Raw genomic sequence first — 216,210 nt, forward strand, 5'->3', positions numbered from 1 at the left:
TCCAAAAATTTCTCTATCTCATTGATAGCCTCTTTGTTTGAGAGTGAAAATTTGATCTCTATACGCCTTGAAGCGTCCTTGTCCTCGGCTCCATCTTTAAAAACTAGCTCGTTGTAGCTTCGGCCACTTGCGACAAGCAACTTTCTAAGGCGAGTATCACCATCAAATGAGTTTATAAACTCCATAACCGCGTATGCTCTTTTTTGTGAAAGCTCCAAGTTATAAATATAGCTTCCGTCGCTATCTGTAAAGCCCTCAATTATAATTTGATCAATATTTGATGCGATATCTTTATCATTTAAAAGCACGTCGAAATATTTACTAAGAGTGGCCTTTAACTCCTCTTTGACCTCTTCTTTTAAGACCGCACTGCCCTTATCAAAAAGTACTGAGGAGCTAAGCTTTAGCGCGCCTGAGTTTGGATCGATCTCGATGCTATTTCCAAGCCTATCTTTTAAGGCTGAGATCACTTTTACTCTTATTCCAGTTAGGTTTTTGACCCTATCTCTTGTGACGTTTAAGTCCCTTAAAAGCTCGTCATATCTAGCCTCTTTTTTACTCACTTGCTCGAGCAAAAAGGCGATCTTGGCTAAATTTTTCTCGCTGCTTTCATTTGCGTCGCTAAGCGCTCTATCTTTTGATGAAATTTCATCATTTAGCACGATCATCTTTTGATTTAGATCAAAAATGCTAGCATTTAGCTCTTTTATGCTCGCATTTGCGTCTTTGTTTTGCTCTATAAGCTGGGCTAGTTTTTCCTTTAGGGCATCTATTTGGATGACAAAAATTTCATTTGATTTTTTTAAATTTATGTTTTCGTCACTTATCTTTGAAAGCTCGCTTTTTAGGGCTTCATTTAGCTCTTCAAGGGTGAAATTCTTGCCCTGGGCATCTTTTAAATTTGCTAAGGCTGTGATGATGGCTTGCTCTTTATTTTCAAGGGTGTTTTGAGTTAGGACATATTTTACGACGACAGCGCCGATTAGCAGCATAAAAACAAAGAGCAGACCCGCCATCAAGTCCGCGTACGAAACCCAAAAGCTTGATTGATCCTCATTATTTTTGTTTATTTTCATTGCACTAGATTTTCGATTTTTTCTATTACAGAATTTGCTTCTTTATCGATCTCGTCTATATTCTTTTTAAGCTCGGCTATGAGGCTCTCGCGCTCTTTTTCACGCTCCAAGCTCCTACCCTCTTGCTCATATGCGGCTTTAAATATCGTCGCACTCTCCACAAGTGAAGCTCTAAATGCCTTTAATGCGTCGTTTTGCTCTTTCATGAGCGAGTAAGAAAACTCCCTTAAAACCTTGTCAAAGCTCTTTATAGTCTGCTCAAATTTAAGCTGACTCTCTTTTGTGGCATTTAAATTTCTACTAAAAATTTCGCCAAGTTTTGCATGCTCGGTTAAAATTTTAACCTCCATATCTTTAAAGGCATTAGAAAACGCACCAACCGCCTTTAATATATCGGAGTGGATTTTTACAAATTCATCTTGTTTTAGTCCAGATTCATTTAGCATTTTTAAACTTGTACTAAGCTCTGCCTTGCTTTGATTTATGATATTTTTCTCAACCTCGCAAAGCTCTTTTAGTCTGTCAAATTTTTCATTTACTTGATCATTTAAATTTCTTAAAAATTTATCGTCAAGCACCATTTTAAAAGCGTCATGACTATCTTTAAAGTAACCTACACTTGCTTTCATAAAATTTGCATTTAGCTCATTTTCCTGCCAAAAAAACTCACGGCTAAGTTCTTTTTGCTCGCTGTAAAATTTCTCAAATTTACTAACGCCGATCTTTTCAAAAAACATCCACCAAAGCGCTAAAAATATGCCGTAAATCGATACATAAAACGCCGTAGCTACGCCATTTAGCAGTATAGCGATCTCTTTTTCAAGACCGTCTGTCGTATTTGAACTAAACTCTGGCATAGAGATAGCAATACTGATAAATGTACCCAAAATTCCAAGCATAGGAAAGACTGCTTGGCCGATGTTTGCTAGGTTGTCATTTCTAAAATTTCTTGTATAGCTCTCGAAAAAGTCTTCAAATTTAGCATTTGCCTTTTTGACATTTGAAATTTCAAAGAGGTGAGCGATGATAAATTCTTTTAGCCTTATCTTATACTCTTTGGCATTTGCCAAGAAATTTGAGTAAGCTACCAAAGCGCTGTGGCGTGAAAAGATAAAAGCGACAAAGAGTATAACGCCCATCATCACGATGGTGTGAAGCTTCATCTGAAAATTTATAACGCCAAGATACGCTAGTATCGCCAAGATGTAGATAGCTAAAGGGATAAAGATAACTTTAAAAAAGACAAAGAAAGAGTGAGCTTGGCGCTCTTTTGGCACGCTTAGCTCACTAAAATCATTTTGATTTTGCATAGGATTAGTTCCTATTTAGGCAGTTTAAGTCGCTAAAAGCAGTCTGAAGACGCTTAACCATGCTCTCCTCGCCACTTCTTAGCCATTTCCTTGGATCGTAGTATTTTTTATTTGGCTTGTCATCGCCCTCTGGGTTGCCGATCTGACCTTGCAAGTATGCTCTATTTTTAGCCTCATACTCGCGCACGCCGTCCCAGAAAGCCCACTGCGTATCAGTGTCGATGTTCATCTTGATAACGCCGTAGCTTACAGCATTTTTGATATCTTTTAGCTCGCTGCCACTACCGCCATGAAATACAAAATTTACTGGCTTGTCGCTTTTTGTGTTAAATTTCTTAGCGACATAGGCTTGTGAGTTTTTAAGAATTTCTGGTCTTAGCACGACATTGCCCGGTTTATAGACACCATGAACGTTGCCAAAACTAGCTGCGATGCTAAATTTATCGCTTATCTTGCTTAGTCTTTCATAAGCAAGCGCGACATCCTCTGGCTGAGTGTAAAGAAGTGCGTTATCAACGCTTGTGTTATCTACGCCATCTTCTTCGCCACCAGTGACGCCAAGCTCGATCTCTAGGCTGATGCCAAGCTCGCTAAGCTCTTTTAGATACTTCTCGCATGTGCTTAAATTTTCGTTGATATTCTCTTCACTAAGATCAAGCATGTGAGAGCTAAAAAGTGGCACGCCGTGAGTTTTTTTATACTCATGACTTGCTTTTACTAGCTCATCTATCCAAGGCAAAAGTTTTCTAGCAGCGTGGTCAGTGTGTAAAATGACTGGCACGCCATAAGCCTTAGCAAGCAGATGAACATGTTTTGCTCCAGCGATCGCACCAAGAACGGCTGCGTTTTCGCAGGCTTTACCAGCGTAAAAACCTGCACCGCCATTACTAAACTGAACGATAACAGGCGAGTTAGCAACCTTTGCCGCTTCTAAAACAGCATTTACTGAGTCGCTGCCTACGACATTTACAGCAGGTATTGCAAAACCTTGCTCTTTAGCATAAGCATAAAGTTTTGTTACATCATCTCCGCTTAAAACACCAGGTTTTACGATATCTAAAACGCCCATTTTATCCTCCAAATTTTACTTATATTCTATCTTCGCTTTTTGGCGTAGAGCTTCACTTTTTTGTCTAACAGCAGCTTGGAATTTCTCCATTTTTACAGCTTGCTCGATCTCTGGTTTTGCTTGCTCAAAGCTTACAGTACCAGCAGCTTTGCCATCTTCTTTTAAAATAACATGGTAGCCAAACTGAGTTTTAACTGGCTTAGTTGAAACTGTGCCATTAGCCATTGAAAATGCTGCGTCTGCAAAAGGTTTTACCATTTGGCTTTGACCAAACCAGCCAAGCTCGCCACCGTGTGCTGCTGAGCCTTTGTCGATTGATTTTTGGCTTGCTAGCTCTGCAAATTTCTTAGTTAGTGCCTCACCTTTTAAATTTTTAAGTTGAGCGATGATGTCGTTTGCTGTTTTTTCATCTTCAACTAGGATATGCCTTGCTCTTGCTTGAGCTGGTTGGTTCATACTTGCTTTGTTTTTATTGTAAAAATCTTTTAGTTCGTTTTCACTTACTTTTATGCTATCAAAAAGCTTTCTCATATAAAGCTCAACTGCGATGCCTTCTTGCGCTGCTTTTACAGCTTTGATATACTCTACATCTTTTTCAATACCACTTGATTTAGCATCTTTTAAAAGAAGTTTTCTATTTATTAGATCGTCGATTATACGTTTTTTCTCATTTGGTTGAAGCTTGCTAGCGTCAAATCCTGGCATGGCTGCTGATAAAAGGCTTGAAATATCGCTATCGCTTATAGCATCACCATCAACTGTTGCAACTACTGCTGCATTTAGAGTAACAGCTGCCGCTAAACTTAAAACTGCTGGAAACAAAAATTTTTTCATATAAATCCTTTAAAAAATTGATTTTATGGGCAAGATTATATCAAATAAAGCGATAACTTTTCATTTAACTTAAGAAAATAAGGTAAAATACGAGAATGAGAACAAAAAAAGATATTTTAGAGATAAAAAGAAGACTTTTAGAAGAGTTTAAAGACGCCAAAAGCGAGCTTAAATTTAGAAATTTATATGAGCTACTTGTCTGTGTCATGCTCTCAGCCCAGTGCACTGATAAAAGAGTAAATTTAATAACTCCAGCTTTATTTGAAGCATATAAAGATGTCTATGAGCTAGCTAGCGCAAATTTAGCAAGTCTAAAACTAATGATAAACTCGTGCAGCTTTTTTAATAACAAAGCGGCAAATTTAATCAAAATGGCAAACAGCGTGGTTGAGCTTTATAATGGAGAAATTCCGCTTGATGAAGAGAAGCTAAAAGCGCTTGCTGGAGTTGGACAAAAGACCGCTCATGTCGTGCTTTTAGAAGCTACAAATGCAAATGTTATGGCTGTTGATACACACGTTTTTAGAGTGGCACACAGACTTGATCTTAGCCATGCAAAAACGCCAGAAGCTACTGAAGCTGATCTTAGCCATGCCTTTAAAACAGATCTTGGTAAGCTTCATCAAGCCATGGTGCTCTTTGGACGTTATACCTGTAAAGCCAAAAAACCGCTTTGCCATGAGTGTATTTTAAATGATCTTTGTAACAGCAAGGACAAGATTATTTAATTTTCTCAAGCTTTGCTAGAAAATTTTTAGCATCTATGAAACCGATAGTTCTAAGAAATTTTAGCTCATCGCCACCATTAAATAACAAGAGTGCAGGCGGATCAATAAGCCCAAAATTTCTTAGCATCTCATCATTTTGTGATCCGCCATTTGTTACATCGATACGAATAAGTGCAAAATTTGCCAAAGCATCCATAACATCGCTATCTTTAAAAGTGATCTTTTCTATCTCTTTGCAGCTTACACACCAATCAGCATAAAAATCTACTAAAACAGGTTTGGTTGAGTTTTTTATTATCTCATTTAGTTCATCTAAATTTTTAACGGAATTAAATTTTAACGCACTATCACTTTTTGCCAAATTTAGTCCAGAAAGTGGAGAAAAAGCCTCCTTTGAGCCTAAAAATGAACCAACTATTAGCATAACTGAATATATAAAAACTAGGATAAAAAACGCTTTTTTAAACTTAACCCAGCTTTGCTCTGCTACTTCAAATGCCCCAAAATAAACTGCCATAAAAACGCCTATAATGCCATATCCTAATAGCTCAAAAAATTCTCCAAGCACACGTGCAAGAATCCAAACTGCCATGATGAGCATCAAAAAACCAAAGAATTTTTTCACTTCATCCATCCAACTACCAGGTTTTGGCAAGAGTTTTCCAGAGCTTAGCCCGATAATAAGTAGCGGCACGCCCATGCCAAGCCCCATGACAAAAAGCATAATGCCACCATAAAAGACATTTCCGCTTTGAGCGATATAAAGAAGCGCACCAGCTAATGGTGCTGCTACGCAAGGTGATACGATGAGAGCTGAGGCAAAACCCATAATAAAAATTCCAACATAGCCTGAACTATTTTGCGATTTTTTACTTATCAAATTTTCGAATTTTGCTGGCAATTTTATATCATAAAATCCAAACATGCTAAAGCTTAAAATGACAAAAATGGCCGCAAAAGCACCAAGTACATAGATATTTTGCAAAGCGCCTGCGATACCAAAGCCAAGTAGGCTAGCTGCTACTCCAGCTAGTGCGTAAGCCAGGCTCATCGCGACAACATAAATGAATGATAATAAAAAGCCTTTTTTTGCATTTAAATTAGCACCCTTTGAGACGATTATGCTTGAAAGTATCGGTATCATCGGAAAGACGCAAGGTGTTAGTGAAAGCAAGAGACCATAACCAAAAAAAGTAAGAAGCGAGATAAAGAAATTTTTATCTCCAAGCCTATTTGCGATATCTTGCTCGCTAGAAAATTCTTCAGCAAAGCTGTCGGCATCGTTTTTTTGCTCTTTTTTAAAAGTAGCGATGCTAAATTTTCCAGCTTGGTCAGTTATCTCATAAATTCTGCTTTGTGGACGGTAGCAAATGCCGTTTTTAGCACAGCCTTGATAGTTAATGTCAAGTATTGCTTTGCCATTTGAAAGATTTTCTTTTACTAAATTTAATGGGATAAAAATCGAAAAATCTTTTGGATAAATTTCATATTCTCCCGTATTTTCACTACTTGGCAAATTTAATAGCTCATTTATCTTTTTGCCAGCTAGCTTAATCTCAAAACTCTCTTTATAAAGATAGATATTTTCACCAAAGTTAAACTTCACTTCAACATTTTGACTATCAACGCTTGGAGTTAAAACAAAGGCTTTGCTAACATCTAAAACCTCGGCAAAAAGCGAGCCTGCAAATAAAATAATTGAAAAAAGAAATTTTAAAAACATACTAATCCTTGCTAAATTAAAAAAGATGATTTTAGTCTAAATTCTTAAATTTATTCTATTTTATTGTAAAATCGTGAAAATATGTGAAATTTTAAAGGAGCAAAGATGTCAAAAGACAAAAAACACCAAAAAAGTGAGAAACTTGGCTACGAGGAAGAGCTTAGACTGCTTCAAATTGAACTTTTAAAATTTCAAAATTACGTAAAAGAAAAAGGCCTTAGAGTACTTATGCTAATGGAAGGGCGCGACGCAGCCGGTAAAGGCGGAACGATAAAACGCTTAACCGAGCATCTAAATCCAAGAGGTTGCCGTATAGTAGCGCTTGCTAAGCCAAGTGATGTCGAAAAAACGCAGTGGTATTTTCAAAGATATGTGACTCATCTACCAAGTGCCGGAGAGATCGTGATCTTTGATAGAAGCTGGTACAATAGAGCTGGCGTTGAGCCAGTGATGGGCTTTTGCACGCAAGAAGAGCATAAGGAATTTTTACGTGAAGTGCCAAAATTTGAAGAGATGATCATAAACTCTGGCATAATTTTCTTTAAAATTTATCTTTCAATCACAAAAGATGAGCAGAAAAAACGCTTCAAAGAGAGGCAAAATGATCCGTTAAAGCAATTTAAAATTTCACCCGTTGATCAAAAAGCACAAGAGCTTTGGGATCAATACTCTATTGCCAAATATTCTATGCTTCTTGCCTCTCACAATAGCATTTCACCATGGGTCATCGTCTCAAGCGATAACAAAAAAGAAGCTAGGCTAAATGTCTTTAAATTTATCCTAAGTCACGTTGAATATCCAAAAAAGATAAATGACTACTTGGAATTTGACAAAAACGTCGTAAGAGATGGAAGTGAAGAGATAAAGCGCATAGAAGAAGGGCTAAATAAAGATAAGTTAAAGAGTATCGATTAGAATACTTTTAACTTCTAGCTAGCGATTTGCTTAGATTTGTTAGCTAAATTTTTAAGCCCACCACATTACTTTTGCCAAAACGACCATTATTAGGCAAAGCACTAGAGCTATTAAATGTGAAAATTTACCAAATGGATCAGGCTTTTTTAAAAGAACGACATTAAAAACAGAGATAAAAGTTACAAGGCACATTATGAGTAAGACAAAAATTTTTACAAGTAGCAGCTTTTGAAAGTTGCTTTGCCACCAGCTAAGCTCGCCTCCAAAATAGTCTTTTGCCATATAAGCGCCACTTATTAAAAGCAATAAAAATGCCGTGCCAAAAACCTTTGCGCTGCCTTTTGTGTAGGCTTTTTTAACTATTTCAAGGGTTTTAGTATCAACCGTTTTTTTAGCAAACGGATATATGCAAACATCGAAAAATACGTATCCTATAAATACAATGGCACAAATTAAATGAGTAATCAAAAAAAATAAGTACATTTTTTCACCTTTTTGTTTGGCATTATATAAATTTTAACTATTTAAAATACTTATTTTGAATCAATTTTAAGAATTTATGAAGATAAATTTATAAAAGAGCAAGGCAAGCGCCCTGCTCTAGGAGTTTTACTCGACTTCAGCGTCTATAACGTCGTCGTCTTTTTTATTATTTCCGCCGTTTGCTCCAGCGTTTTCATCTTTTTTATACATAGCTTCTGCTAGTTTGTGGCTAGCTTTGCTTAGAGCTTCTACTTTTGCATCGATCTGCTCTTTTGAAGAGTTTTCATCTTTTAAGACCTCTTTTAGGTCATTTAGCGCAGCTTCGATGTTGCTTCTATCTTCAGCTGGGACTTTCTCGCCAAGCTCGCTCATACTCTTTTCAGTTTGATGAACAAGTGCGTCAGCCTGGTTTCTAGCTTCAACTGCGTCTTTGCGCTTTTTGTCTTCTTCTTTATGAAGCTCAGCATCTTTTACCATGTTATTTATCTCTTCTTCGCTTAAGCCACTTGATCCAGAGATAGTGATGTTTTGAGCTTTACCAGTTGCTTTATCTTTTGCTGAAACGGTTAAAATTCCGTTTGCGTCGATGTCAAATTCAACTTCGATTTGAGGAACACCTCTTGGAGCTGCTGGGATGCCTTCAAGGTTGAAATTTCCAAGTGATTTATTATCTCTTGCAAACTCACGCTCTCCTTGTAGAACCATGATAGTAACGGCACTTTGATTATCTTCAGCAGTTGAGAAGACTTGACTTTTCTTAGTTGGTATAGTTGTGCCTTTTTCGATGATCTTTGTCATTACGCCGCCAAGTGTCTCGATACCAAGACTAAGCGGAGTTACGTCAAGAAGTAGCACATCTTTTACATCGCCTTTTATGACCGCACCTTGGATAGCAGCACCGATAGCTACGACTTCATCTGGATTAACGCTCTTATTTAGCTCTTTACCAAATGCTTTTTTGACCTCTTCTTGAACTAGTGGTACACGAGTTGAACCACCGACCATTACGACCTCTTTGATGTCGCTTTTATTTAAACCAGCGTCTTTTGTTACCTCGTTTATCTTAGTGATAGTCTCGCCTACAAGTGAGTCGATCATACCCTCAAATTTAGCACGAGTTAGCTTTTTGACAAGGTGTTTTGGGCCAGTCGCATCAGCTGTAATAAATGGTAAATTTATCTCAGTCTCTTGAGCTGAGCTTAGCTCTTTTTTAGCATTTTCAGCAGCTTCTTTTAAGCGTTGAAGTGCCATGATATCGCCTTTTAGATCGATACCAGTTTCGTTTTTAAACTCACTTACTAGCCAGTCAATGATCTTGTTATCAAAGTCATCGCCACCTAAGAATGCGTTACCACCAGTTGCCAAAACTTCAACGATGTTATCGCCAGTTTCAAGCACTGTAACGTCGAATGTACCACCACCTAGGTCATAAACCAAAATTTTCTCAGCTTCTTTTTTATCAAGACCGTAAGCAAGCGCCGCAGCTGTTGGCTCATTGATGATACGAAGCACGTTTAGTCCTGCGATCGTTCCAGCCTCTTTTGTAGCCTTTCTTTGGCTATCGTTAAAGTAAGCTGGCACAGTAATAACCGCATCTGTTACCTTTTCGCCAAGATACGCTTCAGCGTCTTCTTTTAGTTTGATAAGAATTTTTGCTGAAATTTCTTGCGGAGTATAGACCTTACCAGCGATCTCAACCGCGCAAGCGCCGTTTCTATCTACAACGTGATATGGCAAGCGAGCCTTTGCCTCTTCAGCATTTTTTTCATTGCTCATTAAACCCATGATACGTTTGATAGAATATATCGTTTTTTCAGGGTTTGTAACTGCTTGACGTTTTGCAACGTCACCTACTAGAATTTCACCCTTGTCTGTGAAAGCAACAACTGATGGAGTTGTGTTTTTGCCCTCTTTGTTTGGGATAACCTTGCTCTCGCCGCGCTCAAAAACGCTCACACAAGAGTTTGTTGTACCTAAGTCTATACCTATAACTTTTGACATATTTTTCCTTTTTATTAGATTTTTACTTTAAAATATCGTTATATTTTCCCTCAATTATTCTCCAAGCACACATATACAATGCATGTCCTGAACGCTCTCTCCCAGTTTTTTCATAATGATATGGAGCATAATCATTTGCTGTTTCGTAATCATGAAAGTCACCATTTTGAAGCATATAATCACGTAAACATTTTAATTCTTCTAATGTATAAACTCTACCACTATCCTTTTTTTGTTTGGCTTTAGCCATTTTGATTCCCTTAGTTTTATTTTTAAAATTTAGTTTGCTACACTGACCATAGCTGGGCGTAAAACCCTACCATTTATCATATAGCCTTTTTGCAAAGCTTGCACAATTTGACCACTCTGCTTCTCTTCGCTATCAACCCTTAAAACAGCATTATGCACGCTTGGATCAAACTCGGTATCAGTTGGTATCTCGCTTACGCCATGCTTTTCAAAGCATTTTTTAAACTGATTTATAGTTATCAAAATGCCCTCTTTGATCTTTTTGGCAAATTCATCATCCTCTGGATCAAAATTTGCAGCGATCTCAAGAGCATCGATGACTGGTAGCAAATCCCTAGCAAATTTCTCATTTGCATAGTTTGCAACGTCCGTCTTCTCTTTTTCATAACGCTTTTTGATATTTTCAAACTCAGCATTTGCTCTATAATATTTATCAGTTATTTCTACGAGCTCTTTTTCAAGTTTTTCAACCTTTGAAATATCGCCAAGTGCGTCCAAATTTACACTATCATTAGCTAGTTCTTGCACAGGCTCAACCTCAGGTAGGTTTTGCTCTTTTACCTCTTCGCTCACGCAGCCTCCTTTATTAGATTTATAAATTTCACATAGTCAGTATAAATACTGCCAGCGCAGATCATCTGTGCTTCGTTGCCAAGATAGTTTGCACTAAATTTGAGCCCCATAAAATTTTCATCAAACATAGGAGAAAATGTAAGTTTTTCATCCATTTGTAAGCTAAAACTTGGGTCAAAAACCATCTTAAAACGTCTATCCTTAAACATATCAAAGGCTAAAATTTCATTTTCTTGGAAGTAAATTTTAGTCCTTTTAAGCTCTCTTATTTTGCTTTTTAGTTCGCTTAAGCCAACTTGAGAGCAGATAAGCTCAAGCTTGTTTAAACTAACTCCAGCAAGATTACTTAAAAATTTATACATCCTAGCATCAAATTTAATAACGATCTCATCTTCACCAAAATTTAAGATCATATATCTATCATTTAAGTTTAAAATTTCTAGCAATTCATTATCGATTGTGCCAAAAATCATGCAATAAAGCTCAAATTCATCACATAACTTTTTCAATCCTTCGGCATCATTTATCTCTAAATTTATATCACTTATAGCAAAAATTTCACTCCAATATCTTCTCATCGCTGCAATTGTTGGGATCCGACCGCCACTAATGTGAAGCTTTGTGATCTCGCCCTCATCTGAAAGCTTTTTGAAATAAACGCGTATCGTAGAAGCCGGAATAGCCGCGCTCATACGAGAGCCGAGCTCATTTGAACCAATAGGCGCATTGTCCTGCAAATAGGCTTCAATGATAGAATTGAGTATCAAATCGCGTTTATTTGTTTTACTCACTTTTAGCACTCTTTCTTTTTAATTGCTAAGCGGATTATACAACTTTAGTTTATTAATGTCAAGTATTTAAGCTAAAATAATTTATTTATATATCTTTAGTCTATATAACTAAGCCTATCTAATATCAATTATATAAGCTTTCTCAAAAATTAAATTATAAAAAATAATTAAAAAAACTTAAAAATTTTTATATTACCTCTACATTCTAATATCTTTATACGTTTTTACGCATTAATAAAATATTTTATAGTATAATATATAATATTTTTTAAATTATATATACGTATTAATATTATTTATATATTATTTTATGTATATTTAATAAAATAATCCGTATAATACTTTAATGATTAAAACAAGTGATATATTTAATTTGCTTCACAATGCAGTTGAGGCAAAAAATATCGGTAAGAAAATTTCACAAGCAAAAATGGCAGAGGAACTTGGCGTGCCTATGAGGACATATCAAGATTGGAGGCTTGGCAACTCAAAGCCACAAGCTGCTGCTGCAGTTTGCAAACTGCTTTGTGAGCTTGACGACGATGAAATATTATTTGTTATCAATAAGATGAGAAAGTTATTAGGAAAATAGATGGAAAATTTGACACAAAAAGAGAGAATAGACCTTGAGAGCGTGTTTGCAGCTATCTGCACTAAAAAAGAGCCTAAATTTTTAGGTTTCTATAAAGACTTTTACTCGAGTGCGATTTTAAAATTTTACGTAGTTAAAGACAGAATTAAAAAAATAAAAATCAAGAAAAATTAGTTTTATATTGTTTGAGTAAAAACACTTTTTGATACTTTTAAAGGTTAATAATTTAGATAAATTCTCCTTAAATATTGACGTTATTTAAAGAGAATTTACCGACTTATTTTTTACCAAATTTAGCTAGAGCTCTTTGGTAGTCCTCTTCGCTATCGATGCCGATACTTTGACTTTCAACCTCTAGCATCGCTATCTTTTTGCCATTTTCTAGGGTACGGAGCTGCTCGAGCTTTTCGGTATTTTCAAGGCTTGAAGTAGCAAGAGCGCAAAACTCTTTTAAGCTTTTTACGCTGTATCCGTAAATGCCAAGGTGCGCTTTGTAGCTTTTACACTCGCTTCTGTTAAATGGTATCCTTGATCTTGAAAAGTAAAGTGCATATCCCTCAAAATCAGTCACTACCTTAACTAAATTTTTATCATCTGCAAACTCATCATCCATCTTTTTATAGCAAGAAAACATAAAAGCTTTTTCCCTATTTTGCTCGCAAAAAGCCCTAAATTTAGCGATATTTTCAGGCTCGATAAATGGCTCATCAGCCTGAACATTTATGATGATCTCGCTCTCGCTTAGCCCCAAAATTTGCGCCGCTTCGTTTATCCTATCGGTCCCACTTTGATGGTCTTTGCTAGTTAGCACAGCTTTTATGCCGTGAGCCTTGGCGATATCAAGCACGTTTGGCTCATCAACAGCAACCGCCACATCGTCCACGCCGCTTACTCTAAGAGCCGTCGCCACAAACATCGGCACGCCATTTATCTCTTTTAAAATTTTATTACTAAACCTTGTTGAGGCAAGGCGGGCTGGGATGATTATCATCGCTCGATCCATTCTAGGACACACTTTTCGATCTCGTCCTCTTTTATGATATTTTTGTGTAAAATTTTCGCACTAAATAGCGAGTTTATCGAGCTTGGTACGCTGTCATTTAAGATTTTAGCAGTCTTTTCCAGCGCATCTTTTTCATCTTTTGTATCTTTGATATGGCACGCTTTGATCATGCTTGGCGTAAATTTCACCCAGTGCGCGGTCGATGTGATGACGTTTATGCGGCTAGCATCCACCATCTTAAAGCAAGTAGCTGTATGCGGATCGATCGCGTAGCCGCCACTTGCGAACTTTGCGATATATGCCTCGCACTCTTTATCGTCGCACCAGCTAGCCTCAAAGTCCTCTTTTAGCGCTTCAAGCTCTTGTTTGCTAAGCTTATAAAATTTATCTTTTGCAAGGCTTTGCATGAGCTCATTTGTTCGATCACTACCAAATTTATCAAATAGCAAGCGCTCGACGTTTGAGCTGATCAAAATGTCCATCGCTGGGCTTATCGTCTTAACCAGCTTTTTGTCCCTGAGGTCGTAAATGCCAGTGGTGAAAAACTGCGTCAAGATGTTGTTTGCGTTTGAAGCGATCTTGATCTTACCAATCTTTACGCCCATTTTTTTAGCGTAATACGCCCCAAGAGCGTTACCAAAATTTCCACTTGGCACTATGATGTCAAAGCTCTCGTTTGCCTTAAGCGCCTTTTGTTTTAGCAAATTTGCGTAAGCGTAGGCGTGGTAGATGATCTGAAAGAGAATTCTGCCAAAATTTACCGAGTTTGCCGCGCTTAGTTTAAGGCACTTTTTCTTAAGCTCAGATTTAAATTTATCATTTGCAAGCAGCGTTTTTAGCGCCCTTTGAGCGTCGTCAAAGTCGCCTTTTATGCCAAAAACCTTTAAATTTTTACCCTGCATGGTCTGCATCTGAAGCTTTTGCACCTCGCTCGTGCCGCCATCTGGATAGAGGCAGACGACCTTGATATTTTCATCATTTGCAAAGGTTTGAAGTGTCGCAGGACCGGTATCGCCGCTAGTTGCGCACATGATAAGGTATCTTTCGCCCCTCTCTTTTGCTAGCTGGCTAAGCAGCGAGCCAAAAGGCTGAAGTGCCATATCCTTAAACGCCCTTGTTGGGCCGTGATATAGCTCATTTACGTATAAATTTTTATATATTTTTTTAAAAATGACTGGGTGCTTTGGATCATCAAAGCTTGCATATCTCTTAAGAGCCTTTTTGAAAAACGCCTCTGGCACATCAAATTTAAATAGCGAGATGATGTAAAGTGCGAGCTTTTCGTAGCTTAGACTTGAGAGCTCTTGCCACTTTGCCTTTGTGATCTTTGGTAGCTTCTTTGGCGCGTAAAGTCCGCCGTGAGCGGAGCTTGGGCTAAGCATGGCTGTGCTTAGATTTACATTTTTTACCTTTTCATCTTTTACGCTTCTAGTTGGTGTTAGTCTCATTTTTTGCCTTTTTTGGTTGATTTTTTTATCCATTTTTCGTATTTTTCAAATACCTCTTTTGGCTTAAGTGCCAAAATTTCTGGGGTTTCGTAGCTGTGGTGCTTTCTTATAAATTTAGCTACTTTTTTAAATTTCACGTCCGTTTTTATGAGTAAAATTTGCTCTTTTTCATCGCAAAGCTCCTTTTGCCAAAGATAAATGCTCTTTGCGCTAAAGCTACTCACGCAAGCTGCAAGGCTCTTTTTCACGAGCTTTTTGCTTAGTTTTTTTGCCTCTTTTTTCTTTGCGACTGAGGTGATTAAAAATCTCATTTTGATCTAATTTTTCCTTTTAAAAAGTGACTCATTATAACAAAATGGGCTTAAATTTGTCGCTCTAAAACCTTTTTAAAATCCTCGCTTAGCGTAACTTCAAGCGTGATAAGCGATACTGGCAAACCAAAATCTTTTGCCTTTACATAGTCCTTTTGCGTCATCAAAAGTGAGGCTGCATCATATCTTTTTAAAATCTCTTCTAGCTCATCTTTTGAAAAATCATAATGGTCAGGAAAAAAGACGCAAGCTACGCACTTATCAAAAAATGGCTTAAGACGCTCTGGGTTTGCTATGGCAGTAACTAGAACCATTTTTTCGCTTTTATTTAAAATTTCACTCTTTCTAAAGTGAGTTTGCCCTTCAATCGCCACAAAATCAGCAAATTTATAAAAGCTAAATGGATATCTATAAGCCCCACTTGGTAGGCAAAATTTTAGCCTTGGCTCAGGATTTGGACGCACTAATATGTCAAATTTGGCTATATCGAATTTAGAAAATCCGTCATCCAGCAAAATATACTTTGCGCCATGCTCTTTGGCATATTTTATAGCTAATTTCCTATCTTCGCTTACTATCACATTTGCGTTTTTAAGACTTGTGGCATATATCATCGCCTCATCGCCACTTGCTGCTACGTCAAGTAAAATTTCGCCATTTCGAGCAACAACTTGCATGCCTTTGCTTTTTCTTTTATAGCCTCTAAGAATGATAAAAGCACCTTCGAAATTTTTAGCAATTGCCACGCAAAGTGGAGTCTTCCCGCTTCCTCCAAGGGTCAAATTTCCAACGCTTATTACCTTTATGCCAAAGTCTATTTTTCTAGCAGTAAATTTCTTAAACACAACAATAAGAAAATAGATAAAACTTAATGGCAAAAGTAAAAATGCTAGTAAAATTTGAAAGAAATTTGGGCGAAAGAAGTAGTCATTCGCCCAAGTATGCAAGAAAATATTTAATTTCTTAAACACGAGTTTTAGAAATTTCTTTTACTTTGCTGCAGATGTATTGCACCTCTTCGTCGCTCAAACTATGATAAATAGGCAGTGACAACACTTGCTGATAATTTTTTAAAGCATTTGGAAAATCATTTACTTTAAGTGAGTATTTATTTTTATAATAACTTAGTAAATGTATCGGTATGTAGTGCAATGATGTGTGAATTCCGTGCTCCAAAAGCTCTCTGGCAAAGCCATCACGATTTTTGTTTATCTTAATAATATACTGAGTGTAAATGTGCTCGCGTTTTTTGACAGGGATTGTTATATTGCGGCACTCACCAAGCTCTTTATCATAAATTTTTGCGATCTCTTGTCTTCTTTGTATGAGCTTATCTGTTCTTTCTAGCTGCGCAATAGAAAATGCTGCATTTATCGAGTTTATATCATACTTTAAGCCAATATCAACGACATCATAAATATAACTCAAGCTACCGAATTTATCAATGCCATTTACAAGAGCATAGTTGCGAAGTAGTTTTGCTCTTTTATAAATTTCCTCATCATTTGTCGTAAAAAATCCAACCGTTGATATAGGATTTTGCACACGCGAATGTGTTTGAAAGCATGATAAAAAGGAGTCTGAGCCAACTTTTTTGCCATTGTATGTTAAGCCCATACCGCGATTTGCATCATCTAAAATTTTTACGCCGTATTTCTCACAAACCGCCGTTATCTCGTCCATCCTAGCACTTTGACCTGCGATATGAGAGATAAAAGCACATTTTAATTTTTTATGATTTTGCTCTTTTAGCACTTTCTCAAGGGCGTCTGGGCAGATGTTAAAATCTTCTTCATCAACATCCACAAAAATAGGTTCAGCATCAAAATGTCTAACAGCTTGTGCAATGCTAGGAAAGGCATTTATGGAGCAAATGACCTTATCTCCGCGTTTAGTGTCAAGCGCGCTTAGTGCCAAGTGATGTGCGGCTGCGATATTATTTGTGGTGACTACAAATTTTGCACCAAAATACTCTTTTAACTTTTCTTCAAATCTAGCAACGATATTAGTAGTATTTTCAGAGTGCAAAGCCTCCTCAATAAGCTCACTTTCACGCTCAGTGATAGTCGGTCTATAAAACGGAATCTCTCTCATCTTTAATCCTTTAAATTTTCACTATCAACGGCATTTGTCGTTTAAACCTGTTTAAAACAACTCTATTTTCTATATCCGATACTGCTTTTAATCCAAACTTTTTGATGACTTGCTCCTTGTTATTTTCTAAATTTTCTAAAATCTCATCAATAACAGCATAACTGTAACCTATGTCACCTTCGTCACTTTGTCCATCCCACAAATCAGCCGAAGGTGCTTTGTTGATAAAATTTTTATCAACCCCAAGATGTTTTGCAAATTCAAAAATTTCACTTTTGTAAAGCTCTCCAATAGGATTTATCGCACATGCTAAATCCCCAAATATCGTACCGTATCCAAGCATAAGCTCACTTTTGTTGCTTGTTCCGATAACTAGAGCGTTTATACTAGATGAATAATCATAAAGCAAGCTCATTCTAACTCTAGCTGCTAAATTCCCTTTTCTTAAATTGCTTAAATTTACATCTATCGTTTCGTAAAAGGCATTTAAAATACCTTCTATGGATAAAACCTTATATTTTATGTTTAGTTTTTCGCATAAATTTAAGGCATCGTCCATATTTTGTCTGTTTGATGATGCTGTTGGCATGATGAGTGCATGAGTTTCATTTGGTTTTGCTCTTGCACACAAAGTCGCTACTACAGCAGAATCAATACCCCCACTAACACCCAACAACAAATTTTTATCTTTAGTTTTATCTTTTAAGCTAAAAACTAAAGTTTCTTCGATTTTTTGATACTCCTTCATTCTTCCTTTGCCTAGATTTGCTTCTTTTTGCAAAAATTATACTAAGTAAATTTAAAATTTTTCTTTAAGTTTAAGTAAAAAGATGTAAAATTTTAAGAAATAATAAATTTAAGGTAAAAAATGAGAGTAATACACAAAAGTTTTGGGGATTTTGGCACTAATTGTTACATAGTTACAAAAGATAACTCATCTTTAGTGATAGATCCGGGAGATGGGGCAAAAGAATGGGTTTTACAAAATGTTAAAAATTTAAAAGCCATCCTTTGTACTCATGGGCATTTTGATCATATTTACGACGTGAGCGAGCTAAAAAATGAGCTAAAAATTCCAGTTTATATCAATAAATTTGATGCTTTCATGTGCGAGAGTGATATTTTTGGCTATATGAAAGATACTTTTACTCCAGATGTTTTGGTTGAAAATGATGAAAATTTTAACATTGATGATTTTTGCATCAAATTTCATCATTTCCCAGGACATACGCCAGGTTGCTCGATGATAGAGATAGAAGATGTGATGTTTAGTGGAGATTTTTTATTTAGAGGAAGCATAGGACGCTGGGATTTTCCTTTTTCAGATAAAAACGAAATGTTAGCTAGTTTAGAAAAGTGTAAAAATCTAAAGGGCGACTTCGCACTTTATCCAGGGCACGGAGAAAGTAGTACACTAGAGGCCGAGCAAAATAATATTGATTATTGGGTAGATATAGTAAAAAATAGCTAAAAATTTCAGTGGTATTAATTTCAAGTTTCAAACTTTTAAAATACACTTAATCGCTATTAAAAATTTATATTTTTATAAAACTAAGAGTCAATCAAAAAGGGTAGATAAATTTTATATGGAGTCTATTGAATTTTAAAGAGGTCCGAGCGAAAGCTCGCTCGGATAAAGGTTTTTAGAAGCTATATTTTGCTTCAAATCTTATACGATCTTGTTTGTAGCTTGCACCATCTTTTTTGTCTTTAGCAGCCGCATACCAAGAAAGGAATGTAAGTTTCTTGCTGTATTTGTAACTAGCATCAAGAGACCATTCGTTTCTTTTTGCTCTCTCTTTGCCAAGATCCCAGCTGTAGCCTTTACCTTGAGTATATCCAGCACCAAAGCCAAATTTATCTATGTCATATCCAGCATTAACAAACCAGTAGTCGTTATTACCCTTGATGTTATTGTAGTATTGTTTGCCACCACTCATTACACCATTTAAGATTTTAGTCGGGTTGATTAGCTGACCATTTGATTCAATTGAAACAAATGACCACTTGTTATTGTCTTTGTTCTTAGCATCAAAGTCTAAGTAGCCAGCATTAAGTTTAGCACCAAATAGTTTTGTGCCAGCTTGGATAGCCCAGAAATTAGCATCAGCTACATCTTTGTGATCTGAGTCGTTATGGACAAATTGACCTTTTAAGTTTAGGTTAACATCATCAGTTACATTAAAGCTTACACCAGCTTCAGTACCATAAAGTGTTGCTATCTCTTGAATATTTGCAATTGCAGCTTTAAATGATACTGGATCATAGCTGCCAGCTACACCTAAATAATAAAGGTTACCTGGAGCATCATTAAATTTATCTCCATCATTACCAGCCACTATTCTGCCAACCAAAGGACCATCATTGTCTTGATCGCTAGCTAGTGCATCATAAGCAGCAGCAGTCAAAGTAAGGCCTGGTACATCAGTACTTACTACTTTTAGACCAGTACCAGCCAACTCACCATCATCATAAAAAGTTTTTATAAGTTGCTTACCAGCTGTAATAGTAGTATTAGCTACCTTGTAGCCTAGATACATTTCATATACTGTGAATGAACTAGTTGTATCTGTTTTGTCTGTGCCATTTCCAGTAGATGCCACTTGGTATTTATTACTGAATTTACGACCAACATTATCACCAGATCCATCAGCTGTTGTTGGAGCATATCTTAATGTTAAAACGCCAAAGAAGTTATCATCGATCGCAGCTTTAAATGATGTAACCATTCTAAAAGCATGATTTCCTATACTTGATTTTTGAGTATCAGACTTGGCACTATTTTTGAAGTGATCATTTGTATAACGATATCTTGCAAATCCTGAAAGATCTACATTTTTTATAGCTTCTTCAAGTGGAGTTGCACTTGCAACGCTTGAAAATGCACCTAAAGCAACCAAAGCAGCTAAGCTAACTTTTGTAATTTTCATCTAAATCTCCTTTTGATAAAAAGTTTTGAAAGGATATTATCATAGAAAATTAATTTTATTGCTTAATTTTTCTTAAAAATTTAAAAAATGTTACCAATTATTTACCAAAATAGGATAATGAGATAAAGATTGTCTTTTTAAAATTTCGCTTTATTTGGGACTAATTGTAAGAAAATCAAAAATTTTTACTTACTTTTAGCTATTAGCCTTAGCTTCTTCTCGCTCTTTTTTTTGCCTTATAGCAGCTTCTTTTTGGATATTTTTTTGTTGAGCCAAGAAGATATGCTCTTCAAGTGTAACAAGTTGAAATATTCCTTCAAAAATTTTTATATCTTTAACATATCCAAGCACTTTTACTTCTCTTTTTCTGCTCTCTTCAAATCTTGCTTGAGCGTCAAATTCCACCACGTCACCAAGCTTTAGCGGTCCAAAGAAATTTATCCTAGCCCCGATACTAACGCAAAATTCTTCATTAATAGCTAAAAGCGCGGCATGATTTGCGCCCATAAAAATAAACCCACTATGAATAAGCCCCTCAGTATCGCACACCATATCATCCGTAGTAAAAAATCTAGTCTTTGCGTGATTTTTTTCAAGTAAAAATGCCGTTCCGCTAAAATTTAGCTTTGTAAGTGGAGCGGTTTTGATCTCATTTCTTAATGGGTTTTCATCTTCTGGTAAGATTATTTGCGATTCGTCTTTTACATCATAGATATTTTCTTCTGCCATTTTTATCCTTAAATTTTAACTCTAACATATGCTCTTTTTGGCGCTGGGTAGCCCTCGATGGTCTTTGTATTATCGTCTGGGTCTAAGAAATTTCCAAGACTCTCGCCATCTATCCACTGCGTTTTTCGCTGCTCATTTAGATCAGTGGCCTTTGTCTCAAGTAAGGTAAAATCCCTAAATTTAGCCCTCTCGCACCAGTTCTGTAAAGCCGAAAGAGTAGGCACAAAGTAGATATTTGGAATTTTTGAATACCTATCTCTTGGGCTCAGCGCAAAATCGCCCTCAATGTCAATATACATAGTATCTAAAAATAGCTCGCCTCCAGGATTCAAAGCCATTTTTAGCTCTTTTAACATCTTAATAGGATCGCCTCTGTGATATATCACTCCAAGACAAAAAATCGTATCAAATTTAGCTCCAAATTCTGGCAAGTTCTCAACGCCAAGAAGCTCATATATGATATTTGAGCAGATAAATTTATTTAAAAATTTAAACTGCAAAAATGTATGAACGCTAGGATCAAAGCCAGTTATGCTTTTTGGGCCGTACTCAAGCATCTTAAACATATAATATCCATTATTACAACCCACGTCAGCTACGCACTTGCCAGCTAAATTTAGGTGTGGGGCAAGGATATTAAATTTAATAAAACTTTGCCACTCGCTATCTATATATATATCATCAAGTGAAAATGGCCCTTTTCGCCAAGGCTTTAGGCTAAGGGCGAGGTTGTAAATTTTATCTTTGCTCGCAGCGTCCAGCTCTTTAAATTTGACATTTACGCTCTCACTAAGGCTAAATTCGCAGTCAAAATTTGCTAAATTTTCTATCCTATTATAAATTTGCTTTTGCTGCTCATTAAATTTACTAAGATCCACGCTATTTCCAGTCGACAATGTTGTGCGGACACTCTTTTTGGTAGGTGCCAGTCGCGTCATAATACTCTTTACAATCATTATAATATTGCGTCGAAACTCCGCGCTCATTCATGTAAAGACAACCGTTGCAAAATAACGCTATAAAGCCTAAAAATATAATCTTTTTCATGTGGCGGATTTTATCATAAATAAAATTTTTATGCTAGAATAGCAGGCGGTTTTAGAGCCAAGTTTGGCTAATATTAAACAAAAGGCATCTCATGCAAAGAAGAGATTTTTTTAAATTCAGTAGTTTTTTAGGTGCAGCAAGTCTGCTTCCAAGTGTCACTCTAGCTAGCGATGAGCCAGCAAGTCCAGTTGTTAGAAATTTCGATGTAAATTTTAAACACCAGCTGCTCGAAAAGGGCAAAAGCTCAAGAATTTGGTTGCCACTCCCACTAAGCACTACTTATCAGCAACTAACCAAAGACTACGTCATAAACACAACCGCTAAAAACGTCTATATTTCAGATACACTAATACCAACAATGTATGCTGATTTTGAAGAAAATGAGCCAAGACCTATCTTAAATGTGCAGTTTAAAATTCAAACAACAGAGCGTAACACCGACTTTAGCAAGGTAAATTACGATCCAAATGAGAAGGTTGATCCTGCTGTTTTGGAATTTTTAAAACCAACTTCACACATCCCAACTGACGGCGTTGTAAGAGCAAAAGCGCTAGAGATAGTTGGAAATTTAAAGGGCGATTTGGAGCGCGCAAAAGCGATCTACACATGGGTTGCAAACACTATGCAGCGTGATAACAGCATCCTAGGATGTGGCACAGGCGACGTTAAAGCCATCCTAGAAAGCGGCAAACTAGTTGGCAAATGCACCGACATAAACTCAGTTTTTGTTGGACTTTGCAGATCAGTTGGCATCCCAGCAAGAGAAATTTTTGGTATTAGAGTTGGTCAGTCTAGATTTTCAGATCAAATGGGTAGCGCAAAAGATGGCGTAGCTAAAATTTCAGGCGGACAGCACTGCAGGGCTGAATTTTACCTAAAAGGCTATGGTTGGATACCGGTTGATCCAGCGGATGTCACAAAGGTAAGACTGGGCGAGAAGCTAACAAATGATGACGCCAAGATCGTAGCTGTGAGAGATTATTGCTTTGGTAACTGGGAGATGTGCTGGATAGGCTTTAACTACGGCCGCGACTTTATCTTAAAGCCAACTCCAGAGCAAACTCCGCTAAATAACTTTGGCTATCCATACGCTGAGGTTGAAGGCAACACACAAAACTACTATTCGCCAAAAGAATTTAGCTACGACTACGTCTCAACAGAGCTAAAATGAGAGCCTTTTGGCTGATACTAACATCCATAGGTAGTGCTATCGGCGCTACCTTGTGCTGCTTGCCGGCACTTCTTTTCTTGCTTTTTGGCACATCTTTTTCTTTTCTATCTTGGACACAAAATTTATACGAGTACCGCGTCCCTTTAAGCGTCGTGGCCGTCATTTGCTTTGTGATCTCAGGTGTGGCTTTATTTTACAAGCCAAAAAGCTGCAACCTAAGCTATAAAAAGAAAAAATGGATACTTATATATATACTTTTTGGAGTGATTTTGCTTTTACTCCTTACATATCCCGAGCTTTTAGGAGAAATTTATGCGTAAAATTTTAGTTTTAGCCCTTTTAGTGGCTGCAAGCTACGCTGATAAAAAGATAGAGATTTTGGTGCCTAGCATGCACTGTCCGCTTTGCACGGCGATAGTAAGAAAGGCCGCACTTAGCGTTGAGGGCGTAAAAAAGGCAGATGTATCGCTAAAAGAGCGAAAAGCTGTCGTTATAGCAGATGATAAGCTCGATGAAAAAGAGCTTTTAAAGGCAGTCGATGCGACTGGTTATAAGGGCGAGATAAAATAAATTTACGGAGGCAATATGTCAAAGAGTGAAATTTTAAAAAAATTTGAGACACTTTCTGCGATACCGCACTGCAGTTATGAGACCGATAAGATGCGTGATTTTTTAGCCGACTTTGCAAAAGACAAAGGCTGTGAGGTAATTATCGATAATTTTGGAAATATCCACGCATTTAAAGGCAAACCAAAAATTTGCTTGCAAAGTCACTATGATATGGTCTGCATGGGCGATGCTCCAAAGATCGAAATAGTTTACGGCGATGATGGCTACATGAGGGCTAAAAACTCATCTCTTGGTGCAGATAACGGTATCGGCGTAGCTATCATGATGCAGATGATAAGCGAATTTGATGACATAGAGTGCCTCTTTACAAACAACGAAGAAGTTGGCATGATCGGAGCCACTGGCTTTAGTGGCGAGTTAAAAGCCGATAAGCTTTTAAATTTAGATAGCGAAGAGGACGACCGCGTAACTATCGGCTGCGCTGGCGGCATAAATTTATTTGCCACTATCTCGCTTAATAGTAAAAAAACAAAAGAGAGCACACTTTACGAAGTAAAAGTGAGCGGCTTACCAGGTGGACACTCTGGCAATGAGATACACAAAAATATCCCAAATGCGATCAAGATTTTAGCTACATTTGTGACTAAAAATGGCTGCAAGCTTGTTAAATTTAAAGGTGGCGAGCGAAGCAACTCTATCCCAAGCAGTGCAACTGCGCTAGTTTTAAGCGACAAAGAGCTAAAGAGCGAATGTGAAAATTTAAGCGTCAAAAAGCTTGGCATGGGAGATGAAATTTTAGAAAATGGCGAGAAAATTTTAGCTCTTATTAACTCATTTTCACAAGGCGTAAGAGCCTATAACTGCGAGCTGGGCATACCACAAGATAGTGTCAATCTCTCACTTGCAAAGATCAAAGATGATGGCACACTTGAAGTGGAGTTTTTCGCAAGATCAATGAGTAAAAATGGGCTAAATAGAATGGAATTTGAAATTTCAGAGCTTGCAAAGGCAGTTGGTTTTAACGTTATTTCAAAAGATAGAAATCCAGCATGGAAACCTATAAATGATCAATTTGCAAACGACATCCTAGAAGAGCTAAAAATTTATAAACCAGAAGCTAGGATAACAGCTGTGCATGCAGGTCTTGAGTGTGGCGTACTTTTAGAGAAAAAAGCGGATCTTAGCGCTTGCTCAATAGGACCAAATATCCACTCACCTCACTCAACAAGAGAGTGCTGTGAGATTGAATCTGCGCTTTTTATAGAAAAAGTCGTTCGCGGTATCGTTAAAAAATATAACTCATAAAAAATAAAATTTGCTAGAAATTTCTAGCAAATTTTATATCTCAAAGCATCTAAGCCAAATTTGCCCGCAAGCACGAGCAAATTTATATTATTTCCCAAACTCATAAACGATCTTGCCACTTTTTATAGTAGTAGTCGCCGCACCTTTTAGCTTTTTGCCAAAGAGCGGAGAGTTTATTGATTTTGAGCGGTTTATCTTCTCGTCGTAAACGTACTCGATCTCAGGGTCTATCACCGCGATGTCAGCCAGCATACCAACTGCCAGCCTGCCTTTATCTTTTAAATTTAGCATTTTAGCAGCGTTTGTCGAGGTTAGCTCCACCATGCGCTCTAAGCTTATAACGCCCTCATTTACGAGCTTTAACGTAAGTGGCACAAGGGTTTGAAGTCCGATGATGCCAAATGGCGCCTTGTCAAATTCCACTATCTTTTCGTCTGTGTGGTGCGGCGCATGATCGGTTGCGATGACGTCTATAAGGCCACTTTTTAGCGCCTCTCTCACAGCTTTTACATCGCTTATCTCACGAAGTGGCGGTGACATTTTGAAATTTGTATCATAGGCATTTTTCAAAATTTCATCGTCACTAAAGCTAAAATGGTGAGGTGTGGCTTCGCAAGTGATGTTTATGCCCTCTTTTTTGCCCATTTCGATGATCTTTAGCGAGTACTGCGAGCTTACGTGAGCGATGTGGATGTGCGCTTTAGTGAGCTTTGCAAGAAGCATATCACGGCTCACTGCGATCTCTTCTTTCTCCCTTGCCATGCCACGAAGCCCAAGGATCGCCGAGACCTTGCCCTCGTGCATGACGCCCTGCCTGCAAAGCGAGCAGTCCTCTGAGTGGCTTATGCAAAAGCTGCCAAACATGCTTGAATACTCAAGTGCCGCTCTCATCACGCTTGAGCTAGTGACCGGCAAGCCATCATCGCTAAATGCAACCGCTCCAGCCTCTATGAGATCACCCATTTCAACGATCTCGTTCCCGCCAAGCCCTTTACTGATGGCTGCTATTGGCAAAAGATCGATGAGACCGCAGTTTTTGGCCTTTTCTATCATCGCCCTTGTGATTGAAGCGTTGTCATTTACTGGATTTGTGTTCGCCATGCAAAGGCAGGTCGTGACACCTCCAGCAACCGCTGCCTGCGAGCCTGAGATGATGTCGTCTTTATACTCTTGGCCAGGATCTCGAAAGTGCACGTGCATGTCGATAAGTCCTGGCATGATGAGCTTATTTGTGGCGTCAATGACCTTATCAGGCTCAAATTTCTCACTTCCTATTTTGGCTATTTTGCCGTTTTCTATTAGGATATTTGCCTTAAATTTCTCGTCGCTATTTACGATAGTGCCGTTAATTATTGCTATTTTCATCTTTAGCCCCTATTTTTTGCAAGCGTATTTAGTATCGCCATTCTTATAGCAACGCCGTTTTCAACTTGATTTAGTATGACTGAGTGTGTGCCATCAGCCACGTCTGAGTTTAGCTCTACGCCCCTATTTATCGGCCCTGGGTGTAGCACGATCGCATCAGGCTTGGCTAGTTTTATCCTATTTTTATTTAGTCCAAAAAATTTCGAGTACTCTCTCGAGCTTGGAAATGCCACGTCCGCACCGCCGCGCTCTAGCTGGATGCGAAGCATGATTATGACATCGCTACCCTCGCAAGCCTCCTCCATATTTTTGCAAATTTGAGACTCAAATACCTCAGCGTCTTTTGGCATCATCATCTTTGGCGCAAAGAGCTTTAAATTTATGCCAAATTTCTTCATCGCCCAGATGTCTGACCTTGCCACGCGGCTTCTAGCGATGTCGCCAATGATCGCCACGTTTAGGTTTTTATCTAAAATTTTACCATGCTCTCTTAGCGTAAAAAGATCAAGTAAGGCTTGACTTGGATGCTCATTTGTGCCGTCTCCTGCATTTACAATGCTAGCCTCTGTTCTATCAGCTGCAAATTTTGCCGCTCCAGAGCTTGGGTGACGAAGCACAATGATGTCGCTTTTCATCGCGGCCATGTTATTCATCGTGTCATTTAGGCTCTCGCCCTTTGTCACGCTAGAGCTTGATGAGCTGAAATTTATCGTATCAGCCCCAAGCCTCTTTGCTGCGATCTCAAAGGATGTTCTAGTTCTTGTCGAGTTTTCATAAAATGCGTTAATCGTGGTCTTTCCGCGAAGATAGTCATTTTTTTTCACTTGGCTTAAATTTAGCTCCTTAAACTCTTTTGCCGCCTCTAAAAAATATAAAATTTCTTCCTTGCTAAGCTCTCTAGTTCCTATCAAATCTTTATGTTTGTAGCCCATTTTAAGCCTCTTAAATTTATTTTGCTACGAAGTCGCAAGCTGGTTGGTAGCCGTTATCACAAGCTTTTTTAAATAAAGCCTTTGCTTTTTCTTCGTTCTTTGCTTCGTTTGCGTCTTTATCTTTTACAAGGCCATAAGCGATCATTTCGCCTAGTTTTTCGCAAGCCATGCCTTCGTTTTCGTCACACATTTTTGTAAAAATTTTCTCAGCCTGAGCTCTATCTTTTGCTACGCCGTCGCCGTTAAATAGCATGATCGCATTCATCGTGCAAGCTTTTTTCTCGCCCTCGCCGCATGCTTTATTAAAAGCAAGATAGGCCTCGTTAAAATTTTTCTTTGCATAAAGCTCATTTGCTTTGTCTAAATTTTCATTTGCCATAGCATTTAACGCAAAAACCGCTGCCACTAAAACTAAAATTTTCTTCATTTTCTTTCCTTATTTAAATAATTTTGAATGATGTTTTTTCATATACTCAACTATCTCTATGACCTCGTCGCTACCGCTAGCGTCAGAATTTTCTAACGCATCATCGATGCACTCAACATAAAGATTTGCCGCCTCTTCAAGTTTATCTTTTTTCACGCCAGCATAGTAGAACATCGCCTCAAGCACCATACTAAGCTCATAGCTAAGTTCTTCTACGCTTACCTCTTCTTCTTTCATATTTCCTCCTGTGTTTTTTTAGTTATTAGATCAATTATCTGCGCCTTGATAGGCTCATAGCTAAAGCCATCTTTGAAATTTGCAAATAGCCCGCCGCTTGCATTAACATGCCCACCGCCGCCAACCAGGTGCTTTGCCATGGCACTAACGTCAAGCTTGCCATTTGCGCGAAAGCTTAGTGTTTTTTTATTTGTCACATCGATAAAGAAGTCAAATTCAGGATTTGCCACTAAAAAGTCGTTACCTATAACCGAAACGTTGCCGATATTGTAGGTTAAAATTCCTTTATGATCTTTATAGTTTATGCTAAATTTCTCTTTATTTTCACTAAGTTTTTTCACTACGTAGTTTGAGATCAGATTGCTTAGCGTATCGTCTTTATCCTCTTTGAAAAATGACTTTTTAATAGCATGTATCTGCATATCAAGGCCGATATAGTCGTTTTTCTCGTTAAAAAATTTGATAGCTTCTTTTAAGATATGATCCATATATAGGTTGTTTTCAGCCTCAAACATCACTTTATTTATCTCTTTAGCGTTTGCCACAAGCCCCAAGCAGACCTTACCCATCTCGAAATTTTTATCATCTTTTAGCCAGATATCCACGGCATTTACGACGTCACTAAAAATTTCAAGCTCTTTGTTTTTGCCAAAAATGCCTGCAAAAAAGTCGTAAGTGATCTTTGTAGCACACCTTGAGCTATCTAAAAAGTACCATGGATAGGTGCTTGCACACTCTGCACCGCTTTGATGATGATCTAGCAAAAATAGCTTTATATTTTTACCCCCTATCATCTCCTCAAAGCTCTCGCACTGAGCTAGAGTTAAATTTAGATCAGTGATCAAGATGATGTTTTTATCGTCATTTGAGACACCTATCTCAGCTAAAATTTGAGCAAATTTATCATCTATCTCTCTGCCGTAGTTTGAGTTTAGAAATTTCACATCTTTGAAGTAAAAATTTGTTATGTATTGCGCGCCGTATCCGTCAAGATCGGTGTGCGAGAGGTGATAAATTTTCATCTTTTTCCTTTATATATTTTCTATTTCTATGACGCCAACTGTTTCAAATGGCGTATTTGCAGAGATCTCAGCAAAGCTTAGCACCACTATGTCGATGGCAAAATTTGCGCAGATATTTGCTATAAATTTGCGCAAACTTGGTTCCACGCAAAGCACCATCTCTCCGTGCTGGCTCATCGGACGCTTCTCTTTTTCACGCCTTAGCGCCTGCACGATAGACGATGTCTGAGCTACATTTATCATAAGGTGATATGCGCCGTCTTTATACTGCACCGCGTCCATGAGCTTTTGCTGCGCAGCACTATCTAAAATGTAAAAATTTAGCTGACCTTTTTCATCAACATAAAGCGAAGTGATGACACGTGAGAGCGCTGCGCGCACGTGCTCGATGATCATGTCTAGGTTTTTGCTAACCTCGGCGATGTCGCTAATTGATTCAAGTATGCTAAGCAGGTCTTTGATCGGGATATTGTCTTTAAGCAGCGCTTTTAAAACCTTTTGAATCAAATTTATAGGCGCGATCCTTAGCGTATCCTCGACCACAACTGGGTAGTCGATCTTTAGTTTGTCTAATAAATTTTGCGTCTCTTGGCGAGTTAGAAGCTCGGCTGCATTTTGCTTGATAAGCTCGCTCATATGCGTTGAGATGACGCTTGCAGGATCAACTATCGTGTAGCCACTAAGTATGGCGTCCTCTTTGACGCTAGCATCGATCCAAAGAGCGTCTAGCCCAAAAGCTGGCTCTTTTGTCGGAATACCCTCGATATCCTCGCTAACTAGGCCACTATCCATCGCTAGAAATTTATCCGCATAAATTTCTCCCTGACCGATCACGATGCCTTTTAGCTTAAAGCGGTACTCGTTTGGTGGTAGCTGAAGGTTGTCGCGGATCCTTATTTTTGGCATCAAAAAGCCAAGACTTGAAGCGATATTTCGCCTCATAGCGCGAATTCTCTCTATAAGATCCACATCAGCTAGCTTTAGTAGGCCATATCCAAGGTCAAGCTCTAAAATTTCAAGCTTCAAGATGTCATTTATCTTTGTCTCTTCTTCTCTTGCGATCTCTTCGTCGCTCTTCTTTGGTGCCTTAGCAGCCCCGCTACTCGCAGCTGCTGCTCCTGCCCCACTTGGCGCAGCGGCTCCAGCCTTTTTAGAAGCCGTTTTCTCTTTTGCTGCAAGGTTTAAATTTAGCCCGCCATCTTTTGTTTGCTTGATGATGTAGCCAAGCCCCAAAAATAGCAGCGCTATAAAGCCAAGAGATAGGGTTGGAAGTCCTGGCACAAGAGCAAACATAAATAGTATGAAGCCCACTATCAGTAAGGTTTTATAGTCACCTAAGAGCTGATTTAGCGTGCCTTCTGCAAAGTCCTCGTCGTCTTTGCTAGCTCTTGTGATGATGATAGCAGTCGCTGTTGAAGTGATAAGTCCTGGGATCTGGCTAACTAGGCCATCGCCGATAGTTAGGATCGTATAGTACTGAGCCGATGTCGCCATATCAAGACCGTGCTGAAATGAGCCGATAGCAAAGCCGCCGATGATGTTTATGATAGTGATGATGATACCGGCTACGGCGTCACCTTTTATAAATTTAGACGAACCATCCATCGCGCCGTAGAAATTTGCCTCACCGATGATGGCTTGACGTCTTTCACGCGCTGTTTTTTCGTCTATTAGACCTGCGTTTAGGTCAGCATCTATTGCCATTTGCTTACCAGGCATCGCATCAAGTGTAAAACGAGCTTGCACCTCGCTCACACGGGTTGAGCCCTTTGTTACGACCATGAAATTTATGAGTACCAAGATACAAAAGACGATGGTGCCGATGACGAAGTTGCCACCAACGACGAAATTTCCAAAGCTTGAGATGATCTCACTGACCGCTTCTGGGCCGTTGTGACCCTCACTTAAGATCATACGAGTGGTTGCTATGTTTAATGAGAGACGAAAAAGCGTGATGATGAGAATAAGCGTCGGAAATGTGCTAAGATCAGTTGGTTTTGGCACGTAAATAGAGATCAAAATAATAAGCACAGAAATCGAGATCGAAAGTGCCAAGAAAAAGTCAAGCACTGCGCTTGGAAGCGGCACGATGATGATAGCAAGGATGGCAACGATGATGCCAACGATGCTAAGACTTTTAAATTTGACAATCGGCGCAAGAAACGGTGCGACAAGAGTCAAAATATTATTTTTTTGCTTTGCCAACTTTACTTCTTAATGATGTCACTTAGTTTGATCGCGTCAAGCATCTCGTCGATCTTGCCTTGAAGGCCACTAAACATCGACCAAATTTGACAGCTTGAAGCTTTGTTTGACGGGCAACCAAGGGCCGAAGATGAGCACTCGAAGACACTTAGTTCGCGTTTTTCAGCGCATTCTATTATCTTTTTTATACTTAAATTTTCAGGTTCGTCATTTAGTGCAAAACCGCCATTTGCTCCTTTAAATGACTTTAAAACTCCATCTTTTGCTAAATTTTGTAAAATTTTTGCCAGAAAACTTTTTGAAATTTTAAGCTCATTTGAGATCGTATCAACATCAACTGGCGATGATTTTTGAGATATTAAAATAAGCGAAAGTAGGGCGTATTCGCTTGCCTTTGTAAAAAGCATTTATCTTCCTTAACTCTTTAAATAGCCATTATTTTATAAAATTTTTACTGCATTTTTCATTAATTTTTAAAAAGCATAATTTTATCTAACTTTATGTTTTAAATGCTATAATCGCTCTTCCAAAATTCACCAATCAGGAGGTCATCATGGCTTTGGATTCGGCTAAAAAAGCTCAAATAGTTGCGAAATTCGCTAGAAAAGAGGGAGATACAGGCTCTCCAGAAGTTCAAATAGCTCTTTTAACAGCTAGAATAACTGAACTTACAGAACACCTTAAAATTTTCAAAAAAGACTTTTCATCACGTTTAGGTCTTTTAAAACTAGTTGGTCAAAGAAAAAGACTTTTAAAGTATCTTAAAAATAAAGACTACACTACATATTCAAAACTAATCTCTGAGCTTGGCCTAAGAGATAAATAATCAATCGGAGAGCGATCTGCTCTCCTTATTAAATTTCCTTTATCCATATTTTTATTCAAAAATTTACAGTCTATTTTAAAATTTTCCATCTTTAGTATTAATTTATCTACTCACAATATGACTAACCTTTTTAAATAAAGTAAAATTAGAATTAATTTCTTCATTTTATATAAAAAGCTAAATCTCTATATCTTTATTTCTTTTATAATAAATTTATCAATTTTAAATAAATTTTAAAATCCCTAGATAATTGACTTTAGTGGAACTAAATTAATTTTAGCTTAAATTAGAAATTTATTTTTAATAATAAAGAATTTTTATTAAAGATTAAGAATTTGGCTAGTAATATTACCTATATAGAAATATGCAAATATTGCATAGTAAAGGAGAAAATGATGAAAGAAGGCAAAGTCATCTGTCCTTATTGCGGGACAGGCTGTCAAGTAACCTTGCATGTGGAAAACAATGTCGTTCGTGCCGCCACTGGTGTTGAAGACAATCCAGTCAATCAAGGAAATTTATGTTTAAAAGGCTTTTATGGCTGGGATTACGTTGCAAGTCCAGATAGACTCACAAAACCACTTATTAGAAAGAAAAATGGTGTATTTTCAAAAGATGGTGATTTTGAGGAAGCCAGCTGGGACGAGGCGCTTGATCTTGTCGTAGAGAAAATGAAAGAAACCAAAGAGAAATACGGCCCAGACGCATTAGCCGGAAATTTCTCAGCACGTTGTACACTTGAGGACAACTACGTTGCTCAAAAATTAATGCGTGCTGTAATTGGCACAAACAACGTCGACCACTGTGCTAGAATTTGACACGCTCCGACAGTAGCAGGACTTGCTAAAACAATCGGAAACGGAGCTGCCACAAATAGCTTTACGGAGATTGGCACTTATAGTAACTGTATATTAATGATAGGCTCAAACCCAGAAAATGGTCACCCAATCGCAGCTATGCACATCCAAAGAGCGCTAAACCGCGGCGCAAAACTAATTGTTATTGATCCTATTAAGACTGAGTTTGCAAGCAGAGCTGACATTCACTTACAGCTAGAGCCAGAGCACAATATCCCAGTTATAAACGCACTTCTTTACACTATCATCGAAGAAGGCCTTGTAAATGAAGAATTTGTAAGAGATCACACAATAGGTATTGAGTATGTCAAAGAAGCTGTAAAAGACTATGCCCCAGAGGTTGTAGCTAAATACACAAGGCTAAATCCAGAGGACATCAGAGCAGCTGCTAGAATGTACGCCACCACAAAGCCAGCTGTCATCACACACGGTATGGGCGTAACTCACTTTAACCACGGCGTTGGCGGAGTTTGCGATGTATCAAATTTATTCTTGATCACTGGTAACATCTGTGAGCTTGGCACAGGCGACTTACCATTACGTGGACAAGAAAATGTTCAAGGCTGCTGTGATATGGGCGTTTTGCCAAATATCTTCCCAAATCTTGGCTCAGTCACTGATCCAGAGCAAAGAGCTTGGTTTGAAAAAATGTGGCACCTAGAACCTGGATTTTTGAGCTCAAAAATAGGCGTTCATAAAACCGAAGTGCCTGATGCGATCCTTGATGGCAAAGTGCATTTCTTCTGGACTATCGGCGAAAACCCAGTTATCTCTGAGCCAAATACAAACCACTTTTTAAAAGGTATCGCTCATGTTGATTTCTACGTCGTGCAAGATCTATTCTTAACCGAGACTTCACTAAAAGCTGATGTCATACTTCCTGGCGTTGCAAGTAGCGAGAAAGAAGGGCTTTATACAAACGCAGAGCGCCGCGTACAGCACAACGAAGCAGTCATCACACCTCCAGGAGATGCTAGACAAGACTGGTGGATCGTTTGCGAGATCGCACGCCGTTTAGGTGCAACAGAGGGCTTTAACTTCAACTCACCTGAAGAAATTTGGGAAGAAGTTAGAAAATGCGACCCAAGACGATACGGTGGTATGAGTTATTACCGTATCAAAAAGTATCACGGACTTCACTGGCCATGTCCAAATGAAGATGATATGGGCGGTCAAAGCTTGTATCTTGATAAGAAATTTTTCACACCTGATGGCAAAGGTCGTTTTGTGCCATGCCTCTTTGTGGATAAGGCCGATAAGATCGAGAGCGCAAAACTTGAGTTTGCTAAGAAGATGAATATGTCGCCTGAGTATCCTATCATGGCTGGCTCAGTCGATGAAAAGACTGACGATGAGTATCCGATACAGCTTCTAACCACTAGAAAGGTCTATCAATACACAGTTGGCACCATGACAAGACGCTCACGAGCGATTGAAGAGGGTGGAGATAGCATCGGACCTATCGCCGAGATGAATCCAGCACTTGCAGCAAGATATGGCTTAAAACAAGGCGACTTCATCAAAGCGTGGAGTAGATACGGCTACATCGTCGTAAAAGCTGAAGTAACAGATATCGTGCCTGATGGCATCATTCAGATGACTTTCCACTACTGGGAGAGCTCTTGCAATGAGCTAACAAGCAGTGGCTGGGACTACATTAGTAAGACTCCGACATTTAAAGCAGCTATTCAGATCAAAAAGATCGATGAAGAAGAATTTTTACGAGTTCGCGAACTAAAACGCATAAAATTCCAAACTTCAAAGATCATCTACGACGACTTCCACCACCACGGAAATGCAGCGATAAATGAGTAAATTTAGCGGGTAACTCCCGCTAAATTTCTTTACTACCAAATTTCATAATCCAAAAATTTTGACATTGCGAAGCCAAAAAATCTAAATTTTAACTTCACTGTCTATGGTTAAATTTTATATTAAATACAAAAGCAGATATTTTTAAATTTACTTAAATGCCAAAAAGCTCATAAAATTTCCCCACTTAAATGTGCTCTCGACTCGTTTAAAGCCAGCATTTAGGGCTAAGCTTCTATTTTCTTCTTCGGTATATGGCACCAGCACATTTTCAAGCGCCTCTCTTTTTTGGGCGATCTCATAGCGTGAGTAACCTTGCGCTTGTTTGTAGTCTTCATAAATTTCTATGACACTTTTAGTAAGTTTTTTATCTTCAAAGATGATCTTTTCACTAAACAAAAAGAGCCCATTTTCATTTAGTCCGTTATAAATTTTTTGCACCAGATCAGCTCTTTTTGGTGGTCTAATAAACTGCAAAGTATAGTTTGCCAAAACCGCGTCAAAGCCCACTAGCTCACACTTTAAAATATCATCAAGCAAAAATTTTATCTTTGCCCCATAAGCTTTTGCCTTGTTTTTGGCATTTGCTAGCATAGCTTCAGAGTTATCCACGCCGCTTAGCACGAGATCGTTTCTAAGGTTATTTAGTAAAAGTAGGCTATTTGCCGTCGAGCAGCCAAGGTCGCATACACTTGCATCTTTTGGCAAAATTTTAGCTAGTAGCTTTGCATTTAGATTTGAGCTCACATCGTAAAACGGCACCGAGCGCGAGATCATATCATCAAAAACGCTCGCCACAAAGTCATCAAACTCAAACTGCTTGCTTATAGGCTCTTTAAAAATTTCATCTCTCATATACCAGCTCCGTATCCATCAAAGTATCTCATTGTCTCGTTGCCAAAAAGATCGCACACTCCAACACAAGCTCTAGCTGCGTTTATATCGCATTTGATCTGTTCTTTTAGCTCTTCAAGTGTGTCAAATTTCTTATTATCTCGCAAGCGTTTTATAAAACAAACCGCGACATGCTTTGCTACTTTTGGCGAGACCTCGTCTAATATGTGTGTCTCGACGCTAAAATTTCCATCTGTGCTAAGCCTATTGCCTATAAATGTGACCGAGCCATAGGTATATGAGCCTATCCTAGTTCTTGTGGCGTACACGCCGTCTTTAGGCAATAAATAGTTTTTTACGTCCAAATTTAGCGTTGCAAATAGCTCCTTTGCACCGATGCCCTGCCCTTTTATTACATTGCCCTCGATCGAGTACTCCCTGCCTATTAGTCTGTTTGCCTCTTCGATGTTGCCCTGACGTATCAGCTCCCTAATGGCCGAGCTATGCACGCCCATGCCGTCATAACAAACCTCATCAACGACAACTACTTCACCATCAAAAATTCTTTTCAAATCGTGCTTGTCCCACGCTCTATTTCTACCAAATCTAAAATCAAAGCCAACAACGATCTTTTTTAAATTTTTAAAATCATGTTTTAGCAACGTGATAAATTCCTCACCGCTAAGCCCTTTAATAGTGTCAAAATCATACAAGAAGCAAGGGTAGTTTGAGTACTCCGCTCGCTTTAGCTTTGGTGTGATGTTGGCTTTATTCTTATCGATCACGACAAGTCCGCCAAACTCGCCAAGCTGCTTTAAAAGCTGTTTGTGTCCTCTGTGCACGCCGTCAAAATGCCCGATCGCAACGGCAGTGATATTATCTTTTGTTAAAAGCGTAGAAAAATTCGGCATTTCCCTCTTTCCCTTTTACTTCGCACTCTTTGCAAGCTATCATTTTAAATCCTAAGCCATTAGCTATCACTTCAAACCTCTTCATCGCTAAATTTATAGCTTTCATATCAGTGACGACGCCTTTTTTATTTCGTTTTACGCCGACGCCCACTTCAAACTGCGGTTTAAAAAGCGTGATAATGAGCGAATTCTCACTTGCTAGCTCACAAATAGCAGGCAAAATTTCAGCCAAAGAGATAAAGCTAACATCGCAGGTTATTAGATCAAATTTATCTTGCTCTTGCTTGGCAAACTCTCTTATATCGGTCTTTTCATAAATTTTCACTCGCTCATCGCTTCTTAAGCTAGCGTCAAGTTGATCGGTGCCAACATCCACACCAGTCACGCTTTTTACGCCACGCTCAAGCAAAATTTGCATAAAGCCGCCAGTTGAGCTGCCAATATCAAGTGCGTTTTTGCCAGCTAGATCAAATTTAATCGCTTCCAAAAAGCTTTTTAGCTTAAGCGCGCCTCGCCCAACATAAATTTCATCAAGTAGTGAAATTTTAGCCTCTTTAACTTCATTTGAAACCTTGGTGCAAATCTCGCCGTCCGCTAGTACCTTACCAGATTTTATAAGCTCGCTGGCCTTGTTTCTACTGATGTTTAAAACGCTTGCGACGTAGTTATCAAACCTCAAGTTTTAGCCTCTCATATTCGCTCTCATCGATCACTCGCACGCCTAGCTCATTCGCCTTGTCTAGCTTACTGCCAGCCTCTTCGCCTGCTAAGACAAAGTCCGTTTTTTTAGAAACTGAGCTTGAAACCTTTGCGCCAAAACTCTCAAGCTCGGCCTTTATCTCATCTCTTGGGCGACTTAGCGTGCCGGTTATCACCACCGTTTTGCCACTTAGCGCATTTGAGATACTTTGCACCTGCGTCACACTTGGCTGCACGATCTGGCTGAGTGCTAAAATTTCCGCTCTATTTACTTCGGCAAAGTCTATTAAGCTGTTTGCCATCTCCACGCCAAAGCCTTCAAGCGAGACAAGCTCATCAAAACTAGCATCAAGCCAGCCTAAACCGAAGCTACTTGCGAGCTTTTTAGCCGCCACCTCGCCGATGTGCTCACAGCCAAGGCCGGTGATAAAGCGCGATAGCTCCGCAACTTTGCTAGCTTCGATAGCGCTTAAAAGGTTGTTTACCTTTTTATCTTTAAAGCCCTCAAGCGCAATGAGATCATCAAATTTAAGGCCGTAAATGTCTTTTATACAGGAAATTAGCCCCTTATCAAATAGCAAATTTACGATCGCATCGCCAAGGCCGTCTATGTTTAGGCATTTTTTCGATGCGTAGTGAATTATTGAGCCAACAACTCTTGCCCTACAGCTTAAATTTTGGCACTTTACAAACACCCCCTCATCAAGTAGGTGCGAGCCGCAAACTGGGCAAAATTTAGGCCTCTCTATCGCCTCTTCGCTGCCATCTCGCCTATCTTTGTAAACCTTTGTGATCTTTGGTATGACGTCACCTGAGCGGATAATGCCGATGTAGTCATTTTTCATGACGCCAAGGCGCTCGATCTCGTCGAAGTTATGAAGGGTGGCGGATTTTACATTGGCGCCGTCTATATTTACCTCATCAAGCACGCCAACAGGCGTTACTACGCCACTTCTGCCAACTTGAAGTGCCACATCTCTTAGCCTAGTCACCTTTTCAATGGCTGGAAATTTAAATGCCACCATAAATTTTGGAAATTTGACCGTGTAGCCTAGCTGCTCACAGCGCACAAGGTCATTTACACGTATCACCATGCCATCCATCATCACGCTCTTTGCCTCGCGGCTGGCTAGTAGCTCGTTATACGCAGTCTCAAGCTCATCTTTTTTTAAAATTTTAAAAAATTCATCTCTTTCAAAGCCAAGATCATGCACAAATTTCATCACCTCGCTGTGATCTTTTAGCCCAAGGCTCTGCTCGCCCACGCCCCAAGGTATGAAAAGTAGCTTTCTTTTAGCAGTGACCGCGCTATCAAGCTGTCTTAGACTGCCTGCGGCTGCGTTTCTAGGGTTTGAAAGCGGCGCCTCGCCCTCTTTTGCACGCTCTGCGTTTAATAGCTCAAAGTCATCTTTTCTTATGACGACTTCGCCCCTTATTTCAATGAGCCCTTTGTAGCTAATGCTCTTTGGCACCGAGCTAATGGTCCTTGCATTTTGCGTCACGTCCTCGCCTGTAACGCCGTCGCCTCTGGTTATCGCCCTAACTAAAACACCATTTTCATAGAGTAAATTTAGGCTCGCTCCGTCAAATTTTGGCTCAGCAACAAAGGTTAGATTTTCTTTCTCGCCACGCTTTAGCCACGCATCAAGCTCGGCTAGATCAAAAATATCTTCCATACTCCACATGCGTTTGATGTGATTAGCCTTGCTAAAGCCCTCTTTTACGGTGCCGCCCACGCGTTTTGTAGGTGAAAAGATAGAAATTTCGCTTGGATTTGCCCTCTCATAATCAAGCACCGCGTGATATAGCGCGTCATACTCCTCGTCGCTTGCAAGTGGCTCGTCCTCGTCGTAGTAGGCCTTTGCCCACGCATTTAGCGTATCTATCGCTTTTTCGTACTCTTGTTTTGTCATTTTTGCTCCAAATTTCTATATCACCACGTACTGAGCTTTTTAGCCAAACGCCCTACCAAAGCGTGGCTTGCTTCATCGCCTCGTGCATATTAAAAAGCTGTTTGTGCTGGGCCACATCGTGTGTTCTAATGATCTGTGCGCCGTTTTCGAAGGCCTTTAGATGCAGATAAAGCGAGCCTGGCAAGCGCTCTTTAACCTCGCTTGGATAATAGTGATTTATAACTGATTTGCGGCTAGCACCTACTAGTAGCGGGCAGTCAAATTTTAAAAAATGCTCCAAATGCTTGATAAGCAATAAATTTTGTTCAGCCGTCTTACCAAAGCCAATACCCACATCAAGCACTAGCTTTTTGGCGCCAAGCTCCCTTACAAGGGCCATCCTTTGCTCAAAAAAATCCGCTATCTCGCCGATTAAGTCGTTATATTTTGGTGCGACCTGCATAGTCGCAGGATCGCCTTGCATATGCATCATGCAAAACTCGGCATCGTATCTTGCCGCAAGCGTGGCAAGTGAGGCGTTTGCCGTGATGTCATTTATCATTTTAAAGCCGTGATTTAGAGCAAACTCAAGGCAATAAGGATCAAAGCTATCAAGACTAAATTTCGCCTTTTCATGTAAATTTAGCTTGTAAATTTCCTCCACAATATCTTTTATGCGCCTAAATTCCTCTTCGCGACCGCAGTACTGGCTCCCTGGCCTTGAGCTAACACCACCAAGGTCGATATAGTCTGCACCCGCTTCTATCATGTATTCTATTTTTGAGATACCGTTTTGCGTATTTATGCGGCTTTGTTCGTTAAAACTATCGCTATTTATATTTGCAACGCCCATTATAAGCGGCTTTGTTGGTTTTATAAATTTTGTCTCTAAAAAGGCTGCTAAATTTTTAAGTCCAAAGTCTTGCAACTTCTCTTTTTTAGCTAACTGTCTAAGCTGTGCATTTGTCGCCATTAGCAAGGCTTTATTTAGACTCTGCTTGCCCAAAATCGTATCTTTATGTGTCGCAAGCTCAGCCCCAACACTTAATGCATCTTGCTTTAGGATATTTGCCGCTGGGGTTTTTATCTCATCTATGTAAATAAAATTTATCTCACTCTTTTCATGCATGAGCTTCGCACCAGCAGGACTTGGCGAGATGGCTTTACAAATTTCATCAAAGTCGCTTTTATTATTTATCTTATAAAATTTCAACGTCGTCCTTTTTGAAATATAGTAAGCAGTAGCGGTGTTAGCACGGCGTGAGACTTGGCATTTAGATCGGCAAGCTTGATAAGCGAGAAAAAATAATCCATCTCATCGCCGCTAAATTTATACCCGCTATCAACCGCCTTTGTCACGATAACACCAACAAGCTCTTTTAACTCATTTTTGCCAAATTTTTGTGCCTGCTCGTCTGCTATCTTTTGATCGATAAAGCTTGTTAGCTCTTTTAGGCTAAGCGATTTTAAATTTAGATCAAGAGTTATCTTTGGCTTTTTGGTTAGATTATTTTCTATGAGCATTCTTGATCTAATCGTTGGTAGAAGTAAATTTTTACTCTGCGTTGCTATTATAAATTTGATATTTCTTGGGGGCTCTTCGATGATCTTTAAAAGTGCATTTTGAGCCTCTGTCCTAAAAGAATTAGCATGTATTACTAAAATTTTTTCATCTTTTTCAGCAATGTATGCTTCTGCGATGACCTCCTTTGCATTTTCTAGCAAAAAATCATCACTTATATAAAATCTTAAATTATTAATACCAAACTCATCTTCAAGTTTGGCTTTTAAATTTTCAAAATCGCTTGTAACGACGATTTTATTAAGCATTTAGAGTATTACCTTTGCAAAGAGCGCCGCATCGATACTTTTATCAAAAATTTTGCAAAGACTTATTAGTTTAATGTCTAAATTTTCATCGCTTGAGCTAAGAGTAAAACTATTTTGTGCCTGCTCGTCAAATAGCCACATATAACTATCCTCATCGCTTTTGGCTAAATTCGCATATCTATCAAGGCTCTTTCCGATATAAAAAAACAAGTATCCATTTGGAAAGGCAAGACTTAGCATATCTTTTAGAAGCTGCTTTTGCTCATTTGTCTCTATCTCATCAAGTGATGGATAAAGCGATCTTAGGCTAAAAAATGGTAAAAATGGTCTAATACTTTTTGAATGGTTCATCTTTTTTAAAAGATAAGTTTCAAACCATCTTCGCTCTTCATCACTGATAGTTATAAAAGCCCTTCCTTCAAGTAAAAATTTAAGCCTAGATGCGAGCAAAGGCGTCCATTCAACACGCCTTTCCTCCATCCAGCTCATCAAAGGGCCTTCGTCCCTAATAGCCTTTAACGTCCACTGAATAAAATCTTGCATTATTTATCTAGCTTATAAGCATCGTGAAGTACGCGAACCGCTAGCTCACCATATTTTTGATCAACGATCATTGAAATTTTTATCTCGCTTGTTGAGATCATTTGGATATTTATACCCTCTTTTGCAAGCGTTTCAAATGCCAAACATGCTACACCGCTGTGGCTCTTCATGCCTACGCCTATAACTGAAACTTTTACGATCGCGTCATCAAATTCTATATGCTTTGCAGCTGAGAGCTTTTGCATAGTCTCTTTTGCTAGTTCAAGCTCATTTTGTGGCACTGTAAAGCCTAAATTTGTAGTGCCGTCATGTCCTACGTTTTGGATTATCATATCTACGTTTATATTTTCATGAGCTAAAGCTGTAAAAATTTCTGCTGCGATGCCAGGTTTATCAACTACACCTCTTAGAGTTACTCTTGCTTGATTTTTATCTAGTGCTATTCCGCTTACTAAAACTGCTTCCATATTGTCATCTTCCTTTGCTATTAATGTACCTTCGTTGTGATTAAAGCTACTTCTTGTAATGAGTTTTACATTTAGTTTTTTTGCTAGCTCGACTGAGCGATTTTGTAGTACCTTTGCACCAGCAGAAGCGAGCTCAAGCATCTCATCATAGCTTATCTTCTCAAGTTTTTTTGCCTTTTTTTCTATCCTTGGATCAGTCGTATAAACGCCATCAACATCGGTAAAAATTTCGCATAGATCAGCATCAAGCGCCCCTGCTAATGCAACTGCACTAAGGTCACTACCGCCTCTACCAAGGGTTGTGATATTACCTTTTTCATCTATACCTTGAAAGCCAGCCACAACCACGATCTTGCCAGCTTTTAGCTCAGCTTTTAGCCTTTGTGTATCTATCTTTTCTATTCTAGCTTTTGTATGTACATCATCGGTAATAATGCCCGCCATCGCACCTGTCATACCCACACACGCATAGCCTTTTGCATTAAGTGCGATCGTTAAAAGCGCGGTCGTTACTTGCTCTCCAGAGCTTAAAAGCATATCAGTGGCGACGCCATCTGGATGTTTTGAAAAATACTCACTATATTCAACCAATTGATTTGTAACTCCGCTCATCGCAGAAACTACCACAACTACGTCTGCACCGCTATTTTTTGTCTCAATGACTCTATTTGCCACAGCTTCGATGCGTTCAAGTGTTCCTACGCTAGTTCCGCCAAATTTTTGAACGATCAACATCAAAAATATCCTTTCTCTTTAAAATAACTCAAAACCTTTTCATAAATAGGCTTTTTAAAGTGATTTATACCCTCTAAACTTCTACCAAAATCTACAAATTTATACTCGCTAAACTCTGGATGCTCTGTCTTTAAATTTATGCTGGCACCATTTTTAAGTCTAACCAAAAAATACTTTTGCGTCTGCCCATCAAATGGGTAAAATTTCTTTGCCGCGTTTGCTGGAAAGTCGTAGCTTAGCCACTGCGGATACTCATCTAAGATATCGATTTTATCAGTTCCGATCTCTTCTTTAAGCTCCCTTTTTAAAGCCTGCTTTGGACTCTCGCCTTCGTCTATTCCGCCTTGAGGAAACTGCCAAATATCATCCATATCCACCCTTTTTGCGACTAAAATTTCACATTTAAATGGATACAAGCTAGACAAAATAACAGCTGCCACATTTGGTCTGTATTTTTTTTGCATGATTTTTCCAAAAATTTTATTTGGGATAATAACTAAAAAGAGTTAAGAGATAGATAAATAAAAACTACTTTTTACGCCGCTTGTAATAAATCACACAACCGCTAAAAAGTAGCACGCCCACTCCACAAGAAGCCATAAAAAAGATAAATTTTCCAGCCTCCCCAAATGTATATCCAGCGTGCAGATCAAGCATAAATTTATAAATTTCAAAAGATTTTGGTATGGTATTTTTTAAAATTTCTCCACTTGCCGTATCGACCGCAAGTCTAACGCCATCACTCTCACTAGCGCCTTTTGGCAAGTAAAAGATCATAAATTTTACGCCGTCTTTGTTGAGGATAAAATTTAAAGCGTCAAACTCATTTCCAAATTTTAAAGTAAAAATTTCATAAGCTTTTTGAAGATTTTCTACCTTTTGCTTATCATTTAGGCTAAAGCCATTTTTGCTAGTAAAATTTGGCTTTTTAAATACCTTCTCTTCGCCACAAATTTGATTTATAACCTTAGCAAAGCTCTCATAAGAAAAGTATAGACCGCTAACACAGATAATAAGCAAAATGGATCCCAAATAAAGCCCTAAAAATCCATGCAACGAATATAAAAATGCAAATTTCTTTGCCTTTAGATTTAGCTTAAAGGCGCTAATAAATTTGCTTCTAAATCTCCAAAAATGTATCAGCACTCCAGTTATTAAAATCACAAGTAGTGCAAGCGTCGAAATTGCCACTAGCTTACTTGCAAATTTAGATAAATTTTCATTTTTAAATAGAGCTAGTCCTAGATTTTTATGTAAATTTAAAGCTAGCCCTATAAATTTTTCCACACTGTTTTCAGAGACTACCTCGCCCGTATAAGGATCTATAAAGAACGACTTAAACTCGCCATTCTCACTTGTGCCACTTACTACATAAGCTCTATTTGCCTCGCCTTTTATCTTTATATAACTAAGGTTAAAATTTGGCTCGTTTTTGCTAAAAATTTTTAAAATCTCATCTATTTTTAAAGCACTTTTATTAGTTGCTATGTCTATCTCATCTTTACTAAAAGCCTCAATTATCTCATCGTGATACGAAATAATCGCTCCACTAATTGAGATTATCAAAAGTGGCAAAGCAAAGATAAGAGCTAAAAATAAGTGAAATTTCCGCCAAATTTTGAACATTTTAAAACTTTAGATTAAAGCCAAGCTCGATCTTTTGCCCATCGGCTATTAAGATATCATATCTGTTTGATCTTGTCGTAAAAAACTCGTTAAAGAGATTATAAACGCTTAAGTTTAGGCTGAAATTTTTAGTTACATTGTAGTTTATGCCAAGATCTGCGATAACGTAAGCTCTCATATCATCAGCATAGCTAAATGAGTTTTTAGTTCTACCATAGTAATTTATCTGTGACCAGAAATTTAGCCATCTATTTAGCTCGTAGTTCGCTCCAAATTTAAATGTATGAAGCGGATAGTTGTTTAAGCTTTTACCAACTTGTGATCCATCTTTTTGTTTTGATTTTGTATAAACATAGCTTTGATTTAACCTAAGAGCATTTGTCACCTGCCACTCATTTGTTAGCTCAACTCCGTAAATTTCAGCCTTGCCGATATTTATACTTTCCCAAATTCCGCGGCGGTAAATTTTGCCTTTGTGCCGGCAAGGGTTGCCTGGTCTTGGGGTGCAGATACGCTGTGTACCCAACATGTCTTTAAAGCTTGTGTAAAAGCCAGTTAGTGAAGCTTCAAAACCTTCATTGTTATTATAAACGCCACCAAATTCATAACTTACGCTTGTCTCTGGCTTAAGGCTACTTTTACCAAGCTGTGCTCCAAGTCCTCCAGCAAATGGCAATGCAAGATCTTGCGTTCGTTGCTTGATATCAGGCGTCGCATAACCTGTGCTAACTCCGCCTTTTAAGGCAAAAAAGTCGTTTAAGTTATAGATACCATAAATTCTTGGTGAAACGTGCGAGCCATAGTTTTCATCGTAGTTATAGCGAATGCCAGTACTTAAGATAAAATCTTTTGTAAGATGATAATCATCCTCGCCGTAAAGTGAAACATCGTATCTTTTTACATTTGCCGCATCTGCCGTGGTAGCCTTTTCGTCTAGCTTTTCTCTTTTAGCATTTAGTCCTAATGTAAAGGCGTTATTATCAGTAAAATATGAGCCTTTTGTATCAAAATTTAGAGTCTTTAGCGTCAAATTTTGTTGTGCTATCTCTTTTATCTTGCCATAAGATAAATAGCTTTGAAGCAAGATATTATCAAGCCTTGCTTCGTGGCTTAAATTTATCGCATCGCCCTTTATTCGCTCAAGATCTACTGAGCTATTATTTGTGCCAGAGGCTAAAGTCTTGCCTTTAGTTCTTTTATATCTCACATCGCTTCTTGCAAGCTCAAGCGTAATATCATTATTTTCATCTGGCTTAAAAAATAGCTTTGCACCAAAATTTCTATCCTTTTGCTCTCTGTTTGCATAAGAAATTTTATCTTCTGATTTATTTAAATTTTTACCATAAACAGAAACACTTAAAACATCATCAATTAGTCCAGAGTGCAAATAAAGGCTATTGTAAAACTCACCGCTTATATTTTTATTTCTAGCAAATTTATAGCTTGAGCCAAGATTTGCGCCAAATTCATTACTAAACTCATCTGTAATGATATTTATAACTCCACCTAGCGCGTCACTTCCATAAAGTGAGCTCATAGGTCCACGTATCACTTCGATACGGCTTATCGCACTTGCTGGCGGAATGAAACTATATGAGCCTCCAACACTTCTAAGGCCTTTATAGGCATTATCGCCTGGTACTGGCATGCCATTTACTAAAATTTTAGTAAATCTTGGAGAGAATCCACGTATAGAAATTCCTCGTCTATTTGCCGCTTCGGGAGTCGTTCCAAAAAGACTTGGGATATCCTTTGTCATGCTCTCGATATCTTTATGATTTTTCTTTTCTAATGCCTCTTTGGTTATAACGCTAAGCGTTGCTGGTGCGTCTTTGATATTTTGCTCAAATCCTGTCGCACTCACTACTTTAACTTCTGGCAGAACCTTATCTTCATTTGCAAAAAGCGGTAAATTTATAAAAATTGCCGCACAAATAGAAATTTTTAATGCACTTTTCACAAAAACTCCTTATAAAAATTTAATGCACATTTTACTAAAATTAAATAATCGTTATCAATATCATACGTAACGCTAAAGGGATTAAATTTAACGCTTGAGGGATAAAATGATAAATTTAGACAAAAAATATGGAACGAGCAAGATATCTCAAAAGGAAAAACAAGTAAGCGTAGAGTTTTTCAAGCAAAGTAGTGGCATCAGCTATCTAAAAAGTGAAATTTTATGTAATGGCAGGATAAAAAGAGATCGCCACAAGTCTAAAAAATATCTATTTTTAATGTTTAATGAGGATAAAAACGATCTTTGTTTTAAGCTTGATAGAAAAGAGTATATTTTAAACAAAGATGAATTTTGCATTGGACTTGTTAATGATGATTTTAAAGGTGTCTTTGAGTATCAAAATAAATTTTATAAGACAAAAACACTACTTTTTGACGAAAGCTACGCAAATAAGCTTGAGATATTTGCTGGGCTTAGATTTGATGATAAATTTGAGCTTTTGAAATACAAAAAAGATTTAGCTCAAATTTGTGTTTTAAATGAACTTGAGACGACAAATTTATATGAAGGCACGATGAGAGAAATTTTTACCGAGTCAAAAATTTTAGAGCTTATTTACAAAAGTAAAATACGAAAAGAGAGCGAATTTTCACTTAGCAGTGATGAAGAAAAGGCTCTTTTAAAGGCTAAAACGATCTTATTAAGCCGTATGCAAAATCCTCCAAGCATCAAGGAACTAGCCCATCTTTGTGGCACAAATGACTTTTGGCTAAAGAAAAATTTTAAGCTATTTTTCAAAGATACGATCTATCAGCTCTTAGCAAAAGAGCGTCTAAAGCTGGCTTTTACTCTTTTACAGCAAAACGATATTAGCATAAAAGAAGCTGCAAATATCGTAGGCTACGCAAATACTGCACATTTTGCAAAAATTTTTAAGATAAATTTTGGCTTTTTGCCAAGCAAACTCTTAAAGACCAAAAGCTACTTTTAAACTGCTATAAATGCCAAATTTCTTATAATCGCCAAAATTTAAAAGAGAGAAATTTGCAAGTTTATATCCATGTGCCATTTTGCGAAAGCAAATGTCCTTATTGTGCCTTTGGCTCAAGCGACGACGAATTTAACAAGGTTAGCAACTATTTTAAGGCACTTTGCTTTGATCTAAATTTTCAGCTAAAAAGCCAAGATGTAAAAGAAATTTCTACTATCTTTTTTGGCGGCGGCACACCAAGTGCAGTAAATGCTAAATTTTATGATGAAATTTTTAGCATTTTAGCGCCTCTTTGCACACCAACAACTGAGATCACACTTGAAGCAAATCCAAACTCAGCAAGCCTTGCTTGGCTAAAGCATGTAAAAAATTTAGGCGCAAATCGCATAAGCTTTGGCGCTCAAAGTTTTTTTGAAGATAAGCTAAAATTTCTTGGGCGTATTCACAGCAGAGAGCAAATTTTTAAAGCAGTTGAAAATGCCGGGGCAGCTGGCTTTAACAATATAAATTTAGACCTCATCTATGACACCAAATTTGACACTAAAAAACGCCTTTTAGCTGAAGTGGCAAATTTAAAAGATCTTAATATCACTCACCTTAGCGCATACTCGCTCACACTTGAGGAAAACACCCCATTTGCTGGCAAAAGAAGCTATAAAAAGGATAGCGACAGCCTGGCTAAATTTATGATAGAGCAGATTGAGCGAGCTGGCTTTGGGCAGTATGAAATTTCAAATTTTGGTCAAATTTGCAAGCACAATCTTGGCTACTGGCAAGGCAAAAATTGCCTTGGCGTGGGCGCTTATAGCGTGGGCTTCGTGGACGGCATCAGATACTACGCCAAAAATAGCATAGATGACTACATCTTGCAGCCAACTTATAGAGAAGAAGAAATTTTAAACGAGAGTGAGCTAGCAAGAGAGCATATATTTTTAGGGCTTAGAAGCATAGTTGGCGTGGAGGCTGGACGCTTAAGTGAGGCTCAGATAAAAAGAGCAAATATACTTGTAGAAAATGAAAAACTGCTCTTTAAAAATGGCAAATTTTACAATCCAAATTTCTTACTAAGCGACGAGATCGCACTCTTTATCGAGGGCTAAATTTATAAAATTTTGAGCAAAGTCAAGATAAAATACAAAGCTTAAATAAAATTTAATAGAGGCAAAAATGTTTGGAATGAGTTTTTCTGAAATCTTAGTTATCGCCATTATTGCAGTGTTAGTTTTAGGTCCTGACAAGCTGCCAAGTGCGATGGTTCAGATTGCAAAATTTCTAAAAATGTTTAAAAAAGGCATAAATGACGCAAAATCAACATTTGATCAAGAAATGAAGATAGCTGAGCTAAAAGAAGATGCCCAAAAATATAAAGAAAGCATAACTAAAAGTACGCAAAGTGTGCGCAAAAAGCTTACTTTTGAAGAGCTTGACGAGATCAAGAAAAGCGCAAGCGACGTCACTGAAAGCATACAAAACGTCGTAAGCGACACGAAAAAAACGGTAAAAAATATACAAAATCCAACAAATTTAGTTAAAGATGCGATCTTAAACGATAAAAAAGAGGCGTAATGTTTGAAGAGCTAAGACCCCATTTAATCGAACTTAGAAAGAGACTTTTTATAAGCATAGTAAGCGTTTTTGTCTGTTTTGGCATCTGCTTTACGTTTTGGAACCCACTGCTTGCATGGATGAGTGAACCGCTAAAACAAGTCTTGCCAGCTGGCTCAAATATCATATTCACTCAAATTCAAGAGCCATTTTTCACCGCGATGAAAGTTGCATTTTTTGCTGGTGTTGTGATCGCACTACCTATCATTTTTTGGCAGTTTTGGTTATTTGTCGCCCCTGGACTTTATGATAATGAAAAAAAATATGTGATCCCATTTGTCATCTCAGCTTCATTTATGTTTGCGTGCGGGGCGGCGTTTTGTTACTACGTGGTCATCCCACTTGGCTTTGCATTTTTGGTAAATTTTGGTGGCCAGCTCTTTACGGCTCTACCAAGCATTGGCGAGTATGTTGGCTTTTTTGCAAAACTACTAATTGGCTTTGGAATTTCATTTGAGCTACCAGTAATTACATTTTTCTTAGCAAAGATCGGACTTGTCGATGACAAGATGCTAAAAGATTACTTCAGATACGCTGTTGTTATTATCTTTATCTTTGCAGCCATCGTTACACCACCTGATGTGATAAGTCAAGTCTTAATGGCGCTACCACTCATCGGACTTTATGGAATTTCAATAATCGTCGCCAAAAGAGCTAACAAGAGCGACGATGAAGACGAAAAAGAAGAACAAGACAGCGACGTAGCAAGCGATGAGTAATATAAACGACGTCTCAAGTTATGATTATTTTTTGCCGGAAGAGCTCATCGCAAAAGAGCCAGTTTTGCCAAAAGAAGAGGCAAGATTGCTTGTCTATTTTAAAAATACAAAAGAGATAAAACACTACAAATTTAAAGATCTCTCCAGCCTTATTCCAGATGATGCTGCAGTTATTTTTAATAACACAAAAGTTATCAAAGCTCGCATTTTAGGACAAAAAGAAAGCGGCGGGGCTTGCGAAGTGATGCTAAATCAGCCCATAGGCGAGAATAAATTTAGCGTCTATATAAGAGGCAAAGTAAGCTCTGGTAGCGTTTTAAATTTTCCTGATAATCTAAAAGTCAATGTCCTTGAGCTAAATGACGATGGCACAAGAGTGGTAAATTTTAGGCAAAATGGTGTTTTGCTTGATAATGTTCGCCTTTTTAGTGAGCTTGAAAAGATTGGTCACGTCCCGCTTCCGCCATACATTAAAAGAGCTGATACAAAGGATGATGAGAGCTGGTATCAAAGCATATTTGCCAAAAATAGTGGTGCAGTGGCAGCTCCGACAGCTAGCCTTCACATAAGCGAACAAATGCTAGAGCAGATAAAAGTAAAGCATGAAGTCGCCTACATTACGCTTCACGTTGGCGCTGGGACATTTAAAGGTGTGGAGTGCCAAAATATAAATGACCACAAAATGCACTCAGAATTTTACGAGCTAAGCGAGCAAGCTCAAGAGATTATAAATTCTAATAAACCAATCCTTGGCGTTGGCACGACGGTTACTAGATGTGTTGAAGAATTTGCAAGAAGCAAGCAAGCAAGTGGCTTTTGCAAGCTATTTTTAAACCTAAATAATAAGCCTATCAGGCAAAACTACCTTCTTACAAATTTTCATCTACCAAAATCGACTCTAATAATGCTAGTTACTAGCTTCATAGGGCTTGAAGAGACGATGAGAATTTATAAAACGGCAGTTGATGAAAAGTATAGATTTTACTCATATGGCGACGGGATGTTGATAATATGAAAGATAAACCTATAGATATCATAAACAGAATGGAAATTTTTCTTAGTGCCATATACCAAGATGCACAAGACACTAAAAATTCCATCATTTTTAGCTACGATCCAAGTTATCCAAGGCTTTTAAAATTTGATGCCACAAATCTCATAAAAACACTTGAAAATATTTGCAAATTTTTCCTTTACTCTACCGAATATGCAGACATTTACATTCTCTTTCAGCTTAAAAATTATAGTCCCAAATCTGTACATTTTGACATTAAAATAAAATCTAGCCATAGCGTAATGAGGCCAAGCCACTACTACCTCAGCAAGATAAATGACTATCTAAAAAAAGCAAATGAATCTATGATCTCTCATAATGATGGAGAATTTTTAATATCTTTTAGCGCGGCACTAACGGGCGATAGAGCTAGCCAAAGACAAATAAATATCAAAAATCAAACAAATACAAATATCTTAGTTGCTTGCGATGACGATGCTTTGTTTGACACCATTAGTGCTCAGATAAATTTTTTAGGTCTAAAGGTTATCGGCAAAAACGACATTAGCAATCTAATGAGACATATAAAAGATTCTATTTTTACCCCATTTGTTATTTTTATCGATAGTAAAATTTTAAAAGATGAAGCGATGCTAGAAGATATACTTGAGTTTAAAAATATTAAGAATTTTCGTATCGTAGCCATTTGCAAAAGCGATGAGTCAGCTAACGATCTGCCAAATCATGTCACGGTATTAAAGCAGCCTTTCAGCACAGATAGCTTTCAGCTAGCTTTTAAAAATTCACTCGAAAAATAGACCGATTTTTACTTTTTAATTTATCCCAAGATATCTTTTTAAAATAATAGTGGCTGAAATGCTATCTAGCCTACCATCTCGCTTTGTATTTGTGTAAATTTCACTAGCTTCACTGCTGCTAAAGGCTTCATCTTGATAGACAATATTTGCCTTTACATCAAGAAGTGAGACAAAATGCTCGATGCGTCTTCTCATCTCATCTTCGCTACTACCACCGATTGGTACGCCCACTACCAGCGTATCTGGGGCATATTCATTTACCTTTTGACTCACATCTCTTGCGGCTTGGTTTCTATTTTTTCTAAGCACTGGCTCAAGCGGAGTCACGATCTCGCCAAAACCAAAGGCAAGTCCTATTCGCTTTAGTCCAACATCGATCGCCATAAATTTCTCTCTCATAGCACGCTCTTTACTCTTAGATTTGAAATTTCAACCAACCCTTCAAGCTCGTACTCATAGATGATATCGCCAAATTTTGCCAAAACTTCATCAAGACTTACGCCATTTTTACAAAATTCTAAAATCTCATCACTAGTTTTTTCTTGCTCTTTAATCTCGCCAAAAAGTGAAGCAAATTTATGATAGTCATCAATAAGCTCGGCTTTTTTATTTGCAAGCAAAAAATTTGTTCCATCGCTTTCGCCCATGCGTTGTGGCAGTACATAAACTGGAATTTTAAGCTCATTTGCAAGCCTTGCACTTTGCATCGAGCCACTTTTAAGATCAGCTTGCGCGACTACTAGAGCTTCACAAAGCCCCACAACTATGCGGTTTCGCTCCAAAAATCTATAAGCAAGTGGCGGCTCGCCTTCATCATACTCACTAAGTGCCAAGGCTTTGGTGTAAATTTCATTTATTGCCACTTTATTTTGGCTTGGATAGATAGTGTCAAGTCCGCTCGCAAAAATGCCAATTGTTCGTGGCATAGCAGCTTTATGAGCTGCGATATCAACGCCGATTGCTCCACCACTTACCACACAGATATTTGCACTTTTTAGTGCTGTACAAAGTGCCGTAACGCACTCTTTTGTATAAACACTTGCCTTTCTTGAGCCAACAACTGCGATCTTTGGTAAGGATAAAAGCGAAGTATCTCCGATAAAATTTAGCTGTTTTGGTGGATTTTTTAGTCTATTTAACGGCTCTGGAATAAAGTCGAGTCTCATAAAAGATCTTTTAAATAAACCACATCAACATCTTTTAAAAGATTATTTTTGCTCTCTTTTATCACTGTGATCGTATTTTTCTTTGGATGCCCGATGGCGATTGCGTAGCCTCTTTTTTTAGCCAAATTTACAGCAGCCACAAGCTCACGTCTAACGGCACTAGCCGATGGATCGTCGTCTAAAAATATATCTCTTGAAATGTATGGCTGATTATGTTTTTTTGCAGCTCTTGCTACTGCGGTTTGAGCGATAGTTTTGCTGTCAACAAAGACAAAGCCCTGCTCTATCAGCGCCCTATAAGCCTTATCCATAGCATCAAAATCGCTTGTGAAGCGTGATCCTGTATGGTTGTTTGTATATTTTGCACGCGGGAAGTCTTTGCGTATCTTTTTTATCTTCTCAAGCATGCTCTCAAAACTCTCGTTGATCGTGAGAGTGCCTATCTCTGGGCTATCAAAGTGTTTTGCTTGCATCGGAAGATGTATCATATAAAACTCAAATGTTCTTGCGATATTTGGAGTGTCTGGATGAGTCTTTGTCGCTGGAAAAATAGACGGTGTGATTTTTAGGCCAAGCGACTTTATCATACTTGCATGTTCAAATGTCGCCACATCGTCTATTATAATAACGAGCTTTGCGCGCCCCTTTATGCTAGCGCTTGGCGTAAAAGGTACCGCTTCAAAGCTATCTTTTTTTATATTCTTTTCTTCATATTTTGTTTTTTCTATCTTTTTGATAGTTAAATTTTCAGCTTTTTTAGCTGACTCGACTTTTGTGTTCTCGCTTTTGAATTTTTCTTTTTTTTCTATTTCAGCGCTTTTATTTTGATCGACTTTTACTTCAAAATTTTGAGGTTTTAACTCGGTTTTTTGTTCGGTTTTTGAGCTATAAAATGGCTCTATCTTTTGTTCATTTTCTATTACACTAGGCTCTGTATTTTTATAACTTGCAAGTAAATTTTTAGTATCGTTTTGCTCTTTTTTTATCTCTTCTTTTTTGGCTTCACTCTTTACTTCAGCTATCTTTTTTTGCTCTTTTGGCTCAACTTTTGAATTTAAAACAAGCTCACTTTTATGCTTAGGATCGGTAAAAATTTTACTTAAATTTTCATCTTCATCAAATTTTAGAGGGTATTTTCTCTTTTCGTATTCTTGTTTTTTCTCTTTACTAGCAACCTTTGGCTCAGCTTTTTTTAGAATTTGCTTCTCTATCTTTGGCTCATTTGCTTTGCTTATCTGTTCTGCACCATTATTTTTTATACTAAGAGCTACGCTAACTGCTATTATCAAAATAGCCGCGATAATGCCGATACCAAGATAGGTTTTATTGTGAGAGCGACCTGCACTCTTTTTTGTAGGTCGCTTCTTTGTAGTCTTTTTTTCGCTCAAGGCTTAGTTTTTATTTTGATCTATAAGTTTGCCGTTAGTTATCCAAGGCATCATCGCGCGAAGTTTTTTGCCAGTTTGATTTAGCAAGCTTCTCTCAGCTATACCGCGTTCAGCGTTCATTCTAACATATCCTGCTTTTCTCTCTAGGATAAAGTCTTTTGCAAATTTACCGTTTTGAATCTCTTTCAAAACTTCTTTCATGGCTTTTCTGCTCTCTTCGCCAACCACTCTTACACCGCTTACGTAATCACCATATTCAGCGGTATTTGAGATAGAGTAGCGCATATCGGCCATGCCACCTTGATACATCAAATCAACAATTAATTTTAACTCATGCAAGCATTCAAAATACGCCATCTCAGGCTCATAACCAGCCTCTACAAGCGTATCAAAGCCAGCATTTACTAGTGCGCAAAGACCGCCGCAAAGCACAGCTTGCTCACCAAACAAATCTGTTTCAGTTTCATCTTTAAATGTTGTCTCAATAATGCCGGTTCTACCGCCACCTATACCGCAAGCATAGCTTAGAGCGATCTCTTTGGCTTTTCCACTTGCATTTTGCTCAACAGCGATAAGATCAGGTATGCCGCCACCTCTTACGAACTCACTTCTAACTGTATGTCCTGGAGCTTTTGGAGCGATCATAATGACATCTATATTTGCTGGAGCTTTTATCTGGCCAAAATGAACGTTAAAACCATGTCCAAACGCGATAGCAGCGTGATCTTTTAAATTTGGCTCGATCTCATTTTTATAAATTTCAGATTGAAGCTCATCTGGAGTTAAAATCATAACCACATCAGCGCCCTTTGTAGCTTCGCTTACAGTTCTTACCTCAAAGCCTTTTGCTTCAGCCTTTGCCCAGCTTTTGCCACCTTTTGAAAGACCAATTACAACGTTTACACCGTTATCTCTTAAATTTTCAGCATGTGCATGACCTTGTGAACCAAAGCCAATGATTGCTACTTTTTTACTTTGAATAAGGCTTAAATCGCAGTCTTTATCATAATAAACATTTATAGCCATTGTTACTCCTATTATTAAAATTTGGCAAAATTATAACTTTAGCCAGCAAAAATTCGGCTGAAATATATAGAAACTCTTTTTAAGTTTTATGATAATTTATTTTGCTAAAATACGCTGAAAATTCAATAAAAAGAGATAACTCAATGAATGAATCAGTTTTTAAAAAGATCAAAGCACTTCCACCGCTAGATGACACAGTTATACAAATTCAACGCCTACATGCGGATGAAAACAGCTCAATAAGCGATCTTACAAAAGTAGTTGAAAAGGATCCGATGCTAACAGCCAATATCCTACGTTCGGCAAACTCTCCACTTTATGGATTTTCTCAAGAGATCACAACCATCGCAAGAGCTATTTCTCTTTTTGGTATGGCTACCATTCGTGGTTTTGCGCTTTCAAGCACCATTAAAAAGAGTTTTTCTATAAATTTAGAGCCTTATGGCATTACTACACAAGATTTTTTAAATATCTCGATAATACAAAATGCACTGATGTACAATTGGCATTCTAAAGTTAATCCTAAAAGTCTAGAAATTCTCTCTCCAGCTTCATTTATGCTTGAGATTGGCAAGATAGTTCTTGCTCATGAATTAGCTGAAAATAAGCAAGACGTCGAATTTAGAGAAAAACTTAAAAATATATCTAGCCCAATCGATCTTGCCCTATTTGAAACAGAAATTTTAGATATGTCAAATGAAGAAGTTACAGCTAAAATTTTTGAACAATGGAACCTTGAGACAGAGCTTAGCAGCTCAATACTCTATTCAAATAATCCAGAAGAGGCACCAGATCATATAAAAGACTATGCAAAAGCCCTAAAAGTGATAAAAACAGCTGTAAATATTTTTAATCAACTTGATGATATAAGCATACAAAATACTCTACCTCTTCTTGACGAATACGGCTTTAGACATGATACGTTTTTAATGGCTGTCGCTAAAGTCAAAGATAATTTGTGAAAGAATTTCTAACATCACTACTAGTTGGCATCAAGGAGAAAGAAGTTTCAAACGAAGATAAAGAGATTTTACGAAATCTCTTAAATCTTGGTGCCGTAAGCTCCCATAAAGATAAATTTTACCTAAACAATGGCTACGTCTGCGGCAAGCTAGACATCAGTCAAAATGCAACTGGCTTTATCATGCCATTTGATAAACGCTTCAAGCAAGATATCATCGTAGAAAATAAAAATTTAAACAACTCTCACCTTGGCGACATCGTGTTAGCAAAGCTTTTGCCACTTAAGAAAAAACGCCAAAGTGCAAAGATAGTGATGAGCTTAAAGCTTGCCAATGAGACAAGCGTGGTCTATACAAAACGCTTTGGAGCGGCCATTTTAGGTGTAAATTTAAAAACTGGACTAAGCACGACCTTAAAAGCGACGCAAAAAAGCCTAAAGATGCTCCCACTTGGGACGCTACTTAAGGTAAACAACCTAAATAACGAAATAGTCGAGGTTTTAGGAAATTTAGACGACCCATTAAGCGATGAAAAAATTTCGCTTGCTATTTATAATAAAAACGATAAATTTAGCGAGGCTTGTGAGCTTGAGGCAAAGGCTTTTGGCGATGAAGTCGATGCTAGCATGTATCCAAATAGAGTTGATCTAAGAAATTTAGAGTTTTGCACGATCGATCCAGTCGATGCCAAAGACTTTGATGACGCCATATATTTTGATGAGGAAAAGCGTGAAATTTACGTCGCTATCGCCGATGTGAGCGAGTATGTGACTGCTTATAGTGCCATTGATAGCGAGGCTAAAAAAAGAGGCTTTTCTATCTACTTTCCGCACATTTCAGTGCCGATGTTGCCGCGCGCGCTCAGTGAAAATATCTGCTCGCTAAAGCCAAATGTGCCACGCCTTGCATTTTGTTTTAAAATTTCACTTGATGCGAATAATGAGGTAAAAAAAGAGGAGCTTTTTGAGACGATCATCCTTTCAAAAAGGCGCTTTAACTACGACGAGATCGATGAAATTTTAGAAGACAAAAGAGAGTGTGAAATTTCATGGATCAAGCCGCTTTTTAAACTCACCACAAAGCTTCGCAAAAAAAGGCTTTTGCACGCATTTGACTTTAGGACAAAAGAGCTTAGAATGAGCCTTGATGATGAGGGACAAATTTCGCAAACTAGGTTTGAAAGCGACTCCGACTCGCACAGACTTGTTGAGGACTGCATGCTTTTGGCAAACAAAGCCGCCGCAAAGCTCATCACAAAGGGCGTTTTTAGAAACCACGCATCGCCAGATTTTAAAAAGATAGATACCTTGCTTGAGGACTTGCAGCTTTTAGGGCTTGACTTTACCTACGAGAGTGACCTTGCAAATTTGATAAGAAAGATACAGCTAAAAGCTGATGAACTTGGCAACCGAGAAGAGATAGATAAGCTCATCATCAAGTCTCAAAAAAAAGCTGAGTATTCAAGTGAAAATTTAGGCCACTTTGGGCTTGGATTTGATAGATACACGCACTTTACAAGCCCTATTAGACGCTACTCTGACCTTATTTTACATAGGCTCTTAAAGGCTAAAATTTCAAAAGATGACAAGCTTTACAACTTCTTGCTTTTAAACATCCAAAGCACCTGCGCAAATTTAAGCGAGCTTGAAAGAGAGGCTGACAAGGTAGCTTATGACTTTATGGATAGGAAATTTGCACGCTGGGCGGCTGCAAATATCGGCAAAGAGGTGCGCTGCTATGTGAGCGAAAACCAAAATGTCTTGGTTGCTAAGCTTGATGATTATTTTGTTGGAGCTAGAATTTTTATAACTGGATACAGCGCAAATTTACTTCAAAAGCTTGTCGTAAAGATCACAGAGGCCGACATCGCAAGTGCTAAAATTTTTGCAAAAGTGGTAAGAAAGATCGATGTATAGAAAGGATTTGGAGCTAAATTTAGCAAATGCAAATTTAAGCAACTACTTCTTGCTTTTTGGGGCAGATGAGTTTCAGATCGAGCTTTTTGGCAAGGAAATTTTAAGCTTTTACTCAAGCGAAGATACAAATTTATTAAGCCTTTATTTTGATGAGTACAACTACGCGCAGGCAAGCTCTCATCTAAGCGAACAGTCACTTTTTGGCGGCAAAAATATCCTTTATATAAAAAGCGACAAAAAGATCCCAGCAAAAGAGCTAAAAGAGCTCATCTCGCTTTGCGCAAAAAGCCATGACAACTACTTTTTGTTTGAGCTTTATGAGGCCGATATGAAGCTAGTTTTTGATACGCAAAAGGCATTTGGGGCAAATTTCGCTAGATTTTTTAAGCCTTCAAACCCAGATGAAGCGATAAATTTACTAGCCAAAAGCTCAGCCAAAATAGGCCTAAACATAACCAAAAATGCACTTTATGAGCTTTACTTTACGCATAATGAAAATTTATACCTTGCAGCAAGCGAGCTGACAAAACTAAAGAGCCTAAACACTCACATCGAACAAGACGATGTAAAAAGGCTAGTTTTTGGACTTGGCGGGATAAATTTTGATGACTTTTTCAATAAATTTATGGCTCTAAAAGATATAAAAAACGACTTTTTTACCTACTTAGAAGATCCAAATTTTAATGAAATTTTACTTCTAAACTCACTTTATAAAGCATTTTTTAGGCTATTTAAAATTTACTCTTACATCAAGATAAATGGCCGCTTAAATTTAGACGAAGCGATCGGCTATCAGCCACCTGTAAATGTGGCAAATTTACTAAAAGCAAATAGCTTAAAACTAAGTTTAAATGCCTATTTAGAGATATTTAAAACACTAAATTTAGCCGAGCTAGAGCTAAAAACAAATACAAAAATGGATAAAGAAATTTTTGTTTTATCAACCATTTTAAATCTGCAGCACCTCATATCAACAGCAAATATTAAGTAAATTTAAGCTAAAATCCACCCTTGCTTAATGCAAAATCCTTGCTCACAAAGTGAGCTAAATATCCATAAGGAGAAAAAATGAAACATTACGAGCTTTTATTTATTCTTAAGCCGACATTGACGGAAGAGGAAGTTAAAGCTAAGGTTGACTTCGTAAAAGAAGTCATAACAAAAAACGGTGGTGAGATCGCTACTGTCGTTGAGATGGGCACTAGAAAACTAGCTTATACCATCAAAAAATATGAGCGTGGAACATATTTTGTTATCTACTACAAAGCTCCACCAGCACTTCTTGCAGAGCTTACAAGAAACGTAAGGATCACAGAAGATATCATAAGATTTTTAAGCGTTAAATATGAAAACAAACGCGAAATCGCAGCTTGGGAAAGACTTTGCAAAGGTATCAAGCAAACTATAAAAAAAGAACCTCGCGAGCCAAGAGCACCGCGCGAACCAAGAGCTGAAAAAGTAGACGAGCAAACATTTACAGAAGAATAATCAAGGATAAAAAATGTTCAATAAAGTAGTACTGGTTGGGAATTTAACAAGAGATATCGAGCTAAGATACACTACTAGTGGATCTGCTATAGGAAATTCCGGTATTGCTGTTACTAGAAAATTTAATACTAACGGCGAAAAACGTGAAGAGACATGCTTTATTGACATATCGTTCTTTGGTAAATCAGCTGAGATAGCAAATCAATATTTAAGCAAAGGCTCCAAACTTCTGGTTGAAGGAAGATTAAAATTTGATCAATGGACCGACAATAATGGACAAAACCGTTCAAAGCACTCAATCGTAGTTGAAAATATGGAGATGCTTGGTGGAAATAGCGGAGCTAATGGACAAAATCAAGGTGGATTTAATCAAAATAGTTCGTACTCACAACAACGAAATAATGGTTCAAATAATAGCTATGGCAATGGTGGATATCAAAATTCAGCACCACAAAGACAGCAAATGCAACCACAAAATAAAAAAGTACAAGAAGAGTACTATGAGGAGAAAATCCCTGATATAAACATTGACGCCGATAATTTTGATGGCGACAACGAAATACCGTTTTAATTTAAAGGATAGAAAATGGCAGAAAAAAGAAAATATTCACGTAAATATTGCAAATTTACAGAAGCAAAAATTGATTTTATAGACTATAAAGATACTTCTCTTTTAAAGTATTGTTTATCAGAAAGATTTAAAATTATGCCAAGACGTTTAACTGGCACATCAAAAAGACACCAAGAGATGGTAGAAAAAGCGATCAAAAGAGCTCGTCATGCAGCTATTATACCTTACATAGTAGATCGTAAAGATGTAGTTTCAAATCCTTTTGATGGACTATGATTATTTAACTTATTAAGCCCCTATTAACGGGGTTTAATCCTAATCTTAAATATCCTAGATTCATGTTCTTATAGATTTTTATTTATTGACTGCAGTTTAAAATATTTTTCAAGTACTATCTATAATTTTGGTTTAACTTACACGAGACAATTAGAATTTATTCAGGTGGATATCTCAAATATATACTGTCTTTAAATAACTCTATAGCATCAATTTATTAGTTCAAAATAATTTATTTAGCCATATGTACAATCAATATCGTTGATCCATATTATTCACAATTTTTACCACGAATCACGCATCATCTATCGTATAGCAATAGCTGTCCACATAATGCTAAAAGACAAGGTACTTAAATGTAAATAAACTTTATTCAATAAATCCAATATTCATCCATTTGGTGTTCATATATCTTGCAAGTGGTATTTATCATGTATTTTTCAAATCAACTGATGCCAAACCAACCTAACCATGCAACAATGTTAACTAAAAACAAATTTTAAGCATCCTTTTCTTGACATGTAATAATGTTTTTTGTATAATCTCAATTCTTTTTTAAGTAAATGTCTTGCTAGCTCAGTCGGTAGAGCATCTCACTTTTAATGAGGGGGCCGTTGGTTCGAATCCAACGCAGGACACCATTTTTGGGTTTATGACCCTTTCGTCTAGTGGCTCAGGACTCTACTTTCTCTGTGTAGAAACAGAGGTTCAAATCCTCTAAGGGTCGCCAGATATTTTTAAATTTTAGGTCGCTTAGCTCAGTTGGTAGAGCGCCACCCTTACAAGGTGGATGTCATAAGTTCGAGTCTTATAGCGACCACCATTTTAGGTGCAGCGGTAGTTCAGTTGGTTAGAATGCCGCCCTGTCACGGCGGAGGTCGCGGGTTCGAGCCCCGTCCGCTGCGCCATCTATTATTCTTTAACTTCCATTTTTCCCAGTTATTGCTGTTCTTAAAAATAGTGTTTTTATTAAAAAATTTATGCTTTAAAAATTTATACGTAAGACAAATTAAAAATAAAATCTAAGTTATCGCCACTAAATTGCATATATTTAAAAATAAATCTTTTACTAAAATTTCTAAATAATTGATACAAGACAAATCAAAATTAATATTTTTATCTCTAAGTTATCAAAAAATCAATATAATCGTAAAAATTTAATAAGGAAAATTTATGACACTTGAAAATGTATTAAAAGCGATTGAAGATATAAAAAATGGCAAAATGGTAATTATGGTCGATGATGAGGACCGTGAGAATGAAGGAGACTTGGTTTTTTCAGCGGCAAGCAGCGATATGCAAAAGGTAAATTTTGCGATCACTCATGCAAAAGGTGTACTTTGCCTTGCAATGGATGAAGCAAACGCAAAAAGACTTGATTTGCCACTAATGGTTTCTAAAAATACATCCAGTCACGAAACCGCATTTACTGTCACGATTGATGCAAAGGAAGCAACGACAGGTGTAAGTGCTTATGAGCGTGATATGACGATTAGACTTGCTGCTAGTACTGATTCAGTGCCTGAAAATTTTGTAAGGCCTGGGCATATATTTCCGCTTATTGCAAAAAAAGGCGGCGTACTCGTTCGAACAGGTCACACTGAAGGATCAGTTGATCTTTGCAAACTTGCTGGCGTTAGTCCAATGGCAGCGATTTGCGAGATCGTAAAAGAAGATGGCACAATGGCAAGACGTGATTATTTGGAGGAATTCTGTAAAAAATTTAACCTAAATATGATAAGCGTTTCTGATTTAGTAGAATACAGACTTAGCCACGAAAGCTTAATAGAAGTTTCGCCTGCAAAGAGTGTAAAAATCTGTGGTTTTGAAGCAAAAAGATATGACATAAAAGATCACGAAAATAAAAATCATGCTGCCTATGTTTTTGGAGAGATAAAAGCACAAACTAATGTAAAATTTCAAAAAATAAGCAAAGACCATGAGCTTTTAAGCGGAGATAAATTTGATAATTTATTAAAGTCGTTGGATTTTTTAAGCAAAAATGGTGGAGTGTTGCTATTTTTAGACAGTAATAAAAGCGATGCAAGCTCACAAAAAGATTATGGCATTGGGGCACAAATTTTAAAGTATTTTGGTATAAGCGAAATTGAGCTTTTAAGCTCAAATAAAAATAAAGAATTTGTAAGCTTAGCAGGTTTTGGTCTTGATATAAAAGGCTATAAAGAAATTTAATTTTACAACGTTCTATTTAGTGCGGATATCAATCGTCCTAATAGCAAAATTCTTCACTTGGAAAAATTTTGCTCTTTACATCATTTGCGTAGGATTGCACACTCTTTCTTACAATATCCGCTCCATCAAGATAGCGTTTTACAAATTTTGGTTTAAAGTCTTCAAAAAAACCAAGCATATCAGACCACACAAGCACCTGTCCATCGACGTTTACTCCAGATCCGATACCAATAACTGGTATATGAACTTGCTTTGTTATCTCACTAGCCACGCTACTCATCGTACCCTCAAGCAAGATACCAAATGCTCCAACTTGCTCAAACGCCAAAGCCTCTTCAATTAGTTTTTTTGCCTCGATCTTGCTTCTGCCTTTTATCTTATATCCACCTTCAAATTTATAAAACTGAGGCTTTAAGCCAATGTGAGCCATAACGTTTATACCCTCTTCACAAAGACGCTTTACTAAATTTACTTGATGCATGCCAACTTCGAGCTTTACCGCATCGGCATTTGTCTGTTTGAAAAATTTCATCGCATTTTTTATCGCTTGCTTTTCATTTGTATAGCTGCCAAATGGCATATCAGCTATGATAAAAGTATTTTTAGCTCCGTTACAAACGGCCTTTGTATGATAAAGCATGGTATTCATGTCCGCACCTATCGTGCTTTCTTGCATATTAAAACTCATATTTAAGCTATCGCCAACCAAAATAATATCAGCATAATCATCAAAAAGCTTAGCAAATAACGCATCATAGGCAGTTATCATTACAATAGGCTCAATGCCTTTTTTATTTTTTATATCATTTATGCTTAGTTTTTTCTTCTGAGTTTTTTCATTTTTCATTGCAAGCTCCAAGGATTTTAGCTAAAAGGCTAACAATTTTATCAAATTTTTGCTACAATTACGCCAATTTCTTAAGGACATAAAAATGGGTATATTAAAAAGGCTTGAAATAGATTACTCTTATGATATAGTTGAAGAATTTTTATCTCACTATGCTTTAATGTGCGATTTACTCGAGCCTTTGATAATAAATTTAGAAAGAGCTGATAAATATAAAGATAGCATCCTAGAGCTTACTAGGATTTTTCATAATATTAAATCAGCAGCAGGATTCATGCATCTTGATCCGATATTAAAGCTTACAACTTTAGCTGAAGAGATAACTCAAGAGGCAAGAAGTCTAAAGGGTCCAGCAAATGATAAATTTATAGATTGGTTACTACTTATTAGCGATCAGTTTAATAAATATAAAGATGACGTCGAGAACGATTTTGAATATTTTAGTGTTCTTGAGCCAAAAATCATTGATGTGCCTGCAAAACTTAACTAAATAATTCACTAACCATTTTATTTTTTTGGGAGCGACTTGGCTTCGACAGGAGCAGAGTGTGTACGGTGGCACGTCGCTTTGAGCAAAGCGTAAAAAGCTCAAATTAAATTTAAACGCAAACAACGTTAATTTTGCTCCTGCTTACGCTAAAGCTGCGTAAGTTCAGTTGAGCCTTGCTTAGTCTAATTCTAGCTAGGACAAAAGCAAGCAATTTAGCTAGAGTAGGCTCGCAAAGTGACTGCTTGCTAGCTGAAATTTTAGTCTTAGTCTAAATTTTGGTTTTGGAAAGTGAGCCTTTTTAGATGAAATTTTCACTTTTGCTAAGCGTGTAGAGGCTGTATGTATTTTGTTTTTGGACAGGGGTTCGATCCCCCTCGCTTCCACCATTTTTATCTAAAATACAAATAATTTTTTATTAAATAGATTAAATTAAAAAAGCTCTTCTGACTCGAAATAATTTTGTGAAATATTTCGCTCTTTTTCATTGGTATTTACATGAAGCACATAATAGCCTATTTGTGTGTTGCTAGCATCTATTAGTGGTACCACGCAAAAGTAGTGAGTTTTATAAACGTAAAATTCATATTCTTTAAAATTAATATCACGCAAAAAACCTACTATATTTAAATTTGCACTGCTTAAATTTTCGATGTAATAATCATTTAAAATTTGATCACTTGGAATGCTTTTACGTGATGGCATCTTGTCTTTTGCCAAAAGAACAAATAGATCAATTCCTTGCTTTTTAAAATAATTTCCAAGTGAGTCAAAATTTAACAAAACCTCGATGTTGCCAATAATTTTACCATCACGTACTACGTTTGAGACAGCCCTTATATGCGTTCCAGCATACCACGCCTCGATGCCGACCATGGGCTTGTTTTGATGCCTTGACTCTTGCACTAAAAACCTACTACTAGCGATCATATCGCCATATCTGTTTAGATCCCAACTCCTTACATAGCTTTTTAGATCTTTATCATAAATATGAAGCTTAATGTTGTTATACATCGATGCTGCGCCAAGGGTTTTGGTTAAATTTTCGATATTTTTTATACATTCATCACGACTTTGCCCTAGCAAGCACATTTGTATAGACTCATTTTGAGCAAGCAGGATAGAGATCGCCATTGATGAAAATTTCTCATCATCTATACTTTTATTAAGCTGTTTTACCTGGTAATCGAAAAAGACTCGCATATTATTTTGTATCTTTTCAGCCATATAAGAGCTGTAAAGAAAGTAAAAAAGTCCTCCAAGCACTATAATAAAGATAAAAACGATATAGAAATTAAAATATTTTTTATATTTATTCAAAACTAGCCCTTAACTTTTCTTCTAAAAATTTTGCAAATTTATCAAATTCTGGCAACTCAAGCTCGCTTTTTCTCTTAGCAGCTGCCCAAACGCTATCTGGGAAAAATGCGTCATCACTAAATCTAGCAATAACATGAATATGCACGTGTGGCACATAGTTTCCAAAGCTTGCGATGTTTATCTTAGTTGGTTTATAAAACTCAAGCATAGCCTTTTCAGCAACCAGCATCGCCTCAAAAAGCCTAGCTCTACTCGCCTCATCGCACTCACTTAGCTCCCTATATGGCTTTGCGCTAAAAATTTTCACCCACGGAAGCTCGTTATCTTCACGCTCGATTTTTATAAATTTATCTTCATAGATCATATTTATTCCTATTTTTATACAAAATTTCTCTCTCTTAAAAGCGTATAAAGCTTGATAGTCGAGATAAAAAATGTCACGATTGCTGGTCCAAGGATCACACCCCAAAACCCAAATGTCGTGATACCTGCAAGCATCGCAAAGAATATAAGAAGTTCATTTATCTTTGTTGGTATTTTAACCAGCTTCGAGTTTATAAATTTAATAACAAGTGGTTTTAAAAGCGTATCAGCTGCAAATGAGATCACTACGATCGTATAAATTGCAATAGTTATCGCTGCTGCTGTGTTGCCATTTGCAAACTCATAAATACTAATAGGCGCCCATGCCAAAATACCGCCAACAACTGGGATGAGTGAAGCAAAGCTAAAAAAGATGCCAGTTAGCACGCCGTCATAGCCGTAAAAGCTTGTGACAATAGCAAATAAAAAGCCTTGGATTATCATATTTGCGATGGTTGAGTAAAAAACGACGCTCATCACGTTGCCAACCTCACTTAAAATAGACTCTGTATCATCTTGCTTTAGCGGAAGTGCATATTTTAGATAGCTGATTAGTTCATTGCCATAAAGATTGCAAAAGAAGAAAAAGACCAAAATAATAATCATATCAACGCCAAATTTAAGGCTTAACTTACCTAGACTTGCAAGATTTGTCGCAAGTTGAGAAAAAAGCATTTTAATATCAAGTCCACCGATAAATTCTTTTATTTTTGGCTCTAAAAAATTTATCGACTCAGGCATCCTAAAATCATAATTTTTGATAAATTCGATAGTCTTTGTGACATTGTTTATATCAAAGCCAGCCGCGTATTTTGCGATCTCAACCACCGCATAAAGAAGTGGGGCGATAAATAAGCAAAGAAGTACAGATGTGGTAAGAGCCGATGAAAGCGTCTTGCGGTTTTTGGTAAGCGATAAAAATGCGATTTGGACATTTGAAACCGCGACAGCAAGCAGTGCTGCGATAAAAATATCAAGCAAATATGGTTTAAAAAGATAGACCACCAAAGCCAAAGCACAAAATACAAAAATTCCAAAAAATAGTCTATTGTTCATCTTGCTCCCTTAAAATGGGATTATTATAGCAAATTTATCAAAGCTCTTCATCTGCTTGCCAAATTTGCTCATACTCTTTGATACTAAGCTTGCAAAGACTATGCTTTGGGTGTTTTTAGCGTGGCACTAGTGCTAAGTAAATTTTATAAATTTGCCTAGCAAGTTTTACGCAAAATTTCCAGCTCAAAAGCTCCTATAAATTTAACCTTTTACGTGCACTGAAAATTTGCCCCAACGATCTCGCATTCATCACAAATTTGCAAATATATAATGCCCTCGCCATCTATCAAGCCACCAAGGGAAATTTGTGCTAGATATCTCATACTTTTACCGCATTTTGGGCAGTGCAAGTACTCCGCGTCTTGCTCCCACTGCGGATATCCACCAAGCAAAATTTCGCTATCTATCATATACGAGTAGTGAGCGCAAACCTCGCTGGCTAGCTCGAAATTTTGCCCATCAAGAGTCGTCACAGCATCTCTTAAATAGTCCTCACTCTCGCCCTCGCCCACTATCTCTGTTTGCATATTATTGTCATCATTTTGGCAAAAATACTGCACCAAGCCCACACATGTTGGGCAAAATTTAAGCACAGCATCGTTTTTTAGCTCTAGTCCGAGTCGCTTTAGACTCTCTTTTTTGATGATAAATTCCAGCATCTCACCGCTACAAAATTTACATTTTTCATCGCTTAGTGCTTTAAATTTAATGCTTGCGTCTGCATTTTGGCTTGGCTCACATGTAAAACACTTATCAAAAACTAGGCTTCTTCTCTTACCACTCTCATCAAAGCTCCAGCCAGCAACTTGCGCGTATCCATCCATATCAACGTGAAGCTTTGCTTTCCAAGGCTTTGGCGCATTATAAAGCTTAAAAAATAGCTCCCTTACCACCTCATCGCCCTGCCAGGCAAGTGCGCAAAGGATGTGATTTATTTTTACCCTATTTTCAGCGCCGTTAAGCCTATTTATAAGCTCATCTCTCACGTCACTTGGAGCATTTTTGTAAATTTCAAACGGATAGTATTCGCCCTGCTTGGTTACTTCTCTTATGATCTGCTCGTCGCAAATGCCGTGCAGGTAGAAAATATAGACAAGATCGCTGTAAATTTAATTATATTTACCTATCTCCTCTGTGTGAGATAGGACATTTTTTAGCTTTTGTTTAATCTCAGTCTCGCTTAAGCCTTCATAAAACTCCAGCTTCTCTTTTTGCCTGCACCAGTAGCAGATCCCGTCAAAGTAAATCGTCCTTTGCTCGCACTTAGGACAAAGATGTGGCTCGCCCATTTTTGCTCCAAATTTAAATTTTGCTACTCAAAAAGCCCTTTTTCGATATCGATCTTGACGTTAAAGGTCTCAAAGCATTTCGCACTCGCGATCCTACCCTTTGCGGTACGCTCAATAAAGCCATTTGCAAGCAGATATGGCTCGATGACGTCCTCAACCGTGCCCTCGTCCTCGCTAAGTGCCGCAGCGATCGTGCTAAGCCCCATAGGACGGCGCCTTGCTTGCATTAAAATTTCTAAATACCTAATATCCATCTCATCAAATCCAAGCGAATTTACACCAAGTGCATTAAGTCCCTCTTTTGCACGCTCGTGACTGATGATTTGCTCATCATTTACCTCGGCAAAGTCGCGAATTCGCTTTAGCAGTCTAAGAGCGATCCTTGGTGTGGCACGTGAGCGTTTGGCGATCTCAAGTGAGGCGTTTTTGTCGCACTCTTTGCCAAGCTTGGCTGAGGCGATCTGTACGATACGGCTTAGCTCACTACTTGTGTAAAACTGCAGCCTAAAGTCCATCCCAAAGCGGTCTCTTAAAGGCGCTGAGATCATGCCAGCACGCGTCGTTGCGCCTATTAGTGTAAATTTTGGCAAGTCTATCTTGATAGTCTGGGCAGCCGGCCCTGAGCCAATTATAATATCAAGCCTAAAGTCCTCCATCGCAGGGTAGAGCACCTCTTCGATAGCTGGACTTAGGCGGTGGATCTCATCGATAAAAAGCACGTCGCCCTCTTGTAAATTTGTAAGGATCGCCGCAAGATCGCCACTCTTTTCTATCATCGGCGCTGCGGTCATTTTGATACTCACGCCCATTTCATTTGCGATGATGTGAGCAAGGGTCGTCTTACCAAGTCCTGGAGGGCCGTAAAATAGCACGTGATCTAGGCACTCATTTCGCTTTTTGGCCGCTTTTATAAAGACATCTAAATTTTGCTTTATCTTTTCTTGGCCGATGTAGTCTTCAAATTTTGTCGGTCTAAGCGAGACTTCAAAGTCATTTTCAAAGCTTACTTTTTCAATTTCAACGATTCTATCCAAAGTTTTTCCTTCTAAATTTAAGGCTTCATTTTACGCTTTTATGCTTAATTTAAGCTCGTTTAAATTTATAGTAAAAGGTGCTGCCATCATTATAAACGCTATCGACGCCATATATGATGTCATGTTTTTGGCAAATTTCGCTGACGATATTTAGCCCAAGGCCAAAGCCGCCTTGGATTTCATCCTCTCTGACGTAGCGCTTCCAGACCCTTTTTACGTCCTTTATCCCCTTGCCAAAGTCTTGTACACTAAGCTTTATCCGGTCATTTTCAAAGCTTAAATTTATTAGTATTTCGCTCTCTTTTTGGCTGTATTTTATGGCGTTTGTGATGGTATTGTCGATGATACGCTGCGCCTCTACTTTGCTTAGTGTGATATAGGCATCATCTACCAAATTTGTATTTATAGCTATGTGCTTGACATCTGCCACACTTTGTAAAAATTTTATCCTTTCACTCACGTATTCGCCTAAATTTAGCCGCTCATTTGGAAATTTGATGTAGCCACGCTTTATGAAATACTCAACATCTTCATAAGTTATTTGCATCTGTTTTAGGGCGTTTTTGATGCGGGTTATATATTTATTTTCAAGTCCAAGCATCTCAAGATTCATACCAGCCACGCCAAGGGGAGTCTTTAGCTCATGCATGGCGTCATTAAAGAAATTATTCATATATCTTTGAAAGTCTTTATAGGGCTTAACACTGCTTAGATATAAAAAATAAACGATAAAAAGTACCGCTATAAGTATAACAAGCAACATAATGGCTGTTAGAAATATACTTTTTTTATTGTCAAGTTCATTTTCCACTACAACATAGTAAGGTGTCTTATCTTTTATAAAAAAGCTTTTGTAGAATAGATATCCGTCCTCTTCAAGTGTTACAAATTTAAAGCTACTTGGCTGTTTTGTGAGAGTTGAGATAATTGGTTTAAAATTTACATCGTAGATTGCAAATTTATATTTTAAAGAAATAGCTATGTTTTCGTTTTTTAGAAATGAATTTTTGATGATGTTTTCATGTTTCATAGCACCAAAAAGAGCTTTCGAAGTGCTGTTTTTTTGGCTTAAATTTAGGATCACAAAGCTTTGAAAGCAAAATAGCGACATTATCACAAATGTCGCTATGATCTGGATCTTAAAGCTCTTGTGCATCTATCTTGTAGCCTATACGCCTCTTTGAAGTGATAAAGTCACTGGTTGTTTTGTTTCTTATCTTTAAAACGTGCATTCTTATATCAGCGCCCTCTATATCTTTATCGTTCCAGACAAGATCTCTTAGCTCTTCCATGCTGACGTAAGAATTTAGATGTGAAACTAGACACTCAACAAGTGCAACTTCTTTTGCGCTAAGATCGACCATTTTGCCGTTTTTAAATAGCGCACGCTTGTTTAGATTAAAGCTAAATTCGTCATTGATCTTTACTATGTTTTTATCATCAGTTCCATAGTATTTTCTCATAAGCTCAGCTACTCTAAATTTAAGCTCAGCAAGCTCAAATGGCTTTTTTAGGTATTCGTTACAGCCAAGCTCGTAGCCAATAGCCATATCGCCTATATCAACTAAAGATGTTGTTATCATGATAGGAGCGTTTGGGTTTAAGCTCCTTATGTACTTGATAACTTCATGTCCATTTACGCCAGGAACTTTTATATCAAGCATAAAGAGGTGATAGAAATTTTTCTCTATCATATCGCAAGCCTCTTGACCGTCGCTCACCGCTGTAACTTCATAACCAAGCGTCTGCAAAAACTCACAGACGCTCTCTTGAAACCCCAAATCATCTTCTAAAAGCAAAATCTTCAAAACGCTCTCCTAAAAAACAAACTTTAATAAGATTTTTATCTATTGTAATACTTAATAGGTAAATTTCAAATTAAAATTCTTTTTTAAGTATTAAATAAAAATTTGCCCCGCATAGACAATGTAACACCTTAGCAAAAATACGCCACATATTACGAATAATGCGTTGATCACGGCAAATTCGCGTTTAAAATCATGCACCTTTAAAACGCTTAAGTCTAAAATGATAGGCAAAGCCATACCAAAACCAATGACACCAATATAAAATATTAGCCCAAGAGAATTTGCGCTAAGTGCGTTTGCTACGCTCTCCGCTCCACTTGTGCTTGAACCTTTTACAACCATAAAAAGAGCAACTATGAGCAAAAACTCGGCAATAATCGCAAAAAAATCAAATTTTAATAAATAGTGTGCAATATCGTTTTGCCTTTTTGCCTTATCTTTTAGCACGCCAACAAGTAACGTAAATGCACCAGCACAGCTCAAGCCTGATACTAAAAATAATACTGGCAAGACTGATGTATTCCAAAGTGCGATCTTGTGAGCTGCACTTAGCAAAAAGCCTGTATATGCGCCAACGCCGATGCCAAGGATGAAAAGTAAAACTCCAAGCACCCCTGAAAGCTTGCTAGCTAAATTTGAAAACGCATCAAAAAGAGAAATTTTAAGCGATGCGATCTCATTTTTAAACGCACCAAGCGCGTATATAACGCTAAGAGGTGTATAGACTAGAAGCAGTGCAACGCCTATTGACATAACTGAGTCGAAGTTGTAAAGCAAGAGTATCCAGTAAAAGCTAAGAGGCTTGCCAAGATCAAGCACCAAAAGAGCAAGTCCAAGAATGATCGCCACCGGAGCGATAAGAGCGGCTGCTTTAAAGTAGTAGTTATCCTTGCCAAATTTATTTGAGATAAGCACAGCAACGATGCTAGCACCTGCACTAAGTCCTGCTAAAAATAGATAAAAAGCTATCGGCCAGCCCCAGTAAATTTCTGTGTATTGAGCTAGGCTTCCTGACATGTTATTCATGGTGTGCTCCTTTTGTATTTGCGATCATCGCAAGTGAAGGTTTTGTGTTTAACTCCGCTTTTGGTAAGTAGTATTTGCTCTCTTTTAATTTCTTTGAAATTTTAGAGTTCTCATCATTTACGTCGCCAAAAGTTAGGGCATTGGTAGGGCAGACGCTAACACATGCTGGATCTTTGCCCTCTTCTAGCCTGCTCTCATAGCAAAATGTGCATTTGCCTATCTCGCCATCTGGCAAGACGTAGCGAGCATCGTATGGACAGGCTAGGATGCAGTACTTGCAACTAACGCAAATTCTGTGATCAAGCAGCGTCACGCCATCAGCCGTTTTAAAGCTAGCTCCAGTTGGACAAACCTCAACACAAGGTGCATCTTCGCACATAACGCAGCTTTGACGTAAAAAGTCAGTCTTTAAATTTGGAAATGTCCCACTCATCTTTGCATGCACCTGCAAGCGGTAAAGTCCCCTTGGCACGTTGTTTGCACTTCTGCAAGCTACCGAGCAGCCTTGACAGCCGATGCATAAATTTTCATCATGTATCATCATATATTTTTTCATTTTCTATCCTTACGCTTTACTTATGCTAACGCCAACATTTGTAACCATAGTCGCAGCCACTGGACCCTCAGCTGGATCAAGAAGCACGCTTGTGTTAAGTCCCACGTGATCTATGCTCTTAAGGCCTGGCGTGATGTGTCCAAAGCCGTGATAGATAAAGAGCGTATCTTCTCTAATGCCCTCAGTCACCATAAGCTTGCCCTTTTGCTCGCCAAATTTATTTTTGACCAAGACCATGTCGCCGTCACGTAAATTTTGCTTTTTAGCTGTGTTTGGATTGATCCAGATAGGGCTATCACTCATGAGGTCATTTAAAAATGGCACTGTTTGGGTGTGGCCGTTAGTATGGACAGGCGTTTTGCCACAGGTTAAGCAAAGCTCGTGTCCGTCAAATGTATCCATATCTTTGTCATTTAGCGCGCCATATCCTGCAAACTGCGCCTCAACGTCAGGTAAAAATAGCTCTATCTTGCCGCTTTTTGTTTTAAGTTTGGCCATATCGTCCATTAGTCCATTTTCTCCTACAAATTTAGCAGCGACTGGATATTTAGCGACAAATTTATCGATCATGCCTTTTTCTCTAAACAAAATTCCCGGCTCATCCCACGTGATAAAGCCATCTTTTTCAAGAGCAGCGAGTAAATTTACATCTCCACCAGCTTGTTGCATCCTAAACTCACGTATGTCGTTCCAAGTGTAAAGCTCGTCTATCTTCATGCGGCGTGCTAGCTCTCTAAAGATAAACGCCCCGTCCTTCGTGTCGCCAACTGGATCAACGACTTTATTTCTTATCATATAAGCTGGTTTTAGACCTGACTTGTCCTCTATGCCCTCGTCGCGCTCAAGATAGCTGCTCTCAGGCAAGATGACATCAGCAAAGGTCGCCATATCGTTTAGATAAACATCGCTTACCACGATAAAATCAAGCTTCTTCATCGCCTCTATGCTCTTCATCGTCTCAGCAACGTTTATTAGGTGATTAAAGCGGATATTAAACCAGCCTTTTATGGCGTAAGGCTTTTCGTTTAAGATAGCGTCATTTATATCCATCAAAACGCCATGTTTTCTACTTACAAATTTATGCCTACCAGCCTCGCCAGCGAAGTCTAGTCTAGTGACTTTTGGCACTTTAAATTTCTCATCTGGGTTTTTAAGAACTGGAAATTTATCCTCGCCAACTAGCTTGTTAAAGGTTTTTGCATTTTTGCCACCAAAAAGACCACCTTTAACCTCCCAGTTACCCATCATTGCATTTGCCACCATGATGGCCTTTGTCCTCATGTATTCAGCTTTTGTGGTGGTTGTCTTATGCCCAAAATCAAAAATAACTCTTGGGGCAGCTTTATAAATTTCATCAGCGATGCGTCTAACATCACTTGCTTTTATGCCTGTGATCGCCTCTTGCCATTCAGGCGTTTTGCCCTCTACGCTTTTAACGATCTCATCAAAGCCAATTGTAAATTTTTCAATAAATTCTTTATCGTAAGTGCCATTTTGTATCCATGTATTTATGATAGCTAGCACAAAAGCTAGATCGGTACCAGGTCTAACTGGCAGCCACTCATCAGCCTTTGAAGCCACCACGCTAAATCTTGGCTCAAGCACAAGTAGCTTTGTATCTTTTTTAGCTGCAAATTTAGCAAGCTTTTTAGCATCGGCTATAACTATGCCTTCAAAGAGATTGTGACCAAAATTTACAATATATTTTGCGTTTGCAAAGTCTCTTTTTAGCTTAGCTATTCCATACATCTGCTAGCAGACCATTTGATATGTGATCGGACAGCATGAAAAGTGTGAAAAGCAGTTTGGCGAGCCATAAGATGAGGCAAAATTTACCATTAGCTTATGCGTTTGTGAGCTTTTACAGGTAAAAATGAAGCTTTCTGGACCATACTTTTGCTTTATCTCAAGCATTTTTGAAGCAACTAGATCAAGTGCTTCGTCCCAGCTGGCCTCACGCCACTTATTTTCGCCTCTCTTACCAACCCTGATCAAAGGCTTTTTGACTCTATTTTCGTCATAAAGCTGACTAAAACCAGAGCCACCTCTTGCACAAAGCGAAGTCGCCGTACCGCCAGCTTTTGGATTGCCGCTTAAGAAGCAAATTTTATTATCAACGACCTTTGCTTCGATAGGGCATCTTGAAGAGCACATCTCGCAAAAGCTACGGACGTACTTCTCATCTTGCTTTGTAGCATTTTCCAAAGCACCACCCGGTAAGGACGATGCAACCATACTAACTCCAGCACCGAATTTTAAAAATTCTCGTCTATTTAAGCTCATCTTTCTCCCTTTAAAAGATATTTGCCTTTAGTTATTCTAGTATTTAAAGTTGAAAATAAAATTAAATTTTACTTAATATTTATATTTAGATTTTTAGTTTTAAAAAATGGGTGTTCTAATATCAAAATGAATAAAATTCTAAAAATGATAAATTTAATTAATATAATTTTTAGCGCAATCTTATAAAAATTTTGAATAGAAAATTTTGATTAAGGATTTTGAATAGAAATTAAAAATTTTAAAGAGATTTAAAAAGCCGAGAGAGATCTCGGCTTAAGTTTGATTTAAAATACTTATAAAAGTATCGGAGCTATCAAAAATCCAAGTGCGACAGAAAAAGCAATAGCTAAAACGCCTGGAATAAAAAAGGAGTGGTTGAATATATATTTACCTATCCTAGTTGTTCCAGTATCATCCATTTGAACGGCTCCAAGTAGTGTCGGATATGTTGGCAACACAAACAATGCTGAAACTGCAGCAAATGATGCAACTAAAATATATGCGTCACCGTTATTTGCAGCAGTTAAGCCAAGTGCGGCTATAACTGTAGGAATAAGTGCCTTTGCGGTAGCGGCTTGAGAGTAAAGAAGCATACTAGCAAAAAATAGCGCAACAGCCAGCATAAACGGATAGTCTTTAACAAAATCGCCGGCAAAATTTTTGATCGCATCAGTGTGATTTACCACGAAAGTATCTCCAAGCCACGCTACACCTAGCACGCAGACGCACGCGGTCATACCACTTTTAAATGTAGCTGTATTAAATAGCTTATCGACTTTGACACCACAAGTTAGTGTGATTAAAGTAGCGATAACTAGCATAAAGCTCATAATAGCGTTATCTCTAGTTAATACCAACACCTTTGTAGGTTTATCTGGATCTTCTACATATTTTACATTAGTAGTTGAGTCAGTTTTGACTTTTATATCTTTTGCGACAAGTTCATTAAATTTATCTGGACTTTTGGTCTCATAAATTTTTTCATAGCCTGTTACATAGCTTGGTTTTATCCAGCCTACGTTTTTACTAATAGCAGTAGCATATAAAACGACAGAGATAACACCAACTAAGAATATTAAAACAGATAGTTTAGCTCCTTTTGGAAGCTCTTTTTTCTCTTCGATTTTAACATCTTTGATTAGCCCTTCTTTAAGTCTTCTTTGATACTCTTTATCGCTACTTAGATCAAGGTTATAAAATATATTTATAACAAGAGCTGTTAGCATACAACCAATAAAAGTTGTAGGTATCCAGATAGCTAATAGTAATGGATAGCTGATGCCAAGTCCACCTAAGGCATGCTCACCAGCCATAAATACAACCGCTGCTGAAACTGGGCTTGCAGTAATGGCTATCTGACTAGCAACAACAGCTATACTAAGAGGCGCACTAGGCTTAATATTTTGTGTCTTTGCAACTTCGGTAATAACTGGAATCATAGAAAATGCTGTGTGTCCAGTACCAGCAAATACAGTTAGCAAGTAAGTGACAACTGGAGCTAAGAAATTTATGTATTTTGGATGTTTTCTTAGTATCCCTTCGGCTATTTGCACCAAATAATCAAGGCCACCAGCTACTTGCATCGCTGTAATAGCAGCTATAACGGACATAATGATTAAAATAACATCCCAAGGTATACTACCTGCTTTTAATCCAAGTCCTAAAGTTAAAACTACGACGCCGATGCCACCAGCATAACCAATAGCCATACCGCCTAGTCTAACACCCAAGAATATCGCACCAAAAAGCACGATCAACTGTAATATCAATGAAATATCCATTGAAAACTCCTCTATTAAATTTTATAACTAAATTTTTTACTTAAGCGTGTCAGAATTTTGACACGCTTTTAATAATACTTTGCTTAAATTTTTATCTAACCATGCTTGGATTTAGCATATTTTTTGGCTCTAAAATTTTATCGATCTCTTCTTTGCTTAGATAGCCTCTCTCTAGGCAGATATCGCCAACTGCTTTACCAGTTTGAAGGGCTTCTTTAGCGATACTTGCAGATTTTTCGTAACCGATGTATGGGTTAAACGCAGTTACGATACCAACTGAGCCTAGAACTGATTTTAAGCAAGCCTCAGGATTTGCTGTTAGTTTTCTTATAGCTTTTTCAGCTAGTGTTTTCATCGCGTTTTCAAGGATAAATATAGAGTTAAATAGCGCATAAGCAATGCCTGGCTCAAATGCATTTAGCTCAAATTCACCCCTCTCGCTGCAAAGCATGATAGTTACATCATTACCGATTACTTCATAGCACGCTTCGCCTACAACCTCAGCGATAACTGGGTTTACTTTGCCTGGCATGATTGAGCTACCTGGTTGCATTTGTGGTAAATTTATCTCACCAAGGCCGCATCTTGGCCCTGAGTTCATTAGGCGAAGGTCATTTGCGATTTTTGAAAGCCTAACAGCTGCGGTTTTTAACGCACCACTTACGTGAACGAAGTCTGCAGTGTCTTGTGTGGCTGCGATGAAGTCATCAGCTTTTTTGAAATCAACACCAGTGATATCTTTTAACTTTTTAACAACTACATTTTTATAATCAGGGTGGCAGTTAATGCCTGTACCAATCGCAGTTGCACCCATATTTAGATATGTCATTGACTCGCGTGCAGCTGTGATCTTTTCGATATCGCTTTTAATGTAGCTTGCAAATGCATTAAATGTATTTCCAAGTGTTGTAGGAACTGCATCTTCAAGCTCAGTTCTACCCATTTTAATAATATCTTTAAATTCTTTTGCTTTTTTATCAAGTTCATCTTTTAGTAGATTCATCGCAGCAAGCAAATCAGTAAGTTTTGCGTAAGTTGCTACTTTTATTGAGCTTGGGTAAGTGTCGTTTGTACTTTGTCCAAGGTTTGTATGATCGTTTGGATGGATGTATTGATACTCACCTTTTTTATGACCCATGCTCTCAAGTGCGATGTTTGTAATAACCTCATTTGCATTCATATTTGTACTTGTTCCAGCACCACCTTGGACCATATCAACCACAAATTGATCTAAAAACTCACCAGCTATTACTCTATCAGCGGCTTTTGCTAATGTGTCAGCGATTTTAGGATCTAAAACGCCAACCTCTTTATTGGCAAGTGCTGCTGCTTTTTTGATTTGTGCAAATGCTTTTACAAAGTATGGATATTCTTTTAAAGTTCTACCACTCATGTGGAAGTTTTCGGTAGCCCTAAATGTTTGGATACCATAATAAAAATCGTCAGAGATTTCCAACTCACCTATAAAATCGTGTTCTTTTCTGGCTGCCATAACCATTCTCCTTATAAAAATTGTATTGATGAAATTATATAGATATTTAATATTTTAAATATTAATTACTACTTTATTTTTTTAAGCTTTGGCTTTTAACCTAGATAAAACGACTTTTGGAGAAAAATTTATAGTAGCTTTTAAGCTATATTTAATAATATAGCTTAGATAAATTGTTATTTTAATAATAATATCACTTTTTTATTATATAAAAAGCTCATAATTAGCTCGAATTTATTTAAATTTTTAAGTTTAAAAGATAAATATATAGAAAAATAATATAAAATAAATATTAAATCACACTTTTTATATCCAAAAATATAAAAAATAAAGTTAAATTTTATTTCTAATATTACTTTAGAAAGTAAAAACTAAGTAAATATCACCATATTGCAAAGTAAATTTATTAAATTTTTAAATAGAGCCCTTAAACTAAGCATCATAAAAATATTATTTAATAAATTTTATTTTACAAATCTTACTAATACTTTAGAAAATTCTTATTAATTTTCTTTCTTATTTATAAAGTCTTTTTATTGGATTTTGATAATTTTTATAAGCTATTTTTAATTTATATAGTTAGATTAATATTTGTAAGAATTTTGTAGTAAATATAAATTTTAATCTTGCCCCTACAATCAGGAGCAAGAAATAACAAATTTTAGCTCTCAAGCCCCAAATTTGCTCTGTATTCTTCATATGTGCCTTTAAAATCAACGACTTCGCCATTGCCTTTTAGATGTAAAATTCTATTTGCAAAGGCATCTATCAGCTCCCTGTCGTGGCTCACGCAGATGACTGAGCCATTAAAGTTGTAAAACGCCTCACCAAGTGCGATGATAGCCTCAAGATCTAGGTGGTTATTTGGCTCGTCCATAACAAGTAAATTTGGTCTATGAAGCATGAGCTGAGCTAGTCTTACTCGGTGTTTTTCGCCACCGCTTAGAGCACCCACTGCCTTTTCTTGCTCAGCACCGCTAAAGAGCATCCTGCCAAGGCACTTTCTGATCTCGTCGATGTCCTTGTTTTTGGCATCTTGCAAGTACTCATAAAGCTTTAGCTCGCCATCTATCTTATTTACCGTATCTTGCGCAAAATATCCAAGCTCGATGGTCGCGCCTATATGCACCTCGCCCGCGTCAGGCTTTAGCTCACCCATTATGATCTTACAAAGCGTACTTTTACCAACACCGTTATGGCCGATGATGGCTAGCTTGTCGCCCTTTTCAAGCTTAAAGTTAAAATTTTCAAATATCACCTTATCATCAAATTTCTTACTTACATTTTTAAGCTCTATTAGCTCGTTTCCTATCTCACGGTTTGCACGAAAAAGTATGCTTGGATCACGCCTGCTTGATACTGCAATCTCTGCTATGTCAAGCTTTTCAAGCTGTTTTGCACGAGAGGTCGCCTGCTTTGCCTTACTCGCATTTGCTGAAAATCTCGCGATAAATTTCTCCAGCTCCTCTTTCTCTTTTAGTTTCTTATCGCGTTCCATCTCATGCTGCTTTGCGATCAAATTTGCAGCCATATACCAGTCGTCGTAGTTGCCTGAAAACTCGCGAATTTTCTTAAAATCCACATCCAAAATGTTTGTGCAAACTCTATTTAAAAAGTGTCTGTCGTGGCTGATAACCACAAGCGTGCCCTCGTGGCGGTTTAGCTCGTTTTCTAGCCATGCGATCGCGTCTATATCAAGGTTGTTTGTTGGCTCGTCTAAAAATAAAATGTCTGGCTTTGGAAATAGCACCTGAGCTAGCAAAACTTTAACTTTATCTGAGTTTTCAACCTCGCTCATCAGCTTATCAAATTCATTTAGCCCAAGTGAGCTTAAAATTTTCTCTATCCTAGTCTCGTACTCGTAGCTTGGGTCTTCTTCGGCGCTTATCATCTCAAGCTCGCTTAAGCGCTCATTTATCTCATCAGTAAATTCTTCGCTCATATAGAGTTTCTCTTTCTCTTTTACAGCGTCATATAGGCGTTTGTTGCCATAAAGTACCGCATCTTTTAGCGTGAAATTTTCAAACGCAAACTGATCTTGCCCAAGCACGCCAACTTTTAGTCCATTTTCTATGACGATCTCGCCGCTAGTTGGCTCAATAGCTCCGCTTAAAATTTTTAAAAATGTCGATTTACCAGCGCCATTTGCACCGATGAGCCCGTATCTGTTGTGGCGATTTAGCTTTAAATTTACATCCTCAAATAGCAAACTGCTTGCAAATCTTTGAGTAAGTCCCCTAACTTCTAACATTATTTTTCCTTGAATCTATTTTTTTGGATTTTGCCTAAAATTTGATTAAAAAGCCATTTTGCTACTTTAGCCTAAAATGCCCCGTGATCTTGTAGCTATAAAGTATGTTTTCTTCTTGCACGCCAGAGCCGATGTTGTGGATGACAAGCGGTGTTTGGCCTTCAAATTTATCTGAGATTACGCCGATGTGAGGCAAATTTCCTGGTAGCATCCATGTGACGATATCGCCTGGTAAAAATTTATCATCACTCACCTCAAAACCTTTTCTTTTTAGATAGGTAGCGATGTTTAAAACACGCCTGTGATCGATGTTTTTATCAGCCTTTTTAAGCCCCCATTTTTTAGGATAGCTTGCGAAATTTCTACTCATATCTTCAAAAATGAGCCTTTGCAGATCCATGTCCTGATGTCGCAGCGCCCTTACCACAACGTCGGTGCAAACGCCCTTTTTGATATCCACGTCGCCCATAGGATAGGCGAGCTGCTCATAGTTTGGATCGTAACTTATCGTCACACCGATCTGCGACCTAGCGTCATTTGCAAATTTACTCGCCAAAAAGGCAAAAATTTGCGTGGCAAAAAGAGCTAAAAGTAGAAATTTCTTCATATTCTACTTTAAAAGCATGGTTTTTAGGATACGTTTTCCTATCTCAACGCCTGGCTGATCGTAGGTGTTGATACCTAGCATGATACCAGTGGCCGAAGTAAGCAACTCGTAGTAGAAAATGAGCCAGCCAGCATGAAACTCATCAAGCCTCTCGAGTGTGATCGTATCGACACTTATGCCCTCTTGCACCAGCGCCATAGCTGTCGCGTCGCACTGCAAATTTATAAGCTCATTTAGGCTTAGACCTGCCACAAAATCGCACTCTTCAAGCCCGTTTAAGCTCAAACTTGGGATAGCCTTGTCGCTCGCGTGATCTTTTATCTTTATAAATGTCACGCTCTTATCTTTTACTCCGTCCATGATAAGCTGCAAAAAGCTGTGCTGATCGCGACTACCGACAAGTCCAACTGGCGTAAGGCCGACCCTTTTATAGCCTCTTTTTTTACCAAGACTCTCCGCCCAAAGTTGCACGTACCAGTCGTTAAATTCAAAAAATCTATCGCAATAGCTAAAAATGACATTTATGCTGGCATTTCTGCTAGTAGCGTAGTGGTAGGCTTTAGCGACGATCGAGCTATCTTTTTGCTCGATGTATTGCTTCTTGCAAGCAAGCGCGCCATCTAAAAGCGCCTTTATATCGTAGCCACAGATACCAAGAGGCACAAGGCCAATCGCACTTAGCACGCTAAATCTCCCGCCAACGTTTTTTGGGATATTGAAAAATTTTATGCCATTTTCTTTGGCAAAATTTTCTAAATTTGTGCCTGGATCAGTTATTATGAGGAAATTTTTGCCTAAATTTTGAGGCTTAAAGTCATCAAGCAAGCACTTAAAAATAGTGATCGTCTCGATCGTGTTGCCTGATTTTGAGCTTATTACAAAAAGCGTCTCGTTAAAATTTACCCCATCAAGCGTGCTTTTGTAGCTGCAAGGATCGACGTTATCTAAAAATAAAAGCTCCCTCTTTATCCCCTTTGTGCCATCAAGCATCGATTTTAGCGCCTTTACGCCAAGACTACTGCCGCCGATACCAACTAGCACGACATTTTTGATATGAGTAATGCCCTTTTCATACTCCTCGATCTCGCCAAGTAAATTTTGGCCAAGAGCTGGCAGGTGGTAGTAGCCTATCTCGCCGCTTTCGTACTCGTCGCTTATGCGTTTAGCATAGGAGTCGATGACATCGCTGCTTGCAAAGTTGAATTTAAATGAAGTCTCTATCATTTACTACGCTCGTAAAAGAAATTTGTAGCCTCGATAAAGCCGTCGATACTGCCACAGTCAAATCTCTTGCCCTTAAATTTATAAGCTAGCACCATGCCATCTTTTGCCTGCGCTTTTAATGCGTCCGTGATCTGAATTTCGCCGTTTTTACCTGGCTTTGTTCTCTCTAAAATATTAAAAATATCCGGAGTTAGGATGTAGCGTCCAATGATAGCTAAATTTGTCGGAGCCTCGGCAGGATTAGGCTTTTCAACCATATCATCGACCATTATAAGATTATCTTCTATAAACCTACCGCTTACGACGCCATAAGACTTGGTCTGCTCTTTTGGTACTTCCATTACTGCAACGACGCTGCAGCGATACTTTTCATAAATTTTAACCATCTGAGAAAGCACACCCTCGCCATTTTCATTTATACATAAATCATCTGCCAAAATGACCCCAAAAGCCTCGTAACGAACTAGTGTTTTGCCCGTATAAATGGCATGTCCAAGTCCTTTCATCTCATTTTGTCTAGTAAATGAAAATGTGCATGAGTTCATCAAATTTCTTATCTCGCTAAGTAGCGACTCTTTTGAGCTACCTGCGATCTCTTTTTCTAGCTCGTAGCTGATGTCAAAATAGTCCTCAAGTGCCCTCTTTCCACGCCCTGTGACAAAGGCCATATTATCTATGCCAGCCTCAAGTGCCTCATCAACACCGTAGTGAATGAGCGGTTTTGTAAGGATCGGCAACATCTCTTTTGGGAGTGATTTTGTAGCTGGCAAAAACCTCGTTCCATATCCAGCTGCTGGAAATAGGCAAGTTTGTATCATTTTAGTCCTTCGTGAAAAATTGCAAAATTCTACTATCTTTTCCTTAATAATATAAATTTGTCTAAATTTACAAGGCTTTAATTAGCAAATTGATAAGATTTTAAAATTTAAAGAAAAGAGCAAATTTGCAGACGATTGATAGGATTTTTAAAGCCCAGCTTGATATAAAAAAGTCAAATTTCTTAGCGTTTTTATGCCCGATAAGCTCGTTTAAAAGCTTGCATGAGCGCCTAAAAGAGGAGCATTTTAAGGCTGTTCACGTAGTTTGGGCGACAAGAGAGCTAAACAAATACGGTCAGATCGTTGAAAACCAAAGCGACGATGGCGAGCCAAAGGGCACTAGCGGCCAGCCAAGTCTAAATGCTTTACGCGGTGCTCGGCTCATAAACGTTGGTGTATTGATAGTTCGCTACTTTGGTGGGATAAAGCTTGGCACTGGAGGGTTAGTCAGAGCTTACTCTGGGGCTGTAAATGAGGTAATAAATGAAGCCATAAAAGATGGTGGCATGATGAAATTTGAGATAAAAGATGAGACTAAATTTTTTACCCCTTTTTCGCTGATGAGCCGCTTTGAGCACTATTTTGCCACTAAAAATTTAAGCGAATTTGAAAGAGAATTTAATGACCTTGGAGCGATCTGGAGCATAAATTTAAACGATGCAGAATTTGCAGAGCTATTTAAATTTTGCAAAGAATTTGAAGTAAGCGAATTTAAATTTCTAGCCCTTGCGCTTAGTGGCAAGAGCTTATTCGCTCATCAAAGCTAAATCATTGTAAAATCGCAAAAATTCTAAAAAGAAAGTAAAAATGGAAATTTGGAACGATATTTATAACCACTTTAACCCAGTCGCCTTTAGCGTCTTTGGCTTTAGCGTGCACTGGTATGGGCTTATGTATATCTTAGCCCTTGTTTTGGCACTTGCCATGGCAAAGTATCTCGTTAAAAAAGATAAAATCCCAATCTCAAATCAGCTCTTGGATAATTACTTTTTTTGGGTAGAGATAGGTGTCATTTTAGGCGCTAGACTTGGCTGGGTTTTAGTATATTCAGGCGAAGTAAGCTACTACTTGACGCAACCTTGGCAAATTTTTAATCCATTTCATAACGGCGAATTTATAGGAATTCGTGGTATGAGTTATCACGGAGCTGTAGTTGGCTTTTTGCTTGCGACATATCTATTTTGCAAAAGGTATAAACAAAATTTATGGCAGCTACTTGATCTTTGTGCGGTTTGCATACCTTTTGGATATACATTTGGCAGGATCGGAAATTTCTTAAATCAAGAGCTTTTTGGACGAGTTACAGATGTGCCTTGGGCGATAAATGTTTTTGGCCAACCAAGACATCCTAGCCAACTTTATGAGGCATTCTTAGAAGGTTTAGTTATTTTTATTATTTTATTTTTATATAGAAAATTTAAGAAATTTAATGGCGAGCTGATAGCGCTTTATGCTATTTTATACACTTTTGCAAGATTCATTTGCGAGTTTTTTAGAGAGCCTGATTCAGGACTTGGTTTTATTGTTTTTAATCTTTCAATGGGACAAATTTTATCGCTTATTATGTGTAGCTTTGGAATTTTTGTTTATATTATGCTTTTTAAGAGATTTACGAAAATTTAATGTAAACGTTTAAAAAACATTAAAGTAAATTTCTGATACGATTAGCTTTATCAATTAATACTAATATTTAAATTAGTATTAAGAAATGATAATTTATTTCAAATTTCTTAGGAGGGCTCATGACCGGGCTTATAGAAGGTTTTTTGGGAAAACGGTCGGACGACAAAAAAAGTCGCACACCAGCCGCTTGGGATAGATGGCAAAGTATTACAGGTTTTATTTTAGCCTGTTTTATATTGTGCCATATGGTTTTTACTTCTACTATACTACTTGGCAAAGACGCATTTAACGCTGTCGTAGGGTTTGCGGAGGCTAAATTTTTATTCGGCGAGGCTACATGGTGGATCACTAACGTCATAGCTGCGGTAATATTTGCCATTTTTATCGCTCATGCATTTTTAGCTATGAGAAAATTTCCAGCAAACTACAGACAATATCTAATGTTTAGAGGCCACAAAGACCGCATGAAACACCTTGATACTACGCTTTGGTGGTTTCAGTTTTTAACCGGTTTTGCTCTATTTTTCGCAGCCAGCGCACACTTAGTGGATATAGTCTTTGGTGGACATATTACTGCAGATAAATCAGCGGCTGCATTTCATCAACTAGAAATTTTCTACTTCGCACTACTTGTTTTTATGGTCGTTCACGCTAGTATCGGTATGTACCGCTTGTATGTCAAATGGATAAGCATTGATGGTGCAAATAAGCACGAAATGTTTGCCAAAAGAAATAAGGCAAAAACAATTGTATTTGCCGTTTATGGCATACTCGCTATAATTGCGCTAATCGCCGATTTTGTGTGGATCAGCCATTAAAAAGGAGCTAGAAGATGAATGTAAAATATTATGATGCATTGGTTATCGGAGGTGGTCTAGCGGGTCTACGAGCTGCCGTTGCCGCCGGAGAAAAAGGGCTAAGTACTGTAGTTTTAAGTCTCATACCTGTAAAGCGCTCGCACTCTGCGGCTGCGCAAGGCGGCATGCAAGCCTCTTTGGGAAATTCAAAAATGAGCGAAGGCGACAACGAGGATGTGCACTTTGCCGACACGGTAAAAGGTAGCGACTGGGGCTGTGATCAGCAAGTTGCGCGTATGTTTTGTCAAACTGCGCCTAAGGCGATCCGCGAGCTAGCGGCTTGGGGCGTACCTTGGACTCGTATAACAAAAGGCGAGAGAAGCGCTATCATCAACGCTCAAAAAACGACTATCGTAGAAAAAGAAGAGGTCCACGGACTCATCCACTCTCGCGACTTTGGCGGAACTAAAAAATGGAGAACATGCTTTACGGCCGACGCCACCGGTCACACTATGCTTTTTGCCGTAGCAAACGAGGCTCTAAAGCATAACGTAGAAATTCACGATAGAAAAGAAGCTATCGCGCTAATCCACGCAAACAACCGCTGTTACGGCGCGATCGTTCGCGATCTAGTTAACGGCGAGATCACGGCATACGTTGCAAAAGGTACGCTAATCGCCACTGGCGGCTACGGCAGGGTTTATAAACACACTACAAACGCCGTAGTTTGCGAAGGTATCGGCGCGGCCATCGCTCTTGAGACCGGCGTAGCTCAGCTAGGAAATATGGAAGCTGTTCAGTTTCACCCGACTCCTATCGTTCCAAGCGGTATCTTACTAACGGAAGGTTGCCGCGGCGACGGCGGAATTTTACGCGACGTGGACGGATATCGCTTTATGCCTGATTATGAGCCTGAGAAAAAAGAACTAGCTAGCCGCGACGTCGTAAGCCGCCGTATCATGGAGCATATCCGCGCAGGCAAGGGTGTACCTAGCCCATACGGATATCACGTTTGGCTAGATATCTCGATCCTAGGACGCGAGCATATCGAGAAAAATTTACGCGACGTTCAAGAAATTTGCGAAATCTTTAACGGCATCGATCCTGCCGACACCGAAGTATATACCGACGAGAACGGACGACAGCGCGGTAAAGGCTGGGCGCCGATCCTACCTATGCAGCACTACTCTATGGGCGGCATAAAAACTAAGCCTACAGGCGAGAGCCCGACGTTAGAAGGTCTATTTAGCGCCGGCGAGGCTGCATGCTGGGATATGCACGGATTTAACCGTCTAGGCGGCAACTCCGTTTCTGAAACTGTCGTCGCGGGCATGATCGTGGGCGATTATTTTGCCGACTACTGCGGTAAGCACGAGATTGAGATAAACACCGCAGATATCGAAAAATTCGTTAAAAAAGAGGAAGACTATCTAAAGAGCCTAGTTGAAAAAGAGGGCAAATTTAACGTATTTGAGATCAAAAACAAGATGAAAGACATCATGTGGGAGCACGTGGCGATCTTTAGAACGGGCGAAGGTCTAGCCGTAGCGCTAAAAGAGCTAGAAGAGCTTTATAAACAATCTTTGGACGTCAAAGTTACAAACAAGGCGCTATTTGGCAACCCTGAGCTTGAGGAAGCTTACCGCGTACCAAAGATGCTAAAACTAGCCCTTTGTATCGCAAAAGGTGCGCTTGATCGCACAGAAAGCCGCGGAGCGCACTGCCGCGAAGACTATCCGAAACGCGACGATCTAAACTGGCTAAACAGAACTCTAACTAGCTGGAGAGAGGGCGATACGCTACCAACTATCGTGTATGAGCCACTTGATATTATGAAAATGGAGATGCCACCAGCATTTAGAGGCTATGGTGCGAAAGGTAATATTATTGAGCATCCAGATAGTGCCATCCGCCAAAAAGAGGTTGATGAAATTCGTGAGAAAATGCAAGCTGAAGGTAAGAGCAGACAAGAAATTCAAGAGGTTTTAATGCACTATGATCTTCAACCAAAATATAAAGCACCAAACGAAAGAGCAGGAATAGGATATGAGTAGAAAAATAACCATAAAAGCATTTAAATATAATCCATTAAGTAAAATTTCAAAGCCACATTTCGCGACCTACGAGCTAGAAGAGACCGATGGTATGACATTATTTATCGCATTAAATATGATTCGCGAGAAATTTGACCCAGATCTTAGCTTTGACTTTGTTTGTCGTGCTGGAATTTGTGGAAGTTGTGGCATGCTTGTAAATGGTAAGCCAAGATTAGCTTGTAGAACTCTTACTAAAGATTTTGAAAGCGGAGTAATTGAGCTTATGCCTTTGCCAGTATTTAAGTTACTAAAAGACTTAAGCGTAGACACCGGCAACTGGATGAATGCGATGAGTAGGCGTGTGGAGAGCTGGATACACACCGACCACGAGACCGATATTTCTAAGCTTGAGGAAAAGGTTGAGCCCGAAGTGGCGCAGGAAGTATTTGAGCTTGACCGCTGCATCGAGTGCGGTATCTGCGTGGCTGCGTGCGGTACGGCTATCATGAGGCCTGATTTCATCGGTGCGGTCGGACTTAACCGCGTAGCTAGATTTAAAATCGACGCGCTTGATAAACGAACCGACGAGGACTTTTACGAGCTTATCGGCGACGATGACGGCGTGTTTGGCTGTATGACTTTGCTAGGCTGCGAGGATAACTGCCCTAAACACCTCCCACTTCAAAGCCGCATAGCTTATATGCGTAGAAAAATGGCTGCTATAAAGTAGAAAAGGGGCTGTAAAAGCCCCAAATCTACTTCTAAATTTATTAAAAAAGACTGCAAATAGATGCCAAAAGGCATAAAAAGATATCAATAGATACAAATAAGAAAAATAAAAATATCAAAAATGGGATTGATAAGAGTGCGCCCATTATATAACCAAGTGGAAATGCGATAAATATAAATACGATTCCAACACTAGAAACAAAACAAAAAATCAGTGCAAATATCGTAGCAAAGGTATTTACAAATAAGCTACTATTTTCTAAAAGAAAATTTGTTAGGCCAAGACATCTCATGTTTTGATTATAGCTTTTAAGCCAAAAAATTTATATAATTTCAAAAATTTGCTTCATTTAAGGATATAAAATGTTACCAAGCTATAAAGATATGATGCTACCTATTTTAGAATTTGTCGCACAAAAGAAAGAGGCAAATAGAGCTGAAATTTCTAAATTTATAATTGAGTATTTTAAGTTAAAAGACGAAGATCTTTTGCAAAAAATAAAAAGAGGAACTCCAACTTATATAAATCGTACCGACTGGGCTTTATCCTATCTGGCTACAACAGCTCAAGTAAAATCAAAGTCAGAAAAAGTGCCGCTTCAAAAAGTTGGTAGAAGCCTATTTGCCATAACAAATTTTGGCAAAGAGCTAGTAAGTAGCAAGGACAAAAAGAGCAAATTTCTCTCTTGGTACGATGAAATTTACAAACAAGAGATAAGGCAAGAGAAAAAAGAAGCCACGGAAAATACCCCAGATGACAATATAGATGAAGCGCTTTGCAAGATAAAAGAAGAGCTAAAAAGTGAAATTTTATCTAGCATTTTAGAAAAAGAGCCAAGATTTTTTGAATACCTTGTAACAAAGCTACTTGAAAAGATGAATTATGGAGCTGGAAATCTTACGAACAAAGGCCCAGACGGCGGGATAGATGGCATCATAGATGAAGATGAACTTGGACTTTCTAAAATTTATATCCAAGCAAAAAAATACAAAGACGGCAGTAATATCCGTAGGCCAGAGATTCAGCAGTTTATCGGCGCCATCTCAAATAAAAATACTAAAAAAGGTGTCTTTATCACTACGGCAAAATTTACTAAAGAAGCTGAAAATTTCGCCAAAGATAATCAAAATTTTAGTGTGGTTTTGATAGATGGCGACAAGCTTGCAGAGCTAATGATAAAATACAAAGTCGGCGTTCAAACAAGCCAAATATATGAAATTTGCAAAATCGACACCGACTTTTTTGAGGAAAATAATTTTTAAAAATTTTAAGCCATAAAGTACTACTGCCTGGGATCATTTCAGTCTTACTTTATTTGTGTGCTTAAAAAATAAATTTAAATCTTTACTAACGTCAATATAGTCCAAATTTACCAGCTTAAAATGCTTTTTAAATCAAATTTTACTCTTATAAACGCCGTCTAAAATTTAAGTGTTATAATTACAGTGAAATAACGATTTTAAGGAGAGGATATGCAATCTCGCATAATCACTGGCGTTTTGATGTTTGTTGCTATTTTGGTAGTTTTTTTTATTGATAATTATATTTTAAATTTTATCTTGCTCGGCGCTGTGCTTTATTTTGCATTTAATGAGTCGCTCAAGCTTTATAATATCGATCACAAACAGCTAGTTTTTGCCGCACTTGCTTTTTATGTGCTTACATATTTTACAAATCCAATTTTCATAGCAATCCTTGCTATCATGCTGGTTGCTTCGATCCTGGCTCACATAAAAAGTGAAAATTTAAAGCTAGTCGCACCTTTTGTCTATCCGACCACGCCGATCTTTATGATGTGGATGCTCTACTCAGAGTATGGCGTAGGCTATCTTGTATGGCTTATTTTAAGTGTAGTTGCAAGCGATAGCGGTGCATTTTTTGTTGGCAAAATGTTTGGCAAACATCCATTTAGCCCAAGCTCACCAAACAAAACAATCGAAGGTGCAGCAGGCGGTGTGGCGATAGGCACTGTAATTGGCTGCATTGTTGGAAATTTTGTAACTGAAGGATTTTTCCAAATTTTATTCTCAAGCTTTTTAGTCTGCGTGTTTGCGGTTTGGGGAGATTTGTTTGAGAGTTACCTAAAAAGACTTTGCGGCGTCAAAGATAGTGGTTCGCTCTTCCCAGGACACGGAGGCATGCTTGATAGGATAGATGGATATTTATTTGGCGTAGTAGCCCTACTTTGGTCGCTCTCGTGGTAATACTTGGCTCAACTGGTTCAATCGGCAAAAATGCCCTTAACCTTTGCGAAAAATTTGGCGTAGAGGTTGAGGCATTAAGCTGCGCTAAAAATGTAGATTTGCTAAATGAGCAAATTTTAAAATTTAAACCAAAATTTGTCTGCGTAGGCGATGAAAAGCTAGCTAAAAACGTAAAAAATGTAGAAACTAAAAATATCTTTTTTGGTGAGGCTGGACTGCTGCAAATGCTAGAAATTTCAAGCTCAAAAAAGGTAATAAACGCCCTTGTTGGCTTTGCTGGCCTTGCTCCTAGTTTAAAGACGCAAACTCTTGGCAAAAGGCTTGCCCTTGCAAACAAAGAGAGTCTTGTTGTTGGCGGCAAATTTCTAAAGACTAGAGAGATTTTGCCGATTGATAGCGAGCATTTTGGACTTAAATTTCTACTTGAAAATAAAACTGCACCAAAAAGACTCATCATCACAGCAAGTGGCGGCGCATTTTATAAAAAGCCGATCAAATTTCTAAAAGACGCCACACCAAGTGATGCTTTGAAGCATCCAAACTGGGATATGGGGGCAAAGATCACTATCGACAGCGCGACGATGACAAATAAGCTTTTTGAGGTGATAGAGGCTTATTGGCTTTATGGCATCAAAGATATAGAAGCTGTGATAGAGCCAACTTCTGCGATACACGCCGTAGTTGAATTTATAGACGGCTCAAGCACGATGCACCTCTCGCGACCTGACATGAAGCTAGCTATCGCTCATGCTATGTTTGAAAATATCAATGAAAATATTGTCTCACACGCAAATTTACTTGATCTAAAAAATATAAAATTTCATAAAATCAGCCTTAAAAAATATCCCATTTTTTCGCTAAAAGATGAGATCCTAGCAAACCCTGATCTAGGTGTGGTGATAAATGCTGCAAATGAGGTTGGAGTGTTTAGCTTTTTAGAGAAAAAATGCTCGTTTTTGGATATCTCAAGGCTCGTTTTAAGCTCTGTTAAAAATTTTAGAAATATTAAAATTTCAAATATTGATGAAATTTTTGAAGCTGATAAAGAAGTTAGAAATTACGCAAAAAGGATGTTAAATGCAAAGGTATGAGGGTTATAAATTTGATCCCAAACAAAGCTTAATCGGCGTTCAGTTTTTATTTGTCGCCTTTGGTGCACTGGTATTAGTGCCGATACTTACGGGTCTAGATGCAAATGTAGCTCTCTTTACGGCCGGTCTTGGCACGCTACTTTTTCAGCTAATTACTAGAAAAAATGTTCCGCCTATTTTTTTAGCAAGCTCCTTTGCTTTTATCGCGCCACTTCAGTACGGTATCGAAAAATGGGGCATAGCAGTGACGATGGGCGGAGTTATATTTGCTGGATTTTTCTACGTTGCCTTAAGCCTCGTGGTCCGATTTGGCGGAGAGAAAATTTTGCATAAAATTTTGCCTCCAGTTGTCGTTGGGCCGGTCATCATGACAATAGGCCTAATCCTTGCTCCAAATGCCGTTAAAATGGCAACATCAGCCACTGAAATTTATACTCAAAATGAGGCGATGATCGTTGCTGGCATTTCGTTAGTAGCTACTATTTTGGTAATGATGCTTGGGCGTGGCATGTTTAGGCTTATACCTATTTTGCTTGGTATTATCACCGGATACATCGTAGCTTACTGCTTTGGCATGGTTGATTTTACCCCTATCTTTAATGCACCTTGGTTTAGAATGCCAAATTTCACTACACCAAAATTTGAGTTTGAAGCGATCATTTATATGATACCTATCGCCATAGCTCCAGCGATCGAGCACATAGGCGATATGCTTGCTATCTCAAATGTCACAAAAGAGGATTTTCTAAAAAATCCAGGCCTTAAAAATACGCTCCTTGGAGATGGACTTGCCACTTCGCTTGCTGCTTTTTTTGGTGGCCCGCCAAATACTACATACTCAGAGGTCACAGGCGCAGTTAGTCTTACAAAAGCTTATAATCCAGCGATCATGACCTTTGCGGCGATCACTGCCATCGTGCTAGCCTTCGTTGGCAAGCTAGGAGCGGTGCTCTCAACTATCCCGGCCCCAGTCATCGGCGGTATCATGCTGCTACTTTTTGGCATCATTGCAAGCGTTGGCATGGAGACACTTATAAAAAATAAAGTCGATCTTGCAGATCCTAGAAATATGATAATCGTAGCCCTCATCTTTATCTTTGCCATCGGCGGCATGGTGCTTGACCTTGGTGCGGTGAAATTTTCAGGCATAGGGCTTGGCGCGGTTACTGGTATAGTTTTAAATTTGCTTTTACCAAAGACAAAGCATTACGAAGGATATTAATGCGTAAATTTTTACTTTTTTTACTAACCTTTGCCACTGCTAGTTTAGCTAATACTTTAGACTATGTGCTCATCAAAAAAGGTGAACCAAGCGAAAACACGATGTTGTTAATCGGCGGTATTCAAGGCGATGAGCCGGGTGGCTTTTTGGCAGCCTCTATCGTGGCAACTGACTATAACATCACAAAAGGCTCGCTTTGGGTTGTGCCAAATTTAAATTTCCCAAGCATAATCGAGCGAAGTCGTGGCACAAAAGGTGATATGAATAGAAAATTTGCCCATGTAGATAAAAACGATCCAGACTATAACTCAGTAATGAAAATAAAAGATGTCATCACTGATAAAAACGTCACGCTCATCTTAAATTTACACGATGGAAGTGGCTATTACAGAGATAAATTTATAAACAAAGACGAAAATCCAGATAAATGGGGCAATACTTGCATCATAGATCAAAGTACGCTTCCTGGCTCAAAATACCCAGAGCTTGAAAGCATCGCCTCTAGTGTAAAAGATGTGCTAAACAAGCATCTAATAGATCAAAAACACCAGTATCACATCAAAAACACGCACACCGCAATGGGTGACAAAGAGATGCTAAAAAGCCTAACTTACTATGCTATCACGCAAAATAAGTCAGCCTTTGCAAACGAAGCTAGTAAAAATTTAAACGCTGAGCAAAGGACTTATTACCATCTAATCGCCATTGAAGAATATATGAAAAAAGCTGGCATTAGCTTTAATAGGCCGTTTAACCTTGATGTTAAAAGTGTAAAAAAGGCAATCGAAAAAGAGATCAGACTTGAACTTGAAAATTCATACGCGATAAGCCTTAAAAATCTAAAGCCTTTAATAAATTTTGTCCCACTTAAAAAAGGCGAGTTAAATTACAGCTCACCAAATCCGCTAATAGCCATCATAAAAGAAAATGGTAGCTTCAAAGTGCAGTACGGCAACCGCTTTGTTACTAGATTAAAACCACAATATTTCGAGTTTGCAAAGCCACTTGATGAAATTTCACTAATAAGTGACGGTAGCGAGCTTACATTAAAAAGTGGTGATAAATTTAGCGTGAAAAAGAGCTTTAAAGTAAAAGCACTCAAAAACGTGCGCGTAAATGTCATAGGATACGGCACAAAAAGTATAGATGAGAGCGAGCAAGAAGTGGCTAAAAATAGCCTAAATAAAAGCTACAGCATCGATAAAGACGGTAAAATTTACCGAGTAGAGTTTTATAAAAATGAAGATGGCAAAGAGAAATTTGCTGGCATGATCTTAGCGGAGTTTAAATGATACTTGGCATCGAAAGTAGCTGCGATGATAGCTCGGTCGCACTAATAGATGAACGCACTTTAGAGAAAATTTATTATAAAAAAATTTCTCAAGAAGAGGAGCACGCTATCTTTGGTGGCGTGGTTCCTGAGCTTGCAGCTAGGCTTCATACAAAGGCACTGCCAGCACTCTTAGAGGATATCTTGCCAAATTTTAAAGATATAAAAGCGATCGCTGTGACAAATGAGCCGGGTCTTAGTGTGAGTCTAATAGGCGGTGTCAGCATGGCAAAAGCGTTAAGCGTGGCTCTTAATATCCCGCTAATTGCCGTAAATCATCTAGTTGGTCACATCTACTCACTATTTTTAGATCGTGAAGCCACCTTTCCACTTGGCGTCCTGTTAGTAAGTGGTGGGCATACGATGATCTTAGAGATTGACGAAAATGATGAAATTTTGGAGCTTGCAAGCACTGGCGATGATAGCTTTGGTGAGAGCTTTGACAAGGTTGCTAAAATGCTTAATCTTGGCTATCCAGGCGGTGCCGTAGTTCAACAAAATGCCCTACTTTGCAAAGACAAAGAGAGGTTTCTTTTTACCATTCCACTTCTTCATGATAAACGTCTTGAGTATAGTTTTTCGGGGCTTAAGAACCAAGTCAGAGTTGAAATTTCAAAGCTAGAAAATATCACTAAAAAAGATATCACTGACATCTGCTACGCATTTGAAAATACAGCCTGTGAGCACATTTTAAACAAGCTTGAAAAGGTCTTTTGTTTAAGAAATTTTAAGCGTTTTGGCGTAGTTGGCGGCGCAAGCGCAAATCTAAATTTACGAAAAAGGCTTGAGATGCTTTGCCAAAAAAATGAGTGCGAGCTTTTACTAGCTCCACTTGAGTTTTGCTCTGATAACGCCTTAATGATAGCAAGAGTGGGGCGTGAGAAGTACCTAAAAGGCGAGTTTGTAAACCATAGCGAACTAAATATAAACCCAAGAGTTAGCTTTAGAAAGCTTGAGTTAAATTAAACTTTTTAAAAAACATAAAATTTTGTGCCTAAATCTTGATAGCTTCGTAAGTAAAAACGTAATAAAATCTAAAAAATTTCAAAAAAAGAATCTTTAATGGACGAGTTTTTAAATCACGCTTGGCATTTAAATAAAATTTACGCTAATACTGATGCGAGCGTGCCTTTTTACCCAGATCTACTGGTGCTTCTTTTATCTTGTGATGAGAAAAATTTAGATGAGTTTATGGCTCTTGCCGAGTTTAGAAATATCTTAAAAAAGCTAGGTGTTGGACTTGATATCTTTAGCATACAAAGTGCCCAGCTAGCTACACTAAAAGCACTAAATGATGCAAAAATTTCAAGTGATGAACTCGTAACCCACTTACAAAAGCTACGTGATGAAAAGATAATTAGCCATGAAAAATTTGATTTTTTAATAAAATTTATAAGCAAAAACTCAAATCAAAATAAGGCTGAAATTTCTAATACGAAGCCAAAAGATCATTTTCACAAGAGCTTGGATTTTCTAAACGAGATAAATGAAAAAGCAAGCATGCTTGATGAAGATAAAGAATTTTTATTAGCTTTAGAAAATGCCAAGAAAAAATCAAACGAAACGCTTTTTAACATCGCAGTAAGTGGTGTCATAAACTCTGGCAAATCAACGCTTTTAAATGCGCTTTTAAACAAATCCGTCCTAGGCACATCAAATGTACCTGAGACCATAAATTTAACCATCTTAAAGCACGCAACAAATAGCCATGCAAAGGTAAATTTTTATAGTCCAGACGAGCTAGAAAAACTTGGACTTTCAAGCAAAAATTTACCAGCTAATAGCGTAGAGATCAGCCTAGATGAGATCAAAAACTATACATCTTCGAGCTCAAAAACGGCAAATCTCGTAAAAAGCGTTGAGCTTTATGATGACTTGGAGCTTTTAAGAGATAATGTCTGCATTATAGACACTCCGGGCATAGATGATGCGATCGTTTTAAGAGAGCAAATAACTACAAATTTTATGAAAGAGTGCGACCTTTTGGCTCATCTCATGAATGCCTCACAAAGTGCAACGCAAAAAGACGCAATATTTTTGAAAAAATGCCTTGAAAACTCGCATATCGTAAGAATTGCTATCGTGCTAACTCACGCTGATGAGTTAAACGCAAAGGATATTAATGAAACGCTTAACTACGTAAAAAAGGCGATTGGCGAGCAGATAAATAATATTAAGATAGACTACTTTGCCCTTAGTGCAAAAGCTTATCTTGATGGCGCTTTAAATAGTGGCGTGCCGGAGTTTAAAGAGTATCTTTACGATGTACTTTTTGGCAAAGACTCTAAAAAATCAGCTCTTATTTTAAGCTCATATCAAAAAGAATTGCAAAATATTTTAAAAACAAAACTTGAAGCCACAAAGGCTGAAATTTTGGAGCTTAAAGCATTTGGTTTAGAGCTAGAAGCTTTGCAAAACGAGCAAGCAAATATCAAAAATTCTCTTAATGAAAATTTCACAAAACTTGAAAGGCTTTTAGAAAGCGAGCTAAAAAAACTCGATGACAAAAATGCAAAAGATATCTATAAAATGGGGCTTGAAGCACTACTTCAAAATCTAAATGAAAAGCTTAAGAGCGATATCGCTTATTGCAAAAGTAAAAGAGAAAATTTAAATCTAAAACGTCTTACACAAATAGCAAAAACTACACTTTGTGACGGAGTTGCGGCACTTATGAGAGAGGCCAGAAATGAAACTTTAGTGCAGACAAAGTCATGCGAGCAAAATATCGCTTTAAGTTTTGATGGCTTTAGTGTGAGTGAAAATAAAATTTTTAGTATAAATGACTTTTTAAAGCAAATGGGCGTAGAGCTTGATTTTGGTGAGCTTTTAGATGAGCTTGAGGCTAAAATTTTAAATAAAAATGAGCCAGATGAGGCACTTTCAAGTTTAAGACAAAATTTACTTAACAATAAAAGCATATCGCAGTTTTGTGAGACGCTAGCAGAACATGAAAAAAAGCTGCTAAAAGAGCGAGTAAAGGCTTATGAGATGAGCCAAAAAGAGGCTTTAAATAAAAGGCTTTTAGTGCTCAATGAAAAACTTAATGAGCTAAATTTACAAAATCAAAGCTCAATTTCAAAGCTTAAACAAAAGACCTCCTTACAAGATGAAATTTACTCACTTTTAGAGGATATTAAAAATGTTTAATGAGTTTATAAATGCCTACAAAGCGAGATACTTTAAGGTCTTTACAAATGATTTTAAGGGCGAGCTAGCTAGGCTCGTAAATGATCTAAACGATCCTAGTTTGCATATAAGCGAGCAGATAAAAGAGAGCTTAAATTTACTAATAGATACTCTAAATGAGCCACCACTAATAGCTGTTATCGGTCAATTTTCAAGTGGGAAATCAACGTTTTTAAACGCACTTCTTGGTCAAGATATCTTGCCATCAGGACTAACTCCAGTCACCGCAAAGGCTGTGAGGCTAAAATTTGCAAAGATGCCACTTCTAAGCGTGAAATTTATAAACGGTAGCGAAAGCCTGCTAGCAAGTAGCGATCTAACCGAGCTAAATAAGCTAGGCGAGCAAATTTCTGGTATGACGCTTTATGCGCCAAGTGAAATTTTAAAAGAGATAAATTTCATCGACACTCCTGGCCTAAACTCGCTAAGAGAAGCTGACACAAAAGAGACAAAAAATACGCTAAAAAAGGTTAGCGGCGCAATATGGCTAAGCCTTGCAAACAACGCCGCAAAGGCAAGCGAGCTTGAAAGTATCAAAGAAATTTTAAAAGCAAATGATCTAAAAGCGATCTGCCTAATCAACCAAAAAGACAAGCTAAGCAAGGAGGAGCTTGAAAATTTGCTAAAACACGCTAGGCAAACTTATGGCGAGCTTTTTGAGGATATCATCGCTATCTCATCAAAGCAAGCACTCCTTGGCATCACAAATAATAACAAAAGCCTACTTGAAGCTTCAAATTTTAACGAAGCTCTAAAGGCTATTAAAGAGTGCTTTTTAGATAAGAGCTTTAAAGAAAATTTTATAAAAGCAAGGGCAAAAAAGATCGTAAAACTCCTAACTAACGAACAAGAAAAACATCTAGAAATTTATGATAATGCGCTGTTGATTTTAGATGAATTTAGTGGCTCGCTAGATGAGAAGCTGGAGGCGATAAAAGAGGAGTTTAAACCAAAGATCGCTTTAAGATATAGTCAAATGAGTGAAGTTATAAAACTTGCTGCCGATGAGGTATTTAAGCTACTTAAGCCTTTTTCAAAGACAAAATTTAACGCTTCAAAGACGCTTTTAAACAAAGAAATTTATAAGCGTGAAAATTTTGAGGTAATAAGTCTTGATAGCGACGAAGTCTTTTCAAAACTTATCTACGAAGATGTGGTTTTTAATAAATTTTTTAAACGCTACAAAAAAGATCTAAAAGAGCTAGAAAATGCAATAACCTCAGCATTTAATGAGCTTTATAAAAATTTAGAGGATAAATTTTTAATATATAAATCTCGCTATGAAAATTACGCTAGCTTTGATGATCAAGCCTTGGCTTACGAAACAAAATCCATAAATACCTATGCCGGACGGACATATGAAAATTTTTTAAGAGAGTATGAAACAGCTAAATTTAAGGCTATACAAAAGGTCTCTTTGTTTTTTGAAAAGCTTGATATAAAGCTAGCCTCAAACTATGAAAACGCGCTCAAACTCGCGGTTTATTTTATAAAACAAAAGATAGAAAAGACGCTAGAGTCGCACCTGCAGATGAATACGCCACTTTATATTCCAAGTGCAAAAGATGTCTATGAGCGCATGCTTGATGCGTTTAGCCTTTATGAGTTTGAAGCTTTAATGTGCTCAAACAGCTCGTTTTTAAATAAAATTTTGCTTGATATAAAAAGCGATTTTAATGAAATTTATACTTTAAAAATAGCAATGCTTGATGGCTTAAAAGAAAGAGTTAAAGAGCAAATTTCAAAGATCAAAGAGCTTTGTGAAAATTCATTATTACTAAGATAAATAAAAATTTTTAAAGCTTAGAAGCTATCCATTTAAGGATAGCTTTTATTTTATGCGTGCATTATGCCGATCTTTGGTGCGTCAAATGCTGTCACACGCTTTGGCACGCCTTTAAATTTCTCGACATTCACAAGGCTTGTGTGAGCGGTGTTGCTCTGGCTCATCTTGCTTGATGGCACGTCTTTTGTGAGCACATTTAAATTTCCGTGCAAGCAAAGGCTCTTTTCGCCCGGTTTTTCAGGGTCATACCATGCACCTTCGCTTACTATTACGACATTTTGTGGCACGTCCTCAGTCACAAAGGCACCGCACAAAATTTCGCCCCTATCATTAAACACACGCACCACGTCGCCCATTTTTATCCCTCTAGCCTCGGCTGTTTTTGGATTTATAAGCACTGGCTCACGCTCTGCGATCTCATTAAAGTTGCGAAGCACGGAGTTATTTAGCTGTGAGTGAAGCCTAAATTTAGAGTGCGCACCGCTAATTGCGATAGGGTATTTTTTATTTTTTGCACCCAGCCACTCAAATGGCTCAAGCCAAGCTGCATGCGGTGGGCAGTCATCATAGCCAAAGCCAGCGACAGTCTCAGAATAAATTTCTATCTTGCCAGATGGTGTTTTTAGCGGATTTGCCACTGGATCGTCGCGGAATTTCTTATAGTTTGTAAAGTAGCGTTTTTTCTCATCGATCTTGTCAAATCTAAAATATCCCTTCTCCCAAAATTCCTCAAAGCTTGGCATGCTCTCATACCCAAGCTCAGCAGCCTTTTTAACGGCATCTTCGTAAATTTCTTTGACCCACTCTAGCTCGCTTTTGCCCTCGCTAAATGCCTCTTCTCTGCCCCACTCTTTTGCGATGAGCCTTGCGATCTCGAAGTCGCTCTTGCTCTCGCCAAATGGCACAACAAGCGGCTTAATGGCAAAGAGATATTCGCTAGTTGAGTTTGCCATCTCGATGTCCGTTCGCTCGCACTCAAGCGCAGCTGGCAAGACGATGTCGCTAAATTTAGCCGTGCTCGTCCAAAATGGCTCGCAAGTGATGATCGCGCTAACTTTTTGCATGGCTTTTATCGCTCTATTAGTCTCTGGGTGCCTTGTAAATGTCGAGCCATTGGCGTTAAACATCACTCTGATTTTTGGTAGCTTGTAGCTCTTGCCATTTCTAGTTATCTCTTTGCCAGGGCTTAAAAGCGCGTCTATGAGCCTTGAGTTTGGAAGCTCGTAGCCCTTAGTCTTTGGCACAAGACCGCTATCAATGAATTTTTGTGGCACCTTTGTCTCAAAAGCCGCTAGTTTAGGCGCTATGAAGCTCTCGTCAGCGTTTTTATGCATGCCGTCATTTGTGACAAAGCCACAACCCTCTTTGCCGATGTGTCCAAGCATCGCATTTAGCGTCACAAGCGCCCAGTAGGCCATCTCGCCGTGATCTTGCCTTTGGATGGCGTAGCCACTAACTATGACTGAGTCGTTTTTAGCTAGATCCTCGCTAAATTTCGCCAGCTCTTGCTCGCTCACGCCACAAATTTTGCTTGCCCAAGCTAGGTTTTTATTGACCCCGTCTTTTGTGCCAAGCATATACTCTTTAAATTTATCAAAGCCAACGGTGTATTTTTCTATAAATTCTTTGCTGTAAAGCCCCTTTTCAAAAAGGTAGTTGCACATACCTATCATCATCGCCGTATCGGTGCAAGGCACGACTTCAAGGTACTTTGCGCCAAAATATCTTGCGCTTTCGTTGTGATAAACATCGACGCTATAAATTTTCATCTCGCCGCTTTCGCCTTTTTTTCTGATCTCATCGTAGTATTTATATGAGTTGTGAAGTGGCACGCCAATGGCGACCTTGTTTGAAACGACTGGGTTTGTGCCCCAAAATACGATCGTTTTGGCGTTTTTTAAGATAGCCTCCCACTTTGTTGGCACTAGCGCAGGATCGACAAAGCCAGTGACGTGAGGCATGATGACAGTCGCTGCGCCGTATGAGTAGCCACCTAGCTCATTTACGTAGCCACCAAGCACGTTAAGTAGCCTTTTTGCAGTCTTTTGGCTGTGGCCTACTTTGCCGAGGCTACCCCACTGATAAACCTGTCCGTAGATCGCTTCAGCACCGTATTTATCAAAATTTTCTTTTAAAATTTTTGCACTTAGCTTTATAGCCTCGTCCCAGCTCACACGCACAAATTCTTCTTTACCACGAAGCTCTGGCTTTGGGTTGTTTGGATTGGCTAAAAAGCTCTTTCTAACAAATGGATATTTTACTCTGCTCTCGTTTTGGATGTAGTCAATGACTGCGTTATTTAGCTCGTTTGGATAAGCATCGCCCTCAAATGGCACGGTCTCAACCACGCGTCCTGCAATAGTTCTTACATAAAATGCACCAAATTTATTTGCGCTTAGTCCGCTTTGTTTGTCAAATAACGCTTGCTCTGCGCTTCCAAGCTCTTTTGCTTGAAGGCTAGCCGCGCCTAATGCGCTTAATCTTAAAAAGTCTCGTCTTTTCATTCTTTCTCCGATTTTGGTTAAATTTATTGTTTTTAGTTGGTTTTAGAAATTATAAATTTAGGGTTTTGTATCATTTCATCGTTTAAAGGCCTTGTAATGTAATACGCAAACTTGCGTCTAAATTGCGCTATTTTAGCCAAAAATTTTTAAAGGATGGGCAGATGATTGGATTTTATGTAAATGTAAAGTTAAAAGCTGGATGTGAAGCGAAATTTGAAGAAATTTTAAAAGAGATAGTGCCAGCTTCAAGAAAAGATAAAGGCTGCATAAGCTACGAGTGCGGCGCAGTTGAGGGCACTAAAAGCGAATACTGCTTTATGGAGAGCTGGGAGGATCTGGCAAGCCAAAAAGAGCATATGAAAAGCGCTCATATGGTGAAAAATGCAGCTGCGCTGGAGGCTTGCAAAGAGAGCCAAGAGATGAAAATAATAAATTTTGTAAGCGTAAAGGAATAATATTTGCTTTAAAAAGGGCAAAATCCACGAAAATGAGCGAAGAAAAGATGCTTGAGATGATAAACGCGACTGCCGATATTATATTTATGGCCGTACTTAGGGGGCGAGTGAGCTTTGAGGCTTGTAAAAAAGATAGAGAATTTATCGACTCTTTAAGAGAAGAGCTACTTGGCAAAAATCCAAATAAATTTAAAATCGCCCAAAACTCATACCAAATGATCGCCATTTTTGAAAAATATCGCAATAAAAAATAATCCACTTAAAATTTAAATCTGTTTGCCGATATTGTGTTAAAGGATTTTGACATGATAAACGCACTAAATGGATTTAATCAAAGCTTTAACTACCAAGACGCTTTTAGTAAGCGCCAAGCCACAAACGCAAATTTAAACAAAGTAGAAATTCCCGCTGAAACTGCGGACATCAAGCATCTACCGCTCTCTGGCTACTCATCAAATGATAAAATTTCTATCTGGGGCAAGATAAATGGCCTTGATAGCGGGGTGAGCAAAGATGAAATCTCTAGCCTTAAAAATTTCGTTGATAGCACGAAGCTTTGGCGAACAAGCTCCATCTTAACTAGCGAGAAAAACGGCTTTAGTGTAGATGAGTTTATTAAAAATCACAAAATGAATGTAAATAACAAAATAACCAATAATGCTTTTGGCGCTCTTTATCTAAGCCATGAGGCTACAAATTTACTAGACTCTGATCTAAGTATCGATGAGTTTAAAGATAAATGGCTGGAATTTACCGCCGAAAGGATACTTGGCGAGCACGCAAATGTAAAAATTTCTTTTAAAGACGGGGCTTTACATTACGAGCAAAGCTCGGATAAAAAACGTATAGAATTCTTAGGTCAGCCTATGTTGCACCGTGTAAGCTACGCTGATAAAAATAGCAAAGATGAGTTTTTAAAATTTCTAAAAACAAGTTATGAAAAGGGCGAGAGCATCGCTGATGTGCTGCAAAATATCGCTCTTACACCAGTTAGAGAAAATGGCGATGAAGAGATAGAAGAAGAGAAATTTAAGCCTATGCAAGTTACCAAAAAGAGCGTAACTTACACGGATAAAGATATAAAACGTGAGTTTTTTGAGGAATTTATCAGGCGTGAGGTCGAAAATGGCGCAAGCTTTGATGAACTAGTGCAAAAGTTAAACAAGCTAAAGCCAAAGGATATTCTCGCTTAGCTTTGGCTTTAGGCTGAAATTTTAGGGGCTGGCTTGGCTCCAAAATTTCTAATTAGGTTTAAATTTATAAAGCTAGCTTAGCCAACTAAATTAAAAAGCTAGCTTATCTTAATAAATTTTTACTAGCGTTTAAATTTTAAGAGTCAGCCAGCTTGGCTCCAAAATTTCTAATTAGGCTTAAATTTATAAAGCTAGCTTAGCCAACTAAATTTCTACTTCGGATTATTTATGCTTATCACCATATTTTTCTCATCAAGATATAGCTTTGCAGCCTCTTTGATGTCGTCATTTGTGATGGCTTTTACCGCACCTATGTACTCATCGGCCGTATAAAGTGGAGTGTTAAAAATTTTATTTGAGATGATGAGATTTTGCCAAAACTCAGGCTTTTCATAGTCTTTTTTTATAGAAATTTCACTCTGTGCCTTAAAATCCTCCAAATGCTTTGGCAAGAGTGCACCACTACGCTTTATGCTAGCTATTATCTGCTTTATCTCGGAGATGATCTTGTCTGTATTTGCAGGATCGCAAGTAAAGCTAATTAGTATATCTGAATGCTCAAAAGGATAGCGTGCGAGCTTAGCATTTAGGCTAAAGCCGTATGTCTGCCCCTTATCTTCCCTGATCTGCTCACGAAGCGCCGTTTTTAAAATTTCACTTAATGCCCTTAGCCTAATCGCTCCTTCAAAGCTATATTTTGCGTCAGAATTTATGATATTTATGCCAACATCGCTTCTTTTTGTGCTTTGATACTCCCTTTTAAAGGTGTGCTGACCCTTGATACTTCGCACGCCATCGTCTTTAAACTCTTCAGCCTCGCCAAGCTTTGGCAGAGTGGCGATATACTTTTTAACAAGCGGCAAAAGCCTCTCTTCGTCGGTATCGCCGACGATTACAAAAGTATATGAGGCTGCGTTTGTAAATTTATCTTTGATGATCTCTTTTAGCTCATTTAGCTTTAACGCATCGATATCAGCCATCTCAAGCGGCGTGACACGTTTATTGTTTTCATAAAAAAACTTGCTAAATTCGGTACTAAATTTATATTCAGGCAAATTTTGCTCTTTGCTTAGCTCATCCTTTGCCCTTTGCTTTATCCTCTCAAGCACGTTTGCATCGGCTCTTGGAGCATTAAATTCTAAATTTATAACAGCTAGCAGCGAGCTAAGATCGCTTGTGCTTGACGAGCCATAAAATCCTTGCGTAAGACCCTCGATATTCTTTTGATAGCTTACGATCTTTCCATTTAACACCTTTGAGAGCTCATAGTTATTAAATTTGCCAACGCCGCTTTCATTTGTGAGTGCCACTGCAAAGCTACCAAGCTTTGGATCAGTCAAATTTGATATGCCTCCTTTGCTGACGGCTGCAAACAAAACGCTATCTTTTTTAGTAGCTAGTGGCTTAAAGATAACTTGCGAGCCATTTTGCATTTTATAGGTATAAATTCCATTTTTTTCATCAAAGTTTCTTGAGCTTATCTCTTTTGGCTCTAAATTTTCATTGCCTAGGCTCTTGTCGTTGTTGCTAGCAGATAGGTTTGTGTTATAAGCAGGCGCTTTGGCAAAAAGCTTTAAAAACTCATCTTTGCTAAGCTTAAAGCCATCTTTGCTAAAAATTCTTACACGCTCATCAGAAATGGCTAAAATTTGCCTAAATCTAGCATTCACGTCAGCTAGCGTAATCTCGTTTAATAGCTTTAAACTAAGCTCTTTTTCATCTTCATCGCTTAACGCAAAGCCACCATTTTCTATCATATTTAAAATTTGTCCCGCGTAAGCGCTTGATTTTTTAGTCTTTGAGCGTTTAAATTTTGCATCTACATTTGCCACAAACGCCTTTTTTACATCTTCGAAATCATCTTTATTAAAGCCAAACTCTTTAATGCCTTTTATAACGCCAAGCATATCTTTAAGGCTTGCGTTAAAATCGCCTCCAAGTACGTTTGTTTCAAAACTATAAATTTTCTGCTTTGCTTGAAGTGTTTGAGCTATAAAATCAGTGCTTAAATTTGATGAATTATTTGCATTTTTTTGCTCATAAAGCATATTTATCAGGCTTGCGATAAGTGCATCTTCTAGATTTCTCTTTGCGTCAGCCTCATTTAAAACTGGACTAAATTTATCAAAATAGCTAAGTCTAACTAGTTCCATTCCAGTTTCATTCGAGTCATAGTTAAGAATATTTAAACCATTTTTAAAGCTGATATTTTTTTCTGGATGAATGTAAGAATTTGTATTTTTTGCCTGGCTAAAGCTTTTTTCGATTAAGCTTTTTATCTCATTTTTATCAAAGTCGCCAACGGCTACAAAGCTCATAAATCTTGGCTGATAAAGCCTCTCGTAAAATTCTTGCATGTGCTTAGCATCTACGCTTTTGATGACGTTCATATCGCCTATTGGCACTCTTTTTAGATAGATACTGCCCTCAAAAATATCCTTTGTTTGAGCCAAATAAAGCCTATATCCTGGCGTATTTCTCTGACGCTCCTCTTCCATTATGACGCCACGCTCCTTATCAAGCTCCTTAGGATCGATTTTAACGCCATCTATCCAATTCGAAAAGACCTTAAACGTATCTTGTAAATTTTTCTCATTTACATTAATCGTTAAAACATAGCTCGTCTGATCGTAGCTCGTCTGCGCGTTTAGATCGGCTCCAAATTTCACACCAAGGCTCTCAAGCTGCTTAATGAGCTCATTTTTGCTAAAGTCGCGGCTGCCATTAAATGCCATGTGCTCCAAAAAGTGAGCAAGACCTTGCTCGCCATCTTTTTCATCAGTTGAACCAGAATTTATAACAAGATAAAAAATAGCTGTTTTTTGTGGAAATTTATTCTCTTTGATATAGTATTTTAGCCCGTTTTTTAGCTCTCCATTTAACATATCTTTATCGTTTTGAAGCGCAAAAAGACCCATTACTAGGCAAAAAAGCAACAAAATTTTTCTCATTATTTTCCTTTTAAATTTTAATCGATAGACAAAGCAGAATTTAGCATAAGCCTGCAAATTTGCAGGCTAGAAGATTATTTTAGATCGTATTTTTTAAGTAAAGCTTCGTAGCTTCCGTCTTTTTTCATATCATCTAAAATTTGATTTATTTTCTCTATTAACGCACTCTCTTTTCCTTTATCAAAAGCTATTGAAAATCCCTCGCTACCATCAACTTCTTTGAAAAACGCTTCAAGTTCTGGATTTTTCTTGATAAAGCCATATCCGATAGAGCTATCAAGGATAACTGCATCAAATTTGCCAACTTTTAATCCCATGATAAGTGGCACAGTATCTTCTGAAGGCACTACTTTTACACCATTTATAGCATTTGCTGCTAGCTCTTGGACGGTGCCTTGTTGCACGCCAACTCTTTTGCCAGCTAGCTCTTCTTTAGCTTTTAATGCGTCATTATCTTTTTTCTTTAGATAGAGGTTTTCAGTTAAATAGTATGGCTTTGTAAAATCAATCGATTTTAATCTATCTGAAGTCGCACTCATCGCACTTATAATGCCATTTATTTTGCCAGCTTTAAGTGCTGGGATAAGGCCGTCAAAACTCATATTTATGATCTTATATGAAAAACCTGCACGCTTTGAAATTTCATCGAGTAGCTCGATGTCAAAGCCTGTTATTTTGTTATTTTCATCGATATATTCAAATGGCGGATAGTTGGCCGCTGTGCCAAATTTTATCTCGTTTGCACAAAGAGCAACAAAAGCTGTGAGTAAAAGAGCAAAGATCTTTTTCATAATAGTGTCCTTTAAGGTGATTTAGTGGCTTAATTATCAGTATTTCTCTATTAAAAATTGTTTAAATCCGTAATAAAAGAAAAATGCTATAAATAATCGTATAGCAAAGTAGCATATAAATTTTTATAGATAAGTTCCATCCCTTAATTATTTTAAGGGATGGAATAGTAGGAGCTCTAAGAGTAAGTCAAAGATTAAAATTTACTTTTTCTAACTTCGTTTACTATCGCCTTAGCCATGTCGTCAACATCAGATGTTACTTCATTTGCTTTATTGACAATTACTACATTTTCTTTTGTAAGTGTGTCTATTTGCGCAACTGATTGGTTTATCATATTGATTCCTTCACTTTGCTCTTTTATAGATTCACTCATTTCATTGATTGATTGAGCTAGTACATTTGTATTTGCTTCGATCTCTGTTAGAGATTTTTGAGTTCTCTCTGCTAGTTTTCTAACCTCATCTGCAACGACCGCAAAGCCTCTGCCGTGCTCTCCTGCACGTGCCGCCTCGATCGCGGCATTAAGAGCTAGTAAATTTGTTTGATCAGCTATATCTCTAATAATAGTTATGATGTTTTTAATCTCATCACTTTGTCTAATAACATCAGATGTTTTTTGAGATATTGCATTCATTGAGCTTGACATTTGCTCTACTGCGGCAGCAGACTCTTGAAGTGAGCTTGCTTGTACATTTGCACCTTGAGTTAGTTCTTTCATTGACTGACTTAAAGACTCAGCCTTTTCTTCTAACACATGAGCTTGATCTAAATTTGCCCTTAACATTTTGGCTATCTCTTCACCAAGAGCATTTATGCCAACCGCCATTTTGCCATCATCTTCAAGTCTTTTAGTAAAGTCTTGTTTTTTAAAGCTTTCTAGTAGATTCAACACATCATCGCCATTTTCCGCAATAGCATGTTTAAGAGCGATTTGTAAGTCTTTGAAAGTTTGTTTTAGCTGGCTAAGCGCAGGATTTGAAGTATCTGCGTTAAGCTGAGCTACGTAGTTACCTTTTCCGATTTGATTTACAAAAGTATTTGCTTCTTTAATGAAATTATTTTGCTCAGATAAATTTGCCTCGATTTGTTTGATATTCTCATTTATCAGTGCACTCATCTGTCCAATCTCGTCGCTACCACTACGATCCAAAAATTCAGCCTTATTAGATTTATAATTTAAGAAGTCAAAAAATCTAACTAAGCCATTTTTAGTCTGATCTATGCCAGAGATCAGGTTTTTACCTATTAATGTAGATACTAGCAACATAAGTAAAATACAAATCGCAATCACAATAGAACTTATAATAAGTTCGGTATTTGCATCACCCTTAATACGTCTTGCATCTTTTTGCATATTATCAAGTAGTTTAAGCTCAAGCTCTCTCATCGCATCTATCGTAGCACTTATCTTTGAAAACCAGCTTGATGCATCATAAGATGCATCTTCTGTTGCAACTACATTTTTAATAATATTCATAGCATCTATAAAATCTGCCTTTTTTCTAGCGATAGCATCAAATTCGTCACTAAATTCTTTTGGATTGTAATCGTCAAAATCCTGCATAAATTTATTTATAACGCTATTTAGTGCAACTACTTTATTGTAGTCCTCTTTGTTTATGCTCTTTTTAGTAAAAACCCCATTTAAAGTAGCACGCAAAATACCAAAAGACTCTTTTATCTCACCAACAATAATGATACGCTTTAGATCATCTACCAAGCTAGGCTCGAGCTTATCGCTATATCCATTTATAGCAATGACCTCTTTTCTTAAAATTTTTGTTATACGGCTAATTAGATCATTGCCACTTTTTTGATCTACATTTGAGCGGATACTATTTATCTCTGAAACTATTTCATTTTTCTCTTCAAGCTTATCAAGCGCAGCATCTACTTTTTTACGCTGCTCTAATAAATTTTTATTATCCCCTCCTGCTAACACACCTGAGCTAAATCCACGTTCTTTTTGCATCTCATGGATAAAATTATTTTGATTTATAATTGTATCCACGATTTTCTCGCTAAACTCTGCTTTTGAGCGAGTCTTTAAGATACCATTTAGCATGTATGCACTCATGATACCAAGGCCAATAAGACTGACGATAACTATCGCCATAATCTTAGATTTAATACCTAGATTATTCATTTTCTCTCCTTTTAGTTTTTCTTAATATCTGCTTCAAAAATAAAGTCATACAACTTTAATACTTAAAAATTTACCAACAAAAAATACTTTTGGTTGTTTTTATAAAAAATATTAATTAGTCTATTTATGTAAAATTTTAATTTATATTTAGCTTTATTAAACAGTAGGAATTTTTTAACAAAATTGTGATACATGCAAATAGAAAATAGCACATTTAAAATAAATGCCGTTCTCATCCTGAGAAGCTTCATTTTTTCTCCTTGAAAATAATTAAGTCATTTTATTAATTTTACTTTTAAAAGATGTTAAATTTTAAAAATTAGAAAAAAGTGAGTTTTTGCAGAGAATTCCTGCTTCTCTGCAAATTTTGTATTTAGATTTATTTCTTTAATCCGTATTTATCTAGCATTTTATCAAATTCGCCAGATTTTTGTAGCTCATCGATCGCTGCATCTATCTTCTTGATAAGCTCAGTATGTTTGCCTTTATCAAACGCCATCGCAAATCCTTCCGTGCCATCAGGAACTCTTAAAAATTCTTCCAAATCTGGATTTTGTTTTAAATATTCAACCCCTATCGGACTATCAGTTAGTACAACGTCGATTTTACCAGCGTTTAGTGACATGATGGCAGCTGCTACATTTTCAGCAGGTATCGACTTAGTGGTTATGCTTTTGGCTGCTTCTTCTTGAAGTGTGCCAACTTGAGCTGAAATTTTCTTATCCTTAAGGTTGTCTTTATTTACATCTGAGCCTTTTTTGCGGATAAATAAATTTTCTGAAAAATAATATGGCTTGGTAAAATCAACCGATTTCCTTCTCTCATCAGTTGCGCTCATTCCGCTTATGGCAATATCGATTTTACCGGTTTTTAATGCTGATATCAGTCCATCAAAGCTCATATTTGCAACATCAAATTTTATTCCAGTTTTTTTGGTGATCTCATTTAATAAATCTATCTCAAAGCCAACAATTTTATTGTTTTCATCAAGATATTCAAAAGGTGGATAATCAGCGCTCGAGCCAACTTTATAAACTACATTTTTACTAGCTTCTTCGGCATTATTTACTGCATTTTTTTTATTAGCATCATCGCCACAACCTAGTAAAAATAAAACCAAGCTTGCCATCAAAAATTTTAAAATTTTACTCATTTTCTACTCCTTTAATGATTTAAAATTTTGCCTAAAAACTCTTTTAAACGCTCATGTTGCGGATTTGTAAAGACATTTTTCGGTGTGTCATCAACTGCGATTTTGCCTTTATCCATAAAGAAAATTCTATTTGCCACATTTCTTGCAAAGCCCATCTCATGGGTCACCACAAGCATCGTTATGCCCCTTGCGGCAACATCTTTCATAATATCAAGCACCTCTCCGATCATCTCAGGATCAAGCGCACTTGTCGGTTCATCAAAAAGTATCACTTCTGGCTCCATCGCTAGGCTTCTAGCGATCGCGATACGTTGCTTTTGTCCGCCTGAAAGCTTGTGCGGATAGGCAAATTTCTTATCACTCAGCCCAACACTTTTTAGCAACTCATCAGCTCTTTTTTCTGCACTTGCTTTATTTAAAATTCCCGCTTTTATCGGAGCTAGAGTTAAATTTTGCAAGACGTTTTTATTTGCAAAAAGATTAAAGTGCTGAAAAACCATGCTCACTTTTTGGCGAATTTTATTTATGTCTGATTTTTTATCTAAAATATCTTCACCATTTATCTTTATGTGCCCGCTATCTGGCTCCTCAAGGCGGTTTATACAACGTAAAAACGTACTTTTACCGCCACCACTTGGACCAATTATCGCTATAACTTCACCCTTTTTTATATCTACACTAATATCATTTAAAACTCGCAAATCGCCATAACTTTTGTTTAAATTTTTAATCTCAATCATGGCGGTTTAATCTCCTCTCGAGTAGTTTTGTCAAAAGTGTAAAAAATTTAACACTCACATAATAGACAATACCTGTAAAAATGACTGGCTCTGGACTATAAAAGACCGCTTGCAAGCTCTTACTTTGCATCGTGATATCAACGACGCTTATATAGCCCACGACTGATGTCTCTTTAAAAAGTGAGATAAACTCATTTGCAAGAGCTGGTAAGATATTTTTTGTAGCTTGTGGAAAAACTATCTCGCGCATCGAAACATAGTAGTTTAGGCCCATCGCACGAGCCGCTTCCATTTGTCCTTTATCGACGCTATTTATGCCACTTCGCACGATCTCGGCCACATAGGCAGAGCTATTTAGCCCAAGTGCAATGAGAGCTACATAAAAATTATCACTCCATGTTGCAAAAATGACAACCGAAAATATTAAAAGTTGAAGTATTACAGGTGTTCCACGTAAGATATCGATATATTCATCGATTATAAAATTTAAGACTTTAATATTTAAAAATTTAATAAACGCCAAGGTAAATCCAAGTGTTATGCCTATGGCAATACCGCCTATAGTAAGCCCTAAAGTCACTCCATAACTTTTGATATAAGCGATCTCTTGAGCCTCACTAAGATTTCTTGGATAGAAAAAATATGCTCCAAGTGAGACGATAATTATAAAAAATAGAAATTTAGCTAAATTTTGAGCCTTCAACTTTGTCCTTCTCTTTAAAATATGGCTTTAAATAATACGAAAAAATTTATATCATTTTGCTTAAAAGTGTTTAAGGATCGGCGCTGAATGTTGTAATTTAAAAAAATTTATATTAACATAAGCCATTTATCTTAATTTGAAAGGAAATTTATGAGCTTTGGGTCTTATTTAGCCATCGCCATCTATTTTGGCTTTTTGCTCTTTATCGGACGATATTTCTACGATAAAAATGCAAGTATGAACGAATATCTGCTGGATAACCGTCGAATGGGTCCAGTAGTTACTGCACTTAGTGCTGGTGCTTCTGATATGAGTGGTTGGATGCTACTTGGCGTGCCCGGAGCCTTATACGCAACTGGCATAGCAAATGTGTGGATGATAATAGGTCTTATCATTGGAGCTTACTGCAACTATCTATTCTTAGCAAAGAGGCTTAGAATTTATACTGAAGTTGCGAGTGATAGCATCACGATACCAGACTTTTTAGAAAATCGCTTTAAAGATAGGACTAAAATTTTAAGAATCATCTCTGGTCTTATCATTTTGATCTTTTTCACACTTTATGTAAGTAGCGGCATCATCGCTGGCGGAAAGACATTTGAGAGCTTTTTTGGTTTAAAATTTGCCTACGGAGCGGTCTTTACACTTGTCATTGTGGTCTTTTACACATTTTTTGGTGGATTTAAAGCAGTTAGTATAACTGACGCATTTCAGGGGCTTTTGATGTTTTGTGTCCTAGTCTCGATCCCAGTCGTGGCATATCTAAATTTAGACTTGCCAAGCGATACAAATTTGATAAAGGAGATAAGCAAGCTTGATGCAAATCACCTAAATCCATTTAGAGATCAAACTTTTTGGGGAATTTTAGGACTTATGGCTTGGGGATTTGGCTATTTTGGCCAGCCACACATCATTGTTAGATTTATGGCGATACGCGATTCAAAAGAGCTTGCTAAGGCAAGAAGGATCGGCATTGGCTGGATGACGATCGGCCTACTAGGCGCAATTATGAGCGGACTTATCGGCTTTGTATATTTTAGCCAAAGAGGCGGACTTAGTGATCCTGAGACGGTGTTTTTAAAGCTTGGTGAGCTACTTTTTCCACCATTTTTTATAGGCATTATCATCTCAGCTGTGCTTTCAGCGATCATGAGTACTATCTCAAGTCAGCTTTTAGTTACGTCTAGCTCGGTAACAAAGGACTTTATCTTTGCATTTTATAAAAAAGAGATTAGTCAAAATACACAAACAGCGATCAGTCGCTATGCTGTCGTAGTAGTGGCCATAGTTGCTACTATACTTGCCTTTATCTCAACAGATAATGTTCTAAATGTCGTTGGCAACGCTTGGGCAGGATTTGGTGCGAGCTTTGGACCAGTGCTGCTTTTTAGCCTTTACTGGAAGCGCATGAGTGCACTTGGAGCATTAGCCGGTATGATAGCTGGAGGTGCGACAGTAATATTTTGGATCACTTCAGGACTAAACGCTTATGTTTATGAAATTTTGCCTGGCATCATAGCTTCTTGTATAGCAATCATTAGCGTAAGTATCTGGGGCGATGCGATAAATAAAATGACGAGCGAACCTCACGAGCAAGTCATAAAAGATGAATTTGAAAAGATGAAAACAAGGCTTTAGGCCTAAACTTACAAGAAATTCCTAGTATCTTGTGCTAGGAATTTCTGCTAATTGCCTCTTAAAGTTTTAATCCCTTTTTTAGTTTTCTTATCAAAAACCTAGCTGGATGAAGCTCGTGAAATAGCGATCTTTCTATGCAAAGTGGGCGATCAAGCACAAGATCAACTATCGAATTTGCTCCAAGTATAGCTGTGCCAAGACCTCGCGAGCCGTGAGCAAAATTTACAAAGACATTCTTTTCATAGCTTGCTTTTGGATTGTTATCTTTATTTTTGCTCCAAAATAGCCCTTTGTAGTTTTGCTTGTAAAATTCTTCGTCATGCAAGGCGCCAATTATCGGAAATCTATCTCCGCTATAGCTTCTATAGCCTACACGTGAGCCGATAATGGTGGCTTTTGTGATATCAAAAAACTCGCTTACATCGCTTAAATTTTTAGTATTATCCTCAACTTTAGGCGTATCGTAAATTTCATTTCTGGCATAAGTAGCGCCGATAACTTGTACGCCTTTGACGGCTGGACAGATGTAGCCTTTTGCGCTTAGCGGCATGGCATTTTTTAGCACTGGTTTTAGGTGCGTGACTTGGCCTCGGACACTGCTTATTTGCATGTCGTAGCCATTAAAAATTTCACTGCTCTTGCTACCTGTGCAAAAGACCAAAATATCGGTCTCTAAATTTTTACCATTTTTAAATTTAACGCTGATCTTGCCGTTTTGTAGATGCGCCATACTCTCATACTCGTGATTAAATAAAATTTCAAAACCGCCTGATAAAAATTTACAAATTTCTCTTGGCCTAGCGTATGCACCATCTTTTATAAATATCCCAGGATATGGCTTCAGACTATCATCAAATTTAAAAATATCCTCTACGCTTTGAGTTTGCCACGAGCCATATCTTTTAATGAGCTCGTCATCAAATGCGTAGTCGATGCAGCCATTAAATTTGATAAGGCTTTTTGGCAAAGTTGCCTTGTAAAATCTCACTGCTTGCAAAAACGCGTTTAAATGCATGCGGCCTAAATTTACCCCAGGCTTGGTAACTAACGGCATCAAAGCACCACAGTGATTACCAGAGCCATTTGTAGCCACTTCACCATTTGCCTCAGCGATCACCACTTTAAAGCCATTTTTGGCTAGTTCGCCAGCTGTTGCAAGTCCAGCCACACCAGCTCCTATGATAAGCGCTGTTTTGCCTTTTGGCTTAGCCAGTGGTTCACATCTCGTAAACCAAGCATCCTTTAAATTTTCATCCTTTTTCTCTAGCACGGCGCTACTCATCTGGCGTTTTCTAGAGTAACCCTCTTTTAGGCTTAGCAAAAAGCCAGCGCTCTTTAGCCCGTCTTTTACTATTTTTGCGCATGAGTAGGTTCTAGCAATAGTACCAACCCTGCTTAGTCTTGCGATCTCTCTAAAAATTTCTTCGCTCCAGATTGAGCCATTTTTACTTGGAGCAAAGCCATCTAGAAACCAAATGTCAGCGCTAAAATCAAGCTCAGGTAAAATTTCTTTAGCCTCGCCGTAGCAAAGATCAAGTGTGATATTTGGGGCAAAATTTATACGGTGTATGCCTGAGATTAGCGACGGATAGAGCGAAACCAGCTTTTTGGCATAAGCTTTAAAAATGCCTAAATTTTCATAAATTTTTAAAATATCATCTTTTTTAATAGGATTTTTTCGATGCTAACAAAGTGAAGTTTTTTAGAGCTATTTTTAAATTTCTTACAAAGTGTAAAGAAATTTAGTCCGGCACCAAATCCTGTCTCAGCGACTATGAAGCTATCTTTGCTCTGCCAAATTTCATCAAGTGCACTTGCAAAGACAAATTCGCTCTCAAGCCAAGGTTTGTCGGTATTAAAATAGATATCGCCAAACTCCTCGTTAAATGGAATTTGTCCTTTAAAGCTTAAATTTGCATTTTTCATCTATTTTTTGCGAAATATCCATCTATACCGTTTGCTATGCCGTTTGCAAGGGCATTTTGATAGGCATCATTAAAGAGCTTTTCGCCCTCAACTGGATGCGTGATATAGCCGATCTCAACAAGAACTGCTGGCATAAGAGCACCAACAAGTACCCAAAACGGCGCCTCTCTCACACTGCCGTCACTTGCAGCATAGACTTTTCTAGCACTTGCTAAAATTTCTTTTTGGATATCGATACCAAGCTTATTTGACGCGATAATCTTCTCGCGATTTAGTACATTTAAAAATGTCTGCTGTGAAAAGTAGTTCATCTCTTCGATATCTGATTTGTTCTCAAGCGCGGCCGCGTTTTTACTACGTTCGCTTCTTGCAGGCGATAAGAAAAATGTCTCGATGCCGTGCATGCTCTTTGCCTTTGTGGCATTTGGAGCGGCATTTGCGTGAATAGAAACAAAAAGATCAGCCATCTTATCATTTGCAAATTTTGTTCTTGTTCTTAAATTTATAAAGACATCGGTTGATCTAGTGAAATAGACCTTGTAACCACGCGCTTTTAGTATGTCACCAAGCTTTTTGGCTACGCCTAGAACCGCGGTTTTTTCCTGAAGTTTGCCATTTACTGCACCTGGATCAGTGCCGCCATGACCTGGATCGATGACGATCGTTTTATTGCGTGAAAATTTACTAGCCGTAACTGGTGGTAAAGGTGCTGCCGCTGGCTCACTTTGTACAGGCTGTGGCTTTAAATTTGGCTCAGGCTCTTTGTGTGGCACTTCTTCGTTTTTGTTTTTAGTTTTATGAAGTGGTGCTTTTACATTTTCGTTTGAGATAAAATTTTGTGTACTTATTATGAGTAGATCACCTGTTGCATTTGCTTTTATAGTTTTTTGGATCTTATCAGAAAAAATAACTCTAACAGTGTTTTTATCATACTGCGAGATGTGAATATAATCAGATATAAAATTTTTATAAGTTAGCGGATTACCATTTAATCTACCATCGATATCCATAATGTTTTTATATGTATTTTGTTGCTTTAAAAAGGATGTTTTTAGTTTTGCAGTATCGATTTTTGTATTAAACTTAAGCACTAAAGTGTCATTTACCTTGGTTGCACTAAGCAGCGTCAAAGCAGCATTACTAGGCATACTAGCGCTCTTTACGCCATTTAATGCATTTAGATCTTTTATATACCCACTTGAGTCAAAACCAAGCGATTTTGAGCTGGTTATGAGTCTTGTGAGTGCTTGTTTTTTTATATTTTTGTCATTTTTGATGATCGCGTCGACATAAATGTCTTTTATATCGTTGTGAAATTTAATCTTTGCACTTCTGCTTGAGCTGGCAAAATTTTTATCAAATTTTGCAAATATCTCCGAATTTGTCGCAGCAAAAAGAAAATTACAAACAATAAAAAAGATGATTATCGCTCGTTTCATTCACCATGTACCAGCTTGTGCATTAGCTCTTTTACACTTATTAGCTCTTTTAGTTTATATCCATTTGCTCCCGTGAAAAACAGCCCTGTCTCTTTTTTGCCACTAAATGAGTCAAACAGCCTATCAGCGATGCAATATCCAACCTCTTTAGCTCCTTTACCCCTTTGACAAGGACTCACACAGTTGCTTATACACTGGATCTTTGGGCCCATCTTTTTTTCTACCAAATTTATCAAATTTGTTCTAATCCCACGAGCTGGATAGCCAACTGGACTTTTTATAAGCTCTATATCCTTTTCCTCAGCTGCTAGTATCACTTCTTTAAAGCCAATATCTGCATCGCACTCATGAGTGCCGATGAAGCGTGTACCCATCTGAACGCCGTCTGCACCTAGCGATATCGCCTTTTCTATGTCATTTTTATCCCAAATTCCACCGGCTGCTATGAGCGGAAAATCGCCCCACTCTTTTATCTCGGCCTTTACTTGTGGGATTAGATTAAATAGCGAAAACTCAGGGTCAAGACACTGCTCGTATGTAAAGCCCTGGTGTCCACCGCTTAGTGGCCCCTCAAGCACGACAGCATCTGGTAAGCGGTCATATCTTTGTAGCCAGCGCTTGCAGATGATCTTTAGTGCTTTTGCGCTTGAGATAATAGGAACTAGCGCGACTTCTTTAAAATTTTGTGTAAATTCTGGCAAATTCGTAGGTAGTCCAGCACCTGATACGATGATATTTATACCGGCTTCACAAGCATCTTTTACCACTCTTGCGTAGTCATTTGCAGCGTACATTATATTTACGCCAAGTGGCAAATCTCCACAAATTTTTCGTGCATTCTCAATAATCGCTCTAAGACCTCTTGTTGAGTAGAAATTTTCACTTCCAAATGGCTTTGCATTTAGCTCTTTGTTTATAAATTTACGATTTTCATAATATCCTGTGCCAACTGAGCTGATTATTCCAAGACCGCCTTCAAGGCTGACATTGCCAGCTAGTTTGTCCCAGCTGATACCAAGTCCCATACCGCCTTGAAATATCGGATACTTTATCTCATATTTTCCTATTTTTAATGGCTTTAGCTCCATCTATTCAACCTTTACTTTTGCAAATTTACGCTTACCGACTTGCAAGATATATTCACCTGCCTCTAATTTTAACTGCTCATCGCTAATCTTTTCTTGATTAATGCTAACCGCATTTGCCTTTATGTCGCGTCTTGCTTGAGAATTTGACTCACTTAGCTCACACTGCGATAAAGCTTCCACGATCCAAACTGGTGCTTTTAGGCTAAATTCTTTGATATCAGTTGGGAGCTGATTTTGAGAGTGTACGCTGTTAAACTCAGCCATCGCAGCTTTTGCAGCTTCCTCGCCGTGATATCTCGCTGTTATCTCGTACGCAAGGTCCTCTTTTGCTTTTTTTGGATGATACTTGCCGTTTTTTACATCGTTCATTAAATTTTCTATCTCGCCAAGGCTTTTTGTGCTTAAAAGCTCGTACCAACGCCACATTAGCTCATCGCTTATACTAAGCGTTTTTGCAAACATATCATTTGCGTTTTCAGTTACGCCGATATAGTTTCCAAGACTTTTGCTCATCTTATTTACACCATCAAGCCCCTCAAGAAGTGGCATCATGATGACAGCTTGCTCTTTGCCGACATTATATGTTCGCTGTAAGGTTCTACCCATTAGAAGGTTAAATTTCTGATCCGTACCGCCCATCTCGATGTCACACTTCATCGCAACGCTATCATAACCTTGAAGAAGCGGATACATAAATTCACAAATTGAAATTGGACTGCCAGCTTTTATCCTTTTTTCAAAATCATCGCGCTCTAGCATTCTAGCGACTGAAAATGTGCTAGTTAGCTCTATCATTCCAGCAGCTCCAAGCTCATTTGACCATTTTGAGTTAAACATGATCACGGTCTTTTTTGGATCTAAAATTTTAAAAACTTGCTCTTCGTAGGTTTTAGCATTTTTTAAAACTGTCTCTTGATCTAGTTTTTTTCTGGTGGCTGATTTGCCAGTTGGATCGCCTATTTGAGCGGTAAAATCGCCTATCAAAAACTGTACGATTGCACCATGTTTTTGAAGCAAAGCCATCTTGCTTAAAACGACTGTGTGTCCTAAGTGAAGATCTGGAGCAGTTGGATCAAAGCCAGCCTTTACATAGAAATTTTCACCTTTTTCATAATAGTTTTTTATTAAATTCTCAACTCTTTCAAAGTCAATAATTTCGGCAACACCGCGTTTTATCTCTTGTAAAATTTCAGCTATATCTTGCATTATCTTTCTCCTAATTGTGGTATGGATCGCTTTGCGAAACGAAATCTATAATCTTATATCTATCTTTGATCTTCTCTCTTAGCTCGTTTGCATCGATGTTTTCAGCTATCTCAACACTTATTTCAAATGTATCACCGCTAAGGTCATTTGCTTCATTTAGCGAGATTGTAGCCAAATTTACATCTAGTCTAGCAAGATATGTTAAAAATTCAGCCAACGCACCTTTTCGGTTCTCAAGATTTAATAAAATTTTATATCTATGTGGGGCATTTCTAGTCCATTTGACAAAGATGATCTCATTGCCCTTATCCATAAGTTTCCCGGCACGCTCACAAAGCTTGTGATGCACCGTCACATTGTGCCCATTTTTAAAGCCAACTATACTATCGCCTCTTTTTGGGTTACAACAATAGTCAAACTCGACATTTGAAATTTTATGATTTGAATAGATTACGATATTTTCAAATTTTTGCTTTTTAACCTGATATTTGTCGCCCAAAGAGATCATAAAAGGACGCTCTTTTTTTATATACTTTTTAAGCATATTTACGACCTCTTGCAAAAAATCGCTTTCAGTTGCAGCACGAAAAACTTTTTTGCCTAAATTTTCATGCTCTATCCAGTCTAAAATTCTATCTTTCGAAACGCCAAAAACCGACTTTAAAATATCAACTGCAATTTTATAATTTATATCTTTTATCTTTTGCTTGCAGTATGTTCTTATTGTAGCCCTTGCTTTACCAGTTCGAACGCTATTTATCCATGAACAGCGAAATTTTGCCTCTTCGCCAGTTACAATCCTTACAATATCGCCATTTTTTAGCTCTGTTAAAAGTGGCATTCTGACGCGATTTATATAAGCTTCTTTTGCGTAAAGTCCGATTTCCGTGTGAATCTCATAAGCATAATCAAGTGCAGTAGCCCCGCGTGGAAGCGTAAAAACCTCACCTTTTGGCGAATAGACCGCAATATCTTCTATGTAAAGACTATCTTTTGCATATTCATAAAGCTCTTCGACGTTACTTTCAGCTTCATTGTTTTGCATACCAATGTCGTTTAGCCAGTCAAGTTTTGGATTAAGTAAACTGCCCTCACCATTTTTGTATTTCCAATGAGCTGCGACACCGTATTCGGCGGTTTTGTGCATATCATAAGTACGAACTTGTGCCTCAAAAATACTCTTATTATCAAAAATAGTTGTATGTATCGTTTGATAACCATTTTGCTTTGGAAGCGCAATATAATCCTTAAATCTCGAAATAAGAGGATTAAAATTTATATGCAAATTTCCAAGCGCAAGATAGCAATCAAGCGGTTTTTGCACAAGAATTCTAATAGCTAGCAAATCAAGCACCTCTTCAATCGAAATACCTTTTCTTTGCATTTTTAAATAAATCGAATAGTAATGCTTTATGCGTTTTTGTATCTCAAAAGTGCCCTCAATAAAGCCATTTTCAAGCAAAATTTGATTTACTTTCTCGTAAAAAGCATTTAGTTTAAGGCTAAGCTGCTGCTTATTTTTATTTAAAAAGCTATCGATCTTGGCGTATTCTTCTGGCATCGCATATTTAAAACTTAGATCTTCAAGTATATTTTTAATCGATGAAATTCCAAGCCTATGAGCGATCGGAGCATAGACCATAAGCGTCTCTTCTGCAATACGTTTTTGTTTTTCTACTTTTAATGCAGCAAGGGTTAGCATATTATGAAGTCTGTCACAAAGCTTAACCACAAGAACTCTAACATCCTCAATGGAGATTAAAAGCATTTTTCTAAAAGTTAGCGCCGAACTTGCTAGTTTTTCGTTACTACTTGAGCTTGCAAGTTTGTTTTCTCTTATAGCAACTATCTTTGTAAGTCCTTCAACCAGTTTTGCTACTTCATCGCCAAATTCAGCCTGAACTTCGCTAAGTGTAACTTCAGTATCTTCAACTACATCGTGAAGTAGTGCAGCTATGACCATACTCTCATCTCCACCCATATTTGCTACTATTGATGCTACTAAGATAGGATGGATTGCGTATGGCTCGCCACTTTTGCGGTATTGACCAGCATGAGATGTGACACAGCTATCTATAGCTTTGTCTAATTTCTCGCTTCGTTCGCAAAGAGAAAAGAGCAGCGTTATAGCTTCTGACACATTTTTACAAGGTAAAATTTGTTCTATTAGCTGCTCTAAAAAAAGACTATTTTCCTTCAACTATTGCCTCTAAGCCTATTTTACCCTCAGCTACTTCAAGTAGTGCAATGTCAGCAAATTTCATCTTTGAAGTATCGGCTTCTACAAGCACTACTGCTCCATTTGCTAGTGCTTCTGCACGCTTTGCTACGATAAGTGAAAGTTTATATCTATCATCACCAACTTGCTTTAACGCTCTTGCTGTTATTTGTTCTGTTCTCATATTTATCCTTTTTAAAATTTATTTTACTACTGAGTATAGGGCTGCTTCTTCTTCATTTATTATTTTTAATAAATTTCCAGCCTTAAACATATTACAAACCAAAATAGGCAGTGAGTTATCTTTTGCTAAAGCTATGGCAGTATCGTCCATAACCTTGATATCATCGCTCATTGCCTTTTCGTAGTTTAGTGATTTTAAAAGTTTTGCATCTTTGAATTTTTTAGGGTCTTTATCATAAACGCCATCAACTTTTGTAGCTTTTATGATCATATCTGATCCGATTTCAATAGCTCTTAAAGTTGCTGCTGTATCAGTTGTAAAGAATGGATTACCAGTACCTGCAGCAAATATAACGACTCTACCTTTTTCCAAATGGCGCTGCGCACGTCCAACGATGAAAGTCTCACAGATCGCTTCCATTTTTATAGCACTTTGCACTCTTACCTCTAGCCCACTTCGTTCTAAAGCTTCACGCATTGCGATTGAGTTGATAACAGTTGCTAGCATGCCCATGTGATCGCCGCTCGTTCGTTTGATGATACCATCTTTTGCAGCACTCACACCACGTATAATATTGCCACCACCTATCACGATGCCAACCTCGATACCATTTTCAACAAGCTCTTTTATCTCATTTGCTATAAATTTAAGCACCGCCGTATCTATGCCAAAACCATTTTCTCCCGCCAAAGCTTCGCCTGAAAATTTAACCAATACGCGTTTTCTTTTACTCATTGTCTTGCTCCTTAAAATTCACGCATTCTAGCCAAAAAGGCTTTAAATTTAGTTAATAGCACTTGCAAAGTGGCTATTTTGAGATCATCTCAAGTGGATCGATGTGGTAGTTTCTTTGCGTTACTTCAAAGGTTAGATCGTTTCTAACTCGGCCTATAACGTAGCCTTTTTGCACGACTGAGCCTACTTTGACTGTCGGTGCGATCTGGCTTAGGTGAGCGTAGATCGTATGGATGCCATTTTCGTTTTCTATAATGACTACATTTTCAAGCATCGGAGTTGCTTTTGCAAAGACCACTTTGCCATTTAGCACGCTTTTAACTTTGGCATCTGGTGTGGTTGAGCGAAGTGTGACTGACTCGTTAAAAATTTTGATGTTATATATTGGATCTACGTAGTTTCCAAATTTTTGCTTTACAGTGTAGCTATCAAGAGGAGCGATTGTCTTTGCGCCTGAATATTTTTTGACCGAGCTTGTTTGATAGCCTCCACCCATTGGCTGGCTTTTTTCGCCTTTTTTACCACCTTTGCTTGCAGCTGCTTTTTCTTGTTTTTCTCTAGTAGCACGTGCGGCTTCGTCCTCTTGCTTTTGCATGATAGCAAGCTGCTCCAGCGTCTTTCTTAGCTCATCTTGCTGAGCTTGAAGTTTGGCCAGCTTTTTACTATAAATTTCCTTATCTCGCTTGAGCCCATTTATGGTATTTTTTTGTGTACTTTCTAAATTTTGCAAGTCGCTTTGCTTGCGTCTATAATTTTTGATGCTTGAGTTTATCTCGCTTATTTTGTTTGATTTATTTTTTATCTTCTCGATCGTATCTTCATAGTTTTGGCTAAGTCTTTTAAAATCCTCTTTTGCAATGGCATTTAGTTTGGTTAAAATTTGAGATGAGATGATGCTCTCCTCGCTTTGTTTGCCCTCAGTTGCAGACATCAAAAGATCAAATGACAAATCTTCAGCGATGATCCTTATCATATTTTGCTCAAGCTCCTTTTGAGTGCGTTCTAGCTCTTTGTTTTGCTTAGTTAGATCATCAAGCTCAATAAGTGCTTTTGAAGCATTTGTCTCAAGAACTGAAATTTGACCTTTTAGATTTGTGATATCGCCACTTATACCTCGAAGTTTTTTCTCGCCACTTACGATATCACCAGCCAAATCATCTAACTTTTTACTAAGCTGCTCACTCATCGCCTGACTTGATCTTAATGAGTTTTTGGAGTCTTTGATCTTCTCTTTGGTATTTGACGCAAAAGCTAGACTAAAAGCTAGCAAAAATGTAAAAATTCCTTTTCTCATATCGTGCTTTTTCTAGCCTTACTCATCACTAAACTGACAGCAAAAATACTTAAAAACATAGCCACGCCAAATAAAATAAAAATATCCCTTGAAGGATCAAGACTAGGCAATACCACATCAATACTTGCGGCATTTTCTCTAAAAATTTCAATGCCCGGCAAGAAAAAGAAAAATGCACCGACTGCAACGGTAGCAACTAAGCTATCAACCATAGCCGATTTGTAAAGCATAGCTGATTTTAGCCAAAAAGGTGCTCCAAAGAGCGTCATAATCTCGATGCGCTCCCTATGCTCAAACAGCCAAATTTTAGCCTGCTTTAGCATAAGCATAAGTCCGACCACACAAAGTATCGCCATAAAAGCATACGATATACTTTTGGCTAAATTTAGTATTTTAAAGACCTTATCGTGAGTCTTTGAAAATGTCTCGACCTTTGTGATCCCATCAAATTTTAAAAGTTTTTGCTTTAGCTCATCCATGTACTGCGGTGTCGGGAATTCACTAAGTTTTAGTGAGTAAAATTTAGGTAGCGCATTTTGCAGTATGGACAAATTTTTAGCAGAGATGTCATTTGAAAGGCGGTCGATGATCTTTTGTGGACTTAGTGGCTCGAGGCTAGCTAGATTACTCACGATCGGCTTTAGCATAGCATCACTTAACTCTTTGCTTGAAACTATGACAATGTTGTAGTCATTTCCCATAAGTCTTTCATAATCTCTCACAACCTTATCAGCAGTTAGGCTAAACTGCACAGAAAACAAAAGCGCGATCAGTGGCAAGATAAATCCAAGATGATTCTTAAGCGATCTCATGCACGCCTCCATTTTCTATGACGAAGTGACGGTATGGGATACGAAGTGTCGATGGGATATGGTGCGTGACAACTACCACGCTCGTACCTAAAAATTCCCTAGCTGATTTTAAAAGCGACCAGATGACGTCGCTTGAGTATTCGTCTAAATTTCCAGTTGGCTCGTCGCATAAGAGCAAATTTGGATTGTGTGCCAGAGCCCTTGCCATAGCTACTCTTTGCTGCTCACCACCGCTTAGCTCCATTGGATATTTGTCAGCTTTATGAAGCATATTTACATGTTTTAAAAGCTTCGCTACTTGCTTTTTACTCACATTTTGATTGATGCCTTTGATGATGAGGGGCAACATGACGTTTCTTTCCACATTCCATTCATTTATCAAACGATAATTTTGAAATATAATGCCAACTCGCTGCCTAAGCTCACAAAGCCTTTTATCATCGATGTCATCCATTTGTGTCATGCAGACATTTAGCTCTCCAGCAAGAGGTGAAATTTCTCCATAAAATGATTTTAAAAGCGTGCTCTTTCCGCTTCCGCTCTTACCTGTTATAAAAACAAAATCATTTGCATAAATATCTAAATTGACGCTATTAATTACGATTTCATCGCGTTCATAAGCTAGGCTCAAATTTCTTGCACTAATTATCTCTTGCATCAGCCAAATACTCCTTCAAAAGCTCGTGTGCAGCTAAATTCTCACGAATTAAGATCGGTTTTTTTATAAAATATTCGCTTTTTTCATCACTTATTTTGATAAAACATTGCTCAGGTTTATTGAATGCCCCAAAAGCAACTTTTAGCAAAATTTCATCTTCATTTATAATGTAAATTTCTTCGAAGTGTAAAAAATAATCTTCTTTTTTGATGATAAAATTTTTAAAATTTTTAATGATATTTTTTACGCTTGTCTTTTCTTTAAAGCTAAAATCCCCAGCTAAAACACTCTCGCCACTTTCAACCTCACAAGTATAAACAACATCGTAAATATCCTTATCTTGACGTCTCCAGCGGTCTTCGTACTTACTAGTTACCTCTAAATTTCTATTTTTAAAAGCTTCTAGCTTTGAGTTTGTAGGCTCTAAAAATTTACTCAAGCTAAAATCGCAATACTCCTTGCTATCAGTCCTTAGCTCAAATTTGCCGCCTACTTTTAATATCCTCTCGCACTCAAGCGCAAACGCCGATGAGACCACGCGTCTATGCTCTGCTTTATCCCACGGCACTGGAAAGTGTAAAAAGACTCTATCAACTAAATTTGAGCCAACGAGAGAGAGTAAAAGTCTGGCGTCAGTATTGATTAGACGCACGTTTTCTAGGGCATTTGCCCTAGCTAGCTTTGCTACTTGCTCGATGCTTGGCTTATAGACTTCTATTCCGATAACTAGGGCATTTGGATTGTTTTTAGCTTGATAAAGCAAGTGTCTTCCAGAGCCAAAGCCGATCTCGATGAAAATCTCTTTAAATTTATCTTTTAGCTCGCAAAACGCTGGCACAAACTCTTCAATGCTTAAAATTTCACTCACTTTTTTAGTCAAATTTGTCTTTTTTACAGCAAATGCTTGACTGATTACATCATTGCAATTTTGCTCCTTAAAAAGTTCCAGCGCCTCTTGCAAAAGGCCAACTTTAGCTGGCTTTGTAAGCTTCTCCCCCTTTACAACAACACCATTTTTACCGGGCTTTATAACTAGAAAAAAGCTCTCTTCTTCATTTTTTGTGTAGATGAGCCTCTCGTTTCGGCCATTTGCTTGCCAAAGAAATTTGACTTTGTCATTACCAAATGGAAACGAGAGCTCTTTTAAAGACGAAGCAATGAAATTTGGCATTATTTTATGCTAACTTCTGCTTTTGATGACTTATCAGAGGCGATGCCGTACTCATCGATAGCTACGACGCTATAAGAATAGCTAGCTCCTTTTTGCACGCTATCATCTCTAAGTCCAGTACCATCTATGCCACTAAAAATTTTCTCACTTGCGCCACTTCTATAAACAGTGTACGAACTAGCTCTATCAACTGCACTCCAGTTTACATTTACGCCGCTACCATCGTAGCTAGCGCTAATATTTGGAGTCTTTGGTGCACCAAGCGTTATCCCCACGATTGGCTCTTCTTGTTTTAAGCTCTCAAGGCCGTCTTTATCGACTGCTGTGACTCTGTAATACCTCGTCGCTGCATTTGTGTTTATGAGATCCTCATAGGTGTTGCTAGTCGTTTTTGCCAGATATGTGTAAGGTAAAATTTTACTCACCGTCCTATAAACCTTAAAATAAGCAAAATCCTCAGCCGGCGCGTAATCCCAAGTTAAAATTATCTTTTTTGGTGCATTTTTTGTTGCTTGAAGATTTGTTACTGATTTAGGGTAACTCCTTTGTCGTTGCACTTATGTTTTGGCTTGGTTTTGAAACAACGCCTGAAGAAGTTTTAACTAAAATTCTATACTCATAAGACTTACCAGGTTTTACCTCAGTGTCGATATATTCAGCATTTAGTCTGCCATTTACCTCTGCGATTTGGCTAAATTTATTAGCCCCTGCATCACTTCTTTGAATGATATAGCTTGCCACGGTGCTATCAGGATGTGGTCTCCAGATCACTTTTACACGTCCTGGAAGCCCTGTAATAGCTTGCGAAAATGGTACTGAGTCAAGCAGTGGCTTTGTAGTTGCTGTTGCGATTGTTCCCGGTTGAGAGATGGCATTACTTGAGTAGGTTCTCATTTGGTATGAGTAAGTTGTCTCTGGAGCTAGATTGCGGTCAACATAGTGCGTTGCAAAGCGGTCTTTGATGTCTGCAACTAGCTGCATTTTTGAGTTTGCGTCATTTGGATTTGAGCGGTAAAGATAGTAGCCAACGACGCTCTCATCGGTCACTGGATTCCACTCGAAGCCAACTTCTGTCATATCTGAAATAGTTTTTAAACTTGTAATCGTAGGCAGTGACATACTTTGCTGAGTCGGTACGCTAGAGCCGCATCCCGCTAAGAAAGCTACTAAAAATGGTGTTAATATGCGTAGGGCAAATTTTTTCATCAAAAATCTCCTTGGGAATTTTTTTGTAAATTATTTGGTTAAAGTCATCATACGTTTTTGCGATAAATTCCACCCTTTTGCCAGTTCGTGGATGGATAAAATAAAGCATATAAGCGTGAAGCATAACTCTGCTTATTTTATCGCCTTGGCTCTTAAATCCGTATAAATCATCGCCTAAAATATGGCGGTTTATGCTAGATAGGTGCACTCTTATCTGATGAGTCCTGCCTGTAAAAAGTTTTGCTGCTATTAAATTTATGCCATTTTCGCTTAGTAAATTTACAAAGGCACTTTTTGCAAATTTAGCGTCCGCGACGATCGCTTTTTTTAGGCGGTTGTTTGGATTTCTGCCGATTGACTTATCGATGATGACATCCTCTTTTAGAGGAAGATCAGTGAGCGCTAGATAAATCCTCCCCATGCTCTTATCGCTTAGCTGCTCACTAAGTTTTGCGTGGGCAAAGTTGTTTTTAGCAACTACGATAGCACCGCTAGTACCTTTATCTAGTCGGTGAACTATACCAGCTCTTACGTCGCCATTTAAATTTGAGAGCATAAATCCTTTTTTATTTAGCCACTCAACAAGTGTCGCCTCTTTTACACTTGGAGCTTGATGGACGACGATTTGAGATGGTTTGTTTAGCACTATTAGATCGTCATCTTCGTATACGATTGGGATATCAAAATTTACTTCATACTCGTTTTGCACCTCTTTTTTTGGTGCAAAATTTACGCAAACTTCATCATTTTCGCTTAGAGCAAAGCTTGGTTTTGAGACTGGTTTTAAATTTACGCTTACAAGGGAGTCTTTTATCAAATTTAAAGCTTGATTGCGTGAAATTTGAAGCTCCTGCGCTACTGCGACGTCGAGTCTTGAGCTATTTAAAACATTAAATTTAACCAAAATCAAAGCCTTGTTTGTGATATAATCTAGCCCAAAAATTAAGGTTTGCTTCTTGATAAAACTAGATCGGCGTATTTTAACACATTTTGATTTTATTCAGCCGTTTTTAATAATCCCAATCATAGCCATCTCATACATCCTAGTTTCCGAAGCAAACGACATTTTGGCAAACAAACAGCTTGTATATTTTGGCATAGGATTTGTCTCATTTTGCATTGCATTTTTGCTGCCTATTAGGCGTATCGACTGGATCATTCCGATGTTTTACTGGGTCTGCATCGTGCTACTTTTAAGCGTCGATCTCTTTGGCGTTAGCAAGCTAGGAGCCAAACGCTGGCTAGAAATTCCTTTTGTTCACTTCACACTTCAGCCATCAGAACTGATGAAGCCAGCCTTTTTGCTTATGTTAGCCTATCTCATCAAACAGCGTCCTCCAGAGGCTAATGGATACGGAGTAAAAGATTTTTTAAGACTTAGTTTTTATATACTTTTGCCATTTGTGCTCATCATGAAAGAGCCTGATCTTGGCACCGCACTCATACTTTTGATAGTTGGCTACACTATCCTTTTTGTTATCGGTGTAAATAAGAAAATTTGGATCACTATCATCCTTGCGATAGGCTTTTTGGCGCCGGTTTTGTATGAAAATTTACATGACTATCAGAAAAAGAGGATCCACGATTTTATCGCTGAAGAGCCAAGTTACCACGTCAAGCAAAGCATCATCGCCATAGGTAGCGGTGGGCTTAAGGGCAAGCCAAAAGACGAGGCAACTCAGACGCACTTTAAATTTTTGCCAATCGCCACTAGCGACTTCATATTTGCCTACAATATCGAGCGTTTTGGTTTTTATGGTGCTCTTCTTTTGCTTGGGCTTTATGGCACGCTCATTACGCATCTTCTTAGTCTAAATTATAGCCTTAAAAATGATTATTTTACACAGGTGACCGCCACTGGCATAGCAGCGCTCATTTTTGTTTACGTAGGGGTAAATGTCTCGATGACGATCGGCTTTGCACCAGTTGTTGGCGTGCCGCTACCATTTTTTAGCTATGGCGGAAGTAGCTTTGTTACGTTTATGGTGCTTTTTGGAATACTGCAAAATTTATTAACATTTAGATTTGATAGAACATATAGCTTGGTAAAATTTCGCTTCTAAGTTAGATTTAGTATTTAAAATTTATCTCCAAACATCGAGTACATCGCCTTTTCTTCGCCCCAAATCTCTTTGTGCTTTTTGATGCAAGATTTTATGGCATTTATAAGATATTTTATATCCTCTTTTGTATGCGTGTAGTGAATGCTAACACGTACCCAGCCAGGTTTTGCTTCAAAAATGGTATTATCTTTTAAATTAAGCAAATCATGTCCATACGGCCCAGCACAATCACAGCCCGCACGCGTTTGGATGCCAAATTCGCTACTTAAACTAGCAGCAAAATCATAAGGCGAAATACTTTTTACATTAAATGCAAAAATAGGTAATCTGTCTAAATTTTCAGGGCAATAATTTATCACCTCATCTATCTTTTCTAGCTCTTTGCAAAACATCTCGCCCAGCTCACATTCAGCTGCTTTTATATTATTAAGTCCGATCTCATTTCTTAGCCTATAGGCTAAATTTGCACGCATTAGTTGCATTATCGGTGGCGTGCCGCCCTCTTCTAAATTTTCAACTTCACTAGTAAAAATATGTGATGTCCTGCTTACGTACTTGACTGTACCTCCTGCTGCAAATGTAGGCAAATTTTTACAAAGCTCTTTTTTGATAGCCAAAAGCCCACAACTCCCAACTCCACCAAGTAGCTTGTGAGGCGAGAGAAATAGCGCGTCAAAATATCTGCAATCAACATTTTCATAAGCACTAAGAGTGGCTGCATCAAGAGCCAAAATGCCATTATATTTTTTAATCAGCGAGTAAATTTTTTTATAATCAGTTTTAACGCCAGTGACGTTTGAGGCGGCACTAAAGCTGGCTATTATCTTTCTTTTTGCATTTTGCTTTAATGTATTCTCAAGCATTACGTAGTCTATCTCATTATTTTCATCAAGCTCTATGCGTTTTATATCACAAAGCCCTTCTCTTAAGCTAACTTCAACGGAGTGATGCTCATAAGGTCCAATGATCGCTAACGATAAGTTTAAATTTCTTAAATTTGCTTCGCCGATCAAAGCTCTTGTAGCTGGTGAGATATAAATTCCCACTATCTCCTGAAATTTCTTTATCGCAGCCGTTGCTCCTTGACCAGTCGCGATAAGATAAAAGCTATCATTAAGGCCCAATAAGCTTTTTAGCTCAGCTCTTGCATTTTCATAGCATTTTTGCGTTAAAGCCGCGCTTGAACTACTATCTGAGTGAGTGTTTGCGTAGGTTTTTAAAAATTTTAAAATTTCATCTTCAATGGGCTTATAAGCAAGACCTGAAGCCGTGTAGTCAAAATAGTAAAGGCCTTCTTTTAAAATGATATTTTTTCTTACTTCATCAATATTTAGCAATGTTTTCCTTTTATTTAAAGCAGGGATTATAATTAAATTTTCATAAAAAAACTTGCAAAGTAAGCATCTTTTAAAGCAATAAATTTCTTTGTAAATTTTCTATATTTTTCTTTATTGTGCCATCTTTATAGATAGCAGATATTAAGGCGATCATGTCTGGTTTTACTTTAGCGACACTTGCAATGTTGCTAGCATTTATGCCTCCTATGACACACACATTCATTCCCATTTCTTTTGCTTGCGATATGGTTTGAGCCTTACAAAGTGGCGCATTTGGTTTTGTTGGGCTTTTAAACATCGCTCCAAAAGCCACATAGCTAGCACCATTTTGTTTTGCCCTAATGGCAAGCTCCAAGCTATCATAGCAGCTAACTCCCACGTAAGCATCATCTCCTAAAATTTCAAACGCTTCTTTTATGCTCGCATCATCTTTTCCCAAATGCACGGACTTTGCCCCGATATTAGCAGCAAATAAAATATCATCATTTACGATAAATCTGGCTCCAAATTTTTCGCATAAGTTGAAAATTTCACTAGCTAGCCTCTCATCTTTGGGTATTTTTTTAGAGCGAAATTGAAAAAATTTCACCCCACACTCTAAAATTTCTTTAGTGTATTGCAAGGCTAAATTTTCAGGCATCAACACATCGTCGCTAATCGCATAAATTTCAATCACTTATGCCAACTTTATGATTTAGTAGACGTTTGCCAAATTTTGTCGTAATTGCATTTTTAATAGCATTTAAAATGTATCTTTTGGCTAGTTTTATAGCCTCTTCTTTTGTGTGTCCATTTGCCAGCAAGCAGGCCAGCGCACTTGCAAAGCTACATCCAGCCCCGTGCATGATCTCTGGTTTTATTAGTGGCTCTTTAAATTTAAGCACGTCACCATTTTTTTTAAAAAGAGTATCTTCACAAATTTCTGCAACCGTGCTTCGCTTTAAGATCATATCGCAAGGTAAATTTTTGCTATCAAGTTCCAAAACTTTGGCTTCATCGATATTTGGCGTGATAATGTCTGCGAATTTAAAAAGTTTTTTTAAGCTTGCTATCGCGTCATCTTCAAGAAGCTTTGAGCCTGATTTTGCTACGCAAACTGGGTCTATTACTATTTTAATGCCTTGCTTATGAAATTTTTCAAGCCAAGAACCAACGCAAGATATAAGCTCTTTATTAAAAAGCATACCAACCTTTATGGCATCTATGTTTAGCTCCTCGTCTACCATTTTGATCTGTTCATTTAGATTTGTAACATTTGTAGCAAAGATATTGCTAACGCCATTTGTATTTTGTGCCGTAAGAGCCGTAATAGCTGTCGCTGCGTAGCAAGAAAATGCCTCACATGTCTTAATATCAGCCTGCACGCCAGCGCCACCAACACTATCACTTCCTGCAATGATTAATATATTTTTCATCTATCTCCCATACAACCTGAAATTTTATCAACACTAAAAGGATCATCGACTTTCCAACTACTTGAATACTTTTTAATGCTATTTTTTAATGCATCTACTAGATAATCCACGTCTTGTAGCGTATGCGTATAGTGAAGTCCAGCCCTTACCCAGCCTGGCTTATGGGTAAATAGTGCATCTTCTTTTAAATGAAGCAAATCATGTCCATATGGCCCAGCACAAGAACATCCTGCACGCGTTTGAATGCCATATTCTTTGCTTAAAACTTTGGCTAATTCATAAGGCGAAACACCAGTCACATTAAAAGAAAATATTGGCAAACGCTTTATGTTATTTGGATGATAGCACGTAAGCTCAGGAATTTCTGCTAGTCTTTTCTCAAAATACTCTCCAAGCTCGCTTTCGTTTTCATATATTGCCTCAAATCCTATCTCATTTCTTAGCCCATAAGCCAAATTTGCTCTTGTAAGTCCTAAAATAGGCGGAGTGCCAGCCTCTTCTAGCTGCTCACTATCTTTTACAAATATAGCGTAGTTTTTGCTGACATAACTTACCGTTCCGCCACCAGCAAATGTCGGCTCATCTGAGTTTGCAAGTATCTTTTTTATAGCAAGAAGCCCACAACTTCCTACTCCACCAAGCAATTTATGTGGCGATAAAAAAAGAGCATCAAAATAGTCACAATCAATATTTCCATATGCGCTAAAACTTGCAGCATCAAATGCCACAATGCCGCCATAAGATTTTACAAGAGTATAAATTTTTCTATAATCGCTCAAAACCCCAGTCACATTTGAAGCCACACTAAAAGTTGCGATGATCTCACGACCGACATTTATCCTTAAAATTTGCTCCAAATGATTAAAGTCGATCCCTCCATTTTTATCAAGCCTGATACGCTCAACCTCACAAAGTGCCTGTCTAAAGCTTATCTCATTTGAATGATGCTCATAAGGGCCAAGTACTACGAGCGGAGAATTTTCATCTGGCTTTAGGGCATATCTTTTTTTGAGCGCTGGAGATGCATAAATTCCTAAAATTTCTTGAAATTTCTTTATCGCGCCGGTAGCTCCATTGCCACAAGTAAAAAGATAAAAACTATCATCAAGTCCTAATAGGCTTTTTAATTCACTTCTTGAATCTTCGTATATTTGAGCGGTTTTATAGGCATTTGATGAGCTGATAGAGTGCGTATTTGCATATGTTTGAAGCATTTTTGCCATCTCATCTTCGATAGGTTTATAAGCTAGTCCTGAAGCTGTAAAGTCAAAATAATAAATACCATTTTTTAAAATTATATTTTCTCTAATATGCTCTAAATTTACCAAACCACAACCCTTGTTTTTTGCGTAGCATTATAGATTACTTTAGCTAAAATATACTACAATGCCCAAATAAAGGAGCCAATATAAAAGCTTTAAAATCAACATTTGAGCGAATGAAACACCTTGATATAAATGAACTTATTAAATTTCATCTCGTCTTTGATGAGTTTGATTTAAAGCACTCATATTATGATGTTTTTGAAGCGATCGAGGCTGAAATTTTAAACAACTTCTTAGTCTTGATGCCAAAATTTTACTTCGAATCCGATACAAACGATGCTATAAAATCTGCTCTCATAAAACTCGCACGAAGCGATAGAAAAAAATTTAATGTAAATAAAATTTTACCTCAAAGCCTAGCTAGCAAAGTCTATGCAAAGCTTTTTGAAAAGAATTTTTTACTGCTTGAAAAAAGTAGAGAAGTACTTCCAAAAAGATCAAAAAACCAAATGCTAAAAAAAGAAGAAAGGGGCTATAAAGTTGAGGATAAAATACATTTTAATAGCCATTTTTCAAGGTTTTGGTTTAGATTTATAGAGCCAAATTTAAGCTTGCTAAAAGCTGGTAAAAATGATGAAATTTTAGCCATTATAAAAAGGGAATTTGACGAATATGCAAGCCTTGGATTTGAAATTTTATGCGGTGAACTCATGGCAAAAAAATTTCTGATTAATGGCATATTTTTAAGTAGCTTTTGGAGCAAAAATATAGAGCTTGATATGCTATTAAATATAGGCGGCAAGATCATAGTCGGCGAGGCAAAATACAAAGAGAGAAAAGTTTGTAAAAACGTGCTAAATTTACTATTAAAAAAATGTGAAAAGCTAAACATAACGCCAGATATTATTGCTCTTTTTTCAAAGAGTGGATTTAGTAGCGAGCTTTTAAACCTAAAGAATGAAAGGCTAAAGCTTTATGAAATTAGCGATTTTGAGGAACTTTTAAAATGAACGAACACGATATCCAAACTGGCTTAAAAAGCCTGATAGAGCAGACTTATCTGATAGAAAACGAATATAAAAATTTAACATCATCTTACGCAAACTTGCAAAATTTCATTAAAGATATTGTGGAAATTCTGCCAAATGCTATCTGGGTGTTAGATGAAAATGATGAGATTTTTTTACAAAACTCAGAAGCAGTAAAGCTTGGTAAAATTTTTAAAGAGATACCAAAAAAAGAAGGCGAGATAAATATAGATGGACAAATTTATCTTTTTAAAACAAGCTCTAAAGATAATAAACTAATAATCTCTGCAACAAACATAACAGCAGAAAAACGCACCGAGCGTCTTGCCTCTATGGGCCAAGTAGCAGCTCACCTAGCCCACGAGATTAGAAATCCGGTAGGCTCTATCTCACTTTTAGCTTCAACTCTACTTAAAAGAGCTGATGAGCGCATACAGCCTATCGTAAATCAAATACAAAAAGCTACATGGCGAGTCGAACGCATAATAAAAGCTACACTGCTTTTTACAAAGGGGCTTAATATAAATGCGCAAATTTTTGACTTTTCACAGCTTAAAAAAGAGTGCGAAGAGGCTATAAATTTTTACGACTATTCAAAGGATATTAAATTTAGCCTAGAATTTCCAGATGGCAAATATATGGGCGATCTTGATCTACTAGCCATTGTTTTCCAAAATATTTTATTTAACGCCATTGATGCCATCGAAGAGAGCGATGATGATGAAGGAGAGATCATTTTAAGCTATGAAAAAACACCAAGTGAGCATAAATTTATCGTTTATGATAGTGGCGAGCCTATCAAAGATAAAGCCATAGTCTTTGAGCCGTTTAAAAGCAGCAAGCTAAAAGGAAACGGCCTTGGACTACATCTTTGCTTACAGATCATAGAGGCTCACAAAGGCAGTATCGAGATCACACTAAATCCAAAAACATTTTGCATAAATTTACCAATTAAGGAGTGAAAATGAACATACAAAACGAACTTGAGGCTTTTAAAAAATCTCTTCAAACACTTGATTTGAGAGAAATTTCAAACGATGGAGCAAAAAACGTTGCATTTATCTGCATTGATATGATAGAGGCTTTTGCTGGCAGTGGTGCGCTCTCTAGTCAAAGAGTAGCTGCCTTATCAAAAGGGATCGCGACACTTTTTGATAAAGCATGGAAAGATTTTGGCTTTAGAAATTTTATCCTTATAGAAGATAGACACACCAGTGATTCAAAAGAATTTGAGACCTTTTTACCTCACGCAATGCTTGATACAAACGAGATAAAAACCGTAAAAGAGATAGAAAATCTAAGCTTTTTTAAAGAGATCAAAGCATTTTATAAAAACTCTTTAAGCATTGCGTTCAATAAAGAATTTGAGAAATTTTTAGAAGAGCATCCGGAGCTAGACACCTTTATAGTCACTGGAGATTGCACTGATATGTGTGTTTATCAGTGTGTTAGCTATCTTAAGCTGCGAGCAAATGAATACAATAAAAAAACAAGAGTTATCGTGCCGTTTGATCTAACACAAACATACGATATACCAGGACATAACGGCGATTTTTACCACGAGATGTTCTCTCTTCATATGAAGCTAGCACTTGGTGCTGATGTGGTAAAGAGTATTAAATTTTAAAGCTTGCTTGAAATATTTATGAGCCTATTTAGCTCGTCAAATTTAAAGCTAAGCTCGTCTTTATTTGCTACGATCTCATTAGGACTTTCGCTAAATTTCATATCACAGCTTAGCAAAAGTCCTTTTACAAGGATTTTGTGATCTAATTCGTAAGTGCTTAAACACTCATTTACTACGCTCAAAAGCTCATTTGCTAGCACTGGCTCTTCAAAGACTATATCCGATCTAAAAGCCACATACGCAGCTCCGCCCTCGTACTCTATCCTATAATAATTTTGCTCATCAAAAGCGGCGCAAGCAACCATGCTAATCGTGTGGCCATTAAAATTTTCATCTAGCTCAAATTGTGGCGTGCTAAATGCGCTAAGTCCAAATTTCTCGCCAAACTCACGTGCTTTATTTGCAAGCTCGAGCAACCGCTCATCAAAGCCATTTATATTTTCATAACCCCAAAGCCACGTATTTGACGAGAAGCTCTCAGAGCCGATAAACTGCATATCAAACTCACGCTCATCAAAGTAAATTTTACCGCTATCAAAATCAACCTGCCAGTTGCTACCTTCAACAAGTAGCTTAAATGCACGTTTTTGAAGTAATGTCGCTTTACCGACGCATGCGCTAAAAAGCTTGCTCCAGTTACTTTTATCTACGCCAAGCTTATCTAAAAACATCGCTTCTCTCAGGCCTTAGCAAGCTATTGCTTGAAGTGCTTTTTCTTTAAAGCTGTCATTTACAACAAATTTTGTCTTATAAACAAAAATTTGAGCAGTATTTTCATTTTTTATCTTAATAACAAGACGCTTATCATTGTTTGTGCCACTTTTTATATGTTCGTTATAGCCAAGATTATAAAGGTTAGTGATCTTATCTTTGCTAAGCTCACTAAGGCATAAAAGCACCTCTAGCTCAGCATATTCTCTTGCTCTTTGAGGCGTGCTGGCTTCTTCATTTTTAGAAAATTTAGAGTTTTGTTTTAGCTTTCTTGTCTTAAAGTCTAAATTTTGTGCATCTTCTAGGCTATAAACCTCGTTTAAATTTGTCCTTACAAATTGATCATCTTTTGTGATATTTATCCTAAAAGCATAAGGCAGGTCGCGTTTTGCTTCATCTTTTACTATATCTTCGATGTTACCAAGCTCTCTTTCAAAGACTGCGATCTCGATATTTCCATGAAAATCAAGCACATTTATAGTGCCCATTTTCTTGCCACTTTTGGTTATCCTTGTGCTAAAGTCTTCGATCTTGCCAACGACTAAAATTTCAGCGCTTTGAGGCAAGCTCTCAAATTCTGAACTTAGAGTGTATTTTATCTTATTAATCTCATCTTTATAATCATCAAGTGGATGACCAGAAAGGTAGATACCAACGCTCTCTTGCTCAAATTTTAAAATTTGTTTGATGTCAAATTCGTCATTTATCATGACAAAATTTATCTTCACATCATTCATGCTCTCATCTTCACCAAACAAGCTCTCAACTGCATTTTTACGGATCTGGGCAGCACTTTTGCAAGCTTCTATGATATTTTCTACATTTTGCATAAGCATCTTGCGACTAAAGCCAAACTCATCAAAACATCCAGCTTTTATAAGACTTTCAAAGACCTTTTTATTTACTTTAAATGGATCAATCCTTGAGACAAAGTCGTCCATACTCTTAAATTCGCCATTTGCTTCACGCTCAGTGATAATGTTTTCAATAGCCGCTCCACCAACGCCTTTAATCGCACCAAGCCCAAAGATAATGCCGTCATGATCGCCATTTTTAACGACGCTAAATTCTTTAGTTGATTTATTTATAGATGGCGGCAAGGTATCTATATTTATGCGTTTTATCTCATCAATATATCGAACGATCTTATCGACATTGCTCTCTTCGCTTGTAAGAAGTGCGGCCATAAATTCAGCCGGATAATAGGCCTTAAGATAAGCTGTCTGAAATGTGACGTAGGCGTAAGCTGCGGAGTGAGATTTATTAAAGCCATATCCTGCAAATTTTACAATTAGCTCAAAAAGATCGTCTGCTTTTTGTCCATTTAGTCCTTTTGCCTCAGCGCCTTTTACAAACTCACCCTTTAGCCTATCCATCTCTTCTTTGATCTTTTTACCCATCGCACGGCGCACAAGGTCCGCCCCGCCAAGGCTAAAGCCGCCTATAGCTTGAACGATTTGCATAACTTGTTCTTGATAGACGATGACACCGTATGTTGGCGCAAGGATCGGCTCAAGCTCTTTAAATGAGTAGGTTATCTCCGCCTCACCATGTTTTCTTTTGACGAAGTCATCAAGCATACCACTTTCCATCGGTCCTGGGCGGTAGAGCGCTAGCATCGCGACGATATCCTCGAAGCAGTCTGGACGCAAGCTAGTTCCTAGCTTTCTCATGCCCTCGCCCTCGATTTGGAAAATTCCTATCGCTTGGCCGCTTTGTATCATTTTATAAACATTAGAATCGTTTTTATCGATCTGCTCCCAAATGATATCCTTACCAGTTCGTTGTTTTACTAGCTTTATGGCATTATCGATAACTGTTAGTGTTTTTAGTCCAAGAAAGTCGAATTTAATTAAATCCACATCCTCAAGATATTTAAGGCTATACTGCGTAACATATCGATCTTCTGGGCTGTTTGGCTGACGAAATAGCGGAGTTTTGTTCCATAGCTCCTCATTTGAGATAACAACACCTGCTGCGTGCTGGCCGGCATTTCTATTTAGTCCCTCAAGGTCAAGTGCAAATTTCCAAATTTTAGCTGCCTTTGGATTTTGACTTATTAGTTCAGCTATCTTTGGCTCTTTTTCATAAGCATCTTTTAGCGTAATGCCTAGTTCATCAGGTATTAACTTTGCCATCGCATCAGCTTCGGCGTAAGGCATATCACAAACCCTAGCAACGTCTCTAATGACACCTTTTGCAAGCAATTTACCAAAGGTAATAACGCCAGCAACGTTAAATTTTCCATATTTTTGCGTAACATAGTCAATTATCTCGCCGCGTCTACTTTGACAAAAATCCACGTCAATATCTGGCATGCTAACACGCTCTGGGTTTAGAAATCTCTCAAAAAGTAGGTTGTATGGGATTGGATCAAGGTCAGTGATCTTTAATGAGTAAGCGACCAAGCTGCCAGCCGCAGAACCACGTCCTGGACCAACTGGCACACCTCTACTTTTAGCCTCATTTATGAAATCCCAAACGATCATCATGTAGCCTGGGAAATTCATTTTATTTATGATACCAATCTCTATCTCAAGGCGCTTTTTGTATTCGTCATGTAAATTTTCAGGGACAAATTTTAGCCTCTCTTCAAGCCCCTTTCTACATTCATATTCAAAAAATACAGCATCATTTTTAAAACTATATCTATTTTCAGGCTCTGGAAGTGTTAAATTTCTCTCTTTAGCATACTCAAGTGTAAATTTAAAATTTGGCGGAGTTGGGTTGCCAAGTTTGATCTCAAGATTGCACTTATCCACGATCTCTTGGGTATTTTCTATCACTTCAGGGATATCTAAAAATAGCTCACTCATCTGCTCTTTGCTCTTAACAAAAAACTCATGAACGCTGTGACGAAGTCGGTTTGGATCATCTAAAGTTTTGTTCATCGCGATACACATAAAAACCTCATGTGCGTCGGCCCGCTCTTTAAAAGTGTAGTGAGTATCGTTTGTGGCGATGACCTTTATGCCAGTCTCTTTGGCGATGCGTAAAATATCATCATCAATGCGTTTTTGATCGCCGATACCGTGACGCATGATCTCAAGATAAAAGTCATCTCCAAAAATTTCTTTATACTCAAGCGCGACCTCTTTTGCTCTCTCGTAGCCCTTTGCGCCAAATTTCACATTGCGGTCGCTTAAATTTAGATGCCAACTCACCTCGCCCTGCAAGCACGCTGAGCTACAAACCAAGCCCTCGCTGTGCTCTTTTAAAATTTTTTTATTTATACGAGGATAGTAGTAAAAGCCCTCGATGTAGCTCATGGAGCTAAGATACATTAAATTTTTATAGCCAGTCTCGTTTTTAGCGATTAGTATAAGGTGAAAGCGCTGTTTGGTGCTCTTATCATCAAGCTGCTCGCCGTTATGCACGTAAGCTTCGATGCCAATTAGCGGTTTTATCCCCTCTTTTTTCATCGCCTTGTAAAAATCTATCGCTCCAAACATATTGCCGTGATCAGTAATCGCCGCTGCTGTGTCACCTCTATCATGAAGCACATGAGCTAGCTCTTTTATCTTGTTTGCTCCGTCAAGTAGGGAGTATTCGGTGTGTAAATGCAGGTGTGTAAAGCTAGAATTTTCACTCATTTTTTATCCTTTTTTAATGAGTGGATTTTACAAAATTTTGGCTAATAAGGTGCTTGATGAAAACTTAATGTGAGCTTTAAAATTTATAGATTTTTTAAGCCTGTGACAAGAGCAAAGCGCATGGTTAAGCTGTCACACTGTGCTATTTAGCGTCTGGCAAATTTAAAAATTAGAGCTGGCATATCACGGCTTTAAATTTAGTAGTCTGCTAGGGCGAGTGAGTAATATTTTAAAATTTGTCTTGTGATGCATGCATTTTATTGAAATTAGAGCAAATTTTAAATTTTCATGAACGAGTAATTTCGGCTCTAAAATTTGAGCTAAGCGATAAGCGAAGCCAAATTTTAGTAGCCAATTCTTGCGAGTGAATGGAATTTTAAAATTTGCAAAAATAGTAAAATTCTATTTTTGAAATCCAGATTTTAAATTTATAAATTCTTTTATTCAAAAGGGAGACAAGGGGACTCGAGTTACGAGGCCGTCCCCTTATCCCCCTTTTTAAATCCCCCAAACCCTTCTCACGTTCAAGGTGCGTGCAATGGTGCTGGCGCACTGCATGCGTTCTATTCAAAAAGCCTCCCTCGAATTTTAAAATTTCGTAAACGAATAATTTCAGCTCTAAAATTTAAGCTAAGCGGTCAGTGAAGCTAAAATTTAGTAGTCAATTCTTGTGAGTGAGTAAAAATTAGATTAATTTAAAAGAATTAGATCGCGGACTAAGCCGCAATCCATTATAGATAAACTGGGATATTTGTGTGTTCTAAGAAAAATCTCGAAGTACCACCAAGCACCATTTCCATAAGACCATTTTCACCATATCTGCTAGCAACGATTAGATCAGCATTTCTATCAATAGCTGCTTTTAAAAGTGCTTCGCCAGGTATCATCGTAGTAGCAATCACTTCAAAAGTGGCTGATATGCCATGAATTTTGAAGTACTCTTCAAGCTTTTTAAGATTTAGCTCAGCATTGTCGCCAAGACTTGCTTTTGAGGTAATGCACTGAACCTTTTTCGCCTTTTTTAAAAGATCTATCGAGCCTGTTAATGCCCTTGAGCTTTGAGTAGTGCCTGTCCAGCTTACAAGGATATTATCAGCTTTAAACTCACGCATTTTTCTAGGGATTACAATCGCATTTTTACCACTTTTTAAAACAGCCGACTCAAATGTACCAGTGATCTTTCCATCAAGTGGCACAGCAGCCACAACTAGGTCGCAAAATTTACTCTCTTGCTCCACTATCGCGCTTCTTTTACCACTGTGAATAGTAAAATTTGCAGTGCAAACATCTTCAATGATTTCACTAGTTACTTTTATGCCAAGCTCAGCACAAATTTTATTGAAAATTTTCTCATTCTCTTCATGCTCGACAGCTAGTTCAGATTTAGCTGATTTTAGAAATTCTTCAAAAAGCACTCCTCCACGAAGCGTCATTTTCATATTATAAACTACGCTTGGGTCAAGCTGGCAAGTCATAATTTCCATATGTGTGTTAAACCACTGAGCAACCTTTAGGGCACCATAAATTCTTGGCTCGATATCGTCTCCAGCTCCTATTGGAAAAAGCAACTTTTTGTATTTCATCATCTGTCCTTTAAAATTTATTCAACCAAAGAGAGCGAAATCTTATTTCCTTTTTGCTCGCTCACACATACTTTGACCTGATCGCCTACGTTTAATGGGGTTTTTATCTTTGAGATATGAAGCAAGCCATCAATGCCATCTTTTAGCTCGATAAATACACCAAAATCAACAACACTCTTTACAGTTCCAAAAAACTCATCACCGATATTAAAATTTGGTTTTGAACGCTCTTTGTCGTGTTTAAACGGCTTTTTGCCAAATGAGCGTCCATTGTCTTTTGAAGTGATAGAGATGATGTAGTCTTTTGCAGCATCAACATTTTTCTTTGCTCCACCTGCGATTTTCACCTCGCCTTTTTCTCTATCAAGATCGATTGAGACTTCAAATTTCTCAATAATCTCTTTTATAGTCTTGCCAGCTTGTCCGATGATGTCTACGATCTTGCTTGGATCAACACTAAATAGCTCAAGCTTTGGAAGCACATCTTCATTTATTTTTATATTTTTATCTGCTTCTGTCATCAAAGATAAGATATGCTCTCTACCACGTTTTGCTTGATAAAGTGCCTCTTTTAGCACTTCTAAGCTAATGCCACCAAGCTTAATATCCATCTGAAGCGCTATGATGCCATCACTTGTGCCCGCTACTTTAAAGTCCATGTCGCCGTCATGATCTTCAAGTCCCATGATATCTGTTAGCACTGCATGCTTATCGCCTTCAAATATAAGACCCATAGCGACACCTGCGACAAGTTTTAAAGTATTTACGCCAGCTGCTCTAAGTGCGAGCGAGCCACCGCAAACGCTAGCCATCGAGCTTGAGCCGTTACTCTCTAAAATTTCTGAAACGACTCTTATTGTGTATGGTGAAGCTAGATCGATACTTGGTGCAAGGGCACGTTTGGCTAAATTTCCATGTCCAAGCTCACGTCTACCAGGAGCTTTTAGTGGGCTTGCCTCACCTACGCTAAAGCCTGGGAAGTTGTAGTTAAACATAAATTTCTCTACAAAAGGTACTTTTTCAGTGAGGATGTCATACATTTGAGCGTCACTGTCAGTGCCAAGAGTAGTGACAACTAGAGCCTGCGTCTGCCCTCTTGTAAAGAGGCATGAGCCATGTGCATTTGGGAGCACATTTGTCTCAATACTAATAGGCCTAACCTCTTCAAGACCACGTCCATCAGCTCTAACGCCATCGTTTATGATCTGCTCTCTTACGATTTTCTTTTTATATTTGCCAAGGACATTTGTGATGACAGCCTCGTCCCAGCCCTCTTTTTGAGCGACCTCATCGCTTGAAATTTGTTTCGCGATCTTACTAAGTTCGCTCGCTCGCTCGCTTTTTGCCATTTGGTTGATCGCATTTTTGACTTCAGCTTTATAAAATTTATCGATATAAATAGCGATATTTTCATTTTCTATTTCAGGTTTTAGCTCAAGCGCAGCGTCCTCTTTCTTATGCTCTTTGAAAGCTTCTTCGTAAGCACTGCTAGCTCTTAATATCGCCTTACCAGCAAAATCAATCGCTTCAACCATCATATCTTCGCTAAATTCATTCATTAGCTGTTTTTGAGCCATGCTATCACTTAAGCTCGGATCTATCATTGGCTCAATCGCAACCATTGGGATAAGCTGAGTAGTTTGCTGAGGCAAGCTTCTCATCTCGATCATCAAAAGCTCATCTTTTGTGCCAGCCACGTATAGATCGATCGCGCTTTGTTTTAGCTCAGAGTTGCTTGGGTTGATCACAAATTTTTCATCTATATAACCAACTCTCACTCCACAAACTGGGCGATTTACAGGGATGTCGCTAAGATATAGTGCAACTGAGGCTGCATTTAGACTTACAACCTGCAAATCAACCTCAGGATCAGCTGAAAGCACCATTACAACGATTTGAGTTGGATATGCGTAACCTTTTGGAAAAAGTGGTCTAAGAGATCTATCGATGATGCGAGCTGTTAGCGTTTCAAAGTCGCCTGGCTTTGTCTCGCGCTTAACGTAACCACCAGGAATTTTACCAGCGGCGTAAGCTTTTTCGATGTACTGCACCGTTAGAGGTAAAAAATCCTCCTCAACTTGCGTATCTTCTCTTGCAACAGTTGCTAAAACTACGGTATTTTTTACCCTCAAAAGCACTGCTCCGCTAGCTTGTTTTGCTACTTTATTAAGGTCAAAAATTTCAACCTGATTATTGACTTCTATACTATATTGCATTATTTTTATCTCCTTGTTGTTTTTGTAACGGCAAATAATAAGGGCTCTCTTCTAATATTGACATGATACGCTCACTCGTAGCTTCGATCTTTTTCTCGTAATACGAATCCACATCGATAAAATCAACGATCTTGTTTATCGTGTAAATTTCATCAACCATATCATTTAAATTTGTAAAGACATCAGTAGCAATCACTGGCGTTGCGTATGAGATGGATTTTACCTTCACATCAAGCAACGTCTTTATGCAAATGAGTGCCGTCATACCAGTCTCGCACCCCTCATCGATTAGTAAAATATTTTTATCTTTTAGCTCTCCTATCAAATTTCCTTTTCGGTATTTATAAACGTTTTTTAAAATTTTCTCTTCATATTTTCTATGTGCTTCGCCGTAAATGTAGTCATAGCTTATATTAAAGGCTTTTATAAGTTTATCATTTAACACTATATCTTCTGTCTCGCTAACTATTGCAACGTCGCATTCGCTATTATTTGGCGCAGGTATTGGCTCGCTAAAGAGCATCTCATAACTTAAATTTAAACTTCTACAAACCGCATCTGTAAGTATAACTGAATCAAGCGACATACAGACAACTATCATTTTTTTATCTACAAACTCTTTTTTTGGCAAAATTTCAATTAACTTGCTAGCAGCATCTAATTGATCTTTAAATTTAACTATTGTCATTTACTTAGCCATTTTATTTACTACTTGTTGAAGTAGTGCTGCTTTGCGAAAAGTCATAGTGTAAACCACCCATTGGGTAAAAATTGATCGTAAAATAAATACCGTTTTTCCTAGTTGAAGCCGATCCATTTGTCGTTGTTGTTGGCTCAACATCTTGTTGATAAATTATCCCGTAATTCCAGCATTTTCTTTGATGAAGTACACCAACTCTCCAGCTTTTTGTGTAGCTTCGCTCAATATCATATTGCCAGCCGCCAATAAGGCTGTATTGATGAGGCAATTTTACTCCAAGACCACTTGTAAAATAGCTATCTTTTGTCGCACTATTTTTTATTTTGCTATCATTTTTCTTCATGGTATGAAGCGTATTTAGCCAAAATAAATCATTTGTGTATGAAAATCCACTTTGTACCTTTTTAAGCTCTTTGCTCTTGTGTGAATACTCAAGCTTATTATAAAGGCTTAAATTTTCAAATGGATATAGATAGATAGCATTTTTTAAATTCGAATATTCATCTTCTTTTGTGTAATATCCTTGAGAAATGCTATGTTTTATAATCTTTCTACCATTAGAGTTAAAGAAATACTGCGTCAAATAACCAGAAATTTCTTCCTTACTCTGCTCTTGAGCCAAGAAATTTTCATACTCGTTTAGATTTTTATCATAGATAAACTCATCATCTAAATTTCCTTTTCTATAACCTGGTAGTAGATATTCAGCTCCAAAATTTAGAGTGTGGTAGAAGCTCTCATACGCTTTTGCAAGGTCAGTGTGAAGGGCAAATTTATGATAATTATTTACAAAATTTGTATGTTTATCTTCTCTTTTATCATCAAATGAATTTATCTTATTCTCGTAATTTATTCTTGATGCGTATAGATACTCGTAAAATGAAAATGTTAAGCTATCATCAAGTAGTGGTACATGCACTGAAGCTGGAAGTGTAAATTCATACTGAGTCGCTCTAACGCCTATCTTCCTATCGTATCTATGTGACTGAAGATCGAGTGAATATAAGATATTTGGCAAGACAATATCATCTGTAAATTTATGATACTGAAGCGATGGAAGCTCTTGAAGCGTGTCTTTGTTCTCATTTTTTGAGCCAATTTTTTCAGTGTCTATGTAGTATTTTGCATAAGCACCAAAATAATGATCGTCATTTGCGATGAAGTAGTTAAATTTAGAAGTTACAAGCGAATCATAATCATCATCCCTGCCCTTTAAATTTAAATAATCTATATCATTTAGCTTCGTTGCATCTATCCAAATTCCCTCTTGCAAATCCGCTTCACTAAGGTATCTTATAAGCTTATCTCTTTCGTATTTTAGTCCAATGCCTTTATGTGTTTTATTTTTTAGTTCGGCCTTATTTGAAGTCTCTCCTTTTTGCTTGACTTGGTAGCTGTTTTTATCAGTAAATGAGCCAAAGCTGATTTCACCCCTTGAATCAGGCGACTCAGTAAATCTAAACGCACCATAAATTCCAGCACCTCTGTTTGTTCTTATCTGCGGATCAAGCTCGAAGTCCCACTCATTATAAGGTGCAAAATAAATCGGCTGTTTGTAATAAAAGCCTTCAGATTTTCCGTATCCAAGCTCAGGTGGTAAAAGACCTGTTCTTCTTGTGGTATCTGTTGAAAAACCAAAATATGGCAAATAAAAAACTGGCACATTAGCTATACGAAAGACTGGGTTAAAAAGGTGTAAAAATTTGCTTTGTTTATTTAGCATAGCTGAGCTTGAAGTGATACTCCAGTCAGGATCTTGGACATTACAGCTTGAAACCATCGCCTTTTTTACTCTATAGTACTCGCTGTCAGAGCTGCTCTCATCGCTTCTCATCCATACTTCCATGTCTTTATTCATCATAAAAAGCGATTCAAAAGCAGTGTCATTATTTTTTAAATTTAGCTTTGCATAGTTTGAGCGAGAGACTTCACTCTTGCCCTTCATCATGTTGACGTTGCCAAATAGCTCGATAACCGAATTATTTTGATCATAAACTGCACAATCAGCTGTCACAAGGTAATCTTGTGAATATACAACAACATTTTTATTGGCCGTGACGATGCCTTTATCTTGCTTTACATCATCAGCCAAAAGCTGCACATCTTGCACAGCTGCACTTAAATTTAAAATACATACCGGAACTAAAAATAAAATTTTACGCATTTATCACCACTGTTTTTGCTATTTTGTCTTGCCAAGTCTGCCTAGCTGGATTTGCAAATGCCCATGCAAAACCAAGATAAAAACAAGCTTCACTAACCAACCTCAAAATCGCTCTTACCAAGCTTGAAATAAAATTTGGTCTATCTAAAATTTCTACATTAATGCACATCGTCTTTGTTAGCATTTGCCCAAGACTCGCACCATAATACCAAACAAAAAATGCATGATAAATAATCTTTAGTGCGACTATTTGCCAAAAGAAATTTAAGGTCAAATTTCTGGCTTCATCATAGCTCATAACCGACAAAAAGGCATCCCAGTAAATGATCAAAAACAAAAAAGAAACAATACATTCATCAATTGAGTAAGCTAGCACTCTTTTTGAAAATGGCGCTAGCGAAATTTCTTCTTTTTCAAGTTTTTCAACTATCTGCATACTCATTTTAATGCCTGCCAGGCAATATCTTTTCTATAATGTGCTCCGTCAAATTTTACATTTTCGCAAAGCTCATAAGCTCTATCACGTGCCTCTTTTATGCTCTTCGCAGTGGCAACGCAGACTAATACTCTGCCACCATCTGCATAAATTTCTCCGCCTTGCTCGCTAACACCAGCATAAGCAATGTGAGCATCTTTTACATCATTTAAAACTGAAATTTTAGCTTTTGGACTGCTTTTATACGGATAGTCCTTGCTAGCCATCACAACACCAACTGCAAATTCATCTTTTAGACTAATAGGCTTTAGCTCGCCCTTTGCAGCATTTAGTAAAATTTCACTTAGATTTCCGTCAATTAATGGCATCAATACCTCGCACTCAGGATCGCCAAATCTCACGTTAAACTCAAGTACATAAGGCTCATTTTTCACGATCATCAGTCCCACAAAAAGTACTCCACAAAACGGACTGCCCTCGTTTTTCATCCCTTTTAAAGTTGGCTTTACAATCTCTTCTTCGACCCTTTTTATCAGCTCTTTTGAAGCAAGTGAACTTGGAGCATAGGCGCCCATACCACCAGTATTTGGACCTTCGTCATTATCAAGCAGACGTTTATGATCTTGTGCCACTGGCAAACTTACAAAATTTTCGCCGTCACAAATAGCAAAAAAACTTAGCTCAAAGCCGTCTAAAAACTCTTCAACAACAACAAATTTACCAGCATCACCAAAGCTGGCTCCGCTTAGCATGTCGCTAACTGCCTCTTTGGCTTCTTCTTTAGAATTTGCGATTATAACGCCTTTTCCAGCACAAAGACCATCGGCCTTTACGACCATCGGCGCGCTTAAGGTATCAATAAATTTAAATGCTTTTTCTTTATCATCTGTGTTTAAATATTTTGCAGTTTTTATGTTATTTCTAGCTAAAAAGTCCTTCATATAGGCCTTGCTAGCTTCAAGTCTAGCAGCTGCTTTGCTTGGTCCAAAGATGAGCAAACCCTCTTTTTTAAAGATATCCACTACGCCTTCACTAAGCGGCGCTTCAGGGCCTACGATAGTTAGAGCAATATCATTTTGTTTAGCAAATTTTGCAAGCTCATAAAAGTCTTTTATATTTAAATTCTCGCCAAGGCGTGAGGTCGCACCATTTCCCGGCGCAAAGTATAAATTTATATTTTTTTCGTTTTTTAGTTTTAGAGCAATGGCGTATTCGCGGCCGCCACTTCCTATTATGAGAATATTCATTTCATCTCCGTAAATTTAAAAACCCGAGTGGGCGTCGCATAGAAGAGTGGCCCATAAACAAAGCCAATCTTGCAAATAGATAGATACCAAACGGTTGCAACTTCTCGCCTTTTCAGACTCAAACGAAGCCACATCACAAGGCACCCATACCTTTTCGCTAACAAAAAAGTGTTGGACCCCGTAAAATGCTGACTCGCTTCACTCAGGCAATAAAATTATATAAATTCTTTGCTTAAAGTAATGTTTTGGCAAGCGCGATACAGGCGTTTATATCTTGACTTTGGCTCACTATTGGCTCAGTAAATTTTAGCTCTTTTGCAGTGACCTTTCCAATGCTTATCGCTTGATAGCTCTCATCCCAGCCAAAATTACTAAGAAAATTTTTGACATTTAGTGGAGAAGCAAAGATCAAGATACTATTTTTTGATGGTTTTAGCTCCATTTTGCAAGGATTTAAGACATTTTCATAGGCAAAAATCGCCTTTATGTTTACTCCGCCATCTTGTAAAATTTCTAAGAAATTTGAAGCGCTATCTTTACCTTTTAGATAAAGAACCTGTTTGCCCTTTAAAAGTGGTAAAATTTCTCTTGCAAAGCCATCTCCGTGAGCGTTCTTTCCGGTATAAATTTCACTAAATCCAAACTCTCTTGCGGCTGCCGCACAACTATTTGCGATGGCAAAGACTGGCAAATTTATAGCTTTTATATTGTTAAATTTTAATGCATTAAAAGCATTTTTAGAAGTAGCTACCAGCACATCATAGTCACTTAAATTTAGTTCAAATTTCAAAAACTCTATCTTGCTAACGCTTAAATTTACAACGCTCTCATCAGCAGTTTTTGTATTTGAAATAAGATAAATTTTACGCAACTCTTTTTAACCTAAAAAATGATATCAAAGCAAGTAATGTGCAGGCTAAAATAACAATAGAAGTCGAATAAAATATATCACCAAGCCCAACTAGCGGAGAGACGACGCCACCTAAGAAAAATGGACAAAATCCAAGTATCGCTGAGGCTGAACCTGCGTATTCTCTGCCTTCATTCATGGCTAGCGATGAAGCAGTTGGCAAGACAAATCCTGTAAAAAGAAGCAATAAAAAAAATGCGATAATGACGCCGATCACTTCAAATTTAAAGCAAAGCATGAAAGCAATAAAAACACTAGCAAACAAGGTACCAAAAAGCCCGGTTTTGAGCGCTTTTCTCTCATTTAAAAGACTAGCAAGTCTTGCTCCTATAACAAGCCCTAAACCATTTGAAGCAAAACAAAAGCTATAACTTACTGGACTTAGAGAATAAAATTCTTGAAAAATAAACGAAGATGACGCTATATAGGCAAACATCGCGCCCATCGCAAATGTCTGAATGCTTACGAAAAGCATAAATTTTTTCTTTCTTAAAATTTTACCAAAAACACTATAAGTCACTAGCAAAGGCATTTTTAAGCGATTTGACTGACTCAAGCTCTCTTTGAAATAAAAATTTGCGATAAAAAGCAAAATACCAATGATGGTTAGCGCCATAAAGATGCCGCGCCAGTCGGTAAATTTAAGTAGCAAGCTGCCACCAATTGGCGAGAGTATCGGAGCAAGACCATTTACAACCATCATAAGACTAAAAAATTTAGTCATTTCATGACCCTTATAAAGATCACTCACAACAGCCCTTGAGATGACTAAGCTACCGGCACTTGCTAGCCCTTGAATAATTCTCATAAAGATAAAAAACTGGATATTTTGTGCAAAAAATATAAAAATAGTGCTTATCGTATAGACGATGAGCGAGATGGTAAGGGGCAGTTTCCGGCCAAATTTATCACTTATTGGGCCAACTATAAGCTGACCTATAGCTAAGCCCGCCATCGATGTCGTGATCGTTAATTGCGTAGCTGTGACACTTGTTTTAAACCACTCGGTAATAGCCGGAAGTGCTGGCAAATAAAGATCTGTAACAAATGGTCCAAAGGCAGAGAGAGCGCCTAAAAATAGCAATAAAAATAGTTTGGAATTTTCTTTTTTCATAACTCTTCTTTAAATTTTTTAAAGAGATTATATTATGACTTTACTTTTTGCTTTATTAAGTATAAATTTGCTACTGTTATTATAAAAAGCCCTAAAAATAGGGCTTGGTATTACATTTTGTCTTTAGTGACGATTAAGAGCATTTTAAATTTATCTTTTATCTTTAATCCGTGTGGTATTTTGCCCGGAAGCACGATGGTATCGCCTTTTTTGATATCAAAATGCTCATCACCAATAGTTAGCTTCATCTCGCCATCAAGTGCTATAAGTAGTGCATCGCCTGGAGCTGCGTGAGTTGAGAGCTCTTGGTCTGTGTCAAAACTAAGCAGCGACATCGAGCCATTCTCATTTTTAACAAGCGTCTTGCTAACTATCTTGCCTTTTTCGTATTCCACTGCATCAACTAAGCTAAAAATAGCTGCCTTAGGTAAATGATCTATCATAACATTCTCCTTAAAATCTATTAGTAAATATTTTGTTTTCTTTGTAAATTTGAGTTTTCGCCAGGTTTTTGCCTCGATAAGGCAGGCTTCGTCGCTCCCAAGCTTCATCTGCTTTTTGCCATACTCAAGTTGCGCTTCGCCATCTATCACCCAGGCAAGGCTATCTATAAAAAGCATCTCGTGATCTAGCTCCTCACCCTCGTCAAATGCGTATATATCAACGCTTGCGTTTTTATTTTGAAAGAGCCTTTTGCTAACGACACTTTTTTTAACTATATTTGTGTCTTTGTCTAGATTATAAATTTGACTCATTTTATATCCTTTTTTGCAAAATTATAAAAGGTTGAGAGCTAAATTTCATTGACCAATGTTAATAAAAAGAGAAAATATATCCTAATTAAAACTAGTACCTATCAAGAAGTTCCTTTTACAAAAAATTCCATAAAATGGATATGGTGCCTATTCCTTCACAACTTCTATACTTTTAAATGTATGCCTTTATTTCTTAAATTTTCTATGCAATCAGCCAGATATTCAATATTATGCTCTTTGTAAATTGGACTGCCTATAATTTCCTCTTTAAGATTATCATACTTTTCTGCTGTCCTTCCTCTATAATTTTTATCTTTCCATTCCGCAGAAACATTATATCCCCTTTTTCCCATCTCCTCCATAACCAATACATGGTAAACAAAAAGATGATACGGAGAATATGAAAACACATAGTCCACAGTTTTATGTTTCTTTTTCCATCCATTGCCCCTCAAAGCACAACACTCCCTATGTTGTCCAAGAAGCTGATTTTTGGGCAATAAGTGGATAAGTTTTTCATGCCATAGTCTCATATTGTTTCTCCTGTTAACAAGGTTGATTTTTCTAAATATTCATTAGGGTATTTCTTTAGTAAAGTGTTAATGTATTCAATTACAACCTTCTGACTATTTTCCCCTTCCATATATTTATTTAATATATCAAATAATGCCTGTTTTTCAATTGTACTTGCTTCTTTTTTGAAATATCCCCATATGTGAAGAACGGCATTACTAAAATCTTTTTTACTCTCCTTCATATCTCTTGTTTCACGTATTTTTTCATTTAGCCATAAAACATCCAGTTCTTTTTCCTTCAAGTACTCCCTTATCTCCAGATATGCTTTATGCGATTTGCTTAGTACATAATATTTATTTTTTGCCCATAATTCTTCACATTCTATTTTGGTATCTTTGTGTCTCATGTTGACGCTTCTTTCAAAATATTCAAACTAAAATAAATCCCATATAATGTATCACCATTTAAGCACTTATTAATAGCATTTAATTTTTTGTTTAGGTAAGGTATAAATAAATATGCTGCATTATTAGTATGTTAAAGTGGGCTCAGATACAAAGGATTTTTATTACTATAAGAGCTATTCAAATTTACTAACCACTGTTCCCACAAAAGCCTACCACCAAAATAATGGAAGGCTTTCTAAACAATTTATCTAAATTCAATAACTCCCTTTTAAACCTACTTTTTCTCATTTTTAGTATCAAAATAGTATCACTAAGGAGCTTTTTGCTTCTGTAAAACTGTTGTAATATTGTATTTTCAACGGTTTTACAGCAAAAATATTTTTTTTACTCTATTCCCACTCGATAGTTGCAGGTGGCTTGCTCGAGATGTCGTAAACTACGCGGTTGATGCCATTTACCTCGTTTATAATGCGGCGGCTTACGTTTTCTAGCAGATCGTACGGCAGGCGTGAGAAGCTAGCAGTCATGCCATCGCTCGCATCAACCACGCGCACGCAAACAGCGTTTTCATAGGTGCGGTTATCACCCATTACGCCGACTGAATTTACGTTTAAAAGTACGCAGAATGCCTGCCAAGTTTTGTTGTACCAGCCAGTGCTCTTTAGCTCATCTCGCAAGATCACGTCAGCTTTGCGAAGTAGTTCTAGACTTGGTTTATTCACCTCGCCCATTATGCGGATAGCAAGGCCCGGCCCTGGGAAAGGATGGCGGAAGACTAGATCGCGGCTTAGTCCAAGCTCAAGGCCTAGTTTTCTAACCTCATCTTTAAAAATTTCTCTTAGTGGCTCTATTAGCTCAAATGTCATCCAATCAGGTAAACCGCCAACATTGTGGTGGCTCTTTATCGTCTTGCTTGAGCCAACTACGGAGCTTTCGATGATATCAGTATAAAGAGTGCCTTGAGCTAAAAATTTCACGTCACCATGCTTTTTAGCCTCTTGCTCAAAAATTTCTATAAATGTCTCGCCTATAATCTTGCGTTTTTTCTCAGGATCAACCACACCAGCCAAGCGTCCAAGAAAAGTCTCGCTCGCATCTATGCTAACTAGCTCAACACCAAGCTTTGTTCTAAATGTAGCTTCAACTTGCTCTCTTTCGTTTGTTCTAAGAAGTCCGTTATCAACAAAGACAAGGATCAAATTTTCAGGTACAGCGGCCGCTAAAAGTGCCGCGGTTACAGAGCTATCCACGCCGCCACTAACTGCACAAAGTACCTTATGAGTGCCTACTGTTTTTCTTATCTCTTCTATCTTATTTTTAGCGAAGCTTCCCATGTTCCACGTGCTCTCGCAGCCGCAGATATATTTAGCGAAATTCTTTAAAATTTGCGTACCGTATTCGCTGTGTTGTACCTCTGCGTGAAACTGGATCGCATAAAATTTACGTTTATCATCGCCAAAAGCACAATAAGGCGAATTTTCACTAACTGCGATCGCCTCAAAGCCCTCTGGCAAGTCTTTTACATAGTCACTGTGACTCATCCATACGATTTGTTTTGAAGGTGTACCTTGAAAAAGTTTGTGCTCTTTTATGACATTAAGCTCGGCCTTGCCGTACTCTTTTTGATCAGCCGCTAAAACCTCAGCACCATGCGTGTGAGCAAGTAGCTGCATGCCGTAGCAAACGCCAAGGATTGGGATATTTAGCTCAAAAACACCCTTATCACAAAAGTAGGCATCTTTAGCATAAACACTAGCTGGGCCACCACTTAAAATGATACCTTTTGGCTCTTTTGCTTTTATCTCGCTAAGCTTTGCATTAAATGGCAAAATTTCAGTGTAGACGCCCTCTTCTCTTAGCCTTCTAGCTATTAGCTGAGTGTACTGCGAACCAAAATCCAAAACTATAATCGTATTGTTCATTTATAACCTTTTAAAAATAGAGATGAAAAATTTCAAACTGCACATACCAAACAATGATTGATACGATATATCCTAAAACCACCATCCAAGAGTATTTCATATGTGCACCAAAGGTATAAATTCCTTTTAATTTACCCATTACTCCAACGCCAGCTGCTGAACCAAAGCTGATCATCGAACCGCCGATACCAGCAGTTAGTGTCACTAATAGCCACTGACTCATTGCCTCGCCTGCATCAGCTCCCATTGCTGGATTTGCTTTTAAAACAGCCGACATAACTGGAACGTTATCAACGATCGCTGAAAGGAAACCAACTCCGATATTTACAGCTGTTGAGCCAAATTTATCATAAAGTGATACAGCGTAATTTAAAAATCCAGCAAAATGAAGAGCGCCAACTGCAGCTAAAATTCCGAAGAAGAAAAATAGTGTGTTGTTTTCGATCTTTGACATATAGTGAAATACATGCATTGGCTCTTCATTTTTGTGAGCTTTTTTGAAATAGTAAGTATAAAGGCTAAGTAGCGAGAAGCCAAACATCATGCCCCACATCGCTGGTAAGTGAAAAAGCTGGTGCATCATAACTGCACAAAAGATAGTAAATGCGCCTATAAAAATAACCGCTTTACCGCCTTTTTTCATAACCACTTTTGGCTCGTTTGCCACATCAAAATGTGGTGCAGTACTTGGCACCACGCGAGAAAGTAAAAATGCCGTTACAAACCAACCTATGATAGATGCTGGGAAAAGTGCAAAAAAGTCGACAAATGGTGCTTTTCCAGCAGCCCAAGCCATAAGCGTAGTGATATCGCCAAATGGACTCCATGCTCCACCTGCATTTGCTGCAACGACGATATTTATCGCGCCAGCCACTAGGAAATTTGTATTATTTCTATCTATTGTTAGAAGAACAGTTGAAAGAATAAGCGCTGTTGTTAGGTTATCAGCCACTGGGCTTATGAAAAATGCCAAAACACCAGTTAGCCAAAATAGTTTTCTATAAGTATAGCCTTTTGATACGAGATTATATTTAAGTGCGTTAAATACGTCTCTTTCTATAAGCGCTTCGATAAACGTCATCGCCACCATCAAGAAAAATACGATCTGAGCGATCTCTAAAATCAGGTGATTTACCTCATGTTCAAGCGAATGCACATCCATGCCATTTATAAGCATATAAACACCGATAAGTAGGAACATAAACGTACCAATAAAAATAGCAGGTTTTGCTTTGTCGATATGGAAATTTTCTTCTGCTGCTATGAAAAAATATCCAACAACAAAAATTATAAGCGATAAAATTCCTGCCCATGTAGTAGTTAAGTCAACAGCCATGGTTTCTCCATTAGCACCAAAAGCCATCGCGGAAAACAAGCCTAGAAGTCCAAAAAACCTCATTATACTCTCCTTGTAAAATAAAAATCTTGGTATGTTACTTAAATGAGCCTAAAAATTAGGTTAGTAAAAATTATTAAGCTTATATTACATTTTTATTTAGCTACAAAAATTTACTAAATTTTATTTATCTTGTCAGTTTTCTTCTCTTTTACTGGAGCATCTCCGTAAAATGGATCATCCTTGTAGCCACAGCCACTAAATGCAAAAAGAGTAAAAATTAAAATAAAAGATGATAAGATAAGCCCATGAAAAACGCTAAATTTTTGATAAATACTATTCACGAAAATCCTTTGTATAAAGAAAAATTAAGCATGGCAAATGAGTGCCAACAGCTTTTAGAGCTTATGGGGAAAGCAAAACGATTTTATATAGCTTTTTGCTACGTTAGAGAAGGTGTTTTGACCTTTGTTCTTACTCATCCCACTGGGCTTTTAGAGCTTAGGCGTGATAGTAGTATAAATGATATAAAAAGGTTATTAAAAACCTTTTGCAAATTTAATAAAAATAGCGTTTTTAATAGCATTCTTACTCCAAAACCTCTTAACGAAATCAACTATACAAAAAATAAGAAAGAAGAAAATATAAGATTTGTCGTGAGCAAATTTTTAAAATTTTTTAATCAAAAAGAGCAAAGTACCATCTTTTATGCGCCAGCTAGTAAAGGCGAGTTTAAAAATTTAGCAAAAGACGAGCAAATACACCAAAAATTTGAAGAGCTAAGAGAAATTTTGCTCAAGAAAAATGAGCAGGCAAGATGCTAATAGACGAGATAAGAACACTTCCAAACGAGCCTGGCGTATATCAATATTTTGACGCACAAAATAGGCTCTTATACGTTGGTAAGGCCAAAATTTTAAAAAATAGGGTCAAAAGCTACTTTAAATTTACCCCAAGCCTAGCTCCAGCTGAAAAACTAAGCCCTAGAATTTCAAAGATGATAAGCGAGGCGGTGCATCTTGAATACATCGTCACGCCAAGCGAAGCAGACGCTCTAATACTTGAAAATTCTTTCATCAAGCAGCTTAAGCCAAAATACAACATCTTGCTTCGTGACGACAAGACCTACCCTTACATTTTTATAAATTTAAATGATGATTTTCCAAGATTTGAGATCACTAGAAAGGTGGTAAAAGGCTCAAATATCCGCTATTTTGGACCATATTTTAGTGGAGCTAGCGAGCTACTTGAGGCACTTTATCTAAATTTCAACCTAGTTCAGAAAAAGTCCTGCATCAAAGGCAAAAAAGCTTGCCTTTTTTATCAGCTAAAACGCTGCTATGCTCCGTGTGAAGGCAAAATTTCAAAAGAAAACTACGCTAAGATCGTAAACGAGGCTATCGCGGCCTTACAAAATCCAAATTTGTTAATCGCTCGCCTTGAAGAGCTTATGCTAAACTACGCCAAGGCCGAAGACTACGAGCAAGCAGCCGCGACTAGAGATAAGATGCAAACGCTTAAAAATATGCAAACAAAGGTTGAAGTTGATCTAGCTAAGCTTGAGGACTTTGAGGCATACTCGGTCGCTTGCGTGCACGATATGATCTGTGCGGTGAGATTTAGCGTGCAAAGTGGCAAGATAACTGGAGTAAAAACTGACATCGCGCAGGCTAAAAATGCTCAAAAAGATGAGATAAACGAGGCTTATAAGCAGGCCATTTTAAAAAGCTTCATAGCTGGACAGCCGATAATTAGCACCAAAATTTTTGTGCATGAGAGCTTTGAAGATAGCGAGCTGGTGGAGGAAATTTTAAACGAGAGATTTGGACGTAAATTTAATATCACATGCCCAAAAATAGGCGATAAGCGAAAAATTTGTGAGATCGCTACAAAAAACGCTGAAGTTAGCATCGAAAAATATCTAAAAACGCACGATAATGAGCTACTAAACGAGATAAAAGAGTACTTTGACCTAGCCCACACGCCTTACGTGATCGAGGCTTACGACAACTCGCATCTTTTTGGCGAGGCAAGTGTCGGAGCGATGGTGCGCTATGAACACGGCGAGTGGGCGAAGCAAAACTACCGCCACATGCATCTAAGCTCTAAAAACGACTACGATCAGATGAAAGAGAGTTTGACTGCTAGAGCACTTAGGTTTGACAAGCTTAGCCCGCCTGATCTTTGGGTTATTGACGGTGGCGAGGTACTTTTAAATTTAGCCTGTGAAATTTTAGCAAGCAGTGGCGCAAACGTCGATGTGATAGCCATTTCAAAAGAGAAGATCGATGCCAAAGCTCACCGTGCAAAAGGTGAGGCAAAGGATAAAATTTACACAAAAAATGGTAGCTTTAGTCTAAGTACAAGCGATAAAAAGCTTCAGTTTTTCCAAAAAATGCGTGATGAGAGCCATAGATTTGTCATCAGCTTTCACAGAAAAACAAGGCAGAAAAATGATATGCAAAGATCAATTCTAAAGCAAGCTGGCGTTTCTGAGGGAAGTATCGCGAAATTAATCAGCTTTTACGGAAGTTTTGATAAAATCAGCGAAGCAAATTTAGAAGAAGTGGCAAAAATAACAAATAAAAGCGTAGCAGAAAAGCTTGCAGTACTCAAAGAAGGAAATTTGAAGTGATAATATATGATGAAAATTTAAAAATATCTGCAATAACGCAAGATTCACTTGAGCTATTGGGTTTTGATAGTTTGGATGACTTTTTGTTGCAATACAAAGATATAAGCGAGCTAGTCATAACAAGCCAAGAAAGTACAAACTACAGCTTCTTGGAATTTTTACAAAATACGAAAGATAATAGCGCTAGAGTAAATTTAAAAAGAAAAGATGGCGGTGCGATCTTACTAGAAGCGAGACTGCAAAATGCTATTTTAAAAAATGGTGAAAAATTTTTTATCGTGCTTTTAGAGAAGCAGGACATAATAAACAACCAAAACCTAATAGCAGCAGTAAAAGTAAAACCTACATTAAGACTGCCTGTTTTTAAACTAAACGCATGGTATCTTTTTGACACACAGACACAATCACTTATTGATGATTCCTGGTTTGAAACATCGCTTAAAATACTAAATTTAAATAAAAAAGATTTTGCATCCTATTTAAATATATTTTTGCACAACGCAAGAGAAATTCTTATCCAGATCCAATCAGCCATAATCGCAAAAGACGAAATAATGCTCAAAAAATACGTAGATGAGATAAGGGAAGCTGCATTAAATTTAAAGCTTAATAACCTTGCAAATGAGCTTAACGCTTTTTTAGATAACAATCAAAATGGAAAAATGAAAGAGATGTCTCTTTTTACCAAAAGACTAATTGAGATAGAAAATATCGTCAAAAAATATAGCAAAAAGAGTATCCATGAAAAATAATAAATTTTATATATTGTTAGCGCCAATAATAATTTCAGCGATCTTTTGTGCATATAGCGGAAATGAAAGCTATAAAAAATTTACAGATCTAAAAGATCTAAATGAAAAACTATATAAACAATCCTTAGTATTTCAAACTATAAAATCCGTGATACAAGAGCACGATACGCTAATAGGCAAAAGCCAAGAAGATATAAAAAAGTTGCGAGATACTACCTTAAAAAATACACAGAAATTTATAAATTCTATAAGAAAAGACGATCGCACTGAGATACGAAATATAAATAAATTAAAAGAATTGCTAGCAAATCTAAACCAAAATGATAAATTTGATGAACTATTTTACGAATTTTTCCAAAATATAAATGGAGAAATAGATAGCGATTTTAAACAAGATTTAGACCGAGACTTTCCGCTTATAATAAAAGCTTATGCCGCAACTTTAAGTAAAATTTACAATCAACTCTCTTTAGCAAACAATACTAAATACTACGTAAAAAATATCTTTATAAATGGCCCTTTATTTTCAATAAACAATAATGTGAGAGAAAATGTATATTCCGTAAAGGACAATACGCCAAATCTTGATATGCTTCCAAAAAGTGAGCTAAAAGAGAATATTTACAAAGACTTTAACCAGTTTGAAGCCAACTATCAAGCCAGAAAAATAAGAGAAACTAAAGCCAAGATCGCATTTTCTGAAAAGCTAAATATCGAAGATATCATCTTAATCAAACAGTATGAAGATGATAAATTTATACTTTTATTAGATAGTGCCATAAACATAAAAAATGAGCTGTTAGAACTTACTAAGAGCGAGAAAATAAGCTTTGGCATAAAGACCTTTTTTGAGTTTTTGCTTTGTGGCTTGCTCATTTTATCTTTGCTTGGTATTTCTGCTAGGTTGAAATTTTTAAAGACACTTATCGATAAGTCAAAATACATATCAAACTATATCCTATCATCAAAAGAGACAAGTGCGGATAATGCGATATCAAAGCTCATAAAAACTTATGAAGATCTAAAAGAAACCTATGTAAAAGATAGCAGCTTTTTTCAGATAAAAGATAGATATATTTTATCAGTGAGCAAGAAGCTAGAGTCCATTAATAAAGAAATTTTTACATCGACTGCGGCTTTAAAAATAGAAACAAATAATAGCAAAAAGCAAGTATTTATAGACACGATAGAAAAAAATGCAAATATCATGACCTCGCTTTATAACAATGCTAAAAATATCTCAAATGTTAAAAAATATAGCGAATGCAATAAAACCGAGATATTTGATCCTCAAAAAAGCTTTGAAGAAATTTTGCAAGCAAATATTGTCTATTCGCAAAGCAAAAAGATAAATTTTATAAGCTACCTTGATCCAAGCCTTACAAATGAACTAGAAGGAAATCTAAATTCATTAAAAACCGCATTTAACTCTATCTTTTTGGCATCACTATCAATGTCTTTAAGACATCAAAACATTATCATCACTATCAAAAAAGTTCAAAAAGAGTTTGATAGAAGCGGACTTTGTTCTGTAAGCTTTAGCATAAAAAATAGCTCAGCTGCCATGAGTGAAAAGCAAATTTCAAATATATTTTCAGATGATGAGAATAGCTTAAATAATGATGAGAGCGAGTTTTATCTAAAAATCGCTCAAATTTATTTAAAAAATTTAGAAAGCAAACTGGAGATTAACTCGTTTCCAAGTATTGGCAATGAGTTTAAATTTGTAGTCATTTTTAAAACAACATCAAACTATAAAGACTTTGATATAAAATGCAATCATAAATTAGCATTCTTGCAAGACGTAAATATCGCTTACAACGAAGCTTTTGAGCAGACCACAAAAGACCTTGGGCTCAAAGTAGATATACTAACAAGCACTAGTCCATCTATTACAAAAAATTATGATGCTATATTTTTAAGAAACACCAATAAGCAAGGCCAAGATATTAAAAATCCGCTCATTTTAAAAGATCCGCTAACTCCATTAAGTATCACAAGGCTACTTTGCTTAGGCGAAGCTGATATTATGAATAAAAATTTAAACGATAAACCAAAAATTTTAATCTGCGATACTAACGAAATTTACATAGATATAACAGCAAGTGGCTTTAGTAAATTTAACTGCGAAGTTGTTGGAGTTTGCAATAAAAAAGATCTAAAACAAGCCATAAAGCAAGGCGATTTTGACCTTATATTTGTTGGCTCAAAATTTTTCGAAGCTGAAAAAAATAGCCTTCAAAAAAATCTTGATCTTATAAAAACAGCCATACAAAATGCGAAAATTCCAATTATACTAATGCTTTCAAATACTTCAAATATAGATGGAGACAGCGTCAAAGAATACTTCAATGCCTATATAAAAACGCCAATAAATAGCGACGAACTGGCTCAAATTTTTAGAAAATTTTTGCCAAATTTTGGCGAGATTGCAATAGACGAAAGCTATCTAGCAAAAAGCGAAAATATTATTTTATTTAAGAAATCACCAATGGAAAATAAAATATTTAGCTCAGCTTTAGGGGAATTTTACAACACACTTGAAACCACAAATAGCTTTGATGAGCTATTAACAAAGATAAAAACCAAAACTTACGGTATCGTTCTTATAGATGAAAACGTAAAAGGCTTCAACTACGAAGAGCTAACAAGAGTTGTTGATAAGATAAGACAAAGCCAAAAGGTTGATACAAGAGTGCTGATATTTGGCGCACAAGAAAGAAGTGAATTTTCTTTTGTAAAAGTGCTAGCCAAAAATATCACAAAAGCAGAGCTTTCAGCTACCGTAAGAGAGCAAATCGATTCTATGGGCACTAGCTATGCTAAAAGCTCTTATGAATTTATTAAGTTTAACGCCTAAAACTCTTTTGCGTTATTTTTAAATACATTTAGCACGCTTGCTCGTTTATGGCAAATTTCAGCGTATTCTCTTTCGCTCTTTGAGTCATAAACTATACCAGCTCCAGCCCCCACAAATACATCACTAAATCCATTTTCACCTGGCACAAAGATGGCTGAGCGAATAAGAATAGCAACCTGAGCATCGCCATTAAAATGCAAAAATCCAATGCCACCGCCATAGATATTTCGCTCAGAAATTTCAAGCTCATTAATTATTTGCATAGCTCTTATTTTTGGGGCTCCGCTTAGCGTGCCAGCTGGAAAAATACTAGCTAAGACATCAAAAAGATCAAGCCCTTTGGCGCATTTGCCATAGACATCGCTTACGATGTGAATTACTTTTTCATATTTTTGGATATGCATCGCATTTCTTACAGCTACGCTTTTTGGTTCCGAAACCCTACCGATGTCATTTCTGGCAAGGTCGATTAGCATTTTATGTTCAGCCAGCTCCTTTTCGTCATTTAAAAGCTCGTTTTCAAGTGCCGCATCTGCATTTGCATCGCTTCCTCTAGGCCTTGTGCCTGCGATCGGAGCTACAAAAATTTGCTCACTTTTCATCTCAAAAACAAGCTCTGGTGAAGAGCCAACTACATCGCCATAAGGTGTAGGAAAATGAAACATATATGGGCTTGGATTTGTAAGTGAAAGCTTTTTATAAAAGTCTAGACTACTCATATTCGTTGAAATTTCAAGTAATTCACCAAGCACCACCTGAAAGACATCGCCACTTCTTATATACTCTTTTGCTAACTCAACCATATCCTCAAAGTGTTTCTTTTCTTTATTAAGATCAGTTTTTATACTAAATTTACTCTGCTCTTTACTTTTGCATTCAACTTTCGCATCAAGCAAAAAGTCATAATATTTATTCTTATCTCCATAAAATGTATAAATTTTACTCATCTTATCAAAGTGCAGATATGCCTTAGCATCAGCATATATAAATTTTGGAAATTCATATTTTTTGCTTTTCTCCTCACCGATATATTCAAAATATCTCACTCCACTGTAAGCAAAAACTCCAAAAAGCCCAGCAAACGGAGCTAAAGATTTATTACGATTTGTATCAAAATAACTTCTAAGCCCATAAAAATCCATATCCATTTCATCTATATAATCGCAATCAATGCCGATTATCGTCTGTGTCTTGTCTTCAGCTAAATAGCTATTTTTAAATTTTTCTCTAATCGCTTCATAATAAAAAAGTGGCTGTTCTAAAAGCATTTTTTCCCTTTTTAATTTTTGGGTGATTATAAAGAAAAATCGCTTTTAGTTTTTAAAATTTTTATCAAATTTCTAAATTTATGCCCAAATTTCACTTTTTTACTATTTTTTTAACACCGCTTGGCTAAAATTTGGCACTCGTAAAAGGAAATTTATGCTTTTTGTTGAACTTTTTATAATTGGTATCGGCGTTGGATACATCGCTGGCTTTTTTGGCATAGGTGGCGGCACGGTCGTCGTTCCTATCATGGTCGCCTTTGGATACGACGTGAAAACGGCCATTGGCATAAGCGTCATGCAAATGATCTTTAGTGCGACGTTTGGCTCGTATCTAAACTACAAAGCTGGGCTTTTAAAGCTAAACCGTGGCGTATTTTTGGGGCTTGGCGGTCTTGTGGGGGCAAGCTTTAGCGGTATCATCGTCTCTCACGCACCAGCACTCTTACTTGAGTCTATGCTTCTAGCGACCTTTATCTTTTCACTTATAAAGCTATACTTTTCGCCAAACAGCGACGGCTCAAATGCCAACAACTCGGTCTTTTTACTATTTTTAGTTGGTGTTTTTGTTGGTGTTTTTGCCATTAGCATTGGCATCGGCGGAGGCGTCTTTATAGCGCCTATCTTGGTAGGCTTTTTACATTACGAACTGAAAAAAGCGGTCTCAATGGGCGTATTTTTCGTTATGTTTGCAGCCATCGCTGGCTTCATCTCGCTCTCGCTAAATGGTCACATCTCATATCTTGAGGGCACATTTTTAGGCCTTGGCTCGCTAATAGGCGCATACTTTGGCACCAAAAAGACGCAAAATACCGACAAAAAAACACTTAAAAAATGGTTTTTACTATTTTATATATTGATGATCATCTTGATCTTAAAAGATATGTTTTTTGAGTAAGAGCATGGCTAAATTTGCCACGCTCTTTTTTTAAATTTCTTCAAAAAAGTAGGCTTCGCTTAATTTAAAAGCAAGCTTATCTAGTTCGTCTTTACTTAAATTTACGCTCTTTGCGATATCTTTTAAACTAGCTTTGCCATCAAATTTTAAGGCGATTTTGATCTCTTCATGGCTTAAGCTTAGCTTGCCATTTAGCTCATTTGCCAAAGAGATAACTGGTGAGCTAGTATTTAAAAAATACTCAAGATACGCCGCAGCTCTAGGCTTTAGTTTGGTTTTACCAGGCTCATATGTGAGTGCTTTGAGTTTTGAAGAAGAAATTTTAGTGTTTTGATCGTTTAAAATTTCAAGCAGTCCCACAAAAGCTTCGTTTGCATTCTCGCCAAGCGCCGTTTTTACTTCGCTTAAATTTAGGCTTTGTGGATAGCTTTTGCTTAAAATTTCTTGCGTTTTTGTCCTTGGCTGCTCGCTAAAATATGCAAAATAAATCTTATCAAGCTCACTCTCTCCAAGTACCGCATCAAAGTCCTCAGCACCGCCAAGCCTCTCCTTGTGAGCGATGAGGCTTTTTCTAAATGATCTATTAAATAAAAAATCGTTTAGTTGCTCTTTTTTGATGCGAGAGTTGTAATTTTGCTCGATATGTGCGTCAAAGCGATAAATTCCAGTTGAGCTTGCAAAGATGTCATTTAGCGAAGCATCTATAACGTAGCAAAGTCCGTGTTTGTCGATATGTTTAGCAAATTTATGAAAGTAGATTGGCTCGTTGCTAGCCTCTAAAAAGTCATGCAAGATATAATAATCATTACCCTTTGCGATGATGCCTTGTAAGAAATTTAGCTGTGTTAAAAGCAGCTTCATGCTATCTTTGTATACGACATCACTTTGGTTTTGCAGGCTAAATTTCAAATAATCCTGCAAAAAATTTAACTCCCTTTTTACGCGAGTAAGTGCTTCTTTACTGTCGTTACCTGAGCTTACAAAAAGCATAAAATCTCTTAAAATATCAAGGCTCTTCCAGCCAGGATAGGTATTATACGAAACATAAGCGATGCCATCCTTGCTAAGTAGTGCTTTAATCGTGGCAAGCAGCGCATCTCTTACATTTGGGCTCACCCAGCTATAAACGCCATGAGCAATAATATAGTCAAATTTCCCAAGCTCTTTTATATCACTTTCGTTCATGTGCAAAAAATTTCGCTCAAACAGAGTAAAATTTTCTAAACCTATCTGCTTTGCTACTTTGTTACCTTCAGCCACTTGATGGCTTGAGATGTCGATACCAACGACTTTTGCATTTTTATGTGAAATGGCAAATGGCAAGATGTTACCGCCATATGATGAGCCAAGCTCAAGCACTCTAGCCTCTTTTAAGCTAGCTGCTTTAAGCCCCAGAAATTTAGCAACCGCTTCTATCCTAACTGGCGAGCAGTCGCTAAATGCGGCCGAGAAATAAGGAATTTCGTCGTAAGCTTTTTTTGCCTTGTTCATCAGCCGTGCTTTCTAGCAAATTCTCTCATGAACTCGCCAAGTTTCTCAACGTCGCTTTGGCTAACGGCGTTATAGATAGAGGATCTTATGCCACCAAGATGTCTGTGGCCCTTTAGCCCTATCATGCCCTCTTTCAGCGCCTCCTCGACGAAAACTGGCTCAAGCGCATGATCTTTTGGTATCGTAAAGCTCACGTTCATATCTGACCTACTTGATTTTTTAGCGTGCCCCATGTAAAAGCCATTTGAGCTGTCTATAATGTCATAAAGCGTGTTTGCTTTTTTGGCATTTATCTTCTCAACCTCTGCAAGTCCGCCAAGATCAAGCAGGTGTTGCATGGTTAAATTTAAAAGATAAATTCCAAAGGTCGGCGGTGTGTTATAGAGTGAGTTTGCCTCTACGTGCGTTTTGTAGCGCAAAAACATAGGGACGTTTTGGCTGCTCACACGATCAACTAGGTCTTTTCTTAAAATGACGATAGTTACGCCACTTGGACCTGCATTTTTCTGAGCGCCACCGTAAAGCAAGCCGATACTGCTAAAATCAAGCGGTCTAGCGAAAAAATCACTCGAAGCATCAACAACAAGTGGAGATTTAGTCTTTGGCATAGCCTTATACTGCGTGCCATAAATCGTGTTGTTTGAGCAGATGTAGGCGTAGTCGGCATCGTCACTAAATTTTACATCAGGAATGTAAGAGAAATTTTCATCTTCGCTACTTGCGACGACATCTACGTTTACGCCAAGCACTTTTGCCTCTTTGATGGCTTTGTTTGTCCAAACGCCGGTGTTTGCGTACTGCGCCTTGCCGCCTTGATATAAATTCATTGGTATCATGCTAAATTGTAAGTGTGCGCCACCTTGCAAAAATAAAATTTCATACTCATCGCCGATTCCATAAAGCTTTCTTATCTTATCCATAGCACCAAAGTGGATCTCTTCAAAGGTCTTGCTTCTGTGGCTGATCTCCATGATCGAGTAGCCCTCGCCTCTGTAGTCGGTAAATTCAGCCTTTGCGTGCTCTAAAACATCTAGTGGTATCGCGCTTGGACCTGCGCTAAAGTTGATTTTTCTACTCATTTTTACTCCTTGATTATTGCTTTTTTATGTGTATTTTGCGAGATAAGCTCTATCTCATCGTCTATTTTTAAATCCCTAAGATCAACTCTCTTGCCATCTTTTCTAACCTCTATAAGCCCTTTTATACTCTCGAAAAAGAGCTCCCTCATCTCATAAGCCTTCTCTAGCGAGCCAAGTGCCGAGCCAAGGACTAAAATTTTTCTTTGTACAGCGTTTGTTAGGGCATTTTGCTTGTTTGTCACCTCGCTAAATTTTAGCTCGATCCTAGCTTTTAGAGCGTTTGACGAAAATTTAGAGAGGAGCAAATTTAATAAATTTTGCTTCTTTGTGATCTTTAAATTTAAAGCGCTATCAAGATCGTCGCTGAGCCTATCAAGATACTGCAAAAACGCCTCTTCATCAGGCAATAGATCAAGCATAGCTGCACTTGGCGTGAGCGACCTGCGATCAGCCACAAAGTCGCTTATAACGTAGTCGATCTCATGTCCGATAGCACTTATGACAGGCGTTTTGGTAGCGTAAATTTCACGTGCCAACCCCTCGTCATTAAAGCACCAAAGATCCTCTTTGCTACCGCCTCCGCGTGCCAACACTATCACATCAACACCGTATTTATCGGCCCTACGCAAAGCTTTTATGAGTGAGCTTGGAGCATTTTCGCCCTGAGTTAATGCGTCAAATATATAAATTTCACTTAGCCTCCAGCGGCTCGTAACGACTTTTAGCATATCCTGAAGTGCAGCTGAAGTAGCGCTTGTGACAAGGGCTATTTTTTTAGGTAAATTTGGTATCTCTTTTTTTGCGCCAATGTCAAAAAGGCCCTCGTTTTCGAGCTTTTCTTTAAGCTGTCTAAACGCGAGCTCAAGCTCGCCCTCACCATCAGGCAGTATGGCACTTGCCACTAGCTGATACGACCCACTTGGCGAATAGATGGTCACTTTGCCATAAATTTTGACCTTCAAGCCCTCTTTTGGCAAGAATTTGACCTTTTGGTTATTCATACGATACATCACAGCTGAGATGCTTGACTTTTCGTCCTTTAGCGTGAAGTACCAGTGCCCAGAGGCGTGCTTAGTAAGGCGCGAAATTTCTCCACTTACCTCGACATAGTCAAGTGTGGCTTCAAGTAGTGCCTTTGCTTTTTCGTTTAGCTCAGAAACACTAAGCATTGATTTCTCTTACCTTTTTAGCAATAAATAGTGTCGAGATATCCATGCTAAAGCCCTTGCAAAGATCTATCTCAAAGCCAGCTTCGGCTAGCTCGTCGCAAAAGCTCTTTGCGTCCAAGAAATTTTCGATCGAGCTTGGCAGATATTCGTATGCCTCTTTGTTTTTGGAGATAAAGCCGCCGATACTTGGCAAAATTTTACTTAGATAAAAATCTCTTAGCGAGGTCATAAGCCCCTTTTTCTGGCGTTTTGTAAATTCAAGTACGACTACGTAGCCATTTAGAGCAAGCACTCTGTTAAACTCTCTAAGCGCAGCCTTTCGCTCGACCACGTTTCTGATGCCATAGCTTATGCTTAGAATTTGAGCCTCTCCACTTGCAAGCGTCGTGTTGTCAGCGTAGGCCTCTATAAATTTAAAATTTGGAAATTTTGCCTTCGCCTCTTTTAGCATACCGCTTGATGGATCGATACCAGTAAGGCTTTTCACCTCAACGCCAAATTCTTTTGAAATTTCACTCCAAAGCCCCATCATATCGCCAGTACCGCAAGCTACATCTACAATATTTATGCTTTTATTTTTAAAAATTTCTAGCATATATCTGCAGGCAAATTTCCTCCAACTCACGTCCACACCAAGGCTTAACACTCTGTTTGCGACGTCATAAGTCGGAGCGATCTGGTTAAACATATCAACTATTTTTTCTTGTTTTTGCATAAATTTGCCCTTTTATATGTAGTAAATTTTTAAATTTCTTGAAATTTTGCGAGTTACTTTTATAAATTTAAGACGCTTTTTTAGTATCTCTTCTCTACTTTTATAAATTTGCTTGTAAATTTTACTCTCAAGCCTCTCTTTATCTGGCATTTCTGGAAGTCTTTTAAGGATACCGAGCCAGACGTCATAGTCTTGAAGATTGCCAAAAATTTCTTGCATCTGCTTTAGCTTCTCTTCATACTTTTTAAGCCCTTCAAAACAGAAAATTTCATATAAAAACTCATATGTGTATCTCATCTTTTTAAGCTCTATTCTAAGATCATGAAAGCTCTCATTTGGGCAGTCTTGATTAAGGCCTTTTAGCCTTTTTTGAGCTAAAACCAAAAGCGTTCTAAGCTTAAACGAACCAAGGCGCGAAAGGCTTACATCAAAGAGTTTTGACTTATAAAATTCACCCTCATTTAAAAATATCTCCCACTCTTTTAAAAATGCGTAGTTTTCTTCATCGCCAAGGTAGCTTTTTACATTTTCATACTCTAAATCTAGAGCCTTTTTCACAAAATATATAGGCTCATTTGCATGTTTTTGCTCGTTTAAAAAGCTCAAAAATACATCCAAATCTCGCTTTTTGTTTGTCGAGTTTGCAAGCATTTTAAAATTCTCACCAAAAAAAAGTGTCACTTTCTCATCAAAAACGCCACTAAAAATTTTAAGGATCGATCTAACCTTTCTTAAATTTACGCGAAGTTCATGCAAAACTTCTTCATCTTTGTCTATCAAATACTGGCTTTTTAGCCTTTTTATTACTTTAAAAATACTAACGAAAAGGACTCTTAGCGCCTCGCCGCTTTTTAGATTTGTAGCAAAATTTGGCAAAATTTCTTTTTCTTTTATGATCTTATAGGCTTTTTTGTAGTCAATTTGTTCATTTTCATTAGCATGGATGACAAGAAATTTGTTTTTATATCTTTTATCGCAAGTTACGTCACTTAGGCAAAAATTTTCTAAAAACGGTGGTAGCTTGAAAAAGACAGCTTCATTTTCATCACTAAATTCGATTTCAAATGTACAAAGCCCGTTTAATTCATTTTTAAAAATATCAATATTGCAAGGATTGTTATTTAGTTTAAAAATGTATCTATCTTTTAAGATGACGCTACCGATGCGGCTTTTAAGAGCCTTTTTAAACTCTGCTTTTTCGCAAAATTCTTCATTTTCTTCCCTGATTAGATCTTTGCCAATCTTTACAGTTTTTATAAATTTATCCTCTTCACTCCGGAAGCGGATCTCTTCATTTTGCGTTATCTTGGTATAAAACTGAGAAATTTCAAGATGTTTAAAGACTACTCCAGCTTCTTTTAAAAAATCTAGAATTTGAGAATTTTTGAGTAAAAATTTACGCTCTATCTCCAAACTCACATTTTTCTCCAAAATTTTTTGTTCATTTTAGCAAGTTAGTGCTTAAAACAATGAGAAAGATGCTAAATTTAGGCTTATTTTAAAAGTATTTTTATAAGAAAAAAGATGGAATTTATGCTGCTAAATAGCAACATAAATTTTATTTACAGTGTTTACAGCTTTTTACGCTAGCTACGATATTTAGACGTTCTATTATATTTCCGATCTTCTTTTCTAATGCCTCTTGGTATTTGCCAAGCTCAGCATCATCGTAGCTCACGTCCTCGACGCTTCCACAGCTTTCGCAAACTACATGGATATGTGGATATTCGTAGATGTCGTATCTAGCTTTTTGATTGACGATATTTACTTCGACTACGAGACCTTCGTCTTTTAAAGTATTTAAATTTTTATAAACCGTTGCTAGAGAAACCGATGGGCTCTCTTTTAAAATTTCATCATAAAGCTCATCAATCGTTGGATGCGTGTGGCGATCAAGAATTCTTAAAACGCTAAGGCGCTGTGGCGTGACTTTTAGCCCAGATTGCTTTAATAATGATACGTATTGCATAATGCTTTTCCTTGTTTTTATTTTGGCTTATGCTAGCAAAAATAATATTAAACGTTACTTTATTAAATGATATTAATTATTCTCTAGTAAATTTTTGGTAATCTGCTCGGCACTTATACCAAGGTACTTTTCAACCTCAGCAGTTGAACCATGGGGGATAAATTTATCTTCATACTCAAAGCTAATGACGCTTATATTTGAAATTTTATTTTCTTGTAAAAATGCACTTATTATTTCACCAATACCGCCCTTTTTGGCACTATCGCTAAAGATGTACCATTTTTTAGTGCGTTTTGCAAGATCCAGTAAAAGCTCACTATCAAGTGGCTTTGCAAAGACGAGATCAACCAATATCACATCAAGCTTGCCAGCAAGTAAATTTCTGACCAAATTTGCCTTACCAACGCCGTTGCCATAGCCTAAAAATACAATATCACTATTTGCATCAGCTAAAATTTCACCCTTGCCAAACTCAAGTGGTTGAGCTTCAAACTCATCTCTTAAGATAAACGCTCCGCGCGGATATCTAAATGCGCTAACACCCTTGTAAGAGTAGGCAAATTCCATAACATTTTTCATACTCTCTTCGCATCTTGGGGCAAAAAGAACCATATTTGGCACAGCATTTAAAAAGCTAATGTCAAACGCACCTTGATGCGTTTCACCGTCCTCGCCCACAATACCAGCCCTATCCATCGCAAAAGTGATGTTTAAATTTAAAATAGAAGCGTCATGAATGACTTGATCGTAGGCTCTTTGCATAAAAGTCGAGTATATCGCGACAAATGGCTTAAAGCCCTCTTTTGACATGGCTGACATTGAGGTAACTGCGTGCTGCTCAGCTATCGCTACGTCCCAAAAACGATCTGGAAACTCATGTATAAGTGCGTCCATACCAGTGCCTGTTGGCATCGCAGCCGTAACACCAACGATATCACTGTACTCTCTTGCCATCTTTAAAAGATGCTCGCTAAAGATCGCCGTGGCTGATTTGTTTGACTGTCTTTTGATAAATTCGCCACTTTTTAGATCAAATGGCCCAACTCCGTGCCAATTTTCATAGCACCCCTCAGCAAATTCATACCCTTTGCCCTTTAGCGTCTGCACGTGCACGATGACTGGTTTTTTCATACTTTTTGCCGTCTCAAATGTGCTAAGAAGCGCGCCTAAATCGTGTCCATCAACTGGCCCAATATACTCAAGCCCAAGTTCTTCAAAAAACATACCGGGAGTGATGAGCCTGATGCCCTCTTCGATACGCCTAGCCATATATGCAGCTGAATCTGGCATATAGCTTAGAAATTTCTCAACTCTGCCCTTAAATTTTTGATAAAACTGCCCTGCCATCATCTGGCTTAGATACTTACTAAGCGCACCAATAGGCTTACTAATACTCATCTCATTGTCGTTTAGAATGATAACGCAAGGGTATTTTCTATCGCCTAGCTCATTTAGCGCCTCGTACGCCATACCGCCACTTAGTGAGCCGTCACCTATGACAGCTACTGGCAAGCGCTCTTCATTTTTTAGCTTGATCGCCTTTGCAGCGCCAACCGCAAGTGAAATGGACGTCGAGCTATGGCCTGCTACAAAGTAGTCAAATTTACTCTCGCTAGGCTTTGTGTAGCCGCTGATGCCGTTAAATTTCCTAAGCGTATCAAAGCTATCCCAACGCCCAGTTAGTAGCTTGTGTGCGTAACTTTGGTGGCTCACATCAAATATAAACGGATCTTTTGTAACGTCAAAAATTTTATGCATCGCAACGATGATCTCGACTGCACCGATGTTTGAGCTAAGATGACCGCCATTTTTGCTAACGGTGGCTAAAATTTTATCCCTGATGTCATGACAAAGTGCGTTTAGTTCATCAACATCTAAACTTCTAACGTCTTTATTCATTATTTACCAGCATTTTTAGTTTTTCTAGCCTTGTTTGCATAGTTGCATCGATATTGCCACCATCACTTATAATAACCACACCGCCTTTGCTTATAGCATCATCAGCGCTTATCTTGACGTGTTCATTCTTGCTAAATTGCTCTTTTAGATACTCACTATCTTCAGGATTTACGCGAATTTCTATATTTTTAACATTACTTAGCTCTTTTATAAGCGAGCTTGCTAGATGATGAGCGATCTGATTTGAAGAGGTTGAAATTTCTTTATCGATTACTTCTTTTGCGATTTTTATAGCAGTTTGTCCAAGCTCTTCTTCGATCTTCTTTAAAAACTCATCAAATTTAACGTACTGCTCTTCAAGTTTTGCAGCTGAAGCGCTAAATCTAGCCTCAAACTCTTTTATCTTTGCCTCGTTTGAAGCGTTTGTTTGAGCGATGCCCTCGTTTTTACCATCCTCTTTTGCGCGAGAAATTTCAGCCTCAAGGCGTTTAGCAAATTCACTCTCTTGATTTTCTATTTGCATTTGAAGTTTAATGATGTTGCTACTTAGCTCGTCTGTTTTTTTAAGCAACTCTTCGACGAAGCTCGACTCGCCTGTTTGCTGTATTTGTAGACTTTGAGCCTGAGAAGCAAAGTGGTTTTGTGAGCTTGCTTGTGTTTGGTGGCTAGTTTGAGGAACAAAATTTTCACCCTTTTGCCCAAAATTTTGCTCGCTTAGCTCTTCACTAAGATTATTTTCTTCTATCAATACAGGAGCACTATCTGCGGCTCGCTCTCCAACTCCAAGCACCTTAAATCTGTAATTTTCTATAAAGTGAGCTGGAGAAGTCTCACTAGTTATTACGCTGCTTTTCATTCTATCATCTCATCTGCTTCGCCGACTTGGAATACACCTTGATCAGCTAGAGTTTGCACCGTCTCTACTATGCGTCTTTGAGCCTCTTCAACATCTTTTACACGCACCGCACCAAGATATTGCATCTCCTCTTTGAAGGCTTCTGCTGCACGCTGAGACATATTTGATAAAAATTTATCCTTTATGCCATCGCTTGATCCTTTAAATGCAACCATAAGGTCTTTTTTATCGACATTTTTAAGAATTTCTCTAATCGCAGTTGCATTAAGGTTGATAATATCTTCAAAGGTAAACATAAGCTCTTTAATCGTTGTTGCGAGCTTATCATCGCTTTGCTCAATACGCTCAATCGTGCTTTTGCTGGCTTTTTGTCCAAGCCTATTAAGCACTTCTGCCACAGCTCTTGGACCGCCAACTTCGACTTTATAAGATGTAAGACTTTCAAGCTTGCCTTCAAGTACGGTTGAAACACGCTTAATTACCGATGGGCTAATATCACCAAGATTTGCCATTCTAATGACAACTTCGCTTCTTAACTCATCTGAGAAAAAGCTAAGCGTTTCAGCAGCGCTCGTTGAGTCCATGTGAGCTAGTATTAGCGCTATGGTTTGAGGGTGCTCTTTTATGATAAAGTCTGCAAGCTGTTGTGGTTTTATCTTATCAAGATAGCCAAAGCTTTTTGAGTTTTCCATGCTTTTTGCAAGCTTGTCTAAAATTTTCTGAGCTGCCTCTGGACCAAATGTGCGGTATAAAATTTCCTTTGCATACTCCAAACCACCACTTCTCATATATTGATTTGACTGCATTAGCGCGTAAAATTCTTCTAGCACGGCACTTGCGACTTGCTTGTCTATATTTTTTGCAGTTGCGATATAGCCTGAAATTTCAGTGATGACATCAACATCCATGTGAGAAAATATAAGAGCAGTTGCCTCTTCTCCAAGCTGAATCAGCAAAATAGCAATCTTTTCAGGCATCGATAGATCATCATAAATCATTTTTTGCTTGTCATTTAGCTTTATTGACATCAAATTTCCTTACGCATATTAAAGTCGCTGTCATTTTTTACCATATCTTGAAGCAGCATTGCTATCTCTTCATTTCTCTCTGTGATGACCGCTCTCATTTTCTCAAGTAAAACATCGTATTTTAGTTCATCTTCATTAAACTCGCCACTAAGTCCTAGTTGCTCTTCGACCTTTTTGCGAGCAGCTTTAAATTTCTCAAGCGTATCTTCAGCATCTACCTCAATATCTTCAAGACCATCTTGAACGTGCTCCTCTTCTTCTTTTGTCTCTTCAAGCATCTTTTGCATAAATGGCACAATGACTTTTTTGTAGAAGATGTAGAGCAACAATGCTGCAAAAATATATTTTAGTAGCGGCATAAATGGCACTACATATTTATTCACAAAGCCATCCATCTTCTCGCTAGTGCTTATATCTTTACCGGTTTTAAACTCAAAGTTATCTAAGCTTACTTCATCGCCTCTATTTTGGTTATAGCCGATTGATTGCTTGATCAAATTTGTGATTGATTCTCTTTGCTCTTTAGAAAGTGGAGTAAATTCTACCTCACCAGTTGGCTTGCCGTCTTTATCTTTTTTGCTCTGATAAAGCCCATCTATAACGACAGCTGCGCTTACTCTGTTGATGCTAGCAAACTGCCCTTTTATATTTGTAACTTTCTTTGAAATTTCGTAGTTTGTCTGCTGTGAGCTTTTGTTGTACTGCTCTTTTAAAGTGCTATCATCAAGGCCTTGAACAGGGCCTATGTTGCTAACCGCGCCTGGTACGCCGCCCACTTCATTTGGAGATGATCCCTGGCGTTTTTCCTCAATGTTGCTCTCGCTTCTAACAACGTTATTTGGGTCGTAAACTTCGCTTTTTGTATCTTTTTTATCAAAGTCAAAGTCAATATTTACCTTCGCTACAACCTTATCAGCACCGCCTACTATCGGAGCCAGAACATTTACTATCTTTTGCTCATAGTTGTTTTCAAACTCGCGCTTATAGCGGATCTGCTGAGCTATAGCGTCACTATCAAACTCACCATCTTCGTCGCCAAGTGCGACACCGTCTTGATTTACTATTTTTACATTTTCGGTACTTAAGTTTGTAACAGAAGCCGCAACTAAATTTTTAATACCAAAAATTTGCTTTGCGTTTAGGCTAACGCCTGGCTTTAGCTCAACAACGATAGAAGCTGTTGGAAGTGCTTGACGCTCAGTAAAAACACTCTCTTTTGGTATGGCTATTCTTACAGTCGCTTTTTGGATAGAAGAAAGACTCTCGATAGTTCTAGCTAGCTCGCCCTCAAGCGCTCTTTGAAATTTTACTCTCTGCTCGGCATCAGTCGCACCAAATTCTTGCTTATCAAAAATTTCAAAGCCGATTTTGCTCTCTTTTGGTATTCCAAGAGTTGCAACAGCGATGCGCTCTTTATAAACATCACTCGTTGGCACAAGAATAGTGCCTTCGTTTGCTAATTTATATTTAATTCCATCTTTATTTAGCTGATCAAGTATTAAGGCAGAATCATTTGGACTAATGTTTTCAAAAAGGACGCTGTAGCCTGCAAAATTTTCATTTTTGCTTTTATAAAGTGTTAAAAATACCAAAAATGCCACTACCAAGACAATGGAGCTAGCCGCAACAATCTTTTGTTTTAATGAAAGCTTCTGGTAAATTTGACTTATTTGATGAAGTAATGCCTTAAAATCCATATTCCTACTTTAAAATCTGCTTTAATTCTTCAAAAACTCTATCATTTTGCCACCCAAGTCCAATAGTAATTCTTATTGCATTTAGGCCGTAGCTTTTTAGATCTCGCAAAATTATACCTTTTTTTAACATCTTTTCGCATATCTGGCTTGATTTTGGCTCGCTAAATTTAAATGTGATGAAATTTGTGTAGCTTGGGATAAATTCTATGCCATTTTGCTTTGCAAATTCTTCATATCTCTTCATCTGCTCGAAGTTATTTTGCATGGTTTGCTGCACAAACTCATCATCTCCAAGTGCTACTATCGCCGCTCTTAGGCTTGGAGTTGTGATGTTAAATGGAGCTCTTAGCTTTGAGAGAGCGCGTATGATCTCTTCATTTGCCACGCCGTATCCCACGCGCATACCACCAAGCGCATAAGCTTTAGAAAATGTTCCAAGATATATGGCATTTTTAAATTTTACCACCTCGCTTGGCCTTATCTCTTTTTTGCTATCTTTAAATTTAGCAAATTCATTGTAAGCACAATCAAGCACAATAAGCGTGTTTTCATCAACGCTTTTTATAAATTTAAAGACCTCATCTGTATCCAAACACTCGCCCAAAGGATTGTTTGGCAAGCAAAGAAAGATTACTGAAATTTCATCTTTATGTGCATTATAAATTTCTAAAAACTCGCTCAAATTATGCTCCACACTCTTTGTGCGGTAAATTTTAGCCCCAGTTTGTTTTGCATAAATTTCATACATCGCAAATGTCACGCCAGCCATCAAAACGCCACTTTGCTTATTTGCCTTTGCGTGGAGTGCATACTCTATGATCTGATCACTTCCAGAGCCGATGATCAAATTTTTGCTAGTTACGCCAAATTTCTTAGCCAACCCTTCTTTTAACTCAAAGTAGCTATCGTCTGGATAGAGATGCGCTTTTTTAGCGACCTCTTTTAGCGCCTCCTCTACGCGTTTGCTCGTGCCAAAAGGGTTTTCGTTACTAGCTAGTTTTATCACATCTTTTGCCTCGATGCCAAACTCTCTAACCACAAGCTCGATCGGCTTTCCAGCCTCGTAATTAACTAAATCATCTAAAAAATCATTAAACTTCATTACTCTTCTCCGTTTAAATAACTTCCTAACCAGCTTATCTCAGCACCGCTCTCTTTTGCTAATTCAAAGGCATTTTGTACCTTCTCATCGTCGATATGCCCTTCAAAATCAAGATAAAACATCGATTTAAACTCGCGTTGCTTAATAGGGCGTGACTCAAGTTTTGTGATATTGATATTTTCATTTTTAAAGATAGAAAGCAGATCAGCAAGACGTCCTGGACTGTGATCAGTCTTTGCTAGGATCGAAGTTTTTGAGTTTTCAACTCTTGCATTTTTAAAATCGCTTAAAATCAAAAATCTCGTTCTATTTGCCATATTGTCTTCAATCGTCTCATAAACGATCGGTACGTTATAAATTTTTGCTGCGATCTTTGAGCAAATGGCAGCTGAATTTCTATCCATTGATGCCATATATGCAGCTGCTGCGGTTGATTTTGCTGGAACAAATTCAATTTCATTTAGCATATGATCTTCTAGAAATTTACGGCATTGATTATACCCTTGCGGATGTGAATAAATTCGCTTTATCTCTTTTAAATTTTCATTTATGCTAACAAAGCTGTGATGGATATCCACATAAAGCTCAGCAACTATTTTTATATCACTAAATTTACTCAAACAATCAAGCGTAGCGCCAACAGCGCCTTCGGTATTATTTTCAATAGGCACAACGCCATATTTCGCCTCTTTTTGAGCTAGCTTTGTAAAAACCGCCTCGATGGTTGCAAGTGGCAAATATGAACTCATCGCACCAAATCTACTCTGAGCCGCCTGATGCGTGTAAGTGCCTTCAGGCCCTAGGTAGACGATCTTTTGAGGCATCTCTAAATTTCTACTTACAGCAAAAATTTCAAGATAAATGGCTTCAATAGCAGCTTTATTTAAAGCTTTGTCTTTGCTAAGACTAGTTAGTCGGTTTATGATGGCTCGCTCACGCTCAGGACGATATATAGGCGTCCCACTAGTTTGTTTTAGCTTGCCGATTTGCTCAACTAAAATCATCCTTTCATTTAGTTTATTTAAGATGAGATCATCGATTGCATCGATCTCTTTTCTAAGCTCATTTAGCTCTTGCATCAGCGCTCTCCAAAAATTCTCTCTCAAGTGCCACGACATCTTCAAAGCTCTCACGTCTTCTTATAAGCCTATCTTTGCCATCAAGCACGCAAACTTCAGCAGCTCTGTTTCTTGTGTTGTAGTTTGAGCTCATGCTAAAACCATAAGCTCCAGCACCTTTTACCACGATAATATCTCCGCTCTCACACTCTGGCAACTCTATATCTTTTGCCAAAAAATCACCGCTTTCACAAACTGGACCGACCACGTCACAAGTGCCTAAATTTTTATCCTTGCCACAAACAAAAATTTCATGATAAGCACCATAAAGACTTGGCCTAATAAGATCATTCATCGCACCATCAGTGATGACAAATCTCTTTTTGCCGTTAAATTTTTCATATAAAACGCTTGCAACAAAGTAGCCAGCATTACCCACAATAAAGCGTCCTGGCTCGCATACGATGGTCACATCTTGACCTTTTAGTGCGCCTAAAATTCCTTGTGCGTAGTCGTATAAATTTATCTCTTTTTCGTCGTTATAGATGATGCCAAGTCCGCCGCCAACGTCAAAGAATTTGATATCAATTTCAAGCGCTCTTAGCTCTCTTAAAAGCTCGCTAACAATATTTGCAGCATCGATTATCGGGCTAAGTGATGTTAGCTGCGAGCCGATATGAAAATGTATACCAGTTGGTTCAAGAGAGTCTGAAGCTTTAGCGTGGATGTACATTCTTTTGGCTGTTTCAGCATCAACGCCAAATTTATTTTCATTTAGCCCTGTTGAAATGTAAGGGTGAGTTTTTGCATCAACGCCTGGATTTACCCTGATACTAATTCTTGCCTTTAAGCCTAGATCTTTTGCGATCTCTTCAAGCCTTAAAAGTTCAGCAAAACTCTCAACATTTATGAGTAAAATTTCATTTTTTAAAGCCTCTTTTAGCTCATCATCGCTCTTACCAACACCACTAAAAATGATCTGATACCTCTTCGCGCCTGCTAAAAGAGCTCTTTTTACTTCGCCAATGCTAACACAATCAAATCCAGCTCCAAGATCAGCTAGAATTTTTAAAACACTTAGATTTGAGTTTGCTTTCACCGCATAGCAGATGAGAGATTTTCTAGCAAAAAATGCATTTTTTAGTGCTTCATAGCGGTTTTTTATGTGGTTAAAATCATAAATGTAAAGTGGAGTTTTGTATCTATTTGCAAGCTCTTTAAAATCCATAAAATAGCCTTTATTAAAATGGCTTGATTTTACAAAAAGCTTACCAAAATTTGGCTTAACGATGCGATTTTATGAGATAAATGGCGTATACAAAAAGTAAAATAACTGGCAAAACTATGCCGATTTCTGGCAAGATCACAGAAGTTTGTGCAAATTTTGCAAGAATAAAGAGCAGCCCCCAAACGACAAGAGTTATCACAACAAAGATAAAAGTCGAAAATGCAAGATTAAAAAACCTACCAGTTACAGGCAAATGATAGTAAAAAATGAGCAACAAAAATGGTGCAAAAAATGGTGCGATAGCAAGGTTGTAAAAAGCTGTTTTTGCGCTATCAAGGCCGATGCCTTCATTCTTAAATGTCTTTATAAAATTTATCGCATCTGGGATATTAAATTTTGAGTTTTCAACACTAGCAGCGCTTTCAATACTCTTTGGCTTAAAGCCTTTTAATGCATCTAAGCTATCACTTTGTATTTTATTAAAACCAGCCTCACCAAGCCCTAAAATTTGAGGCAAAAGGGTTTGATTAACATCTTTTAAAATCCACTCATTGTCTTTAAAATTAGCATGATTTGCAAATGTAGTTGAGAGTAAATTTGTGCCATTTATCTCAAAAATTCTAACATCATTTGCTATTTGATTAACAGAATTTAGCTCCTTTATGTAGATAAATTTGCCTTCAAATTTTAAAAACGAATCAGTCGTGCTTTTTGAAAAAGCCGTATTTTTAGCGATACTTTTTTGATAGTCGTGCGCATAGGCAAATGGAGTAAAATTTAAGCCAATATAAAGAATAGTTACAAAAAGTGCAATAAAAAATGGTGGAAAAATTAAGTTATTTTTACTAATGCCAAGCGCATAAAAACTGATTAGCTCATTAGATCTGACCATATTTACATGTAAAATAATGAGTGCGAAAATGAGCGAAAGTGGCAAAACGTAACCAATAGCACTAAGCGATGTAAGCCCAACATAAAGAAGCTGAAGGTTTGCAGATGGCGGCAGATCTTTTAAATTTGTAAGCAGATCGATACCAACATAAAATAGTTCAAGCGCTAAAAATACGATAAGAAAAGATTTTATATAGACCCAGCCAACATATCTGGCGTATAATTTCATTTGATAAGACCTTTTTTTATCGTAAATTTTTGCGAAATTTCGTTAATGTCGCTCTTTAGTAGCTCGCAAACTGCATGTTTTGTGTAGGCTAAAATTTCATCTAAAGCCTTTTTCTCCTCATCACTAAACTCTCCAAGGACAAAATTTTTAGCATCACCAAGGTGCCCAATGCCAACACGCACCCTTTCGTAGTCATTGCCTATTAGTCCATCGATCGATTTTATGCCGTTATGCCCACCACTACTGCCGCCTTTTTTAAATTTAACCGCACCAAAACCAAGATCAAGATCATCGTGTATTACAATTATTCTATCTGGTTTATAAAAGTCTTTTACCGCTTTTACACTTTGTCCTGAGAGGTTCATAAAGGTTGTTGGTTTTAGCAAGATAATGTCGTTAAATTTAAAAACTTCGCCTTGGAATTTGACTGAGCTAACATCTTTGTAATTTGAGTCTTTTAGGAGATCTATAAGCATAAAGCCTATATTATGTCTAGTGTTTTCGTATTTGGAGCCAGGATTTCCCAGCCCCGCTATTAGTGTCACAAAAGCCCTTTTTATTTAGCTTTAATAACTCCAAGTACCGCAACACGGTCAGCGTCTACAATAGTAACGCCTTTAGGAGCTGTGATATCACGAACCAAAATAGTATCGTCGATGTCAAGTTTGCTTACATCAACGTCAAATAAATTTGGTAAATTTTCAGCTGTGCATTTTACGCAAAGACGTCTTTTTGATTGGATCAAAACGCCCTTATTTTTAAGACCAATAGGTGTTCCAACTGGCTTAACTGGGATCATATATTTTGATAAAACGCCTGGAAGTGCTACTTTTAGATCTACGTGTTTAAGATCGCTTGTAACAACATCTCTTTGGTAATCAACAATAACGACATTATAAACTTTTCCGCCTACTTTTACATCAAAAGCAAGACTCTCTTTTTTGCGTGCTTCTTTAATAAAGTCATTTACTTTAAAAGCAGCTGCAACATTCTCTAATCCCTTGCCATAAATGTTGGCGATTAGATAACCATCTCTTCTCAAAGCCTTTGCGGACTTTTTACCGATACTCTCTCTAACGATTCCTTCTAACATCGTTTTCCTTTCATAAAAAATAGGTGCTGATTTTATCCAATGCTTTATAAATTTCAGATAAAGCTTGTTTAAGAATGACCACTTTTGCTGTTTATGTATTAGCTTGGGCTTCTTTGTCTAAAGTGACTTCATAATATCATCAAATGCTGATACAAACTGCTTTAAACCGTCGCTTAATAAATCTTTATAAACGACATTTATATCCATCTCGTTATTTTTTATAATCTGAAAAAAGCTTGAGATATTTTCTTTACTAGGCACATTTTTTGCCTCTGCTTTTTCTTTTATAAATTCTTTTATCGTTTCGATAGGTGCTGTATTTATAGAATTTTTATACATTAGCTCTCTAACGTAATAATCCCCTCTTAAACCACCACCTTTTACGCCTGTGCTTGCAAAAAGTGTTCTTACATTTTCTAGTCCAAAATCTTCAATCAGGTGGTATATATTCGCAGCATTCATTATGCCAATTTGTCCCGTTGGCAAGCTCTTTGCAGCCATAACCTCATCAAGCTTTCTATCAAATCTACTTACAAAAACACTTATCACACCTTTTGGCATAGTAGTATCTATAAAGCGACTTGCATAAGCCTTACTGCCTTCTTTAAATGCTTCAAGGCAGTTTTTAGCCTGATCTGGTGAGAATATAAGCGTAGCATTTACACTAATTCCCCTTGTCATAAGCGCACTCATCGCCTCATAGCCATCTTTTGTAGCTGGAATTTTTATCATAACATTTGGCATTGATATTAGATTATGAAGCCTGATACCTTCTTCTATCGTTGCGACTGTATCGTCACTTAAATTTGGATCAACCTCGATGCTAACAAAGCCATCATCGCCATTTGCGTAGTTTTTTAGCATTTTACATGCAGCGATTTTTATATCTTGAGTAGCCAAAATTTCATAAAGATCTTTTGGGTGGCGTTTATTGCTAGTTTCTATTATCTTTTTATAAGCAGGTGAAGCAAACGCTGTTTTAAAAATAGCTGGGTTACTTGTAGCGCCGTTTATAACATTATTTTCCAATAAAGAGTTAAATTCGCTTTGTAAAAAATTTCTCTCTATAAAATCACACCAAAGAGAGAATTTAGCTTCGTTGTCATACATTAATTTCTACCTTATAAATTTTAAAATTTCACGCAAGTCTTTAACATCAACACAATGTGTCGCTTCTTTTTTTAAGATATCTTTTGCACAAAATGCAATGCTAAGGTCGCACTTTCTAAACATCGATATGTCATTGGCCCCGTCCCCAACACACATTATCTCGTCCTTGCCTAAATTTAATAGTCCACACAAGCGGTCAATCATATCTCCCTTTGAACTACCAAACATCATTTCTCCGCCAACTTCACCACTTAAAATTCCATCTTTATGATGCAAGATATTTGCAAAATTTGCATCAAAATTAAGCTTTTTTTGCATTACATCGGTTGCATTATGAAATCCACCGCTAAAAACCACAACTTTGATACCTTTTTGCTTTAAAGTTTCTATTAGCTCGCCAGCTCCTGGCATTATGGGTAAATTTTTGCAAATTTCATTTACTTTTAAAAGTGGCAATCCTTTTAAAAATTTTACTCTTTTTGTAAGACTTTCAAAAAAATCAAGCTCACCGTTCATCGAACGCTTAGTTATATTAGCTACTTCTTCACTAGCATTATTAGCGGCGGCGAGAATATCTATCGTCTCGCCGTCCATTATTGTAGAGTCAAAATCAAAAACACAAAGTTTTATCAAGCTATACCCTAAAAATCACGTTTCAAAAGACTTTCGACCTTTAAGATCGTAAGGATATTTTGGTCGCGCTTTCCGATACCATAAATCATGCCTTTGTCTTTTACTAAAGTCTCTGGTGGCGGATCGATCCTATTGCGGTCTATTCTAATAGCCTCCGTCAAGCGGTCTATCACAAAGCCAGCGATATTATCCGCATCTTTCATAACGATATATCTTGTGCTTGGGCTTTGTTTTGTGACATTTAGTGAAAAACGCTTACGCAAATCAATAAGCGGAATAACATTTCCACGTAGGTTAAACACGCCAAGAACGTAATCAGGCACACTAGGAACACGTGTATATTCAATAGGTTTGATTATTTCTTGGATATTTAAAATAGGTATTGCGTACTCTTCCTCACCGACAACAAATCCTACTAGCTGAACTATATCCTCATTATTTTTTAACTCAGGACCATTTATTTGCTGTTTTTGTTTGCTTAAAACTTGATTTAGTTTATTGTTCATCCCTTACCCCTAAGCTAATTTTATATTCTTTCTAACGACATTTTCTAGGTACTCGGCTGAATATGGTTTTGTAATATACTCAGTCATTCCAACTTCTACGCCACGTAATCTATCTGTTTTTGAAGTCCTTGATGTAACAGCAATAAGTGGTAAATTTCTATACTTAGAGTATTTTCTAATTTCGCCAGCTAGAGTATATCCATCCATTCTTGGCATCTCAATATCTATCAAAATCGCATCAAAAGAGTGCTCTCCGGATTTTACGATATTTAGTGCCTCAACACCGTTTGTGGCTTCTATTATCGTTACCCCAGTTGGTTCAAGCGCTTTTTGCATGATAGTTCTATCCATTTTTGAGTCATCAACTATCAAGACTTTATAATCGCTTGGTTTTTCCTTTGCTTTTGTGCTATCTTCTATTTCGGCCCTAATGTCTACCTTGATATCTTTTGCCATCTCCATCATAGCACCAACATCGATAATCAATGTCACACGACCATCACCTCTAATAGTAGCACCAGCAATACCTGGGATATTTTGTAGATAATCGCCCATTGATTTAATAACAATCTCTTCTTGTCCAACCAAAGTATCGACGATAATACCTAGTTTTGCTTCAGCAACACCGATTATTACGACATAAGTTTGATCTCCACCATCAAAAGCTTTTTCTACACCAAATACGTCAGAAAGTCTAACAAGAGATAAAACTTCATCTCTTAGCCTTAGTACATTTTTGCCATCGATCGTGTAGATATCATCAATCGGCACACGAACAGTTTCAAGAACACTAGCAAGTGGAATAGCGTAAAATTCTTCTTGCGTTCCAACAAGTAGTGACTGAATAATCGCAAGTGTGAGCGGAATTTTAAGCTTCATAACTGTGCCTTTTCCAACTTCACTTTCAATATCAATGATACCATTTAGCTTTTCAATATTTGTCTTAACAACGTCCATACCAACACCACGACCAGATACGTTTGTAACCTTTGCCGCAGTTGAAAATCCTGGTCTAAAGATAAGTCCAAATGCCTCTTTCTCGCTCATCGCATCAGCTTCGCGCTCAGTGATGATGCCTTTTTCTATCGATTTAGATTTAAGCATATCCGCATCTAGACCCTTACCATCATCAACTATCTCAACAACGATGTGATTGCCTTCATTATAAGCTTTTAGCTGAACAAGGCCTTTTTCAGGCTTACCTGCTGCCTTTCTTGTCTCAGGATCCTCGATACCGTGATCGCATGAATTTCTGATGATGTGAACTAGTGGATCGCCGATCTCTTCTACGATTGACTTATCAAGCTCCGTCTCTTCACCTGAAATTTCAAGATCAATTTGCTTACCAAGATCGCGGCTAAGATCGCGTATCATACGTGGGAATTTATTAAAGACTTTTGCTATTGGAAGCATTCTTGTCTTCATAACCGCAAGCTGAATATCAGTCGTAACTAGACTTAGGCTTGAAACTACTTGATTTAGCTCTTCAAGGAATTTCTCTCCCTCGTATCTCTCTTCCACGTCATCATAAATTTTTAATAAGCGGTTTTTACCAAGAACAAGCTCGCCAATTAAGTTCATTAAGTGGTCAAGCCTTTTTACCTCAACACGTATAGTTTGTTCCTGAGCCACTGCACCACTGCTTGCTGCTGGGACCTTTTTATCTCCGTCTTTTTCTTTACTCTCTACTTTTGCAGCTGGAGCTGAAGTGCTGCTTGCAGCTGGAGCTATCTCGCTAGGAGATTTTGGAGCTATGCCTTTTGAAGCACGTCTAGCCTTATCTTCAGCTTTCCTAACTTTTAAAAGTCTCTCTATCTCAGCTTCTACTTCAGAGTCGCTTAGCTTTGAAAGTTCAGCATCACTTATCTCTGGTGCTTCTTCGGTAGGTGCAGCTGGTTCTGGCTCTTGTGCCGGCTCTGGTACTGGCTCAGCTACTGGTGTGATAGGAGCTTCAGGAGCTGCTGCTGGGGCCTCACCTTCAGAAATTTGAGTAAGTCTTGCACAAATGTTTTTAATATCAATGCCAGCAGCTGTATCATTTCCATGATCTCTAATGCTACTTAACAAGCCTTTCATCATATCAACTGACTCAAGAACTACGTCCATAATGTCCGGAGTGATCTTTAGCTCGCCTTTTCTAGCTTTATTTAAAACATCCTCCATATGGTGAGTAAGCTCTGTTAAAACATCAAAATTTAAAAAGCTTGAACTACCTTTTACTGTGTGAGCAACACGGAAAATTCTATTTAGTAATTCCAAATCTTCAGGGTTTGACTCAAGCTCAACAAGGTCATGATCTATCTGCTCAATAAGTTCGAAAGCTTCTATTAAAAAGTCTTCCATTATTTCTTTCATATCATCCATGTTTCACCTCATTTTGCAGATTTAGAATGTGCTTCAATAACTTTTAGCACTTCTTGATAAAATATACTCGCATCAAATTTAGTAAGATACGCAGCACCACCAGCTTCTTTGCTCTTGATTTCGCTAAAATCATTACTCAATGAGGAGTTAAATACTATTGGAACCTCTTTAAATCTTTCATCGTTTTTAAGAGTTGAAGCAAAGCGGTATCCATCCATCTGTGGCATTTCGATATCACTTAAGATAACTCTAAGCTCTTTTGATAGGTTGTCTCCGTATCTTTGATAAAGCTCTTCCATTCTCTCCAAGCCCTCAACGCCATTTTTAGCCTCAACCACGCTAAGTCCCATTTTTTCAAGTGCGTCTTTTACTAGTTTTCTAGCAGTCGAGCTATCATCTAAAACCAAAGCAGCACCTTTTAATTTTTGATCGTCTGTTACATCAAATTCGATCTTTGGTGAGTAAATTCCAAGCTCTTCAACAATACTTTCAAGATCAAGAATAAGCAAAACTTCATCATTTTCTATTCTTGTCACGCCTGTTATTTTGCCTTTATCTAAAGCGCCAGAACCTGAAGCAAAATTTGCAGGCTCGATATCTTTCCAGCTTATACGCCTGATCCTTTTTGCCTCATGGACGATAAAACCGATCAAAATACCACTAAACTCAGCAATAATAACACGTGGTTTTATAACTACGCCTTCGGTTGGCTCGATAATATTCATCCATCTTGCCAAATTTATGACAGGGATCACTACACCCCTTAAATCAAAAATTCCCTCGATATACTCGGGAACGCCAGGAAGCTCTGTAAGATTTGGCATCTTAATGATCTCCCGCACCTTTGCGACATTGACTCCGTATATTCCTTCATATACTTTGTTTTCGGTCTTTTTAAAGATACGAAAATCAACAAGTTCCATCTCGTTTGAGTCCGTTTTTAGTACGTTATCTCCAAACATCAATGTCCTTTCAAACTCATTTTGAGCAAATTTAATTTTTGCTGGGCGTATTCTACAACAAAATAACTTTGCTCACATGCAAAACAAGGTAAATTTATATAAAACTTATCGTAAATGTTAAATTTCTCACCTTGATGATAGTGTCCTTCTACCACGATATTAGCCTCATATCCCTGCAAATGCTTACTCATCAACTCCTTAAAATTAGGAATTTTATAGTCTAAATTTTTCTTAGTAAGTTTGGCTAGTATCGCTTTTGATATTTTAAAATTTAAAAATTTATCCAAAGCATTCATAAATTTTAAAAACCATCTAAGACGCAAAAATCTAAGTGCATATTTATCTACAAAAGGTAAAAATATATCGCCATGTGCGATCTGGACGCGCTCTTCATTGATCGTCTTAAAATTTGCTGGCTGATCATAAATATCATAAACCCTAATGCTTTTATAGCGCAGCATCTCGTGCCCATCCCAAATTTCTCTTGTTTTATTAAATAAATTTGAAAGTCTAAAATCGTGGTTGCCCTCGAAGTAAAAAATTTCTACCTTTTGTGAAATTTTATTTATAAGGCTTAAGTGCTCGGCGTAAAATTCTCTTGTATATTCGCCTTCACCAGTTAAAAAATCAAACATATCGCCAAGCAAGAAAATCTGTGGCGGCTCTTTGATCTCCCCGCTATCAATGGCTCTTAAAAATTTTAAAAAGCCATTTCGGTTTACGTTTTCATGGGCATCTGCTAAAAAGATCGCACCCTCTTTTATAACGGGGGTATATAGATATCTGCTCAAATTTTGCCTTAATTAAAAATTAGCAGAGCCAAAAAGCAATTTCTGGCTCTTTGCCTTATCTTTTTAGTCAAATTTTATAGGCTTATAGCAAATTTTTACGATCTCAACGTCGCTTCTGCCTTTTGGTAAATTTAGCACCACTTCATCACCCTCAGCCTTGCCCAAAAGCTGCTTTGCAAGAGGTGAGTTTATCGAGATATAGCCTTTGTCGATGTCGCTTTCACTAATGCCAACTATCGTATATGTATGCTCTATTTCGGTTTCCTCGTCCATTATCGTAACACTTGAGCCAAACCTAACTCTATCGTGCTCGTAGCTACTTGGGTCGATCACTTCGGCATTTGCCAAAAGTGCGCTAAGCTCAGCGATCCTAGCGTCTATAAAGGCTTGCTTCTCTTTTGCTGCGTGATACTCAGCATTTTCTTTTAGATCACCGTGACTTCTTGCGATATCTATCTCAGTTACGATTTGAGGGCGTTGCACCAGCCTTAGGTCTTTTAACTCAGCTTCTATCTTTTCATATCCATATATTGTCATTGGTTCACTCATTTTTTACTCCATATTCTTTAAAATTTTTACTACATTTTTACTGCTGCCATGCGACAAATACTCTCTCAATTCGTCACAGCCTTTTAAAAATTTTTGCCTATCGCAGTTCTTGTAGGCTCTTAGCAAATTTTCAGCCGTTGCAAACTCTTGGATAAATTCTTCATGAAGCGGCTCTTTACCCATGAAGTCAAACATTATATTTGCAAGTCCCGCGTGCTTGATCTTTACAAATTTTCTAGCGATGAAAACATCTATCGCTTTTGCCTTATATGCTAGCACAAATGGCGTACCAATGAGTGCTGCTTCAAGCGTAGCAGTGCCAGAGCAAACAAAGGCAAAATCACTCTCATACAAAGCTTCAGGCGTGTTTGAGACGATATCAAAATCGCTCACATCGCCATAAATTTCGCCCACTTTATCAAGCAAAAATGGTGGCACGACAAGCAACCTTTTTGCCTCTATCTTTTTAGCAAGCTCTCTATAAACTGGCATCAGCCTTGAAATCTCTGACCTTCTTGAGCCTGGCAAAAACGCCACTTTACCGCTGCTACTTAGGCTAGTTTTCTTAAGCTTTATCTCATCCATCAAAGGATGTCCCACATAGGTCGATCGGCTATAAAATTTCGCATCAAATGGCAGGATCGAAGCTAGGTTGTCACAATACCTCTCCACTACGCTTACCCTTTTTGGCTTCCACGCCCAAACTTGAGGTAAGATGTAGTATGTCACAGCTGCTTTTGCACCAGCCTCTTTTATCGCCTTTGCAAGCGGCAGGTTAAAGGCTGGACTGTCGATTAGCAGCACCGCATCAGCCTCTTTTGCCATCTGGCTCATCACTTTCACTGCCTTTTTTGCTTTAAAAATGAGCGGCAAAACCTCGACAAAACCCATCGCTGAAAACTCGCTACTTTTCATATATGGCGTGCCAAGCTCTTCGCTAAAAATTCCCATTAGCTCAAATTCACCCTCAAAATTTTTCAAAATTTCTTTCAAATGCAAATTTGCCGATGGCTCAAGAGCGGAGACTAAAATTTTCATTTACACACTTTCATCAGGTCTTTTTTTAGGGACATTATACGCAAAAATTCTTTAAATTTTTAAGAAAGCTGTGATAAAATCCAAGCCTCTAAAGGATAAAATTTGAAAGAAATTTTGATAACAAATGACGATGGATTTGAGGCGACTGGACTGCTTGCTTTAAAAGAAGCTTTAAGCGAGCTAGATGGCGTGAATGTCACGATCGTAGCTCCAAGCTCTGAAAAATCAGCCTGCGCTCACTCTTTGACGCTCACAAGACCACTTAGATTTATAAAACTTGATGATAACTTTTTTAAACTCGATGATGCCACACCAAGCGACTGCGTCTATCTCGCACTGCACGCACTTTATAACAAAAAGCCAGACCTTGTGATAAGTGGTATAAATCATGGAGCAAATTTGGGCGAAGATATCACCTACTCTGGCACGTGTGGAGCTGCCATGGAGGGGGTTTTGCAGGGCATTAAAAGTATTGCTTTTTCGCAGTTTTATGCAAATAATTCATTAAATGAACTTGGCTTTAATCTAGCAAAAGAGGTGGTGAAATTTATCGTGCCAAAGGTGCTAGAGGGCAAAATTTCGCTAAATCAAAGAGAATTTCTAAATATAAATATCCCAGCCGTAACAAGCAAAAATTTCAAAGGCTACTCCGTCGTACCAGCTGGCAAACGTACCTATGCAACGCATGCCACGCTTAATCGCAACCCAAGAGGCATCGAGTACTACTGGCTTGGAAACGCTGCGCTTGAATACGAAAAAGGCGAGCCAAGTGATATCAGCAAGGTAAATGAGGGCTTTGCCACAATAACGCCCATAAAACTAAATATGACTTCATATGAGAGCTTGGAGAGCCTAAAGGGGAAATTTGATGCAAAATGATAGATTTACAAGGATAAGATGGCTCTTTGGCGAGGATGGTTTTAGTAAGCTTCAAAGTGCGAAAGTGCTAGTTTGCGGAGCCGGAGGTGTTGGTGGGATGTGCGTAGATGCACTTGCTAGAAGCGGGGTCGGAAGCATCACTCTAATCGATAAAGACATCTTTGACGTGACAAATCAAAATCGCCAAATTTACAGCGAAAATGTAGGCGACGTAAAGGTAGAGGAGTTTGCCAAAATTTATCCTTGCATCACGCCTATGCAGACGCTGATCACGCCTGAGTTTGTCGCTGGATTTGACTTTAGTAAATTTGACGTGGTGATCGATGCGATCGATGATATCACTGCTAAGATCGCCCTTGCAAATGCGGTAGGTCCTAGCAAATTTATAGCCTCGATGGGTGGGGCAAAAAGGGTTGATCCAACCAAGATAAAGGTGGCTAGTGTATGGAAAACATCGGTCGATCCGCTAGCTAGAAAATATAGATATGAGCTCAAAAAATCAGGCTTTAGCGGTAAATTTGACGTGGTCTTTTCGACAGAAGAGCCACTTTGCAAGCCACTTGGAAGCTTCATGGGTGTAACTGCTTGCTTTGGACTAAATTTAGCTTCACTAGCTGTTAAAAAGATAGTTGGGCAGTAAGTCAAAAATTTACTCTCCAAGCAAAATTTCAAATTAGAGCTGGCATTTTGCGGCTATAAATTTAGTAGTCTGCTAAGGTGAGTGAGTAAGATTTTAAAATTTGTAAAGATAGTAAAATTCTATTTTTTAAATAAAGACTTTGAATTTTAAAAATTTATATAGTTTTCGGATTAAATTCAAATCAGCCAGCTGTAAATTTAGCAGCCAGCTAAAATTTTAGTTTTTATGTATGCGAATGTAGCTATTTAGTGCGCCAACATAGGCTTTTGCGCTTGCCATCATAGTATCTATGTCAAGTCCATGGCCTATTACAGCCGTTTTGCCCTCAAACTCAACCTTTACATCAACCTTTGCAAGTGCGTCTTTACCTTGAGAAACGGATGCCACTTTATAGTCTTTTAGCGTGCCACTAATGCCACTGATGCGATCAACTACCTTAAATATCGCATCAGCGGTACCATTTCCTAGAGCTGAGTCACTGATGATCTCATCATTGTGTTTTATACTAATTGAAGCGCTTGCAAGGCTTCCGCCGCTACTTTGAAGAAGAGCCGTGATCTCATAAGCTTGTGGAATTTTTGTAATCTCTTCAGCCACAAGAGCCCTAATATCGTCATCAAATATCTCTTTTTTCTTATCAGCTAGCTCTTTAAATTTTTCAAATGCCTTATTAAGAGCATCACTATCAAGGTCAAATCCAAGGCTAGCAAGCTTATCTTTAAACGCGTGGCGACCACTATGCTTACCTAAAACAAGAGAATTTTTTTCAAGGCCTATGCTCTCGGCGCTAATTATCTCATAGGTCTCTTTGTGTTTTAGCACGCCGTCTTGATGTATGCCACTCTCATGAGCAAATGCGTTTTTACCAACGATAGCTTTGTTTGGTTGAGGCTCAATGCCTATAATACTAGCGATCAGTCTTGAAGTTGGATAAATTTCTTTTGAGATAATGTCTGTATAAAGTGGAGCAAAGACGTCTTGGCGGGTTTTGATAGCCATCACGATCTCTTCAAGCGCAGCATTTCCAGCACGCTCACCTATGCCATTTATCGTACCTTCGACCTGCCTTGCACCAGCTTTTATAGCCGCTAACGAGTTTGCCGTAGCCATGCCTAAGTCATTGTGATTATGCACAGATATTATCGCTCTATCGCCTACAAATTTTACTATTTCACTAATGCGAGCAGTTATCTCTTCAGGATATAAATAACCAACCGTATCAGGGATATTTAAGGTTTTTGCACCCGCATTTATGGCAGCATCACAAATTTCTTTTAAAAAGCTCATTTCACTTCTACAAGCGTCCTCGCAGCTAAACTCTACATCATCGCAAAAAGTTTTTGCGTATTTTATAGACTCGACTGCACGTTTTATTACTTCATCTGGGCTCATTTTTAGCTTGTACTCCATATGAATTGGGCTTGTCGCTATAAATGTATGAATTCTCTTATTTTTAGCTGGAGCCAATGCCTCGCCAGCTGCCTTGATATCACGCTCAACTGCACGTGCAAGAGAGCAAACCGTGATATTTGAGGCTTGCTTTGCTATTTGATTTACCGCATCAAAGTCCCCTGGGCTTGCTGCTGCAAATCCAGCCTCCATAACATCCACGCCAAGCCTTTCAAGCTGAAGTGCGATCTGTAGTTTTTCAGCTGTGTTCATCGATGCACCAGGGCTTTGCTCACCATCTCTTAAAGTCGTATCAAAGATTATAATTTTATTCTTATCCATTTTTGTCCTTTTTTGTTTTTTATATTTAAATTTTAAATTTGATGAGTTAAGTAAAGAGAAATTTGCTACCTAAGTAGCAGCAGTAGAGAGTTTTTGATTTCGATTTTTGGTAAAAATTTACGTGATTTTATGACGCCATTTTCGCTCATTCGCTCTCCTTTTTTTTGGAATTTTTACTAAACATTATAGTAGCTCTTACTATGCCATAAAGCATATAGATGCTCATAACCAAAGTCGCACTTTCAAATGGATATAGATAAAGCATCGAAAACGCAACTACAAGAGCTACTAAAATTCTTATCACGTGAGTTTGTTTTAAATTTATTTTTTTAAAGCTTGGATAGCGAATGTTGCTAACCATTAAAGCTGCCAAAGTAGCTTCAAGTAGCATCAAGCACCACTCAAATCCTTCTAAAAAAGTATAGTCGATATAAATACCAACCCAAAGCACGCTCACAATAGCTGCTGATGGAATAGGAAGTCCGATAAAAACATTTGGCTCATATGTGCCAGTAGTGACATTAAAACGAGCAAGCCTGATAGCTCCAAAAACCACAAACATAGCAGCTATAAGTGCTCCAAATCTGCCAAAATTTTTACCAATAGTCAAATAAAATAAAATCGCTGGCGCTACACCAAAAGCAACAAGATCTGCAAGACTATCAAACTCTACCCCAAATTTACTAGTTGTCTTTGTAAGTCTAGCCACACGCCCATCAAGTCCATCTAAAATAAGCGATAAGATTATATAAATAATGGCTTTAAAATAGTTGCCTTGAATAGATGAAATAATACTAATAACACCCAAAAAAGCACTAGCTGCTGTAAATAAATTTGGCAAGATATACATTAGTTGCATCTTTTGTATGTTATTCATCTCTTTTTCCCTCTTCAAAATATCCCAAAAGTGAAGCAGCCTTTACGCTTTCTCCAACGCTTACACATATCTTAGTATCTCTTGGCAAGTATAAAATCACCTCACCACTTCCTAAAAAACCAAATTTTCTAGATGCTTTTAGGCTAGTAACATTTGAAATTTCTAAACTTCGACTGAAAGCTCCAGCTATAATTTTCATAACAAATTTTATATTTTCTTTTTCAAAGCGAATAATAGCTCTTTCATTTAAAAATTCTGAAATTTTCATAGCTTGGCATAAGAATAAGCCATGTCTTTTTCGTATTTCAGCTACTTTTACATCACTTACAGCCCTTAATGTACCAACATCAAAAAAAGATTTTTTTATGACGATCTTAGCTACTTCATTATTATCAAAATTTGAAGCACTAATCTCTTTTATCTTGCCATCAATCGGCGATAGTAAAGCCAATTTATCATCAGAAAATGGCTCTCTCTCAGGATCTCTAAAAAAATAAAGTCCCAAAAAAAGTAAAATAGCAAAAAAAAGTGGCAAGATCCCAAACAGCAAAGATAAAACAAATAAAATTAGAAAAAATAATATAAATTTATATCCTGCTTTCGCGATATAGCCACTCATTTTTATTCCTCTTTTTTACTCTTTTCATCTTCTTCAGTATCTACGAGTCTGCTCTCTAGACTATTTTCGATCTCGTAGTTTTTAATGATCTCTCTAACTCTTTTTCCTTCGATTGTTTCTTCTTCATAAAGTGCTGATACCATATTTTCAATAGCACCTTTATAAATTTCAAGCAAACCAAGTACAGCCGTGTATCTTTCATGAAGAAGCGTTTTTACAAACTCATCAACCTTTTCAGCCATCTTATCACTGTAATCTTTGATACTTTGACCACCATTTAAAAACGTAGCACGTTGCTTTTCAAGCACCATAAGACCAGCAACATCGCTCATGCCATACATACTAACCATAGCTTTTATGATATCGGTCGCGCGCTCTAGGTCGTTGCTAGCTCCAGTTGAAATTTCTTTAATAAACACCTCTTCAGCAGCTCTACCAGCCAAAAGTACATCTACTTCTGCTATCAGCTCATGCTTTTGCATCATAAATTTATTCTCTTCAGGTGTATTTAAAGTATAGCCAAGTGCCGCAAGACCACGTGGTACGACTGAGACTTTTGTTACCCTTTTTGCACCTTTTGTTAGCTCAGCTATCAAGGCATGACCGCACTCATGATAAGTGACGATTCTTTTTTCTTTTGGATTTACGCGGCGAGACTTTTTCTCAAGTCCAGCAATCGATCTCTCAACAGCCTCCACAAGATCGGCCTGCTCGACAAAGGTCTTTGACTTACGTCCTGCAAGAAGTGCTGCCTCATTTATGATATTTTCAAGATCAGCACCAGCTAAACCAGTCGTAAGCCTTGCAATATCTTCGATATTTACATCTTTGCCAATCTTTACATCTTTCATATGAACTTTTAAAATGTCGCAGCGTCCTTTAAAATCAGGCTTATCAACAAGCACTTGCCTGTCAAATCTACCTGGCCTTAAAAGCGCAGCATCTAAAACTTCAGGTCTATTTGTAGCCGCTATAACGATGACTGGCGACTTGTCCGCGTCAAAGCCGTCCATCTCAGAAAGAAGCTGATTTAGCGTTTGCTCTCTCTCGTCGTTGCCACCCATCGGACCAGAATTTCTACTTTTACCGATCGCATCAATTTCATCTATAAAAACGATCGCTGGAGCCTCTTTTTTAGCATTTTCAAAAAGATCTCTAACTCTACTTGCTCCAACACCGACAAACATCTCTATAAAGCTTGATGCTGACATAGAGAAAAATGGCACACTAGCCTCACCCGCAACTGCTCTTGCAAGAAGCGTTTTACCTGTGCCTGGAGGGCCAACTAGCAAAATTCCTTTTGGAATTTTTGCCCCAAGTCTTAGATATTTATCAGGACTTTTTAGATAATCAACTATTTCTTGAACCTCTTCTTTTGCCTCTTCAACGCCTGCGACATCGTCAAATTTAACTTTTGGTTTTTCAGAATTTATAAGTTTTTTTGCACTTCCTATGCCAAGTATGCCGCCGCCAATATTCTTTTGCATACGACTAGCAATAAACATCCAAATAGCAAAAAATATAAATACCGGGATGATCCATGAAAATATAAGATCACCAAACCAGTTATTTTCGCTATAAACGCTATAAGTTATGCCGTTTTGCTCAAGTATGCCAATGAGCGTTGGATCATTTATACGTTTTGCAAGATAGATAGTTTTGTCACTACCTATGCCTTTTATGGTAGTTTCTGAGATAGCAACCTCATTTAGTTGCTTATTTTTTAACATATCTTTAAACTCAGAATAAGCTACCATTTTACTCTGAGCATTACTATTTAGCCCAAAAGAGCCACCAAGTCCGTCTCCACTAAAGCTTCTAAAAGCTAAAACTATAACTATTGCAAAAATGGCAAAAATGAAAATAGGATTTTTATTAAAAAAGCCGTTATTGTTGCCATTGTTTTGGTTATTATTTTGGTTATTCATCTATTTCCTTATAAACAAAGCTACTCCAATCGTTACTTTGTTTTATCTCAATTAGCTCCAAATCCTTAAATGTATCTTTAATCCTATCTTCGTACTTATTTAAAATTCCTGACAATACCAAGTAGCCGCCTTTTTTAAGCGATTTTTTCAAGTCATTTGAGAGCATAAAAATGACATCAGCAATGATATTTGCTACGACGATATCATATTTTTGCTCTAAATTTGCGATAGAACCTGTCCAAATTTTATTAAATTTAACCTCATTTAACTCGGCATTGCTAAGCGAGCTTTGTGTGGCCTGCTCGTCTGTATCGCAGGCATCGACCTTGCAGCCAAGCTTTGATAAAGCTATGCTTAATATCCCACTTCCACATCCCACATCTAAAGCGCTATCGCCACTTTTTGCATACTTTTGTAAGAGTTGCAAGCAAGAATTTGTGCTTTCATGATGGCCTGAGCCAAAGGCTAGCGCTGGGTCGATTATGATATTTGTTACGCCATTAAGTGGCTCTTCCCAGCTAGGTCTAATATAAATTTTATCAACCAAAATAGGCTTAACTGCCTTTTTATATTCGCCTAGCCAGTCTTTATTTTCTTTTAAATTAAGAGAAATTTTTAAATCATTTGGAATTTTACGAACGCTAGAGAACCCTTTTGCATACTCTTCGATACCCCAAGCTATATCTTTTAGATCATACTCTTCCCTGATGATGATCTCATGATCTAGCTCTTCTACACAGGTGACCCCAAAAGAAAAAACTAACTCTAAAATTTCATCATAAAAGTTAGATGTTGTTATGCTTAATTCGTAAAATTTATCTTTCATTAACCAAGAACGTCTTCAAGCTTTTCTTTTAAAACTTGTGGCGTAAAAGGTTTAACGATGTAGTTATTAACACCTGCTTTTAAAGCTGTTATAACCTCGGCTTTTCCGCCCTCTGTTGTTACCATTATGATAGGCATATCAACATATTTTTGCTCAGCCCTTACTTTTTTAACAAGCTCAAGGCCATTCATCTCAGGCATGTTCCAGTCAGTAATAAGAACCTCAATACCCTCGTTTTGCGTCAAGATATTCCAAGCTTCAAGCCCATGCTCAGCCTCGAGAATTTCTTGATGTCCTAACCTTTGCAAAGTATTTTTTATGATCCTTCTCATTGTTGAGCTGTCGTCTACAACCAAAATCTTCACATAATATCCTTTTAGTAAAAATTGCCCTATTCTAGCTAATTAAAATTTATAAAAGCTTTAACGCTAGCCAACTTGTTTGAAAGCATCTTTTAAATCAAGTCGTCCCTCATAGTAAGCTTTACCAACGATCACGCCAGCTATCTCATTTGTCTCTTTTAGTGCCAAAATGTCGTTTATATCGCTCACACCGCCACTTGCTATGGTCTCAAGCTTGCTGCTTCTAGCTATTTGCAAACTAAAATCAACATTAACTCCGCTAAGCATTCCATCTTTGTTAATATCGGTGCAAATCACAGCTTCTACACCCACATCTGCAATTTTTTTTGCAAGATCGACTGCTTTTATGCTTGAAACCTCACCCCAGCCTTGCACTGCCACATAGCCGTCTTTAGCATCTATGCCAACTACGACCCTGTAAATTCCAGCCATTTTTGCTGTAAATTCTGGATCTTTTAGAGCAACTGAACCAAGGATCACTCTGCTAACTCCAAGGTCCAAATAGCGCTTTATACGCTCTTCATTCCTTATGCCACCACCCACTTGCACCTTTAAATTTGTAGCTTTTACTATCTTTTCTATCGTGTTAAAATTTATAGCTTCCCCTGCAAATGCTCCGTCAAGATCGACCACATGCAGCCATTTTGCGCCGTAGCCTTCAAACCTCTTAGCAAGCTCACTTGGCTCACTGCTATAAATTTTAGCGCTTTGCATGAGCCCTTTACTAAGCCTAACTGCTTGCCCCTCTTTTAGATCTATCGCTGGGAAAATTTCCATCACAACCTCGCAAAATTTTCTAAAATTTTAAGTCCAGCTTCATGACTTTTTTCTGGATGAGGCTGAAAGCCAAAGATATTTTCATGCCAAACCGCACTTGTAAATTCATATCCATAAGTCGTCTTTGCCAGTGCAAATTTATCATCACAAACCACGTGATAGCTGTGTACAAAATATAAATACTCAAGCTTTTTTAGTCCTAAATTTAATGGGCTATTTTGCTTAAATTCCAAAGCATTCCAGCCAATGTGAGGTATTTTTAATGGCTTATCGAAATTAGTTTCATTAAATTTTACAACCTCACCGGGCAAAAGAGAAAGTCCCTCATACTCGCCAAACTCGAAGCTTCGCTCAAATAAAAGCTGCATACCAAGGCAAATACCAATAAAAGCTTTGCCGCTTTTTACGGCTTCTCTTACGGCTTCATCCATGCCGTTATTTTTTAGCTTTGTCATCGCCTCACCAAAAGCTCCAACGCCTGGCAAAACAATGTGTGAATACTCTTTTAAATTTTCAGGCTTACTTACTAAGACACATTTTTTGTCAAGAAAATCAAAAGCATTTATCACACTTTTGATGTTTCCAGCCCCATAGTCAATTATCGCTATCATTGTTCTTTGCCTCTAATTAGCCTTTTAGATTTAGTGCATGATTAAACTCAGGAACGATCTTTTTAAGTGCAGGTGCGATCTCATTATCCTCAAGCTGTAAAAGCTCACTTATCTGCGAATTTAAAAGCGTCAAATCATATGGCTGTGAATGCGTCACAAAGATCGACTCATACTTGGTTTGAACATCGTCTTTGTTAATAAGTAGCTCCTCATAAAGCTTCTCGCCCGTCCTAAGTCCTACAAATTCGATACCCAAATGCTCTTTATTTGAAAGAAGCAGCATCTTTTTAGCAAGATCAACGATCTTGATTGGCTCGCCCATATCAAGCACAAAAAGCTCGCCACCTTCTGCAATAGAGGCAGCTTGAAGTACTAGCTGACACGCCTCAGATGTGAGCATAAAATATCTTGTGATCTCTGGGTGAGTGACGCTTAGTGGCTTATTTGCAGCGATCTGTGCTTTAAATTTAGGTATAACTGAGCCACTTGAGCCAAGGACGTTACCAAAGCGCACGCAAACTATCTCACATACACCTGCTTCGTTTGAATTTAGTGCGTAAAGCTCGCAGACACGCTTAGTTGTACCCATTATGTTTGTTGGACGCACAGCCTTGTCTGATGAGATCATGACAAATTTTTTAACACCATATTTCTTTGAAAGATCGACAGCATTTTTTGTACCAAGGATATTGTTTTCGACAGCCGAGCGAGGGTTTAGCTCACAAAGCGGCACGTGTTTATATGCTGCGGCGTGGATAACAATCTCGGGTTTAAAGTCAGCAAAAACTTCTTCAAAATCCTTTAAATTTGTGATATTTACAAGCTTGCTAATAGTTCTTTTATCTTTTGTATCTTCGCCTATTTTATAAAGGTTAAACTCGCTGTGCTCAACCATTATAAGCTCACTTACACCAAATTTCAAGCACTGCTTACAAATTTCACTTCCTATACTGCCTCCAGCTCCAGTGACAAGCACTCTTTTATCTTTTAAAAAATTTGAAATAGCCTCTGGATTTAAGTCTTTTGGCTTTCTAGCTAGCAAGTCTTCGATCGAGATATCCTTGATCGGCTCATTTTCGATAAGAGAGAAGAGCTTCATATCTCTTATGCCATATCCACTTAGCTCATCAACTAGAGCTTGAAGCCCATCTTGATCAAGCGCAAGTGCGATGATAGCGGTCTTTGCATCGTAATCTTTTATCAAATTTGGTATCTCTTTTTTATCTTGCACTAAGAAACCATCACAATAAGTGCCCACAAGATCACTTCTACCATCCACCACACCAACTGCGTAATAGTCAAGATACCCTTGCTTTAAGCCACGCAAAACGTGAAGTGCTTTTGAGGTAGCACCTATAACAACACAAGGCTCGCCTTTGTGAGGTTTGTTTGAAAAGTCAAGCACCATGCGCTTTGAAATTCTCAAAAGTCCAATAAGTAGGCACGAGATTAGAAGATCAATGAAAATAACGCTTCTTGGGTATGGATTAAAGAAGTCTTGTATTATGAAAAATATGATCGTAAACAAAACCGCTGAACAAACGTGAGCTAAGAAAATTTTTCTAGCCTCATTTAATCCAAAAAATCTCCACGGAACCTTGTAAATTTTAAATATCCACAGAAAAATAAGTTTAAAAACGATCAAAAATCCTGCCGTTACAAAAAGCCCTTGGATGTAGATATCTGGAATATTTGCATTAAATCTTAAAAGATAGGCCGCATATATCGAAAAGGCAAATATAAAAACATCACCGATAAGGAAAAATATAAGCCTTTTTAACTTTGTCGCATGAAACATTTACGCATTTTCCTTGACTATTTTTATCACTCTTGCTTGTGTCTCCTCACTCATATCGCTACCGCTTGGCAAGCAAATTCCTCTTGAAAATAGATCTTCACTGCAACCATCAATAAAGCTTAGCGCACCCTTAAAAACAGGCTGCATATGCATAGGCTTCCAAAGTGGTCGACTCTCGATATTTTGATCAGCTAGTGCTTTTATGACCTTTAAATGCGCATCTTTTTTAGTAAAAACGCCAGTTGTGAGCCATCTGTTGCCACGAGAATCTGCTAGCTCTGGCATAAATTCTAAAACACCGCTAAGCTCTTTTTCATAAATTTCAAATACTTTTCTCTTTTGCTCGACTCTTTTTTCTAAAACTTCCATCTGTGCCACGCCAATAGCGCCCAAAACGTTGCTTAAGCGGTAGTTGTAACCATAGTCCTTGTGCTCGTAGTGAAGTAGCGGCTCCCTTGCTTGCGTGCTGTAAAATCTAGCTTTTTCTACAAATTCGCTATCTCCAACTAGCATACCGCCGCCTGAAGTGGTGATGATCTTGTTGCCATTAAAGCTATATGCACCCATCACGCCAAATGTACCAAGCGCCTTGCCACCGTAAAATCCGCCAAGTGCTTCAGCTGCATCCTCGACCAAAGCGATACCCTCGTTTTGGCAAATTTCGTAAATTTCTTTCATCTTTGAAGCTTGACCGTAAAGATGTGTGACGACTAATGCCTTTGGCTTTTTAGGTAAATTTGATATCGCTTTTTTAAGTAGCTCTGGGCTTAAATTCCAGCTCTCGTCGCTATCTATAAAAACTGGAGTTGCTTTTTCGTAAAGTATAGGCGAGACTGAAGCCATGAAAGTAAAGCTAGAAGCCAGTACAAAGTCGCCCTCTTTCACGCCAAGGACGCGAAGCGCTAGGTGAAGCGCCGCCGTTCCTGCAGATAGCGCTAGCGCGTCTTTAGCGCCGGTGTAAGTTTTAATGCTCTCTTCAAATTTATTGACATATTCGCCAAGCGGCGCTATATAGTTGCTTTCAAATACTTTTTTTATATATTCCTGCTCTTTTCCACTCATGTTTGGTGGAGATAAAAAAACCCTATCCATTTCATCCCTTTCGTGATTTTTGGCGATTTTAGCACTTATTTTTAAATTTATATCTTAGCACGCTCGCATGCTGGCACGCCATAAGCCTTTGTGCCATCTTTTATATCTCTAACAACCACACTTCCAGCGCCGATGATGCAGTTGCTGCCGATGCTTATACCTTGAATGATGCTTGAGCCGATACCTATGTGCGTAAATTCGCCCACGCTAACGTTTCCAGCAAGGGCTGCATTTGGGCTGATATGAGCAAATTTACCTATCACACACTCATGCTCTATCACCGCACCAGAGTTTATGATAGCGCCCTCTTTTATGCAAGCTTTTGCGTTTACCACGGCATTTGGCATGATAACTACGCCTTTTTCTATCACAGCACTTTCGCTCACAACAGCGCTTTTATGGATCAAATTTACTATCTCAAAGCCAGCAGCCTCCACCTTTTGGCTGATCTTTTGCCTTGTTTTATTGTCGCCAATGGCTATTATGATGTCAGCTTTTTCAAGCTCTGGGCTAAATTTACGCTCACTAGCATCATCTAAAAAAACTATCTCATCATAGCCATTATTTCTAGCGATATCAGCGACTACAAGGCCATGACCACTCGCTCCATAGATGTAAATTTTCTTAGTTTTTGCCATTAAATTTCTCCGTCGTCGCCTGCCCCTCTTTGCTGACGCCACTTCGTTTTAGCACCTTTTCTATTGTCTGCAAGGCGATCTTTACATCAAGCATAAAGCTTAAATTTTTAGCGTAATATACGTCGTATTCAAATTTTTTCTCCCAGCTTATGGCGTTTCTGCCATTTACTTGTGCCAGGCCCGTGATACCAGGGCGCACGTCGTGGCGGTGCTTTTGTATTTCGTTATAGATGGGCAGATACTCAACCAAAAGCGGCCTTGGCCCAATGAAGCTCATGTCGCCTTTTAGCACATTAAAGAGCTGTGGCAGCTCATCAAGGCTAAGCGAGCGGATCAGTTTGCCAAATTTACCAAGACGCTGCTCATCTGGCAAGAGCTCGCCATTTGCGTCACGCTCATCGCTCATCGTCTTAAATTTATAAATTTTAAAAATTTTCTCATTAAGACCTGGTCTTGCTTGTGTAAAAATTACGTCACGGCTCACCTTAAAATAGATGAAAATCGCCGTTGCTATGATGATAGGCGATGTCAAAATAAGCAAAAACAAAGCCCCCAAAATATCAATCACCCTTTTTAAAAAATTTCTATACATCTATAAATTTCCTATAAATTTCTATATATCTTTTTGCGATTTGCTTCTCGTCAAACTCGCTAACCGCCCAGTTCCTGCCGTTTTGCCCAAGTCTAGCACAAAGTGCTTCGTCATCAAGCAAAATTTTTATCTTTCCAGCAAGATCATTTGCGTCTTTTACCTTGCATAAAAGCCCGTTGTAGCCCTCTTTTACAGCTTCATTGCAGCCTGTCACGTCACTTGCAACAACTGCTTTAGCCATGCTCATCGCCTCTAAAACCGTTCTTGGAAAGCCCTCTTTATAGCTTGGCAAAGCTAGCAAATAAGAAGCCTTTAAAAGCTGCGGTATATCATTTCTAGCGCCAAGATAACGTACTTTGCCACCTTTTAAAAAACTCTCATCTGCGGTTGATTTATTACCAGCAAAGCCCTCGCCCACAAAGACAAATTCGCAGTTTTGGTAGCCATTTAAAATTTCTGCTGCCTCGTAAAATTCTCGAACGCCCTTGTGCCACATGGCTCTTGCGATCATTAAAATCATCTTTTTTTCACCTAAGTCCGCTGCTTGCGTTATGGCTGGGTCAAATTTAGCAGTATCTACGCCGACACTTTTTATGCGATACACTTTGCTTTTATCTATCAAATTTTTTGAGATCAGATAGTCTGGATCCGCGTCATTTACGAAGATGCAAGCATCAGCCTTTGCAAAAGAGAGCTTATAAAGGCTCTCCATGACAAAACGCACAGCCTTTGTCTTAATATCATCATCGATATAAAAGCTGCCAAGACCTTCAACCAAATTTATCACATGCTTTATACCAGCGTTTTTAGCGGCAAATGTGCCAAATACATTTGACTTATGAGCGCCAGTTTGCAGCAGGTCCAAATTTAGCTCGCCTAAAATTTGAGATAGTTTTTTTGAGTTATTTATAACAGTTAGTGGATTTAGACTGGCTTTGTCAAGCTCGTAAGTGACGGAGTGAAAGCTTTTAGCAAGCTCGCCGGTAAAGTCACCTTTTGGAGCGATAGCAAAAACCTCGTGCCCCATATCTTTTAAGGCTTGCATAATAGGCCGTCTAAAAAAGTGTATGCTCATGTCAGCGTGGCTTAAAAACCCTATCTTTGCCATTTTTACCTCTTTAGCCTATAAACTTTTGCCGCGCCATCAAGTATGACTGGCTCAAAAATTTTTGGATCGTACCTTTCAAGCACGAAAAGCTGGATGTAGGCGCTATTTAAAATGCTCTCATCAAGGATGATAAATCTACCATAATCCCTCATAAAAATGACAGAAATATTTGAGCTTTCGTTATTTTTATACTCTTTGACATTTAGTTTGCCAGACTCGTCGTAGTCAGTCTCTATGAAAGATCTTAGCGGCAAGACGTTGTTTTCATAGATCAAATTTGTGACATCACTTGATAGTGTAAATCCACCATTTAGTCTAATGCCATTTTCATTTTGAGAGATCGCTCTTGTGACGATAAAAAGTCCGTTGTTTAAATTTTTACCACTTTTTAGATCGATCTTACTAAATTGCAAAATGGTCGGAAAAATACTAAGCATCCTATCTGGCAAGTAGTAGTAAATATCCCTAGTCTTTGCTGGCAGGCTAAAATTCGCCTCTTTTATATCACTAAAAAACTGATCAATGCTTGCGTTTCTCTCTTTTAAAATTTGAGCCAAGTTGCCGTTAAATCTCTCCTTGAAATTTCGCTCTGTGTACTCAACATCAAGCCTTGCCATATTTGCCGAGCTCATCTCGTCGCTTCCAAGCGCAAAGCTCACGGCAAAATTTTCACGTCCAAGGTGCTTTCCGCCGTCAATGAGCGTCTTAACATCGCTGTAATATCTGATCGGATATCCATAGTCCCACCACGCAACCACGTAGTCCTCGCGTCCTGCGATGCCTTTTAGCTTATTTAAAATTTCAACCTCTTTATTTACAAAGACTGGCTCAGCCTTGTAGCCATAGATGTGAATGAGCGCTGGAGCAAGCACGAGAGCCGCTATGAACGCTCTTATAAGATTTAAAACAGCCCCTTTTAGCTTTAAATTTGCAAGTACAAACTCTACTAAGTAGCCAAAGCCAAGCGCCATGATAGGCACAGCATAAATAGTAAATCTAAGGCCACTTTTAAATGCCAAAAAGCCAAGAGCTAGCATACCAAGCGAGACGGCAAATGAGCGGTATTTAAAGCAAAAAAGAACAACGCCAGCAAGCGAGATCAAAAATGTGATGACATTTGCGCTGATCCTCTCGCAAAATAGCGTAAAATCAACGATACTTGACTCTTGGATAGTTTGATTGACATTAAAAAAGTGAAAGCTCATGCCTCCAACTTCAGGCGCGTCCCTAAAGACGTAAAATTTAAGCTGAAAGATTATCGGATTTAGTCCGCCACGAATTACAAAAACAATAAAAACAACTGCCAAAATACCAAGAGCAAATTTTAAATTCATCACCTCTTTTTTAAAAAGACAAAACGCATAAATAGCGATGACAACGATAAATTTAAGAGTTAGATCAAGGTTTGAGATAGCAAGTAAAAGCAGTGAAATTTCAAGATAAAAAAGTGGATTTTTTCTATCAAAAATAAGCGTATAAAGTAAAAATAGCCCAGTTAAAATGCTAATAAGCGAAAATGCGCTCGCATACCACCACATATAAATAAGCACACTCAAAGGTGCGATTATTAGGCTCTTTGCGTCCTTTTTCTCAAGTACTCTAATAAGTCCCCAGACGACAAAGACGCTAAGTGGGATGATGAGCATGTCAGTGTCGTAGTATCCTGCCATAGTGCGGTTGTAGTAGCTATTTGCGACCACCGCAAGAAGTGCAGCGATGAAGCCAGCAAATTTTAGCTTATACTCATTTGCGATTAAGATAACTGGCACAGCGACAAGCGATGAGAAAAATACACTCATATAAATCATCGCAGTCTCAAGCTTGACGCCTAGAAATTTCACGATCCAGTAAGTAAGCGTCGAGAGCGGATAGCCGTAGTAGCTAAGGTCATTTTCTTGGTGAAAGCCAGCTAGCATATCCCTTGCACCCTCGGCAAATGCGTAGCCGTCGTTTGTACTGATCATCAGCTCGTTGTTCCAGAAAAATACCGGATATTCACTCGCCCAAAAGACCCAGTAAAGCCTACAAATCACGCTAAAAAAGACTGCGACAAATATCATCAAGTATAAAGAGTAATTTTTAAAAAATAAATTTCTATTCATTAGGATTTTCCAAAAAATTTATAAGCTCGCTCGCTATATTTTCACTATCAAAAAAATTAGCCCGATTATACGCAACATTTTCAAAATTTTGCCTTATTTCAGGCGTGTTAAGCACCTTTATCATCGCCTCTTTCATCGCATTTTCGTCATCAACTGGTACCAAAATACCAAACTCACTCTCGCCCAAAAGCTCCTTTGCACCGCTCTTGTGCTCGGTTGAGATGATAGTTTTTTCACATGCTAGTGCTTCAAGCAAGACATTTGAAAAGCCCTCAAAACGCGAGGCACAAAGCAAACACGAGGCGTTTTTTATATGCCTAAAAGGGTTTTTATCAGTGTCAAGAAGCTTTACTCGCTCGCCAATGCCGAGCTTATCTATCAAATTTTGTAGCTCGTCTTTTAAAGGCCCTTTACCAAGGATACCAAGCGTGGCACGAGGGTCGTTAATGGAGGCGATTATTTTTATTAACATGGCTTGATTTTTACCGCTATCAAGGCGGCCGATGTTTATAAAAAATGGCTTAAAATCATCCTTAAGCGGCTCATCTTTTAGCAAATTTATAGTTTTTAGATCAAGGGCGTTATAAAGCACCTTTGTTTTATCCTCGCTCATACCAAAATTTCGCACCAGATCCTCTTTGTTGCCAGCTGCATTTGCCAAAATGAGATCAGCTTTTTTATAAAGATGAGTGAGTAAAAATTTATTAACCCTACCGCTTAGATCGTCTTTATATAAGATAGATGGGCAGCTTCGCTCGCTGATAACCAGCCTAGCCCTTAGCCCTAAAATCCTAGCAACCCCAGCGATATAGCAAGGGCGGTTCATCAGCACAAACTGCGTGTCTATGCTTAAATTTTGACAAAGCTTTTTATACTTAAACGCGAGCATTGGCATCGCCAAAAAAAGCCTTGCAAGCTTCTTTAGCCCGCTTTCATAAGGATCGCTATTTTCTATAAAGTGGATATTTACCTCACTTGGTATCTCGTAGGCGATGACCTTACTCATTAGCACGAGATGGACTTCATACTTTTTAACCAAAAATGGCAGTAAATTTGCCACATTTCGCTCAGCCCCGCCAGGGCCCATCGAGTATAAAAAAACGGCTAATTTTTTCACTTACTAACAACCTTTTTGATAAATTCACGCCACTGCTTGCTGATATTTTCTTTGCCAAATAAATTTGCATTTTTACTGGCGTTTTTTGCTAGTTTTTGTCTTAAAATTTCATCTTTTAAAAGCATTTCAAGTTTATCTTTTAGATTATTTGCGTCGCCATTTTTAAAGATAAGTCCGTCCACACCGTCATCTATAAGCTCTCTTGCACCCACAGTGTCGCTACTTAGCCTAGCGCAACCAAAAGTGCCTGATTCTATTAGCACGTTTGAAAGACCCTCGCTTCTTGAGCTTAGAACAAAAATTTTAGCCTCACTATAAAGCTTACTAACATCACTCATGTGACCTAGAAATTTAACATTAAGCCCCAAATTTGACGCCATTTGCTTTAGCTCACTCTCTTGCCTGCCGCTGCCTGCGATCTTTATCTCCCAGCCATCAAGCAAGCTCTTATCTACCTTGCTAAGCGCGTCAAAATAGACATCATAGCCCTTTACCGCCTCCAGCCTTGCCACGCTTAAGATGACGTTTTGCTTCTCGCAAATTTCAGGCACGTCGATAAAAAGTGGATTATGTATGACCTCGCGATTTTTGGCAAATTTATAGTAGTCGTAGTCGCTTTTGCTTAGCACACTTAAACCATCTACAAATTTATAGGCAAGGTCACGCATAGCGCTTGCGACCTTGCTTTTTAGATAGCTATGCTCGTGATGCTCGGTTGCTATTAGTTTGCTCCTTAGACCAGCATTTGCCAGTACGCAAGCGACGTTCGTCCAGTCGATAAAGCTCATTATTAGATCAGCCCTTTGCTCCTTAAAAAGCGTTCTAAGGGCGAAAATTTTCTTAAATTTTAAAGCGACGCCTGAGCCAGTTACGTTAAGATTTATGATCTTTATCTTTTCACTAAATTTATAAAGTCCAAGGTCCTCTTCAAGCAGGGCGATAGTGATCTCATTGTCTTTGCAAAGCTCATTTGCAAGCACGTTTAGCACACGCTCGGCTCCGCCGTTTCTAAGCGCGGCGATGACAAAAAGAATTTTCACTTCACACCTCCAAGCCTTAAAAGCTCCAGCCATTTTTTATAAATTTGCTCCACGCTAAACTCATCAAGTCTAGTCTTTGCGTTTTTAGCAAATTCACTCATCTTTGCCTCATCTTGCACCAAATTTGCAAGCTTTTTACTCATATCATCAACGTCATTTATCTCACAAAGCAAGCCATCAAAGCCATCTTTTATAAGCTCTTTTGCCCCGCTAGTCCTTGTCGCAACACGCACGCAGTCATAGTTTATCGCCTCTATCAAGGTGTTTCCAAGACCCTCGAAATTTGAGCAAGAGATCAGCACCTTTGCTCTTTTATAAAGTGAGGCGATGTCGCTAACGTTGCCTAAGAATTCGACATCAGCGCCCAAGCTTTTAGCTAAATTTTCTAAATTTGCTCTCTCGCCGCCATCTCCAGCAACTGCGAATTTATAGCCGCTTTGCTTTAAGCTTGCAGCCACTCTTACAAACATTTCGCAGTTTTTTATCTTATTTAGCCTACCAACAAAAATTACTAAATTTTCTTTAGTAAAGCTCTCGCTGCGCACCTCCTCAAAGAGTGGGTTGTAAATTTTCATCACATTTTTGCAAAATTTCGAGTAGTAGCTAAGATCCTCGTCGCTTAAGACGCTAAGTGCGTTTGCAAATGGATAGCTTATGCGTCTTAGCACCTTAAAGATCGCCCTTTTTGGCGCAAGATAGTTTGTGTGCTCGCTTATTATTATAGGCGTTTTTAACCCAGCTGAGCTAAAGAGTACCAAGGTATTTACGGCGTCTAAAAAAGATATCACAGCGTCAAATTTGCCCTCTCTTATGAGCGCCCTTAAAGCAAACACCTTTAAAACTCTCTTTTTTAAATTTCCAACCAAGCCAAGCTCATCAGCCCCAACGCCTAAATTTATGAGCTTTACGCCACTTGCCAGCTCGTAAAATGGCTCATCCTTGTCAAATTTAACAAGGCTTACATCGTGATCCAAGCTAAATCTTGATGCGATCACCGCGCAAACTCGCTCCGCACCGCCACTTCTAAGCGTTGATGTGACAAATAATATCCTCATACGCCAAACCTTTGCTTTATCTTTACTCTAAGCTTTGAGAGTGCTGGCAAAATGCCACTTGGAAGCGGACTAAGCAGCAAGAAAATAAACGCTTCTTTACTAAATTTAATGCTAAGGCTTTTAAAGATACAACTTAACATAAGGCCATATTCGCCTGCTATTTTGGCGTAGTAAGCGGCGTTTTTATACTGCATAGCTAGAAATTTTGGCTCATTTTTTATAGCGATGGCGTAGTGTAAATTTGCAGTTTTTATATAGGCGTTTGCAACGTTTAACGCGTGCTTGCCAGCATTTAGCGTCGCACTATCGCTTCTTGCGATGCGGTAGATGTAAAGTGGCTTTTTAAGATAGAAGACATTTTTTTCAAAAAAGCGGATGTAAAGCTCATTTTCACCGCCAAAACTGCTCTCATCAAACCTAAAATCATCTATAAATTCACGTGAAAAAAATTTAAAATACTCGCCATTTATCCGCCCGCAATGATAATCAACCTTGCTCATCGCCCCGCTTTGCTTATACGGGCTCCTGCCGGCCATCACTTCGGTCATCACGCCATCTTTTTCGCAAATCGCGTCTGCAAAAACGCACGAATACTCGCCACTTTTTAAAATTTCATAACACTCAGCAATCGCCTCTGGTAAAAGCTCATCGTCATCATCAAGCAAGCAGACAAACTCGCCTGTTGCGTTGTCAAAGCCGTTATTTTTATTGCCATTTGGGCTCTTTTTGTGGGCTGTGTTTTTTACAAATTTGATCCTTGCATCGTTAAAACTCTTGCAAATTTCACTTGCGCTCTCGTTATCGCCGTCATCTGTCACGATGATCTCTAAATTTTCATAGCTTTGAGCTAGAGCACTTTTTATGGCCTTTTTTAAAAGCTCTGGACGCTTATAAGTCGCGGTTACTATGCTGATTAATGGCCCACTCATCTAGCCCCTTTTAAAAATTCTCTCATAGCCTTGAAGCTTTTCAAGCCGTGAGAAAAATATAAATTTAAATGTTTTTATGTATGCCTTTAAATTTGCATTGTATCCTCTCTCAAGGCGCTCCCCCTCGATGTTTGAGCCACTAAGATCAGTTGGGTGCGCAAAAAGATCACAAAAATACATCTGCATATCATTAACACCAAGCAAATAGTCCCAAACATCAGTCGTGCAAAGTGCTTTTTTATGAATTTCGAGCAAATTTTTAGCGCTTTTTTTAGTTAGCACATAGGCCCCTGCTCTATAAATGCTTGAAAATGAGTGCTTTGAAACCTGCCAAAGAGGCTTGCTTAGGCTAGTATTCACCTTTTTGCCAAAGGCGCTAAACCTGCCATCTAGCCCATCTTGCATGCCACATATCAGCACGCTGTTTTCAGGCATCTTGCTAGCTGCTAAAAAGGCCTCTTTTATGGCCTGATCACCCCCTATCACGTCGTCTTCAAAGATGAGGGCAAATTTTGCCTCGCTTGCCAAAAACGCCTCGTAGGCTTTCACATGCGAGAGTGAACAGCCGACTTCTGATGGGCTTAAAATCTTGCCGTAAGCCTTAAATGATGGCGAAATGATCTTATAGTACTCCCTTGCGTTTAGCTCCCTGCCATCCACTGCGTCTATTAGCTTAAAGCTATCATAAGAGCCAAATTTCTGCTGTAAAAGCTCGCGCCTTTTGGTGTCTTTTGCCAAAGAGATCAGATAAATTTCATCCATTTAAGACCTTTTAAATTTTTTTAAAATTTTACGCCAGACTATGCCTCTCTCGAAGGCATTAAAAAACAAAAAATATCCCAAAACATAAGCTGCGCTGGCGTATATCGCAGCAAAAATTGCAAATTTTAGCCAGTTATCCAAGCTCACAAAGTCCTTGCAGGCAAACATCGCAAGCACGCAGAGCGCAAAAACGGCTAAATTTTTAAAATAAACCCCGTAAAACGTGGTGAGCTTCACCTCTAAATTTAAGGTGGCATTTATGAGGTCAAAGCCAAGAATTCTTATGCTATAAAAAATGGCTGCGACGATGACGATACCATAAACGCCGTAGTCACTAAATTTAAGCAATGTGATCTGCGCTATGATCGTGCTAACGCCAAGGATAGTGTTGGCGATGGCTGGTCGGCGAAGCTTGTTTGTCGCACTATCAAGGTTAAAAAGCGAAAAAACAAAGCTTATAAAAACGATCGGCACAAGCGTGATCATCGAGACGTTGTAGATAAATTTGACCTCATCAGCACTTTTAAAAGGTAGCCAAAGTGTGTAAAAATCAAGCCCAAAAACGACGAAAAATGCTGCCGGAGCGCTCATCACAAAGGCAATCACCTTCATCGAAAATTTAGCCTCTTTTATGAGGTCTGTGATCAAATTTTTAGAGTAAAGCTCGACAAATTTTGGTGCAAAGATACCGCTAAGCTGTGCTACAAAGCTCTCAAGTATGATAGGGGCGGCCTTGGCGACAGAAAGAAGGCCAGTGGCGTTTGCATTGATAAAAATGTTGCAAATAAATAGGTCCATGCCTGTTAAAAGTATGCGATTTAGCGCATTAAAGCTGTTCCAAATGCCAGAGCTTAGAAGCTCTTTGATCTTAGAAAAGTCAAATTTACTAAGGCTAAATTTTAGCTCTGGCGTGATGCGAGCTGACATAAAAATGGTGCTAAAAAAGACAAAAAGGCTAGCAACTAGCGCTGAGATGGCGATGTATGAAATGAACGGCTTAAAAAAGAAAAAGAGCGCTACGATGAGGGCTGCTAGGATCGCGCTTGAGATGGCGTTTCTGATGGAGAGTAGGTAGAGCTTGTTTGTCACAAAAGCACAGACCGTCAAAACGCCGTTAAATAGCCCAACGCAGAAATTTATAAAGTAAAAAACAAGGGTCATTCTCACATCAAAGAGTAAATTTTCAGGGACGTTTAAAAAGCTTTGCAAATTTAGTATAAAAATGGAGCTAAGCACCACGACAACGGCACAAAAGAAGATATTTACAACAAGCACTGACGAGTAGTAGGTGTTTGCAAGGCTTAGATCTTTTTTGTGCCACGCATGAGCGACAAAGCGCCCACTAACCGAGTTTATCGCCACACTCACGACTGCTGCGTAGCTAACGATCGCGTTGCTAAGGCCCACAAAGCCAAAAGCTTCGTTACCAAGGCTTTTTAGGATAAATGGCGTAAGAAAGAAATTTATGCCCATTGATACTACAAAAACGACGATTGAGCTTATTAGATTGATTAGCATTAGATTTTTAACCTGTAAATTTTTACGCCACTTGAGATGACAAATGGCTCAAAGTATCTATCATCAGCCCTTTCAAATATAAAAAGCTGTACAAAAGATGAGTTAAAAGCATTTTCATTAAGCAACAATATCCGCGCATAATCTTCCAAAAAAATGACATAAATTTTAGCGTTTTCATCTACGATTTTTTCATCTATTCGCAAATCTCTTCCAGCACCTTTTACCTTATAAAATGATTTTACGGCTATTTTTTCGCCGTTATGTATGATAAATTTTTGCTCATTTGTAGGCAAAGTATAGCCGTCTCCAAGGTCGATACCAGCTTCGCTAACGCCATTTAATGCACTAACATGATAAAAATCCTCTTTTTGCCTTTTACCAGTTGTGACGTCGATATAGCTATATCTAAAGATATTTGGTGCGATGTCAATCATATTAGGTACAAGATAGTAATAAACCGCCTTCTTTGCCACCAGCTGAGAAAAATTTTCACTTTCAAGCTGGCTTAAAAAAATATTTATATCGCTTGTGTTGTAGTCTTTTAAAATTTTATCTATTGTCCTTATATTTTGCTCAAGCGAGATGTCATTATACGTAACTGCCGCTCTTGCAAGTCTAGCCGAAAATGTCTCATCTTTTCTCAAAGCAAGGCTAACAAAATAATTATTTTCGCCACCTTGTCTGCCAGGATCGTTTAAAGTCATAACATCAGCAAAATACCTTATAGCATATCCGTAATCCCACCATGAAAATACATAATCATCGCGCTTTGTGACCTTTTTGAGTTCATCAAGCGCCAATGCTTCATCACGGCTAATTACAGTCTTTGGCCTATATAAATAAGCAAAATCTAAATTTATAGCAAGAGTGGCTACGACAAAAACCGAAAGTGATAAATTTTTAATAGAATTTCTAAGATCAAATAAATTTAAAAAAAAATGCAAGAAATACCCAAAACCAAGCGCAACAAGTGGTGTTACATACATAACAAATCTAACTCCACCAAAGAAAGAGAGGAGTCCAAGTCCAAGCATTGGCAAAGTAAGTAAAAATGGACGAAAATTAAAGCAAAGTAGCAAGTATCCAATAATAGCTGCCATTAATATAAGAATATTTCCTGACATGAAATATATAAAATACAAAGGACTGGCACTTTTTACTTCGCTGATGAAATTATACTCATTTATAAAGTGAAATTTATCGCTAAGAATTTCATTACCTTTAAAAACATAAATGCCCATCTTTGAAGTAATGAAATCAAAACCACCAAAATAGATAAAAATAGCTAGCATTAAAGTAAGAAAAATGGTTAAGTTTCTAGCTGAGAGTAAATTTTTATATTTGCAAAAAAGAGAGAAAAATAAAGCAATAACCACTAAATTAAAAATCAAAATTTTATTTGCTATTAGTGGATCTTTAGTAAAAACATTTGAGCTTACGATGCTTATAAACATAAAAAATACCGCTTGATAATTTTGCAATCTATCTCGCATAAAAACTAGCGTATATAGTAAAAACATAAAAAAAATACTTAAAATAAGTGCATATGAGCTTTGATACCACCAAAGATAAAGCGACACAAAGACTCCAGGCAAAACGATAAATTTTTGTTCATTTGTGTTTAAAAGCCTGATCAAAAAATAGATGATAAAAAGCGCAAATGTGACATTTAACATGTCACTATCAAAATATCCAGGCGATGTCCTTGAAAGATAGCTTGGTAAGATAACACTCATAAATGCAGCCACAGCCCCAGCTTTTAGAGCTTTAAACTCATTTGATATCAAAATAACTGGAAGTGTGATAAGAGGAGCCAAAAAGGCACTCATGTAAAACATCACGCTTTCGATCTTAAAAGGAAAAACTTTGCAAATATAAAAAACTATAGTTGAGATTGGGTGATTAAAGGGGCTAAAGTCATTTTGCTGATGAAAGCCAGCCAACATGTCTCTAGCACCTTCTGCGTAGTAGTATGAGTCATTTGTCGTAAGCATAAATTCGCCATTAAAGTAAAACTCTGGCATCTCCTTTGCCCACAATACCCAGAGCATCCTAGCCACAAATCCAAACAGATAAGCAGCCAGAAATATAAGTAAAATTTTACAATTTACGCTTACTTTGTGCACTAAATTCCTTACAGCCTAGCGTCAGCCTTTGGATAGATATTTTTTATATCGTAAACTAAATGGCCTTTTAAATTTAGCTTTTTAAACTCATTGTGAGCTACGGCGATCACGATGCAGTCGTAGTCATCTAGGTTATACTCTTTTACTAGATCAAAGCCGTACTCGTGTTTTACCTCAGCGCTATCAGCCCAAGGATCAGTCACATCGACCTTGCAGCCAAAGTCTTTTAACTCATCAACTACGTCTATAACGCGAGAATTTCTTATATCTGGGCAGTTTTCTTTAAATGTCATACCAAGAACAAGCACGCGCGCTTTGTTGATAAGCACACCCTTTCTTATCATTAGTTTTATCACTTGATCGGCTGCGTATCTTCCCATGTCATCGTTGATACGGCGACCTGCTAGGATCATTTCAGGATGATAGCCTACCTCTTGAGCTTTGTGAGTAAGGTAGTATGGATCTACGCCGATGCAGTGACCACCAACTAGACCTGGGCGGAAATTTAAGAAATTCCACTTAGTACCAGCAGCTTCAAGCACGTCAATAGTGTTGATACGAAGCTTTTCAAACAGCATCGCAAGCTCGTTTATAAAGGCGATATTTATATCACGCTGAGTGTTTTCGATGACCTTTGCAGCCTCGGCTACTTTGATGCTTGAGGCCTTATGAGTGCCAGCTGTGATGATCGAGCGATAAATTTCATCAACCTTGTCAGCGATCTCTGGAGTCGAGCCACTTGTGATCTTTTTAATCTTTGTAACAGTGTGCTCTTTATCACCTGGGTTTATACGCTCTGGAGAGTAGCCGCAGAAGAAATCTTTGTTAAATTTAAGCCCACTCTTTTCAAGAAGTGGCACGCAAATTTCTTCTGTAACGCCTGGATAAACGGTGCTTTCATAAACAACGATGTCGCCTTTTTTAAGCACTTTTGCCACACTCTCAGTCGCTTTTACGACTGGAGTTAGATCAGGGCGCTTGTTCTTATCTATCGGAGTTGGAACGGTCACGATGAAGAAGTTGCAACTTCTAATATCATCTAAATTTAGACTAAATTTCATGCCATTATCGATCGCTTTTTTCATCTGTTCGTTACTAAGTTCAAGCGTTCTATCATAGCCACTTTTAAGCTCTTCTATACGTTTTGCATTTACATCAAAGCCTACTACTTCGTACTTTTCGCTAAAAGCTGCTGCAAGTGGAAGTCCCACATATCCAAGTCCTACTACTGCTATTTTCATTTACTTTTTCCTTTCTTTTTTGCTTCTATCTTTTTTACGCGTTCATACATTCTTATTTCCGCACTTACACCTTTTGGAGTTATGATTCTAATAGGGCTAACGCCTGGTAAAATTTTAGTGAATTCATAATAAACCCGCCTCTTTTTCTTTGAGTCCTTGCATAGCATCATCGTTTGCGCTAGCTTATCACCGCCGCTAAATTCGTAATAAACCCCGGTCGCATCCTCTTTTTGTTCAAGCTTTCCGCCGAGTAAAAAGGCGAAGTTGCAGTCGATTTCTATCTCTTTAAAAAACGCGACTTCGTATTTAAAATAATCAGGCGGCATCTTTGAGATAGGTAGCTCAAAAATATTTTCCTCGGTTTTTGGCGCATTTTCGCCTGCCAAAAGTGTAAAAGGAAGCGCGCAAGCTACGATAAAAAGTAAAATTTTTCTCATGTCTTTACTCCGATTTGGAAATACTTAAATCCGTGTTCGGCTAAAGCTTTAGCGTTGTATTGATTTCGTCCGTCAAATATGACAGCGTTTTTTAGCCTCTCTTTGATCTCCATAAAATCAGGCGATCTAAACTCACTCCACTCAGTTACAAGCACCATTGCATCGGCACCATTAAGAGCGTCATATTTATTTTTAGCGTATTTCACATCTAAATTTGGCATATATTTTTTCGCTTCTTCGCTCGCTTTTGGATCGTAAGCGACCACTTTTGCGCCAGCTTCATCTAAAAGCTTTATCAAAGTTAGCGAGCTAGCCTCGCGCATATCGTCTGTGTTTGGCTTAAACGCAAGCCCCCAAAGTGCAATCGTCTTGCCCTTTAGATCGCCGACAAAAAAGTTATAAATTTTATCAAATAGCACTCTTTTTTGAGCCTTATTTCTTGACTCGACCGCGTTTAAAAGCTCTGGCTCAAATCCGTTTTGCCTA

201 protein-coding genes, 4 tRNA genes, 1 other RNA gene and 2 pseudogenes (1 of these 208 cut by a window edge) are annotated in these 216,210 nt (G+C 37.9%); 58 read left to right on the forward strand and 150 right to left on the reverse strand.

Features of this window, described 5'->3' with window-relative positions; genetic code table 11:
• The 4 genes in view from B9N62_RS00310 to B9N62_RS00325 are tightly spaced (at most 15 nt apart) and all read right to left on the reverse strand, a layout consistent with a single transcriptional unit that may run on beyond the window.
• Positions 1 to 1,076, reverse strand: partial view of an OmpA family protein gene (locus B9N62_RS00310; RefSeq protein WP_087583875.1) — the 5' portion only. It extends 16 nt beyond the left edge of the window; the window shows 1,076 of its 1,092 coding nt (coding positions 1–1,076); it begins with the start codon at positions 1,074 to 1,076; its stop codon lies off the left edge, out of view.
• Positions 1,073 to 2,386 carry a MotA/TolQ/ExbB proton channel family protein gene (locus tag B9N62_RS00315; RefSeq protein ID WP_087583876.1) on the reverse strand — a complete coding sequence of 438 codons (1,314 nt, stop codon included), beginning with the start codon at positions 2,384 to 2,386 and terminating at the stop codon, positions 1,073 to 1,075. The genes B9N62_RS00310 and B9N62_RS00315 overlap by 4 nt, the downstream gene beginning before the upstream one ends.
• A 4-nt stretch (positions 2,387 to 2,390) precedes the next feature.
• Positions 2,391 to 3,455 (reverse strand): class II fructose-bisphosphate aldolase, encoded by a 1,065-nt coding sequence (fbaA, locus tag B9N62_RS00320; RefSeq protein ID WP_009294115.1) that lies wholly within the window; start codon positions 3,453 to 3,455, stop codon positions 2,391 to 2,393.
• A gap of 15 nt (positions 3,456 to 3,470) precedes the next feature.
• A complete protein-coding gene (locus B9N62_RS00325) occupies positions 3,471 to 4,289 on the reverse strand; it encodes a peptidylprolyl isomerase (protein WP_087583877.1) in 819 nt (272 codons plus the stop codon).
• Between the two features lie 95 nt (positions 4,290 to 4,384).
• On the opposite strand from B9N62_RS00325, the gene nth reads away from it, so the two are divergent.
• Positions 4,385 to 5,017 (forward strand): endonuclease III, encoded by a 633-nt coding sequence (gene nth, locus B9N62_RS00330; RefSeq protein ID WP_085658278.1) that lies wholly within the window; start codon positions 4,385 to 4,387, stop codon positions 5,015 to 5,017.
• Here the strand turns inward: nth and dsbD are convergent.
• The gene (dsbD, locus tag B9N62_RS00335; protein WP_087583878.1) at positions 5,010 to 6,740 is read right to left on the reverse strand and encodes a protein-disulfide reductase DsbD; all 1,731 of its coding nucleotides are present in this window, start codon (positions 6,738 to 6,740) and stop codon (positions 5,010 to 5,012) included. The two genes, nth and dsbD, sit on opposite strands and share 8 nt — an antisense overlap.
• Before the next feature lie 105 nt (positions 6,741 to 6,845).
• Here dsbD and ppk2 point away from each other — a divergent pair, with 105 nt between their 5' ends.
• The gene (gene ppk2 / locus B9N62_RS00340) at positions 6,846 to 7,655 is read left to right on the forward strand and encodes a polyphosphate kinase 2 (RefSeq protein ID WP_021091543.1); all 810 of its coding nucleotides are present in this window, start codon (positions 6,846 to 6,848) and stop codon (positions 7,653 to 7,655) included.
• A gap of 51 nt (positions 7,656 to 7,706) precedes the next feature.
• Here ppk2 and B9N62_RS00345 read toward each other — a convergent pair whose 3' ends face one another.
• The 5 genes from B9N62_RS00345 to B9N62_RS00365 all read right to left on the reverse strand — a co-directional run bounded on the left by B9N62_RS00345 (position 7,707) and on the right by B9N62_RS00365 (position 11,752).
• Complete coding sequence (locus B9N62_RS00345) at positions 7,707 to 8,138, reverse strand: trehalose-6-phosphate synthase (RefSeq protein WP_087583879.1); 432 nt, start codon at positions 8,136 to 8,138, stop codon at positions 7,707 to 7,709.
• Between the two features lie 126 nt (positions 8,139 to 8,264).
• A complete protein-coding gene (gene dnaK / locus B9N62_RS00350; RefSeq protein WP_072594611.1) occupies positions 8,265 to 10,139 on the reverse strand; it encodes a molecular chaperone DnaK in 1,875 nt (624 codons plus the stop codon).
• 22 nt (positions 10,140 to 10,161) lie between these two features.
• A complete protein-coding gene (locus tag B9N62_RS00355) occupies positions 10,162 to 10,389 on the reverse strand; it encodes a hypothetical protein (RefSeq protein ID WP_087583880.1) in 228 nt (75 codons plus the stop codon).
• Between the two features lie 29 nt (positions 10,390 to 10,418).
• On the reverse strand, positions 10,419 to 10,961 hold the full coding sequence (gene grpE, locus B9N62_RS00360) for a nucleotide exchange factor GrpE (protein ID WP_087583881.1): 543 nt from the start codon (positions 10,959 to 10,961) through the stop codon (positions 10,419 to 10,421).
• Complete coding sequence (locus B9N62_RS00365; protein ID WP_087584036.1) at positions 10,958 to 11,752, reverse strand: HrcA family transcriptional regulator; 795 nt, start codon at positions 11,750 to 11,752, stop codon at positions 10,958 to 10,960. The genes grpE and B9N62_RS00365 overlap by 4 nt, the downstream gene beginning before the upstream one ends.
• 346 nt (positions 11,753 to 12,098) lie before the next feature.
• Here B9N62_RS00365 and B9N62_RS00370 point away from each other — a divergent pair, with 346 nt between their 5' ends.
• Positions 12,099 to 12,344 carry a DNA-binding protein gene (locus B9N62_RS00370; RefSeq protein WP_087583882.1) on the forward strand — a complete coding sequence of 82 codons (246 nt, stop codon included), beginning with the start codon at positions 12,099 to 12,101 and terminating at the stop codon, positions 12,342 to 12,344.
• A complete protein-coding gene (locus tag B9N62_RS10415; RefSeq protein WP_021091517.1) occupies positions 12,345 to 12,518 on the forward strand; it encodes a hypothetical protein in 174 nt (57 codons plus the stop codon).
• A 103-nt stretch (positions 12,519 to 12,621) separates the two neighbouring features.
• Here the strand turns inward: B9N62_RS10415 and kdsB are convergent, their stop codons facing one another.
• From kdsB to B9N62_RS00400, 6 genes are read right to left on the reverse strand one after another with little or no spacing between them, the layout of a single operon-like run.
• Positions 12,622 to 13,335 carry a 3-deoxy-manno-octulosonate cytidylyltransferase gene (gene kdsB / locus B9N62_RS00375; RefSeq protein ID WP_087583883.1) on the reverse strand — a complete coding sequence of 238 codons (714 nt, stop codon included), beginning with the start codon at positions 13,333 to 13,335 and terminating at the stop codon, positions 12,622 to 12,624.
• Complete coding sequence (gene thrC / locus B9N62_RS00380) at positions 13,332 to 14,795, reverse strand: threonine synthase (protein ID WP_087584037.1); 1,464 nt, start codon at positions 14,793 to 14,795, stop codon at positions 13,332 to 13,334. The genes kdsB and thrC overlap by 4 nt, the downstream gene beginning before the upstream one ends.
• On the reverse strand, positions 14,792 to 15,106 hold the full coding sequence (gene cutA, locus B9N62_RS10980) for a divalent-cation tolerance protein CutA (RefSeq protein ID WP_087583884.1): 315 nt from the start codon (positions 15,104 to 15,106) through the stop codon (positions 14,792 to 14,794). Before cutA ends, thrC begins: the two co-directional genes overlap by 4 nt.
• A 50-nt stretch (positions 15,107 to 15,156) precedes the next feature.
• Complete coding sequence (locus B9N62_RS00390) at positions 15,157 to 16,077, reverse strand: tetraacyldisaccharide 4'-kinase (protein ID WP_087583885.1); 921 nt, start codon at positions 16,075 to 16,077, stop codon at positions 15,157 to 15,159.
• A complete protein-coding gene (locus B9N62_RS00395) occupies positions 16,070 to 17,200 on the reverse strand; it encodes a DegT/DnrJ/EryC1/StrS family aminotransferase (RefSeq protein WP_087583886.1) in 1,131 nt (376 codons plus the stop codon). Before B9N62_RS00395 ends, B9N62_RS00390 begins: the two co-directional genes overlap by 8 nt.
• A 10-nt stretch (positions 17,201 to 17,210) precedes the next feature.
• Positions 17,211 to 17,948, reverse strand: coding sequence for an NAD+ synthase (locus B9N62_RS00400; protein WP_087583887.1), 738 nt, complete (start codon positions 17,946 to 17,948; stop codon positions 17,211 to 17,213).
• 120 nt (positions 17,949 to 18,068) lie between these two features.
• On the opposite strand from B9N62_RS00400, the gene B9N62_RS00405 reads away from it, so the two are divergent.
• Positions 18,069 to 18,671 carry an MBL fold metallo-hydrolase gene (locus tag B9N62_RS00405; protein ID WP_087583888.1) on the forward strand — a complete coding sequence of 201 codons (603 nt, stop codon included), beginning with the start codon at positions 18,069 to 18,071 and terminating at the stop codon, positions 18,669 to 18,671.
• Positions 18,672 to 18,843: 172 nt separating this feature from the next.
• On the opposite strand, the gene B9N62_RS00410 is transcribed toward B9N62_RS00405, so the two are convergent.
• The 4 genes from B9N62_RS00410 to B9N62_RS10675 all read right to left on the reverse strand — a co-directional run bounded on the left by B9N62_RS00410 (position 18,844) and on the right by B9N62_RS10675 (position 21,906).
• Entirely contained in the window at positions 18,844 to 20,130 is a 1,287-nt protein-coding gene (locus B9N62_RS00410) for a major outer membrane protein (RefSeq protein WP_087583889.1), read from the reverse strand.
• A 195-nt stretch (positions 20,131 to 20,325) separates the two neighbouring features.
• Positions 20,326 to 20,859, reverse strand: a complete 534-nt coding sequence (locus tag B9N62_RS00415) for a thioesterase (protein ID WP_087583890.1) — start codon at positions 20,857 to 20,859, stop codon at positions 20,326 to 20,328.
• A gap of 8 nt (positions 20,860 to 20,867) precedes the next feature.
• Positions 20,868 to 21,737: a tRNA 5-methoxyuridine(34)/uridine 5-oxyacetic acid(34) synthase CmoB gene (gene cmoB / locus B9N62_RS00420; RefSeq protein WP_087583891.1), complete on the reverse strand. Its 870-nt coding sequence runs from the start codon at positions 21,735 to 21,737 to the stop codon at positions 20,868 to 20,870.
• Position 21,738: 1 nt separating this feature from the next.
• The gene (locus B9N62_RS10675; RefSeq protein WP_002942642.1) at positions 21,739 to 21,906 is read right to left on the reverse strand and encodes a hypothetical protein; all 168 of its coding nucleotides are present in this window, start codon (positions 21,904 to 21,906) and stop codon (positions 21,739 to 21,741) included.
• Between the two features lie 91 nt (positions 21,907 to 21,997).
• Here B9N62_RS10675 and B9N62_RS00425 point away from each other — a divergent pair, with 91 nt between their 5' ends.
• From B9N62_RS00425 to B9N62_RS00440, 4 genes are read left to right on the forward strand one after another with little or no spacing between them, the layout of a single operon-like run.
• Positions 21,998 to 23,077, forward strand: coding sequence for a transglutaminase-like domain-containing protein (locus tag B9N62_RS00425; protein ID WP_087583892.1), 1,080 nt, complete (start codon positions 21,998 to 22,000; stop codon positions 23,075 to 23,077).
• Complete coding sequence (locus tag B9N62_RS00430) at positions 23,074 to 23,397, forward strand: hypothetical protein (protein WP_009294140.1); 324 nt, start codon at positions 23,074 to 23,076, stop codon at positions 23,395 to 23,397. Before B9N62_RS00425 ends, B9N62_RS00430 begins: the two co-directional genes overlap by 4 nt.
• Positions 23,390 to 23,647 (forward strand): heavy-metal-associated domain-containing protein, encoded by a 258-nt coding sequence (locus B9N62_RS00435; RefSeq protein ID WP_087583893.1) that lies wholly within the window; start codon positions 23,390 to 23,392, stop codon positions 23,645 to 23,647. Before B9N62_RS00430 ends, B9N62_RS00435 begins: the two co-directional genes overlap by 8 nt.
• Positions 23,648 to 23,662: 15 nt before the next feature.
• Positions 23,663 to 24,952 carry a M28 family peptidase gene (locus B9N62_RS00440; RefSeq protein WP_087583894.1) on the forward strand — a complete coding sequence of 430 codons (1,290 nt, stop codon included), beginning with the start codon at positions 23,663 to 23,665 and terminating at the stop codon, positions 24,950 to 24,952.
• An 87-nt stretch (positions 24,953 to 25,039) separates the two neighbouring features.
• Here the strand turns inward: B9N62_RS00440 and B9N62_RS00445 are convergent, their stop codons facing one another.
• Genes B9N62_RS00445 through B9N62_RS00475 form a run of 7 tightly spaced genes read right to left on the reverse strand, consistent with a single transcriptional unit; the run spans position 25,040 to position 31,547 of the window.
• Entirely contained in the window at positions 25,040 to 26,317 is a 1,278-nt protein-coding gene (locus B9N62_RS00445) for a dihydroorotase (protein ID WP_087583895.1), read from the reverse strand.
• 2 nt (positions 26,318 to 26,319) lie between these two features.
• Positions 26,320 to 27,249 (reverse strand): aspartate carbamoyltransferase catalytic subunit, encoded by a 930-nt coding sequence (locus tag B9N62_RS00450; protein ID WP_087583896.1) that lies wholly within the window; start codon positions 27,247 to 27,249, stop codon positions 26,320 to 26,322.
• 16 nt (positions 27,250 to 27,265) lie between these two features.
• Positions 27,266 to 27,676: a tetratricopeptide repeat protein gene (locus tag B9N62_RS00455; RefSeq protein WP_087583897.1), complete on the reverse strand. Its 411-nt coding sequence runs from the start codon at positions 27,674 to 27,676 to the stop codon at positions 27,266 to 27,268.
• Between the two features lie 9 nt (positions 27,677 to 27,685).
• The gene (locus B9N62_RS00460; RefSeq protein ID WP_021089755.1) at positions 27,686 to 27,913 is read right to left on the reverse strand and encodes a hypothetical protein; all 228 of its coding nucleotides are present in this window, start codon (positions 27,911 to 27,913) and stop codon (positions 27,686 to 27,688) included.
• A complete protein-coding gene (locus B9N62_RS00465) occupies positions 27,910 to 28,935 on the reverse strand; it encodes a DHH family phosphoesterase (RefSeq protein WP_087583898.1) in 1,026 nt (341 codons plus the stop codon). The genes B9N62_RS00460 and B9N62_RS00465 overlap by 4 nt, the downstream gene beginning before the upstream one ends.
• A 9-nt stretch (positions 28,936 to 28,944) precedes the next feature.
• Positions 28,945 to 31,140 (reverse strand): flagellar biosynthesis protein FlhA, encoded by a 2,196-nt coding sequence (gene flhA / locus B9N62_RS00470; RefSeq protein WP_087583899.1) that lies wholly within the window; start codon positions 31,138 to 31,140, stop codon positions 28,945 to 28,947.
• A gap of 2 nt (positions 31,141 to 31,142) precedes the next feature.
• Positions 31,143 to 31,547: an Rrf2 family transcriptional regulator gene (locus tag B9N62_RS00475; RefSeq protein ID WP_087583900.1), complete on the reverse strand. Its 405-nt coding sequence runs from the start codon at positions 31,545 to 31,547 to the stop codon at positions 31,143 to 31,145.
• Between the two features lie 146 nt (positions 31,548 to 31,693).
• Between B9N62_RS00475 and rpsO the strand changes: the two genes are divergently transcribed.
• Entirely contained in the window at positions 31,694 to 31,966 is a 273-nt protein-coding gene (gene rpsO, locus B9N62_RS00480) for a 30S ribosomal protein S15 (protein ID WP_004317763.1), read from the forward strand.
• Between the two features lie 392 nt (positions 31,967 to 32,358).
• A complete protein-coding gene (locus B9N62_RS10985; RefSeq protein ID WP_374188096.1) occupies positions 32,359 to 34,638 on the forward strand; it encodes a molybdopterin oxidoreductase family protein in 2,280 nt (759 codons plus the stop codon).
• Positions 34,639 to 34,785: 147 nt separating this feature from the next.
• On the opposite strand, the gene cmoA is transcribed toward B9N62_RS10985, so the two are convergent.
• From cmoA to B9N62_RS00545, 11 genes are all read right to left on the reverse strand, one after another.
• Positions 34,786 to 35,490: a carboxy-S-adenosyl-L-methionine synthase CmoA gene (gene cmoA, locus B9N62_RS00495; protein ID WP_087583902.1), complete on the reverse strand. Its 705-nt coding sequence runs from the start codon at positions 35,488 to 35,490 to the stop codon at positions 34,786 to 34,788.
• Positions 35,487 to 36,380 carry a bifunctional riboflavin kinase/FAD synthetase gene (locus tag B9N62_RS00500; RefSeq protein ID WP_087583903.1) on the reverse strand — a complete coding sequence of 298 codons (894 nt, stop codon included), beginning with the start codon at positions 36,378 to 36,380 and terminating at the stop codon, positions 35,487 to 35,489. The genes cmoA and B9N62_RS00500 overlap by 4 nt, the downstream gene beginning before the upstream one ends.
• Positions 36,346 to 37,059: a 23S rRNA (cytidine-2'-O)-methyltransferase TlyA gene (tlyA, locus tag B9N62_RS00505; RefSeq protein ID WP_087583904.1), complete on the reverse strand. Its 714-nt coding sequence runs from the start codon at positions 37,057 to 37,059 to the stop codon at positions 36,346 to 36,348. The genes B9N62_RS00500 and tlyA overlap by 35 nt, the downstream gene beginning before the upstream one ends.
• Complete coding sequence (gene ligA, locus B9N62_RS00510) at positions 37,049 to 38,992, reverse strand: NAD-dependent DNA ligase LigA (protein ID WP_087583905.1); 1,944 nt, start codon at positions 38,990 to 38,992, stop codon at positions 37,049 to 37,051. Before ligA ends, tlyA begins: the two co-directional genes overlap by 11 nt.
• 52 nt (positions 38,993 to 39,044) lie before the next feature.
• Entirely contained in the window at positions 39,045 to 40,184 is a 1,140-nt protein-coding gene (folP, locus tag B9N62_RS00515; RefSeq protein ID WP_087583906.1) for a dihydropteroate synthase, read from the reverse strand.
• On the reverse strand, positions 40,181 to 40,801 hold the full coding sequence (locus B9N62_RS00520) for a DNA polymerase III subunit delta' (RefSeq protein ID WP_087583907.1): 621 nt from the start codon (positions 40,799 to 40,801) through the stop codon (positions 40,181 to 40,183). The genes folP and B9N62_RS00520 overlap by 4 nt, the downstream gene beginning before the upstream one ends.
• Positions 40,802 to 41,344: a HobA family DNA replication regulator gene (locus B9N62_RS00525; RefSeq protein WP_087583908.1), complete on the reverse strand. Its 543-nt coding sequence runs from the start codon at positions 41,342 to 41,344 to the stop codon at positions 40,802 to 40,804.
• Positions 41,344 to 42,546: an aspartate kinase gene (locus B9N62_RS00530; RefSeq protein WP_087583909.1), complete on the reverse strand. Its 1,203-nt coding sequence runs from the start codon at positions 42,544 to 42,546 to the stop codon at positions 41,344 to 41,346. The genes B9N62_RS00525 and B9N62_RS00530 overlap by 1 nt, the downstream gene beginning before the upstream one ends.
• Positions 42,546 to 43,010 carry an RNA pyrophosphohydrolase gene (locus B9N62_RS00535; RefSeq protein WP_021091471.1) on the reverse strand — a complete coding sequence of 155 codons (465 nt, stop codon included), beginning with the start codon at positions 43,008 to 43,010 and terminating at the stop codon, positions 42,546 to 42,548. Before B9N62_RS00535 ends, B9N62_RS00530 begins: the two co-directional genes overlap by 1 nt.
• A 64-nt stretch (positions 43,011 to 43,074) precedes the next feature.
• Positions 43,075 to 44,172 carry a PepSY-associated TM helix domain-containing protein gene (locus tag B9N62_RS00540; RefSeq protein WP_087583910.1) on the reverse strand — a complete coding sequence of 366 codons (1,098 nt, stop codon included), beginning with the start codon at positions 44,170 to 44,172 and terminating at the stop codon, positions 43,075 to 43,077.
• A 1-nt stretch (position 44,173) separates the two neighbouring features.
• Positions 44,174 to 46,132, reverse strand: a complete 1,959-nt coding sequence (locus B9N62_RS00545; protein ID WP_087583911.1) for a TonB-dependent receptor domain-containing protein — start codon at positions 46,130 to 46,132, stop codon at positions 44,174 to 44,176.
• 106 nt (positions 46,133 to 46,238) lie between these two features.
• Here B9N62_RS00545 and B9N62_RS00550 point away from each other — a divergent pair, with 106 nt between their 5' ends.
• The 6 genes from B9N62_RS00550 (at position 46,239) to B9N62_RS00580 (ending at position 51,259) form a co-directional block, all read left to right on the forward strand.
• On the forward strand, positions 46,239 to 47,123 hold the full coding sequence (locus tag B9N62_RS00550) for an AraC family transcriptional regulator (RefSeq protein WP_087583912.1): 885 nt from the start codon (positions 46,239 to 46,241) through the stop codon (positions 47,121 to 47,123).
• Between the two features lie 53 nt (positions 47,124 to 47,176).
• The gene (hemW, locus tag B9N62_RS00555) at positions 47,177 to 48,223 is read left to right on the forward strand and encodes a radical SAM family heme chaperone HemW (RefSeq protein WP_087583913.1); all 1,047 of its coding nucleotides are present in this window, start codon (positions 47,177 to 47,179) and stop codon (positions 48,221 to 48,223) included.
• A gap of 67 nt (positions 48,224 to 48,290) precedes the next feature.
• Complete coding sequence (gene tatB, locus B9N62_RS00565; RefSeq protein WP_087583914.1) at positions 48,291 to 48,689, forward strand: Sec-independent protein translocase protein TatB; 399 nt, start codon at positions 48,291 to 48,293, stop codon at positions 48,687 to 48,689.
• Positions 48,689 to 49,447 (forward strand): twin-arginine translocase subunit TatC, encoded by a 759-nt coding sequence (gene tatC, locus B9N62_RS00570; protein ID WP_021091515.1) that lies wholly within the window; start codon positions 48,689 to 48,691, stop codon positions 49,445 to 49,447. Before tatB ends, tatC begins: the two co-directional genes overlap by 1 nt.
• Positions 49,440 to 50,462 carry a tRNA preQ1(34) S-adenosylmethionine ribosyltransferase-isomerase QueA gene (queA, locus tag B9N62_RS00575; RefSeq protein ID WP_087583915.1) on the forward strand — a complete coding sequence of 341 codons (1,023 nt, stop codon included), beginning with the start codon at positions 49,440 to 49,442 and terminating at the stop codon, positions 50,460 to 50,462. The genes tatC and queA overlap by 8 nt, the downstream gene beginning before the upstream one ends.
• Positions 50,459 to 51,259: a hypothetical protein gene (locus tag B9N62_RS00580; RefSeq protein WP_087583916.1), complete on the forward strand. Its 801-nt coding sequence runs from the start codon at positions 50,459 to 50,461 to the stop codon at positions 51,257 to 51,259. Before queA ends, B9N62_RS00580 begins: the two co-directional genes overlap by 4 nt.
• A 15-nt stretch (positions 51,260 to 51,274) precedes the next feature.
• Here B9N62_RS00580 and ruvX read toward each other — a convergent pair whose 3' ends face one another.
• From ruvX to ilvC, 4 genes are read right to left on the reverse strand one after another with little or no spacing between them, the layout of a single operon-like run.
• Positions 51,275 to 51,658, reverse strand: coding sequence for a Holliday junction resolvase RuvX (ruvX, locus tag B9N62_RS00585; RefSeq protein WP_087583917.1), 384 nt, complete (start codon positions 51,656 to 51,658; stop codon positions 51,275 to 51,277).
• Positions 51,655 to 52,425, reverse strand: coding sequence for a DNA-processing protein DprA (locus B9N62_RS00590; RefSeq protein ID WP_087583918.1), 771 nt, complete (start codon positions 52,423 to 52,425; stop codon positions 51,655 to 51,657). Before B9N62_RS00590 ends, ruvX begins: the two co-directional genes overlap by 4 nt.
• Positions 52,422 to 53,813 (reverse strand): divergent polysaccharide deacetylase family protein, encoded by a 1,392-nt coding sequence (locus B9N62_RS00595; RefSeq protein ID WP_087583919.1) that lies wholly within the window; start codon positions 53,811 to 53,813, stop codon positions 52,422 to 52,424. The genes B9N62_RS00590 and B9N62_RS00595 overlap by 4 nt, the downstream gene beginning before the upstream one ends.
• A gap of 3 nt (positions 53,814 to 53,816) precedes the next feature.
• A complete protein-coding gene (ilvC, locus tag B9N62_RS00600) occupies positions 53,817 to 54,839 on the reverse strand; it encodes a ketol-acid reductoisomerase (RefSeq protein ID WP_087583920.1) in 1,023 nt (340 codons plus the stop codon).
• A gap of 143 nt (positions 54,840 to 54,982) precedes the next feature.
• Here ilvC and B9N62_RS00605 point away from each other — a divergent pair, with 143 nt between their 5' ends.
• From B9N62_RS00605 to B9N62_RS00655, 11 genes are all read left to right on the forward strand, one after another.
• The gene (locus B9N62_RS00605) at positions 54,983 to 55,801 is read left to right on the forward strand and encodes an HDOD domain-containing protein (protein WP_087583921.1); all 819 of its coding nucleotides are present in this window, start codon (positions 54,983 to 54,985) and stop codon (positions 55,799 to 55,801) included.
• Entirely contained in the window at positions 55,798 to 57,717 is a 1,920-nt protein-coding gene (locus B9N62_RS00610) for an RNB domain-containing ribonuclease (RefSeq protein ID WP_087583922.1), read from the forward strand. The genes B9N62_RS00605 and B9N62_RS00610 overlap by 4 nt, the downstream gene beginning before the upstream one ends.
• Positions 57,710 to 58,708, forward strand: a complete 999-nt coding sequence (gene holA / locus B9N62_RS00615) for a DNA polymerase III subunit delta (protein ID WP_087583923.1) — start codon at positions 57,710 to 57,712, stop codon at positions 58,706 to 58,708. Before B9N62_RS00610 ends, holA begins: the two co-directional genes overlap by 8 nt.
• Before the next feature lie 77 nt (positions 58,709 to 58,785).
• Positions 58,786 to 59,205, forward strand: a complete 420-nt coding sequence (rpsF, locus tag B9N62_RS00620; protein WP_004317779.1) for a 30S ribosomal protein S6 — start codon at positions 58,786 to 58,788, stop codon at positions 59,203 to 59,205.
• A gap of 13 nt (positions 59,206 to 59,218) precedes the next feature.
• Positions 59,219 to 59,776: a single-stranded DNA-binding protein gene (locus B9N62_RS00625; RefSeq protein ID WP_087583924.1), complete on the forward strand. Its 558-nt coding sequence runs from the start codon at positions 59,219 to 59,221 to the stop codon at positions 59,774 to 59,776.
• A 15-nt stretch (positions 59,777 to 59,791) separates the two neighbouring features.
• Entirely contained in the window at positions 59,792 to 60,052 is a 261-nt protein-coding gene (gene rpsR / locus B9N62_RS00630; RefSeq protein WP_021091467.1) for a 30S ribosomal protein S18, read from the forward strand.
• 565 nt (positions 60,053 to 60,617) lie between these two features.
• Positions 60,618 to 60,693 (forward strand) — tRNA-Lys (locus tag B9N62_RS00635).
• 13 nt (positions 60,694 to 60,706) lie between these two features.
• Positions 60,707 to 60,782, forward strand: a tRNA-Glu gene (locus tag B9N62_RS00640).
• A gap of 17 nt (positions 60,783 to 60,799) precedes the next feature.
• A tRNA-Val gene (locus B9N62_RS00645) sits at positions 60,800 to 60,875 on the forward strand.
• Between the two features lie 8 nt (positions 60,876 to 60,883).
• A tRNA-Asp gene (locus tag B9N62_RS00650) sits at positions 60,884 to 60,960 on the forward strand.
• 265 nt (positions 60,961 to 61,225) lie between these two features.
• Entirely contained in the window at positions 61,226 to 62,245 is a 1,020-nt protein-coding gene (locus B9N62_RS00655; protein ID WP_087583925.1) for a bifunctional 3,4-dihydroxy-2-butanone 4-phosphate synthase/GTP cyclohydrolase II, read from the forward strand.
• 37 nt (positions 62,246 to 62,282) lie between these two features.
• Here the strand turns inward: B9N62_RS00655 and panB are convergent, their stop codons facing one another.
• Positions 62,283 to 63,092: a 3-methyl-2-oxobutanoate hydroxymethyltransferase gene (panB, locus tag B9N62_RS00660; protein ID WP_087583926.1), complete on the reverse strand. Its 810-nt coding sequence runs from the start codon at positions 63,090 to 63,092 to the stop codon at positions 62,283 to 62,285.
• 85 nt (positions 63,093 to 63,177) lie between these two features.
• On the opposite strand from panB, the gene B9N62_RS00665 reads away from it, so the two are divergent.
• Complete coding sequence (locus B9N62_RS00665) at positions 63,178 to 63,582, forward strand: phosphorelay protein (protein WP_087583927.1); 405 nt, start codon at positions 63,178 to 63,180, stop codon at positions 63,580 to 63,582.
• Between the two features lie 27 nt (positions 63,583 to 63,609).
• Positions 63,610 to 63,968: a transfer-messenger RNA gene (gene ssrA / locus B9N62_RS00670) on the forward strand.
• A gap of 43 nt (positions 63,969 to 64,011) precedes the next feature.
• Here ssrA and B9N62_RS00675 read toward each other — a convergent pair.
• The 17 genes and pseudogenes from B9N62_RS00675 to galU all read right to left on the reverse strand — a co-directional run bounded on the left by B9N62_RS00675 (position 64,012) and on the right by galU (position 82,487).
• Positions 64,012 to 64,899 carry a cache domain-containing protein gene (locus tag B9N62_RS00675; protein ID WP_087583928.1) on the reverse strand — a complete coding sequence of 296 codons (888 nt, stop codon included), beginning with the start codon at positions 64,897 to 64,899 and terminating at the stop codon, positions 64,012 to 64,014.
• Positions 64,892 to 65,263, reverse strand: a complete 372-nt coding sequence (locus tag B9N62_RS00680) for an HIT family protein (RefSeq protein WP_087583929.1) — start codon at positions 65,261 to 65,263, stop codon at positions 64,892 to 64,894. Before B9N62_RS00680 ends, B9N62_RS00675 begins: the two co-directional genes overlap by 8 nt.
• A 14-nt stretch (positions 65,264 to 65,277) precedes the next feature.
• Positions 65,278 to 66,318, reverse strand: a complete 1,041-nt coding sequence (locus B9N62_RS00685) for an AI-2E family transporter (RefSeq protein ID WP_087583930.1) — start codon at positions 66,316 to 66,318, stop codon at positions 65,278 to 65,280.
• A gap of 209 nt (positions 66,319 to 66,527) precedes the next feature.
• A complete protein-coding gene (locus tag B9N62_RS00690) occupies positions 66,528 to 67,304 on the reverse strand; it encodes a hypothetical protein (protein ID WP_180382137.1) in 777 nt (258 codons plus the stop codon).
• Positions 67,305 to 67,427: 123 nt separating this feature from the next.
• Positions 67,428 to 67,607, reverse strand: a complete 180-nt coding sequence (locus B9N62_RS10420; RefSeq protein WP_180382138.1) for a hypothetical protein — start codon at positions 67,605 to 67,607, stop codon at positions 67,428 to 67,430.
• Positions 67,608 to 67,630: 23 nt separating this feature from the next.
• Positions 67,631 to 68,641 (reverse strand): Holliday junction branch migration DNA helicase RuvB, encoded by a 1,011-nt coding sequence (gene ruvB, locus B9N62_RS00695; RefSeq protein ID WP_021090089.1) that lies wholly within the window; start codon positions 68,639 to 68,641, stop codon positions 67,631 to 67,633.
• A gap of 49 nt (positions 68,642 to 68,690) precedes the next feature.
• Complete coding sequence (locus B9N62_RS00700; protein WP_087583931.1) at positions 68,691 to 69,797, reverse strand: sensor histidine kinase; 1,107 nt, start codon at positions 69,795 to 69,797, stop codon at positions 68,691 to 68,693.
• Positions 69,781 to 70,449 (reverse strand): response regulator transcription factor, encoded by a 669-nt coding sequence (locus B9N62_RS00705; protein ID WP_087583932.1) that lies wholly within the window; start codon positions 70,447 to 70,449, stop codon positions 69,781 to 69,783. The genes B9N62_RS00700 and B9N62_RS00705 overlap by 17 nt, the downstream gene beginning before the upstream one ends.
• A 90-nt stretch (positions 70,450 to 70,539) precedes the next feature.
• Complete coding sequence (gene nrfD / locus B9N62_RS00710; RefSeq protein WP_087583933.1) at positions 70,540 to 71,475, reverse strand: NrfD/PsrC family molybdoenzyme membrane anchor subunit; 936 nt, start codon at positions 71,473 to 71,475, stop codon at positions 70,540 to 70,542.
• A complete protein-coding gene (locus B9N62_RS00715) occupies positions 71,468 to 72,031 on the reverse strand; it encodes a 4Fe-4S dicluster domain-containing protein (RefSeq protein ID WP_009294242.1) in 564 nt (187 codons plus the stop codon). Before B9N62_RS00715 ends, nrfD begins: the two co-directional genes overlap by 8 nt.
• A gap of 9 nt (positions 72,032 to 72,040) precedes the next feature.
• A pseudogene (gene phsA / locus B9N62_RS00720) lies at positions 72,041 to 74,314 on the reverse strand (thiosulfate reductase PhsA).
• 293 nt (positions 74,315 to 74,607) lie between these two features.
• Positions 74,608 to 76,095, reverse strand: coding sequence for an anaerobic C4-dicarboxylate transporter (locus B9N62_RS00725; protein ID WP_054196953.1), 1,488 nt, complete (start codon positions 76,093 to 76,095; stop codon positions 74,608 to 74,610).
• A gap of 91 nt (positions 76,096 to 76,186) precedes the next feature.
• Entirely contained in the window at positions 76,187 to 77,587 is a 1,401-nt protein-coding gene (locus B9N62_RS00730; protein WP_087583934.1) for an aspartate ammonia-lyase, read from the reverse strand.
• 661 nt (positions 77,588 to 78,248) lie between these two features.
• Positions 78,249 to 79,838 (reverse strand): ribosomal protection-like ABC-F family protein, encoded by a 1,590-nt coding sequence (gene abc-f, locus B9N62_RS00735; RefSeq protein ID WP_087583935.1) that lies wholly within the window; start codon positions 79,836 to 79,838, stop codon positions 78,249 to 78,251.
• Positions 79,839 to 79,899: 61 nt separating this feature from the next.
• A complete protein-coding gene (locus B9N62_RS00740) occupies positions 79,900 to 80,445 on the reverse strand; it encodes a DUF1287 domain-containing protein (RefSeq protein ID WP_087583936.1) in 546 nt (181 codons plus the stop codon).
• 3 nt (positions 80,446 to 80,448) lie between these two features.
• The gene (locus tag B9N62_RS00745) at positions 80,449 to 81,669 is read right to left on the reverse strand and encodes a glucose-6-phosphate isomerase (RefSeq protein WP_087583937.1); all 1,221 of its coding nucleotides are present in this window, start codon (positions 81,667 to 81,669) and stop codon (positions 80,449 to 80,451) included.
• Complete coding sequence (gene galU / locus B9N62_RS00750; RefSeq protein ID WP_087583938.1) at positions 81,666 to 82,487, reverse strand: UTP--glucose-1-phosphate uridylyltransferase GalU; 822 nt, start codon at positions 82,485 to 82,487, stop codon at positions 81,666 to 81,668. Before galU ends, B9N62_RS00745 begins: the two co-directional genes overlap by 4 nt.
• 125 nt (positions 82,488 to 82,612) lie before the next feature.
• Here galU and B9N62_RS00755 point away from each other — a divergent pair, with 125 nt between their 5' ends.
• From B9N62_RS00755 to B9N62_RS00820, 13 genes are all read left to right on the forward strand, one after another.
• Positions 82,613 to 83,254 (forward strand): IMPACT family protein, encoded by a 642-nt coding sequence (locus B9N62_RS00755; protein ID WP_087583939.1) that lies wholly within the window; start codon positions 82,613 to 82,615, stop codon positions 83,252 to 83,254.
• Between the two features lie 40 nt (positions 83,255 to 83,294).
• Positions 83,295 to 84,110 (forward strand): prolipoprotein diacylglyceryl transferase, encoded by an 816-nt coding sequence (lgt, locus tag B9N62_RS00760; RefSeq protein WP_087583940.1) that lies wholly within the window; start codon positions 83,295 to 83,297, stop codon positions 84,108 to 84,110.
• A 119-nt stretch (positions 84,111 to 84,229) separates the two neighbouring features.
• Complete coding sequence (locus B9N62_RS00765; protein ID WP_021091688.1) at positions 84,230 to 84,928, forward strand: fumarate reductase cytochrome b subunit; 699 nt, start codon at positions 84,230 to 84,232, stop codon at positions 84,926 to 84,928.
• Positions 84,929 to 84,942: 14 nt separating this feature from the next.
• Positions 84,943 to 86,961, forward strand: coding sequence for a fumarate reductase flavoprotein subunit (locus B9N62_RS00770; RefSeq protein WP_087583941.1), 2,019 nt, complete (start codon positions 84,943 to 84,945; stop codon positions 86,959 to 86,961).
• A complete protein-coding gene (locus tag B9N62_RS00775; protein WP_021091811.1) occupies positions 86,954 to 87,673 on the forward strand; it encodes a fumarate reductase iron-sulfur subunit in 720 nt (239 codons plus the stop codon). Before B9N62_RS00770 ends, B9N62_RS00775 begins: the two co-directional genes overlap by 8 nt.
• 362 nt (positions 87,674 to 88,035) lie before the next feature.
• Complete coding sequence (locus B9N62_RS00785; protein ID WP_087583943.1) at positions 88,036 to 88,935, forward strand: restriction endonuclease; 900 nt, start codon at positions 88,036 to 88,038, stop codon at positions 88,933 to 88,935.
• Positions 88,936 to 89,145: 210 nt separating this feature from the next.
• Positions 89,146 to 89,877, forward strand: coding sequence for a phosphatidate cytidylyltransferase (locus B9N62_RS00790; protein ID WP_084041191.1), 732 nt, complete (start codon positions 89,146 to 89,148; stop codon positions 89,875 to 89,877).
• Complete coding sequence (gene dxr / locus B9N62_RS00795; RefSeq protein ID WP_087583944.1) at positions 89,859 to 90,968, forward strand: 1-deoxy-D-xylulose-5-phosphate reductoisomerase; 1,110 nt, start codon at positions 89,859 to 89,861, stop codon at positions 90,966 to 90,968. The genes B9N62_RS00790 and dxr overlap by 19 nt, the downstream gene beginning before the upstream one ends.
• A complete protein-coding gene (locus B9N62_RS00800; protein ID WP_072595151.1) occupies positions 90,955 to 92,190 on the forward strand; it encodes a uracil-xanthine permease family protein in 1,236 nt (411 codons plus the stop codon). Before dxr ends, B9N62_RS00800 begins: the two co-directional genes overlap by 14 nt.
• Positions 92,190 to 93,482, forward strand: coding sequence for a M99 family carboxypeptidase catalytic domain-containing protein (locus B9N62_RS00805; RefSeq protein ID WP_087583945.1), 1,293 nt, complete (start codon positions 92,190 to 92,192; stop codon positions 93,480 to 93,482). Before B9N62_RS00800 ends, B9N62_RS00805 begins: the two co-directional genes overlap by 1 nt.
• Positions 93,479 to 94,486 carry a tRNA (adenosine(37)-N6)-threonylcarbamoyltransferase complex transferase subunit TsaD gene (gene tsaD / locus B9N62_RS00810; RefSeq protein WP_087583946.1) on the forward strand — a complete coding sequence of 336 codons (1,008 nt, stop codon included), beginning with the start codon at positions 93,479 to 93,481 and terminating at the stop codon, positions 94,484 to 94,486. Before B9N62_RS00805 ends, tsaD begins: the two co-directional genes overlap by 4 nt.
• A gap of 96 nt (positions 94,487 to 94,582) precedes the next feature.
• The gene (locus B9N62_RS00815; RefSeq protein ID WP_087583947.1) at positions 94,583 to 96,670 is read left to right on the forward strand and encodes a dynamin family protein; all 2,088 of its coding nucleotides are present in this window, start codon (positions 94,583 to 94,585) and stop codon (positions 96,668 to 96,670) included.
• Positions 96,663 to 98,495: a dynamin family protein gene (locus tag B9N62_RS00820; protein WP_087583948.1), complete on the forward strand. Its 1,833-nt coding sequence runs from the start codon at positions 96,663 to 96,665 to the stop codon at positions 98,493 to 98,495. Before B9N62_RS00815 ends, B9N62_RS00820 begins: the two co-directional genes overlap by 8 nt.
• Before the next feature lie 50 nt (positions 98,496 to 98,545).
• On the opposite strand, the gene B9N62_RS00825 is transcribed toward B9N62_RS00820, so the two are convergent.
• Positions 98,546 to 100,999, reverse strand: coding sequence for a molybdopterin-dependent oxidoreductase (locus tag B9N62_RS00825; protein ID WP_087583949.1), 2,454 nt, complete (start codon positions 100,997 to 100,999; stop codon positions 98,546 to 98,548).
• 161 nt (positions 101,000 to 101,160) lie between these two features.
• Between B9N62_RS00825 and B9N62_RS00830 the strand changes: the two genes are divergently transcribed.
• Genes B9N62_RS00830 through B9N62_RS00840 form a run of 3 tightly spaced genes read left to right on the forward strand, consistent with a single transcriptional unit; the run spans position 101,161 to position 102,647 of the window.
• Positions 101,161 to 101,454, forward strand: a complete 294-nt coding sequence (locus tag B9N62_RS00830) for a putative quinol monooxygenase (protein WP_087583950.1) — start codon at positions 101,161 to 101,163, stop codon at positions 101,452 to 101,454.
• Between the two features lie 32 nt (positions 101,455 to 101,486).
• Complete coding sequence (locus B9N62_RS00835) at positions 101,487 to 101,708, forward strand: hypothetical protein (protein WP_021091847.1); 222 nt, start codon at positions 101,487 to 101,489, stop codon at positions 101,706 to 101,708.
• A gap of 51 nt (positions 101,709 to 101,759) precedes the next feature.
• On the forward strand, positions 101,760 to 102,647 hold the full coding sequence (locus tag B9N62_RS00840; protein WP_087583951.1) for a hypothetical protein: 888 nt from the start codon (positions 101,760 to 101,762) through the stop codon (positions 102,645 to 102,647).
• Positions 102,648 to 102,859: 212 nt separating this feature from the next.
• Here the strand turns inward: B9N62_RS00840 and B9N62_RS00845 are convergent, their stop codons facing one another.
• The 6 genes from B9N62_RS00845 to B9N62_RS00875 form a co-directional block, all read right to left on the reverse strand.
• Positions 102,860 to 105,598, reverse strand: a complete 2,739-nt coding sequence (locus tag B9N62_RS00845) for a M16 family metallopeptidase (RefSeq protein ID WP_087583952.1) — start codon at positions 105,596 to 105,598, stop codon at positions 102,860 to 102,862.
• 74 nt (positions 105,599 to 105,672) lie between these two features.
• Positions 105,673 to 106,389 carry a transporter substrate-binding domain-containing protein gene (locus tag B9N62_RS00850; protein ID WP_087583953.1) on the reverse strand — a complete coding sequence of 239 codons (717 nt, stop codon included), beginning with the start codon at positions 106,387 to 106,389 and terminating at the stop codon, positions 105,673 to 105,675.
• Between the two features lie 194 nt (positions 106,390 to 106,583).
• Positions 106,584 to 108,536, reverse strand: coding sequence for a methyl-accepting chemotaxis protein (locus B9N62_RS11080; protein WP_087583954.1), 1,953 nt, complete (start codon positions 108,534 to 108,536; stop codon positions 106,584 to 106,586).
• Between the two features lie 379 nt (positions 108,537 to 108,915).
• On the reverse strand, positions 108,916 to 109,689 hold the full coding sequence (locus B9N62_RS00865; protein WP_087583956.1) for a basic amino acid ABC transporter substrate-binding protein: 774 nt from the start codon (positions 109,687 to 109,689) through the stop codon (positions 108,916 to 108,918).
• A gap of 11 nt (positions 109,690 to 109,700) precedes the next feature.
• Positions 109,701 to 110,429 carry an amino acid ABC transporter ATP-binding protein gene (locus B9N62_RS00870; protein ID WP_087583957.1) on the reverse strand — a complete coding sequence of 243 codons (729 nt, stop codon included), beginning with the start codon at positions 110,427 to 110,429 and terminating at the stop codon, positions 109,701 to 109,703.
• Positions 110,422 to 111,132 (reverse strand): amino acid ABC transporter permease, encoded by a 711-nt coding sequence (locus B9N62_RS00875; protein WP_087583958.1) that lies wholly within the window; start codon positions 111,130 to 111,132, stop codon positions 110,422 to 110,424. The genes B9N62_RS00870 and B9N62_RS00875 overlap by 8 nt, the downstream gene beginning before the upstream one ends.
• A 150-nt stretch (positions 111,133 to 111,282) precedes the next feature.
• Between B9N62_RS00875 and putP the strand changes: the two genes are divergently transcribed.
• Positions 111,283 to 112,770: a sodium/proline symporter PutP gene (gene putP, locus B9N62_RS00880; protein WP_087583959.1), complete on the forward strand. Its 1,488-nt coding sequence runs from the start codon at positions 111,283 to 111,285 to the stop codon at positions 112,768 to 112,770.
• Between the two features lie 58 nt (positions 112,771 to 112,828).
• Here the strand turns inward: putP and mnmC are convergent.
• From mnmC to B9N62_RS00950, 14 genes and pseudogenes are all read right to left on the reverse strand, one after another.
• Positions 112,829 to 114,696 (reverse strand): annotated as a pseudogene (gene mnmC, locus B9N62_RS00885) (bifunctional tRNA (5-methylaminomethyl-2-thiouridine)(34)-methyltransferase MnmD/FAD-dependent 5-carboxymethylaminomethyl-2-thiouridine(34) oxidoreductase MnmC).
• Positions 114,693 to 116,135, reverse strand: coding sequence for an N-acetylmuramoyl-L-alanine amidase family protein (locus B9N62_RS00890; protein ID WP_087583960.1), 1,443 nt, complete (start codon positions 116,133 to 116,135; stop codon positions 114,693 to 114,695). Before B9N62_RS00890 ends, mnmC begins: the two are co-directional and overlap by 4 nt.
• Complete coding sequence (locus B9N62_RS00895) at positions 116,132 to 117,223, reverse strand: nitronate monooxygenase (RefSeq protein WP_087583961.1); 1,092 nt, start codon at positions 117,221 to 117,223, stop codon at positions 116,132 to 116,134. The genes B9N62_RS00890 and B9N62_RS00895 overlap by 4 nt, the downstream gene beginning before the upstream one ends.
• On the reverse strand, positions 117,224 to 118,429 hold the full coding sequence (gene tyrS / locus B9N62_RS00900) for a tyrosine--tRNA ligase (RefSeq protein WP_087583962.1): 1,206 nt from the start codon (positions 118,427 to 118,429) through the stop codon (positions 117,224 to 117,226).
• Positions 118,430 to 118,439: 10 nt separating this feature from the next.
• Positions 118,440 to 120,629 carry a RelA/SpoT family protein gene (locus B9N62_RS00905; protein ID WP_087583963.1) on the reverse strand — a complete coding sequence of 730 codons (2,190 nt, stop codon included), beginning with the start codon at positions 120,627 to 120,629 and terminating at the stop codon, positions 118,440 to 118,442.
• Positions 120,616 to 120,831, reverse strand: coding sequence for a DNA-directed RNA polymerase subunit omega (locus B9N62_RS00910; RefSeq protein WP_021091717.1), 216 nt, complete (start codon positions 120,829 to 120,831; stop codon positions 120,616 to 120,618). Before B9N62_RS00910 ends, B9N62_RS00905 begins: the two co-directional genes overlap by 14 nt.
• Positions 120,832 to 120,849: 18 nt before the next feature.
• The gene (gene pyrH, locus B9N62_RS00915) at positions 120,850 to 121,566 is read right to left on the reverse strand and encodes a UMP kinase (RefSeq protein ID WP_054196984.1); all 717 of its coding nucleotides are present in this window, start codon (positions 121,564 to 121,566) and stop codon (positions 120,850 to 120,852) included.
• A 73-nt stretch (positions 121,567 to 121,639) separates the two neighbouring features.
• Positions 121,640 to 122,860, reverse strand: a complete 1,221-nt coding sequence (locus B9N62_RS00920) for a murein hydrolase activator EnvC family protein (RefSeq protein ID WP_087583964.1) — start codon at positions 122,858 to 122,860, stop codon at positions 121,640 to 121,642.
• Positions 122,857 to 123,672, reverse strand: a complete 816-nt coding sequence (locus B9N62_RS00925) for a cell division protein FtsX (protein WP_087583965.1) — start codon at positions 123,670 to 123,672, stop codon at positions 122,857 to 122,859. The genes B9N62_RS00920 and B9N62_RS00925 overlap by 4 nt, the downstream gene beginning before the upstream one ends.
• Complete coding sequence (locus B9N62_RS00930) at positions 123,659 to 124,330, reverse strand: cell division ATP-binding protein FtsE (RefSeq protein WP_084109431.1); 672 nt, start codon at positions 124,328 to 124,330, stop codon at positions 123,659 to 123,661. Before B9N62_RS00930 ends, B9N62_RS00925 begins: the two co-directional genes overlap by 14 nt.
• Entirely contained in the window at positions 124,314 to 125,501 is a 1,188-nt protein-coding gene (gene trmB, locus B9N62_RS00935) for a tRNA (guanosine(46)-N7)-methyltransferase TrmB (RefSeq protein ID WP_087583966.1), read from the reverse strand. Before trmB ends, B9N62_RS00930 begins: the two co-directional genes overlap by 17 nt.
• Positions 125,501 to 125,926 (reverse strand): hypothetical protein, encoded by a 426-nt coding sequence (locus B9N62_RS00940; RefSeq protein ID WP_223154226.1) that lies wholly within the window; start codon positions 125,924 to 125,926, stop codon positions 125,501 to 125,503. The genes trmB and B9N62_RS00940 overlap by 1 nt, the downstream gene beginning before the upstream one ends.
• Positions 125,927 to 126,032: 106 nt before the next feature.
• Complete coding sequence (locus B9N62_RS00945; protein ID WP_180382139.1) at positions 126,033 to 126,707, reverse strand: fibronectin type III domain-containing protein; 675 nt, start codon at positions 126,705 to 126,707, stop codon at positions 126,033 to 126,035.
• Entirely contained in the window at positions 126,640 to 127,611 is a 972-nt protein-coding gene (locus B9N62_RS00950; protein ID WP_087583967.1) for an RluA family pseudouridine synthase, read from the reverse strand. Before B9N62_RS00950 ends, B9N62_RS00945 begins: the two co-directional genes overlap by 68 nt.
• 52 nt (positions 127,612 to 127,663) lie before the next feature.
• On the opposite strand from B9N62_RS00950, the gene B9N62_RS00955 reads away from it, so the two are divergent.
• The gene (locus tag B9N62_RS00955) at positions 127,664 to 128,770 is read left to right on the forward strand and encodes an FtsW/RodA/SpoVE family cell cycle protein (RefSeq protein ID WP_087583968.1); all 1,107 of its coding nucleotides are present in this window, start codon (positions 127,664 to 127,666) and stop codon (positions 128,768 to 128,770) included.
• A gap of 14 nt (positions 128,771 to 128,784) precedes the next feature.
• On the opposite strand, the gene B9N62_RS00960 is transcribed toward B9N62_RS00955, so the two are convergent.
• From B9N62_RS00960 to B9N62_RS00975, 4 genes are all read right to left on the reverse strand, one after another.
• On the reverse strand, positions 128,785 to 130,107 hold the full coding sequence (locus B9N62_RS00960) for an aminotransferase class V-fold PLP-dependent enzyme (protein WP_087583969.1): 1,323 nt from the start codon (positions 130,105 to 130,107) through the stop codon (positions 128,785 to 128,787).
• Between the two features lie 70 nt (positions 130,108 to 130,177).
• Positions 130,178 to 130,783, reverse strand: a complete 606-nt coding sequence (gene thiE / locus B9N62_RS00965) for a thiamine phosphate synthase (protein WP_087583970.1) — start codon at positions 130,781 to 130,783, stop codon at positions 130,178 to 130,180.
• Positions 130,776 to 131,522 (reverse strand): hydroxymethylpyrimidine/phosphomethylpyrimidine kinase, encoded by a 747-nt coding sequence (locus B9N62_RS00970; RefSeq protein ID WP_087583971.1) that lies wholly within the window; start codon positions 131,520 to 131,522, stop codon positions 130,776 to 130,778. Before B9N62_RS00970 ends, thiE begins: the two co-directional genes overlap by 8 nt.
• On the reverse strand, positions 131,519 to 132,850 hold the full coding sequence (locus B9N62_RS00975; protein WP_087583972.1) for an aminotransferase class V-fold PLP-dependent enzyme: 1,332 nt from the start codon (positions 132,848 to 132,850) through the stop codon (positions 131,519 to 131,521). Before B9N62_RS00975 ends, B9N62_RS00970 begins: the two co-directional genes overlap by 4 nt.
• Before the next feature lie 110 nt (positions 132,851 to 132,960).
• Between B9N62_RS00975 and B9N62_RS00980 the strand changes: the two genes are divergently transcribed.
• The 3 genes from B9N62_RS00980 to B9N62_RS00990 are packed head-to-tail and all read left to right on the forward strand — an operon-like array spanning position 132,961 to position 135,442.
• A complete protein-coding gene (locus tag B9N62_RS00980) occupies positions 132,961 to 133,797 on the forward strand; it encodes a DUF234 domain-containing protein (protein ID WP_087583973.1) in 837 nt (278 codons plus the stop codon).
• Positions 133,794 to 134,777: a sensor histidine kinase gene (locus B9N62_RS00985; protein WP_087583974.1), complete on the forward strand. Its 984-nt coding sequence runs from the start codon at positions 133,794 to 133,796 to the stop codon at positions 134,775 to 134,777. The genes B9N62_RS00980 and B9N62_RS00985 overlap by 4 nt, the downstream gene beginning before the upstream one ends.
• Before the next feature lie 2 nt (positions 134,778 to 134,779).
• On the forward strand, positions 134,780 to 135,442 hold the full coding sequence (locus tag B9N62_RS00990; RefSeq protein WP_087583975.1) for a cysteine hydrolase family protein: 663 nt from the start codon (positions 134,780 to 134,782) through the stop codon (positions 135,440 to 135,442).
• On the opposite strand, the gene B9N62_RS00995 is transcribed toward B9N62_RS00990, so the two are convergent.
• The 16 genes from B9N62_RS00995 to B9N62_RS10425 form a co-directional block, all read right to left on the reverse strand.
• Positions 135,439 to 136,113: a DUF6882 domain-containing protein gene (locus tag B9N62_RS00995; RefSeq protein ID WP_087583976.1), complete on the reverse strand. Its 675-nt coding sequence runs from the start codon at positions 136,111 to 136,113 to the stop codon at positions 135,439 to 135,441. The genes B9N62_RS00990 and B9N62_RS00995 overlap by 4 nt on opposite strands.
• 15 nt (positions 136,114 to 136,128) lie before the next feature.
• The gene (gene dnaE / locus B9N62_RS01000) at positions 136,129 to 139,746 is read right to left on the reverse strand and encodes a DNA polymerase III subunit alpha (RefSeq protein WP_087583977.1); all 3,618 of its coding nucleotides are present in this window, start codon (positions 139,744 to 139,746) and stop codon (positions 136,129 to 136,131) included.
• A 731-nt stretch (positions 139,747 to 140,477) separates the two neighbouring features.
• Entirely contained in the window at positions 140,478 to 141,329 is an 852-nt protein-coding gene (locus B9N62_RS01010; RefSeq protein WP_021091781.1) for a universal stress protein, read from the reverse strand.
• 17 nt (positions 141,330 to 141,346) lie between these two features.
• Entirely contained in the window at positions 141,347 to 143,545 is a 2,199-nt protein-coding gene (locus B9N62_RS01015; protein ID WP_087583978.1) for a polyribonucleotide nucleotidyltransferase, read from the reverse strand.
• The gene (locus B9N62_RS01020) at positions 143,535 to 144,233 is read right to left on the reverse strand and encodes a sodium:proton antiporter (protein ID WP_087583979.1); all 699 of its coding nucleotides are present in this window, start codon (positions 144,231 to 144,233) and stop codon (positions 143,535 to 143,537) included. Before B9N62_RS01020 ends, B9N62_RS01015 begins: the two co-directional genes overlap by 11 nt.
• A 13-nt stretch (positions 144,234 to 144,246) precedes the next feature.
• A complete protein-coding gene (locus B9N62_RS01025; RefSeq protein ID WP_087583980.1) occupies positions 144,247 to 146,409 on the reverse strand; it encodes an LPS-assembly protein LptD in 2,163 nt (720 codons plus the stop codon).
• A complete protein-coding gene (locus B9N62_RS01030) occupies positions 146,402 to 146,851 on the reverse strand; it encodes an RDD family protein (RefSeq protein WP_087583981.1) in 450 nt (149 codons plus the stop codon). Before B9N62_RS01030 ends, B9N62_RS01025 begins: the two co-directional genes overlap by 8 nt.
• Complete coding sequence (purD, locus tag B9N62_RS01035; protein ID WP_087583982.1) at positions 146,848 to 148,092, reverse strand: phosphoribosylamine--glycine ligase; 1,245 nt, start codon at positions 148,090 to 148,092, stop codon at positions 146,848 to 146,850. The genes B9N62_RS01030 and purD overlap by 4 nt, the downstream gene beginning before the upstream one ends.
• A gap of 232 nt (positions 148,093 to 148,324) precedes the next feature.
• Positions 148,325 to 148,963, reverse strand: a complete 639-nt coding sequence (locus B9N62_RS01040; protein WP_087583983.1) for a uroporphyrinogen-III synthase — start codon at positions 148,961 to 148,963, stop codon at positions 148,325 to 148,327.
• Positions 148,956 to 150,116 (reverse strand): multidrug effflux MFS transporter, encoded by a 1,161-nt coding sequence (locus tag B9N62_RS01045; RefSeq protein WP_087583984.1) that lies wholly within the window; start codon positions 150,114 to 150,116, stop codon positions 148,956 to 148,958. The genes B9N62_RS01040 and B9N62_RS01045 overlap by 8 nt, the downstream gene beginning before the upstream one ends.
• Positions 150,117 to 150,226: 110 nt before the next feature.
• Positions 150,227 to 150,871 (reverse strand): cupin domain-containing protein, encoded by a 645-nt coding sequence (locus B9N62_RS01050; protein WP_087583985.1) that lies wholly within the window; start codon positions 150,869 to 150,871, stop codon positions 150,227 to 150,229.
• Positions 150,872 to 151,035: 164 nt separating this feature from the next.
• Positions 151,036 to 151,404: a TIGR02328 family protein gene (locus B9N62_RS01055; protein WP_087583986.1), complete on the reverse strand. Its 369-nt coding sequence runs from the start codon at positions 151,402 to 151,404 to the stop codon at positions 151,036 to 151,038.
• A complete protein-coding gene (locus B9N62_RS01060) occupies positions 151,401 to 151,793 on the reverse strand; it encodes a YbgA family protein (protein WP_087583987.1) in 393 nt (130 codons plus the stop codon). Before B9N62_RS01060 ends, B9N62_RS01055 begins: the two co-directional genes overlap by 4 nt.
• A gap of 390 nt (positions 151,794 to 152,183) precedes the next feature.
• Positions 152,184 to 153,716 (reverse strand): glutamine-hydrolyzing GMP synthase, encoded by a 1,533-nt coding sequence (gene guaA, locus B9N62_RS01065; RefSeq protein ID WP_087583988.1) that lies wholly within the window; start codon positions 153,714 to 153,716, stop codon positions 152,184 to 152,186.
• Positions 153,717 to 153,726: 10 nt separating this feature from the next.
• A complete protein-coding gene (gene nhaD, locus B9N62_RS01070; RefSeq protein WP_087583989.1) occupies positions 153,727 to 155,115 on the reverse strand; it encodes a sodium:proton antiporter NhaD in 1,389 nt (462 codons plus the stop codon).
• Between the two features lie 113 nt (positions 155,116 to 155,228).
• Positions 155,229 to 155,396, reverse strand: coding sequence for a hypothetical protein (locus B9N62_RS10425; RefSeq protein ID WP_180371745.1), 168 nt, complete (start codon positions 155,394 to 155,396; stop codon positions 155,229 to 155,231).
• A gap of 30 nt (positions 155,397 to 155,426) precedes the next feature.
• Here B9N62_RS10425 and B9N62_RS01075 point away from each other — a divergent pair, with 30 nt between their 5' ends.
• Genes B9N62_RS01075 through B9N62_RS01090 form a run of 4 tightly spaced genes read left to right on the forward strand, consistent with a single transcriptional unit; the run spans position 155,427 to position 161,299 of the window.
• Positions 155,427 to 155,876, forward strand: coding sequence for a hypothetical protein (locus B9N62_RS01075; protein ID WP_087584040.1), 450 nt, complete (start codon positions 155,427 to 155,429; stop codon positions 155,874 to 155,876).
• On the forward strand, positions 155,870 to 157,687 hold the full coding sequence (gene uvrC / locus B9N62_RS01080) for an excinuclease ABC subunit UvrC (protein WP_087583990.1): 1,818 nt from the start codon (positions 155,870 to 155,872) through the stop codon (positions 157,685 to 157,687). The genes B9N62_RS01075 and uvrC overlap by 7 nt, the downstream gene beginning before the upstream one ends.
• Positions 157,684 to 158,439, forward strand: coding sequence for a hypothetical protein (locus tag B9N62_RS01085; protein WP_087583991.1), 756 nt, complete (start codon positions 157,684 to 157,686; stop codon positions 158,437 to 158,439). The genes uvrC and B9N62_RS01085 overlap by 4 nt, the downstream gene beginning before the upstream one ends.
• Positions 158,429 to 161,299 carry a response regulator gene (locus tag B9N62_RS01090; RefSeq protein WP_087583992.1) on the forward strand — a complete coding sequence of 957 codons (2,871 nt, stop codon included), beginning with the start codon at positions 158,429 to 158,431 and terminating at the stop codon, positions 161,297 to 161,299. The genes B9N62_RS01085 and B9N62_RS01090 overlap by 11 nt, the downstream gene beginning before the upstream one ends.
• Here the strand turns inward: B9N62_RS01090 and B9N62_RS01095 are convergent.
• Entirely contained in the window at positions 161,296 to 162,567 is a 1,272-nt protein-coding gene (locus B9N62_RS01095; protein ID WP_087583993.1) for an anthranilate synthase component I family protein, read from the reverse strand. The two genes, B9N62_RS01090 and B9N62_RS01095, sit on opposite strands and share 4 nt — an antisense overlap.
• A 154-nt stretch (positions 162,568 to 162,721) precedes the next feature.
• Here B9N62_RS01095 and B9N62_RS01100 point away from each other — a divergent pair, with 154 nt between their 5' ends.
• A complete protein-coding gene (locus B9N62_RS01100) occupies positions 162,722 to 163,462 on the forward strand; it encodes a sulfite exporter TauE/SafE family protein (protein WP_087583994.1) in 741 nt (246 codons plus the stop codon).
• Positions 163,463 to 163,492: 30 nt separating this feature from the next.
• Here B9N62_RS01100 and B9N62_RS01105 read toward each other — a convergent pair whose 3' ends face one another.
• The 24 genes from B9N62_RS01105 to lpxB all read right to left on the reverse strand — a co-directional run bounded on the left by B9N62_RS01105 (position 163,493) and on the right by lpxB (position 188,919).
• Entirely contained in the window at positions 163,493 to 164,953 is a 1,461-nt protein-coding gene (locus B9N62_RS01105; RefSeq protein ID WP_087583995.1) for a class I SAM-dependent methyltransferase, read from the reverse strand.
• On the reverse strand, positions 164,953 to 166,032 hold the full coding sequence (gene serC, locus B9N62_RS01110; protein ID WP_087583996.1) for a phosphoserine transaminase: 1,080 nt from the start codon (positions 166,030 to 166,032) through the stop codon (positions 164,953 to 164,955). Before serC ends, B9N62_RS01105 begins: the two co-directional genes overlap by 1 nt.
• A 2-nt stretch (positions 166,033 to 166,034) precedes the next feature.
• Positions 166,035 to 167,201: an exodeoxyribonuclease VII large subunit gene (gene xseA, locus B9N62_RS01115; protein WP_087583997.1), complete on the reverse strand. Its 1,167-nt coding sequence runs from the start codon at positions 167,199 to 167,201 to the stop codon at positions 166,035 to 166,037.
• Complete coding sequence (ubiE, locus tag B9N62_RS01120) at positions 167,194 to 167,916, reverse strand: bifunctional demethylmenaquinone methyltransferase/2-methoxy-6-polyprenyl-1,4-benzoquinol methylase UbiE (RefSeq protein ID WP_054197018.1); 723 nt, start codon at positions 167,914 to 167,916, stop codon at positions 167,194 to 167,196. The genes xseA and ubiE overlap by 8 nt, the downstream gene beginning before the upstream one ends.
• A 12-nt stretch (positions 167,917 to 167,928) precedes the next feature.
• Entirely contained in the window at positions 167,929 to 169,335 is a 1,407-nt protein-coding gene (locus B9N62_RS01125) for a CYTH and CHAD domain-containing protein (protein ID WP_257640155.1), read from the reverse strand.
• 139 nt (positions 169,336 to 169,474) lie between these two features.
• Complete coding sequence (locus tag B9N62_RS01130) at positions 169,475 to 169,885, reverse strand: Fur family transcriptional regulator (protein WP_054197019.1); 411 nt, start codon at positions 169,883 to 169,885, stop codon at positions 169,475 to 169,477.
• Positions 169,886 to 169,957: 72 nt separating this feature from the next.
• Entirely contained in the window at positions 169,958 to 171,784 is a 1,827-nt protein-coding gene (gene dxs / locus B9N62_RS01135) for a 1-deoxy-D-xylulose-5-phosphate synthase (RefSeq protein ID WP_087583998.1), read from the reverse strand.
• Positions 171,777 to 172,640 (reverse strand): flagellar assembly protein FliH, encoded by an 864-nt coding sequence (fliH, locus tag B9N62_RS01140; protein ID WP_087583999.1) that lies wholly within the window; start codon positions 172,638 to 172,640, stop codon positions 171,777 to 171,779. Before fliH ends, dxs begins: the two co-directional genes overlap by 8 nt.
• Positions 172,637 to 173,668, reverse strand: coding sequence for a flagellar motor switch protein FliG (gene fliG, locus B9N62_RS01145; protein WP_021091747.1), 1,032 nt, complete (start codon positions 173,666 to 173,668; stop codon positions 172,637 to 172,639). The genes fliH and fliG overlap by 4 nt, the downstream gene beginning before the upstream one ends.
• A complete protein-coding gene (gene fliF / locus B9N62_RS01150; protein ID WP_087584000.1) occupies positions 173,668 to 175,365 on the reverse strand; it encodes a flagellar basal-body MS-ring/collar protein FliF in 1,698 nt (565 codons plus the stop codon). The genes fliG and fliF overlap by 1 nt, the downstream gene beginning before the upstream one ends.
• Before the next feature lie 4 nt (positions 175,366 to 175,369).
• On the reverse strand, positions 175,370 to 176,467 hold the full coding sequence (gene hisC, locus B9N62_RS01155) for a histidinol-phosphate transaminase (protein WP_087584001.1): 1,098 nt from the start codon (positions 176,465 to 176,467) through the stop codon (positions 175,370 to 175,372).
• Complete coding sequence (gene pheA, locus B9N62_RS01160; protein WP_084042224.1) at positions 176,467 to 177,546, reverse strand: prephenate dehydratase; 1,080 nt, start codon at positions 177,544 to 177,546, stop codon at positions 176,467 to 176,469. The genes hisC and pheA overlap by 1 nt, the downstream gene beginning before the upstream one ends.
• Positions 177,530 to 178,753 carry a diaminopimelate decarboxylase gene (lysA, locus tag B9N62_RS01165; protein ID WP_087584002.1) on the reverse strand — a complete coding sequence of 408 codons (1,224 nt, stop codon included), beginning with the start codon at positions 178,751 to 178,753 and terminating at the stop codon, positions 177,530 to 177,532. The genes pheA and lysA overlap by 17 nt, the downstream gene beginning before the upstream one ends.
• A 55-nt stretch (positions 178,754 to 178,808) precedes the next feature.
• Positions 178,809 to 179,873 (reverse strand): LptF/LptG family permease, encoded by a 1,065-nt coding sequence (locus tag B9N62_RS01170; RefSeq protein WP_087584003.1) that lies wholly within the window; start codon positions 179,871 to 179,873, stop codon positions 178,809 to 178,811.
• On the reverse strand, positions 179,870 to 180,418 hold the full coding sequence (gene pth, locus B9N62_RS01175) for an aminoacyl-tRNA hydrolase (RefSeq protein WP_087584004.1): 549 nt from the start codon (positions 180,416 to 180,418) through the stop codon (positions 179,870 to 179,872). Before pth ends, B9N62_RS01170 begins: the two co-directional genes overlap by 4 nt.
• Positions 180,419 to 180,429: 11 nt before the next feature.
• Positions 180,430 to 180,966 (reverse strand): 50S ribosomal protein L25/general stress protein Ctc, encoded by a 537-nt coding sequence (locus B9N62_RS01180; protein ID WP_087584005.1) that lies wholly within the window; start codon positions 180,964 to 180,966, stop codon positions 180,430 to 180,432.
• Positions 180,967 to 181,083: 117 nt separating this feature from the next.
• Positions 181,084 to 182,076 (reverse strand): transaldolase, encoded by a 993-nt coding sequence (locus B9N62_RS01185; protein WP_087584006.1) that lies wholly within the window; start codon positions 182,074 to 182,076, stop codon positions 181,084 to 181,086.
• A 6-nt stretch (positions 182,077 to 182,082) separates the two neighbouring features.
• Positions 182,083 to 182,709: a phosphoserine phosphatase SerB gene (gene serB / locus B9N62_RS01190; protein WP_087584007.1), complete on the reverse strand. Its 627-nt coding sequence runs from the start codon at positions 182,707 to 182,709 to the stop codon at positions 182,083 to 182,085.
• Positions 182,710 to 182,717: 8 nt separating this feature from the next.
• Positions 182,718 to 183,215: a chemotaxis protein CheW gene (locus B9N62_RS01195; protein WP_085658145.1), complete on the reverse strand. Its 498-nt coding sequence runs from the start codon at positions 183,213 to 183,215 to the stop codon at positions 182,718 to 182,720.
• A 9-nt stretch (positions 183,216 to 183,224) separates the two neighbouring features.
• Positions 183,225 to 185,579, reverse strand: a complete 2,355-nt coding sequence (locus tag B9N62_RS01200; RefSeq protein ID WP_087584008.1) for a hybrid sensor histidine kinase/response regulator — start codon at positions 185,577 to 185,579, stop codon at positions 183,225 to 183,227.
• A gap of 8 nt (positions 185,580 to 185,587) precedes the next feature.
• Positions 185,588 to 186,541: a chemotaxis protein gene (locus tag B9N62_RS01205; RefSeq protein ID WP_087584009.1), complete on the reverse strand. Its 954-nt coding sequence runs from the start codon at positions 186,539 to 186,541 to the stop codon at positions 185,588 to 185,590.
• Positions 186,541 to 187,332, reverse strand: a complete 792-nt coding sequence (locus tag B9N62_RS01210; RefSeq protein WP_087584010.1) for a UDP-2,3-diacylglucosamine diphosphatase — start codon at positions 187,330 to 187,332, stop codon at positions 186,541 to 186,543. Before B9N62_RS01210 ends, B9N62_RS01205 begins: the two co-directional genes overlap by 1 nt.
• 63 nt (positions 187,333 to 187,395) lie before the next feature.
• Positions 187,396 to 187,881 (reverse strand): transcription elongation factor GreA, encoded by a 486-nt coding sequence (gene greA, locus B9N62_RS01215; RefSeq protein WP_087584011.1) that lies wholly within the window; start codon positions 187,879 to 187,881, stop codon positions 187,396 to 187,398.
• 3 nt (positions 187,882 to 187,884) lie between these two features.
• On the reverse strand, positions 187,885 to 188,919 hold the full coding sequence (lpxB, locus tag B9N62_RS01220) for a lipid-A-disaccharide synthase (protein ID WP_087584012.1): 1,035 nt from the start codon (positions 188,917 to 188,919) through the stop codon (positions 187,885 to 187,887).
• Positions 188,920 to 189,021: 102 nt separating this feature from the next.
• Here lpxB and surE point away from each other — a divergent pair, with 102 nt between their 5' ends.
• Together surE and B9N62_RS01230 are read left to right on the forward strand one after the other, a co-directional pair.
• Entirely contained in the window at positions 189,022 to 189,798 is a 777-nt protein-coding gene (surE, locus tag B9N62_RS01225) for a 5'/3'-nucleotidase SurE (RefSeq protein WP_087584013.1), read from the forward strand.
• Entirely contained in the window at positions 189,788 to 190,438 is a 651-nt protein-coding gene (locus tag B9N62_RS01230) for a tRNA threonylcarbamoyladenosine dehydratase (RefSeq protein ID WP_087584014.1), read from the forward strand. The genes surE and B9N62_RS01230 overlap by 11 nt, the downstream gene beginning before the upstream one ends.
• A 216-nt stretch (positions 190,439 to 190,654) precedes the next feature.
• On the opposite strand, the gene B9N62_RS01235 is transcribed toward B9N62_RS01230, so the two are convergent.
• The 24 genes from B9N62_RS01235 to B9N62_RS01350 all read right to left on the reverse strand — a co-directional run.
• Positions 190,655 to 192,169 (reverse strand): 2-isopropylmalate synthase, encoded by a 1,515-nt coding sequence (locus B9N62_RS01235; protein ID WP_072594434.1) that lies wholly within the window; start codon positions 192,167 to 192,169, stop codon positions 190,655 to 190,657.
• Between the two features lie 145 nt (positions 192,170 to 192,314).
• Complete coding sequence (gene pssA / locus B9N62_RS01240) at positions 192,315 to 193,046, reverse strand: CDP-diacylglycerol--serine O-phosphatidyltransferase (protein ID WP_021091822.1); 732 nt, start codon at positions 193,044 to 193,046, stop codon at positions 192,315 to 192,317.
• Positions 193,039 to 193,665: a phosphatidylserine decarboxylase gene (locus tag B9N62_RS01245; protein ID WP_087580248.1), complete on the reverse strand. Its 627-nt coding sequence runs from the start codon at positions 193,663 to 193,665 to the stop codon at positions 193,039 to 193,041. The genes pssA and B9N62_RS01245 overlap by 8 nt, the downstream gene beginning before the upstream one ends.
• Before the next feature lie 2 nt (positions 193,666 to 193,667).
• Entirely contained in the window at positions 193,668 to 195,593 is a 1,926-nt protein-coding gene (gene ftsH, locus B9N62_RS01250; protein ID WP_087584015.1) for an ATP-dependent zinc metalloprotease FtsH, read from the reverse strand.
• Complete coding sequence (locus tag B9N62_RS01255; RefSeq protein ID WP_087584016.1) at positions 195,586 to 196,419, reverse strand: 50S ribosomal protein L11 methyltransferase; 834 nt, start codon at positions 196,417 to 196,419, stop codon at positions 195,586 to 195,588. Before B9N62_RS01255 ends, ftsH begins: the two co-directional genes overlap by 8 nt.
• Positions 196,419 to 196,784 carry a chemotaxis response regulator CheY gene (locus B9N62_RS01260; protein ID WP_002939933.1) on the reverse strand — a complete coding sequence of 122 codons (366 nt, stop codon included), beginning with the start codon at positions 196,782 to 196,784 and terminating at the stop codon, positions 196,419 to 196,421. The genes B9N62_RS01255 and B9N62_RS01260 overlap by 1 nt, the downstream gene beginning before the upstream one ends.
• Positions 196,785 to 196,847: 63 nt before the next feature.
• Entirely contained in the window at positions 196,848 to 197,558 is a 711-nt protein-coding gene (hisA, locus tag B9N62_RS01265) for a 1-(5-phosphoribosyl)-5-[(5-phosphoribosylamino)methylideneamino]imidazole-4-carboxamide isomerase (protein WP_087584017.1), read from the reverse strand.
• On the reverse strand, positions 197,558 to 198,169 hold the full coding sequence (hisH, locus tag B9N62_RS01270) for an imidazole glycerol phosphate synthase subunit HisH (protein WP_087584018.1): 612 nt from the start codon (positions 198,167 to 198,169) through the stop codon (positions 197,558 to 197,560). Before hisH ends, hisA begins: the two co-directional genes overlap by 1 nt.
• 16 nt (positions 198,170 to 198,185) lie before the next feature.
• Positions 198,186 to 199,967 carry a UDP-N-acetylglucosamine 4,6-dehydratase (configuration-retaining) gene (pglF, locus tag B9N62_RS01275; RefSeq protein ID WP_087584019.1) on the reverse strand — a complete coding sequence of 594 codons (1,782 nt, stop codon included), beginning with the start codon at positions 199,965 to 199,967 and terminating at the stop codon, positions 198,186 to 198,188.
• Positions 199,968 to 201,059 (reverse strand): UDP-N-acetylbacillosamine transaminase, encoded by a 1,092-nt coding sequence (gene pglE / locus B9N62_RS01280; protein ID WP_087584020.1) that lies wholly within the window; start codon positions 201,057 to 201,059, stop codon positions 199,968 to 199,970.
• A 47-nt stretch (positions 201,060 to 201,106) separates the two neighbouring features.
• Positions 201,107 to 201,697 carry a UDP-N-acetylbacillosamine N-acetyltransferase gene (gene pglD / locus B9N62_RS01285; RefSeq protein WP_087584021.1) on the reverse strand — a complete coding sequence of 197 codons (591 nt, stop codon included), beginning with the start codon at positions 201,695 to 201,697 and terminating at the stop codon, positions 201,107 to 201,109.
• A complete protein-coding gene (gene pglC / locus B9N62_RS01290; RefSeq protein ID WP_087584022.1) occupies positions 201,684 to 202,289 on the reverse strand; it encodes an undecaprenyl phosphate N,N'-diacetylbacillosamine 1-phosphate transferase in 606 nt (201 codons plus the stop codon). The genes pglD and pglC overlap by 14 nt, the downstream gene beginning before the upstream one ends.
• Entirely contained in the window at positions 202,282 to 203,397 is a 1,116-nt protein-coding gene (gene pglA, locus B9N62_RS01295) for a N,N'-diacetylbacillosaminyl-diphospho-undecaprenol alpha-1,3-N-acetylgalactosaminyltransferase (protein ID WP_087584023.1), read from the reverse strand. Before pglA ends, pglC begins: the two co-directional genes overlap by 8 nt.
• A 2-nt stretch (positions 203,398 to 203,399) precedes the next feature.
• Positions 203,400 to 205,499: an STT3 domain-containing protein gene (locus B9N62_RS01300; RefSeq protein ID WP_087584024.1), complete on the reverse strand. Its 2,100-nt coding sequence runs from the start codon at positions 205,497 to 205,499 to the stop codon at positions 203,400 to 203,402.
• Positions 205,492 to 206,616 (reverse strand): N-acetylgalactosamine-N,N'-diacetylbacillosaminyl-diphospho-undecaprenol 4-alpha-N-acetylgalactosaminyltransferase, encoded by a 1,125-nt coding sequence (pglJ, locus tag B9N62_RS01305; RefSeq protein WP_087584025.1) that lies wholly within the window; start codon positions 206,614 to 206,616, stop codon positions 205,492 to 205,494. The genes B9N62_RS01300 and pglJ overlap by 8 nt, the downstream gene beginning before the upstream one ends.
• Positions 206,613 to 207,656 carry a glycosyltransferase gene (locus tag B9N62_RS01310; protein WP_087584026.1) on the reverse strand — a complete coding sequence of 348 codons (1,044 nt, stop codon included), beginning with the start codon at positions 207,654 to 207,656 and terminating at the stop codon, positions 206,613 to 206,615. The genes pglJ and B9N62_RS01310 overlap by 4 nt, the downstream gene beginning before the upstream one ends.
• Positions 207,653 to 208,711, reverse strand: a complete 1,059-nt coding sequence (locus tag B9N62_RS01315; RefSeq protein ID WP_087584027.1) for a glycosyltransferase — start codon at positions 208,709 to 208,711, stop codon at positions 207,653 to 207,655. The genes B9N62_RS01310 and B9N62_RS01315 overlap by 4 nt, the downstream gene beginning before the upstream one ends.
• Positions 208,708 to 209,640 (reverse strand): glycosyltransferase family 2 protein, encoded by a 933-nt coding sequence (locus B9N62_RS01320; protein ID WP_087584028.1) that lies wholly within the window; start codon positions 209,638 to 209,640, stop codon positions 208,708 to 208,710. The genes B9N62_RS01315 and B9N62_RS01320 overlap by 4 nt, the downstream gene beginning before the upstream one ends.
• Positions 209,641 to 210,402: a glycosyltransferase family 25 protein gene (locus tag B9N62_RS01325; protein ID WP_087584029.1), complete on the reverse strand. Its 762-nt coding sequence runs from the start codon at positions 210,400 to 210,402 to the stop codon at positions 209,641 to 209,643.
• A complete protein-coding gene (locus tag B9N62_RS01330) occupies positions 210,403 to 211,920 on the reverse strand; it encodes an MATE family efflux transporter (protein WP_087584030.1) in 1,518 nt (505 codons plus the stop codon).
• Positions 211,920 to 214,046, reverse strand: a complete 2,127-nt coding sequence (locus B9N62_RS01335) for an STT3 domain-containing protein (RefSeq protein WP_087584031.1) — start codon at positions 214,044 to 214,046, stop codon at positions 211,920 to 211,922. Before B9N62_RS01335 ends, B9N62_RS01330 begins: the two co-directional genes overlap by 1 nt.
• 8 nt (positions 214,047 to 214,054) lie before the next feature.
• Entirely contained in the window at positions 214,055 to 215,287 is a 1,233-nt protein-coding gene (locus tag B9N62_RS01340; RefSeq protein ID WP_087584032.1) for a nucleotide sugar dehydrogenase, read from the reverse strand.
• Positions 215,284 to 215,724, reverse strand: a complete 441-nt coding sequence (locus tag B9N62_RS01345; protein ID WP_087584033.1) for an ecotin family protein — start codon at positions 215,722 to 215,724, stop codon at positions 215,284 to 215,286. The genes B9N62_RS01340 and B9N62_RS01345 overlap by 4 nt, the downstream gene beginning before the upstream one ends.
• Positions 215,721 to 216,210 (reverse strand): UDP binding domain-containing protein (locus B9N62_RS01350; protein WP_141083193.1); only part of this gene is annotated, 490 nt, incomplete at its 5' end. The genes B9N62_RS01345 and B9N62_RS01350, both read right to left, overlap by 4 nt.

This window comes from Campylobacter concisus (genome assembly GCF_002165785.1).
Lineage (GTDB): Bacteria > Campylobacterota > Campylobacteria > Campylobacterales > Campylobacteraceae > Campylobacter_A > Campylobacter_A concisus_W.

What these genes read in the sequence shown, in the direction of transcription:
- B9N62_RS00315 (WP_087583876.1), bottom strand. Translation starts at nt 2,386, where the DNA reads ATGCAAAATCAAAATGATTTTAGTGAGCTAAGCGTGCCAAAAGAGCGC.
- fbaA (WP_009294115.1), bottom strand. Translation starts at nt 3,455, where the DNA reads ATGGGCGTTTTAGATATCGTAAAACCTGGTGTTTTAAGCGGAGATGAT.
- B9N62_RS00325 (WP_087583877.1), bottom strand. Translation starts at nt 4,289, where the DNA reads ATGAAAAAATTTTTGTTTCCAGCAGTTTTAAGTTTAGCGGCAGCTGTT.
- nth (WP_085658278.1), top strand. Translation starts at nt 4,385, where the DNA reads ATGAGAACAAAAAAAGATATTTTAGAGATAAAAAGAAGACTTTTAGAA.
- dsbD (WP_087583878.1), bottom strand. Translation starts at nt 6,740, where the DNA reads ATGTTTTTAAAATTTCTTTTTTCAATTATTTTATTTGCAGGCTCGCTT.
- ppk2 (WP_021091543.1), top strand. Translation starts at nt 6,846, where the DNA reads ATGTCAAAAGACAAAAAACACCAAAAAAGTGAGAAACTTGGCTACGAG.
- B9N62_RS00345 (WP_087583879.1), bottom strand. Translation starts at nt 8,138, where the DNA reads ATGTACTTATTTTTTTTGATTACTCATTTAATTTGTGCCATTGTATTT.
- dnaK (WP_072594611.1), bottom strand. Translation starts at nt 10,139, where the DNA reads ATGTCAAAAGTTATAGGTATAGACTTAGGTACAACAAACTCTTGTGTG.
- B9N62_RS00355 (WP_087583880.1), bottom strand. Translation starts at nt 10,389, where the DNA reads ATGGCTAAAGCCAAACAAAAAAAGGATAGTGGTAGAGTTTATACATTA.
- B9N62_RS00370 (WP_087583882.1), top strand. Translation starts at nt 12,099, where the DNA reads ATGATTAAAACAAGTGATATATTTAATTTGCTTCACAATGCAGTTGAG.
- B9N62_RS10415 (WP_021091517.1), top strand. Translation starts at nt 12,345, where the DNA reads ATGGAAAATTTGACACAAAAAGAGAGAATAGACCTTGAGAGCGTGTTT.
- kdsB (WP_087583883.1), bottom strand. Translation starts at nt 13,335, where the DNA reads ATGATAATCATCCCAGCCCGCCTTGCCTCAACAAGGTTTAGTAATAAA.
- thrC (WP_087584037.1), bottom strand. Translation starts at nt 14,795, where the DNA reads ATGAGACTAACACCAACTAGAAGCGTAAAAGATGAAAAGGTAAAAAAT.
- cutA (WP_087583884.1), bottom strand. Translation starts at nt 15,106, where the DNA reads ATGAGATTTTTAATCACCTCAGTCGCAAAGAAAAAAGAGGCAAAAAAA.
- B9N62_RS00395 (WP_087583886.1), bottom strand. Translation starts at nt 17,200, where the DNA reads ATGAGAGAGATTCCGTTTTATAGACCGACTATCACTGAGCGTGAAAGT.
- B9N62_RS00400 (WP_087583887.1), bottom strand. Translation starts at nt 17,948, where the DNA reads ATGAAGGAGTATCAAAAAATCGAAGAAACTTTAGTTTTTAGCTTAAAA.
- B9N62_RS00405 (WP_087583888.1), top strand. Translation starts at nt 18,069, where the DNA reads ATGAGAGTAATACACAAAAGTTTTGGGGATTTTGGCACTAATTGTTAC.
- B9N62_RS00410 (WP_087583889.1), bottom strand. Translation starts at nt 20,130, where the DNA reads ATGAAAATTACAAAAGTTAGCTTAGCTGCTTTGGTTGCTTTAGGTGCA.
- B9N62_RS00415 (WP_087583890.1), bottom strand. Translation starts at nt 20,859, where the DNA reads ATGGCAGAAGAAAATATCTATGATGTAAAAGACGAATCGCAAATAATC.
- B9N62_RS10675 (WP_002942642.1), bottom strand. Translation starts at nt 21,906, where the DNA reads ATGAAAAAGATTATATTTTTAGGCTTTATAGCGTTATTTTGCAACGGT.
- B9N62_RS00425 (WP_087583892.1), top strand. Translation starts at nt 21,998, where the DNA reads ATGCAAAGAAGAGATTTTTTTAAATTCAGTAGTTTTTTAGGTGCAGCA.
- B9N62_RS00430 (WP_009294140.1), top strand. Translation starts at nt 23,074, where the DNA reads ATGAGAGCCTTTTGGCTGATACTAACATCCATAGGTAGTGCTATCGGC.
- B9N62_RS00435 (WP_087583893.1), top strand. Translation starts at nt 23,390, where the DNA reads ATGCGTAAAATTTTAGTTTTAGCCCTTTTAGTGGCTGCAAGCTACGCT.
- B9N62_RS00440 (WP_087583894.1), top strand. Translation starts at nt 23,663, where the DNA reads ATGTCAAAGAGTGAAATTTTAAAAAAATTTGAGACACTTTCTGCGATA.
- B9N62_RS00445 (WP_087583895.1), bottom strand. Translation starts at nt 26,317, where the DNA reads ATGAAAATAGCAATAATTAACGGCACTATCGTAAATAGCGACGAGAAA.
- B9N62_RS00450 (WP_087583896.1), bottom strand. Translation starts at nt 27,249, where the DNA reads ATGGGCTACAAACATAAAGATTTGATAGGAACTAGAGAGCTTAGCAAG.
- B9N62_RS00455 (WP_087583897.1), bottom strand. Translation starts at nt 27,676, where the DNA reads ATGAAGAAAATTTTAGTTTTAGTGGCAGCGGTTTTTGCGTTAAATGCT.
- B9N62_RS00460 (WP_021089755.1), bottom strand. Translation starts at nt 27,913, where the DNA reads ATGAAAGAAGAAGAGGTAAGCGTAGAAGAACTTAGCTATGAGCTTAGT.
- B9N62_RS00465 (WP_087583898.1), bottom strand. Translation starts at nt 28,935, where the DNA reads ATGAAAATTTATCACCTCTCGCACACCGATCTTGACGGATACGGCGCG.
- B9N62_RS00475 (WP_087583900.1), bottom strand. Translation starts at nt 31,547, where the DNA reads ATGCTTTTTACAAAGGCAAGCGAATACGCCCTACTTTCGCTTATTTTA.
- rpsO (WP_004317763.1), top strand. Translation starts at nt 31,694, where the DNA reads ATGGCTTTGGATTCGGCTAAAAAAGCTCAAATAGTTGCGAAATTCGCT.
- cmoA (WP_087583902.1), bottom strand. Translation starts at nt 35,490, where the DNA reads ATGAGAGATGAAATTTTTAAAGAGCCTATAAGCAAGCAGTTTGAGTTT.
- B9N62_RS00500 (WP_087583903.1), bottom strand. Translation starts at nt 36,380, where the DNA reads ATGCCGAATTTTTCTACGCTTTTAACAAAAGATAATATCACTGCCGTT.
- ligA (WP_087583905.1), bottom strand. Translation starts at nt 38,992, where the DNA reads ATGACAAAACAAGAGTACGAAAAAGCGATAGATACGCTAAATGCGTGG.
- B9N62_RS00520 (WP_087583907.1), bottom strand. Translation starts at nt 40,801, where the DNA reads ATGCTTAATAAAATCGTCGTTACAAGCGATTTTGAAAATTTAAAAGCC.
- B9N62_RS00525 (WP_087583908.1), bottom strand. Translation starts at nt 41,344, where the DNA reads ATGCAAGATTTTATTCAGTGGACGTTAAAGGCTATTAGGGACGAAGGC.
- B9N62_RS00530 (WP_087583909.1), bottom strand. Translation starts at nt 42,546, where the DNA reads ATGTTGATCGTTCAAAAATTTGGCGGAACTAGCGTAGGAACACTTGAA.
- B9N62_RS00535 (WP_021091471.1), bottom strand. Translation starts at nt 43,010, where the DNA reads ATGCAAAAAAAATACAGACCAAATGTGGCAGCTGTTATTTTGTCTAGC.
- B9N62_RS00540 (WP_087583910.1), bottom strand. Translation starts at nt 44,172, where the DNA reads ATGTTCAAAATTTGGCGGAAATTTCACTTATTTTTAGCTCTTATCTTT.
- B9N62_RS00550 (WP_087583912.1), top strand. Translation starts at nt 46,239, where the DNA reads ATGATAAATTTAGACAAAAAATATGGAACGAGCAAGATATCTCAAAAG.
- tatB (WP_087583914.1), top strand. Translation starts at nt 48,291, where the DNA reads ATGTTTGGAATGAGTTTTTCTGAAATCTTAGTTATCGCCATTATTGCA.
- tatC (WP_021091515.1), top strand. Translation starts at nt 48,689, where the DNA reads ATGTTTGAAGAGCTAAGACCCCATTTAATCGAACTTAGAAAGAGACTT.
- queA (WP_087583915.1), top strand. Translation starts at nt 49,440, where the DNA reads ATGAGTAATATAAACGACGTCTCAAGTTATGATTATTTTTTGCCGGAA.
- B9N62_RS00580 (WP_087583916.1), top strand. Translation starts at nt 50,459, where the DNA reads ATGAAAGATAAACCTATAGATATCATAAACAGAATGGAAATTTTTCTT.
- ruvX (WP_087583917.1), bottom strand. Translation starts at nt 51,658, where the DNA reads ATGAGAGAGAAATTTATGGCGATCGATGTTGGACTAAAGCGAATAGGA.
- B9N62_RS00590 (WP_087583918.1), bottom strand. Translation starts at nt 52,425, where the DNA reads ATGAGACTCGACTTTATTCCAGAGCCGTTAAATAGACTAAAAAATCCA.
- ilvC (WP_087583920.1), bottom strand. Translation starts at nt 54,839, where the DNA reads ATGGCTATAAATGTTTATTATGATAAAGACTGCGATTTAAGCCTTATT.
- B9N62_RS00605 (WP_087583921.1), top strand. Translation starts at nt 54,983, where the DNA reads ATGAATGAATCAGTTTTTAAAAAGATCAAAGCACTTCCACCGCTAGAT.
- holA (WP_087583923.1), top strand. Translation starts at nt 57,710, where the DNA reads ATGTATAGAAAGGATTTGGAGCTAAATTTAGCAAATGCAAATTTAAGC.
- rpsF (WP_004317779.1), top strand. Translation starts at nt 58,786, where the DNA reads ATGAAACATTACGAGCTTTTATTTATTCTTAAGCCGACATTGACGGAA.
- B9N62_RS00625 (WP_087583924.1), top strand. Translation starts at nt 59,219, where the DNA reads ATGTTCAATAAAGTAGTACTGGTTGGGAATTTAACAAGAGATATCGAG.
- rpsR (WP_021091467.1), top strand. Translation starts at nt 59,792, where the DNA reads ATGGCAGAAAAAAGAAAATATTCACGTAAATATTGCAAATTTACAGAA.
- B9N62_RS00655 (WP_087583925.1), top strand. Translation starts at nt 61,226, where the DNA reads ATGACACTTGAAAATGTATTAAAAGCGATTGAAGATATAAAAAATGGC.
- panB (WP_087583926.1), bottom strand. Translation starts at nt 63,092, where the DNA reads ATGAAAAATGAAAAAACTCAGAAGAAAAAACTAAGCATAAATGATATA.
- B9N62_RS00665 (WP_087583927.1), top strand. Translation starts at nt 63,178, where the DNA reads ATGGGTATATTAAAAAGGCTTGAAATAGATTACTCTTATGATATAGTT.
- B9N62_RS00680 (WP_087583929.1), bottom strand. Translation starts at nt 65,263, where the DNA reads ATGATCTATGAAGATAAATTTATAAAAATCGAGCGTGAAGATAACGAG.
- B9N62_RS00685 (WP_087583930.1), bottom strand. Translation starts at nt 66,318, where the DNA reads ATGAACAATAGACTATTTTTTGGAATTTTTGTATTTTGTGCTTTGGCT.
- B9N62_RS10420 (WP_180382138.1), bottom strand. Translation starts at nt 67,607, where the DNA reads ATGGGCGAGCCACATCTTTGTCCTAAGTGCGAGCAAAGGACGATTTAC.
- B9N62_RS00700 (WP_087583931.1), bottom strand. Translation starts at nt 69,797, where the DNA reads ATGCACAAGAGCTTTAAGATCCAGATCATAGCGACATTTGTGATAATG.
- nrfD (WP_087583933.1), bottom strand. Translation starts at nt 71,475, where the DNA reads ATGAATAACATGTCAGGAAGCCTAGCTCAATACACAGAAATTTACTGG.
- B9N62_RS00715 (WP_009294242.1), bottom strand. Translation starts at nt 72,031, where the DNA reads ATGAAAAAATATATGATGATACATGATGAAAATTTATGCATCGGCTGT.
- B9N62_RS00725 (WP_054196953.1), bottom strand. Translation starts at nt 76,095, where the DNA reads ATGGATATTTCATTGATATTACAGTTGATCGTGCTTTTTGGTGCGATA.
- B9N62_RS00730 (WP_087583934.1), bottom strand. Translation starts at nt 77,587, where the DNA reads ATGGCAGCCAGAAAAGAACACGATTTTATAGGTGAGTTGGAAATCTCT.
- abc-f (WP_087583935.1), bottom strand. Translation starts at nt 79,838, where the DNA reads ATGTTAGAAGTTAGGGGACTTACTCAAAGATTTGCAAGCAGTTTGCTA.
- B9N62_RS00740 (WP_087583936.1), bottom strand. Translation starts at nt 80,445, where the DNA reads ATGAAGAAATTTCTACTTTTAGCTCTTTTTGCCACGCAAATTTTTGCC.
- B9N62_RS00745 (WP_087583937.1), bottom strand. Translation starts at nt 81,669, where the DNA reads ATGATAGAGACTTCATTTAAATTCAACTTTGCAAGCAGCGATGTCATC.
- galU (WP_087583938.1), bottom strand. Translation starts at nt 82,487, where the DNA reads ATGATACAAACTTGCCTATTTCCAGCAGCTGGATATGGAACGAGGTTT.
- lgt (WP_087583940.1), top strand. Translation starts at nt 83,295, where the DNA reads ATGGAAATTTGGAACGATATTTATAACCACTTTAACCCAGTCGCCTTT.
- B9N62_RS00765 (WP_021091688.1), top strand. Translation starts at nt 84,230, where the DNA reads ATGACCGGGCTTATAGAAGGTTTTTTGGGAAAACGGTCGGACGACAAA.
- B9N62_RS00770 (WP_087583941.1), top strand. Translation starts at nt 84,943, where the DNA reads ATGAATGTAAAATATTATGATGCATTGGTTATCGGAGGTGGTCTAGCG.
- B9N62_RS00775 (WP_021091811.1), top strand. Translation starts at nt 86,954, where the DNA reads ATGAGTAGAAAAATAACCATAAAAGCATTTAAATATAATCCATTAAGT.
- B9N62_RS00785 (WP_087583943.1), top strand. Translation starts at nt 88,036, where the DNA reads ATGTTACCAAGCTATAAAGATATGATGCTACCTATTTTAGAATTTGTC.
- B9N62_RS00790 (WP_084041191.1), top strand. Translation starts at nt 89,146, where the DNA reads ATGCAATCTCGCATAATCACTGGCGTTTTGATGTTTGTTGCTATTTTG.
- B9N62_RS00800 (WP_072595151.1), top strand. Translation starts at nt 90,955, where the DNA reads ATGCAAAGGTATGAGGGTTATAAATTTGATCCCAAACAAAGCTTAATC.
- B9N62_RS00805 (WP_087583945.1), top strand. Translation starts at nt 92,190, where the DNA reads ATGCGTAAATTTTTACTTTTTTTACTAACCTTTGCCACTGCTAGTTTA.
- tsaD (WP_087583946.1), top strand. Translation starts at nt 93,479, where the DNA reads ATGATACTTGGCATCGAAAGTAGCTGCGATGATAGCTCGGTCGCACTA.
- B9N62_RS00815 (WP_087583947.1), top strand. Translation starts at nt 94,583, where the DNA reads ATGGACGAGTTTTTAAATCACGCTTGGCATTTAAATAAAATTTACGCT.
- B9N62_RS00820 (WP_087583948.1), top strand. Translation starts at nt 96,663, where the DNA reads ATGTTTAATGAGTTTATAAATGCCTACAAAGCGAGATACTTTAAGGTC.
- B9N62_RS00825 (WP_087583949.1), bottom strand. Translation starts at nt 100,999, where the DNA reads ATGAAAAGACGAGACTTTTTAAGATTAAGCGCATTAGGCGCGGCTAGC.
- B9N62_RS00830 (WP_087583950.1), top strand. Translation starts at nt 101,161, where the DNA reads ATGATTGGATTTTATGTAAATGTAAAGTTAAAAGCTGGATGTGAAGCG.
- B9N62_RS00835 (WP_021091847.1), top strand. Translation starts at nt 101,487, where the DNA reads ATGAGCGAAGAAAAGATGCTTGAGATGATAAACGCGACTGCCGATATT.
- B9N62_RS00840 (WP_087583951.1), top strand. Translation starts at nt 101,760, where the DNA reads ATGATAAACGCACTAAATGGATTTAATCAAAGCTTTAACTACCAAGAC.
- B9N62_RS00845 (WP_087583952.1), bottom strand. Translation starts at nt 105,598, where the DNA reads ATGAGAAAAATTTTGTTGCTTTTTTGCCTAGTAATGGGTCTTTTTGCG.
- B9N62_RS00850 (WP_087583953.1), bottom strand. Translation starts at nt 106,389, where the DNA reads ATGAAAAAGATCTTTGCTCTTTTACTCACAGCTTTTGTTGCTCTTTGT.
- B9N62_RS11080 (WP_087583954.1), bottom strand. Translation starts at nt 108,536, where the DNA reads ATGAATAATCTAGGTATTAAATCTAAGATTATGGCGATAGTTATCGTC.
- B9N62_RS00865 (WP_087583956.1), bottom strand. Translation starts at nt 109,689, where the DNA reads ATGAGTAAAATTTTAAAATTTTTGATGGCAAGCTTGGTTTTATTTTTA.
- B9N62_RS00870 (WP_087583957.1), bottom strand. Translation starts at nt 110,429, where the DNA reads ATGATTGAGATTAAAAATTTAAACAAAAGTTATGGCGATTTGCGAGTT.
- putP (WP_087583959.1), top strand. Translation starts at nt 111,283, where the DNA reads ATGAGCTTTGGGTCTTATTTAGCCATCGCCATCTATTTTGGCTTTTTG.
- B9N62_RS00890 (WP_087583960.1), bottom strand. Translation starts at nt 116,135, where the DNA reads ATGAAACGAGCGATAATCATCTTTTTTATTGTTTGTAATTTTCTTTTT.
- B9N62_RS00895 (WP_087583961.1), bottom strand. Translation starts at nt 117,223, where the DNA reads ATGGAGCTAAAGCCATTAAAAATAGGAAAATATGAGATAAAGTATCCG.
- tyrS (WP_087583962.1), bottom strand. Translation starts at nt 118,429, where the DNA reads ATGCAAGATATAGCTGAAATTTTACAAGAGATAAAACGCGGTGTTGCC.
- B9N62_RS00910 (WP_021091717.1), bottom strand. Translation starts at nt 120,831, where the DNA reads ATGAGAACAGAACAAATAACAGCAAGAGCGTTAAAGCAAGTTGGTGAT.
- pyrH (WP_054196984.1), bottom strand. Translation starts at nt 121,566, where the DNA reads ATGAGTAAAAGAAAACGCGTATTGGTTAAATTTTCAGGCGAAGCTTTG.
- B9N62_RS00920 (WP_087583964.1), bottom strand. Translation starts at nt 122,860, where the DNA reads ATGAGAAAAGGAATTTTTACATTTTTGCTAGCTTTTAGTCTAGCTTTT.
- B9N62_RS00925 (WP_087583965.1), bottom strand. Translation starts at nt 123,672, where the DNA reads ATGAGATCGCTTAAGAATCATCTTGGATTTATCTTGCCACTGATCGCG.
- B9N62_RS00930 (WP_084109431.1), bottom strand. Translation starts at nt 124,330, where the DNA reads ATGCAAGAGATAATTAGTGCAAGAAATTTGAGCCTAGCTTATGAACGC.
- trmB (WP_087583966.1), bottom strand. Translation starts at nt 125,501, where the DNA reads ATGCCAAATTTCATTGCTTCGTCTTTAAAAGAGCTCTCGTTTCCATTT.
- B9N62_RS00945 (WP_180382139.1), bottom strand. Translation starts at nt 126,707, where the DNA reads ATGAAAAAATTTGCCCTACGCATATTAACACCATTTTTAGTAGCTTTC.
- B9N62_RS00970 (WP_087583971.1), bottom strand. Translation starts at nt 131,522, where the DNA reads ATGAAAAATATATTAATCATTGCAGGAAGTGATAGTGTTGGTGGCGCT.
- B9N62_RS00980 (WP_087583973.1), top strand. Translation starts at nt 132,961, where the DNA reads ATGAAACACCTTGATATAAATGAACTTATTAAATTTCATCTCGTCTTT.
- B9N62_RS00985 (WP_087583974.1), top strand. Translation starts at nt 133,794, where the DNA reads ATGAACGAACACGATATCCAAACTGGCTTAAAAAGCCTGATAGAGCAG.
- B9N62_RS00990 (WP_087583975.1), top strand. Translation starts at nt 134,780, where the DNA reads ATGAACATACAAAACGAACTTGAGGCTTTTAAAAAATCTCTTCAAACA.
- B9N62_RS00995 (WP_087583976.1), bottom strand. Translation starts at nt 136,113, where the DNA reads ATGTTTTTAGATAAGCTTGGCGTAGATAAAAGTAACTGGAGCAAGCTT.
- dnaE (WP_087583977.1), bottom strand. Translation starts at nt 139,746, where the DNA reads ATGAGTGAAAATTCTAGCTTTACACACCTGCATTTACACACCGAATAC.
- B9N62_RS01010 (WP_021091781.1), bottom strand. Translation starts at nt 141,329, where the DNA reads ATGAAATACAAAAAGTTGCTTTTTCCAATAGGAGCTGGAGACGATATC.
- B9N62_RS01015 (WP_087583978.1), bottom strand. Translation starts at nt 143,545, where the DNA reads ATGCAATATAGTATAGAAGTCAATAATCAGGTTGAAATTTTTGACCTT.
- B9N62_RS01020 (WP_087583979.1), bottom strand. Translation starts at nt 144,233, where the DNA reads ATGACAATAGTTAAATTTAAAGATCAATTAGATGCTGCTAGCAAGTTA.
- B9N62_RS01025 (WP_087583980.1), bottom strand. Translation starts at nt 146,409, where the DNA reads ATGCGTAAAATTTTATTTTTAGTTCCGGTATGTATTTTAAATTTAAGT.
- B9N62_RS01030 (WP_087583981.1), bottom strand. Translation starts at nt 146,851, where the DNA reads ATGAGTATGCAGATAGTTGAAAAACTTGAAAAAGAAGAAATTTCGCTA.
- purD (WP_087583982.1), bottom strand. Translation starts at nt 148,092, where the DNA reads ATGAATATTCTCATAATAGGAAGTGGCGGCCGCGAATACGCCATTGCT.
- B9N62_RS01045 (WP_087583984.1), bottom strand. Translation starts at nt 150,116, where the DNA reads ATGAAAAAAGAAAATTCCAAACTATTTTTATTGCTATTTTTAGGCGCT.
- B9N62_RS01050 (WP_087583985.1), bottom strand. Translation starts at nt 150,871, where the DNA reads ATGAGTCAAATTTATAATCTAGACAAAGACACAAATATAGTTAAAAAA.
- B9N62_RS01055 (WP_087583986.1), bottom strand. Translation starts at nt 151,404, where the DNA reads ATGAGACTATGGCATGAAAAACTTATCCACTTATTGCCCAAAAATCAG.
- B9N62_RS01060 (WP_087583987.1), bottom strand. Translation starts at nt 151,793, where the DNA reads ATGAGACACAAAGATACCAAAATAGAATGTGAAGAATTATGGGCAAAA.
- guaA (WP_087583988.1), bottom strand. Translation starts at nt 153,716, where the DNA reads ATGAACAATACGATTATAGTTTTGGATTTTGGTTCGCAGTACACTCAG.
- nhaD (WP_087583989.1), bottom strand. Translation starts at nt 155,115, where the DNA reads ATGAGGTTTTTTGGACTTCTAGGCTTGTTTTCCGCGATGGCTTTTGGT.
- B9N62_RS01075 (WP_087584040.1), top strand. Translation starts at nt 155,427, where the DNA reads ATGGCAAATGAGTGCCAACAGCTTTTAGAGCTTATGGGGAAAGCAAAA.
- uvrC (WP_087583990.1), top strand. Translation starts at nt 155,870, where the DNA reads ATGCTAATAGACGAGATAAGAACACTTCCAAACGAGCCTGGCGTATAT.
- B9N62_RS01090 (WP_087583992.1), top strand. Translation starts at nt 158,429, where the DNA reads ATGAAAAATAATAAATTTTATATATTGTTAGCGCCAATAATAATTTCA.
- B9N62_RS01095 (WP_087583993.1), bottom strand. Translation starts at nt 162,567, where the DNA reads ATGCTTTTAGAACAGCCACTTTTTTATTATGAAGCGATTAGAGAAAAA.
- B9N62_RS01100 (WP_087583994.1), top strand. Translation starts at nt 162,722, where the DNA reads ATGCTTTTTGTTGAACTTTTTATAATTGGTATCGGCGTTGGATACATC.
- B9N62_RS01105 (WP_087583995.1), bottom strand. Translation starts at nt 164,953, where the DNA reads ATGAACAAGGCAAAAAAAGCTTACGACGAAATTCCTTATTTCTCGGCC.
- serC (WP_087583996.1), bottom strand. Translation starts at nt 166,032, where the DNA reads ATGAGTAGAAAAATCAACTTTAGCGCAGGTCCAAGCGCGATACCACTA.
- xseA (WP_087583997.1), bottom strand. Translation starts at nt 167,201, where the DNA reads ATGCTTAGTGTTTCTGAGCTAAACGAAAAAGCAAAGGCACTACTTGAA.
- ubiE (WP_054197018.1), bottom strand. Translation starts at nt 167,916, where the DNA reads ATGCAAAAACAAGAAAAAATAGTTGATATGTTTAACCAGATCGCTCCG.
- B9N62_RS01130 (WP_054197019.1), bottom strand. Translation starts at nt 169,885, where the DNA reads ATGCAATACGTATCATTATTAAAGCAATCTGGGCTAAAAGTCACGCCA.
- dxs (WP_087583998.1), bottom strand. Translation starts at nt 171,784, where the DNA reads ATGAATAAAGACGTTAGAAGTTTAGATGTTGATGAACTAAACGCACTT.
- fliH (WP_087583999.1), bottom strand. Translation starts at nt 172,640, where the DNA reads ATGAAAAGCAGCGTAATAACTAGTGAGACTTCTCCAGCTCACTTTATA.
- fliG (WP_021091747.1), bottom strand. Translation starts at nt 173,668, where the DNA reads ATGTCAATAAAGCTAAATGACAAGCAAAAAATGATTTATGATGATCTA.
- fliF (WP_087584000.1), bottom strand. Translation starts at nt 175,365, where the DNA reads ATGGATTTTAAGGCATTACTTCATCAAATAAGTCAAATTTACCAGAAG.
- hisC (WP_087584001.1), bottom strand. Translation starts at nt 176,467, where the DNA reads ATGAAGTTTAATGATTTTTTAGATGATTTAGTTAATTACGAGGCTGGA.
- pheA (WP_084042224.1), bottom strand. Translation starts at nt 177,546, where the DNA reads ATGCAAGAGCTAAATGAGCTTAGAAAAGAGATCGATGCAATCGATGAT.
- lysA (WP_087584002.1), bottom strand. Translation starts at nt 178,753, where the DNA reads ATGGATTTTAAAGAGCTTGCAAATAGATACAAAACTCCACTTTACATT.
- B9N62_RS01170 (WP_087584003.1), bottom strand. Translation starts at nt 179,873, where the DNA reads ATGAAATTATACGCCAGATATGTTGGCTGGGTCTATATAAAATCTTTT.
- B9N62_RS01180 (WP_087584005.1), bottom strand. Translation starts at nt 180,966, where the DNA reads ATGTTAGAAGGAATCGTTAGAGAGAGTATCGGTAAAAAGTCCGCAAAG.
- B9N62_RS01185 (WP_087584006.1), bottom strand. Translation starts at nt 182,076, where the DNA reads ATGTATGACAACGAAGCTAAATTCTCTCTTTGGTGTGATTTTATAGAG.
- B9N62_RS01195 (WP_085658145.1), bottom strand. Translation starts at nt 183,215, where the DNA reads ATGAACAATAAACTAAATCAAGTTTTAAGCAAACAAAAACAGCAAATA.
- B9N62_RS01200 (WP_087584008.1), bottom strand. Translation starts at nt 185,579, where the DNA reads ATGGATGATATGAAAGAAATAATGGAAGACTTTTTAATAGAAGCTTTC.
- B9N62_RS01205 (WP_087584009.1), bottom strand. Translation starts at nt 186,541, where the DNA reads ATGTTTGGAGATAACGTACTAAAAACGGACTCAAACGAGATGGAACTT.
- greA (WP_087584011.1), bottom strand. Translation starts at nt 187,881, where the DNA reads ATGAGTGAACCAATGACAATATATGGATATGAAAAGATAGAAGCTGAG.
- lpxB (WP_087584012.1), bottom strand. Translation starts at nt 188,919, where the DNA reads ATGAAAATTTTAGTCTCCGCTCTTGAGCCATCGGCAAATTTGCATTTG.
- B9N62_RS01230 (WP_087584014.1), top strand. Translation starts at nt 189,788, where the DNA reads ATGCAAAATGATAGATTTACAAGGATAAGATGGCTCTTTGGCGAGGAT.
- B9N62_RS01235 (WP_072594434.1), bottom strand. Translation starts at nt 192,169, where the DNA reads ATGGATAAGAATAAAATTATAATCTTTGATACGACTTTAAGAGATGGT.
- pssA (WP_021091822.1), bottom strand. Translation starts at nt 193,046, where the DNA reads ATGAATAACATACAAAAGATGCAACTAATGTATATCTTGCCAAATTTA.
- B9N62_RS01245 (WP_087580248.1), bottom strand. Translation starts at nt 193,665, where the DNA reads ATGAGTGGCTATATCGCGAAAGCAGGATATAAATTTATATTATTTTTT.
- ftsH (WP_087584015.1), bottom strand. Translation starts at nt 195,593, where the DNA reads ATGAATAACCAAAATAATAACCAAAACAATGGCAACAATAACGGCTTT.
- B9N62_RS01255 (WP_087584016.1), bottom strand. Translation starts at nt 196,419, where the DNA reads ATGAAAGATAAATTTTACGAATTAAGCATAACAACATCTAACTTTTAT.
- hisA (WP_087584017.1), bottom strand. Translation starts at nt 197,558, where the DNA reads ATGGAAATTTTCCCAGCGATAGATCTAAAAGAGGGGCAAGCAGTTAGG.
- hisH (WP_087584018.1), bottom strand. Translation starts at nt 198,169, where the DNA reads ATGATAGCGATAATTGACTATGGGGCTGGAAACATCAAAAGTGTGATA.
- pglF (WP_087584019.1), bottom strand. Translation starts at nt 199,967, where the DNA reads ATGTTTCATGCGACAAAGTTAAAAAGGCTTATATTTTTCCTTATCGGT.
- pglE (WP_087584020.1), bottom strand. Translation starts at nt 201,059, where the DNA reads ATGGATAGGGTTTTTTTATCTCCACCAAACATGAGTGGAAAAGAGCAG.
- pglD (WP_087584021.1), bottom strand. Translation starts at nt 201,697, where the DNA reads ATGGCAAAAACTAAGAAAATTTACATCTATGGAGCGAGTGGTCATGGC.
- pglC (WP_087584022.1), bottom strand. Translation starts at nt 202,289, where the DNA reads ATGTATAGAAATTTTTTAAAAAGGGTGATTGATATTTTGGGGGCTTTG.
- pglA (WP_087584023.1), bottom strand. Translation starts at nt 203,397, where the DNA reads ATGGCAAAGATAGGGTTTTTAAGCCACGCTGACATGAGCATACACTTT.
- B9N62_RS01300 (WP_087584024.1), bottom strand. Translation starts at nt 205,499, where the DNA reads ATGAATAGAAATTTATTTTTTAAAAATTACTCTTTATACTTGATGATA.
- B9N62_RS01315 (WP_087584027.1), bottom strand. Translation starts at nt 208,711, where the DNA reads ATGAGGATATTATTTGTCACATCAACGCTTAGAAGTGGCGGTGCGGAG.
- B9N62_RS01320 (WP_087584028.1), bottom strand. Translation starts at nt 209,640, where the DNA reads ATGAGTGGGCCATTAATCAGCATAGTAACCGCGACTTATAAGCGTCCA.
- B9N62_RS01325 (WP_087584029.1), bottom strand. Translation starts at nt 210,402, where the DNA reads ATGGATGAAATTTATCTGATCTCTTTGGCAAAAGACACCAAAAGGCGC.
- B9N62_RS01330 (WP_087584030.1), bottom strand. Translation starts at nt 211,920, where the DNA reads ATGCTAATCAATCTAATAAGCTCAATCGTCGTTTTTGTAGTATCAATG.
- B9N62_RS01340 (WP_087584032.1), bottom strand. Translation starts at nt 215,287, where the DNA reads ATGAAAATAGCAGTAGTAGGACTTGGATATGTGGGACTTCCACTTGCA.
- B9N62_RS01345 (WP_087584033.1), bottom strand. Translation starts at nt 215,724, where the DNA reads ATGAGAAAAATTTTACTTTTTATCGTAGCTTGCGCGCTTCCTTTTACA.